Source organism: Rhizobium sp. CB3171, assembly GCF_029714265.1.
GTDB lineage: Bacteria > Pseudomonadota > Alphaproteobacteria > Rhizobiales > Rhizobiaceae > Rhizobium.
This window is the reverse complement of sequence record NZ_CP121652.1, coordinates 3271014-3501699: the sequence shown is the minus strand read 5'-3', so window position 1 is coordinate 3501699 and position 230686 is coordinate 3271014. Positions and strand designations below refer to the sequence as shown.

The 230686-nt window shown below is 60.4% G+C and carries 204 protein-coding genes, 2 tRNA genes and 2 riboswitches (2 of these 208 only partly in view); of the genes, 101 read left to right on the top strand and 105 right to left on the bottom strand.

Annotated features, from left to right (window positions below; genetic code table 11):
* The 3 genes in view from QA648_RS16980 to QA648_RS16970 are tightly spaced (at most 36 nt apart) and all read right to left on the bottom strand, a layout consistent with a single transcriptional unit that may run on beyond the window.
* A protein-coding gene (locus QA648_RS16980; protein WP_283048225.1) for a shikimate dehydrogenase crosses the window boundary here: on the bottom strand, window positions 1-351 show its start. Its footprint begins 507 nt before the window's first position; the window shows 351 of its 858 coding nt (coding positions 1-351); its start codon is at window positions 349-351; its stop codon lies off the left edge, out of view.
* A complete protein-coding gene (locus QA648_RS16975; protein ID WP_283048224.1) occupies window positions 344-943 on the bottom strand; it encodes a Maf-like protein in 600 nt (199 codons plus the stop codon). Before QA648_RS16975 ends, QA648_RS16980 begins: the two co-directional genes overlap by 8 nt.
* A gap of 36 nt (window positions 944-979) precedes the next feature.
* Complete coding sequence (locus QA648_RS16970) at window positions 980-1801, bottom strand: pyruvate, water dikinase regulatory protein (protein WP_104821430.1); 822 nt, start codon at window positions 1799-1801, stop codon at window positions 980-982.
* A 401-nt stretch (window positions 1802-2202) separates the two neighbouring features.
* Here QA648_RS16970 and hemE point away from each other — a divergent pair, with 401 nt between their 5' ends.
* From hemE to QA648_RS16930, 8 genes are all read left to right on the top strand, one after another.
* The gene (gene hemE / locus QA648_RS16965; RefSeq protein ID WP_283048219.1) at window positions 2203-3237 is read left to right on the top strand and encodes a uroporphyrinogen decarboxylase; all 1035 of its coding nucleotides are present in this window, start codon (window positions 2203-2205) and stop codon (window positions 3235-3237) included.
* Window positions 3238-3241: 4 nt separating this feature from the next.
* On the top strand, window positions 3242-3796 hold the full coding sequence (hemJ, locus tag QA648_RS16960) for a protoporphyrinogen oxidase HemJ (protein WP_104824926.1): 555 nt from the start codon (window positions 3242-3244) through the stop codon (window positions 3794-3796).
* A gap of 200 nt (window positions 3797-3996) precedes the next feature.
* The gene (gene rho / locus QA648_RS16955; protein ID WP_004127423.1) at window positions 3997-5262 is read left to right on the top strand and encodes a transcription termination factor Rho; all 1266 of its coding nucleotides are present in this window, start codon (window positions 3997-3999) and stop codon (window positions 5260-5262) included.
* A gap of 149 nt (window positions 5263-5411) precedes the next feature.
* A complete protein-coding gene (gene mnmE / locus QA648_RS16950) occupies window positions 5412-6731 on the top strand; it encodes a tRNA uridine-5-carboxymethylaminomethyl(34) synthesis GTPase MnmE (protein ID WP_283048211.1) in 1320 nt (439 codons plus the stop codon).
* A gap of 108 nt (window positions 6732-6839) precedes the next feature.
* The gene (gene mnmG / locus QA648_RS16945; RefSeq protein WP_283048209.1) at window positions 6840-8720 is read left to right on the top strand and encodes a tRNA uridine-5-carboxymethylaminomethyl(34) synthesis enzyme MnmG; all 1881 of its coding nucleotides are present in this window, start codon (window positions 6840-6842) and stop codon (window positions 8718-8720) included.
* A gap of 25 nt (window positions 8721-8745) precedes the next feature.
* On the top strand, window positions 8746-9363 hold the full coding sequence (gene rsmG / locus QA648_RS16940; RefSeq protein ID WP_283048208.1) for a 16S rRNA (guanine(527)-N(7))-methyltransferase RsmG: 618 nt from the start codon (window positions 8746-8748) through the stop codon (window positions 9361-9363).
* Window positions 9364-9383: 20 nt separating this feature from the next.
* On the top strand, window positions 9384-10178 hold the full coding sequence (locus QA648_RS16935; protein ID WP_104824923.1) for a ParA family protein: 795 nt from the start codon (window positions 9384-9386) through the stop codon (window positions 10176-10178).
* Between the two features lie 31 nt (window positions 10179-10209).
* A complete protein-coding gene (locus tag QA648_RS16930) occupies window positions 10210-11094 on the top strand; it encodes a ParB/RepB/Spo0J family partition protein (RefSeq protein WP_283048206.1) in 885 nt (294 codons plus the stop codon).
* Between the two features lie 15 nt (window positions 11095-11109).
* Here the strand turns inward: QA648_RS16930 and holA are convergent, their stop codons facing one another.
* Genes holA through leuS form a run of 3 tightly spaced genes read right to left on the bottom strand, consistent with a single transcriptional unit; the run spans window position 11110 to window position 15303 of the window.
* On the bottom strand, window positions 11110-12147 hold the full coding sequence (gene holA / locus QA648_RS16925; RefSeq protein WP_283048204.1) for a DNA polymerase III subunit delta: 1038 nt from the start codon (window positions 12145-12147) through the stop codon (window positions 11110-11112).
* Window positions 12148-12161: 14 nt separating this feature from the next.
* Window positions 12162-12683, bottom strand: coding sequence for an LPS assembly lipoprotein LptE (lptE, locus tag QA648_RS16920; RefSeq protein ID WP_104824920.1), 522 nt, complete (start codon window positions 12681-12683; stop codon window positions 12162-12164).
* Window positions 12673-15303, bottom strand: coding sequence for a leucine--tRNA ligase (leuS, locus tag QA648_RS16915; RefSeq protein WP_283048202.1), 2631 nt, complete (start codon window positions 15301-15303; stop codon window positions 12673-12675). The genes lptE and leuS overlap by 11 nt, the downstream gene beginning before the upstream one ends.
* Before the next feature lie 201 nt (window positions 15304-15504).
* Here leuS and QA648_RS16910 point away from each other — a divergent pair, with 201 nt between their 5' ends.
* Complete coding sequence (locus QA648_RS16910; protein ID WP_283048200.1) at window positions 15505-16164, top strand: YggS family pyridoxal phosphate-dependent enzyme; 660 nt, start codon at window positions 15505-15507, stop codon at window positions 16162-16164.
* A 45-nt stretch (window positions 16165-16209) separates the two neighbouring features.
* On the opposite strand, the gene QA648_RS16905 is transcribed toward QA648_RS16910, so the two are convergent.
* Together QA648_RS16905 and QA648_RS16900 are read right to left on the bottom strand one after the other, a co-directional pair.
* Window positions 16210-16623, bottom strand: a complete 414-nt coding sequence (locus tag QA648_RS16905; protein WP_283048198.1) for a hypothetical protein — start codon at window positions 16621-16623, stop codon at window positions 16210-16212.
* A 168-nt stretch (window positions 16624-16791) separates the two neighbouring features.
* Window positions 16792-17499: a DUF1013 domain-containing protein gene (locus QA648_RS16900; protein WP_104824917.1), complete on the bottom strand. Its 708-nt coding sequence runs from the start codon at window positions 17497-17499 to the stop codon at window positions 16792-16794.
* A 222-nt stretch (window positions 17500-17721) separates the two neighbouring features.
* Here QA648_RS16900 and acs point away from each other — a divergent pair, with 222 nt between their 5' ends.
* On the top strand, window positions 17722-19680 hold the full coding sequence (gene acs / locus QA648_RS16895; RefSeq protein WP_283048197.1) for an acetate--CoA ligase: 1959 nt from the start codon (window positions 17722-17724) through the stop codon (window positions 19678-19680).
* Window positions 19681-20211: 531 nt separating this feature from the next.
* On the opposite strand, the gene QA648_RS16890 is transcribed toward acs, so the two are convergent.
* Window positions 20212-20430: a DUF1674 domain-containing protein gene (locus QA648_RS16890; protein WP_104824915.1), complete on the bottom strand. Its 219-nt coding sequence runs from the start codon at window positions 20428-20430 to the stop codon at window positions 20212-20214.
* A 108-nt stretch (window positions 20431-20538) separates the two neighbouring features.
* On the opposite strand from QA648_RS16890, the gene htpX reads away from it, so the two are divergent.
* The 4 genes from htpX to purH all read left to right on the top strand — a co-directional run bounded on the left by htpX (window position 20539) and on the right by purH (window position 26417).
* Entirely contained in the window at window positions 20539-21525 is a 987-nt protein-coding gene (gene htpX, locus QA648_RS16885) for a zinc metalloprotease HtpX (RefSeq protein ID WP_104824914.1), read from the top strand.
* Window positions 21516-22916 carry an RsmB/NOP family class I SAM-dependent RNA methyltransferase gene (locus QA648_RS16880; RefSeq protein WP_199773590.1) on the top strand — a complete coding sequence of 467 codons (1401 nt, stop codon included), beginning with the start codon at window positions 21516-21518 and terminating at the stop codon, window positions 22914-22916. Before htpX ends, QA648_RS16880 begins: the two co-directional genes overlap by 10 nt.
* Window positions 22917-23065: 149 nt before the next feature.
* A complete protein-coding gene (locus QA648_RS16875) occupies window positions 23066-24712 on the top strand; it encodes a heparinase II/III family protein (protein ID WP_283048193.1) in 1647 nt (548 codons plus the stop codon).
* A gap of 88 nt (window positions 24713-24800) precedes the next feature.
* Window positions 24801-26417: a bifunctional phosphoribosylaminoimidazolecarboxamide formyltransferase/IMP cyclohydrolase gene (gene purH / locus QA648_RS16870; protein WP_283048191.1), complete on the top strand. Its 1617-nt coding sequence runs from the start codon at window positions 24801-24803 to the stop codon at window positions 26415-26417.
* A gap of 183 nt (window positions 26418-26600) precedes the next feature.
* Here the strand turns inward: purH and QA648_RS16865 are convergent, their stop codons facing one another.
* The 3 genes from QA648_RS16865 to QA648_RS16855 all read right to left on the bottom strand — a co-directional run bounded on the left by QA648_RS16865 (window position 26601) and on the right by QA648_RS16855 (window position 33126).
* A complete protein-coding gene (locus QA648_RS16865) occupies window positions 26601-27989 on the bottom strand; it encodes an MFS transporter (RefSeq protein WP_104824910.1) in 1389 nt (462 codons plus the stop codon).
* A 49-nt stretch (window positions 27990-28038) separates the two neighbouring features.
* On the bottom strand, window positions 28039-32829 hold the full coding sequence (locus QA648_RS16860) for an NAD-glutamate dehydrogenase (RefSeq protein ID WP_283048190.1): 4791 nt from the start codon (window positions 32827-32829) through the stop codon (window positions 28039-28041).
* 102 nt (window positions 32830-32931) lie between these two features.
* Window positions 32932-33126 carry a hypothetical protein gene (locus QA648_RS16855; protein ID WP_158704502.1) on the bottom strand — a complete coding sequence of 65 codons (195 nt, stop codon included), beginning with the start codon at window positions 33124-33126 and terminating at the stop codon, window positions 32932-32934.
* Here QA648_RS16855 and pdxY point away from each other — a divergent pair.
* On the top strand, window positions 33125-34000 hold the full coding sequence (gene pdxY, locus QA648_RS16850; protein ID WP_104824908.1) for a pyridoxal kinase PdxY: 876 nt from the start codon (window positions 33125-33127) through the stop codon (window positions 33998-34000). The genes QA648_RS16855 and pdxY overlap by 2 nt on opposite strands.
* A 71-nt stretch (window positions 34001-34071) precedes the next feature.
* Window positions 34072-34710 (top strand): carbonic anhydrase, encoded by a 639-nt coding sequence (locus QA648_RS16845; protein ID WP_104824907.1) that lies wholly within the window; start codon window positions 34072-34074, stop codon window positions 34708-34710.
* A 75-nt stretch (window positions 34711-34785) separates the two neighbouring features.
* On the opposite strand, the gene QA648_RS16840 is transcribed toward QA648_RS16845, so the two are convergent.
* From QA648_RS16840 to QA648_RS16800, 9 genes are all read right to left on the bottom strand, one after another.
* Entirely contained in the window at window positions 34786-35607 is an 822-nt protein-coding gene (locus tag QA648_RS16840) for a lytic murein transglycosylase (protein WP_104824906.1), read from the bottom strand.
* Window positions 35608-35895: 288 nt separating this feature from the next.
* The gene (locus QA648_RS16835) at window positions 35896-36930 is read right to left on the bottom strand and encodes an aspartate-semialdehyde dehydrogenase (RefSeq protein ID WP_104824905.1); all 1035 of its coding nucleotides are present in this window, start codon (window positions 36928-36930) and stop codon (window positions 35896-35898) included.
* 329 nt (window positions 36931-37259) lie between these two features.
* Window positions 37260-37769: a DNA starvation/stationary phase protection protein gene (locus QA648_RS16830; RefSeq protein WP_104824904.1), complete on the bottom strand. Its 510-nt coding sequence runs from the start codon at window positions 37767-37769 to the stop codon at window positions 37260-37262.
* A 307-nt stretch (window positions 37770-38076) separates the two neighbouring features.
* Window positions 38077-38826, bottom strand: a complete 750-nt coding sequence (locus tag QA648_RS16825) for a glucose 1-dehydrogenase (RefSeq protein ID WP_283048188.1) — start codon at window positions 38824-38826, stop codon at window positions 38077-38079.
* Between the two features lie 162 nt (window positions 38827-38988).
* Window positions 38989-39282, bottom strand: coding sequence for a helix-turn-helix domain-containing protein (locus QA648_RS16820; protein WP_283048186.1), 294 nt, complete (start codon window positions 39280-39282; stop codon window positions 38989-38991).
* Window positions 39283-39603: 321 nt separating this feature from the next.
* Window positions 39604-40347 (bottom strand): lipid A 1-phosphatase LpxE, encoded by a 744-nt coding sequence (gene lpxE / locus QA648_RS16815; RefSeq protein ID WP_104824900.1) that lies wholly within the window; start codon window positions 40345-40347, stop codon window positions 39604-39606.
* A gap of 95 nt (window positions 40348-40442) precedes the next feature.
* Window positions 40443-41225: a phosphatase PAP2 family protein gene (locus QA648_RS16810; RefSeq protein ID WP_283048184.1), complete on the bottom strand. Its 783-nt coding sequence runs from the start codon at window positions 41223-41225 to the stop codon at window positions 40443-40445.
* Between the two features lie 145 nt (window positions 41226-41370).
* Window positions 41371-42483 carry a 3-isopropylmalate dehydrogenase gene (gene leuB / locus QA648_RS16805; protein WP_283048182.1) on the bottom strand — a complete coding sequence of 371 codons (1113 nt, stop codon included), beginning with the start codon at window positions 42481-42483 and terminating at the stop codon, window positions 41371-41373.
* 261 nt (window positions 42484-42744) lie between these two features.
* Window positions 42745-43563 carry a sugar phosphate isomerase/epimerase family protein gene (locus QA648_RS16800; protein WP_283048180.1) on the bottom strand — a complete coding sequence of 273 codons (819 nt, stop codon included), beginning with the start codon at window positions 43561-43563 and terminating at the stop codon, window positions 42745-42747.
* Here QA648_RS16800 and QA648_RS16795 point away from each other — a divergent pair.
* Window positions 43562-43729: a hypothetical protein gene (locus QA648_RS16795; protein WP_283048178.1), complete on the top strand. Its 168-nt coding sequence runs from the start codon at window positions 43562-43564 to the stop codon at window positions 43727-43729. The two genes, QA648_RS16800 and QA648_RS16795, sit on opposite strands and share 2 nt — an antisense overlap.
* Before the next feature lie 25 nt (window positions 43730-43754).
* Here the strand turns inward: QA648_RS16795 and leuD are convergent, their stop codons facing one another.
* Together leuD and QA648_RS16785 are read right to left on the bottom strand one after the other, a co-directional pair.
* Window positions 43755-44363, bottom strand: coding sequence for a 3-isopropylmalate dehydratase small subunit (gene leuD / locus QA648_RS16790; RefSeq protein WP_283048177.1), 609 nt, complete (start codon window positions 44361-44363; stop codon window positions 43755-43757).
* A 190-nt stretch (window positions 44364-44553) separates the two neighbouring features.
* Window positions 44554-44784 carry a hypothetical protein gene (locus tag QA648_RS16785; RefSeq protein ID WP_104824895.1) on the bottom strand — a complete coding sequence of 77 codons (231 nt, stop codon included), beginning with the start codon at window positions 44782-44784 and terminating at the stop codon, window positions 44554-44556.
* Window positions 44785-44910: 126 nt separating this feature from the next.
* Here QA648_RS16785 and QA648_RS16780 point away from each other — a divergent pair, with 126 nt between their 5' ends.
* Window positions 44911-45846, top strand: coding sequence for a CoA ester lyase (locus tag QA648_RS16780; protein ID WP_283048175.1), 936 nt, complete (start codon window positions 44911-44913; stop codon window positions 45844-45846).
* A gap of 27 nt (window positions 45847-45873) precedes the next feature.
* Window positions 45874-46080: a DUF1737 domain-containing protein gene (locus QA648_RS16775; protein WP_104825280.1), complete on the top strand. Its 207-nt coding sequence runs from the start codon at window positions 45874-45876 to the stop codon at window positions 46078-46080.
* A 19-nt stretch (window positions 46081-46099) separates the two neighbouring features.
* On the opposite strand, the gene QA648_RS16770 is transcribed toward QA648_RS16775, so the two are convergent.
* Window positions 46100-46537, bottom strand: coding sequence for a metallopeptidase family protein (locus tag QA648_RS16770; protein ID WP_104824893.1), 438 nt, complete (start codon window positions 46535-46537; stop codon window positions 46100-46102).
* 163 nt (window positions 46538-46700) lie between these two features.
* Here QA648_RS16770 and QA648_RS16765 point away from each other — a divergent pair, with 163 nt between their 5' ends.
* The 5 genes from QA648_RS16765 to bfr all read left to right on the top strand — a co-directional run bounded on the left by QA648_RS16765 (window position 46701) and on the right by bfr (window position 53434).
* Complete coding sequence (locus tag QA648_RS16765; RefSeq protein WP_283048173.1) at window positions 46701-47669, top strand: hypothetical protein; 969 nt, start codon at window positions 46701-46703, stop codon at window positions 47667-47669.
* 40 nt (window positions 47670-47709) lie between these two features.
* Window positions 47710-49137, top strand: coding sequence for a DNA polymerase Y family protein (locus QA648_RS16760; protein WP_283051386.1), 1428 nt, complete (start codon window positions 47710-47712; stop codon window positions 49135-49137).
* A complete protein-coding gene (locus QA648_RS16755; protein ID WP_283048170.1) occupies window positions 49134-52529 on the top strand; it encodes an error-prone DNA polymerase in 3396 nt (1131 codons plus the stop codon). Before QA648_RS16760 ends, QA648_RS16755 begins: the two co-directional genes overlap by 4 nt.
* A 142-nt stretch (window positions 52530-52671) precedes the next feature.
* On the top strand, window positions 52672-52983 hold the full coding sequence (locus QA648_RS16750; protein ID WP_283048169.1) for a (2Fe-2S)-binding protein: 312 nt from the start codon (window positions 52672-52674) through the stop codon (window positions 52981-52983).
* Window positions 52949-53434, top strand: coding sequence for a bacterioferritin (gene bfr / locus QA648_RS16745; protein WP_028753752.1), 486 nt, complete (start codon window positions 52949-52951; stop codon window positions 53432-53434). Before QA648_RS16750 ends, bfr begins: the two co-directional genes overlap by 35 nt.
* Before the next feature lie 45 nt (window positions 53435-53479).
* Here the strand turns inward: bfr and QA648_RS16740 are convergent, their stop codons facing one another.
* The 6 genes from QA648_RS16740 to rsfS form a co-directional block, all read right to left on the bottom strand.
* On the bottom strand, window positions 53480-54019 hold the full coding sequence (locus QA648_RS16740) for an RNA pyrophosphohydrolase (RefSeq protein ID WP_104824888.1): 540 nt from the start codon (window positions 54017-54019) through the stop codon (window positions 53480-53482).
* 17 nt (window positions 54020-54036) lie between these two features.
* Window positions 54037-55224, bottom strand: coding sequence for a divergent polysaccharide deacetylase family protein (locus QA648_RS16735; protein ID WP_104824887.1), 1188 nt, complete (start codon window positions 55222-55224; stop codon window positions 54037-54039).
* Between the two features lie 221 nt (window positions 55225-55445).
* Entirely contained in the window at window positions 55446-56774 is a 1329-nt protein-coding gene (locus QA648_RS16730) for a S41 family peptidase (protein ID WP_104824886.1), read from the bottom strand.
* A complete protein-coding gene (locus tag QA648_RS16725) occupies window positions 56764-58245 on the bottom strand; it encodes a murein hydrolase activator EnvC (protein WP_283048166.1) in 1482 nt (493 codons plus the stop codon). Before QA648_RS16725 ends, QA648_RS16730 begins: the two co-directional genes overlap by 11 nt.
* 181 nt (window positions 58246-58426) lie before the next feature.
* Window positions 58427-58909 carry a 23S rRNA (pseudouridine(1915)-N(3))-methyltransferase RlmH gene (gene rlmH / locus QA648_RS16720; RefSeq protein WP_283048164.1) on the bottom strand — a complete coding sequence of 161 codons (483 nt, stop codon included), beginning with the start codon at window positions 58907-58909 and terminating at the stop codon, window positions 58427-58429.
* A gap of 116 nt (window positions 58910-59025) precedes the next feature.
* Complete coding sequence (gene rsfS, locus QA648_RS16715) at window positions 59026-59472, bottom strand: ribosome silencing factor (RefSeq protein ID WP_104825279.1); 447 nt, start codon at window positions 59470-59472, stop codon at window positions 59026-59028.
* Window positions 59473-59723: 251 nt separating this feature from the next.
* Here rsfS and QA648_RS16710 point away from each other — a divergent pair, with 251 nt between their 5' ends.
* The gene (locus QA648_RS16710) at window positions 59724-60116 is read left to right on the top strand and encodes a winged helix-turn-helix domain-containing protein (RefSeq protein ID WP_104824883.1); all 393 of its coding nucleotides are present in this window, start codon (window positions 59724-59726) and stop codon (window positions 60114-60116) included.
* 6 nt (window positions 60117-60122) lie between these two features.
* Here the strand turns inward: QA648_RS16710 and modC are convergent, their stop codons facing one another.
* The 7 genes from modC to obgE form a co-directional block, all read right to left on the bottom strand.
* Window positions 60123-61196: a molybdenum ABC transporter ATP-binding protein gene (gene modC / locus QA648_RS16705; RefSeq protein WP_283048161.1), complete on the bottom strand. Its 1074-nt coding sequence runs from the start codon at window positions 61194-61196 to the stop codon at window positions 60123-60125.
* Complete coding sequence (gene modB, locus QA648_RS16700; protein WP_283048160.1) at window positions 61193-61894, bottom strand: molybdate ABC transporter permease subunit; 702 nt, start codon at window positions 61892-61894, stop codon at window positions 61193-61195. Before modB ends, modC begins: the two co-directional genes overlap by 4 nt.
* Before the next feature lie 88 nt (window positions 61895-61982).
* Entirely contained in the window at window positions 61983-62780 is a 798-nt protein-coding gene (modA, locus tag QA648_RS16695) for a molybdate ABC transporter substrate-binding protein (RefSeq protein ID WP_283048158.1), read from the bottom strand.
* A gap of 576 nt (window positions 62781-63356) precedes the next feature.
* Entirely contained in the window at window positions 63357-63938 is a 582-nt protein-coding gene (locus tag QA648_RS16690; RefSeq protein ID WP_245464001.1) for a nicotinate-nucleotide adenylyltransferase, read from the bottom strand.
* A 37-nt stretch (window positions 63939-63975) separates the two neighbouring features.
* Window positions 63976-65259: a glutamate-5-semialdehyde dehydrogenase gene (locus QA648_RS16685; RefSeq protein WP_283048157.1), complete on the bottom strand. Its 1284-nt coding sequence runs from the start codon at window positions 65257-65259 to the stop codon at window positions 63976-63978.
* On the bottom strand, window positions 65252-66421 hold the full coding sequence (gene proB / locus QA648_RS16680; protein WP_283048155.1) for a glutamate 5-kinase: 1170 nt from the start codon (window positions 66419-66421) through the stop codon (window positions 65252-65254). The genes QA648_RS16685 and proB overlap by 8 nt, the downstream gene beginning before the upstream one ends.
* Complete coding sequence (gene obgE, locus QA648_RS16675) at window positions 66418-67509, bottom strand: GTPase ObgE (protein WP_283048153.1); 1092 nt, start codon at window positions 67507-67509, stop codon at window positions 66418-66420. The genes proB and obgE overlap by 4 nt, the downstream gene beginning before the upstream one ends.
* Before the next feature lie 180 nt (window positions 67510-67689).
* Between obgE and QA648_RS16670 the strand changes: the two genes are divergently transcribed.
* Window positions 67690-68541 (top strand): endonuclease/exonuclease/phosphatase family protein, encoded by an 852-nt coding sequence (locus QA648_RS16670; RefSeq protein ID WP_283048152.1) that lies wholly within the window; start codon window positions 67690-67692, stop codon window positions 68539-68541.
* Window positions 68542-68686: 145 nt separating this feature from the next.
* On the opposite strand, the gene QA648_RS16665 is transcribed toward QA648_RS16670, so the two are convergent.
* The 4 genes from QA648_RS16665 to rplU all read right to left on the bottom strand — a co-directional run bounded on the left by QA648_RS16665 (window position 68687) and on the right by rplU (window position 70654).
* Complete coding sequence (locus tag QA648_RS16665) at window positions 68687-69274, bottom strand: GNAT family N-acetyltransferase (RefSeq protein ID WP_283048149.1); 588 nt, start codon at window positions 69272-69274, stop codon at window positions 68687-68689.
* A complete protein-coding gene (locus QA648_RS16660) occupies window positions 69271-69906 on the bottom strand; it encodes a GNAT family protein (protein ID WP_283048147.1) in 636 nt (211 codons plus the stop codon). Before QA648_RS16660 ends, QA648_RS16665 begins: the two co-directional genes overlap by 4 nt.
* Window positions 69907-70034: 128 nt before the next feature.
* Window positions 70035-70304, bottom strand: a complete 270-nt coding sequence (gene rpmA / locus QA648_RS16655) for a 50S ribosomal protein L27 (RefSeq protein ID WP_104824874.1) — start codon at window positions 70302-70304, stop codon at window positions 70035-70037.
* 32 nt (window positions 70305-70336) lie between these two features.
* A complete protein-coding gene (gene rplU / locus QA648_RS16650) occupies window positions 70337-70654 on the bottom strand; it encodes a 50S ribosomal protein L21 (protein ID WP_028753733.1) in 318 nt (105 codons plus the stop codon).
* Between the two features lie 308 nt (window positions 70655-70962).
* On the opposite strand from rplU, the gene QA648_RS16645 reads away from it, so the two are divergent.
* A tRNA-Ser gene (locus QA648_RS16645) sits at window positions 70963-71052 on the top strand.
* A 93-nt stretch (window positions 71053-71145) separates the two neighbouring features.
* Here the strand turns inward: QA648_RS16645 and QA648_RS16640 are convergent.
* From QA648_RS16640 to QA648_RS16630, 3 genes are all read right to left on the bottom strand, one after another.
* On the bottom strand, window positions 71146-71268 hold the full coding sequence (locus QA648_RS16640) for a hypothetical protein (RefSeq protein WP_260303210.1): 123 nt from the start codon (window positions 71266-71268) through the stop codon (window positions 71146-71148).
* Between the two features lie 209 nt (window positions 71269-71477).
* On the bottom strand, window positions 71478-71696 hold the full coding sequence (locus tag QA648_RS16635; RefSeq protein ID WP_104824873.1) for a hypothetical protein: 219 nt from the start codon (window positions 71694-71696) through the stop codon (window positions 71478-71480).
* Window positions 71697-72355: 659 nt separating this feature from the next.
* Window positions 72356-73264 carry a DUF1003 domain-containing protein gene (locus tag QA648_RS16630; RefSeq protein ID WP_104824872.1) on the bottom strand — a complete coding sequence of 303 codons (909 nt, stop codon included), beginning with the start codon at window positions 73262-73264 and terminating at the stop codon, window positions 72356-72358.
* Between the two features lie 486 nt (window positions 73265-73750).
* Here QA648_RS16630 and QA648_RS16625 point away from each other — a divergent pair, with 486 nt between their 5' ends.
* Window positions 73751-74707, top strand: coding sequence for a hypothetical protein (locus QA648_RS16625; RefSeq protein WP_283048137.1), 957 nt, complete (start codon window positions 73751-73753; stop codon window positions 74705-74707).
* A gap of 49 nt (window positions 74708-74756) precedes the next feature.
* Here QA648_RS16625 and QA648_RS16620 read toward each other — a convergent pair whose 3' ends face one another.
* Window positions 74757-75047, bottom strand: coding sequence for a DUF2282 domain-containing protein (locus QA648_RS16620; protein ID WP_104825277.1), 291 nt, complete (start codon window positions 75045-75047; stop codon window positions 74757-74759).
* A gap of 368 nt (window positions 75048-75415) precedes the next feature.
* Here QA648_RS16620 and QA648_RS16615 point away from each other — a divergent pair, with 368 nt between their 5' ends.
* The 8 genes from QA648_RS16615 (at window position 75416) to QA648_RS16580 (ending at window position 82008) form a co-directional block, all read left to right on the top strand.
* On the top strand, window positions 75416-75982 hold the full coding sequence (locus QA648_RS16615) for a sigma-70 family RNA polymerase sigma factor (protein WP_104824870.1): 567 nt from the start codon (window positions 75416-75418) through the stop codon (window positions 75980-75982).
* Complete coding sequence (locus tag QA648_RS16610; protein ID WP_283048136.1) at window positions 75969-76604, top strand: NrsF family protein; 636 nt, start codon at window positions 75969-75971, stop codon at window positions 76602-76604. The genes QA648_RS16615 and QA648_RS16610 overlap by 14 nt, the downstream gene beginning before the upstream one ends.
* A gap of 184 nt (window positions 76605-76788) precedes the next feature.
* Window positions 76789-76862: transfer RNA gene (locus QA648_RS16605), tRNA-Gln, on the top strand.
* Between the two features lie 315 nt (window positions 76863-77177).
* A complete protein-coding gene (gene rfbB / locus QA648_RS16600) occupies window positions 77178-78245 on the top strand; it encodes a dTDP-glucose 4,6-dehydratase (RefSeq protein ID WP_283048134.1) in 1068 nt (355 codons plus the stop codon).
* Window positions 78242-79141 carry a dTDP-4-dehydrorhamnose reductase gene (gene rfbD / locus QA648_RS16595; RefSeq protein WP_283048132.1) on the top strand — a complete coding sequence of 300 codons (900 nt, stop codon included), beginning with the start codon at window positions 78242-78244 and terminating at the stop codon, window positions 79139-79141. The genes rfbB and rfbD overlap by 4 nt, the downstream gene beginning before the upstream one ends.
* Before the next feature lie 81 nt (window positions 79142-79222).
* Window positions 79223-80110, top strand: coding sequence for a glucose-1-phosphate thymidylyltransferase RfbA (rfbA, locus tag QA648_RS16590; RefSeq protein WP_104824866.1), 888 nt, complete (start codon window positions 79223-79225; stop codon window positions 80108-80110).
* 68 nt (window positions 80111-80178) lie between these two features.
* Window positions 80179-80730, top strand: coding sequence for a dTDP-4-dehydrorhamnose 3,5-epimerase (gene rfbC / locus QA648_RS16585; RefSeq protein ID WP_283048131.1), 552 nt, complete (start codon window positions 80179-80181; stop codon window positions 80728-80730).
* 135 nt (window positions 80731-80865) lie between these two features.
* Window positions 80866-82008 (top strand): glycosyltransferase family 4 protein, encoded by a 1143-nt coding sequence (locus QA648_RS16580; RefSeq protein WP_283048129.1) that lies wholly within the window; start codon window positions 80866-80868, stop codon window positions 82006-82008.
* A 43-nt stretch (window positions 82009-82051) separates the two neighbouring features.
* Here the strand turns inward: QA648_RS16580 and QA648_RS16575 are convergent, their stop codons facing one another.
* Together QA648_RS16575 and QA648_RS16570 are read right to left on the bottom strand one after the other, a co-directional pair.
* On the bottom strand, window positions 82052-83452 hold the full coding sequence (locus QA648_RS16575; protein ID WP_104824863.1) for an O-antigen ligase family protein: 1401 nt from the start codon (window positions 83450-83452) through the stop codon (window positions 82052-82054).
* Between the two features lie 146 nt (window positions 83453-83598).
* Window positions 83599-84174, bottom strand: a complete 576-nt coding sequence (locus tag QA648_RS16570) for a sugar transferase (protein ID WP_104824862.1) — start codon at window positions 84172-84174, stop codon at window positions 83599-83601.
* A gap of 190 nt (window positions 84175-84364) precedes the next feature.
* Between QA648_RS16570 and QA648_RS16565 the strand changes: the two genes are divergently transcribed.
* Window positions 84365-85297 (top strand): SDR family oxidoreductase, encoded by a 933-nt coding sequence (locus QA648_RS16565; protein ID WP_283048126.1) that lies wholly within the window; start codon window positions 84365-84367, stop codon window positions 85295-85297.
* A gap of 7 nt (window positions 85298-85304) precedes the next feature.
* Here QA648_RS16565 and QA648_RS16560 read toward each other — a convergent pair whose 3' ends face one another.
* Window positions 85305-86591 carry a nucleotide sugar dehydrogenase gene (locus QA648_RS16560; RefSeq protein WP_283048124.1) on the bottom strand — a complete coding sequence of 429 codons (1287 nt, stop codon included), beginning with the start codon at window positions 86589-86591 and terminating at the stop codon, window positions 85305-85307.
* Between the two features lie 236 nt (window positions 86592-86827).
* Here QA648_RS16560 and QA648_RS16555 point away from each other — a divergent pair, with 236 nt between their 5' ends.
* The 5 genes from QA648_RS16555 to QA648_RS16535 all read left to right on the top strand — a co-directional run bounded on the left by QA648_RS16555 (window position 86828) and on the right by QA648_RS16535 (window position 92300).
* The gene (locus QA648_RS16555; protein WP_283048122.1) at window positions 86828-87394 is read left to right on the top strand and encodes a cytochrome b; all 567 of its coding nucleotides are present in this window, start codon (window positions 86828-86830) and stop codon (window positions 87392-87394) included.
* A 125-nt stretch (window positions 87395-87519) separates the two neighbouring features.
* A complete protein-coding gene (locus QA648_RS16550; protein WP_104824858.1) occupies window positions 87520-87708 on the top strand; it encodes a hypothetical protein in 189 nt (62 codons plus the stop codon).
* Between the two features lie 1247 nt (window positions 87709-88955).
* Entirely contained in the window at window positions 88956-89639 is a 684-nt protein-coding gene (locus QA648_RS16545) for a DUF1275 family protein (protein ID WP_283051383.1), read from the top strand.
* Window positions 89640-89782: 143 nt separating this feature from the next.
* Complete coding sequence (gene galE, locus QA648_RS16540) at window positions 89783-90766, top strand: UDP-glucose 4-epimerase GalE (protein ID WP_028751579.1); 984 nt, start codon at window positions 89783-89785, stop codon at window positions 90764-90766.
* A complete protein-coding gene (locus QA648_RS16535) occupies window positions 90744-92300 on the top strand; it encodes an alkaline phosphatase family protein (protein ID WP_104824856.1) in 1557 nt (518 codons plus the stop codon). The genes galE and QA648_RS16535 overlap by 23 nt, the downstream gene beginning before the upstream one ends.
* 18 nt (window positions 92301-92318) lie before the next feature.
* Here QA648_RS16535 and QA648_RS16530 read toward each other — a convergent pair whose 3' ends face one another.
* The gene (locus QA648_RS16530) at window positions 92319-92828 is read right to left on the bottom strand and encodes a DUF1993 domain-containing protein (RefSeq protein WP_104824855.1); all 510 of its coding nucleotides are present in this window, start codon (window positions 92826-92828) and stop codon (window positions 92319-92321) included.
* A 385-nt stretch (window positions 92829-93213) separates the two neighbouring features.
* Between QA648_RS16530 and QA648_RS16525 the strand changes: the two genes are divergently transcribed.
* The 15 genes from QA648_RS16525 (at window position 93214) to QA648_RS16455 (ending at window position 116698) form a co-directional block, all read left to right on the top strand.
* Window positions 93214-94143: a sugar ABC transporter substrate-binding protein gene (locus tag QA648_RS16525; RefSeq protein ID WP_104824854.1), complete on the top strand. Its 930-nt coding sequence runs from the start codon at window positions 93214-93216 to the stop codon at window positions 94141-94143.
* A gap of 75 nt (window positions 94144-94218) precedes the next feature.
* A complete protein-coding gene (locus tag QA648_RS16520) occupies window positions 94219-95760 on the top strand; it encodes a sugar ABC transporter ATP-binding protein (protein WP_104824853.1) in 1542 nt (513 codons plus the stop codon).
* Window positions 95761-95792: 32 nt separating this feature from the next.
* A complete protein-coding gene (locus tag QA648_RS16515) occupies window positions 95793-96818 on the top strand; it encodes an ABC transporter permease (protein WP_104824852.1) in 1026 nt (341 codons plus the stop codon).
* A 176-nt stretch (window positions 96819-96994) separates the two neighbouring features.
* Complete coding sequence (locus QA648_RS16510) at window positions 96995-98062, top strand: dipeptidase (protein WP_283048118.1); 1068 nt, start codon at window positions 96995-96997, stop codon at window positions 98060-98062.
* Between the two features lie 37 nt (window positions 98063-98099).
* Window positions 98100-99740: an ABC transporter substrate-binding protein gene (locus tag QA648_RS16505; RefSeq protein ID WP_104824850.1), complete on the top strand. Its 1641-nt coding sequence runs from the start codon at window positions 98100-98102 to the stop codon at window positions 99738-99740.
* A gap of 21 nt (window positions 99741-99761) precedes the next feature.
* Window positions 99762-100829: an ABC transporter permease gene (locus QA648_RS16500; protein ID WP_283048115.1), complete on the top strand. Its 1068-nt coding sequence runs from the start codon at window positions 99762-99764 to the stop codon at window positions 100827-100829.
* Window positions 100826-101758, top strand: coding sequence for an ABC transporter permease (locus QA648_RS16495; RefSeq protein ID WP_283048113.1), 933 nt, complete (start codon window positions 100826-100828; stop codon window positions 101756-101758). The genes QA648_RS16500 and QA648_RS16495 overlap by 4 nt, the downstream gene beginning before the upstream one ends.
* Window positions 101755-102588, top strand: coding sequence for an ABC transporter ATP-binding protein (locus tag QA648_RS16490; RefSeq protein ID WP_283048111.1), 834 nt, complete (start codon window positions 101755-101757; stop codon window positions 102586-102588). Before QA648_RS16495 ends, QA648_RS16490 begins: the two co-directional genes overlap by 4 nt.
* Entirely contained in the window at window positions 102585-103334 is a 750-nt protein-coding gene (locus QA648_RS16485) for an ABC transporter ATP-binding protein (protein ID WP_283048109.1), read from the top strand. Before QA648_RS16490 ends, QA648_RS16485 begins: the two co-directional genes overlap by 4 nt.
* Window positions 103335-103499: 165 nt before the next feature.
* On the top strand, window positions 103500-103688 hold the full coding sequence (locus tag QA648_RS16480; protein WP_104824845.1) for a hypothetical protein: 189 nt from the start codon (window positions 103500-103502) through the stop codon (window positions 103686-103688).
* Between the two features lie 165 nt (window positions 103689-103853).
* Complete coding sequence (locus QA648_RS16475) at window positions 103854-104012, top strand: hypothetical protein (protein ID WP_199773502.1); 159 nt, start codon at window positions 103854-103856, stop codon at window positions 104010-104012.
* Window positions 104013-104337: 325 nt separating this feature from the next.
* Window positions 104338-105021, top strand: a complete 684-nt coding sequence (locus tag QA648_RS16470) for an XRE family transcriptional regulator (protein WP_283048106.1) — start codon at window positions 104338-104340, stop codon at window positions 105019-105021.
* A 422-nt stretch (window positions 105022-105443) separates the two neighbouring features.
* On the top strand, window positions 105444-113954 hold the full coding sequence (locus QA648_RS16465) for a glucoamylase family protein (RefSeq protein ID WP_283048104.1): 8511 nt from the start codon (window positions 105444-105446) through the stop codon (window positions 113952-113954).
* Window positions 113955-114046: 92 nt separating this feature from the next.
* Window positions 114047-115261 (top strand): OpgC domain-containing protein, encoded by a 1215-nt coding sequence (opgC, locus tag QA648_RS16460; RefSeq protein ID WP_283048103.1) that lies wholly within the window; start codon window positions 114047-114049, stop codon window positions 115259-115261.
* Window positions 115262-115606: 345 nt separating this feature from the next.
* Window positions 115607-116698, top strand: coding sequence for a porin (locus QA648_RS16455; RefSeq protein WP_283048101.1), 1092 nt, complete (start codon window positions 115607-115609; stop codon window positions 116696-116698).
* Between the two features lie 291 nt (window positions 116699-116989).
* On the opposite strand, the gene QA648_RS16450 is transcribed toward QA648_RS16455, so the two are convergent.
* On the bottom strand, window positions 116990-118759 hold the full coding sequence (locus QA648_RS16450) for a glucan ABC transporter ATP-binding protein/ permease (RefSeq protein WP_104825274.1): 1770 nt from the start codon (window positions 118757-118759) through the stop codon (window positions 116990-116992).
* A 370-nt stretch (window positions 118760-119129) separates the two neighbouring features.
* On the opposite strand from QA648_RS16450, the gene QA648_RS16445 reads away from it, so the two are divergent.
* From QA648_RS16445 to QA648_RS16435, 3 genes are all read left to right on the top strand, one after another.
* Window positions 119130-119870 carry a LuxR family transcriptional regulator gene (locus QA648_RS16445; RefSeq protein ID WP_283048100.1) on the top strand — a complete coding sequence of 247 codons (741 nt, stop codon included), beginning with the start codon at window positions 119130-119132 and terminating at the stop codon, window positions 119868-119870.
* A gap of 116 nt (window positions 119871-119986) precedes the next feature.
* Window positions 119987-123448, top strand: coding sequence for a pyruvate carboxylase (gene pyc, locus QA648_RS16440; RefSeq protein ID WP_283048098.1), 3462 nt, complete (start codon window positions 119987-119989; stop codon window positions 123446-123448).
* A gap of 74 nt (window positions 123449-123522) precedes the next feature.
* The gene (locus QA648_RS16435) at window positions 123523-124344 is read left to right on the top strand and encodes an MBL fold metallo-hydrolase (RefSeq protein ID WP_283048096.1); all 822 of its coding nucleotides are present in this window, start codon (window positions 123523-123525) and stop codon (window positions 124342-124344) included.
* A 23-nt stretch (window positions 124345-124367) separates the two neighbouring features.
* Here the strand turns inward: QA648_RS16435 and QA648_RS16430 are convergent, their stop codons facing one another.
* From QA648_RS16430 to QA648_RS16410, 5 genes are all read right to left on the bottom strand, one after another.
* Window positions 124368-125615: an MFS transporter gene (locus QA648_RS16430; protein WP_283048094.1), complete on the bottom strand. Its 1248-nt coding sequence runs from the start codon at window positions 125613-125615 to the stop codon at window positions 124368-124370.
* Window positions 125616-125875: 260 nt separating this feature from the next.
* Window positions 125876-126637, bottom strand: a complete 762-nt coding sequence (locus QA648_RS16425; protein ID WP_283048093.1) for an amino acid ABC transporter ATP-binding protein — start codon at window positions 126635-126637, stop codon at window positions 125876-125878.
* Window positions 126634-127314, bottom strand: coding sequence for an amino acid ABC transporter permease (locus tag QA648_RS16420; RefSeq protein ID WP_104825273.1), 681 nt, complete (start codon window positions 127312-127314; stop codon window positions 126634-126636). Before QA648_RS16420 ends, QA648_RS16425 begins: the two co-directional genes overlap by 4 nt.
* Window positions 127315-127395: 81 nt before the next feature.
* Window positions 127396-128169: an amino acid ABC transporter substrate-binding protein gene (locus QA648_RS16415; protein WP_283048091.1), complete on the bottom strand. Its 774-nt coding sequence runs from the start codon at window positions 128167-128169 to the stop codon at window positions 127396-127398.
* 112 nt (window positions 128170-128281) lie between these two features.
* On the bottom strand, window positions 128282-128746 hold the full coding sequence (locus QA648_RS16410; protein WP_283048090.1) for a GNAT family N-acetyltransferase: 465 nt from the start codon (window positions 128744-128746) through the stop codon (window positions 128282-128284).
* Window positions 128747-128921: 175 nt separating this feature from the next.
* Here QA648_RS16410 and QA648_RS16405 point away from each other — a divergent pair, with 175 nt between their 5' ends.
* Window positions 128922-129422 (top strand): BA14K family protein, encoded by a 501-nt coding sequence (locus QA648_RS16405; RefSeq protein WP_283048088.1) that lies wholly within the window; start codon window positions 128922-128924, stop codon window positions 129420-129422.
* A 136-nt stretch (window positions 129423-129558) separates the two neighbouring features.
* Here the strand turns inward: QA648_RS16405 and QA648_RS16400 are convergent, their stop codons facing one another.
* Window positions 129559-130431 (bottom strand): DMT family transporter, encoded by an 873-nt coding sequence (locus tag QA648_RS16400; RefSeq protein ID WP_104824833.1) that lies wholly within the window; start codon window positions 130429-130431, stop codon window positions 129559-129561.
* Window positions 130432-130685: 254 nt separating this feature from the next.
* On the opposite strand from QA648_RS16400, the gene QA648_RS16395 reads away from it, so the two are divergent.
* Both QA648_RS16395 and ispG read left to right on the top strand, forming a co-directional pair.
* Window positions 130686-131885: an MFS transporter gene (locus QA648_RS16395; RefSeq protein ID WP_283048085.1), complete on the top strand. Its 1200-nt coding sequence runs from the start codon at window positions 130686-130688 to the stop codon at window positions 131883-131885.
* Window positions 131886-132002: 117 nt separating this feature from the next.
* The gene (gene ispG / locus QA648_RS16390; protein ID WP_283048084.1) at window positions 132003-133256 is read left to right on the top strand and encodes a flavodoxin-dependent (E)-4-hydroxy-3-methylbut-2-enyl-diphosphate synthase; all 1254 of its coding nucleotides are present in this window, start codon (window positions 132003-132005) and stop codon (window positions 133254-133256) included.
* A 19-nt stretch (window positions 133257-133275) separates the two neighbouring features.
* Here ispG and QA648_RS16385 read toward each other — a convergent pair whose 3' ends face one another.
* Together QA648_RS16385 and QA648_RS16380 are read right to left on the bottom strand one after the other, a co-directional pair.
* Window positions 133276-133917, bottom strand: a complete 642-nt coding sequence (locus QA648_RS16385) for a LysE family translocator (protein ID WP_260303205.1) — start codon at window positions 133915-133917, stop codon at window positions 133276-133278.
* A 143-nt stretch (window positions 133918-134060) separates the two neighbouring features.
* A complete protein-coding gene (locus tag QA648_RS16380) occupies window positions 134061-134975 on the bottom strand; it encodes a polyprenyl synthetase family protein (protein WP_283048082.1) in 915 nt (304 codons plus the stop codon).
* A gap of 214 nt (window positions 134976-135189) precedes the next feature.
* Here QA648_RS16380 and mtgA point away from each other — a divergent pair, with 214 nt between their 5' ends.
* From mtgA to QA648_RS16355, 5 genes are all read left to right on the top strand, one after another.
* Complete coding sequence (gene mtgA / locus QA648_RS16375; RefSeq protein WP_283051381.1) at window positions 135190-135900, top strand: monofunctional biosynthetic peptidoglycan transglycosylase; 711 nt, start codon at window positions 135190-135192, stop codon at window positions 135898-135900.
* 96 nt (window positions 135901-135996) lie between these two features.
* Window positions 135997-136719: a DUF1868 domain-containing protein gene (locus tag QA648_RS16370; RefSeq protein WP_283048080.1), complete on the top strand. Its 723-nt coding sequence runs from the start codon at window positions 135997-135999 to the stop codon at window positions 136717-136719.
* 12 nt (window positions 136720-136731) lie between these two features.
* On the top strand, window positions 136732-137379 hold the full coding sequence (locus QA648_RS16365) for a glutathione S-transferase family protein (protein WP_283048078.1): 648 nt from the start codon (window positions 136732-136734) through the stop codon (window positions 137377-137379).
* Between the two features lie 179 nt (window positions 137380-137558).
* Window positions 137559-137744 carry a 50S ribosomal protein L32 gene (gene rpmF / locus QA648_RS16360; protein WP_003543812.1) on the top strand — a complete coding sequence of 62 codons (186 nt, stop codon included), beginning with the start codon at window positions 137559-137561 and terminating at the stop codon, window positions 137742-137744.
* A 165-nt stretch (window positions 137745-137909) separates the two neighbouring features.
* The gene (locus QA648_RS16355; protein WP_104824827.1) at window positions 137910-138317 is read left to right on the top strand and encodes a hypothetical protein; all 408 of its coding nucleotides are present in this window, start codon (window positions 137910-137912) and stop codon (window positions 138315-138317) included.
* Between the two features lie 89 nt (window positions 138318-138406).
* Here QA648_RS16355 and phaR read toward each other — a convergent pair whose 3' ends face one another.
* Window positions 138407-138979, bottom strand: a complete 573-nt coding sequence (gene phaR, locus QA648_RS16350; RefSeq protein WP_104824826.1) for a polyhydroxyalkanoate synthesis repressor PhaR — start codon at window positions 138977-138979, stop codon at window positions 138407-138409.
* Window positions 138980-139216: 237 nt separating this feature from the next.
* Between phaR and QA648_RS16345 the strand changes: the two genes are divergently transcribed.
* Together QA648_RS16345 and QA648_RS16340 are read left to right on the top strand one after the other, a co-directional pair.
* Window positions 139217-140398, top strand: coding sequence for an acetyl-CoA C-acetyltransferase (locus QA648_RS16345; protein ID WP_283048076.1), 1182 nt, complete (start codon window positions 139217-139219; stop codon window positions 140396-140398).
* A gap of 124 nt (window positions 140399-140522) precedes the next feature.
* Window positions 140523-141248 (top strand): beta-ketoacyl-ACP reductase, encoded by a 726-nt coding sequence (locus QA648_RS16340; protein ID WP_104824824.1) that lies wholly within the window; start codon window positions 140523-140525, stop codon window positions 141246-141248.
* 398 nt (window positions 141249-141646) lie between these two features.
* On the opposite strand, the gene QA648_RS16335 is transcribed toward QA648_RS16340, so the two are convergent.
* Together QA648_RS16335 and QA648_RS16330 are read right to left on the bottom strand one after the other, a co-directional pair.
* Entirely contained in the window at window positions 141647-141901 is a 255-nt protein-coding gene (locus QA648_RS16335; protein WP_104824823.1) for a YMGG-like glycine zipper-containing protein, read from the bottom strand.
* Between the two features lie 43 nt (window positions 141902-141944).
* Window positions 141945-142100, bottom strand: coding sequence for a DUF3309 family protein (locus QA648_RS16330; RefSeq protein WP_104824822.1), 156 nt, complete (start codon window positions 142098-142100; stop codon window positions 141945-141947).
* Between the two features lie 1290 nt (window positions 142101-143390).
* Between QA648_RS16330 and QA648_RS16325 the strand changes: the two genes are divergently transcribed.
* The 5 genes from QA648_RS16325 to QA648_RS16305 all read left to right on the top strand — a co-directional run bounded on the left by QA648_RS16325 (window position 143391) and on the right by QA648_RS16305 (window position 149775).
* Window positions 143391-146576 carry a helicase-related protein gene (locus QA648_RS16325; RefSeq protein WP_283048074.1) on the top strand — a complete coding sequence of 1062 codons (3186 nt, stop codon included), beginning with the start codon at window positions 143391-143393 and terminating at the stop codon, window positions 146574-146576.
* A 3-nt stretch (window positions 146577-146579) separates the two neighbouring features.
* Complete coding sequence (locus QA648_RS16320; protein WP_283048072.1) at window positions 146580-146984, top strand: RNA-binding S4 domain-containing protein; 405 nt, start codon at window positions 146580-146582, stop codon at window positions 146982-146984.
* Between the two features lie 208 nt (window positions 146985-147192).
* A complete protein-coding gene (gene fdxA, locus QA648_RS16315) occupies window positions 147193-147531 on the top strand; it encodes a ferredoxin FdxA (protein ID WP_283048070.1) in 339 nt (112 codons plus the stop codon).
* A gap of 399 nt (window positions 147532-147930) precedes the next feature.
* The gene (locus QA648_RS16310; protein WP_028751538.1) at window positions 147931-148503 is read left to right on the top strand and encodes a CarD family transcriptional regulator; all 573 of its coding nucleotides are present in this window, start codon (window positions 147931-147933) and stop codon (window positions 148501-148503) included.
* A gap of 408 nt (window positions 148504-148911) precedes the next feature.
* The gene (locus QA648_RS16305) at window positions 148912-149775 is read left to right on the top strand and encodes an RNA polymerase factor sigma-32 (protein WP_028751537.1); all 864 of its coding nucleotides are present in this window, start codon (window positions 148912-148914) and stop codon (window positions 149773-149775) included.
* 122 nt (window positions 149776-149897) lie between these two features.
* On the opposite strand, the gene QA648_RS16300 is transcribed toward QA648_RS16305, so the two are convergent.
* The 5 genes from QA648_RS16300 to QA648_RS16280 all read right to left on the bottom strand — a co-directional run bounded on the left by QA648_RS16300 (window position 149898) and on the right by QA648_RS16280 (window position 156873).
* On the bottom strand, window positions 149898-151430 hold the full coding sequence (locus QA648_RS16300; protein WP_283048067.1) for a M48 family metalloprotease: 1533 nt from the start codon (window positions 151428-151430) through the stop codon (window positions 149898-149900).
* Between the two features lie 271 nt (window positions 151431-151701).
* A complete protein-coding gene (locus QA648_RS16295; RefSeq protein WP_283048065.1) occupies window positions 151702-152430 on the bottom strand; it encodes an ATP-binding cassette domain-containing protein in 729 nt (242 codons plus the stop codon).
* Window positions 152420-154063 carry a thiamine/thiamine pyrophosphate ABC transporter permease ThiP gene (gene thiP, locus QA648_RS16290; RefSeq protein WP_283048063.1) on the bottom strand — a complete coding sequence of 548 codons (1644 nt, stop codon included), beginning with the start codon at window positions 154061-154063 and terminating at the stop codon, window positions 152420-152422. The genes QA648_RS16295 and thiP overlap by 11 nt, the downstream gene beginning before the upstream one ends.
* A 7-nt stretch (window positions 154064-154070) precedes the next feature.
* Window positions 154071-155099 (bottom strand): thiamine ABC transporter substrate binding subunit, encoded by a 1029-nt coding sequence (gene thiB / locus QA648_RS16285; RefSeq protein WP_283048060.1) that lies wholly within the window; start codon window positions 155097-155099, stop codon window positions 154071-154073.
* 50 nt (window positions 155100-155149) lie between these two features.
* Window positions 155150-155267, bottom strand: a riboswitch (TPP riboswitch).
* A gap of 70 nt (window positions 155268-155337) precedes the next feature.
* Window positions 155338-156873 carry an MDR family MFS transporter gene (locus QA648_RS16280; protein WP_283048058.1) on the bottom strand — a complete coding sequence of 512 codons (1536 nt, stop codon included), beginning with the start codon at window positions 156871-156873 and terminating at the stop codon, window positions 155338-155340.
* 214 nt (window positions 156874-157087) lie between these two features.
* Between QA648_RS16280 and QA648_RS16275 the strand changes: the two genes are divergently transcribed.
* The 5 genes from QA648_RS16275 to QA648_RS16255 all read left to right on the top strand — a co-directional run bounded on the left by QA648_RS16275 (window position 157088) and on the right by QA648_RS16255 (window position 164954).
* Window positions 157088-157615, top strand: coding sequence for a MarR family winged helix-turn-helix transcriptional regulator (locus QA648_RS16275; protein WP_283051379.1), 528 nt, complete (start codon window positions 157088-157090; stop codon window positions 157613-157615).
* A gap of 72 nt (window positions 157616-157687) precedes the next feature.
* A complete protein-coding gene (locus QA648_RS16270; protein WP_283048056.1) occupies window positions 157688-158341 on the top strand; it encodes a thiamine diphosphokinase in 654 nt (217 codons plus the stop codon).
* Between the two features lie 2 nt (window positions 158342-158343).
* Window positions 158344-160173 (top strand): ABC-F family ATP-binding cassette domain-containing protein, encoded by a 1830-nt coding sequence (locus QA648_RS16265; RefSeq protein ID WP_283048054.1) that lies wholly within the window; start codon window positions 158344-158346, stop codon window positions 160171-160173.
* A gap of 423 nt (window positions 160174-160596) precedes the next feature.
* On the top strand, window positions 160597-161775 hold the full coding sequence (locus QA648_RS16260) for an efflux RND transporter periplasmic adaptor subunit (RefSeq protein WP_260303985.1): 1179 nt from the start codon (window positions 160597-160599) through the stop codon (window positions 161773-161775).
* Complete coding sequence (locus tag QA648_RS16255; RefSeq protein ID WP_283048052.1) at window positions 161772-164954, top strand: multidrug efflux RND transporter permease subunit; 3183 nt, start codon at window positions 161772-161774, stop codon at window positions 164952-164954. The genes QA648_RS16260 and QA648_RS16255 overlap by 4 nt, the downstream gene beginning before the upstream one ends.
* Window positions 164955-164960: 6 nt before the next feature.
* Here the strand turns inward: QA648_RS16255 and QA648_RS16250 are convergent, their stop codons facing one another.
* The 9 genes from QA648_RS16250 to QA648_RS16210 form a co-directional block, all read right to left on the bottom strand.
* A complete protein-coding gene (locus QA648_RS16250; protein WP_104824809.1) occupies window positions 164961-165689 on the bottom strand; it encodes an SIS domain-containing protein in 729 nt (242 codons plus the stop codon).
* Between the two features lie 24 nt (window positions 165690-165713).
* Entirely contained in the window at window positions 165714-166871 is a 1158-nt protein-coding gene (nagA, locus tag QA648_RS16245) for an N-acetylglucosamine-6-phosphate deacetylase (RefSeq protein ID WP_283048049.1), read from the bottom strand.
* Window positions 166871-167902: an SIS domain-containing protein gene (locus QA648_RS16240; RefSeq protein ID WP_283048047.1), complete on the bottom strand. Its 1032-nt coding sequence runs from the start codon at window positions 167900-167902 to the stop codon at window positions 166871-166873. The genes nagA and QA648_RS16240 overlap by 1 nt, the downstream gene beginning before the upstream one ends.
* Window positions 167899-168672, bottom strand: coding sequence for a GntR family transcriptional regulator (locus QA648_RS16235; RefSeq protein ID WP_283048045.1), 774 nt, complete (start codon window positions 168670-168672; stop codon window positions 167899-167901). The genes QA648_RS16240 and QA648_RS16235 overlap by 4 nt, the downstream gene beginning before the upstream one ends.
* 120 nt (window positions 168673-168792) lie before the next feature.
* Window positions 168793-169818: an aldose epimerase family protein gene (locus QA648_RS16230; protein ID WP_283048044.1), complete on the bottom strand. Its 1026-nt coding sequence runs from the start codon at window positions 169816-169818 to the stop codon at window positions 168793-168795.
* A gap of 280 nt (window positions 169819-170098) precedes the next feature.
* Window positions 170099-171286 (bottom strand): VWA domain-containing protein, encoded by a 1188-nt coding sequence (locus QA648_RS16225; RefSeq protein ID WP_283048042.1) that lies wholly within the window; start codon window positions 171284-171286, stop codon window positions 170099-170101.
* Window positions 171287-171288: 2 nt separating this feature from the next.
* On the bottom strand, window positions 171289-172215 hold the full coding sequence (metA, locus tag QA648_RS16220) for a homoserine O-succinyltransferase (protein ID WP_283048040.1): 927 nt from the start codon (window positions 172213-172215) through the stop codon (window positions 171289-171291).
* Between the two features lie 48 nt (window positions 172216-172263).
* Window positions 172264-172341: riboswitch (SAM riboswitch) on the bottom strand.
* Window positions 172342-172419: 78 nt separating this feature from the next.
* Window positions 172420-172842: an NUDIX domain-containing protein gene (locus QA648_RS16215; RefSeq protein ID WP_283051376.1), complete on the bottom strand. Its 423-nt coding sequence runs from the start codon at window positions 172840-172842 to the stop codon at window positions 172420-172422.
* Complete coding sequence (locus tag QA648_RS16210) at window positions 172842-173684, bottom strand: MoxR family ATPase (protein ID WP_283048039.1); 843 nt, start codon at window positions 173682-173684, stop codon at window positions 172842-172844. The genes QA648_RS16215 and QA648_RS16210 overlap by 1 nt, the downstream gene beginning before the upstream one ends.
* Before the next feature lie 168 nt (window positions 173685-173852).
* Between QA648_RS16210 and QA648_RS16205 the strand changes: the two genes are divergently transcribed.
* Window positions 173853-175706 carry an ABC transporter ATP-binding protein/permease gene (locus QA648_RS16205; protein ID WP_283048037.1) on the top strand — a complete coding sequence of 618 codons (1854 nt, stop codon included), beginning with the start codon at window positions 173853-173855 and terminating at the stop codon, window positions 175704-175706.
* Window positions 175707-175837: 131 nt separating this feature from the next.
* Here the strand turns inward: QA648_RS16205 and efp are convergent, their stop codons facing one another.
* Window positions 175838-176407 (bottom strand): elongation factor P, encoded by a 570-nt coding sequence (gene efp / locus QA648_RS16200; protein ID WP_104824799.1) that lies wholly within the window; start codon window positions 176405-176407, stop codon window positions 175838-175840.
* Between the two features lie 151 nt (window positions 176408-176558).
* Between efp and epmA the strand changes: the two genes are divergently transcribed.
* From epmA to QA648_RS16165, 7 genes are all read left to right on the top strand, one after another.
* The gene (epmA, locus tag QA648_RS16195; protein WP_283048036.1) at window positions 176559-177623 is read left to right on the top strand and encodes an EF-P lysine aminoacylase EpmA; all 1065 of its coding nucleotides are present in this window, start codon (window positions 176559-176561) and stop codon (window positions 177621-177623) included.
* Entirely contained in the window at window positions 177620-178672 is a 1053-nt protein-coding gene (locus tag QA648_RS16190; RefSeq protein WP_283048035.1) for a lysine-2,3-aminomutase-like protein, read from the top strand. Before epmA ends, QA648_RS16190 begins: the two co-directional genes overlap by 4 nt.
* Before the next feature lie 352 nt (window positions 178673-179024).
* Complete coding sequence (locus QA648_RS16185; protein ID WP_104824796.1) at window positions 179025-179276, top strand: acyl carrier protein; 252 nt, start codon at window positions 179025-179027, stop codon at window positions 179274-179276.
* A complete protein-coding gene (locus QA648_RS16180) occupies window positions 179276-180469 on the top strand; it encodes an acyl-CoA dehydrogenase family protein (protein ID WP_283048033.1) in 1194 nt (397 codons plus the stop codon). Before QA648_RS16185 ends, QA648_RS16180 begins: the two co-directional genes overlap by 1 nt.
* Window positions 180470-180474: 5 nt before the next feature.
* Window positions 180475-181383 (top strand): amino acid--[acyl-carrier-protein] ligase, encoded by a 909-nt coding sequence (locus QA648_RS16175; protein WP_104824794.1) that lies wholly within the window; start codon window positions 180475-180477, stop codon window positions 181381-181383.
* 8 nt (window positions 181384-181391) lie between these two features.
* The gene (locus QA648_RS16170) at window positions 181392-182351 is read left to right on the top strand and encodes a DUF1839 family protein (protein ID WP_283051375.1); all 960 of its coding nucleotides are present in this window, start codon (window positions 181392-181394) and stop codon (window positions 182349-182351) included.
* Window positions 182352-182417: 66 nt separating this feature from the next.
* Window positions 182418-184889 carry a glycoside hydrolase family 2 protein gene (locus QA648_RS16165; protein ID WP_283048031.1) on the top strand — a complete coding sequence of 824 codons (2472 nt, stop codon included), beginning with the start codon at window positions 182418-182420 and terminating at the stop codon, window positions 184887-184889.
* Between the two features lie 91 nt (window positions 184890-184980).
* Here QA648_RS16165 and ugpC (QA648_RS16160) read toward each other — a convergent pair whose 3' ends face one another.
* The 6 genes from ugpC (QA648_RS16160) to QA648_RS16135 all read right to left on the bottom strand — a co-directional run bounded on the left by ugpC (QA648_RS16160) (window position 184981) and on the right by QA648_RS16135 (window position 191412).
* Window positions 184981-186060 (bottom strand): sn-glycerol-3-phosphate ABC transporter ATP-binding protein UgpC, encoded by a 1080-nt coding sequence (gene ugpC, locus QA648_RS16160; RefSeq protein ID WP_283051373.1) that lies wholly within the window; start codon window positions 186058-186060, stop codon window positions 184981-184983.
* A gap of 44 nt (window positions 186061-186104) precedes the next feature.
* Window positions 186105-187175 carry a Gfo/Idh/MocA family oxidoreductase gene (locus QA648_RS16155; protein WP_283048029.1) on the bottom strand — a complete coding sequence of 357 codons (1071 nt, stop codon included), beginning with the start codon at window positions 187173-187175 and terminating at the stop codon, window positions 186105-186107.
* A gap of 7 nt (window positions 187176-187182) precedes the next feature.
* Window positions 187183-188208, bottom strand: a complete 1026-nt coding sequence (locus QA648_RS16150) for a Gfo/Idh/MocA family oxidoreductase (protein ID WP_283048026.1) — start codon at window positions 188206-188208, stop codon at window positions 187183-187185.
* 70 nt (window positions 188209-188278) lie between these two features.
* The gene (locus tag QA648_RS16145; protein ID WP_245463999.1) at window positions 188279-189052 is read right to left on the bottom strand and encodes a carbohydrate ABC transporter permease; all 774 of its coding nucleotides are present in this window, start codon (window positions 189050-189052) and stop codon (window positions 188279-188281) included.
* 103 nt (window positions 189053-189155) lie between these two features.
* The gene (locus QA648_RS16140; protein WP_283051370.1) at window positions 189156-190067 is read right to left on the bottom strand and encodes a sugar ABC transporter permease; all 912 of its coding nucleotides are present in this window, start codon (window positions 190065-190067) and stop codon (window positions 189156-189158) included.
* A gap of 61 nt (window positions 190068-190128) precedes the next feature.
* Complete coding sequence (locus tag QA648_RS16135; RefSeq protein WP_283048024.1) at window positions 190129-191412, bottom strand: ABC transporter substrate-binding protein; 1284 nt, start codon at window positions 191410-191412, stop codon at window positions 190129-190131.
* A 182-nt stretch (window positions 191413-191594) separates the two neighbouring features.
* On the opposite strand from QA648_RS16135, the gene QA648_RS16130 reads away from it, so the two are divergent.
* The 4 genes from QA648_RS16130 to QA648_RS16115 all read left to right on the top strand — a co-directional run bounded on the left by QA648_RS16130 (window position 191595) and on the right by QA648_RS16115 (window position 196817).
* Window positions 191595-192290: a TetR/AcrR family transcriptional regulator gene (locus QA648_RS16130; RefSeq protein WP_104824786.1), complete on the top strand. Its 696-nt coding sequence runs from the start codon at window positions 191595-191597 to the stop codon at window positions 192288-192290.
* Window positions 192291-192455: 165 nt separating this feature from the next.
* Complete coding sequence (locus QA648_RS16125; protein ID WP_283048021.1) at window positions 192456-193601, top strand: Gfo/Idh/MocA family oxidoreductase; 1146 nt, start codon at window positions 192456-192458, stop codon at window positions 193599-193601.
* Window positions 193602-193869: 268 nt separating this feature from the next.
* Window positions 193870-195291, top strand: a complete 1422-nt coding sequence (locus QA648_RS16120; protein WP_283048019.1) for a mandelate racemase — start codon at window positions 193870-193872, stop codon at window positions 195289-195291.
* A 263-nt stretch (window positions 195292-195554) separates the two neighbouring features.
* Entirely contained in the window at window positions 195555-196817 is a 1263-nt protein-coding gene (locus QA648_RS16115; RefSeq protein WP_283048017.1) for a Gfo/Idh/MocA family oxidoreductase, read from the top strand.
* A gap of 40 nt (window positions 196818-196857) precedes the next feature.
* Here QA648_RS16115 and QA648_RS16110 read toward each other — a convergent pair whose 3' ends face one another.
* From QA648_RS16110 to QA648_RS16095, 4 genes are all read right to left on the bottom strand, one after another.
* Window positions 196858-197445, bottom strand: a complete 588-nt coding sequence (locus QA648_RS16110) for a hypothetical protein (RefSeq protein WP_104824782.1) — start codon at window positions 197443-197445, stop codon at window positions 196858-196860.
* Between the two features lie 101 nt (window positions 197446-197546).
* The gene (locus QA648_RS16105; RefSeq protein WP_283048015.1) at window positions 197547-198572 is read right to left on the bottom strand and encodes a hydroxyacid dehydrogenase; all 1026 of its coding nucleotides are present in this window, start codon (window positions 198570-198572) and stop codon (window positions 197547-197549) included.
* The gene (locus QA648_RS16100) at window positions 198569-200425 is read right to left on the bottom strand and encodes a DUF2264 domain-containing protein (protein WP_283048013.1); all 1857 of its coding nucleotides are present in this window, start codon (window positions 200423-200425) and stop codon (window positions 198569-198571) included. Before QA648_RS16100 ends, QA648_RS16105 begins: the two co-directional genes overlap by 4 nt.
* 42 nt (window positions 200426-200467) lie before the next feature.
* Entirely contained in the window at window positions 200468-201490 is a 1023-nt protein-coding gene (locus QA648_RS16095) for a LacI family DNA-binding transcriptional regulator (RefSeq protein WP_283048011.1), read from the bottom strand.
* A 161-nt stretch (window positions 201491-201651) separates the two neighbouring features.
* On the opposite strand from QA648_RS16095, the gene QA648_RS16090 reads away from it, so the two are divergent.
* Complete coding sequence (locus tag QA648_RS16090) at window positions 201652-202947, top strand: ABC transporter substrate-binding protein (protein ID WP_283048010.1); 1296 nt, start codon at window positions 201652-201654, stop codon at window positions 202945-202947.
* Between the two features lie 181 nt (window positions 202948-203128).
* On the opposite strand, the gene QA648_RS16085 is transcribed toward QA648_RS16090, so the two are convergent.
* The 14 genes from QA648_RS16085 to QA648_RS16020 form a co-directional block, all read right to left on the bottom strand.
* Window positions 203129-203572, bottom strand: coding sequence for an SRPBCC family protein (locus QA648_RS16085; protein WP_283048008.1), 444 nt, complete (start codon window positions 203570-203572; stop codon window positions 203129-203131).
* Between the two features lie 160 nt (window positions 203573-203732).
* A complete protein-coding gene (locus QA648_RS16080) occupies window positions 203733-205463 on the bottom strand; it encodes an ABC transporter substrate-binding protein (RefSeq protein ID WP_283048006.1) in 1731 nt (576 codons plus the stop codon).
* A gap of 126 nt (window positions 205464-205589) precedes the next feature.
* A complete protein-coding gene (locus QA648_RS16075) occupies window positions 205590-205877 on the bottom strand; it encodes a DUF2160 domain-containing protein (protein ID WP_104824775.1) in 288 nt (95 codons plus the stop codon).
* 12 nt (window positions 205878-205889) lie between these two features.
* Window positions 205890-206813 carry a carbohydrate ABC transporter permease gene (locus QA648_RS16070; RefSeq protein WP_199773500.1) on the bottom strand — a complete coding sequence of 308 codons (924 nt, stop codon included), beginning with the start codon at window positions 206811-206813 and terminating at the stop codon, window positions 205890-205892.
* Window positions 206810-207682 carry a sugar ABC transporter permease gene (locus tag QA648_RS16065; protein ID WP_104824774.1) on the bottom strand — a complete coding sequence of 291 codons (873 nt, stop codon included), beginning with the start codon at window positions 207680-207682 and terminating at the stop codon, window positions 206810-206812. Before QA648_RS16065 ends, QA648_RS16070 begins: the two co-directional genes overlap by 4 nt.
* 2 nt (window positions 207683-207684) lie before the next feature.
* On the bottom strand, window positions 207685-208755 hold the full coding sequence (locus QA648_RS16060) for an ABC transporter ATP-binding protein (protein WP_283048001.1): 1071 nt from the start codon (window positions 208753-208755) through the stop codon (window positions 207685-207687).
* A gap of 15 nt (window positions 208756-208770) precedes the next feature.
* Window positions 208771-209853, bottom strand: a complete 1083-nt coding sequence (locus QA648_RS16055) for an ABC transporter ATP-binding protein (RefSeq protein WP_104825265.1) — start codon at window positions 209851-209853, stop codon at window positions 208771-208773.
* Between the two features lie 471 nt (window positions 209854-210324).
* Window positions 210325-210666 carry a hypothetical protein gene (locus tag QA648_RS16050; RefSeq protein WP_283048000.1) on the bottom strand — a complete coding sequence of 114 codons (342 nt, stop codon included), beginning with the start codon at window positions 210664-210666 and terminating at the stop codon, window positions 210325-210327.
* 122 nt (window positions 210667-210788) lie between these two features.
* Entirely contained in the window at window positions 210789-211235 is a 447-nt protein-coding gene (locus tag QA648_RS16045; protein ID WP_283051367.1) for an OsmC family protein, read from the bottom strand.
* 2 nt (window positions 211236-211237) lie between these two features.
* Window positions 211238-211906 carry a GntR family transcriptional regulator gene (locus QA648_RS16040; RefSeq protein WP_283047999.1) on the bottom strand — a complete coding sequence of 223 codons (669 nt, stop codon included), beginning with the start codon at window positions 211904-211906 and terminating at the stop codon, window positions 211238-211240.
* A gap of 177 nt (window positions 211907-212083) precedes the next feature.
* On the bottom strand, window positions 212084-213127 hold the full coding sequence (locus QA648_RS16035; protein WP_104824771.1) for a CorA family divalent cation transporter: 1044 nt from the start codon (window positions 213125-213127) through the stop codon (window positions 212084-212086).
* 220 nt (window positions 213128-213347) lie between these two features.
* Window positions 213348-213989, bottom strand: coding sequence for a ThuA domain-containing protein (locus QA648_RS16030; RefSeq protein ID WP_104824770.1), 642 nt, complete (start codon window positions 213987-213989; stop codon window positions 213348-213350).
* A 24-nt stretch (window positions 213990-214013) separates the two neighbouring features.
* Entirely contained in the window at window positions 214014-215114 is a 1101-nt protein-coding gene (locus QA648_RS16025; RefSeq protein WP_283047998.1) for a Gfo/Idh/MocA family oxidoreductase, read from the bottom strand.
* 42 nt (window positions 215115-215156) lie between these two features.
* Window positions 215157-216362: an ROK family transcriptional regulator gene (locus tag QA648_RS16020; protein WP_283047996.1), complete on the bottom strand. Its 1206-nt coding sequence runs from the start codon at window positions 216360-216362 to the stop codon at window positions 215157-215159.
* Window positions 216363-216581: 219 nt separating this feature from the next.
* On the opposite strand from QA648_RS16020, the gene QA648_RS16015 reads away from it, so the two are divergent.
* The 4 genes from QA648_RS16015 to ugpC (QA648_RS16000) all read left to right on the top strand — a co-directional run bounded on the left by QA648_RS16015 (window position 216582) and on the right by ugpC (QA648_RS16000) (window position 220937).
* Complete coding sequence (locus QA648_RS16015) at window positions 216582-217892, top strand: extracellular solute-binding protein (RefSeq protein ID WP_283047994.1); 1311 nt, start codon at window positions 216582-216584, stop codon at window positions 217890-217892.
* Window positions 217893-217964: 72 nt separating this feature from the next.
* Window positions 217965-218903, top strand: a complete 939-nt coding sequence (locus QA648_RS16010; RefSeq protein WP_283047992.1) for a sugar ABC transporter permease — start codon at window positions 217965-217967, stop codon at window positions 218901-218903.
* Window positions 218896-219744, top strand: coding sequence for a carbohydrate ABC transporter permease (locus tag QA648_RS16005; protein WP_283047990.1), 849 nt, complete (start codon window positions 218896-218898; stop codon window positions 219742-219744). Before QA648_RS16010 ends, QA648_RS16005 begins: the two co-directional genes overlap by 8 nt.
* A 122-nt stretch (window positions 219745-219866) precedes the next feature.
* Complete coding sequence (gene ugpC, locus QA648_RS16000) at window positions 219867-220937, top strand: sn-glycerol-3-phosphate ABC transporter ATP-binding protein UgpC (protein ID WP_260303200.1); 1071 nt, start codon at window positions 219867-219869, stop codon at window positions 220935-220937.
* Here the strand turns inward: ugpC (QA648_RS16000) and QA648_RS15995 are convergent.
* Both QA648_RS15995 and QA648_RS15990 read right to left on the bottom strand, forming a co-directional pair.
* On the bottom strand, window positions 220934-221311 hold the full coding sequence (locus QA648_RS15995) for a DUF427 domain-containing protein (RefSeq protein WP_260303199.1): 378 nt from the start codon (window positions 221309-221311) through the stop codon (window positions 220934-220936). The genes ugpC (QA648_RS16000) and QA648_RS15995 overlap by 4 nt on opposite strands.
* 116 nt (window positions 221312-221427) lie before the next feature.
* On the bottom strand, window positions 221428-222051 hold the full coding sequence (locus QA648_RS15990) for a TetR family transcriptional regulator (protein ID WP_283047989.1): 624 nt from the start codon (window positions 222049-222051) through the stop codon (window positions 221428-221430).
* A gap of 315 nt (window positions 222052-222366) precedes the next feature.
* On the opposite strand from QA648_RS15990, the gene QA648_RS15985 reads away from it, so the two are divergent.
* The 4 genes from QA648_RS15985 (at window position 222367) to QA648_RS15970 (ending at window position 227293) form a co-directional block, all read left to right on the top strand.
* Window positions 222367-222834 (top strand): (2Fe-2S)-binding protein, encoded by a 468-nt coding sequence (locus QA648_RS15985; RefSeq protein ID WP_283047988.1) that lies wholly within the window; start codon window positions 222367-222369, stop codon window positions 222832-222834.
* Window positions 222831-223814, top strand: coding sequence for a xanthine dehydrogenase family protein subunit M (locus QA648_RS15980; RefSeq protein ID WP_283047986.1), 984 nt, complete (start codon window positions 222831-222833; stop codon window positions 223812-223814). Before QA648_RS15985 ends, QA648_RS15980 begins: the two co-directional genes overlap by 4 nt.
* Window positions 223811-226099: a xanthine dehydrogenase family protein molybdopterin-binding subunit gene (locus QA648_RS15975; protein WP_283047985.1), complete on the top strand. Its 2289-nt coding sequence runs from the start codon at window positions 223811-223813 to the stop codon at window positions 226097-226099. The genes QA648_RS15980 and QA648_RS15975 overlap by 4 nt, the downstream gene beginning before the upstream one ends.
* Before the next feature lie 270 nt (window positions 226100-226369).
* Window positions 226370-227293 (top strand): SMP-30/gluconolactonase/LRE family protein, encoded by a 924-nt coding sequence (locus QA648_RS15970; protein ID WP_283047983.1) that lies wholly within the window; start codon window positions 226370-226372, stop codon window positions 227291-227293.
* Here QA648_RS15970 and QA648_RS15965 read toward each other — a convergent pair.
* The 3 genes from QA648_RS15965 to QA648_RS15955 all read right to left on the bottom strand — a co-directional run.
* Window positions 227290-227718 (bottom strand): GFA family protein, encoded by a 429-nt coding sequence (locus tag QA648_RS15965; protein ID WP_283047981.1) that lies wholly within the window; start codon window positions 227716-227718, stop codon window positions 227290-227292. The two genes, QA648_RS15970 and QA648_RS15965, sit on opposite strands and share 4 nt — an antisense overlap.
* A gap of 172 nt (window positions 227719-227890) precedes the next feature.
* Window positions 227891-229720 (bottom strand): M23 family metallopeptidase, encoded by a 1830-nt coding sequence (locus QA648_RS15960; RefSeq protein ID WP_283047979.1) that lies wholly within the window; start codon window positions 229718-229720, stop codon window positions 227891-227893.
* 132 nt (window positions 229721-229852) lie between these two features.
* A protein-coding gene (locus QA648_RS15955; RefSeq protein WP_283047977.1) for an Nramp family divalent metal transporter crosses the window boundary here: on the bottom strand, window positions 229853-230686 show its 3' portion. Its footprint extends 522 nt past the window's final position; the window shows 834 of its 1356 coding nt (coding positions 523-1356); its start codon lies beyond the right edge, outside the window; it ends in the stop codon at window positions 229853-229855.

Sequence of the window (230686 nt, the reverse complement as noted above, 5' to 3'; positions counted from 1 at the left end):
GGCCGTGAAACCGCGGCCGTCCGTGTTGGTCGCATGTAGCAAGCCATCCTGAAGCCAGAGCGTGTTCGAAGCACCGAGCTCCTCGGACAATTCATCCGGGCGATCCGCCAGCTTGAATGCCGTCTCCTTGTGCGGGATCGTCACATTGCCGCCGACAAAGCCGCTCGAACCGTCCTTCAAGGAAGCGATGAAGGCCGGGAAATCATCCGGCGAGACCTCGTGCGCACGATAATTGCCGGCGAGACCGAGTGTGCGGAGCCAATGGCCATGGATCAAAGGCGAGCGAGAATGCTTGATGGGGTAGCCCGTAACGAAGGCGCTGGGGCCAAATGTTTCACGTGAATCACCCATCGATTACTCCCAGTTCGCGAAGCTGCTGAAGGAGCGGCAGCATCGGCAATCCGACGATGGTAAAGTAATCGCCGTCGATTTTCGAGAAAAGCTGTATCCCCTCAGCCTCAAGCTGATAGGCGCCGACGCTCGACAGCGCCTTCTCGCCGACACGGCTCAGATGACGGTGGACAAAATCGGCCGAGAAATCGCGCATGGTCAATTCCGCATGGGACACATGTTCCCAGATGATATCGCCGTTGCGCGCCAGTGCGATGGCACTGTTCAGACGATGGGTCTTGCCGGATAGGGTTCGCAGATGGTTCTCGGCGTCCGCCATCGTTTTCGGTTTATGAAAAACTTCATCGCCGAGCGACATCGTCTGGTCCGAACCAATGACGAGCGAGTCGGGGAAACGATCGCTCACCTCTTTCGCCTTGGCTTTGGCCAGCACCAGCGCCACAGCATCCGGCCCGGCGCCATCCTTCTCCAGCGGCGCTTCGATTGCGCGTTCATCGATCTGAGCCGCCACCGCCTGGAAATGTAGACCGGCATTTTGCATCAGCATCCGCCGGAACGGGCTGGAAGAGGCAAGAATGAGCGGTGCTGTCATATCGGATAAACCTCGGGGAATCTTGGTATCCAGCGCTTAGCGCAGCTTCGGGCGCAGGGCAACAATGGCGGCCGCGGTCTCTTCGATCGAGCGGCGGGTGACATCGATGACAGGCCAATTGTGCCGGGCGCAGAGCGAGCGGGCATATTTCAGCTCCTCGGAGATCGCCGCGCGATCGACATAGTCACCACGATCGAAACCGGCGGTCGCCCCGAGGATACGGTTTTCGCGAACCTGCGAAATACGATCAGTGGTCGCCACCAGCCCGACGATCAGCGGTTTGGTCGCCCGGATCAAACTCTCGGGCAGGGGTACGCCATGGACGATCGGAATATTGGCCGTCTTGATGCCTCTGTTGGCAAGATAGATGCTGGTCGGCGTCTTCGATGTCCGGCTGATGCCGATGATGACGACATCGGCGTCATTATAATCATCCTGCATCTGTCCATCATCGTGATCCATGGTGAAGTTCAGCGCTTCGATGCGAGCGAAATAATCGGCATTCATCACATGCTGGGCGCCGACCCTGCGCCGGGACGCCGCTCCGAGATAGGTCTGGAAGACATTCATTACCGGCTCGAGGACATTGACGCAGGGCACACCCATCTCACGGCAGCGCTCGGCGATGAAATCGGCAAGCTCACGGTCGACGATCGTATAAAGGACTATCCCGGGACTATGGTCGATCGCTTCCAGAACCGGCAGGAGCTGCTTGCGGTTCCTGATCAGGGGATAGACATGTTCGATCGGCTGGCTGGCATGGAATTGCACCGAGGCGGCGCGGCCCGCGGAGATCAGAGTCTCACCGGTTGAGTCAGAAATCAGATGCAGATGAAAGAAGCTTGTCCGGTTTTCCACGCTACTTTCCATTGCCTGTTGATATGTCGGGAGAGAAGAGAGGTACGGGAAGCGGCCGGTCGGGGGCAAGTGGAAAACCGCCGACTTTTCCACATTTCGAATTTGGCCGGGGACGCTTCGCCGGAGATTGTGGGCAATGTGGATAATTTGCGGCTTTCAGCCAGCCTCCCCATTTTATCCCCAGACAGGCCTGAAATAAAAGGCAAGCCAAACCCTTCAAAAGATTGATCTAAGTTTTACCTTTTCCACATATCCGGCGCTCCAGCCGATCTCTTTGCCGGATCTTGATGGATGCGCGACATTTTGGATCGGCCGTGGATGGATTTTAATCCTTGATAGTCACCGACTCTAAGAAATAGAAACCTTAGATATATGTTTGGTTTTTAAATGGGATGACGTCTTTGAGCGATGAACGCCGGAAGATCATGAGAGTGCTCAGTGGTGAAACGCTGACCCCTCCCCCTCTCTGGCTGATGCGCCAAGCCGGCCGCTATCTTCCGGAGTATCGGGAGACAAGAGCAAAGGCCGGGAGCTTTCTCGAGCTCTGTTATACCCCGGAACATGCGGTCGAAGTGACGCTGCAGCCGATCCGGCGGTATGGCTTTGACGCTGCAATCCTGTTCTCCGATATCTTGGTGATCCCTGATGCGCTGAAACGCAATGTGCGTTTTACCGAGGGGCATGGTCCGGAGATGGATCCGATCGACGAAGCCGGTATTGCGGCGTTGAAGGCCGACGGCGTCATTGATCATCTGGCTCCGGTGATGGAGACGGTACGGCGGCTGCGGAGCGAACTGCCCGAAGAGACGACGCTGCTCGGGTTCTGCGGCGCGCCCTGGACGGTCGCGACCTACATGATCGCCGGCCATGGCACACCGGATCAGGCCCCTGCCCGTCTTTTCGCCTACCGGCATCCAAAGGCATTCGAGCATCTGTTGATGCTGCTTGCCGATATTTCCGCCGACTACCTGGTGGCGCAAATCGATGCTGGCGCGGATGCGGTGCAGATCTTCGATTCCTGGGCGGGCGTGCTCGGTGAAACGGAGTTCGAGGCTTTTGCCATCAAGCCGGTTGCCAGAATGATCGCTTCGGTCAAGGCACGGCGGCCGCAGGCGCGGATCATCGCCTTTGCCAAGGGCGCTGGCTATCTGCTGAAAACCTACCGGCAGAAGACAGGAGCCGATGCGATCGGTCTCGACTGGTCGGTGCCGCTAAGCTTTGCGAGGGAGCTGCAACAGGAAGGGCCGGTGCAGGGCAATCTCGATCCGATGCGTGTCGTTGCCGGCGGTAAGGCTCTTAGCGATGGGATTGACGATATTCTGCAGCATCTCGGCCATGGTCCGCTGATCTTCAATCTTGGCCACGGCATCACGCCGCAGGCCGATCCATCCGATGTCGCCGCCTTGGTCGAGCGCGTGCGCGGATGGAAGGGCTGACGAGATGAACGAGCAATCGGGAGAAAAGCAGATAGATCCTCGCGCCGGCGCATACGCCAGCCGGCGCGCCTATTTCATGATCCTGCTGTTCGCGGCATTGGCGATCGGCCTGTTTGCCTGGCATCCGGACAATCTCTATCTCTGGATCAAGGCCTTCCATATCATCGCGGTGATCTCGTGGATGGCCGGGCTTTTCTATATGCCGCGGCTTTTCATCTATCACACCGATGCCGAGCCCGGTTCGCAGCAGTCGGAAACCTTCAAGGTGATGGAGCGCCGGCTCTTGCGAGTGATCATGACGCCGGCAATGATGCTGACCTGGATTTTCGGGCTCTATCTCGCCTGGTCCGTTTACGATTTCCACGGCGGTTGGCTACATGCCAAAATCGGCCTTGTCGTGCTGCTGACCATCGTCCATATGTTCTTCAGCCGCGCCGTTCGCGCCTTTGCGCGCGATGAAAACCGGCATTCGGCTCGCTATTGGCGGTTCATGAACGAGGCGCCGACGGTGCTGATGATCCTGATCGTCATTCTGGTCGTGGTGAAGCCGTTTGCGTGAAATAAGACGCAGAACTTAACGCGAAACTTAAATTTCCTTCATTTTGCCAGCCCCCCTTGCGGGGCCGAAAGTGAATCGCTATTTTCCCGCCATCTCTTCTTCGTGGCATGTATCAGTTCTGTCGCCCGCGAACACCCTCATCGCGGTTCTGAATACGACCAACATTGCCTTTCCCCTTCTAAAACAGAGTAAATCCCTTCATGGCTGAAATGAAGCTTCAAGAACTTAAGAATAAATCCCCGACCGATCTCCTGGCCTTTGCCGAATCGCTCGAGGTCGAAAATGCAAGCACGATGCGCAAACAGGAACTGATGTTTGCCATTCTGAAGGTGCTTGCCAGCCAGGACGTGGAAATTATCGGCGAAGGCGTTGTCGAGGTCCTGCAGGACGGGTTCGGCTTCCTGCGTTCCGCCAATGCCAATTATCTGCCGGGTCCGGACGATATCTATATCTCTCCATCGCAGATCCGCCGCTTCTCGCTGAAGACGGGCGATACGGTTGAGGGGCCGATCCGCGGACCGAAGGAAGGCGAGCGCTATTTCGCGCTGCTCAAGGTCAACACCATCAATTTCGACGATCCGGAAAAGATCCGTCACAAGGTCCATTTCGATAACCTGACGCCACTTTATCCGAACGAACGCTTCCGCATGGAGCTCGACGTTCCGACCTCGAAGGATCTGTCGCCGCGCGTCATCGATCTCGTGGCGCCGCTCGGCAAGGGCCAGCGCGGTCTGATCGTAGCACCGCCGCGCACCGGTAAGACGGTGCTGCTGCAGAACATCGCGCATTCGATCACCGCCAATCATCCGGATTGCTATCTGATCGTTCTTCTGATCGACGAACGTCCGGAAGAAGTGACGGATATGCAGCGTTCCGTGCGCGGCGAAGTTATTTCGTCGACCTTCGATGAACCCGCCGTTCGCCACGTGCAGGTCGCCGAAATGGTCATCGAAAAGGCTAAGCGCCTCGTCGAACATGGTCGCGACGTCGTCATCCTGCTCGATTCGATCACCCGTCTTGGCCGCGCTTACAACACGGTCGTCCCCTCATCCGGTAAGGTTCTGACCGGTGGTGTTGACGCCAACGCCCTGCAGCGTCCGAAGCGCTTCTTCGGTGCCGCCCGTAACATCGAAGAGGGTGGTTCGCTAACGATCATTGCGACGGCGCTGATCGACACCGGCAGCCGCATGGACGAAGTGATCTTCGAAGAATTCAAGGGCACCGGCAACTCGGAAATCGTCCTCGACCGCAAGGTTGCCGATAAGCGTATCTTCCCGGCGATGGATATTCTGAAATCCGGCACCCGTAAGGAAGACTTGCTGGTTCCGCGCCAGGATTTGCAGAAGATCTTCGTTCTCCGCCGTATTCTTGCGCCGATGGGAACTACGGATGCGATCGAATTCCTGATCGACAAGCTGAAGCAGACGAAGAACAATCCGGACTTCTTCGATTCAATGAACACGTAATCCTTAGCCGGATTCATCGTTCATTTGAGCGTCGGGTATCCTATGAATTTGATCGGGCCGCTTTATGCGGCCCGATTTTGTTTGTAAGCATGTGCCCTAGGCTTTGAAAGTCGATCTCGGCCAATTCGATTCGGATGCGGATCAATTCTATGCAGCACTCCAGCGATACGATCTTTGCGCTTTCCAGCGGCGGTCTCCCGGCGGGCGTCGGAGTCGTCCGAATCAGCGGTTTGGAGGCTCTGACGGCAACCAAGGCGCTCGTCGGAGCGTTGCCGAAGCCGCGGAAAGCGGCGCTGAAAACGATTCGGACTCGAAATGGTCTCGTGATTGACCGAGGCTTAGTCCTTATTTTCCCCGCTCCAGCTTCCTTTACCGGGGAGGATTGTGCCGAGATTCACGTTCATGGCGGCAAAGCGGTTGTGGCTGCGCTTCTCAAGGAGCTCGCCGGCATTAAAGGCTGCCGCTTGGCGGAACATGGCGAATTTTCGCGCCGCGCCCTTGAAAATGGCAAGATGGATCTGGTGGAAATCGAAGGCTTGGCCGATCTCATCGCAGCCGAGACGGAAATGCAGCGCCGGTTGGCTGTGGAACACGCGGCGGGCGGTCTTTCAAAGCTTTATGAGGGATGGGCGGATCGTTTGACACGCGCTCGGGCTCTTATCGAGGCGGAGCTCGATTTTGCGGATGAGGATGATGTCCCAGGTTCGGTATCCGATCTGGTCTGGACGAATATGGCAAAGCTGCAGTCCGAATTGTCAGCGCATCTTGCTGGGGCTGATTTGGGCGAAATTGTCCGGGATGGGTTAAAAGTCGTTATTGCCGGCGCGCCGAACGCCGGCAAGTCGAGCTTGATGAACGCACTGGCGCGCCGCGAGGTGGCGATCGTGACGGATATTGCTGGAACCACGCGTGACGTTCTCCATGTCGATCTCAATATCGAGGGATATGCGGTCAGGCTCTATGACACTGCCGGCTTGAGGGACACGGAGGAAGTCATTGAGCGCGAGGGGATCCGGCGGGCGCTGAAAACAGCGTCGGAGGCGGATATTATTCTGTCGTTGGCTGAGATAGGGTCTGCCCCGCAAACCGAATTCGACGGATTTGACGGAAAAGTCTTTCGAATAGGCACTAAATCGGACATACATCCGATTGGTGGTGAAGATTACGATCTTCGCATTTCTTCCACGACTGGCGCAGGCTTGGCCGAACTGCATCAATTGTTGGTTAACGATTTGCTAACGCGGTCTTCAGCACTTTCATCGGCTTTGCCGAGCCGCTTGCGGCATCGGACGCTGTTAGCGGAAAGTCTGGAGGCACTGAACCAGGCCGTGACCTTCAATGCTGCAGGCTTGGATATACGCGCGGAGTTCCTGCGGCAGGCTGCGCACAGTTTAGGCCGCATCACCGGAAGGGTAGATGTCGAGGATTTACTTGATGTTATCTTTTCCGAATTCTGCATCGGCAAATGATTCACGTGAAACACGGCGTTAGGTACGCTGTGGGAAACGTTTCACGTGAAACCTTCTTGACTCCTGAATTTGGTATGCCAAACAGACGGCAATACCGAGGGCTTTACGATGCTCGATAAAATATATGATGTGATTGTTGTGGGTGGTGGACATGCGGGCAGTGAAGCTGCGGCCGCAGCCGCCCGTCTGGGCGCACAGACCGGGCTCGTCACCCATAAACGCGATACGATTGGTGTGATGTCGTGCAATCCCGCGATCGGCGGCCTGGGCAAGGGTCACCTGGTTCGCGAGATCGACGCCCTCGATGGTCTAATGGGCCGCGTCGCGGATGCGGCAGGTATTCAGTTCCGCATGCTGAACCGGAAGAAGGGTCCGGCCGTTCGCGGTCCGCGCACCCAGGCAGACCGGAAGCTCTATCGTCTCGCCATGCAGCGTGAGATCGACGCGATCGAAAACCTGGACGTGATCGAAGGGGATGCCTTTGATCTTGCCATAGAAGGTGACCGTGTTTCCGCGGTGATTCTAAAGGATGGCCGCATCCTTCGATGTGGTGCTGTCGTTCTGACGACCGGGACCTTTCTCCGTGGCTTGATCCATATTGGTGATAGAAAGATCCCGGCCGGCCGAGTTGGCGAGGAACCCTCGATGGGCCTATCCGCCACGCTGCATCGTTATGGTCTGGCGCTCGGCCGTTTGAAGACCGGGACGCCGGCGCGCTTGGATAGCACGACCATTGACTGGGATTCCGTGGGCCGCCAAGGCGCTGATGACGAGCCCGTGCCCTTCTCTTTCATGACGGATGCCATCACGACTCCGCAAATCGAATGCGGGGTGACGCGGACAACGCCGGCAACGCACAAGATCATTGCGGACAACCTCCTGCGGTCGGCGATGTATTCCGGCCAGATCGAGGGTGTGGGTCCGCGTTATTGTCCATCGATCGAAGACAAGATCGTTAAGTTCGGCGAGCGCGACGGTCACCAGATTTTTCTGGAGCCGGAGGGGCTCGACGATACGACCGTCTATCCCAACGGCATATCGACCTCGCTTCCCGAGGACGTACAGGATGCCTTTATCAGAACCATTCCGGGTCTGGAACGAGTCCGAATTCTGCAGTGCGGCTACGCGATCGAATATGATCATGTCGATCCCCGTGAATTGAAGCCATCGCTCGAAGTCATGAAGATTCCCGGTCTGTTTTTGGCTGGGCAAATCAATGGAACGACGGGTTACGAGGAAGCTGGAGCACAGGGCTTGATTGCTGGCCTGAACGCTGCTCGCTTAGCTTCCGGTGGAGAGGCTGTGAAGCTCAGCCGCACGGAATCCTATATTGGAGTAATGATCGACGACCTCACCTCTCGTGGAGTGGCCGAACCCTATCGCATGTTCACCTCTCGCGCAGAATATCGTTTATCCTTGCGCGCCGATAACGCTGATGTTCGTCTGACACCGCTGGGAATATCTATTGGTTGCGTCGATGTGAATCGCGGCGAGCGGTTCAAAACCTATATGGAGAAGCTCGAGCAGGCTCGGGCTCAATTGAAGAGTTTGAGTGTCACGCCGACGGAAGCAGCAAAAGCCGGGCTGCATTTGAATAAGGATGGTCAGCGCCGATCGGGATATGATCTTCTATCCCATCCGGGTCAATCCGTTGACGCGCTGTCTGGCCTGTGGCCGGAGTTGCGGTCGATCGAGGGCCGCGTCGTTGAAGCTATCGAGATCGAAGCTGCCTATGCAGTCTATATGGATCGCCAGACTTCGGACATCGTGCAGGCGCGACGCGAAGAAGAGCGCGTAATTCCGATGGGCTTCGATTTTTCCGTCTTGTCCGGTCTATCGAACGAGCTGAAGCAGAAGTTGACGGCTGCGCGCCCGAAGAATATTGCACAAGCGTCGCGTGTCGACGGGATGACGCCGGCGGCCATATCGCTTTTGTTGGCCCATCTGCGGAAGCACGTCGCGGCGGAAGAGCAGAAGCTCGTTTCCTAATATTGCAAGGTGTGAGAGTCCTGCCATGGAATTAAACGGTGTGCGTGTTTCACGTGAAACACAGGGACGCTTGCAGCACTTTGCTGAGCTGTTTCAGAAATGGGCGAAGACCATCAATCTGGTGGCGCCCTCGACGATCAACGATCTCTGGCAAAGACATATTGCCGATAGCGCCCAGATCTTTCAACTTCATCCGAAGCCAGCCCGATGGGTTGACCTCGGTAGCGGCGGCGGTTTTCCCGGCATCATTACCGCCATTCTACTGGCGGAACAGGCCGATGGACATGTCGATCTGGTGGAGAGCAATCAGAAAAAGGCTGCGTTTCTGCGGGTTTGCCTCAGGGAATGCGAGGCTCGCGGCGCCGTCCACGCCATCCGTATCGAGGAAGCGCCGAAGGTCATTCGTCACTGCGAGGTGATCTCGGCAAGAGCGCTGGCCGAGCTGGATGTGTTGCTGGACTACGCAGCGCCTTGGGCGGAACGCAACGAAAATATCCGTTTGCTGCTGCATAAAGGCCGGGATTACGAGCGTGAAGTCGAGAAAGCCCGTGGTCGGTGGGAATTCGATCTGGTAAAACACAACAGTGTGGTCGAGCGAGATTCTGTTATTTTGGAGTTAAATCGCCCTCGACGTCGAATTTAACCATAATTGGATATGCGGCAATGATCGGCGAGCGAAACCGGATTATTACTATCGCAAATCAAAAGGGTGGCGTCGGCAAGACAACCACTGCGATCAACCTGGCCACGGCCCTAGCCGCTATCGGCGAGCGGGTCTTGATCGTCGACCTCGATCCGCAAGGCAACGCTAGCACTGGCCTGGGCATCGAACGGCGGGATCGAAAACTGTCGTCCTATGATCTCCTGGTCGGGACCCATACGATTCTTGATACGGTTCAGGAAACGGCTGTCCCCAATCTCTACATCATTCCCTCGACGATGGATTTGCTTGGGATTGAGATGGAAATCGCTCAACAGTCCGATCGTGTCTTCCGGCTGCGCCGCGCGCTGAATGGCGCGGCTACCGCTTTTTCCTACATCCTGGTCGATTGCCCGCCCTCGTTCAACCTGCTGACCATGAACGCCATGGCGGCCGCCCATTCGGTTCTGGTGCCGCTGCAGTGCGAATTCTTTGCGCTGGAAGGTCTCAGCCAGTTGCTGGAAACCGTCGATCAGGTGCGCCGCACCGTCAATCCCCTGCTCGATATTCAGGGTATTGTCTTAACCATGTTTGATTCCCGCAACAATCTTGCGCAGCAGGTCGTCAATGATGTGCGCACGCATTTGGGCGAGAAGGTCTACCATACGTTGATACCGCGCAATGTTCGCGTATCTGAAGCGCCCTCTTATGGCAAGCCGGCGATCCTTTACGATCTAAAATGCGCCGGCAGTCAAGCCTATCTGCAACTGGCGTCGGAAGTGATCCAGCGGGAGCGGCAGCGTAAGGCAGCCGCCTGATCTATTGTTTGTTCTGAAGTGAGTAATTGCGATGAATGATGATGTTTCGAAACGGCGTCTCGGCCGCGGCTTGGCCGCTCTCATCGGAGAGATGGATCAGCCGACGCCGGTGGACACCGGCAAGCCGGGCGTCAATCCGGATCGCATGGTGCCAATCGAATTCATCAGCCGCAACCCAAAGAATCCGCGTCGCTATTTCGACGAAACCGAGCTGCACGATCTTGCCAGCTCAATCCGACAGCACGGCATCGTTCAGCCCGTGGTCGTGCGTACGGTCTCGGTCGATCGCTATGAAATCATAGCCGGAGAAAGACGCTGGCGCGCGGCGCAACTGGCCGGCCTGATCGAAATTCCCGTTATCGTGCGCGATGTTGATGACAAAACCGCTCTGGAAATCGCCATCGTTGAAAATGTTCAGCGCGCCGATCTCAATCCTTTGGAAGAAGCGCTGGGCTACGAGCAGTTGATAGCCGAACATGGCTATACGCAGAATGACCTTGGCGAGATCATTGGCAAAAGCCGCAGTCATGTCGCCAATTCGCTGCGCCTGCTGAAGCTGCCGGAACCGGTTCGCGACATGCTCGCCGGCGGTAGTCTATCGGCCGGCCATGCACGCGCGCTGGTTTCGACTTCCGATCCGGCAGCACTTGCTCGGACGATTGTTTCCAAGGGAATGTCGGTGCGTGATGCCGAGCGGCTGGCGCAGAACGATATCAAGGCTCAGAACGATCTCCGCCCCGTAAGCGCTCGCAAGGACGAGAAGGATTCCGATACGCTGGCGTTGGAAAGAACATTATCCGACACGCTGGGGCTAGACGTCGCGATCAACCATCGTGGCAGCGGCGGCCAGGTGAAGATCTCCTACAAGACCCTGGAGCAGCTCGAAGAAATTTGCCGGCTGCTGGAGCGGCGTTGAGCTGTTTCGCGTCAGTCAGCCCTTGCGGGCCGATTGCAGCGTGGTTGCCAGCAGTGTCTGGGTGGCGATTGTGTCTTCCAGACTGGCACGTTGCCGCGTTTGAAGAATGGCGGCCTGCAATCGGTTCATTTCCCGCGCGATTGCCGGCGCCGTCCAGCTCTTGAGTGCCTGTTCGATGATCGGCTTACGGCGGAAGTGCAGGTGCCGGCCGAGTGTCTGCATGACCTGTGCCGGCGGCACGCGCTTTTCGTCCATTTCCGTCCGCATCATGTCCAGCAATTGAAATTGTCTTAGACAACCCTGAAGCACGAGAAACATCGGTGTTTTGGAAGACGCGATTTTTTGCATGGCATGCAGAAAAGCTTCGGAATCGCCTTTGAGAATGGCATCCACCGCGTCATCTGCCGAAATGGCGCTGGCATCGCCGATGATATCGGTGACGTGATCCTCTTCAATTGTCCCCTGCCCGCGGCAATAAAGCGCCAGTTTACGGACTTCGTTGCGCGAAGCGATGCGATCGCCGCCGAGAAACTCTAACAGGATTTGGCGCGCCGCCGGTGTGATGCGTAGATTTTCGTTGGCCAGCTCCACATCGATGAGGCTGTTCAGCGCGCGAATGTCGTCGGTATAGCACGGAATAGTTGCGACAGCTTTGGAAGTCTCTGCCACCTTGCGAAGGCCGGAGCCCTTTTTCAGATCACCGCCCTCGACGATGACAAAGCTAGCATCCGGCGGATTATCGGCAATGATCTGCAGCGAATCGACCAGAGCCTTTTCGTTGGCGGCGCCGCGGATCCACACCAGCTTTTCACCGCCGAAAAGGCCGATAGCATTGACCTCATCGAGCAGGCGGCCGGCATCGTTTTGGAGATCGCTCACATCGAGCTTGATCAGGGAAAAAGGGTCGTTCAGATCAACGCCGGTCTTGCCGGCGATCTGCCCTGCCCGCTCGGAGACAAGGCCGCGGTCAGGGCCGTAGATGACAAAGAGGCGGTAGCTGCGCGCGGCGTTTTGGAGAAATCCGTCAAACTCGTGGGATTTGATTTCCGCCATGCCGCGCGCTCATATTAACGGCTAAGCGCCGCAGCGATGTCGGCGCCTACCAGCTCGGCAACTTCGCGGGCTGCGCGGTCTTCAGAATCGCGGATGGCGCGTGCCTTGGCGAATTCCTGAGTTGGGAAGTCCACCAGCGACGTGACTGAGCGGCTGCCGGATTTCAGAACCTTGCCATCGCTGGCATCCTTGAGGGTGAACGATGCCGTCACCGTCGTGCGGCCTGCGGCCGACGTATCGGAGGACGGCAGGTAGAGAACGCCGCCCGTGCCGGAGCTAACGCTCAGATCGACCGTATATTTCGGGGTCTTCGTTTCGCCGGCGCCGCGGCCGGCGATGAAGATCAATTGATTGCGAACCTGCTGACCGACGCGCGAACCGGCGTCGGAAAAGGCAACGTCCGCGAGCTTCTGCGTCACGCCGGTGCTCTCCGCGTAAAGCGGCTTGACCTGGCATGAGGACAAAAGACTGGCAACGGCAACCAGAGACGCAACGCCTGCAGCGCGAGCGAGCTTGAAAAGACTATCAGACGACAATGTTCACGATCCTCTGTGGAACGACGATGATCTTCTTTGGCGCCTGACCATTCAATGCGCTTGCGACGGCATCCAGGGCGAGTACAGCCTCTTGCACGGCATTCTGATCCGCATCGCGCGCAATTGTCAATTCGGCGCGCTTTTTGCCGTTAATCTGCACCGGATACACGATCTCATTCTCGACGACGAGCACTTCGTCGTAGCGCGGCCAAGCGCTCACGGCGACCAGATGCGCATTGCCGAGCGCTGTCGAGCATTCTTCGGCCAGATGCGGCGTGATCGGTGCGACCAATGCGATGAGAATCTCGACCGCTTCACGAACGGCGGAACGATAGCTGGCATCCGTGTCGCCAGCGGCGACCTTGGCCAGCGGAGCAGCCAATGTGTTGACGAATTCATAGATGCGCGCGACGGCCTTGTTGAAGGCGAGCTTGTCATAATCGCCCTGAACCGCCTTCAGCGTGCGGTGTGCGACCTGTGAAATCGCCAGCGCCTCGCCTTCCTTAGCCGGAGTCGAATCAACGGTTCTCAACGCGTCCGCCGCTTCCGACACTAGCCGCCACATGCGCTGTGTGAAACGATGCGCGCCTTCGACGCCCGCTTCCGACCAGATCACGTCACGATCGGGCGGCGAATCGGACAGCACGAAAAAGCGAGCCGTATCAGCGCCGTAGGAGGCGATGATATCGTCGGGGTCGACGACGTTCTTCTTCGATTTCGACATTTTCTCGATTGCGCCGATGGTTATCTCTTCGCCGCTCGATAGCAATGTCGCCCGCCTCTGGCCGTCGGTTTCCTCGATGCGGATATCGGCCGGCGACACCCATTCGCGCGTCAAGCCATTGCCGCGGCTATAGGTCTCGTGAACGACCATACCCTGCGTGAACAGGCCCTTGAAGGGTTCCTTGGCCGCGACATGGCCGGTTTCGCGCATGGCGCGGGTGAAGAAGCGGGAATAGAGCAGATGCAGGATCGCATGCTCGATGCCGCCAATATATTGATCGACGGGCAGCCAGCGATCAGCGGCCGCTTTGTCGGTGGGTTCATTTTCCCAAGGTGCCGTGAAGCGGGTGTAGTACCAGCTAGAATCGACGAAGGTATCCATGGTGTCGGTTTCCCGGCGGGCATCCTTGCCGCACTGCGGGCAGGCGACATGCCGCCATGTCGGATGGCGGTCGAGCGGATTGCCCGGCTGGTCGAAGGTGACGTCGTCCGGCAGCTTGACCGGCAGATCCTGCTTCGGCACTGGCAAGACGCCGCAATCCTCGCAGTGGATGACCGGGATCGGGCAGCCCCAATAGCGCTGGCGCGAGATGCCCCAGTCGCGTAGGCGGAAATTCACCTTGCGCTCGGCCTGCGGCGCATTGCCGAGGCTTGTCGCCGACAATTTCGTCGCCACCGTCTCAAAAGCTTCTTCAATGCTCATGCCGTCGAGGAAACGCGAATTGATCATGACGCCGTCGCCATCGTAGGCGCCATCGTCGATGCTGAAGCTTGCGGCGTCACCATCCCTCGGCATGACGACGGGCACGACCGGCAGGCCGTATTTACGGGCGAAATCCAGGTCGCGCTGGTCACCGGAGGGGCAGCCGAAGATGGCGCCGGTGCCATAATCCATCAGCACGAAATTGGCGATATAGACCGGCAGCTCCCAGGACGGGTCGAGCGGATGGCGGACACGGATGCCTGTGTCCATGCCCTTCTTCTCGGCGGTTTCCAATGCGGCAAGCGAGGTGCCGGCGCGGCGGCATTCTTCGCAGAAGGCATCGATAGCCGGATTCGCAGCCGCTGCTTCCTTAGCCAACGGATGATCAGCCGAAATCGCCAGGAAGGAAGCGCCAAACAAGGTGTCCGGACGCGTGGTATAGACGGTAATTTCACGGTCGGCGTTCGGCGAGGTCTCCGGCACGATCTCCCAGCGGATCGTCAGGCCTTCGGACCGGCCGATCCAGTTCTTCTGCATCAGCCGCACTTTTTCCGGCCAATGGTCGAGCGTATCCAGCGCGTCCAGCAGGTCCTGGCTGAATTCGGTGATCTTGAAGAACCATTGCGTCAGCTCGCGCTGTTCGACCAGCGCGCCGGAGCGCCAGCCGCGGCCGTCGATGACCTGCTCGTTGGCGAGCACTGTGTTGTCGACCGGGTCCCAGTTGACCTTGGACTTCTTGCGGTAAACCAGGCCCTTCTCCATCATGTCGATGAAGAGCATCTGCTGGCGATGGTAATAGTCGACGTCGCAGGTGGCGAATTCGCGGCTCCAGTCCAGCGACAGGCCCATGGCCTTCAACTGCGCCTTCATCGAGGCGATGTTCTGGTAGGTCCATTCCTTCGGATGCACTTTGTTGTCGCGGGCGGCGTTTTCCGCCGGCATGCCGAAGGCGTCCCAGCCCATCGGATGCAAGACGTTGTAGCCACGGGCGCGCTTGTAGCGGGCGACGACGTCACCCATGGCATAGTTGCGCACATGGCCCATATGGATGCGGCCCGACGGATAGGGGAACATCTCGAGGACGTAATATTTCTCGCGCGGATCGGCGTTGTCAGTGAGGAAGACCTTTTCCTCGTTCCATTTCTGCTGCCAGCGAGGCTCGGCATCGCGCGGATTATAACGTTCGGTAGCCATCTGATCTTGTATTCCAGAAAATCATGGGGAGTTGGCCGTGACCTTCATCACGAAACCAACCAAGCGTCAAGTTTAGCGGGTGCGGCAAGTGCTTTATCTTGCAAAGCAAAGCCGGATTCCGTGGCATCGGCCCTTGGCAAAGGCCGCCTGCCTCATTACTGCAAAGTCTCAAGGAACAGGCGTCAATATCGAGGCGAAAAGATGGAACTTCAAGAGCGGTTGAACGCGGTTCGTGCCCATATCGCTGCAGCGGAGCATCAAGCCGGTCGACCGGCGGGTGCCGTGCAGCTCGTCGCCGTTTCCAAGACCTTCGATGCCGAAGCGATTCGCCCTGCCATTTCGGCCGGCCAGCGGGTGTTCGGGGAAAACCGTGTGCAGGAAAGCCAAGGCAAGTGGCCGCTGCTCAAGGCGGAAACGCCCGAGATCGAGCTGCATCTGATCGGGCCGCTGCAATCGAACAAGGCGGCAGATGCCGTGGCCTTGTTCGACGTCATCGAAACGGTGGATCGCGAAAAGATCGCCCGCGCCCTCGCCGATGAAATGAAACGGCAGGGCAAGGCGCTGAGGCTTTATGTGCAGGTCAATACCGGACTGGAGCCGCAAAAGGCCGGGATTGCGCCGGACGATACGACCGCCTTCGTCGATTTCTGCCGGAAGGAGCTTGGACTTTCGATCGAGGGACTGATGTGCATTCCGCCAGCGGATGAGAATCCTGGGCCGCATTTCGCGTTGCTCGCCAAACTCGCAAAAAAGAGCGGGGTCGAAAAACTCTCCATGGGCATGTCGAGTGACTATGAGATTGCCGTGGCTTTCGGTGCTACGAGCGTTCGCGTTGGGTCGGCGATTTTTGGAGCGCGATAAATTTACTGTCAAAGCCCAACAGGGCGAGTAAGGACGCGGCCGCCGCTATTGCGTCGCCGCTCGGCTTCGGGACCCCAATCCGAAGCCGATAAAGTTTCCTATTGTCACACCGACGAATAAAACTACCGCAATGTGGGCCACCTTTTCCCAGGAGGTGACGAAGGCGTAGGCGAAAAACGCGCAAGGTATAAACAGGAATGGCGCGAAGGCCACCAGTATCACCAACATAAAAATCGCCAACATGACGATGGTACCCGTGACGATAGTTTCGTCGATTTCGACCAGCGAGCAGATGGTGGCACCGACCACAATAAAGATTGCCGGCAGTATGAGGTGCTCAAATACTGCGAATTTTCCAAAACGCCCTTGCAGGACTTTCTGCTTAGTCAGCAGTGCGGCCACCATGGCAGCCACTAAACCCACCACATAGTCGTAGTATCCGATACCCAAGATCGACATTGCAGCTTCATCTCGCGCATAACCATGTAGCGTGAGTATATACCATGTCCCACAGGTTGTTCTCGCTGCATAGGGACGCAGCAAAGATGGATCATAAGCATTGCCATAATCCGATATAAAAAGCCCCGGCTTTCACCGGGGCCTCGAACTACGGGACTGAGTCGCGTCTCAATACCGGTCGTCGTCGTCATCGTCCGGCGTGGTGGACTTCAGCGACTTCAGCTTGGCGAAGACGGCGTCGGCGTCGATTTCCTTTTCCTTCTCTTCATCGCGATCATAGCTGAAGCCGAGCTTCTCGGTTTCCTGCGCCGGCTGCAGCGTCGCGCCGAGTTCGGCGGCTGTCGGCAGCGGACGGCCCTTGGCGGCCTTTTCGACTTCCATGTCGAGGTCGATCTGGCTGCAGAGGCCGAGCGTTACCGGATCCATCGGCGTCAGGTTCGTCGAGTTCCAGTGCGTGCGGTCACGAATCTGCTCGATGGTGGACTTGGTGGTGCCGACGAGGCGGGAAATCTGCGCGTCCTTCAGTTCCGGATGGTTGCGCACCAGCCAGAGAATGGCGTTCGGGCGATCCTGGCGCTTGGAAACCGGCGTGTAGCGCGGCCCACGACGCTTGGATTCCGGCACGCGAACCTTCGGTTCGGAAATCTTCAGCTTGTGGTTCGGATTGGCTTCGGCGCGGGCGATTTCGTCGCGGGAGAGCTGGCCGGTGGCGATTGGGTCGAGGCCCTTGATGCCCTGTGCCGCTTCGCCATCGGCGATAGCCTTGACTTCGAGCGGATGCAGCTTGCAGAACTGTGCAATCTGGTCGAACGACAAGGCCGTATTGTCGACAAGCCAGATGGCTGTTGCCTTCGGCATGAGCAATTGTTGAGCCATGGATATAGTCCTTCTGTCAGTCCGCGCCGGTGTCGCGGTCCGGGGTGTAACACCACATTGTCCGGGAAATATGGCCCTATATAACCGCAGCGTTGCAGAATTGCAATTCTTTGCCGATGAAATGCGCTTTGTCTAATTGCTGTCGTAACTTGAGCTGCTATTGATGGCACGGAATGAGCACCCATAGTCTCGATAGGGGGTGCCAAGGTTGAGGAGGAAATGATGTCGGAAAAGATTCATCCGGTGACGAAGCCGGTTCAAGCACGCGCTTTGATCGACGCGGCGAAATATCAGAGATGGTACAAGCAAAGCGTCGAGGATCCCGACAGGTTCTGGGGCAAGCACGGCGAACGCATCGACTGGTTCAAGCCCTACACCAAGGTCAAGAACACGTCTTTCACGGGCAAGGTCTCGATCAAATGGTTCGAAGACGGACTGACCAACGTCTCCTACAATTGCATCGACCGCCACCTGAAGAAGCATGGCGATGACGTGGCCTTCATCTGGGAGGGCGACAATCCCTATATCGACAAGAAGATCACCTATAACGAGCTCTACGAGCATGTCTGCCGGCTGGCGAATGTCCTGAAGAAGCAGGGCGTCAAGAAGGGCGATCGCGTCACCATCTACATGCCGATGATCCCCGAGGCCGCCTATGCGATGCTTGCCTGCGCCCGCATCGGCGCCGTGCACTCCGTCGTCTTCGGTGGTTTCTCCCCGGAGGCGCTGGCCGGCCGCATCATCGATTGCCAGTCGACCTTCGTCATTACCTGCGACGAGGGCCTGCGCGGCGGCAAGCCGGTGCCGCTCAAGGACAATACCGACACCGCGATCCACATTGCCGGCCGGCATTATGTCACCGTGGAAAAGGTGCTGGTCGTGCGCCGCACCGGCGGCAAGACCGGCTGGGCGCCGGGTCGCGACCTCTGGTATCACGAAGAGGTCGCCAAGGTGAAACCGGACTGCCCGCCGGCGAAGATGAAGGCGGAAGATCCGCTGTTCATCCTCTATACGTCGGGCTCGACCGGCAAGCCGAAGGGCGTGCTGCACACGACGGGCGGCTATCTCGTCTATGCGGCGATGACGCATGAATATGTCTTCGATTATCATCCCGGCGACATCTACTGGTGCACGGCCGATGTCGGCTGGGTGACCGGCCATTCCTATATCGTCTACGGACCGCTGGCGAATGGCGCGACCTCGCTGATGTTCGAAGGCGTGCCGAACTTCCCGGATCAGGGCCGCTTCTGGGAGGTCATCGACAAGCACAAGGTCAATATCTTCTATACCGCTCCGACGGCGATCCGCTCGCTGATGGGTGCCGGCGATCACTTCGTCAAGCGCTCGTCGCGCTCCAGCCTGCGCCTGCTCGGCACGGTCGGCGAGCCGATCAATCCGGAAGTCTGGGAATGGTACTATAACGTCGTCGGCGATGGCCGCTGCCCGATCGTCGATACCTGGTGGCAGACGGAGACCGGCGGCCACATGATCACGCCATTGCCGGGTGCGACCGACCTGAAGCCGGGTTCGGCGACGACCCCGTTCTTCGGCGTCCAGCCGCAATTGGTGGACAATGAGGGCAATCTGCTGGAAGGGGCGGCCGACGGCAATCTCGTCATCGCCGATAGCTGGCCCGGCCAGATGCGCACGGTCTACGGCGACCACGAACGCTTCATCCAGACCTATTTCTCCACCTACAAGGGCAAATATTTTACCGGCGACGGCTGCCGGCGTGACGAGGACGGCTATTATTGGATCACAGGCCGCGTCGACGACGTGCTGAACGTCTCCGGCCACCGGCTCGGCACGGCCGAAGTCGAATCGGCCCTCGTCTCGCACCAGCATGTCTCGGAAGCCGCCGTTGTCGGCTATCCACATGCGATCAAGGGGCAGGGCATCTATTGCTACGTGACGCTGATGGCGGGTCAGGAGGGTTCGGATGCGTTGCGCCAGGAGCTCGTCAAACATGTTCGCGCCCAAATCGGCCCGATCGCCTCGCCCGACAAGATCCAGTTCGCCCCGGGCCTGCCGAAAACCCGCTCCGGCAAGATCATGCGCCGCATCCTGCGCAAGATCGCCGAAGACGATTTCGGCGCACTCGGCGATACGTCGACGCTGGCCGATCCCGCTGTTGTCGACGATCTGATCGCCAACCGGCAGAACAGGGCGGATGCGGCTTGATCAAAAAGCCGCCACACATGACCGAGTGATAATTCACTTCAATCGACGGAACGAAGCAGAATTTTTTTGGCGCCGGAATCTAAATTTCGGCGTCAATCCTGCGAAATTGCTTTGAGCCCCTTTTGTAGCCGGCGCGCGGTGAATTCGCCTTAATGGTGGTAAGAGCTACGTCAAAACATTCGTCAAAACAAAAGAGTCGCCAATCAGGTATAGGAGGCGTGCTACTTTGACCGTCTACTTGGTAGACGCACATAGCGGGGCGGCCAGCAGTAGTTACTCCTACAGTATGAACCTCAACTGTGCGGGGAAACCCATCGTAAGTCAGACTAAGTGAAACGCCCGCTCCTAAAGCTGATAGGGCTAACAGTTTATTCGATTCCGCTTGTGATGAATTCTTCGGCTTAAACGGTTTAGCGGCCTTCGGCCAAACAGAGTTATTCCAGCTCGAAGGTTTCGGCATTGGCATCTCCCTTCAAATCAGAGATTCCAATTTAAGTGATTCTCATTGAGTTTGCCGAAATATGTATCGGCTCAAAAATCGATCGCACGCCCGTTGATCTCCCAATCGCCGAAGCGCGAGGGCTCGGCGCCGCCGCGGCCGCCGGTTTCGGGGGGGAGATCGGGTTGCGCCTGGGCCTTGCGGCGCTCCTCCGCTTCCGCGAGCGCCCGTTTGGCGGCTGGCGAGAGCGGTTTGTGAGGCGCCGTGCCGGCGTCGATGTCATTTTTATTATCGTTATCTGCAATCTGCATGGCGTGATGCGGCCTGGAACCGTTGAAATAGGCGGGTGAATAGCCAAATCATAGAGCGTCCGGCCGCAAAGAGAAAGGTTCGGACTGACGATGTGATGGAGACATCAGATGAACCTCATGCGCACTGCCATGTTGCTTGCCTTCATGACCGCCCTTTTCATGGGCGTCGGCTATTTGATCGGTGGTCAAGCCGGCATGATGATCGCGCTTGTCGTCGCGGCGGGGATGAATTTCTTTTCCTATTGGAATTCCGATCGCATGGTGCTTTCCACCTATCACGCACAGGAGGTAGACGAGCGCAGCGCGCCGGAATTCTATCGCATCATCCGCGACCTTGCCCGGAATGCAGGCCTGCCGATGCCGAAGGTCTATCTCTATGACAGCCCGCAACCGAACGCGTTTGCCACCGGCCGCAATCCCGAAAATGCTGCTGTCGCGGCATCGACGGGCCTGCTCAATGCGCTGACACCGGAGGAAGTGGCTGGTGTCATGGCGCATGAGCTGGCGCATGTGCAAAACCGCGACACGCTCACGATGACGATCACGGCGACGCTCGCCGGCGCCATCTCCATGCTCGGCAATTTCGCCTTCTTCTTTGGCGGGCGCCGCGACAATAACAATCCCCTCGGTGTCGTCGGCGTGCTGGTGGCGATGATCGTCGCCCCTCTCGCCGCCATGCTGGTGCAGATGGCGATCAGCCGTACGCGTGAATATTCGGCGGACCGTCGCGGCGCTGAAATCTGCGGCAATCCTCTCTGGCTCGCCTCGGCGCTCGGCAAGATCGCCCGCGGGGCGGAGCATATCCCCAATGAAGAGGCCGAAGGGCATCCGGCGACGGCGCATATGTTCATCATCAATCCGCTTTCGGGCGCGCGCATGGACAATCTGTTCTCCACGCACCCGGATACGGAAAACCGGATCGCCGCACTTCACGAGATGGCGCGCTACGGCGGTGACGGCGGCCCTGCTGCCGACATGCAGGCCGGCTTTGGCTCGACGGGACCGATCTTGACTGATAATCCGGTGCGCAAATCGCGCTCCGTACCGAATACGGGTCGCGGTGGTTCGCAACCGCCGAAGGGACCCTGGTCTTGAATTCCAACAATAAGAAGCCTTTCAACAAAGACGGAAGGCAATCGGGCAATCGCCCGCCGCGTGATTCGGCTCCCGCCAAGCCAGGATTTGCGGCGCGCGCCGCTGCGACGAAGATTCTGGCGGCGGTCATCGATCGCAAGACGCCGCTCGACGGCATGCTGGATGCCGAAGGCGGCAATCCTGCCTATAGAGCGCTTGGCGAGAGCGACCGGGCGCTGGTGCGCGCCATTCTGAATTCGGCGCTTAGGCATTTGCCGCGCATCGAGGCGGCGATCGCTTCCCTGCTGGACTCACCACTGCCGGAGGGCGCCCGCGCCCTGCATCATGTCCTGGTGGTGGGTGCGGCACAGATGCTCTATCTCGACGTGCCGGATCATTCCGCGGTCGATATTGCCGTCGAGCAGGCCAACCAAGACCCGCGCAACCGCCGCTTCGCCAAGCTGGTCAACGCGATTCTCAGGCGGATAGGGCGGGAGAAGCAAGAGATTCTGAGCCGGGTTGCCAATGTGCCAGCCATGCCGGCCTGGTTCCTGGCGCGTCTCGAGGCTGCCTATGGCACGGAGGCTGCGGCAAGGATTTCCGATACGCAACTGGAGCCGGCGGCGATTGACGTTACGGTGAAATCCGATGCCGAGGGCTGGGCAAAACGCTTGAATGGCGTCGTCTTGCCGACCGGCGGCGTGCGGCTTGCCGCTTTCGAAGGCTCCATTCCTTCGCTCGATGGGTTTTCGGACGGCGAATGGTGGGTCCAGGATGCCGCCGCCAGCATTCCGGCAAAATTGTTCGGTTCGCTTTCTGGCCGTAAGGTGGTGGATCTCTGCGCCGCGCCGGGCGGCAAAACCGCGCAGCTCATTCTCGCCGGCGGCAAGGTGACCGCGCTCGACCAATCCGCCAATCGCCTCAAGCGGCTCTCCGCCAATCTGGCAAGACTTGGGATGGAGGCGGAAACCATCGCCGCCGACATGGCAAAGTTCCAACCCGACGATCTTTTCGACGCGGCCCTTCTCGATGCTCCCTGCTCGTCAACGGGCACGACGCGTCGCCATCCCGATGTGCTGTGGACCAAGGGTCCGGAGGACATCGCCAAGCTTGCCGGCCTGCAGGAGCGTTTGCTTCGCCATGCTTTGACCCTGGTCAAGCCTGGCGGGCTCGTGGTCTTCTCCAACTGTTCGCTCGATCCGGAAGAGGGCGAGGATCTTGTCGCGCGCGTTCTGGCCGAGACGGAGACGGTCGAGCGCGTGCCGATCAAGCCTGAGGATTGGCCGGGTCTCGAGGCCGCAATCTCGCCTCTCGGTGCTTTCCGCACCACGCCCGACATGCTGCCGCTTTCCGGCGGTTTCGCATCCGGACTGGATGGGTTCTTCGCAGTGGTGCTGCGCCGCACGCGATAGTAGCGGCTCCGAGGGGTTACGCTCGACTTGTTCAAAAATCGGGCACAATGTCCTTATTTGGCATATTCCTAACCTCTTCTTAACCACCGATATAGAGAGTAAGCATAAGCAAATATGCAGTTTTCCGGCAGGGTTCGGTGAGTTTACACATGCGGGAAGCATGGCGGCGAATGTCGCGCCGCGCGGCACTGACGCGATTGCGTCTCACCCGCCACACGATGCGTGTGCCGGAACGATTGATCGTGGCTCCGACGGACCTGCGCAGCATCGATCCGTTTTTTGTCGAAGAGCTTTTGAATGGCCGCATCCTGTTGGCAGGCCGGGTGCTGGAAACGGAGGGGAAATCTCCCTTCGCGCTGGAGCTGCCGTCGCAGGCCTTTGCGGCCCGCCTGCATAGCTTCCGCTGGCTGCGGCATTTGCGGGCGGAAAAAAGCGATCAGGCTTCGGCGCTGGCGCGCGCCATCCTCAATGACTGGATGGCCGTGCATGGCCGTCGGCTGCATGGGATAGCCTGGTCGCCCGATATTGCGGCACAGCGGCTGATCGCCTGGTTGTCGCATTCGCCCGTGGTCCTGCAGGGCACGGATGGCGGCTTTTATCGCCGTTTCATGCGCATGCTGGTTTTCCACGTCCGCTATCTCCGCCGGGTGGCGGCAACGACGCGTGACGGCGAGACGCGGTTCCGGGTGCGGATCGCGCTCGCCATGTCCTCGGTTGCCATGCCGAACGGCGCCTCGACGCTGAAGCGCGCCGGCCAGGCGCTCGACCGCGAAATCGACCGGCAGATTCTCCCCGACGGTGGGCATATCTCGCGTAATCCGCGCGTGGCGCTGGAACTGCTGCTCGACTTGCTGCCGCTGCGCCAGACCTACGTCAATCTTGGCCACGACGCGCCGGCGCGTCTGATTCCTGGCATCGACCGCATGTATCCGGCCCTGCGCTTCTTCCGGCATCAGGATGGCGATCTCGCGCTGTTCAATGGCGCGACGTCGACGCTGGCCAACGAGCTGATGTCCGTCCTGCGTTATGACGAAACCGCCGGCCAGGTGTTCAAGGCGCTGCCGCATACCAAATACCATCGGCTGGCGGCCGGACAGGCCGTGGTCATCATCGATACCGGGGCGCCCGCTTCCGCCGACCTCAGCCGCACGGCGCATGCCGGCTGCCTGTCCTTCGAAATGTCTTCGGGCAAATCTCGCTTTATCGTCAATTCCGGCTCGCCGAATTTTGCCGGCGACCGTTACGTCCAGGCGGCGCGGGCCACCGCGGCGCATTCGACCGTGACGCTCGATGACACTTCATCGAGCCTGTTTTCGAGGTCCAAAGCGCTCGGGCCTGTGATGGTCGGCGGCGTCAAGAAGGTCATTGTTGAGCGTGCGGAGACCGAGGATGGCCGCGACTATGTCCGGGCGGTGCATGACGGCTATCTCTCGACCTTCGGTTATGCCCATGAGCGCGAGGTGAGCCTCAATGCCGCCGGCACCATTCTTGCCGGCCGCGACCGTTTTTTTGTGCCGGAGGGCAAGAAATCGCTACTGAAGAGCGACGGTCTTGCCTCCGCCCGCTTTCATGTTCATCCCTCCATCAGCCTATTGCAGACCGAGACCGACGCCGCGCTGTTGATCGCGCCGGATGGCGAGACCTGGGTGTTCTCCTCGCCGGGCAATGAGGTGCTGGTGACTGAGGATATCTTTTTTGCCGACGCTTCCGGCATGCGCTCCTCCGACCAGCTCGAGATCGTTTTCCCGATCACCGAAAAGCCGGAAATCCGCTGGTTTTTATCCCATCGGCCATAGGCTAAGTGCTTAAGCTGTGTTAACGGGGCGGGCATATTGTCCCGCGCCGTTTTGCCGGACATCTCCTCACGCTCGATTGGAGAAAGCCATGGCCGTCGTTTCCAAAAAAATCCCCGCCCCCGACAAAGTGAAGGTGAAGACCGCGCTTCTGTCCGTCTCCGACAAGACCGGCATCGTTGAGCTGGCGCGTGCGCTCAGCGAAAAGGGCGTGCGGCTGCTGTCGACTGGCGGCACGCACAAGACCATTGCGGCGGCGGGTCTTGCCGTGACCGATGTGTCTGAAGTGACGGAGTTTCCCGAAATCATGGATGGCCGCGTCAAGACGCTGCATCCGAAGGTGCATGGCGGCCTGCTCGCTATTCGCGATGACGCCGAACATCAGGCGGCGATGAAGGAGCATGGCATCGAGGGTATCGACCTGGTCGTCATCAATCTCTACCCCTTCGAAGATGTCCGCAAGGCCGGGGGCGATTATCCGACGACGGTCGAGAATATCGACATTGGCGGCCCTGCGATGATCCGCGCTTCGGCCAAGAACCATGCCTATGTCACGATTCTGACCGATCCAACCGACTATCCGGAGCTGCTGGAGCAGCTTTCGGCCGATGCCGGCCAGACCGCCTATGCCTTCCGCCAGCGCATGGCCGCCAAGGCTTTCGCCCGCACCGCGGCCTATGATGCGATGATCTCCAACTGGTTCGCCGAGGCTCTTGATATCGCAACACCGCGCCACCGCGTTATCGGCGGCGTTCTGCGCGAGGAGATGCGTTATGGCGAAAACCCGCATCAGAAGGCGGCTTTCTACGTCACCGGCGAAAACCGTCCTGGTGTCTCGACCGCGACGCTGATCCAGGGCAAGCAGCTTTCCTACAACAACATCAACGATACCGATGCGGCCTACGAACTTGTTGCCGAGTTCCTGCCGGAAAAGGGTCCGGCATGCGCGATCATCAAGCATGCCAACCCGTGCGGTGTTGCCACCGGCCCTACCCTGGTTGAGGCCTATAAGCGGGCGCTGGCTTGCGATTCCGTTTCGGCCTTCGGCGGCATCATTGCGCTGAACAGCCTGCTCGATGCGGAAACCGCCGAGGAGATCGTCAAGCTCTTCACCGAGGTCATCATCGCGCCAGAGGTCAGTGAGGAAGCCAAGGCGATCATCGCCCGCAAGCCGAACCTTCGCCTGCTGTCGGTCGGCGCCCTGCCCGATCCGCGTGCGACCGGCCTGACCGCCAAAACCGTCTCTGGCGGCCTGCTCGTCCAGAACCGTGACAATGCCCTGGTCGAAGATATGGAGCTGAAGGTGGTCACCAAGCGTGCGCCGACGGCACAGGAGCTGGAAGACATGAAGTTTGCCTTCCGCGTCGCCAAGCATGTGAAATCGAATGCTGTTGTTTACGCCAAGGACGGCCAGACGGCCGGTATCGGCGCCGGCCAGATGAGCCGCGTCGATTCGGCCCGCATCGCCGCGATCAAGGCTGAAGAGGCTGCCAGGGCCATGGGTCTTGCCGAGCCGTTGACGCGCGGCTCTGCCGTGGCCTCCGAAGCCTTCCTGCCGTTCGCCGACGGCCTGCTGTCGGCGATTGCCGCCGGCGCGACGGCGGTCATCCAGCCGGGTGGTTCGATGCGGGACCAGGAAGTCATCGACGCCGCCGACGAGCATGGTGTTGCGATGGTTTTCACGGGCGTACGCCATTTCCGGCATTGAGCATAGCTGGCTCCGTCGTCGTTTTGTCCACCCTCATCCTGAGCTTGTCGAAGGACGAGGGTGGCCCATAGGCAACCACCCGCCCTCGTGGTTCGAGGCTTCGGCCTTTCAGGCCTCCGCGCCTCACCATGAGGGCTGATCCTCTCGCTTGCTGGTATATCCCTAATTAAATGGAGGGATATCTCACTTCGCCTTATCGGCCGGATAGGGCGTCGGCAGCAGGAGCAGCAATCCGCCTGCAAGGAAGATGATCAAGGTCGCCATGCCGAGGCGGGCGGAGCCGCTCCAATAGGTCATCAGCGAGAAAAACAGCGTCGCCATGAAGCTGGTGGCGCGTCCGGAAAGTGCGTAGATGCCGAAATAGCGGCCTGCTTCGGCGAGGCTGACACTGCGGGCGAGATAGGAGCGCGAGGAGGCCTGGACCGGGCCGAAGGCGAGGCCGACGAGCAGGCCATAGGCAATATAGGCCTTCTCGGCCGCCGTGCCGAACAGGCCGCCGGAATCGGCGGTCGAGAGCGGCACGAGGCCGAAAAGCGTAAAACCCGGTCCGGTGGAGATGATGCCGAGGGCCGCGAGGAGCAGCATGGTCAGGCTGATGACGACGGTTATCTTCGAACCCAGCCAGCGATCGACATAGCCGGCGATAAAGCAGCCGAAAATCGCGACGACGTTGAGGATGATGCCGTAGATGCCGATCTCGATGGTCGCCCAGCCAAACATTCCCGCGGCGAAGGTGCCGCCGAGGATCAGCAGGCCGTTAACGCCGTCCTGGTAGACCATGCGGGCAATCAGGAAAAGACTGATGCCCCGGCGGCGTTTCAGTTCGCCGAGTGTCATTCTCAGCTCATGCAGGCCGGAGCGAACCGCCGTACCGAGCGGCAGACCGCGGGCGGCATCCGGCGTGAAGAAAAACATCGGCAGAATGAAGAGAAAATACCAGACGGCGGAAATCGGTCCGGTGATGCGCGCATCTTCGCCGAGACTGGCGTCCAGGCCGAAGAGCGGTGTCAGGCCGAGGATGGTCTTGCCAGTTTGCGGGTTGCCGGCCAAAAGCGCCACCACGGCGATAAGCACGATCATGCCGCCGAGATAGCCGAGTCCCCAGGCGGCATTCGACAACCGGCCAATATCGTCCTTGCTGACGAGGCGCGGCATCATCGAATCGTTGAAGACGATTGAAAACTCCGCCGAGATCGAGGCAAGGATCATGAAGATGACGGGGTAGATCACCGGCGAACCGGGTGCTGCACCCCAAAGGCAGAACAGGCTGGCGATCTTGATGACTGCAAAGAAGGCAATCCAGGGTTTACGGGCGCCGGACTGATCGGCGATCGAACCGAGCACCGGCGACAAGACGGCGATGATCACCGAGGAGATCGTCGCCATATTGCTCCACATTGCCTGCGCGGCCACTGGATCCGCCGTCAGGCGCGCGACGAAATAAGGACCGAAAATGAAGGTGGTGACGACGGTGAAGAACGGCTGCGCCGCCCAGTCGAAGAACATCCACCCCCAGATGCCCCGCGCCGGCACTTTCGCCGGCGCGTCGTCCCTTATCTCTGTGGCCACCAAATTCCTGCCCCTGATTCGATAGTGCGTCTATCACGCGGGGCGGACTGTCTCATCTCGCCCGATCGTGCGCAAGGTCGGTCAGGAGGCCAGCGGCGACGGTGATCCGGGCAAGGTTCGGATCGCCGCTTTCGCTGAGGCCCGCAAGCTCTTCGGCAATGCGGTTGATGCGGATGCGGTCTTCGGCGTGCCATGCAAGGATCGGCTGCTTGTCCTTCGGATGATTGCTGAGCGCCGAGATGACGATATCACGGCGGGCCCCAGCGATCTGGTCGAGGCTGCGGGCCAGCGCCAGGCTTTCATAGTGATCGCCGGTGATGATCCGGCTGCCGGCGAGCAGCAGACGGCCAACCCGGAAGGTCTGCGACACGGTGAAGTAGCTTTCGGCGGCGCGGTTGAGCGTATCGCCTGTCCGTTCGGCGATCTGCATGATTTCCGGCACGAGGACGAGTGCGTAGATCGTCGCGATCTCGGAAGCGAGCTTTTCCGGCAGGCCGGCGGCCTGATAATCCGCCTGGCGGGTCGCGATCTCGGCTGCGAAATCCGCCGGGATCTGGCTGAGGAAGACCGGCCGCAGCTTTTTCAATGCTGCCTGAAGCCGGCTAACGGTTTCCTCGATATCGCCTTTGGCGGCTCCGGTTTTCAGCAACAGGCGGGTCAGCACTGTATAGACTTCGGTGATTTCGCCATAGACGCGGTTCTGCGTCTGGCCGCCGACCTTACCATCCAGCGCATCGGTCTCGTTCCAGAGGCGATCGAGATCGAAGCCGTCGCGGGCGAGCACGGCAGCCTTGACCACCTCGGCGGCAGACGCGGCGGTCGCATCCATCATGCTGACGGCAAAGCCCGGTCCGCCGCGGTTGATCGCTTCGTTTGCCAGTACCGTCGCGATGATTTCGCGGCGCAGACGATGGCCGGCGATATCGGCGGCATGCGAGCGCTGCATTTTTACCGGGAAATATTGGCTGAGCGTCGCGGCAAAATAGGGATCGTCCGGTAGGTCGCTCGCCGCCAGGGCATCGAACAGGACGATCTTGGCGTAGGAGAGCAGGACGCCGATCTCGGCGCGGCTGAGCGGCCGGCCATTGGCGTAGCGTTCGGCAAAGGTCTGGTCGTCCGGCAGCGTCTCAACCTTGCGGTTGAGCTGCTTCGCCCCCTCCAGCACGCTCATGAAGCGGCTGAGTTCCAGCCCGTTGCCAGTGCCCTTGCGTTCCGTCAGCGAGATCGCCAGGGACTGCAGATAGTTGTTGCGCAGCACCAGCGCCGCCACCTCGTCGGTCATCGAGGCCAGCAACGTATCGCGTTTGGCGCGTGTCAGGCGGCCGTCGAACATGGCTGATGCCAGCGCGATCTTGATATTGACCTCGACGTCCGAGGTATTGACGCCTGCCGAATTGTCGATGGCGTCGGAATTGCAGCGCCCGCCCTTGAGGCCATAGGCGATGCGGCCCTTCTGGGTAACGCCGAGATTGGCGCCTTCGCCGATCACTCTGGCGCGAACCTCTTCCGCGGTGATACGGATCGGATCGTTGGCACGGTCGCCGACTTCCGAATCCGTTTCGGCCGGCGCCTTCACATAGGTGCCGATGCCGCCGAACCAGAGCAGGTCCACCGGGCTCTTCAGGATCGCCGTCATGATCTCGAAGGGCGTCGCCACGGTTTTGTCGATGCCGATAGCGGCAGCGGCCTCATGGGTCAGCGTCACCGATTTTGCCGAACGTGAGATGATCATTGCGCCCTTCGACAGGACGCTCTTGTCGAAATCCTGCCAGCTCGAGCGGGCGAGATTGAAAAGCCGCTGCCGCTCGGCGAGCGTCTTTTTCATGTCCGGATCGGGATCGATAAAGATGTCGCGGTGATCGAAGGCGGCGAGAAGGCGGATTTTCGGCGACAGCAGCATGCCGTTGCCGAAGACGTCGCCCGACATGTCGCCGACGCCGGCGACAGTGAAGGGCGTCGTCTGGATATCGATGTCCATTTCGCGGAAATGCCGCTTGACGGTCTCCCAGGCGCCGCGGGCCGTGATACCCATCTTCTTGTGGTCATAGCCGGCCGAGCCGCCCGAGGCGAAGGCGTCGTCGAGCCAGAAGCCGGCTTCCTGCGCCAGGGCATTGGCAGTGTCGGAGAACGTCGCGGTGCCCTTGTCGGCGGCGACGACGAAATAGGGGTCGTCTCCATCCTGCCGCACCGTGTCCGGTGGCGCAATGATATCGGCGCCGGAGATATTGTCGGTGATCGACAGCAGGGTGCGGATATAGGTCTTGTAGGCCTCGCGGCCGGCATTGAAGATCTCGTCGCGGCTGCCGCCGACCGGGAGTTTCTTCGGATAGAAGCCGCCCTTGGCGCCGACGGGCACGATGACGGCATTTTTAACCTGCTGCGCCTTCACGAGGCCCAGAACCTCGGTGCGGTAGTCTTCAGCGCGATCCGACCAGCGCAAGCCGCCGCGAGCGACCTTGCCGAAGCGCAGGTGCACGCCCTCTACCTCGACGCCATAGACGAAGATCTCGCGGAAAGGCCGCGGTTCCGGCAGGCCGTCTAGGAGTTTCGGATCGAGCTTGAAGGCCAGCATGGCTTTCGGTGTGCCGTCCGGGTTTTTCTGGAAATAGTTGGTGCGCAGTGTGGCATCGACGGCGTTGACATAGCGGCGGAGAATCCGGTCGTCGTCGAGGCTTGGAACATCGGCGAGTTCGGTCTCGATCGTCGCATGCAATTCGCTGAGTTTCTTTGTGCGGTTCTTGTCGTTGAGCTTGGGGGCGAGCGTGTCGTGGAACAGGCGGAAGATCGAGGCTGCGATGCGCGGATATTTGTCCAGCGTCGCGGCGATATAATCCTGCGAATAGGCGATACCGGCCTGGCGAAGATAACGGGCATAGGCGCGCAGGACGTTGGTTTCGCGAGCCGAAAGACCGGCGGAGATGATCAGCCGGTTGAAAGCATCGTTATCGATCGTGCCGCCGAAGGCTGCGAGGAAGCCTTCCTCCAGCGCCGCGCCGTGGCGCGCGAGATCGATCGTCACGCCGCCGCGGGCTTCGAGTTCCATATCGTGGAGAACGACACGGCCGTTCGCGCCGTTCTTGCCGGTGACGTAAATGTCGAAGGTCCGCTCGCTGAGGACATTGAAGCCGAGATTTTCGAGCAGCGGCACGCGGCGCGACAGCGCCAGATTGTCTTCGGCGTGGAAGATCTTCAACGACAGGATATCGCCCGCTTCCTCCTTGCGGATGTAGAAGGCGATTCGGATCTGATCGGGGCCAGCGGTGGCGGTGATATCGGGCAGGTCGGCAACGGCGTCCTCCGGCGAAAAGGCCTCCTGGAAGGCCTGGCTGACGGAAATATGCGGCGCCTTGGGTCCGGCCAGCATTTCGAAGCGGTCGTCCCAGCGGGCGGTGATGGCGCGGATCGCCGCTTCAAGCTTCGCCTGCGGAACATGCGGGGTCTTGCCGCCGCTGCGGCCGATGATGAAATGCACGCGCGCGACGCCGCCTTCCGGGAAGGCCGGATAGTAGGCGGAAACGCGACCGTCATAGACGGTCTTCAGGTAATTGCCGATCCTCTCGCGGACGACGGAATCATATTCCTCGCGCGGAACATAGACGATCACCGAGACGAAGCGGTCGAAATGGTCGATGCGCGGCAGCGCGCGTACGCGTGGGCGGTCGGCAAGGTCGTTGATCTGTTCGGCAAAGCTTGCGAGCAGCGTCGTATCGATCTGGAAGAGATCATCGCGCGGATAGGATTCCAGCGTGTTGTCCAGCATGCGCCCGGAATGGCTGGCCGGGTCGAAGCCGAAATGGTCCTTGACCTTCTGCACCTTGGACCGCAGCAGCGGCACCTCGGCGGCGGCGCTGGTGTAGGCGGTCGACGTATAAAGGCCGACGATGCGCAGTTCGCCGGTGACATTGCCGTCGGCATCGAAACGCTTGACGCCAACGTAATCCATATAGGCACGACGGTGAACGACCGACTTCACATTGGCTTTGGTGACGATCAGGAAATCCGGCCCGTCGAGGAAGGCCAGGATTTCCGGCGTGGTGGTGACGGCGTCTTTTCCCTGGCGCAGGACGAGGACGTCGGGATTGGAGAGGATGCCGAGGCCGGCGCCACGGTCGCGCTCCACCTTGGCGCTGGCGCCCTTGCCGGAATAGACATATTCGCGCATGCCGAGGAAGGTGAAATTGCCGTCGCGCAGCCAAGCGAGAAAGGCCAGCGCCTCATCACGATCCGCCTTGCGGCGGGCGGCGGTCTCATAAGTGGAAAGCTCCGTTATCACTGTATCGAGCCGCGTCAGCATTGGCTTCCAGTCGGAAACGGTCAAATGCGTCTGATCGAGCACGATTTGCACGCGCTTGATCAGGTCCGCCGCCTGCGCCGCGGTCAGCGGTGACAGATGTAGTTGAATATGGCTGACACGATCGGCGGGATCGCTCGGATGATCGGCAGAGTAAAGCGTCGGCTGCTTGCCGTCTTTGATGACGAGGATCGGATGCACCGCCATGAAAAGATCGCGGTAGCTGCTGGTCACCTCGCCCATGGCCGATTCGTAGAGGAACGGCATGTTATGATCGGTGATCGAGAGGATCGAAACCGGCACGCCTTCGGGGTCGATATTGGCGACCTGTTCGATGGTGACGCGGGGAGAATCGCCGTTCCAGGCTGCCAGTTCCCCAGCCGCATGCACAGCGGCAAGGGCAAGCATTTCCGGGCTGTAGCGCTCCAAATCGTCATTGCTCGCCCGGCCGAACAGGATTTCCGGATCGAGATGCGCCTCGCCGGTTGCAGCGGCGATCTTGCGGGCCGCTTCGATCTGTTTTTCCCGTTTCGGATTGGTCCTGGGTGCCATGAAATTCCTCCCTTATTCCAAGTTTGGTCACTTTATCAGAAGGTTTATCGAAAAAACTGGCAAATTGAATGCGAATTTCATCGCTTTTCGACCAATTCGGTCTCAAATTTTGAAGAATCTTGCTGATTTGCGATGATCTTGATGCAATCCGTGTAAAAATTGGCGCAGAATTGGCGATATTGCGTAGTCAACAGAGGTTTTCATGACTCTGTGAAGCGCGATTGACAGAGTGACGATAAAAAGATCATCAAACGGCGCAATCAAGGCCGGAAGATCGGAACTGGAAGCAAGCATCATGTCGGATATCGCGGCGGGCGCCGTTATCGTCATCTCCAGCCATGTCGTCAGAGGTTCCGTCGGCAATCGTGCCGCCGTCTTCGCGCTGGAAACCCTGGGCCACCCCGTTTGGGCGCTGCCAACAGTCGTTTTGCCCTGGCATCCCGGCCATGGCCGCTCGACCCGGCTGACCTTTGCCGAGGCGGATTTCGACCACGCGATCGACGATCTTATCGCCGCGCCCTGGCTCGCGGAGGTGAAGGCGGTGCTGTCGGGTTATTTCGGCAATGCCGCGCAGGCACGCTCCGTCGCGCGGCTGGTAACGGCACTCAGGGAAAAGAACCCCGATCTCTTCTATGCCTGCGATCCCGTTATCGGCGATGCCGGTGGGCTCTATGTGCCCGACGCAACCGCCGAAGCGATCCGCGATCAGCTCATCCCGCTCGCATCGCTGGCGACGCCGAACCGCTACGAGCTTGCCTGGCTTGCCGGCGCGCCGCTGGAGGACAACAACGCCGTCATGGAGGCTGCCCTGGCGCTGGGGCCGCCGCGCATGCTGGTGACGTCGGCCGTGCCGATGATGACCGGTGGCACCGGCAATCTCTATCTCAGCGGCCGAAATGCGCTGTTTGCCGAACATCGCAGCATCGACAACGCGCCGAACGGGCTTGGCGACCTGCTCTCGGCCGTGTTCCTGTCGCGGCTTCTGTCGGGCATGGACGAAGAGAGGGCTTTGCAATTGACCACGGCCAGCGTCTATGAAGTCCTGGCGCGGGCGGTCAAGCGCGGCAGCGACGAATTGACGCTCGCCGCCGATGCTTCCAGCCTCTCGACCCCCATGGCAATGGTGCAGATGCGGCGCCTGCTGCATCCGGCGCAGCGGCGGAAAAAATAGCGGTCGCCGATGCGATAGCTTTTTGCGTTGCAATAGTTGCCATTGGCGGCGGTGCGCTGTAATTCAATGTCATGAGCTTTCCTACCTCCCTTCTGAACGGCTATCGCAACTTCATGAGCGGGCGTTACGTCGATGAACGCGATCGCTATCGCAATTTGGCGGAGGAAGGGCAGAAGCCCGGAACCCTGGTGATTGCCTGTTCCGACAGCCGTTCGGCGCCGGAGACCATTTTCGACGCTGGTCCCGGAGAGCTTTTCGTTATCCGCAACGTCGCCAATATGGTGCCGCCCTATGAGCCGGACGGCCATTTTCACTCGACGTCCGCAGCTCTGGAATTCGCGGTGCAGTCCCTGAAGGTCGCGGATATCGTTGTCATGGGACATGGTCGCTGCGGCGGCATCCGCGCAGCGTTGGATCCGAATGCCGAGCCGCTGTCGCCGGGCGATTTCATCGGCCGGTGGATGGGCCTCGTAAAGCCGGCCGCCGAGCAGATCCAGAGCAATGACGTTATGACGCCGGCCGAGCGGCAGACGGCGCTGGAGCGCATCTCCATCCGCAATTCGCTCGACAATCTACGCAGCTTTCCCGATATCAAGGCGCTGGAAGAGGAAGGGAAATTGAACCTGCACGGCGCATGGTTCGATATCTCGACTGGAGAGCTGTGGGTGATGGACCCGACGACGCGCGATTTTATCCGGCCGGAAATCTGAGACTACGATAAGGACAAACGAAAAAGGCGCTCCGGACCATTTGGCCGAGCGCCCTTTGTCGATTTGTTGCCGTGATTATTGGCCGTCGATCTGCTTGCCGATATAGGCGATCGCCTGCTGGTAGACCGCTGCATCGTTCCAGCCGCCGATCGCCGCAAAATTGGGCTCGCCGGGCTGATAGCCAAGACCTGGCTGCCAGCCATGGCCCTTCAGGAAGTTTGCAGTCGAGGCCAACGCGTCGGCGCGGGATCCGACCAGATCGACCCTGCCGTCGCCATCGCCGTCGACGCCGAAATTGACGACGTTCTTCGGCATGAATTGTGTCTGGCCGATTTCGCCATGGGCCGCGCCGCGGGCGGTCGGGCTCAGATAGCCTTCGCCGACGAGCTTGAGGGCGGCATAGAGCTGATCGGTGAAATAGTCGGAGCGGCGGCAGTCATAAGCGAGCGTCGACACGGCCGAGAGCGTATGCTGGTCGCCCATGAAGCCGCCGAAACCGGTTTCCATGCCCCAAATGGCGATGATCGGGCCGGCGGGCACGCCATAACGCTTCTCGATTCTCGCGAACAGAGCGGCATTGGCCTGCTTCATGTTCTTGCCGCGAGTGATAATCGCCTGGCCGCCACGCTTTCTCATGAAGTCTTCGAAGGAGAGCTTGAAGCTCTTCTGGCCGCGATCGGCGCGGATGGTCGGTTGATTGTAATGCACGTTGGCGAAGGCTCGGTCGAGAACAGAGGCACTGACGCCCTGAGCCTGTGCTTCCTGCTTGAATTCCTGCATCCAGTTCTCAAAACCGGCCGACGAGTTGCCGCAAGCTGCCGCATTCGCCGCAAACGGCGTTACCAACAGCAACCCGCCTGCCACGAGAGCTGCCATTCCAGACTTTGTCATGCGCATTCAGAGTCCCCGAATTCTTACCGCGCGAGGCGCGGTAATGGTTTTTGATGGCGCACAAGCCTTCCATTTTTGAGGCCTACGCGCGGTCTTACTGTGACCGGACCATGCCAGTATCCGGCAATTCTGTCATTATCACGGTTAAGCGATCAATATTTTCGCTTCACGTGAAACACTATACCTGACGCAGCTTTGTAAAAGCCTCGCCATTCGATCGGAAATAGCGAGGCTTTTATTTGGTTCCTACTTAGCCAGCAAAGGTTGAAAAACCGTAAATGGTTTATAAACCCTTTATGCCGCCTGCTTGCGCGGCTTGACCAGGCCACGGTTGATCAGGAGTTCGGCAATCTGGATGGCGTTCAGCGCCGCGCCCTTGCGCAGATTGTCGGAGACGACCCAGATGTTGAGGCCGTTTTCAACCGTCGCGTCCTCGCGAATGCGCGAAATGTAGGTCGCGTCCTCGCCGGCGGACTCATAAGGCGTGATGTAGCCACCGTTTTCGCGCTTGTCGATGACGAGGCAGCCCGGGGCTTCGCGCAGGATATCGCGGGCCTGATCGGCAGTGATCTCGTTTTCGAACTCGATATTGACCGATTCCGAATGACCGATGAAGACCGGCACGCGCACGGCGGTGCAGGTAACCTTGATCTTCGGATCGAGCATCTTCTTGGTTTCGGCCAGCACCTTCCATTCTTCCTTGGTGTAGCCGTCTTCCATGAAGACATCGATGTGCGGAATGACGTTGAAGGCGATGCGCTTGGTGAACTTCTTCGACTCGATCGGATCGGCGACGAAGACGGCGCGGGTCTGGTTGAAAAGCTCGTCCATGCCGTCCTTGCCGGCGCCGGAGACGGACTGGTAGGTCGAGATGACGACGCGCTTGATCTTGGCGAAGTCGTGCAGCGGCTTCAGCGCCACAACAAGCTGCGCGGTCGAGCAATTCGGGTTGGCGATAATGTTACGCTTGGTGAACTGCGTGACGGCATCCGGGTTTACTTCCGGCACGATCAACGGCACGTCGGCGTCGTAGCGCCAGGCGGAGGAGTTGTCGATGACGACGCAGCCCTGGGCGCCGATCTTCGGCGAGAACTTTTTGGAGACGTCGCCGCCGGCCGACATCAGGCAGATGTCGGTGTCGGAGAAATCGTAGTTCTCCAGGTTCGAAACCTTCAATGTCCGGTCGCCGAAGGAAACTTCGGTGCCCTGCGAGCGGGCCGATGCGAGGGCCACGACCTCGTCAGCCGGAAAACCGCGTTCGGACAGGATATTGAGCATTTCGCGGCCGACATTCCCGGTCGCGCCCGCAACTGCAACTTTGAAACCCATTTCTCAAGCTCTCTTTCTCTTCTCTCCTCTTGGGCGAGGGGGGAACCGCGGCCATAACGGCCGGTTCCTGTCCCCAGCCGAGCCGGGGAGAGAGCGGCAGGCCAGAGACGTCAGACGGTTTTCGTCGTCGTTTTGGCCTTGGTTTTGGAAGAAACCGGAAAACGGAACTCCTGCCCGGCATAGTCTGCCAGGTGACCGAAGCTATCGATCTGTTCGAAGCGAACCATGGAGGTCTTCCTTTTCCGTCGCCGGTTCTACGGGGTTTTCCACAGGAGTCAAGGATTTCCGCGTTCCGACCGACGCGGGAACGCGGAAATCAACATCAGCCCTCAGCGGTTGGTGTTGCGTGTGGATTCGAACAGGAACCAAGTGCGGCGTTCCGTCTCGTCCAGCCAGCTTTCAAGCAGGCTGGCGGTGGCGATATCGCCATATTCATCGCAGACATCGTGGGCGGCGCGGATTTCGGCGGAAAGCCGGAGATTGTCGTCGGCCAGTTCGGCGAGCATGTCCTGGGCGTCGACATATTCGGCGTCATTGTCGGGGATGCGCTGCAGCTTGGCGATGTGGCCGATCGAACGCAGCGTGGTGCCGCCGATCTTTCTGGCGCGTTCGGCCATCGGGTCTGTCATGGCGAAGATCTGCTCGCCCTGCTCGTCCAGCAACAGGTGGTAATCGCGGAAATGCGGTCCGCTCATATGCCAATGGAAATTCTTGGTCTTGAGATAAAGGGAAAAGACGTCGGCCAGCAGCGCATTCAGTGCTGCGGAAATATCGCGTGTCGCTTCTTCGCTGAGATTGGTGCGCGTGCCCAGTTTCGATTTGGTGTTGGCGGTATTCATGATGACGTGCTCCGTTTCGTTGGTCGCAACAGCGATCCTCAGAGATTTTCGCAGTAATTCATGGCGTTCGCTCGCGAGGGGTCGCATTGCAGACAGGGATCTGTCTTGAAAGTTTCCGCGGTCAAGATGTCGTTTTGCAGCAAAAGCGGCTGCGGAGATCTTCGGAAAAACCCGAACGGCAATGATACTATGAAGACGGAGACGGTTTGGCAATTCTCGCCGGAGGTGGCCGCGCGGATCGGGGCCATGACATGCGGGCAATGCCGCTTCCCTTGCCAAGGAGGGAAGCGGTTCTGCGGATAGGCGGTTACTTCAGGCCGCCGCCGGCATAGAGGGTTTCGCCCGTCAGCCAGCCTGAGTCCTTCGAGGCGAGGAAAACGGCGATCGGGGCAATATCGGTCGGCTGTCCGAGGCGGCCAAGCGGCGTTTGGGAAACCATCTGCTTTTCGAGATCGCTGCCGATGATGCCCGCTGCAATGACGCCTTCGGTTTCGACCCCGCCAGGCGAAATGGTGTTGACGCGGATATTGCGCGGACCGAGCTCCTTGGCGAGGATCTGGGTGATCGAGGTGACGGCGGCCTTGGTCGCCGTGTAGACCGTGGCGGTTGGCAGGTTCATGGTGACGGCGGTCGAGGCGATGTTGATGACATTGCCGCCTTCAGGACCGAAATGCTTCACCGCTTCCTGCGTCGTCAGCAATGTGCCGAGAACGTTGATGTTGAACTGCCGGTGGAATTCCTCTTCGGTGATCTCTTCCAGCGACTGGAATTGATAGACGCCGGCATTGTTGACGAGGATGTCGACGCCGCCGAAGGCTCCCTTCGTTTCAGCAAAAAGCCGCTTCACGTCGGCGGATTTCGAAACATCGCCGTGAGCTGCGATCGCCTTGCCGCCCTTGGCGGTGATCTCGGCCACGACCTTGTCGGCGCCTTCGCGGCTCGACGCATAGTTGACGACGATAGCCGCACCCGCCTCGCCCAATGCCTTGGCGATGCCTGCGCCGATCCCCTTCGATGCTCCGGTCACGATTGCGACCTTACCTGCCAGTTTGCTCATGTCTAGCTCCTGTCGAGATGATTGTTAGATGATTTTATAAATATCGAACTGATGGCGCAGACGAGGCCTTACACCGGCGGTCTTCGCTGCGTCACTTTGATATTTAGATACTCATCTAACTGATACAAGAGCAGCCGGCGCGGCGTGTGGGGAAAATGATTGTCAGATGTTGGCGAGTTCCGCCATGTAGGCATTCAGGACATCGCGCCGAAGCACCAGGTTTGCGAACTTGCCTTCCCGCACGATCTCGATGAGACCGGCGTTTTCGAGTTCCTTGATGTGATGCGATATCGTCGCGGCACTGACGGTGTGGCACTGCGTCAGGACGCTGCAAGGCATAGGCTCGCCGCGACCGCCGATTTCTTTCAGCATCTGCACACGGCGCGGCTCGGCGAGCGCCCGGGCAATCAATCCCATCTGCCTTTCGCTTAGCCTCGTCTGTCCTGCATCGGTCATTGTCTTCGCCACATTCAAACGGGGATTGGTTTCCCGCAAATTCGCCGCTTCAGATATATGAATGCAGGAGATGCTTGGCAACCATTCAGGGTGCAGCGATGGACGGGACCAAGGTAGTTCGCGAATGATTTTTCGAGAGCTGTGGGGGCCGACCCTCGTGGTTCGAGGCTCTGCTGCCTTCGCTGACGCTCTGACATCAAAGCACCTCACCATGAGGGCGGAGCGATGACGCGGGCCAGCTCAAGGAGAGCTCTCACCCTTAAGGAGCGGAACCCGAAGGGTGGAGCCTCGAAGGGCGAGGGCGGATGAGGGAAACGATCCCTACTTTCCCTTCAGCAGCGGCAATTTTGGCACCGGCCAGCCAGTCTCGCCGATGCGAAAGAGCAGGCCGTAGCGGGAATAGACGATCGCCGTCATGAAGGAGAACCAGCCGCCAAGCGCGAGGCCGGCGATGACGTCGCTCGGATAGTGCGCGCCGATCATCACTCGCGTCGTCGCGAGCCAAAGAGCGCAGGCGACGAAGATGTAGCGATAGCGGGGGAAGAGGAAGGCAAGTGCCACGAAGAAGGCGCCAATGGTGGTCGCATGGCCGGATGGGAAGCTTTCGAAGCTGGCATGGCCGTTGAAGGGGGAGAAACCGAAAGGACCCCAATCCTCAAAATGAGTGGGGCGGGCACGACCGATGGCGCGCTTGAGGAGATTGGCGATGATGCCCGAAAGCGCGATGGTCGTCAGCAGATAGCCGCCGATCTGACAGATGCGCAGGGCCTGGCAGCGACAGCGCGGCGACTGCAGCAGCCGGCTGCCGGCCCAGCCTTCGAAGAACAGGAAGGCGCTGACCAAGATGATCCAGCCGGATTCGCCGAAATTGGTGAGCAGCTTGCCGAAGAAATGAATGGGCGGTGCAATGTTCTTGATGGTCGCGCCGACCGGCCAATCGAACAGCAAGGCCGCCAGCAATACGATATTGGCGGTCAGGAACAGGCAGATCTTCCAATGCGAAGGAGCGAAGCCGCTCCTATTGCGCCGCCACCGCCTGTCCAGAGACGTCAAGATCGCCTGCATACCCACCGCCTGTCGTCGATACTCCACCCCAGTCGACGATCACGCGTAGCAGGCTCCTGCTACAGTTTTTTTACAGATTTAAGACGATCGGCAGTTCAGCGAAGCCCATGGTTCAGCCGCGGCCGCGGCCAACCGTCTTGTCCTGTGGAGAAGACCAGGCCGAAACGGGAAAAGAGGATCGCGACGGCGAAGGCGATCCAGGCGCCGAGCGCCAGCCCCGCGGCGACGTCGCTTGGATAATGAACGCCGATGATGATGCGAGAAGCGCCGAGCCAGAGGCCGATGCCGATGAACAGCAGCCGGAATCGCGGGAAAAGCAGAGCCAGCGCGGTAAAGAGAGCACCCACATTGGCCGAATGCGCCGAGGGAAAGCTCTGAAACAGGAAGTCACCATGAAACGGTTCGAAGCCGAGAATGCCATATTGGTCATAAAGCAGGGGCCGCGCCCGTCCGATCGCGTATTTCAGAAGATTGACGATGATGCTGGTGGAAAGAACCGACAGGCCGACATAGGTGACCATCCGGATGAGAAGGACGCTTCGGTAACCGCCATGCGTCGGCGAGCGTCGTACGATAAAAAGACCGACGGCAAACACGACGGCGATGGCGGCGAGGATCCAGGCCAGCCTGCCGATATCGGTGACGGCGCCTGCGACCGCAATCAGTCGCGGCGAGAGGTTTTTCGCAGCCTGCCCAAGCGGTGTGTCGAAGACGAAGAAGGCGAGAACGACGATGTTGATGGCGGTCAGCGTGCAGCCGAGCCAAGGAAGGCGGCCATGACGGCTGCGGCGGACGTCATAGCGCCGCGCCAGCCTCTGCCAAGGTCGTAATTGCCTCTGGATTGTGCTTACTGGTGGCGATGTCGTTTCCGTGCTCATGCGATGGGAAATAGGAGTCCGTCGCGTTGAGTTCAACAAAAAGCCCCCGCTCTGCAAGCAAAGAGCGAGGGCTTTGAATGTTTCACGTGAAATACTAGAGCGAGCTTTGGCCGTTCAGATGAACGCGTGGCGCTCTAGGCGGCGATTATGCCGACAGAGCCTTGAATTCGGCAAGGATGGCATCGCCCATCTCGGCGGTGCCGACCTGGCGGCTGCCGGCGGACATGATGTCGCCGGTGCGGATACCGCTGTCGAGCACGTTGGCGATTGCCTTTTCCAGCGCATCGGCTTCGGAAACCAGGCCGAAGGAGTAGCGCAGGCACATGGCGAAGGAGGCGATCATGGCGATCGGGTTGGCAATGCCCTTGCCGGCGATATCGGGTGCGGAACCGTGTACCGGCTCGTAGAGCGCCTTGCGCTTGCCGGTCTTGGCATCCGGAGCGCCGAGCGAAGCGGATGGCAGCATGCCGAGCGAGCCGGTCAGCATGGCGGCAACGTCGGATAGCATGTCGCCGAAGAGATTGTCGGTGACGATGACGTCGAACTGCTTCGGCTGGCGAACGAGTTGCATGCCGCCGGCATCGGCGAGCATATGCTCGAGCTGCACGTCAGCATATTTTTCCTTGTGTGTCGCGGTGACGACCTGATTCCAGAGCACGCCCGACTTCATGACGTTGCGCTTTTCCATCGAGCAGACGCGGTTGTTGCGAGTGCGCGCCAGTTCGAAGGCGACGCCGGCGATGCGCTCGATTTCATAGGTGTCGTAGACCTGGGTGTCGATGCCGCGCTTCTGGCCGTTGCCGAGGTCGATGATTTCCTTCGGCTCGCCGAAATAAACGCCGCCGGTGAGCTCGCGGATGATGAGGATATCAAGGCCGTCAACCAGCTCCGGCTTCAGCGAGGAGGCCGATGCCAGCGCCGGATAGCAGATGGCCGGGCGCAGATTGGCGAAAAGCTGGAGATCCTTGCGCAGGCGCAGCAGGCCGGCTTCAGGGCGCACTTCATAAGGAACGCTATCCCACTTCGGGCCACCGACGGCGCCGAAGAGCACGGCATCGGCGGCCAGCGCCTTCTGCATGTCTTCTTCGGAGATGGCGGCGCCATGCGCATCATAGGCGCAGCCGCCGACGAGACCTTCGTCGGTGACGAAACCGGCATTCTTCGCCTCGTTCATATAGGCGATGATCTTGCGGACTTCGCCCATGGCTTCGGGGCCAATGCCGTCGCCCGGCAGGAGGAAAAGATTGCGCACTGTCATGGGAAAGCCTCCGCAAAAGAAACAAGTTGCGGGTTCTTAGACCCGCAGATGCGGCTTTTCAAGCGAGGAAGGAGCGGAAACGGTACGGTTTGGGGCTTTTGCGGCCGACCCTCGTGGTTCGAGGCTGCGCCCTTTGGGCTTCGCACCTCACCATGAGGGCGGAGCGAACTATAAGCCAGGCGAGAGCATGAGCCCTCATGGTGAGGAGGCCCAAAGGGCCGTCTCGAACCACGAGGGCGGATGGCTTGCGTTGCTTTATCCTTACTCCGCCAATCCAAGCGAGGCGAGATAGGCGGCCGATGCCGGGATTTTCGACTTGTCCTTGATCTCGATGATCAGGCGCGGATTGCTGTCGAGTTTGGCAAGGGCGGCGAAGACGGCGCGCCAGTGGATATTGCCTTCGCCAAGGCTCCAATGACGATCGGCATAGCCGTCGGCGTCCTGCAGGTGAACATGCTGCAGGCGGTTGCCGGCGGCGTGGACGTAATAGTCGACCGGCGGTGCTCCGGTGTAGCCATGGGCGTAATGGGCATGGCCGGTGTCGATCGAAACGGCGACAGCGGGTGAATTGAAGCTGTCGGCAAGACCGACGCGGATATGGGGATCCTTATCCTCGATATTCTCGATGACCATGGTCAAGCCGATATCCTCGGCGCGCCTGACAGCGTCCTTCAGCGTCAGATGTGTGTATTCGATGATCTTCTCGCGTTCGCCCTTGTTGTTATCGAGGTTGTTGTAGGACCAGGACGTATAGGGGCTATGGATGACCATCTGCGTGGCGCCGATATTGGCGCAGACGTCGAGCGCCTGCGTGAGGCGCTTGGTGACGACGGCGCGGATCTCCGGATCCTGCGAGGCGATGATGAAGCCCCAGAACGGGCCATGGATGCCGAGCCGGCCCTGATGGCCGTCGAGCAATTTCCTGGCGCGCGCGGCGAGCGGCGCCCAGTCGCCATTCAGGATTTCGGCTTCGACGAAGCTCTGCAGTTCCAGATCGCGCGGTTTTTCGAGCAGCCAGTCACGATGGGCTTCGACATCGGCAAGCGTCATGGCTGCGCCAAGAATAGGAAGGGAGGTCATGAAATGCTCCGATTGTGAGGGAGAAAAAATGGAGGAGCGGGAGCAGCCTGAAGGGCTCCGCAAAGGCTATATGATCTCCCTTTTTGTCGGGCATATTACAGCCGGCAACCTCATGAACTTTCCATGGCATGAAAAGAAAAAGCCGGGCTTTTCAGCCCGGCTCTGATACGCAAATGTGATAATGAAATCGATCAGGCCGCCCAGGGGCGGGATGCGGCGTTCGTCTTTTCGAAACTGTCGATCGCCTTGGCCTTTTCCAGCGTCAGGCCGATATCGTCGAGGCCGTTCAGCAGGCAATGGCGCTTGAATTCGTCGAGGTCGAACTTGATCGAGCCGCCGTCCGGGCCGGTGATCTCGAGGTTTTCCAGATCGATCGTCAGGATGGCGTTGGAGCCGCGCGAGGCGTCGTCCATCAGCTTGTCGAGCTCTTCCTGGCTGACCTTGATCGGCAGGATACCGTTCTTGAAGCAGTTATTGTAGAAGATGTCGGCGAAGCTCGTCGAAATGACGCAGCGGATGCCGAAGTCGAGCAGCGCCCACGGGGCATGTTCGCGAGACGAACCGCAGCCGAAATTGTCGCCGGCAACGAGGATCTTGGCATTCTGATAGGCCGGTTTGTTCAGCACGAAATCCGGGTTCGGCGAGCCATCCTCATTGTAGCGGGCTTCGGCGAACAACCCTGTGCCAAGACCGGTGCGCTTGATGGTCTTCAGATAGTCCTTCGGGATGATCATGTCGGTATCGACATTGACGACCGGGAGGGGTGCCGCGACACCGGTCAACTTCACGAACTTGTCCATGGGGGTCCTGCCTTCAATTTTCGTCTATGCACGAATTATCCTGCCAATAGAGCAAATCCCTGCAAAAATGAAGGGGAATCTTGGAAATGCTCTGAAACCGGGCGCTTCGGCCGCAGTTCCGCAATTCAGGAATTACGCGTGGATGAGCGTACTGGAGAGCGGCGAGGCGCCGCCCTGCCCTGACCTTGGCCTAGAGATCGATGATCGTGCCGCGACCGTCGTTCCAAATGCGCATTTCGCGCTGACCGTTCGCCTTGGCGCGCACCGGAGCAGGCTTCATCCGCAACGAAATCGCGCGACCCACCATAAGCACGGTGAGGATGCCGCCGACAGCGAGCGTGAGTGAAACGGTAAACAGCGCCAGGGCTGCAAACACGGTGATGCCGGCAAGCGCGATAAACAAGGAACGGATATTCTGCATGGTCGAGACCTCTCTACTCATGGCAATGTGGTCCTCTCTGTTTCTCTCTGCAAGAGGAGCATGGCTTTTTGTTGTCTTGCTTGTTGTTGTCTTGCCTGATGGCCGAAAGCGCGGCAAAACTGTATCATGAGCCGTCCCGCCCCTCCCCGTTCCGTCCGTCTGCGCCGCTCGGTGCTGAGTGTCCCTGCGATCAACCGCCGGGCTCTGGAGAAGATAGCCGATCTCGATTGCGATGCGGTCATCTTCGATCTCGAGGATTCCGTGGCGCCGGAGAAAAAGGCGGAAGCACGGGAGAATTTGCGGGCTTTTTTCGCCGGATCGCCGCCTGATAGCGAAGAAAAGGCCGGCAAGGAGCGCATCATCCGCATCAATACGCTATCGTCGGGCTTCGGTGCCGATGACCTGGAGTTGGTGCTGGCGCTCGAGCCGGATGCGGTGTTACTGCCCAAGATCGACGAGCCGCAGGATGTGACCGTTGTCAGCGATAGGTTTGCCGAGGCGGATGCGCCGGAGAGCCTGCGCATCTGGGCGATGATCGAGACGCCGCGCGGCGTCTTGAACGTCGCGGCAATCGCCGAGGCCGGGCGCACGGCGGGAAGCCGGCTCGATTGTTTGGTCGTCGGCCTCAATGATCTGCGCAAGGAGACCGATGTGTTGCCGCAGCCGGGCCGCGCCTATCTCGTGCCCTGGCTCATGCAGGTGATCCTGGCCGTCAGCGCCTACGGGCTCGACGCCATCGACAGTGTTTTCAACGATTTCAAGGATATGCAGGCAGTGGACGCCGAATGTGCCGAGGGCCGCGCCATGGGCTTTGCCGGTAAGATGTTGATCCATCCGAACCAGATCGAAGCCGCCAACCGGCATTTCGGCCCCGATGAAGCTGCCATTGCGGAGGCGGAAGCCATCATAGCCGCTTTCGCAGATCCGGCGGCGGCCGGCCTCAATGTCGTAAACCTCGGCGGACGCATGGTCGAGCGGCTGCATCTTGTCCAGGCGGAAAGACTGGTCCATAAAGCTCGCCTGATTGCAGAACGCCATCGTCCTTCGACAAGCTCAGGATGAGGGCTGATACGTATGAAAGACGACTTGATGAAACTCTACCGCTTCCTCACCGGCCCTGACGACGCTTCCTTCTGCCATAAGGTGACCGCGGCGCTGAACAAAGGCTGGGAACTCTCGGGCTCGCCGACCTATGCCTTCAATGCAGCGACCGGCCTGATGCAATGCGGCCAGGCGGTCGTCAAGGACGTCGAAGGCAAGGATTACGATCCGGAAATGAAGCTTTCCGAGCAGTAAGCATAGCAGGATCGGTTCCTCACCGGTCCGTCGCTTCTTCAGCGCTCGCCTCGATGCGCTCCATGTCCTCGTCGCTCAGGCCGAAATGGTGGCCTATTTCGTGGATCAGGACGTGGGTGATGATGTCGCCGAGGGTTTCCTCGTTTTCCGCCCAGTAATCGATGATCGGCCGGCGATAGAGGCGGATCTTGTTCGGCATTTCCCCGGTTTGGGCGGTGAAACGCTCCGATATGCCGCGGCCTTCGAACAGGCCGAGCAGGTCGAAGGGCGTTTCCAGCGCCATGTCCTCGAACACGTCGTCGTCGGGGAAATCTTCGATGAGGATGATGAGATTGCCGGTGAGCGAACGGAATTCGTCCGGCAGGTGGCTGTAAGCCTCCGTGGCCAGGGATTCGAATGTGCTGATCGAGGGGGCATGGCGGTCCCGCCAATCCTCGCTCTGGTCAATGCGGGCCATGAATGCTTCCTTCCTTAGCTGGTCATATAGAGCCTTTGTTTCGGTTTTTCGAGAGTGGATTCAGGCAGAGGAATATTTTCTCATAAAATGGTGTTGACTCTTCTTCCGACCTCTGGAATCCATAAGAACATAACAGGAACATAATTGATCTGGAGCTAACGTCATGGCCGAGGCCGCCGTGGCGCGGGAGACGCTTTTTGCCCTGCGTGAAACCATTGCCCGACTGGAAGGCAGGCCGATACCGGCGCTGGCTGCCGTGGCGCATGAGGCACGGGCAGCAGAGCCGGAGGTTGGTTCAGCCGATGCCGTCCAGCCGCTTGCGATAGGGGTTGCCGATCTCGACGAGGCGATGCAGGGCGGCGTGCCGCTCGATGCGCTGACGGAGATCCGCTCACTGGCCTTGCGGGATGCCGGAGCGGCCAGCGGTTTCACGCTTGCTCTCGCTGCACGGCTTAGAGCTCTCGCTGCGCGGCCTGGGGGGCAAGCCGCCGGCAAAACTGCGGCCGTATCGCCGGTTCTGTGGATCGGCGATACGGTCGCGGCGATGGAGGCCGGCCTGCCCTATGCGATCGGGCTTCGGGATTTCGGATTGGAGCCGGCCGGTTTTCTGCAGGCATCGCCGCGCAAGCTGGAAGAGGCGCTATGGCTGGCGGAGGCGGCTCTCGTCAGTGCGGCCTTTGCGGTCGTCATTCTGGAGGTACGCGGCAATCCGGCCCGTTTCGGGCTGACGGAGAGCCGGCGGCTTGCGCTTCGGGCCAAGGCAGCGGGGCGGCCCTTGTTTCTGTTGCGTCAAGCGGGCGAGGAGGAGGCGAGCAGTGCTCTCTTCCGTCTCGCCGTCGAACCCGCGCCGGCCCTGGCGCGGCCCCTGCCGGACGGATCGCTGCTTGGCGGCAGCATCGGTCATCCGGCCTTTCGTCTCACCCTGGAAAAGAGCCGCAACCCGGCACCCTTTTCCATAACCCTGGAGTGGAATGCCCATGACCGCCAGTTTGCCCCTGTCCTCGACACTCAGCGCCCTGCCTTTCCCGGCGAATACGCAGCGCATTCTGGCGCTGACCTTTCCGCATCTGCCGACCGACCGGATCGCCCGCAAGCGATGGGGTCTGTCCTGGCGTTCGACCGGTCGGCTTGAGGCGCCACCACTCGCCTGTGCCGGCAAGCTGAACAATGCCATGCGGCTCACCGCGCTCAATGAAAGGGCCGAGACGATCGGCCTCAAGCTTGCACAGGGCGTCGCCGAGGCGAAGGCGATCTGTCCCGCCCTTGACGTCGTCGAAGAGAATCCGGCCGCGGACCGCAAATTGCTGGAGGCGATCGCCGATTGGTGCGATCGCTATACGCCGCTGGTGGCGATCGACGGCAAGGACGGGCTTTTCCTCGATATTACCGGCTGTGCCCATCTCTTCGGCGGCGAAGAAGCGCTGCTCGAGGATATTCTGATCCGGATTTCCCGGCTTGGTCTCGATGTCCGTGGCGCCATCTCCTCTGCGCCGGGTCTGTCCTGGGCGGTGGCCCGCTTCGACGAGAGCCGTGTCGTTCCTCCGGAAGCCATGGAAGAGGCGCTGGCGCCACTGCCGGTCGCCTCGCTCAGGCTTGGCGAGGAAACAGTCGCCGCATTGCAGAAGCTGGGATTGAAGCAGGTGGGCGATCTCCTGGCCGCACCGCGGGCGCCGCTGACCCGCCGTTTCGGCGCGCAACTCCTGTTGCGGCTCGATCAGGCCGTCGGCCTGAACGAGGAGCCGATCTCGCCGCGCCGGCCGGTCGCGCAGTTGTCAGCCGAGCGGCGGCTTGCCGAACCGGTGCAGGCGGAGGCCGATATCTTGCAACTGGCCCGCCAGCTTGCCGAAACCTTGAAGCCGGGGCTGGAGGCCCGCGGTGTCGGCGGCCGTTCGTTCGAGCTTTTACTGTTCCGGGTCGACGGCATGGTGTTCCGCATCGCCGCCGGGGCGTCGCAACCGCTGCGGGAGCCGAGCCGGATCGCCAACCTGTTCACGGAGCGCTTCACTGCCATTCATGACGATCTCGATGTGGGATATGGCTTCGAAATCGTCCGCCTCAATGTCCTGGAACATGCGTCTTTCGACGCGGCGCAAGACGATTTCATCGAAGAGGGCCGGCAGGATGGCTCGCTCGCCGCCTTCGCCGACCGGGTCGCGGCACGGCTGGGGCCGGACTGCCTGCAGGGCTTCGAGCTGCAGGAAAGCCATATTCCCGAACGGGCCGTTCGATCGATACCTGCCGTAGAAATCCTTGCGGCCCACAGACGGACAGGAAGCGAGCATGCCGGTCATGGCTTCTTCCGCGGGGAACGCCCGCTCCGGCTATTTCGCATGCCCGAGCCGATCGAAACCTTTGCCACCGAAGTGCCTGACGGTCCGCCCCGGCAATTCCGTTGGCGGCGGATCACGCATAAAGTCCTGCGGGCCGAAGGACCGGAGCGGCTTGCGGCGGAGTGGTGGGTCGACGAGGAGGAAACCCCGGCCCGCGATTATTTCCGCATCGAGGATGAGGCCGGTCATCGTTTCTGGCTGTTTCGCAAGGGTCTCTATGGTCAGGGTGCAACAAGGCCGAGCTGGTACATGCATGGAATCTTCCCATGAGTGCCCCTGCCCCAACTCTCGAAACCGTGCCCTTTTTCGAGATCGGGGCACGATCGAATTTCTCCTTTCTCGAAGGAGCTTCGCATCCGGAAGAAATGGTTCTGGCCGCAAAGATCGCCGGCCTCAGCGGCCTCGGCATCGCTGACCGGAACAGCGTCGCCGGCGTGGTCAGGGCGCATGTCATCGCCAAGCAGCATCGCTATCGCTTCCAGCCCGGCGCCCGCCTGATCTTTTCGGACGAGACGCCCGACATCCTCGCCTTCCCGCAGAATCGCAAGGGTTGGGCGCATCTCTGTCGGCTGTTGAGCGCCGGCAATCTCAGGGCCGAGAAAGGGGAATGCGAGCTTCACGAGGCCGACCTCCTGGAATGGGGCGACGAGATGATGCTGGCGCTCGTGCCGGATGCTGCGAGCGTGGAGACGCAGGAGGGACAGGCGAAACTGGAAGGGTGCCTGGCGCGGCTGTGGATGCGCTTCGGCAGGAAGCTCCATATGGCGCTGTCGCCCGCCTATGACGGGCGCGATCACCTGTTCTTCGCGACACTCTCCATCCTCGCGCTCAGAAACGGGGTGCGCTTGATCGCCACCAATCAGCCGCTTTATCACGCGAGCGAGCGCAAACCGCTTGCCGATATCGTCGTTTCGATCCGTGAGCATGTGTCGATCGCCGAGGCCGGCTTCAGGCTCGCGGCCAATGCCGAACGCTGTTTGAAGGGCGGGGCGGAAATGGCACGGCTTTTTAAAAACTACCCGAAAGCCATCGCCAATACGCAAAAGTTTTTTAGCCGGCTGTCTTTCTCGCTGGATGAGCTGAAGCACAATTATCCCGACGAAAGTGTTCCGGGCGAGACTGTCTCGGAAACGCTGGAGCGACTGACGCGGGCGGGCGCCAAATGGCGCTATCCTAATGGTATTCCACCCAAGGTCGCCAAGCAGATCGACTACGAGCTCGATCTGATCAAGCAGAGGCAGTACGAGCCCTATTTCCTGACGGTGCATCGCATCATGGAACATGCTCGCAGCGAAAATATCCTGTGCCAGGGCCGCGGCTCCGCTGCCAATTCCACGGTCTGCTATTGCCTTCGAATTACCGAGGTCAATCCGGAGATCACGACGCTTTTGTTCGAGCGCTTCATTTCGACGGAACGGGAAGAGCCGCCGGATATCGATGTCGATTTCGAGCACGAGAAGCGCGAAGACGTTATTCAGTATATCTACAAACATTACAAAAAGGAGCATGCCGGGCTGACGGCGGCAGTCACCAGCTATCGGGCGCGCTCGGCTGGCCGCGAGGTGGCGAAGGCCTTCGGCCTGTCGGAGGATGTGCAATCGGCTCTGGCGAGCGGTGTCTGGGGCTGGTCGACAGAAGAATTATCCGAACGCGAGGCAAGGATTGCCGGCCTCGACCTCAGGGATCGGACGACGCAGCGCGTTCTGTCCTATGCTTCGACGCTGATGGGATTTCCCCGGCATCTGACCCAACATGTCGGCGGCTTCGTCATCACCAGGGACCGGTTGGATGAAGTCGTGCCGATCATGCATACGGCGATGGACGACCGCTATATGATCGAGTGGAACAAGGACGATCTCGATTCCCTCGATATTCTCAAGATAGACGTCCTGGCGCTGGGGATGTTGACCTGCCTTGCCAAGGCCTTCGATCTGCTGCGCCTCCACTATGATGTGAAGAAGACGCTCGCCGATCTCGGCAATGCCAATCATCCGGACGGCGAGCCGGTCTATGACATGATCTGCCGCGCCGATACGATTGGGGTTTTCCAGATTGAGAGCCGGGCGCAGATGAGCATGCTGCCACGGCTGAGGCCTCGTAGATTCTACGATCTGGTCATCGAAGTGGCGATCGTCCGGCCTGGACCGATCCAGGGCAACATGGTGCATCCCTACCTCAAGCGGCGAGAGGCAGACCGGGCAGGAAAGGAACTCGACTATCCGAGCCCGGAGCTGAAGGAGGTTCTGAAACGAACGCTGGGAGTCCCCCTCTTTCAGGAACAGGCAATGCAAATCGCCATTACGGCAGCGGGGTTTACATCTGCGGAGGCTGACAAGTTGCGCCGGGCGATGGCGACCTTCAAACGAACGGGGACCATCCACACTTTCGAGAAGAAGATGATCGAAGGCATGGCTGAAAGGGGGTACGAGCGGGAATTCGCCAAAAACTGTTTCGAGCAGATCAAGGGCTTCGGCGAATACGGTTTTCCCGAAAGCCACGCGGCGTCCTTCGCCCTCCTCGTCTATGCCTCTTCCTGGCTCAAGGCCTATTATCCCGATGTCTTTTGTGCGGCGATCCTGAATGCCCAGCCCATGGGTTTCTATGCGCCGGCGCAGCTCGTGCGCGATGCGCGTGAGCATGGCGTCGAGATGCGACCGGTGGATGTCAATCATTCCAGTTGGGATTGCCTGCTGGAGAGGGCGCGCTTCGATCAGGACGCCGTCGAGCCGCGTCATGCGTCGATGCGCGCACTGATCAAGACGCAATGCGCCGTCCGCCTCGGTTTCCGGCAGGTCAAGGGCCTGTCGGATAAGGAGATGGAACAGCTCGTCGAGCGTCGTGGCGCTGGTTACAGTTCCGTGCGCGATCTCTGGCTGCGCTCCGGTCTTGCCAAAGCGCAGATCGAACGCCTCGCGGATGCGGATGCCTTCCGCTCCATCGGTTTGAGCCGTCGCGAGGCGCTTTGGGCCGTGCGGGCGCTCGATGTCGGCAGCGCTGCGGAAAAGCTACCTCTCTTCGATCTTGCCGACCGCACCGACCTGCAAATCGAGCCGGCGGTGTCCCTGCCGGAAATGCTGCCTGGCGAGCAGGTGATCGAGGATTATCGCTATCTTTCGCTGTCGCTGAAGGCGCATCCGGTGTCTTTCCTGCGGGCGGATTTCGCCCAACTGGGCATCGTGCAGAACAGGGATTTGCCCAATGTTCCTAATGGCAGGATGGTGACGATTGCCGGGTTGGTGCTGGTGCGACAGCGGCCGGGCTCGGCGAAGGGCGTGATCTTCATGACGTTGGAGGACGAGACCGGCGTTTCCAATGCGATCGTCTGGCCGAAGATGTTCGAGAAATACCGCGCCATCGTCATGGGCGCCCGGCTGGTCAAGATCCGCGGCCGTCTGCAGAGCGAAAGCGGCGTCATCCATGTGGTGGTCGACTATATCGAGGATATGACTTCGGCGCTGGGGATCCTGCAACGCGAAGCTAGTCGGTTCGGCGTCAGCGATCGGGCGGATGAGGCCCTGCGTCCGACCATGGATCACCGGCAGAAGAAGCGGCTTACCGAAACAAGTGCGTCCGTGCGAGAGGCTGCCGAGATAGCGGCAGATGGCCGCAGCAATGCGGCCGAGACGGCAAGCGTCATGCCGCGAGGCCGTAACTTCCATTGATGCGCAGGGCATCATGCGTCACGCCAAAGTGACCCTGTCCGGCTCGCCCGATGAAAAATGAATCGAATTTTTCTTGACAAAGATCGTCTTCTTTCGCAGATAACAAGACAGCAGATGTCATGTTTGACGGGCTGAGCGAAGAATGCTGGTTTGCAGTTGTAATTACATCACCGACAAGGAAATCCGGGAGGTCATCATCGAGCTCCTCGATCAGGATTGTTGGCAGCTCATCGTCCCCGCCAAGGTCTATCACGCCATGTCGAAGCGCGGCCGTTGCTGCGGCTGCTTCCCGAATGTCGTCGACATCATTATACAGACGACCGAGGACTATCATGCCCGCCGCCACTCGACGGAGGCGGAAATATTTGATTTCATGTCCCGCTTGAAAAAGTTCCATGAAGACAACAGGAGAGCGGACATTGAAAGGCGACAAAAAAGTCATCGAGCGGCTTAACGAGGCCCTATTTCTCGAACTCGGTGCAGTCAATCAATATTGGGTTCATTACCGGCTTCTGGAAGATTGGGGCTATACCAAGCTTGCCAAGAAGGAGCGTGCGGAATCCATCGAAGAGATGCACCACGCCGATCGTCTCGTTGCTCGCATCATCTTCCTCGAAGGGCATCCGAACCTGCAGACGCTGGCGCCGCTGCGCATCGGCCAGAATGTCAAGGAAGTGCTGGAGGCCGATCTCGCCGGCGAATATGACGCCCGCACCGCCTACAAGAAGTCGCGCGATATCTGTCACGACGCCGGCGACTATGTTTCGATGAAGCTGTTCGAAGAGCTGCTGGCGGATGAGGAAGGTCATATCGACTTCCTCGAAACCCAGATCGACCTGCTCGAAAAGATCGGCGAAGCCAAATACGGCCAGCTTAACGCCGATTCCGCTGATTCTGCTGAATAGTTAGTATCGATTTCCCGGCCGCCCTTTCAGGCGGCCGGAATGCGCTCAGTCTTCCGCCTTCAACCCAGCCAAATTTTGGAATTCGGCGACGACCTGCTCGTAGACGGACCGTTTGAAGGCGACGATCAGACTGGGTAGCTCCGCCATCGGCTTCCAATCCCAGGCCTCGAATTCCGGTTCATGGCCGCCCGGCGGCGGATTGATGGCGATTTCGCTTTCGTCGCCGTCGAAGCGGAAGGCGAACCAGCGCTGGGTCTGGCCGCGGAATTTTCCCTTGAGGCCGATGCCGATCAATTGCGGCGGCAGATCGTAGTTGATCCAGTCCTTCGCTTCGGCGAGCAGCGTCACGGTCTTTATGCCGGTCTCTTCGTAAAGCTCGCGATAGGCGGCCACTAGCGGGTCCTCGCCTTCGTCGATGCCGCCCTGCGGCATCTGCCAGAGATGCGGCGAGCCGTCATATTCGGAATTGCCGTCCGGAATGCGCTTGCCGGCCCAGACCAGCCCTTCGCGATTGAGCACCATGATGCCGACGCAGGGGCGATAAGGCAGGTCTTCAGCTCTGATGGGGACGCGGCTCTTGCTCATGGTAATCCTCTAAGCCTTCAGGGATGTTTGGGGTCGTCGGCAAGCGCCGAGACGGCGACGATCTCGATGCCGCGCATGGCGGCCTCCTCGCTCCATTTGCTGATGGCGTCGACGCTCTCGTCGAAAGCGGACGCAACGCCGATAGCCGAGCCATTACGGCGGGCGATGCGCTCCAGCTCGTCGAGCTTCTTCAGGATGGCATCCTGCTTCAATTCTCCGTCGAGCTGCACATCCGCAAATGCATGCGGCACCTCAAGCGCCTTGGCAACCGTACCGGATTTGGACTGTGCCGAGGAGCCGTCGTCGAGGAACAACAGACCGCGCTTGCCGATATCACGCATGACCGGTTCCATGGCATCGGCATTCGACAGGAATCGTCCGCCGAGATAGTTCATCACGCCAGTATAGTTGGTGATTTCGGCCAAAGCCTTGTGCAGGTCTTCGATGTTTTTGGCCGCGGGCTGCGAGGTCAAAAGGGTATCGGGTCCGGGGTTGTTGCCTGGGTAATCGAATGGCTCGAAAGGCACCTGGATCAGGATTTCATGGCCGCCACGCCGCGCCTCCTGCATCCAGCGCTGCAGGCTGTTGCCGCTGGCGGCAAAGGCGAGCGTGATTTCCTCCGGCAGTTTCTCGATGGCGCGCTGCGTACCGGTCTGGCTGAGGCCGAGGCCGCTGACGACGATGGCGACGCGCGTGCCGCGGGCACCGGACCAGGGCCGCGCATATTGGTCCATCGGTCTCAATCCGCTCGGCGCGATAATCGGCAGCTTGCCGAAAGGCGAATCCTCCAGCAGGCTGTCGTTCGGCGTCGCCGCCATGCGCGGATCCTGGCCGACCTGATTGGCATTGATCAGCACAGGGCCGTCGCCGTCGCGCGTATTCGGGCTGAACATGGTCACGACCGAACCGTCGCTGGTGACGATGCGATGCGTATCGGCGCCGGATTGCGGATCGACCTGCTTCAGGCCTGTCGTTTGATCGCCCGTGGCCGGCTTGTTACTGGCCTGCGGTGATGGCGACGCCTTTTCGGCAGTCTCGACCGGGGGAGTCTTCTGCAGATGGTCGCGCAACAGTGCTGAATAGAGGGAAAAACTGGCGATCGCGATCAGACAGAAGCCGGCGAGGATGCGCCCGAAGGGCGGACGCCGCCGCTTGCGGCCAGAGCCGCGGTTCTGGCCCAGCGGTGCATGCAAATCCGTTCCCAAAGTCCGTATCCACCCCAAAATGGGAAAATGTCCGCCCCCGTGCATTCCAGTTTCATGCAGCCATCAAAGCAGGGAGACGCTGCAGATTCAAAACACTCAAGCAGATCCAAAATGGATTTCGAATAAGACATGCTTATTCAAATAGTTAGAGCGAGATGAGATCAATCACCTCGCCCTGGATATGAAAGCGCCGGGTCTGTTTCCAGCCCGGCGCTATTTCCTTATTTGGAGGAAACCGCCTTTTCCGGGTTCGGCGGGAAGGACGGGTCGGTCTTTGCGCCGCGCAACAGGTCAAGCGCGTAGTTGAGCTGAACGTCGTCCTTCGGATCCGGCGGCACGTAAGCGGCCGAGCCGGAGCCCTGGTCGGTTTCGCTCTGGCCCTTGATGTGGCCCGGCAGGCTGGATTCGCCTTCCGTCACCAGCTTGCCCTTCAGATCGTCCGGCAGCGGCTCGTCGACCTTGACGTCGGGCGTAATACCGGTGCCCTGGATCGAACGGCCCGACGGCGTGTAATAAAGCGCCGTCGTCAGACGCAGCGCGCCGTTGCCATCGCCAAGCGGGATGATCGTCTGCACGGAGCCCTTGCCGAAGGACTGGGTGCCGAGGACGGTGGCGCGGCGTAGATCCTGCAGAGCGCCGGCAACGATTTCCGATGCCGAAGCAGAACCGCCATTGATGAGCACGATGATCGGCTTGCCGTCGGTCAGGTCGCCCGGGCCCGCGTTGAAGCGGCGGGTTTCGTCCGGATTGCGGCCGCGGGTCGAGACGACTTCGCCACGCTCCAGCACATCGTCGGCAACGTTGATCGCCTGGTCGAGCAGACCGCCCGGATTGAGGCGCAGGTCGAGGACATAGCCCTTCAGCTTGTCGGCCGGGATATCCTTCTTGATCTTGGCGATCGCGGCTTCCAGGTCCGGCGTGGTCTTTTCGGTGAAGGAGATGATGCGGAGATAACCGACATCGCCGCCTTCTTCGCGCGACTTGACGGCGGCAACGGCGATCACGTCACGGATGATGGTGAGTTCGATCGGCTTGTCGGCGCCCTTGCGCATCAGCGTCAGCTTGATCGGCGTCTTGACGGCGCCGCGCATCTTCTCAACAGCGTCTTCCAGCTTGAGGCCGCGGACCGACTGGCCGTCGATGGCGGTGATATAGTCGCCGGCGAGAACACCGGCCTTGGCGGCGGGCGTGTCGTCGATCGGGGTGATGACCTTGACGAGGTCGTTGTCCATGGTCACTTCGATGCCGAGACCGCCGAATTCACCCTTGGTCTGGGTGCGCATGTCGTCGGCGTCCTTGGCATTCATGTAGCTCGAATGCGGGTCCAGCGAGGACAGCATGCCGTTGATGGCGGCTTCGATCAGCTTGTCTTCCTGGGGCGGCGTTACGTATTGCGCGCGCACACGTTCAAAGACGTCGCCGAAAATCGACAGTTCCTTGTACGTGGAAGCGCCCGCGGCTTCCGCCGGCGCTACCGCCGTGTAGATGACGCTCATCGCGGTCGCACCCATCAATGCGCCAACGAGAACAAGAGAAGCCCTACGTATCATTGCGTGCCTTTCCAGTGTCTTTGGAGGTCCACCAAGGCCGAGAATCGACCGGCTTCCCATCTTTTCGAAATTCAATGTAAAGCGTTGGTCGATCCGTTTCCAGCGCCAATGCAGTCGCGCTCGCGACTCTTTTTTGGCCCATTACAGCGAGCGGCTCGCCAGCGAAGACAAATTTGCCGAGACGCGTCTTGATCGCGTCCATTCCCGACAGCACCATATGATAACCGTCGCCGGTATCCAGAATAACCATCTGGCCATAGCTGCGAAATGCGCCGGCGTAAACGACAGTCCCATCGGCAGGAGCGGTGACGAGCGCGTCGGCGCCGGTTGCGAGGGTCAGGCCCATCGCGGTATGTCCCGTACCGTCATCGTCGCCGAACTGGCGGAGAATATCACCCGCCACAGGCAGCTCCAATTTCCGTTTAAGGTCGGAAAACGGATATGCGGGCGCAATGCGGTTTTTATCGGGCACGCCGCTTTCGACCAGTGCCCTCGCCTGTTCGCGCTGCTGATCGGTCATCTGCTCCCGGCGGGCCTCTTCCGCCCGGGCCGCGGCGGCGGCATCGCGCACCGAGCCGATCTGGCTTTCCAGCGATGCGACGAGGCCCTCGAGACTGGTCGCCTGACCCGCCAATTCTTCGGAACGCTTGCGTTCGGCGTCCAGTTCGGCGGCATTCTCATGGCTGTGCTTGTCGTTTTCGGCGACCAGCATGTCCATGCGTCGTTCCTCCTCCAGACTGTTGGTCATGGTGGCGGTGAGATCGGCCTTTTCTGCCGCGGTGGCAGCATGCAGTTTGGTGAGATCGGTAAGGTCGGCGATGAGCTTGTCCGTCTCCTTGCGCATGCCGGGAACGACGGCGCCGAGCAGGATGGCGCTGCGCACGGAAGCCAGCGCATCGTCGGGCGTTACCAGCAGCGCCGGCGGCGGGTTGCGGCCCATGCGTTCCAGCGCGCCCAGAACTTCGGCCAACAGCGCACGGCGCTCATGCAATGATTTGCGGATCTTGTCTTCCTTGACCGCGAGATCGGTCAGCTTCTTTTCGCTCTGCTCTATCTTGCGGTCCATATCCCTTCGGCGGGCCGCGCTGTCGATCAGCGCCTGGCGCAGGCTGGCCGTGCTCTTGTCGAGCGAGGCGATGCTGTCTTCCAGGGCTTTCGTCTTGTCGGAGGAAAGGCTGATCGTCTTTGACAATTCCTCCAGCTCGGCGCGGGTTTGATCGCGCTTCTTGGCAAGATCGGCGGCAGGGTCCGGCGCCTGTTCGGCCGGCTGCGTCGAGGGTGCGGTCGAGGTGACGCCGGGCTGGTCGTCCTTGGTTTGCGTGGGGGTCTGCGCGGGCGAGGCGCCGTCATCTTCCTGCGCCAGGGCCATATCCCGGAACTGAAACGGGCTTTCCACATAGACACCGACGCCAAGACACACCGCCAGTGAGGGCAGCAGCAAGCGGGAAAGCGTGGGTGGGGTTTTTCTCATCCAGTCGTTTGGGCTCGGCCCCTTCAGATCGCGCGAAATTAAACCGGTTTGCCGCGATTATCCAGGAAGCATCATCAATTTTGCGGCGGGAATCAAAACACGCCTGTGTGAGCGTTCCGTTAACGCAAAATAGCCGAAAGCCAAACTGTTTTCGAGCAATTCGATCCGGGGCAGCGGAATCTCAAACCCGATGGTAGGGGTGACCGGAGAGGATCGTGACCGCACGATAGAGCTGTTCGGCGATGAGAATGCGTACAAGCTGATGCGGCCAGGTCATCTTGCCCAGGCAGATGGTCGCGTCGGCTCTCTCGTAAAGGGAGGGGTCGAGACCGTCGGCGCCGCCGATGGCGATCGTGAGATCGCGCTTGCCCTGGTCGCGGAACGTACCAAGCAAAGCAGCGAAGGCTTCGCTGTCCAGCGCCTTGCCGCGCTCGTCGAGCAGAATAAGAATGCCGCCGTCCGGATGCGCTTTCTGCAACAGGACCGCTTCTTCACGCTTGCGCGTCTCGCCGTTGGATGCGCGGCTTTCGGCGACTTCCGTCATGCGCGCCAATTCGAGGCCGATTGCTGGACCAGCCTTGGCGAAACGGTCGAGATAACGGGCCGCAAGATCCTTTTCAGGGCCGGTTTTCAACCGTCCCACGGCAAAAAGGCCTATCCGCATTCCCGCTCCCAAGCATATCCGCCATCATGACGGCACAAAATATAGACCGCTGCCGGACAATCATGTCCGGCTATTCAAACCTACCAACCCGGACCGGGAATAATGCCCGGAATAGGTCAGTGCAGCGTGCCCTCGTCGAGATCGGGTGCGGCCCACATCTTTTCGATGTTATAGAACTCGCGAATCTCGGGACGGAACACGTGAATGATGATGTCACCCGTGTCGATCAGCACCCAGTCGCCGCCTTCCAGGCCTTCGACGCGGGCATTGCCCAGGCCTTCTTCCTTGAGGTCGGTGATCAGATGGTCGGCGATCGCCAGGACATGCCGGTTCGAGCGTCCGGAGACGACGACCATGTAGTCTCCAAGCGCGGACTTGCCAGCAATGTTGATGGTGACGATATTTTCGGCCTTGGAGTCCTCGAGGCTTACGAGGACGGCTTGCAGGGCGCGGGCAGCGGCATCGACGCCACGTTCCGGGCTCTTCGGGACAACGACAGGCGTTCTTCCCTTGGCGTGTACTGTTGTCAGTGCTCTTCCTTCCTTGAGTAACAGAACAGGCACATGATCTGAGTCGATCACACCTTAAAGATAGGCACCAAAGCATTAAGGTTTCAAGACGCTGGTTGTCATCTATTGGACGTAAAGACAAGCTTTTGTGGTATTTCCCGCCTCTTTCGCACCATATGTGGGCAATTCGGCCGGGGTAACGCAAGGTGAGGTGAGCCCCGTCCTCGATCTCAGCCGCCCGCTTCCCATGTACAGGTGCGCGAAGGACGCGTATACACAAGATCAGATCGAAACGCTTAGACGCCATGACCAAAGCTCCGCAACAATCCCTGAAACCCATTCTCCGCATCAGTTTTTCGGGGCAGGGCCGGCTTGGGCGCGGCAAGATGGAACTCCTTGAACATATTCGCGAAACCGGTTCGATCTCGGCCGCCGGTCGGGCCATGGACATGTCCTATCGCCGTGCCTGGCTGCTGATCAGCGAATTGAACCATATGTTCCAGGAGCCGGCCGTCGAATCCCAGCGCGGCGGCCCGAACGGCGGCGGCGCGGCATTGACGCCCTTCGGCGAGGAATTGCTGCGGCGGTTCCGCGGCATGGAGAGTTCGGTGCGGGCCGCCATTGCCGGTGATCTCGAATGGCTGGAGGCCAATCGCAACCCTGACGACGCCGTCGCAGAGCCGCAGGTGGAGTCCTGATCGCCCTTAGGATTCGAGCGCCACGGTCTTGATGACTGCGTGGATGGGCAGTCCGATGCGCAGACCCAGCCGTTCGGAGGAAAACTGCGTAATGCGGGCAAGGACCGTGTCGCCACCGCAATCCACTTTTACTTCCACGGTGCCATCGGCCGCCGTGCCGAGGGCAAGCACCCGCCCTTCGAGGATATTGAGGGCGCTGAGACCTTCGGGTCGTGCCGTTGCCAGTATGACGTCGCGGGCGGGAATGTGGACGCGGACGATCTTGCCAATTCCAGCCGCCTCCCCGGGCACGAAGAGCCTCGCTGCCTTTAGCGCCACGATGGTCAAGCGATGCTCGCGGTCGATATGCTCCACACGACCCTCGAGCAGAACGCCGGCTTCGCGGCGGTCGATCGCCTGCGGGCCGGAAAGCTGGCTAAAGATCTCGACCGCCGGTCCCGTCGCTTCCACCTTGCCGTCGCGCATGACGACGACACGGTTGGCCAGTCGCGCTACCTCGGCGATCGAGTGGCTGACATAGATGATCGGCACCTTCGTCTCGTCGCGAAGCCGTTCGAGATAAGGCAGGATCTCGGCTTTGCGGGCCTCGTCGAGTGCGGCCAACGGTTCGTCCATCAAGAGCAGCCGTGGTGACGACAGCAGGGCGCGGCCGATGGCGACGCGCTGTTTCTCGCCGCCGGAGAGTTTGGCCGGTCGTCGATCGAGAAGGGCTGCGATGCCGAGGAGATCAACGACGCCATCGAAGCTTTCGCTATGGCCGCTTTTCGGCGCGAACCAGCGGCCGTAATTCAGGTTCTGCCGCACGGAAAGATGCGGAAACAGCCGCGCCTCCTGGAAGACGTAGCCGAAACGGCGGCGGTGGCGCGGAACGAAGAACTGGGCGTCGGTGTCTGCAAGCACAGTCCCATCGAGGCTGACGCGGCCATGATCGGGTTGGATCAGCCCGGCGATGATGCGGATGATCGAGGTCTTGCCCGAGCCCGAGCGGCCGAACAGGGCCGTGACGCCGCCGTCGGAGGTGAAGGCGGCTTCAAGCGAGAATGCGCCCAATCGATGGCGGATATCGACGGTCAGCGTCATTCCCAATCCACCCTCTTGCCGGCGAGATAGGCGAGGAATTCAGAGGCGAGCAGTGCCACCATGGAAATGACGATCGCGACGATCGTCAACCGCAGCGCGCCGGCATCACCACCTGGCACCTGCGTAAAGGTGTAGATCGCCGACGACAGCGTCTGCGTTTCGCCGGGAATGTTGGAGACGAAGGTGATGGTGGCGCCGAACTCGCCCATGGCCTTGGCGAAGGAAAGGATCATGCCGGCGATGATGCCGGGCAGGATCAGCGGCAAGGTCACCGTGAGGAATATCCAGAGCGGGCTGGCGCCAAGTGTTCCGGCGGCCTCTTCCAATTTGCGATCGACCGCTTCGATCGACAGGCGGATGCTTCTGACCATCAGCGGAAAGCCCATCACGCCGCAGGCAAGCGCCGCACCGGTCCAGCGGAAGGAGAAGACGATACCGAGATATTGATCGAGCAAAGCGCCGATGGGGCCTTTGCGGCCGAAGAGGATGAGGAGGATGAAGCCGGTAACGACGGGCGGCAGGATCAGCGGCAGGTGGATGATGCCGTTGAGGATCGATTTGCCCCAGAATTTACCACGCGCCAACAACATCGCGGCGGCAATGCCGAAGGGCAGGCTCACCAGCATGGCGACGGTCGAGACGCGCAGGCTCAGCTCGATCGCCGTCCATTCGTCGCTGCTCAAACCCAATGCGTCCAAGTTCGGCCTCGCAAAGACATGTCAGGCCCGCCATCAGCCGGCGAGCCTGTAAAGACGAGCTTTTTTGCCTACGGTCGAGCGATGACGCTCACTTCTTGAGAACCGTGAAGCCTTCGTGCTCGAAGAACGGAACAGCCTTAGCCGATTTCAGATAATCGACATAGGCCTGTGTATCGGGGTTGGTGCTGCTGGCCGTGATCGCGATCGGATAGATGATCGGCGGATGGCTGTCTTCCGGAAAGGTGCCGACCACGGCAACGCCCGGATCGGCGGAAACGTCGGTCTTGTAGACGATGCCATAGGGCGCTTCGCCGCGTGAAACGAGCGCAAGCGCGGCGCGCACGCTTTCAGCGCCGGCGACCTTCTTCTCGACGGAAGACCAGATGCCGAGCTTTTCCAGCGCTGCTTTGCCGTATTTGCCCGCTGGCACCGATTCCGGCTGGCCGATCGCTAGGCGTCCGTCGCCGAGAAGGCCGGCAAGGTCCATGCCCTGCTTGGCGTCGACGGGTTTGGCCTTGTCCTTGGCGGAGACGAGAACGATCTGATTGCCCAGCAGGTTGACGCGGCTGTCGTCCTTGATCAACTTTTTCTTGGCGGCATAGTCCATCCAGTCGGTATCGGCGGAAATGAAGACATCGGCCGGCGCCCCGTTTTCGAGCTGCTTGGCCAGCGGTCCGCTTGCCGCATAGGAGACGGTGACTTGCTTGCCGGTTTCCTTGGTAAAGGCAGCGTCGATATTATCCAGGGCGTTTTTCATGCTGGCGGCGGCAAAGACGGTGATCTTGTCGGCGGCGAATGCCGGCGCCGGAATGACCGACAGGCCAAGCCAGGCGGCGGAAAGGGCGGCGGTTGCAAGCTTGATCCATTGGCGGCGGCGCGTGGCCATTCTATTTCTCCTGGAAAGTATCGACATATCTGGACAGATATAACGGCCGACGATGCTTGGCTAGGGGATATGTTCCGGAAAATATAGCGTTACGGTGGAGCGTAACTCTACGAATTTTATAGGGATTTGCCTCCGGGACGCATACAAGAACGCCTTGCCATTGCATAAATGCATGGCTGAATTCGCCCAAAAGGATGGCGAACGCTCACGGGATGAGACGTAACGTTACGAATCGTGCGATTTTGGGGAGATTTTGGAGAAGGTCGCGCCGGAAGCCGCGACGCAATCTGCTCAGATCATGTAAAAGAAGCGTTTTTTGGGCAGATTATTTTCGGAGCCACGATGAAAATGCATTGCTGCATTGCGCTATCAGCGTTTTATCATTTGGTCAAATCTGCTAAAACATAATCATCGAAACGGCGATCTCCTCCTCCCAAAGCCTTTCGATATCGATCAGCAACACTCCTCCTCCCAGTTGCTGATCAGGTTTGAAAGCCCGACGGATCTCCTCCCCCGTCGGGCTTTTTCATTTTGGAGGTTTTCCTGAAAATCAGACTCGTTATCGCGCCGAGACCGTCATTGTGCTGCGCGCAAGGCGGTTGAGCTCAATGTCGAGCGCCGACCGTGAATGAAGGTCCAGGCCGGAGCCGGTTTTTTCCACAATACCCGGGCGTCATCCTCGTCGACACGGGCATAGTGAAACGTCTTGGCCATCTTCGCGGAGAGGTAGGATAGGGTCGATCCCGGCCGGTCGATGACGGCGATCGGAAAGGTGCGGGCTATCTCCTGCCATTTCTGCCAGCGGTGAAACGTGTTGAGGCTATCCGCACCCATGACCCAGATGAAATGAACATGGGTATTGCGCGCCTTGACGTAGGCGAGCGTATTGGCCGTGTAGCTCATGCCGAGCGTCTGCTCGAAAGCTGTCACCTTGACGCGCGGGTCATGCGTGACCGCCTCGCTGAGCGCGATGCGCTCGGCAAGCGGCGCCAGATGATTGCGGTTCTTCAACGGATTGCCAGGCGTCACCATCCACCAGAGTTGGTCGAGGCCAAGCCGCCGGATGGCGATTTCAGCCACCAGCGCATGGCCCTGATGCGGCGGATTGAAGGAACCGCCGAAAAGACCGACTACCATGCCGCGTTCGGCATGCGGCATGCGCAGATAGCGGTAATCGATCTCTTCTTTCAGCACGTCAGGGCCGTATCTGTCCGGTGCCGCGCACACGATATTTGAAAGAGGTAAGCTGCTCGACGCCAACGGGCCCACGCGCATGCATCTTGCCCGTGGCGATGCCGATCTCCGCGCCCATGCCGAACTCGCCGCCATCGGCAAACTGCGTCGAAGCATTGTGCAGCAGGATCGCCGAATCGATTTCGGTGAAGAAGCGCTCGACCACGGCGGGATCCTCGGCGATGACGGCTTCGGTATGGTTGGACGAATATTTGCCGATATGGCCAATCGCGCCGGAAATACCGTCGACAATGGCGACGGAAATAATGGCGGCCAGATATTCGGTCGACCAATCCTCTTCCGTCGCGGCTTTCAATCCCGGCACAAGCTTGAGCACCTCGGCAGAACCGCGGATTTCGCAGCCTGCCGCGGCAAGCCCGTCGAGCAGCGGCTTCAGATGGGTGGACGCCACCTTCGAATCGACCAGCAGCGTTTCAGCCGCGCCGCAGATGCCCGTGCGGCGCATCTTGGCGTTGACGACGATGGATTTCGCCATCTCCAGATCGGCCGAGGCATCGATATAGATGTGGCAGAGGCCTTCGAGATGGGCGAAGACCGGCACGCGCGCTTCGGTCTGCACCCGGGCGACGAGGCTCTTGCCGCCGCGCGGCACGATGACGTCGATATTGCCTTCGAGGCCACGCAACATGGCGCCGACGGCGGCACGGTCGCTCACGGGCACGAGCTGAATGGCGTGCTCGGGCAGGCCGGCTGCCTTCAGCCCCTCGACCAGGCATTCATTGATCGCCTGAGAGGACCGGCGCGAATCGCTGCCGCAGCGCAAGATTACGGCATTGCCGGCCTTCAGGCACAGCGCGCCGGCATCGGCGGTGACGTTCGGCCGGCTTTCGAAGATGACGCCGATGACGCCGAGCGGCGTGCGCACGCGTTCGATCTTCAGCCCGTTCGGACGATCCCAGGCGGCAATGACTTCGCCTACCGGATCGGCCAAGGCGGCGATGGCGCGAATGCCTTCGGCCATCTCGGCGACGCGCTTGTCGTTCAGCGTCAGGCGATCGACGAAGGAGGCCAGCATATCCGTGCCTTCGACGTCTTTCAGGTCCTTGGCGTTCTCGGCAAGGATATGATCCTTGCGGGCAAGAATGGCATCGGCCATGGCGCTCAATGCCTTGTTCTTGCTCTCGGTCGAAGCGAATGCCAGAGGTCGCGACGCAGCCCGGGCCTTGCGGCCGATATCGTTCATCAGCGCATCGATGTCGGGACTTTGTGCGACAGTATCAAGCATGAGCTTCATCCTTCTTCAATTTCTCGGCCTTCGTCTTGACGGACGCGGTCATGACGAGGTCGTCACGATGCACCATGGCGGCGCGGCCGGGATAGCCGAGGATCGCCTCGATCTCCGCCGACTTGCGGCCGGTGATCTGGCGGGCTTCCTCGGCATCGTAACCGACAAGGCCACGGGCGATTTCCCGGCCCGAGGGGCCGATAACGGCCACGGTGTCGCCGCGGCCGAAATTACCGACAATGCTGCGCACGCCGGCAGGCAGAAGGCTCTTGCCGGCGCCGAGCGCGGTGACGGCGCCCTCGTCGACATGCAGCTCACCGGCGGGCTGCAATTGCCCGGCAATCCAGGTCTTGCGGGCGGTGACGGGCGTGCCCGAAGGCGCGAACCAGGAGGAGCGCGCACCGTTTTCGATGGCGTTCAGCGGCCGGTCGGTCTTGCCCGAGGCGATGATCATGGCGCAGCCGGCGCCCGTGGCGATTTTGCCGGCATCGATCTTGGTGCGCATGCCGCCGCGCGACAGTTCGGAGGCCGCGCCGCCGGCCATGGCTTCGATTTCCGGCGTGATCTCGGCGATCGTTTCCAGGAATTTCGCTTGCGGATCGAGATGCGGTGGGGCGGTGTAGAGCCCATCGATGTCAGACAGCAGGATCAGCAGGTCGGCGCCGGTCATGGTGGCGACGCGGGCGGCCAGCCGGTCATTGTCGCCATAGCGGATTTCGCTGGTGGCGACCGTGTCGTTTTCGTTGATGATCGGTACGGCGCCGATCTTCAGGAGCTGATTGATGGTGGCGCGGGCGTTGAGATAGCGGCGGCGCTCTTCGGTATCGCCGAGTGTCAGCAGGATCTGGCCGGCGACGATATCGTCATGCGACAGGCTTTCTGACCAGGCGCGCGCCAGCGAAATCTGGCCGACGGCCGCGGCCGCCTGGCTTTCCTCCAGCTTCAATGCACCGGAGGGCAGGTCGAGCACCGAACGGCCGAGCGCGATAGCGCCGGAGGAGACGACGAGGACATCGGCCCCCTTGGCCTTCAGCCCGGCAATATCGGCGCACATGCCGTCAAGCCAGGTTTTCTTCAGGCCGGCCTTGCGATCGACCAGAAGGGCGGAGCCGATCTTGATGACGATGCGGCGGTAGCGGTCGAGCGGCTTGCGGGCAGTCATCCCTGCTGCTCCTCGTCGTCGCTTTCCTTATCGACAACGGCCATGTCACGATGGCGCAGTTTCGGCGCTTTCGCCGGCTTCTCTTCCTGGGTGCCAGCGTTCGCCTCGACAATCACGTCGCGCAAAGCGCGCAACACCTCGGTCATGCCGCTGCCGGTGATGGCGGAAATGCGGAACGGCGTCTTGCCGCAGGCCCGTGCCAGTTCCCGCGTCTTTTTCTTCAGCGTCTCCTCGTCCAGCACGTCGATTTGCGACAGTGCGACGATCTCCGGCTTGTCCGTGATATCGTTGCCATAGGCTTCGAGCTCGTGCTTCACCGTCTTGTAGGCCTTGCCGACCTTTTCTTCCTGGGCGGAGACCAGATGCAGCAGCACGCGGGTGCGCTCGACATGGCCAAGGAAACGGTCACCGATGCCCACACCTTCATGCGCGCCCTCGATCAGGCCGGGAATGTCGGCCAGAATGAATTCCTGGCTATCGATGGTGGCGACGCCGAGATTGGGGTGCAGCGTCGTGAATGGATAGTTGGCGATCTTCGGCCGGGCGCGGCTGACGGCGGCAAGGAAGGTCGACTTGCCCGCATTCGGCAGGCCGACGAGGCCGGCATCGGCGATCAGCTTCAGCCGCAACCAGATGGTCTTTTCTTCACCGGGCAGGCCGGGATTGGCCCAATCGGGCGCCTGATTGACCGAGGATTTGAAATAGGCGTTGCCGAAGCCGCCATTGCCGCCGGCGGCGAGACGAAAGCGCTGGCCCTCCTGTGTCAGGTCGCAGATCAGGGTTTCCTCGTCTTCTTCGAAAATCTGCGTGCCGACCGGGACCTTCAGCGTCACGTCGTCGCCCTTGGCGCCGGCGCGGTTCTTGCCCATGCCATGCATGCCGATCTTCGCCTTGAAATGCTGCTGATAGCGGAAATCGATCAGCGTATTCAGCCCGTTGACGGCCTCGACCCACACATCGCCGCCGCGGCCGCCATCGCCACCGTCCGGACCGCCGAACTCGATGAATTTCTCACGCCGGAAGGACACGCTGCCCGCGCCGCCATCACCAGACCGAATATAGACCTTTGCTTCGTCGAGAAATTTCATTTTACTTCCGTCACTCGGTATTGGCGCATAACCCCTTACAACGAATGGAGTCAGGAAAGCCTATGCGCTCTTTTCAATTGTTACCGCGTCCTCTGCATGTCCGCCAGGACAGGCGGCGCGGTCATTTGCCCGTCATGTCGCCTTCGATATAGGCGGTTCAGCCGGAGGTCAAAGATTATCGTGAAGTTGGCAAGCTATAACATCCAGTGCGGCTTCGGCCTCGACGAAAGATATGATCTTGAACGCATCGTCGCAAACCTTGCGGGCGCCGATATCATCGCTTTGCAGGAAGTAACCCGCGGCTTTGTCCGCAATGGCCGTATCGACATGGTCGCCGCGATCGAAGCGTTGCTGCCGGACTATTACTCCATCTATGGGGCGGGGCTGGATCTGCTGCCGCCGGGAGCCGGCCCACGCGATCTGCGCTTCCAGTTCGGCAATATGGTGCTGTCGCGTTGGCCGATCCTTGCGACGCGGACGCTGCTTCTGCCGCGCAGCCGCACGCTTTCCAAACTCAATCTGCAGCGCGTCGCCGTCGAAGCGGTGATCGATGCGCCGGGCGGCGCGGTCCGGGTCTATTCCGTGCATCTCGATCACGTCTCGCCCGACGAGCGCATCCGCCAGATCCACTATCTCAAAGATCATGCGATCAATTTTGTGCGCGATGGCGGTTCGCTGACGGGAGCCATGGAGATCGACTACGCCGATCCGCCGCTGCCGGAGGATTTTATCCTGATGGGCGATTTCAACATGGTGCCGGAATCGCCGGAATATTGCGCGCTTGCCGGCCTGAAGGACGCCTTCTACGGCCGCATGCCGCGTTTCGATGTGCCGACCGACGCGCTCGATACTGCCGGCGCGTTGACGCCCGAAGCCTATAGCTGGATGGATCCGAAGGATCGTAACAAGCGCATGCATCTCGACTACTGCTTCATCAGTTGCGGGTTGAGTGATCGTCTGCGCTCGGCCTATGTGGATATCGATGCGGAAGGTTCCGATCATTTTCCGGTCTGGGTCGAAATCGACGGATAGGGCGCCATCGCCGGTGGAGCCGGCGATGACTGGTTTTTAAAGCGCATTGCAATCTTTCAGATTCGCTCCTTGCGCTTTAGATCTTTGATTTTGCGGATGTCATTATCGCAAAACCGCTGCGCACTTTTGCGCGGCATGCTTGGCCTCACGCCGCCTGCGAGAGCCGCAGCGCGCCCGGCTTCAGCACGGTTTCGATATGCGGAACCATGGTGTTGCGGGCGAAGCTGTAGACCTCGGCGCAGCCGATGATGTCGAAGCCGAGCTTCTGTTGCAGCTTCAACGACGCCGGATTGTCGGCGAAGACGCCGGAGAAAATGGCGACTTCGGGCATGCGGCGGGCGAAGCGCTCGAGGACGGCCGGGACAGCCTCGCTCATGATGCCGCGCCGCCAGTAGTAGCGGTTCAGCCAGTAGCCGAGATGCCAGCGGCCATGCCGGAGGTCGATGCCGACGCAGCCGATATGGACGTCGTCCCCCTCGGTGACAGCCAGCATCCAGTCGCTATCGAGGCCGGCGGTGCGCGGGACAAGCCAGTCCAGCGCATCCTGCCGGTCGTACGGCACCGGCACGCGGGCGAGCATGCGGGTGACGGCGAAATCCGACAGGGATTCCGTCATCGCGTCGGCATCGCCGAGCCGGTGCGGGCGCAGCGTCAGCCGCTCCGTCCGGATAACCGGCGTCGGACCGGGCGTCAGGCTCCTGACGTCGCGGCGGGGCAGGATAGCGGCGTTCATCGCATGCCTCCCCAGCTTCTGAGTGACATCCAGGTCTTGCGGTCGAGCCGGTACCATTCGACCGATACCGTGCTGCCGAGCGCCAGCGACGCGGCAAGGCCGGATCCCTGGAACTGGAAGCCGCACTTCTGCACCACCCGCCTGGAGGCGACGTTCATCACCCGGCAACGGGCGTCGATCTGGGCGACATTTTCGCGCGTGCGGAAGACCATGTCGATCAGGGCATGGGCGGCTTCTGTCGTATAACCCTGGTTCCAATAAGGCTCGCCCAGCCAATAGCCGATCTCGACGGTGTGCGGATCGGCCGTGGGTTCGACCCCGCAGCAACCGAGAAAGGCGCCGTTGTCGGCTTTGGTAATCGCATAGACGCACTTGCCAATCTCGCCAAGCTTCGTGCGTCGCACGAAATCGGCGGCATCATTGGTCGTATACGGGTGCGGCATACGCGATACCATTGTGGCGACGTTGGCGTTGTTGGCGAGATGGGCAAGGGCGTCGATGTCTTCTTCGTGGGGCGCGCGCAGAACGAGCCTTTCCGACAATAAGACAGGGCAATCGGTCCTTAACCGCTCCGGCCTCAGCCGTTCTTCGGGAGACCTCGATTGGCCTTCCCTTAACAATTCGCCTTGCATGGTTCAGTCCTCCTTGGTTGAGGGTAAAGAAAAAGGGGAGATGGCGCCCCATCTCCCCTTTTTTCTTGACTGAACCTGATGCTTCAGCCGGGTCGATGAGACGCCGGCTGTTTTAGAGCGCTACCGGCTTATTCCGCTGCTTCCGCTTTCGGCATTACAGAGACGTATACGCGGCCATTGGCCTTCGTACGGTAGTCCACGTTGCCCGCCGTAAGCGCAAAAATCGTGTGATCCTTGCCGAGGCCGACATTGGCGCCCGGATGCCACTGCGTACCGCGCTGACGCACGATAATGTTGCCTGCGAGGACGGCTTCGCCGCCGAACTTCTTCACGCCAAGGCGCTTGGATTCGGAATCGCGACCGTTGCGCGAGGAACCGCCAGCTTTTTTGTGTGCCATTGGAGTTCTCCTTTAAACCTTGATCCCGTTACTTACTTGGCAGCCACGATGTCCGTGATGCGGACGACCGTGTGATGCTGGCGATGGCCGCGCGAACGCTTCGAGTTCTGACGACGGCGCTTCTTGAAGGCGATGACCTTCTTGCCGCGGTTGTGCTCGACCACTTCGGCCTTGACGGAAGCGCCCTTGACGAAGGGAGCACCAATCGCAGCGTCGGCGCCTTCGCCGATAACGAGGACTTCGGTGAATTCTACGGTGTCGCCGGCGGTGACTTCAAGCTTCTCGATGGTCAGCACGTCGTTTGCTGCCACACGGTACTGCTTACCGCCGGTCTTGATGACTGCGAACATTTTTTATCCTTTCATGTTCGTTCCGGCTCTCTCGCCCGAAAGGACAAGCGGCCGTCTTTTTATCAGTCTAAATTTAGCAGGAATTCCAAAGGCTTGCGGCCTCGAAAAAGATCTGCCGGTGAAACCTCGCACAGAGCGAGGCGGCCAAGGCACGGACTTATCCACACCTATTGCGTCGCACGGGATATATAAGGGCCTGTGATCTGTCAAGGCAAAAGGATGAAAAGCTTGAATATTCACCCTTGCCATCCCATCCTTCTCTCGCTATGAGAACGCCCGCGCCGAGAAACGCGCCGACCAGCATAACCGGAGAGGTGGCAGAGTGGTCGAATGCACCGCACTCGAAATGCGGCATACCTGCAAGGGTATCGTGGGTTCAAATCCCACCCTCTCCGCCATTGTCTTGTGCAGAATGCTGATTTTCCGGTTTCCCAAGCTGGAAGCCTTCCGCCAAAAGCCGAGCCCAGCCTGCCGATTGAATACGCCCAGCCTCATCGAAAATGCAAAAGAAACATCGTCGGCCCGACCAAAGTCATGGCGAAGATGAATAGTGATATGCCGAGCTTCAGTATCTTCATGCGGCGTGTTTTCACGCCATCCCAGTCGTAGTCCATGGCTATATCCCCCTTCCTTATTTGCACCGAGTTTGACGGCGCATTAGGAGTATCTTGTATGAGGGATGTGCGAGGCTTGCCGCGCTGCGGGTGAGTCTTTCTTTGACCGCCAGAGCGGCGTGCGTTCATTTGAACGCACGAGGTCGCTCCGGTCTTTTGAATGGGTGTACTTTTCGTTTTCGGTCGATTTCACCTGAAAGCGGGATGCTCTAGGTGCGATGGAAGACTTCGTCCGTCAGCAGCAAAAGGAAATTCTCGTCGTCCAGTTTGTTGGCGATCTGGCCGTCTTCCGTCATGTAGTCGAAAACGGGGCCTCCCGGTCGGTCCGAGAAGGCGAATTTGGGCCATTTCAATTGTTCGATAATGACGATGCGGCGCCCGGCGTCATTTTCGCATGCTATTCTTTTGGTCTCCTCGAAGTAGGTCATGGCGACACCTCAGTAGTAGTTCCAAACTGAAGCTTAGGTCGCGCTAACAGCGAGTCAACCTTAACATCGTGGCTAACACGTAAGTATTATCGCGCCCCGCGCCCTTCATTCGATCTATCGCCTTGGGCGGCATCACGAAAATCGCCGTTCGATGAACTCTCCAAGTGCGCGGCCTCATCCGTTTTAGCTACTTTAAGAGTGCTAAATTGACTAATAACAACTTAAGGTTTATTGTTGTCTTTCTAACATAATGGAGAGGGGCATGAGAACGTTCGTGTGTTTTCTCGTCGTATTTTGGGGTGCTACGGCCGCAGGCGCAGCGCAAAACATTATACGTGTGTCGTCGATAATACCCGCAGCCGAGATCGCTGAAAGTGCCTTGTTGCTACCGGGCCGCACGGACACGACCGGTTGCGTCTATACTAAAAAATACGGTCCTGACGGGGTTCGACTATGCTGCCGGCGGGCTGCCGGCTTACCGTCGAGCGAATCTGCGCCGGCAAAAGCGCGGGTGGTCGTTCACCCGTAGCCTTGCTCGCATTGCCCGGATTTCGAAAACCGGGTGCATTTGCTGTTTGAATGAGGAGGCCGGGGCGACGACGGCGGCCTCTCAACGTGTATGCCTGTGTAGAGCCGATGCGCTAGCGGACGGCCGGACCCTACTCCTGTGAATCATCAGACTCTTCGGGCTTGGGCTTGGCGCCGAAGAGGCTCTTCAAGGCATTGGTCTTCACTTTCGATGCCTTGCTGACTTTCAGGGCGCGCGTGGCCGCCTTGGCTTGTTCCAGCATCATCTCGATCTGGATCTGCTGGATTTCGGTCAGCCGCTCCCATTGGCGATTGAGCAGATGGTCGACTTTTTCGTGCAGGTGGCGGATTTCCAGTTCGGCTTTCAGGTTGACCTTATAGTCGTTGAGGGCACGCAACCGGTCCTTTGCTTCCTGCCGGCGCTGGCTCATCATGATGATCGGCGCCTGCAGGGCGGCGATGGTCGAAAGGATCAGGTTCAGCAGGATGAAGGGATAGGCGTCGAAGGCTTTGCTTTCGCCCATGGCGAGGTTGATGCCCATCCACACCGTCAGGAACAAGCAGAATGAGATGATGAAGGTCCAACTGCCGCCGAAGGCTGCGACCATATCGGCCATTCGGTCGCCGATGGAGCGATGATCCTCGTAATCCTCTTCGATGTTCTCGGCCAGGGTGTCGTGCGTCTTCAGGCTTTCGACGACTTCGTCCTCCAGGTTCGAAAGCTCGCCGCGCTCGTCCGTCAGCAGCTCGGCGATATATTGGGCGCGATAGTCGTCCATCGCCTTGCGGCTGATATAGTCGTCGGAGCGGATGCCCGGATGTTTCTGGCGCACGAATTCCGCAAGCGATGGGCGCAGGTCATCGAAATGGACCGCATCCTTCTTCTTGAGGGTTGCGCCGGTAATGGCGTCGACGAGCTTGACCGACTTGGCCTTCGCCTGCGCGAGGCTTTTCGTATAGTCGTCCATCTCCACGGTCGCTGCTTCGCCTTCGCCCGCGTCAAAATCGACTATACCTTCCGCCGGATCTGTCTCTGTCATGTCGCCCTCTTTCGCAGTTGCTGGTCGTCTAGCCGATGATCGGAACAGGATTGTGACTGTAGATTGGCGGCGCGATTGGCTTTGACAAAACTGTCCCGGTTCTGCCTCAGTCTCGGCCGGCCACTCCTTCACTGTAAATGCTCCTAGCGGTCTTATCCTAAGCAATGGCAAATGAATTATGCTGCAAGTGCGTTGGCCCAGCGAATGATGCTCCATTCGCCCATCGCCAGAAATATATTAGCAACATTTAACAACTGATCCGTGAGTCATTGAAATCGCTTGTAAAATCGCAAGGCGATTGCCTCGCAAATTTTCGTCAAACAAGCAGAAATGTGCGTTTTGAGCCCCTTGACCATGGTGAGCGGGTTTCTATTTGCCGCAGTGCAGCAGGCGTCTTGCAACGCCTTACAGTGGCCAACTTCCAACGAATTTCTCAATAGGCCTCGGCCTGTTGCATGGATTTATGCGCGTGCGGAAAGGATACTTATGCACAATCCCCCGGCAGATGACTTGGAGTCCATCGCCCGGCAGGGCGGTCGTCTCAAGCGAATGGCTGTTCGCATACCCACCTATTTGACGGATGTGCGGGAAAATCCGGCTTGGTTGCCGATGTTTCTGCTGGCGCGAACGATGCCGTTCCGGCGCATGCATTGGTTCGCGACCAGGCGGCCGGTGGCGCGTCCAGGGGCCGGCACATCGATGTTCACGGGGGTCGAGTGCGATGCTGTCGTCAATGCGCTGCGAACCGACGGGCTTTTTCCCGGCCTGATACTGCCCGACAATATTCATCGGGAAATTGCCGAGTTTGCCGGGAGCACCGGCTGCTTCGGCAATTTCGACAGGAAGCTGGAATTCGTGGCGCCCGAACACACGGATGCGGAGGCGCGATTCGGGCGCTCGCTCCTCAGCGGGCATTTTTTCGAACGTTCGCTCGATTGCGACGCGGTGCTGGCGGTTCAGCGCGATCCGCTGCTCGGGGACGTCGCCCGACATTATCTCGGCGGGCAGGCCCAGGTGATAACCACCCGCATCTGGTGGAGTTTTCCGACAAAATCGGCCTCCGAGGCCGAGTTAAGCCGTGCCTCGTTCAAATATCATTTCGACCTCGATGACTGGCGAATGCTGAAGTTCTTCTTCAATCTGGTCGATGTGGATGAAGGCACCGGGCCGCATGTCTTCGTCAAGGGCAGCCACAGACGGCGGCGGATGAAGCATCAATTGACGCTCCTCGTCGGCCATCCGGCGGAGGAGGTGCTTCGATTTTACGGAGAGGAAAGCGCCGTCACGTTGACAGGTAAGGCCGGTTTCGGCTTCGTCGAAGATCCCTTCGGTTTCCACATGGGCACCATACCGACGCAAAAGCCGCGGCTGATGATGGAAGTCGGCTTCGGCGTTTCGAAACCGTCTCGCCGCCGATTCCATGGGGAGCCGGTTCTGCGATAGATGATGGTCCATGGGCTCTGCCCGGACGCTGTTCATTCGGGCGGTTTTTTCAGATAGGCGCCGGTCCCTCTGCCAAGGTGCCATGGCCGTTCGGCGTCTGGATCGTTTCGCAGGTTCCGGCAGGAACCAGTTTCCAGGCATTCTGCTGGTAGTCGATTGTCGAGGTGCCGGCACAGGTGGTGCCCGCGCCGGTGGCGCAATCGTTCTGACCCTTGAGCGCAACGCCGTAGCACTTTTCCTTGGCCTTGCTGTCGGCTGCTGTAGCGGGAGCAGCGACAAGGGATGCGACCGCGGAGGCCAGCATGCCGGCAATAGCCACCGTGACGACGCTGTCTTTCATCATCCTGGCTCCCTCAAGCGTACAAAGCGTCGTTGCATTGCACTGACGTCGATAGAAACGCTCGGCGTATATTACAGCATTAGTGGTGATTTTTGATTGCTGTCCAAATTCCTGCGAGAGCAGTCTATTACTCGATTCCTTGTATGTATACCGGGAGCAGGGATGAGCTTTGGTTCTGTAAGCGGGGAAGATACCATGGCCGAGGGGGCATTATTAGACTGATCGTCAGATAGCGGCCTTTCCAAGCTGCACTCTTTCATGTCTCATAACGGTCGAATCACTGGCTGAAATCCGCTTCAGGCAAGGTTTTACAAAAGAATGACCATTGCCAGTAACAAAATCGTGGAGTCGCGCGTAGGAGATGTCGAATGAATTATTCGGCGCGCGAAGAGGAATGGGCAGTCTGGATGCGGGCAGCCATAGACGGCGATGCGCAGGCCTATCATCGCTTCCTGTCCACTGTCACTCCGCATTTGCGCGCCATGGCGCGCCGACGTTGCGATCAGTTCGGCGCGCCGGCAAGCGAGGCCGAGGACGTGGTCCAGGAAGTGCTACTGACGATCCATCTCAAACGCGGAACGTGGGACATCTCCCGTCCCATCGGACCGTGGCTATCGACCATCGTGCGCAACAAGCTGATCGACAGCTTGAGGCGGCGCGGGCGGCATATGAGTGTGCCGATCGATGATGTCATCGATATTTTGGAGGCGGAAGAGCAGACGGATGCCTTGGATCGCCTTGATGTCGATCACATGCTGGAGCAATTGAAGGATCCGCAGCGAACCATCGTACGCTCGATTTCCGTCGAGGGAACAAGCGTGCGCGAGACGGCCGATCGGCTGAAGATGACGGAGGGTGCGGTGCGCGTCGCCCTGCATCGCGCATTGAAGGCGCTTGCCGCCTTATATCGGAGCGAGACCAGTGAAAACCGATGACCTCATCAATCTTCTTGCGCAGGATGCACCGGTCCGCGCGCGGATCGGGCAGGCGCTGACGCTGGCGGTCGTCGGTGGCATCCTCATCAGCGGCGCGATCTTTTTCATGGCGATCGGGTTTCGTCCCGATATCGGCAATGCCATGGAAACGATCCGCTTCCTGTTCAAATTCGTCGTCACCATTGCGCTGGCCGTCACCGCCGGTGCTGTCGTCTTCCGCATCGGCCGGCCCGGCGTATCGTTGCGCCCCTGGGGCTGGATGCTTTTTGCCGCCCCGCTATTGTTGGCTGCTGCCGCGCTGGCCGAAATGATGGTCATGCCGGCCGATAGCTGGGGCGCGCGGATGATCGGGCACAATGCCCGCTTTTGCCTGACCTTCATTCCGCTACTGTCGATCGGCCCGCTTGCCTGCTTCCTTTTCGCACTGCGCCAAGGCGCGCCGGAAAAGCCGGGTCTCGCCGGCGCGGTCGCCGGGCTCGCAGCAAGCGGCATCGCCGCCACCTTCTATGCCTCCAATTGCACGGACGACAGCCCGCTCTTTGTTTTGCTCTGGTATCCGATCGCCATCGCCGCAGTTACAGCGGTAGGATATGTAATCGGCAAGCGCATGCTGCGCTGGTGATGTAGCTGCTGTTGTCGGTGGCCAGCCGATTTTAGATATAGGCTGGAAACGCCGCTATTCAGGGACTATCTTGTCTCTTGCCCAAAAAATCGCATTCGCTGGCGTTAAAGTGTTTGCATCCGCGGCGAATTCCATTATAGAGGCGCTGCTTTCCCCGCGGGGGCGTCCATCGTCCGGCGGCTGTTGGGAAATAGTTCAATGGTAGAACAGCGGACTCTGACTCCGTTAATCTTGGTTCGAATCCAGGTTTCCCAGCCAATCTAAGCTTCCAATCAACAGGCCCTCGTTCGCAGACATAAACTGTCCGCGTTCATACGCATGTCGCAAGCGGGCTGCCCGCAAGGCGTCGATACGACTTTTTGATCGCCGGCCTCGATCGCCTCTTTCCGCGAGCGAAATCGCAACACACCGAGACAATCTGTGAGCGAATTCGCAGTGGGAGCTTCCAAAAACGTTTGTGGACGTTGTACAAGTCGGGCATCCATCGCCAATATTTCTTGGCAATATAGGTCTGGTGACCGCGGCGTACATTAGAAGTTGTATTTAAAAGTTTTAGGTGAGACTAAAAGCGAAATGACGATACTGGTTTCTGGTGGCGCCGGGTTTATCGGCGGGAATTTCGTTCTCGATTGGCTCGATCAGTTCGATGAAACGGTGATCAATCTCGACAAGCTGACCTATGCCGGCAATTTGGGCACGCTCAAAGAATTGAGCGGCGACGATCGCCATGTGTTCGTTCACGGCGACATTGGTGATCGCGAGTTGGTGAGCGATCTGCTCGCCACGCATAGGCCGCGCGCCATGATCAACTTTGCCGCCGAAAGTCATGTCGATCGCTCCATTCATGGACGTGGCGAGTTCATTCAGACGAATGTCGTCGGGACGTTCAATTTGCTCGAGGCGGTTCGTGGTTATTGGGACGGCTTGCCGAATGACGAGAAGCAGGCATTTCGCTTCCTGCATGTCTCGACCGACGAGGTCTATGGCACGCTTTCGAAGGACGATGCGCCGTTCAACGAGCTCAATCGATACGAGCCGAACAGCCCATATTCCGCGAGCAAGGCAGCGTCCGACCATCTGGTGCGGGCCTGGCATCATACTTACGGCCTGCCGGTTCTGACGACGAATTGCAGCAATAATTACGGTCCCTATCATTTTCCGGAGAAGCTGATTCCCCTGGTGATCTTGAATGCCTTGGCGGGAAAGAGCCTTCCGATCTATGGCGATGGCCAGCAGATTCGCGATTGGCTCTATGTCAGGGATCACTGCAGCGCTATTCGTCGGGTGCTTCAATACGGCAAGGTCGGGGAGACCTATAATGTCGGCGGCTGGAACGAGAAGCCCAATCTCGACGTCGTGCATACGATCTGCAGTATTCTCGACGAGTTGCGGCCCAAGTCTGGCGGCGGTCGCTATAAGGACCAGATTGCTTTCGTGAAGGACCGGCCCGGTCACGATCGCCGCTATGCGATCGATGCCCGCAAGCTCGAACGCGAATTGGGCTGGAAGCCCGAAGAGACCTTCGAGACCGGCATTCGCAAGACGATCGAATGGTATCTCGCTAATCAGGATTGGGTGGGGAACGTCACCAGCGGCGCTTACCGCGAATGGGTCGGCAAGCAGTATGAGGTTCAGGCGTGAGCGCGCTTCTGATCACCGGCGCCAATGGTCAGGTCGGCTTCGAATTGCAGCGTTCTCTGGCGTCGTTGGGCCAAATAATTGCCGCGACGCGTGCCGAGATGGATTTGGCCGATGAAGCGAGCATCCTCTCCGTGCTCAAGAAATATAAGCCGGCTATCATCGTCAATCCCGCCGCCTATACGGCCGTCGATCGCGCCGAGAGCGAAAGGGAGCAGGCGATGGCGGTCAATGCCGCAGCGCCCGGCGTGCTGGCGCGCTGGGCTGCCGATAACGGCGCCTATCTCCTGCACTATTCGACGGACTACGTCTTCGACGGGATGAAAGCCGATCCCTATGCGGAGAGCGACCCGGTCAATCCGCAGTCGGTCTATGGTGAAAGCAAGTGGCTGGGCGAAGAGGCGGTGCGCTCCGCCGGCGCAAATCATGTCATCCTGCGGACAAGCTGGGTTTACGGGCATCACGGCAACAACTTCCTCAAGACCATCCTGCGGCTGGCGCAGGAGCGCAGCGCTCTGAATGTCGTTGCCGACCAAGTCGGTGCACCGACTTCGGCGGCGCTGATTGCGGATGTCACGCGCAGGATCATCGAAGTCGTCAGTGGCCCGAATGCACCTGATGTGTCAGGCACCTATCACCTGAGCGCCGGGGGCAATACGTCATGGCATGGCTATGCCACGCATATCGTCCGCGAAGCTTCGGCGAAAAACGTCAATCTTGCTCTGACGCTCGATGCTCTCAAGCCGATTTCGACCGCCGAATATCCGACGCCGGCGAAGCGGCCACAAAATTCCAGACTGGACTGCGCGAAATTGACGGATTGTTTCGACTTGCGTCTTCCCGCGTGGCAGGAAGGTGTGAATGACGTGATTGAAAGGCTTGCGCGGGCCATCAATTGAAGGCGAAAATTTCCATAATTATAATTTGTAATCAATGAGTTGATTGGCTGTAAGACGAATTCGATACGAGACGTTTTTCCAATGAATAAAGCACGTAAAGGCATCATACTCGCCGGCGGATCCGGAACTCGCCTGTACCCCGCCACCCTTGCCGTCAGCAAGCAGCTCCTGCCGATCTACGACAAGCCGATGATCTACTATCCGCTGACGACTTTAATGTTGGCCGGCATTCGCGAAATCCTGATCATTTCGACCCCACAGGATACGCCTCGTTTCGAACAGTTGCTGAGAGACGGAAGCCAGTGGGGCATCAAGCTCGACTATGCGGTTCAGCCGAGCCCGGATGGTCTTGCCCAGGCGTTTCTCATCGGGGAGGCGTTTCTCGATGGTGCTCCGTCCGCCCTGGTGCTGGGAGACAACATCTTCTACGGGCACGATTTCACCAAGCTTCTTCATCAAGCAAACGACAAGCAGGGCGGCGCCACCGTTTTTGCCTACCACGTGCAGGATCCGCAGCGTTACGGCGTGGTCGAGTTCGATTCGCAGGGGCGTGCGATCAGCCTCGAAGAAAAGCCAAAAGTCCCCAAGAGCCACTATGCCGTCACCGGGCTCTATTTCTACGACGCCGATGTCGTCAATGTGGCGAAGTCCATACGTCCCTCGCCGCGCGGCGAATTGGAAATAACCGATGTCAACGCGCATTACCTCAGGGCAGGGCAGCTCGACGTCCAGACGATGGGCCGTGGCTATGCCTGGCTCGACACCGGCACGCATGAATCGATGCTGGAGGCGAGCCATTACATCGCCACCATCGAAAGCCGGCAGGGCCTGAAGGTAGCCTGCCCCGAGGAAATCGCCTATCGGAGCCGCTGGATCGACGCTTCCCAGGTCGAGGCCCTGGCCGATCCGCTGAAGAAAAATGCTTATGGGCAGTATCTTCTCGGGATGCTGCGGGAACGGGTATTTTAACAACGCGCTTGGTGATGCCGCGCGCTGCCGGCCGCGCCAATGCGGGCTGAGTGAAGCAGGAAAGACAGATGAAAGCCATCGATACCGCCATACCGGACGTCAAGATCATCGAACCCACGGTGTTTGCCGACGATCGCGGTTTTTTCTTTGAGAGCTTCAGCCAGGTAAAATTCGAAGCAGCGACCGGACTAAGCCCGACATTCGTGCAGGACAATCACAGCCGGTCCGGGAAAGGTGTCCTGCGCGGCCTGCATTATCAGTTGCCGCCACGCGCTCAGGCCAAGCTCGTCCGGGTGGTCATCGGAGAGGTGTACGATGTCGCCGTCGACATCAGACGGTCTTCCCCGACCTTCGGCCAGTGGGTCGGTGTGCTTCTGTCGGAGGAGAACAAGCGCCAGCTTTGGATTCCGGAAGGGTTTGCGCACGGGTTCCTGACCTTGAGCGACCGCGTCGAATTCCTTTACAAGACCACTGATTATTATGCTCCGGAGAGCGATCGCGGGATTCGTTGGGACGATCCAACGCTTGCGATCGATTGGAAAACCGCCATCGACGATCTGACGCTTTCCGGTAAGGATCAGCGGCAGCCTCTGTTGGCGGATGCCGAGATATTCGATTGATCTCGCCGTCCCGCGCGGTTCGCGAGGCTGCCGAAGATGATGGATTGGCTGCGGTATGAAGGAATGATCTGACATCCGGATCTTCGCGCGATACCGGTTATGGACCTGCGCAGCTTCTCTCGCTACAGGAGGGACATGCGCGTTCTACATTTTTTCAAAACATATTGGCCGGATACGTTCGGCGGGGTCGAGCGGACAATCCATGCGATCGTCAAGGGCGTCGCAGGACACGATATACAGTCCGAAGTCCTCTCGCTCAGCAAAACGCCGGAGAAAAACGCCGTCGAATTCGATGGCCATATGGCTCACAAGGCGAAGCTTGATCTTGAATTCGCCTCCACCGGCTTTTCGCGCGAGGCATTTGGGCGTTTTCGAGAGCTGAGCCGGAAGGCCGACATTGTCCACTATCATTTTCCGTGGCCGATGATGGACATCGTCCATCTTGCCATCCCGCCCGGCAAGCCGACGGTCGTAACCTACCATTCCGACATCGTGAAGCAGAAGTTCCTGCTGAAACTCTATGGGCCTGTCATGCATCGCTTTCTCGCGAGCGTTGACAGTATCGTTGCGACATCCCCGAACTATCTGGCGACGAGCGAAGTCCTGCAGCGCTACAAGGATAAGACCGCCGTCATCCCGCTCGGTCTGGATGAGGCGGATTATCCCAAGGCGAGTGAAGAGGATAAAGCGCGTTGGCGCACGCGGTTTCCCAAGCCGTTTTTCCTCTTCGTCGGCGTGCTACGCTACTACAAGGGCGTTCACATCCTTCTTGAGGCGGCGCGACAGACAGCCAGCGATATCGTCATCGTCGGCGAAGGTCCGATGGAGGCGTCCTTGAAGGCCTATGCGCAGCAGAACAATCTCAAAAACGTCTTCTTTTTGGGTGCGCTGCCGGATGCCGATAAGACCGCTCTTCTCGAACTATGCACCGGGGTCGCATTCCCTTCCAACCTCCGCTCGGAAGCATTCGGCCTTTCGCTCGTCGAAGCCGCGATGTTCGGCAAGCCGATGATTTCCTGTGAAATCGGCACGGGCACCAGTTTCGTCAACCAAAACGGCAAAACGGGCTATGTCGTGCGCCCCGACGATCCGCCGGCGCTTGCGGAGGCGATGAAGCGTCTTGTGAACGATGCTGAAGCGGCGGCGTCCCTGGGCGCAGGGGCTCGCCTGCGATATGAAGAATGCTTTACCGCAGAGCGGATGGGGAATGCCTATGCAGCGCTCTACAAAAGACTGCACGGTCAAACGTCTTCCGGCTCAATGGAAAGAAAGCGCTGAAGGGGCTCGGCGACCGAGGGTTGCCGCGCCGACCCGCTCATGATCAAGCGCTGACAGCCTCTGCCTGTTGTTTTTTCGCCGGTATCAGCAGGCGTCCCCCGCTCAAGCGGATGCTGCACCAACAGGCGAAGGCGGAGCTGGTCAACGCAAAGCTTTCGCCGATCGCGAGGCGGTTGTTGGAGTTGCTGAGCAGCGTCAATGAAAAGAAGAATAGGCTGACGGCATAGGCATGCCAGGCGGTGCGCGGTATGAGGCCCGCCTTACGGGCACGCCAGACATTGACGATGAGCCCAGTGAGAATGACCGTCATGACAAGGCCGCCGAACAAGCCGTGCCGCACCAGCATCTCGAGATAGCCGTTGTGCAGCAGCGTGTATTGGACGTTGGCATAGCGCGTGTGCTTCCAGCGTTCCACCCATTGGCCGCCCCAGCCGAAGATTGGCGCGGAGGAGAACAGCTCCCAGCCGTTCGACCAGAGCTGCAGCCGTGCGTCCATGGCAAAGGGCGTGGTATCGGAGGTGATCGTGCTCGACACGGCGTCACCGAGATTTTGGCTCTTGGTGATGTTGTCGATCATCTCGATGGTGGAAGACACCGTCGGGCCGGCGGTCTTTTCGATATTGTGCCGCACCGCATAGGCGCCGGCCAGCAGAAGCACCGCGGTGCAGGCGACGACGATAAGGCCGGTTTTCAAGCGTAGATAGGTCAAGGTCACCAATCCCAGCACCGGCAGTGTGGCGGCAAGCGCCAGCCAGACGCCCTTCGACTTGGCGCCGTAGATGGCGATCAGACAGAGAATGGCAATCAACGGCGAGACGATGTAGGCGAAGCGGGCGATCAAACGACTGCTGGATTTGTCCGTCAGATAATGCAGCAGCCAGAAAGCGGTGAGGATCAGGATCAGGCCGCAGGCGACCGCGCCGTGAATCTGATTGTTCATGATCAGCGGGCGCACCGTTTCGCCGGCAAAGACGTCGCGGAAGTGCTGCGTCGCGATCAACATGATCAGCACGACGGCAAAAACTGCGGCGATGATTTTTTCCAGCACCGGTTCGTAGAGCAAGAAGGCGACGCCAAGGATCGGAAAAAAGAACGGATAGGCATAGAGCCAGTCGGACGCGCCGATCGAATGCTCAGGGGTCATGAGGAAGATGGCGACAAAGCGGATGAGCACGTAGGCGCCCCAACCCATGCACAGCCAACCAAGCCAGTTGGTGCTTGGGCGCACCAGCGCCTTCCGGTAGTAGTGGAGGGCGATGAGCGCGAGGAACGGAGCGACATACCGATAGGCGGCGCTTTCGATGAATAGCGGCGAAATGATCACCAGCCACAGCAAGCTGCCCAGGATGATCAGGCGCTGCGGCAGGACGACGGGCACCAGTTCGCCGGCATTGTTTCCGGACGCGAGATCGACGGGTGGTTTATTCGTCTGCAACTGTGCCAATAGTGCGTCCGCCTTTGTTCCTATTTCAGCTAGCAGCCGGTGTCCGTTGCCAGTAAGGTCGCAAGCGGGCAGGAATACGGCATTTTGGTGACCGGCATTTTGCGTGCTCTGTTTATGATATCAAAACCTTTGATATCGCCGTCCCGTTAATGCGTCACTCCATCACTGCGCAGAACTTTCAGCACCGTCAGGACGATGATCTTCAGATCGAAAAGAAACGAGCGCCGGCGCAGATAGTCTTCGTCCAAAGCCACTTTCTGCGGGATCGGCAGTTCGTCGCGGCCGTTGACCTGCGCCCAGCCGGTTAGGCCCGGCGGTAGGGCGTCGACGCCGCGCTCGGTACGCAGCGCAATCAGGTCATGCTGGTTGAAGAGGGCCGGGCGAGGGCCGACGATGCTCATCTCGCCCTTCAGGATGCACCAGAGCTGCGGCAGTTCATCCAGGCTGGATTTGCGCAGGAAGGAACCGATCGGCGTCAGATAGGCGTTGGCGTCCTTCAGCAGATGGGTGGCAACCGCCGGGGTGTCGGTCCGCATGCTGCGAAATTTCGGCATGCGAAAAATCCTGTTTTCACGGCCGACACGGTCCGACCAGTAGAGTACGGGGCCGCGGGAGGTCAGCCGGACGGCGATGGCGACGATCAGGATCGGGATGGAAAAGACCACGGCTGCGCCGAGGGCGGCCAGGAAATCGAAAAGGCGCTTGGCAATGGTATAGGGCATCGTTTCCGTTGGTTCTGCCGGTGCTCGTGTCTCAATTGCGCCGATAAGGGCTTTCTGCGGAGTGCATCTCATATCACGGACTTGTTCACAATCGCCCTCATCACGAATTTTGCCGGGCTTGTTCCCTGCAAAGGGAATGTGCAAAGCATGGCGGGAGTGAAAACCGGGCAGAACGAGGGGTAGCAGAGGCATGATCCTGGTGACGGGCGCGACGGGTTTTGTCGGGCAGGCGCTTTGCGCCGAGCTTTCGCGGCGACAGATGGCCTATCGACCGGTCAGCCGTACCCCGAGGCCGGGATTTCTGGCGCTGGGAACGATCGATGGCGGGACGGATTGGACCAATGCGCTCGTCGACGTCGAAACGGTCGTGCATCTGGCGGCGCGGGTCCATGTCATGAACGACACCGCCGCCGACCCGCTTGCCGCCTTTCGCACAGCCAATGTCGACGCTACGGTCAATTTGGCGCGGCAGGCGGCGCAGGCCGGCGTAAAGCGCTTCATCTTCCTGAGTTCGATCAAGGTCAATGGTGAGGCGACCGCGCCCGGCAAGCCGTTTACCGCGTCCGATACGCCGCATCCGGAAGACCCCTACGGGCAGTCGAAGTGGGAGGCGGAGGAGGCGCTCCTTGCCATCGGCAAGGAGACGAACATGGATGTCGTCATCATCCGCCCGCCGCTCGTCTATGGGCCTGGGGTGAAGGCGAATTTCGCGAGCTTGATGAAATGGGCCAAGCGGCCGTTGCCTTGGCCTTTCGGCCTGGTCGCAAACCGGAGATCCCTAGTGTTCGTCGGCAATCTCGTTGAGTTCATCCTGCTTTGCATCAGCCATGCCGATGTGGGAAATCGCGTGTTCCTGATTAGCGATGGCGCGGATCTTTCCATCGGCGAGCTGATAGGCAAACTCGCCTTGGCAATGGGGCGCAGAGCTTTCCTGCTGCCCGTACCGCCGCGCCTGTTGGAAGGGCTTGCGGCGCTGCTCGGGCGGCGTGCGTCGGCGCAACGCCTTCTCGGTTCGTTGCAGGTCGATATCGGCGAGACGATCGCGATTACTGGATGGTCGCCCCCCTATTCGGTCGATGACGGCCTGCGGCAGACAGTCGCCGCAGCCGAGAGGGATCACTGACTGTCGTTCACAGGCTCCAGACGGCGTGGCCGTTGAGCAGAGGGTTGTTCTGCTCAAGGGCAGCCTTCACGTCGACGACCACGCCGTTCTCGCCCAACAGATTCAGGATCTGCGCCGCACCGTCGCTCAGGTAGGATTTGTGCGGCACGGCAAGCACGAGGGCGTCGAGCTTGCCGAAATCATCGAGCGCCGCCAGCCGCACACCATATTCCTCTTCCGCCTCGTGATGGCTGGCCATGGGGTCGTGCACCAGCGGCTCAAGGCCGAATTGGTGCAGTTCGCGGATGATGTCGGGCACGCGGCTGTTGCGCAGATCAGGCACGTTTTCCTTGAAGGTCAGGCCGAAGATGCCGATCCGGGCACCGTTGATCGGCTTTTGCGCCGCTACCAGCATCTTGATGAGTTTCTGAGCGATGAAGGCGCCCATGCCATCATTGATACGGCGGCCGGAGAGGATGACTTCTGGATGATAGCCGAGTTCCTCGGCCTTGGCGGTGAGGTAATAGGGATCGACACCGATGCAGTGGCCGCCGACCAGGCCGGGCGTGAAGGGCAGGAAATTCCATTTGGTCCTGGCCGCCTTCAGCACGTCGGCGGTGCGGATATCCATCTTCTCGAAGATGATCGACAGCTCGTTCATCAAGGCGATGTTGAGGTCGCGCTGGGTGTTTTCGATCACCTTGGCGGCCTCCGCCACCCTGATGCTAGGCGCGCGGTGAATGCCGGCCTCGACCACGGCGCCATAGACGGCGGCGATCCTTTCCAGCGTTTCCTCATTGTCGCCGGCGACCACCTTCACGATGCGTTCGAACGTGTGTTCCTTGTCGCCGGGGTTGATCCGCTCCGGTGAATAGCCGACGTGAAAATCCTCGCCCTGGCGCAAGCCCGAGACCTCGGCAAGCACGGGGCCGCAGACCTCTTCCGTCACGCCGGGATAGACCGTCGATTCATAGACGACGATGCCGCCCTTCTTCAAAGCCAGGCCGACGGTGCGCGAGGCGGCAATCATTGGCCGCAGGTCCGGCTGCCGATTGCGGTCGATCGGCGTCGGAACGGCTACGATGAAGATGTCGCGGTCCTGCAGGTCATGAATGTCGCTGCTGATGCGAAGGCCACTTTCCTTCAGGCGGGCCGGCGAAACCTCGCGCGTGTCGTCTTCCCCGGCTTTCAGGGCGGCAATTCGGGATGGCTTGATATCGAAGCCGACCACGTCGGAAAATTTTCCGGCGAGCGCGATCGCAACAGGCAATCCGACGTAACCCAGGCCAATGACGGCAATTTTTTCGCTCAACACAATCCACCTCGAATAATCGACCTGAATTAGCCCAAACCCAAGCGGCGTGTCAGCGCAAATCTTTGTTGGGAGACGTCAATTCAGGCGCAAGTCAGATCAATGTGACGATCGGGCGGAGGCTTTGCAAGAGAGGCATCGGCGGGCGCCGTTGCAAGCCGCCTGTCTTCTTAAGGCAGCCGAATAAAAAGGAAACCTCACGTGTTTGCTGCTTGTTCCTCCCAAGGAGATCGCAAATCATGAGTAATTTCAATATGGCTGCCGCGGATGCGCGGGCAGCTCGCTACGACCATGTCACCATCACGTTCCACTGGCTGACGGCTCTTCTGGTGCTGACCATGTTCACATTGGCCGAGGCGCGAAGCTTCGTTGCCCGTGGGACGCCGCTTCGCGGGGATCTGATCTTCGTGCATATCTCGCTCGGCATTCTGCTTGCGGCCGTCCTAATCCTGCGCATCGTCTGGCGCATTGCGACCCACCGGCGCACGGCCCCGGCGGTCTCCGGGCTTCAGCATGCGGTGGCGACGCTTGCCCACCTTGCTCTCTATGCACTGATGATTTCGCAGGTGTCCTATGGCTTCCTGATGATCTGGGCCTCGGGCAACGAACCGAGCTTCTTCGGCCTGTTCTCGGTGCCGCCCTTGATCGTCCTCGATCAGCCGACACGGCATGTGATGGGTGAACTGCATGACTACACCGCCTGGGCAATCATCGCCGTTGCGGGAATTCACGCCGCCGCCGCCCTTGGGCACCATTACGTGCTTCGGGATCGCGTGCTTGTCCGGATGATCCCCGTGCGCAAATAAGCGCCGGCGGTTCATTCTCAAATCGCCGCGGCAGGCCAAAAGGTCGCGGCGCTCCCTATCGAAACCCTTCGCAGCGTACCTATTTTAGTATTCAGAGACATATTTCTCGGAATGCGTGGTTCGCAATGCGTAACACATATCTTGCCCATTTATACGCCAGGCGCTCGGAGCTGGAGTCCAAGCTCGAGCTACATATAGCACGCTATTGTTTCGGCGAGGGAGAGGTTGACGACGGCACCGAGGCGGAGCTCCGGCAACGCATCACGGAAATCTCCGACGAAATCGCCGATCTTGAGGCCGAACGTGGCGTATAGTCCTTTGGCTCCCGGACGCAGCCGCTACTTTGTTGTGTCTGGCTGTTCGGTGTTGCAAAGGATGGAAGGAAATCCTGCACGGGGCTAAGTTGCCAATCCGCAAAGGGCGGATTGGCAAGAAGAGCCGTTGAATCCGTGGATATGGGCGCGACGCAGGCCGAAAATGGCTGACCGACTGCGCAAGCGCCAGCCTTGACTAAGTCGTCGGCGGAAACCTTATCGGTCAGTAGGCCGATTTTCATTGCTTCATCCGGCGTAATGAGCCGTATCGAACTTGGCGCGGCACTCATCGCCATATCGAGGATCGACCGATCGACGCCCATTTCCTTGAAATAGGTGAGAATCTTCGATCGCAGCGATTTCGACAGCTTCGTGCTATCGTACAGTCCGACAAATTTGCGACTGACCTCCTGGCGACTGATGATGTGCTTCTTGCCGTTAACGACCTGATATTTCTCCCGATAGATTATCCGCTCCTGATCAAAGGTTGTCCTGACCTGATGGACACCCACGATGCTGAAGGGACTGGTGACGCGTCTAACCCCGGCTGCCAGCACGAAAGGGCAGGCCGAAAGACATTCGGCGCCGGCGGAATAAACCACGCCCTTCGCGCCGGCCCGCCAGCCATCGCCACAGAGCGGCTGGCCGCTTGGACATGACTGGAGCCTTGTACCGCCCACGGCCACAGACAGGCCGCGCTTCCGGATGATCTCACCCATTTCCATGGCAGCCGCTACATTTCCGCCGGGCGAATTGACGACGATGGGCAGTTTCCGGTCACCGATGCTAGTGAGGAGCTTGCGCAGATCGCCAGGAGATCTCGCATCGATCATGCCTTCCGCCGCGATCCAGTCCACGCAGCCCTCGGGCCGACAGTTGCCGGAGCTGGGATCGGCATGAACGAGCATGAATTGCATGGGTGCGCCGGGCACCTGGGCCGCAGCAACAGTCGCCAGCCCCAAGAGTGCCGATCCCGCTATGGCTCCAAGCCGACAAGCGTTAGCGGCGCCACGTACAAGATGCCATAAAACTGCAAAAATCATGAACCGATGCCCCACCCTCTGAACCGAAAGCTAGCAAAGCACAACCCAACTAGGCAAGGGCACACAACCTCGGTCTGCAACGTGTTACGGGCCTGCCGATTGGCAAGAAATACGGTGCTTTGATCGGCAGACGCGCAAACGTCTCGACATCGGCGGCTATATGGCGCGATAAGGTCGGAGCCGATCGAAATGAGCGAGGAGCCGATGAAGCCGAGCCTGCCGACCCTTCTCAGCATCAACGGCGGCTATGTCGACACTGCCGGGTTCCTTGCCCTGCACGGTCTGTTCACCGCCCACGTCACCGGCAATTTCGTTACCTTCGGCGCTTCCATGGTACTGGGAACTTCGGGTGCGATTGCCAAGCTGCTGGCGCTGCCGGTCTTCTGCATCGTCGTCATTCTCGCCCATCTGTTGGGCGGTGATCTATCGCGGCGCAAATTGCCGGTGTTGCGGATAATCCTGACGTTGAAATTCCTGCTGCTCGTGCTTGCGGCCATCTTTGCCATCAGCTTCGGCCCCTTCGCCAGCGGCGATGGGTGGCAGGCGATCCTCACCGGAATGACGCTAGTTTCAGCCATGGCTATCCAGAATGCCTTGCACCGCATTCATCTTGCCTCCGCGCCGCCGACGACTTTGATGAGGGGCACGACGACGCAGATCATGATCGATATCGCCGATCTTCTGCTAGGAACCGCCCCAGAGGCGAAAGCCACCATCAAGGCAAGACTCGGCCGAATGGGTGCTGCGGTCGGCGGTTTTGCCTGCGGCTGCGCCGCGGCGGCCCTGCTTTTCATGTTCGCCGGCGTGGAATGCTTCCTCGTGCCGCCGGTTATGGCGCTGGTCGGAATCCTATTTCATGCAAGCAAGCCGCAGGCAAAGCCGGCATAGGCCATTCTGATGCTCTTCGTTAGAGCTGGCAGAGCTCCCGTCTTTTTCTGGTCTTGCAACTGATCTACAGGTCTCTAACTCTACGCGGGGATTCGAGCACGACGCTGCGTGCTTGAGCAGTCAGTCTTTGAGAAGGGATGGTCATGGCAGGAGAAACGGTTCTGGTGGTCGGGGGAGCCGGCTATATCGGCTCGCATACGTGTCTGGATCTGGCGAATAAGGGGTTTCAGCCCGTCGTCTACGACAATTTTTCCAACGGTCATCGCGAATTCGTCAAATGGGGTCCGGCGGAAGAGGGCGATATCCGGGACCGGGCGCGGCTCGATGAAGTTCTGGCGAAATACAAGCCGGCCGCCATCCTGCATTTCGCGGCGCTGATCGAGGTCGGCGAGTCGGTCAAGGATCCTGTCTCGTTCTATGAGAACAATGTCATTGGCACGCTGACGCTGCTGTCGGCGGCGCAGGCGGCCGGCATCGGGGCTTTCGTATTTTCATCCACCTGCGCGACCTATGGCCTGCCGCAGAGCGTCCCGCTGGATGAGAGCCACCGGCAGGTGCCGATTAATCCCTATGGCCGTACCAAATATATCGTCGAGCAGGCGCTTGCCGATTATGACCAATACAAGGGTCTGCGCTCCGTGGTGCTGCGCTATTTCAATGCGGCCGGCGCCGATTTCGAAGGGCGCATCGGCGAGTGGCATACGCCGGAGACCCATGCCATCCCGTTGGCGATCGATGCGGCGCTTGGGCGCCGTCAGGGCTTCAAGGTGTTCGGCAGCGACTATGATACGCGCGACGGCACCTGCGTGCGCGACTATATCCACGTCCTAGACCTGGCGGATGCGCATGTCCGGGCGGTGGAATATCTGCTGCGGGGCGGCGAATCGGTCGCGCTCAATCTCGGCACCGGTACGGGCACGACGGTCAAGGAGTTGCTGTCGACGATCGAGACAGTATCGAACCGGCCTTTCCCCGTCGAATATGTCGGCCGCCGCGAGGGCGATTCGACCACGCTGGTAGCCAATAACGACAAGGCCCGCGACGTTCTCGGCTGGTCGCCGAAATATGATCTGTCGCGGATCATCGAATCCGCCTGGAATTGGCATGCCAAATCCAATCAGCATTAAGCGTCGGGCTTCGAGCGAGCGCCCGAATGTATTGCTGATATCGGCTGATCAATGGCGGGGCGATTGTCTCTCCGCCGTCGGTCACCCCTGCGTGAAGACGCCCAATATCGACGCTCTGGCGCGCGACGGTGTGTTGTTCCGCCGGCATTTCGCCGGAGCAGCACCCTGCTCGCCGGCGCGGGCGACGCTTTATACCGGCCTTTATCAGATGAACCATCGCGTCTGCCGCAATGGTTCGCCGCTGGATGTGCGTTTCGACAACCTGGCGCTTGCCGCCCGCCGCGCCGGCTATGATCCGACCTTGTTCGGCTATACCGATACGGCGCCGGATCCGCGTGGCATGGACCCCAACGATCCGCATCTGACGACCTATGAGGGCGTACTTCCCGGTTTCAGCGTGCGCCAGCTTCTGCCGGAGCATGAAAAGCAATGGCTTTCATGGCTGCGCTCGAAGGGGCATGAGGGGGCGACGAGCCGTGATATCCACATCCCCGTCGGCGTGAAGCCAGGTGACATCTCCAATGCCGCGCCGGCTTACTCCAAGGATGAGACGCAGACGGCTTTTCTCGCCGGCGAATTCATTCGCTGGCTCGGCGAACAGGACGAGCCCTGGTTCGCGCATGTCTCGTTCCTCAGGCCGCATCCGCCGTTTTCGGTGCCTGAACCCTATAACCGCATGTTTGCCGCAAGCGACGGACCGGCTTTTGCGCGCGCTGCCGACCGCCAGGCAGAGTTGGCGGCACATCCCTTTCTCGCCTTCGCCATCCCGCTGATCGGCAAGGGCGGCTTCATCCATGGCGGCGAGGGGCCTGCGAGCGACTGGACGGCTGAGGATCTCTCAGCGATCCGCGCCACCTACTACGGCATGATCGCCGAAGTGGATGCGCAGCTCGGGCGGATCTGGCAGGCGCTGAGGGATGCGGATGCCTGGGACGATACGCTGATCGTCTTCACGTCAGACCACGCGGAAATGATGGGTGATCACTGGATGCTGGGTAAGGGCGGCTTTTTCGATGGCAGCTATCATATCCCGCTGGTCATCCGCGATCCCGGGCAGCCTGGCGGTACCGGCCGGCAGGTGGAGCGTTTCACCAGCGCCGCCGATATTTTCCCGACGCTTTGCGATCGCCTGGGTCTCGTGCCCGACAATCATCTCGACGGTGAGACGCTTCTGCCCTTTATGGAGGGCGCGGAGCCGGAGCGGTGGCGCGATGCGGCCTTCTGGGAGTTCGATTTCCGCGATATCGCTAACGGCGAGGCGGAACGGCATCTCGGCCTCAGGTCGAATGCCTGCAATCTCGCCGTCATCAGGGACGAGCGTTTCAAATACGTCCACTTCACCGGCCTGCCGCCCTTGCTGTTCGACCTAGCGAATGATCCGATGGAGCTCTCCAATCTCGCCGATGACCCGGATTATGCGGCAACTCGGCTTGCCTGTGCCGAAAAGCTGCTGTCGCTGAGGGCCGAGCATCTCGATCAGACACTCGCCTATACCGAACTGACGGAAAAAGGGCCGGTATCGCGCCGGCCCTGATCCAGCTTAAATAGCAGGCTATCGGGCAAACGGGCCGAGATAGGTCATCTTGCCGACCGGCAGCCCGCGGCTGCGCAGAATGTCGTGCACCGTGGTGACGTGGAAGAAGAAGTTCGGCAGAGCGAAGCTTGCGAGATAATCCTCGCCGCTGAACACGATCTTGTTTCCGCCGGGCGCGATCGTCACTTCGCGGCTCTCGGTGCCTTGCATCGTCTCCGGCGTGATCGTCGCCAGGAAATCCTCCGTCTTCTTCACGCGTTCGCGCAGCTCTGCAACGGTGGTTTCGTTGTCTTCGAAGCGCGGCGCGTCAATGCCCGTCAGCCGGGCGATAGCGAGTTTGGCGCTGTCGGTGGCGCGTTGAAATTGGCCGGAGAGCGGCAGCATGTCGTCAATGAGGCGTGCGCCGACAAGTTCGTTCGGATCGGTGCCGTTTTCCGCCGCATAGGCCTCGATCGCGTCGAGATAGGTCGCAAGATTCGCGAGGCCGCGTTGAAAGACGGGGACTGAGAAGCGGTACATCGAGGGCATGCTGGTTCTCCATTGTCAGTCGGTGGCTTCGGCCTGAGGTCGACGGTATTTTACGTCATTCGAGTGTCGATGGAATGTCCGTTCCATCAGGGTGAGCGGCCCACATGTAAGCTCGATCGTCAGCTTTTACAGCCTTTTTGGGCCAAAAATTCCCTATCGCGCGTCGATCGCCGGTTCCGTCGGCGCGGCTACAAAATAGTGTTGACGTTTTTACGGAAAAATGGAATAAATATTCCGAAGATGGGATTTTACGGTTTGTTTGTTCCGTTTTTTGAGGTGCCGTTATGGGAGATGGCAGCTCGGGATTGTTGGCCCTGCGGTCGAAACCGAGGGCTCCGGCGTTCAGGAGGGGTGTGGCCGGACACCGCAATTGGGAGGAAAAATCATGAGAAAACTCATTCTGGGCTCCGCGATGGCGCTTCTGCTGTCGACTGCGGCCCATGCCGAAAACATCGGCGTGTCGATGGCGCTGTTCGACGACAACTTCCTGACCGTTCTGCGCAACGGCATGCAGGACTATGCCAAGACGATGAAGGGTGTGACGCTGCAGGTCGAAGACGCCCAGAACGACGTCGCCAAGCAGCAGAGCCAGATCCAGAATTTCATCGCCAGTAAGGTCGATGCCATCATCGTAAACCCGGTCGACACGGATGCCACGGCTGCCATGTCGAAGCTCGCTGCTGATGCGAAAATTCCGCTGATCTACGTCAACCGCGAACCGGCAAACGTCGACAGCCTGCCGGATAAACAGGCTTTCGTCGCTTCCAACGAGCAGGAATCCGGCACGCTGGAAGCCAAGGAAGTTTGCCGCCTGCTGAAGGGCAAGGGCAAGGCCGTCGTCATGATGGGCGAACTGTCGAACCAGGCAGCCCGCATGCGTACCAAGGACGTGCATGACGTTCTCGCCACCGACGAATGCAAGGGCATCCAGATCGTTCAGGAACAGACTGCCAACTGGCAGCGTACCCAGGGCTCCGACCTGATGACCAACTGGCTCTCCAGCGGTTTGGAATTCGATGCCGTCATTTCCAACAATGACGAAATGGCGATCGGTGCCATTCAGGCGCTGAAGGCAGCCGGAAAGTCGATGGATAAGGTTGTCATCGGCGGTGTCGACGCCACGCAGGACGCCTTGGCGGCCATGCAGGCCGGCGACCTCGACGTCACCGTTTTCCAGGACGCAGCCGGTCAGGGCAAGGGTGCGGTCGATGCCGCGCTGAAGCTTGCCAAGGGTGATAAGGTCGACAAGAAGGTCTATATTCCCTTCCAGCTCGTGACGCCCCAGAACGTCAAGGACTTCGTCAAGAAGAACTAACAGAGCGCTGTTAGCGACGGATGCGGGCGCAACAGCCCGCATCCCCAAATTCCGACAGCTCCCGGGAGGGAAAAGATGGTTGTGAGCCCATCCACCATGGCTGCGGTGCGCGCCAGCGGCGCGGTCCCCAATGCCGCCTATCTGCTGAGTGCCGAAGGTATCCGCAAGGAATTTCCGGGCGTGCTGGCCCTCGATGATGTTTCCTTCCGTCTGAAGCGCGGCACCGTGCATGCGCTGATGGGCGAAAACGGCGCCGGCAAGTCGACGCTGATGAAAATTCTAGCCGGCATCTATATTCCGGATCAGGGCGAAGTGCGCCTGAAGGGCGTCGAGATTCGTCTGAAGTCTCCGCTGGATGCGCTGGAAAACGGCATTGCGATGATCCATCAGGAGCTCAACCTGATGCCGTTCATGACCGTTGCCGAGAATATCTGGATCCGTCGCGAGCCGAAGAACCGCTTGGGCTTCGTCGACCATGCCGAGATGAACAGGAAGACCGACGAGCTCTTTCGCCGCCTGAACATCACCATCGATCCGGAAATTCAGGTGCGCGAGCTTTCGGTCGCCAACCGCCAGATGGTCGAGATCGCCAAGGCGGTATCCTATAATTCCGACGTGCTGATCATGGATGAGCCGACGTCGGCGCTGACCGAACGCGAAGTGGCGCATCTCTTCGAGATCATACGCGATCTGCGCGCGCAGGGCATCGGCATCGTCTACATCACCCACAAAATGAACGAGCTGTTCGAGATCGCCGATGAATTCTCGGTGTTCCGTGACGGAAAATATATCGGCACGCATACGTCCACCGACGTCACCCGCGACGACATCATCCGCATGATGGTCGGCCGCGAGATCACCCAGATGTTCCCGAAAGAAGAGGTGCCGATCGGCGATACCGTCCTTTCCGTCAAGGGGCTCACTCTGAACGGCGTCTTTTCCGATGTCTCCTTCGATGTGAAGGCCGGCGAAATCTTGGGGGTCGCGGGTCTCGTCGGCTCCGGCCGTTCGAATGTCGCCGAAGCGCTGTTCGGCGTGACGCCGGCTTCGTCCGGCACGATCGAGCTTTTCGGCAAGAAGGTCGATATCTCCTCGCCGGCGACGGCAATCCGGCACGGCATGGCGTTCCTGACGGAAGACCGGAAGGATACCGGCTGTCTGCTGATCCTCAGTGTGCTCGAGAACATGCAGGTCGCCGTGCTGCACGACAAGTTCGTGCGGGCCGGCTTCGTGCAGGAGGGCGCGATGGAGGCGACTTGCGAGGAGATGGCGCGCAAGCTGCGCATCAAGACGCCGAACCTTGACGAGCGCATCGAAAATCTTTCCGGCGGCAATCAGCAGAAAGCGCTGATCGGCCGTTGGCTGCTCACCAATCCGCGCATCCTGATCCTGGACGAGCCGACCCGCGGCATCGATGTCGGCGCGAAGGCGGAAATCCACCGCCTGGTCACCGAAATGGCGCGTAACGGCGTCGCTGTCATCATGATTTCGTCTGAGATGCCGGAGGTTCTCGGCATGAGCGATCGCATCATGGTGATGCATGAGGGACGGGTGACCGGTTTTCTCGATCGTGCGGAAGCAACTCAAGTGAAGGTGATGGAACTGGCCGCGCAGTGACGCCGCCAATCATCGCAAGGGAGGACTGAACCATGGTTAGCAAAGTTGCAGAGGCGACCGCACCGTCAGTGACGCGTCCCAGGCGGCGCCGCGTCCCGCCGGAACTCGGCATCTTCCTGGTGCTGATCGGCATTGCGCTCCTGTGCGAAATCCTCGGCTGGATCTTCGTCGGTCAGAGCTTTCTGCTCAATGTGCAGCGCCTGAAGATCATGATCCTGCAGGTTTCCGTGATCGGCATCATCTCGGTCGGGGTCACGCAGGTCATCATCACCGGCGGCATCGATCTTTCCTCGGGCTCCGTCGTCGGGTTGACGGCCATGGTGGCGGCGAGCTTCGCACAGTCCTCGACCTGGGCGCGGGCGCTTTATCCAGCGCTGACCGATATGCCGTTTTTTGTTCCGATCGGCATCGGCCTGCTGATCGGCCTTGCCGCCGGTTACGTCAACGGCCAACTCATCACGAAAACCAAGATTCCGCCGTTCATCGCGACGCTTGGCATGATGGTGTCCGCCCGCGGCCTGTCGAAATTGTACACGAAGGGGCAACCGGTCTCCGGCCTCACCGATCAGTTCAATTTTATCGGTACCGGCATCTGGCCCGTCGTCGTCTTCCTGCTTGTCGCGCTGATCTTCCATATCGTGCTGCGCTACACGCGCTACGGCAAGTTCACCTATGCGATCGGCGCCAATGTGCAGGCTGCAAGGGTCTCGGGTATCAATGTCGAGGCGCATCTGGTCAAAGTCTATGCGATTGCCGGACTTCTGGCCGGGCTTGCCGGCATCATCACCGCCGCCCGCGTCCAGACGGCTCAGGCTGGCATGGGCGTAACATATGAATTGGATGCGATCGCCGCGGCCGTCATCGGCGGCACTTCGCTCACCGGCGGTGTCGGCCGCATCACCGGCACGATCATCGGCACGGTTATCCTTGGCGTGATGATCTCGGGTTTCACCTTCCTGAACGTCGACGCTTATTACCAGGAAATCGCCAAGGGCATCATCATTGTCGCCGCCGTCGCAATCGACGTCTACCGCCAGAAGAAGCGTGTCAAACACTGAAGCGGCCGAGGTTGCGTCTGATATCTCGAGGCGGGGGTTTTGCCCCCGCCTTTTTCGTTTGCTGCGACATTCTATGCTAATGCAGATTTTTTTCATTTAGGTATGGCGAATCCTGCCATCTTTTCTATTCTGGCCGCTTCCCGCCGCTCGTCCGAGCGCATTATCCAGGATAGACAATGCAATCCGTATTTGATGGCCATAACGACGTTCTACTGAGACTCTGGAATCATGCCCGCGAAGGAACTGATCCGGTCGCCGAGTTCAGGGATGGAATATCGACTGGCCATATCGATGCGCCCCGCGCCAAGGCCGGTGGGCTGGGCGGCGGCCTCTGCGCCATCTATATCCCCTCCGGCAATCTCGTCTTCGCCGATCCCGATCGCAACGGCCATTATGCAACACCGCTCTCGCCGCCATTGGAGCGGGCGCCGTCGCTCGATATCGCGCTCGAAATGGCAGCGATCGCCCTCAAGCTCGATCGCGCCGGCGTCTGGAAGCTTTGCCGCTCGACCGCCGAAATCCGCGACTGCATGGAAAAGGGCATCTTCGCCGCGGTGATGCACATGGAGGGCTGCGAGGCCATCGATGCCGATCTCGTCGCGCTCGAAACCTTCTATGCGGCCGGCCTGCGCTCGCTCGGCCCCGTCTGGAGCCGCAATAACGTCTTTGCCCATGGCGTACCCTTCGCCTATCCGAGCTCGCCCGATACCGGGCCGGGCCTCACCGATGCTGGTTTTGCGCTGGTGCGCGAGTGCAATCGGCTCGGCATCGTCATCGACCTTGCCCATATCACCGAGAAAGGCTTCTGGGATGTGGCGAAGACATCGGATCAGCCGCTGGTCGCCAGCCATTCCAACGCGCATGCGCTCACCCCCGTCGCCCGCAATCTCACCGACAAGCAGCTCGACGCCATCAGGGAGAGCCGCGGCATCGTCGGTTTGAACTATGCGACGGCCATGCTGCGCGAGGACGGCCGCTCGGATGCCAACACCCGGATCGAGGTGTTGGTTCGCCATGTCGACCACCTTGTCAGCCGTGTCGGCATCGATTGCGTCGGCCTCGGATCGGACTTCGACGGAGCGACGATTCCGGAAGAAATCGGCGACGCTGCAGGCAACCAAAAGCTGATTGCTGCGCTCAGGAACGTTGGCTATGCTGAAGTCGATCTTGTGAAGCTATGCAGGGAGAACTGGCTTCGTATCCTGGCTTCTGCTTGGGGAGAGAGCAGCAAGTCGCGTGCGTGATTGATAGTAATAAAAGCTAAAATAAGGGAACGAAAACATGATGATGATCAAGATGAACCGCAACTTTCGCGCCCTTTCGGCCGGTGCGGCTCTCACGCTTTTGACGATGGCTGTGCCGAGCGCTTTCGCGACAACGCCGAAGGATACGCTGGTTGAAGGTTTCGCCTTCGACGACATTCTCAGCATGGACCCGGCCGAAGCCTACGAACTCTCCGCCGCCGAGGTTACCGGCAACAGCTACAGCCTGCTCGTTCGCCTCGATATCAACGATACCTCCAAGATCCAGGGCGATCTTGCCGAGAGCTGGTCGGTCTCCGACGATCACCTGACCTATACGTTCAAGCTGAAGCCCGGCCTCAAATTCGCATCGGGCAATCCGATCACCGCCGATGACGTCGCCTGGTCCTTCGAGCGCGTCGTCAAGCTCAACAAGAGCCCCGCTTTCATCCTCACCCAGTTCGGCCTGACCGGCGACAACGTCACGGAAAAGGCTAAGGCTACGGATCCGAGCACCTTCACCTTCACCGTCGACAAGCCCTATGCGCCGAGCTTCGTGCTGAACTGCCTGACAGCGACGGTTGCGGAAGTGGTCGACAAGAAGCTGGTTATGGAGCACGTCAAACCGGTGACGCCGTCGGCCGACAACAAATACGACAACGATTTCGGCAATGGCTGGCTGAAGACCGGCTATGCCGGCTCCGGTCCGTTCAAGCTGCGCGAATGGCGCGCCAACCAGGCCGTCGTTCTGGAGCGCAACGACAATTATTACGGTGAAAAGCCGAAGCTTGCGCGCGTCATCTACCGCTTCATGAAGGAAAGCTCGGCGCAGCGACTGGCGCTGGAGAATGGCGACATCGACGTTGCCCGCAACCTGTCGCCGACCGACCTCGCGGCCATCGAGAAGAACGCTGAACTTACCTCCACCAATGCGCCGAAGGGCACGATCTATTACGTCAGCCTCAACCAGAAGAACCCGAACCTCGCCAAGCCGGAAGTGCAGCAGGCGTTCAAATACCTGGTGGACTATGACGCCATCAGCAAGACGCTTATCAAGGGCATAGGCGAAATCCATCAGACCTTCGAGCCGAAGGGCATGCTTGGCTCCTTGGATGAAAATCCGTTCAAGCTTGATGTTGCCAAGGCCAAGGACCTGCTTGCCAAGGCCGGCCTGCCGAACGGTTTCTCCGTGACGATGGACGTGCGCAGCATCGAGCCGGATACGGGCGTTGCCACCTCGATCCAGCAGACGCTCGGCCAGGCCGGGATCAAGGTCGAGATCATCCCCGGCGATGGCAAGCAGAAGCTGACCAAGTATCGCGCCCGTAACCACGACATCTATTTCGGCAACTGGGGCAATGACTATTGGGATCCCCATTCCAATGCCGATACGTTCACGAACAATCCCGACAACTCCGACGCCGGCACCAACAAGACGCTCGCCTGGCGCAACGACTGGACGACACCTGAACTCGACAAGGAGACAAAGGCTGCCCTGTTCGAGGTCGACGCTGCCAAGCGCGGCGCCATGTATCAGGAGATCCAGAAGAAGTATCTGGATGCCAGCCCCTTCGTCTTCCTCTTCCAGCAGACGGAAGTCGCCGGCTATCGCAAGGATGTGAAGGACTTCAAGCTCGGCCCGAGCTTCGACACCAATTTTGTCTGGCCCGTGTCGAAGTGATGGTCCGATAGGACTGGTTCTTTGAGCACTGTCGAACGGAAAATGGAGGTGCGGCCCAAAAAGGGCCGTGCCGCGCCCATTCTGATGGGCGTTCTGCGCTTCCTGGTCGTGGCGGTCACGACCTATCTCGGCCTTCTCGCCGTCACTTTCTTCATCGGGCGCGTCATCCCGATCGATCCGGCATTGGCGATTGCCGGTGACCATGCACCTACGCAGGTGCTGGAGCGCCTGCGCCGTGAAATGCATCTCGATCAGCCGCTCTATCTGCAGTTCTATTATTATCTACTGAGTGCCCTGACCGGCGATTTCGGCACATCCGTGCTGACGACCAATCCGGTGATGGACGATATCCGGCGCGTTTTTCCGGCGACGATGGAGCTTGCGACCGTTGGTACGATCATCGGCGCGATCTTCGGAATTCCCTTCGGCGTGCTTGCCGCCGTGCGCCGCAACAGCTTCATCGACCAGATCGTCCGCGTCATCGGCCTCGTCGGCTATTCGGTGCCGGTATTCTGGCTGGCCATGGTGTCGCTCGTCATCTTTTATGCCAAGCTGGGCTGGGTGGCCTATCCCGGGCGCATCGACATCGCCTTCGAATATACCTTCACGCCGATCACCGGCTTTTATCTGATCGACAGCGCCATGCAGGGGCAATGGGATGTGTTCTGGGATGCATTCCGCCACATCATTCTGCCGGCCTCGCTGCTCGGCTACTTCTCGCTTGCCTATATCAGCCGGATGACGCGCAGTTTCATGCTGAACGAACTCGGCCAGGAATATATCGTCGCGGCCCGCGCCAAGGGGCTTTCGGAAACGCGGGTGATCTGGGGACATGCGCTGCGCAGCGCCGCCGTGCCGCTGATCACGGTGATCGCACTCTCCTATGCCGGGTTGCTGGAAGGTTCGGTGCTGACGGAGATCGTGTTCTCCTGGCCGGGCATCGGTTTCTACATCACCAGCTCGCTGCAGAACGCCGATATGAACGCCATGCTCGGCGGAACTGTCGTCGTCGGTACGGCCTTCATCGGGATCAACCTGCTCTCCGACCTGCTCTACCGCACTCTCGATCCAAGGACGCGACGCAAATGACGGCGACCGCCGAGACCACGCAACCTGGCTGGCGTGACTGGCTGCTGTCGGATCGGCCGCAGTCGCGCCGGCAAGCGAGCCTCGGGCGCGCCTATGTCACATGGCGGCAATTTTCCGCCAATCGGCTGGCGGTTCTCGGCTTGCTGATCATCGTCGCCCTCATTCTCGTGGCGGCATTTGCCGATGTTATCGCCCCCTATCCGCCGAGTATCGGGGATCTTACCAATGCCTATCTGAAACCGCCCGGGACCGGCGGCTATCTTCTCGGTACCGACAATCTCGGGCGCGATATCCTGTCCCGTTTGATCTATGGGTCGCGGTGGACCCTCTATATCGTTGTTCTCGTCGCGATCATCTCGGCGCCGCTCGGGCTGTTTATCGGTATGATAGCTGGCTATGCAGGCGGCTGGATCGACACCGTGCTGATGCGGATCACCGATATCTTCCTCGCCTTTCCGAAGTTGGTGCTGGCGCTCGCTTTTGCCGGCGCGCTCGGCCCCGGCATCGAGAATGCCATCATTGCGATCGCCATCACCTCCTGGCCGCCCTATGCGCGCCTGGCGCGGGCTGAGACGATGACGGTGCGGCGCTCCGATTATATCGCTGCCGTGCAACTCATGGGCGCCTCGCCGATCCGTATCGTCTTCCGCCATATCATGCCGCTCTGCATCTCCTCGGTGATCGTGCGTGTCACGCTCGATATGGCTGGTGTCATTCTGACGGCGGCGGGTCTCGGTTTCCTGGGCCTGGGCGCACAGCCCCCTCTGCCGGAATGGGGCGCGATGATTGCCACCGGGTTCAAATACTATCTCGATCAATGGTGGGTGGCGGCAATGCCGGGTATCGCCATCCTGATCGTCAGCCTGGGCTTCAACCTGCTCGGCGACGGTTTGCGGGATGCGCTCGATCCGAAGGAGAGCGGCCAATGACGGCGCTGTTGACCGTCGAGAACCTCAGGGTTCGCTATCCCACCCGCACCGGCATCATCGAAGCCGTGCGCGGCGTCTCCTTCACGCTCGGCCGCGAGCGACTCGGCATTGTCGGCGAGAGCGGTTCCGGCAAGTCGCAAACCGGCCGCGCGATCATGGGCCTCACTTCGTCGCATGGCATCGTCACGGCCGACAAGCTGAACTTCAGCGGCATCGACCTGCTGTCGGTCTCGGCCAGGGAGCGCCGGTCGCTGCGCGGCAAGCGCATCGCCATGGTGCTGCAGGACCCAAAATATTCACTCGATCCGGTGATGACCATCGGCAAGCAAATTACCGAGACGTTGCGCACGCATGAGAAGGTGAGCAGGGCGGAAGCGCGCGAGCGTGCGCTCGCCATGCTGGAAGCGGTGCAGATCCGCGATCCCAAGCGCGTCTACGACCTGCATCCGCATGAAGTCTCCGGCGGCATGGGCCAGCGCGCGATGATCGCGATGATGCTGATCGCAGGCCCGGAGCTGCTGATCGCCGACGAGCCGACCTCGGCGTTGGACGTCACTGTGCAGCTCGATGTGCTGAGGATCATGGACAGGCTGGTATCGGAACGCGGCATGGGGCTGATTTTCGTGTCCCACGATCTGAGGCTGGTGTCCTCCTTCTGCGACCGGGTGATCGTCATGTATGCCGGCAAGATCGTCGAGGAATTAAAAGCTTCCGAGCTCAACAATGCGCAGCATCCCTATACGCGCGGTCTGTTGAACTGCATGCCCGTCATCGGCGAGGACCGTCACCCGCTGCCGGTCCTTGATCGCAAGCCGGAGTGGGCGGCATGACGGCGGCGCTTGCAGTCGACGGCCTCAGTGTCGTCTATGACGGTTATTACGCCCTCGATGCGGTCAACATCGATGTGAACAAGGGCGAATCCTTCGGTCTCGTCGGCGAATCCGGTTCCGGCAAATCGACCTTACTGCGCGCTGTCGCCGGTCTTGCGCCTGTCAGCGACGGCGTGATCCGCGTTAATGGCGAGGCGCTGAAGGGTGCAAAACGCACCAAAGCGTTCTACCGCCAGGTCCAGATGGTGTTTCAAGACCCTTATGGATCGCTGCATCCGCGTCAAACCATCGACCGGCTGCTTCTGGAACCGCTGGCAATCCACGGCATCGGCGACAGCGAGACGCGCATTACCCGGGCGCTTGACGAAGTCGGCCTCGGTTCAGGCTTCCGTTTCCGCTATCCGCACCAATTATCGGGCGGCCAGCGCCAGCGCGTGGCGATTGCCCGCGCTTTGATCGTCGAGCCGTCTATCCTGTTGCTCGACGAACCGACCTCGGCGCTGGATGCTTCCGTGCAGGCGGAAGTGCTCAATTTGCTGGAGCAGGTGCGCAGGGATCGTCATCTGACGTTCGTTATGGTCAGTCACGATCTCGGTGTCGTCACCCATATGTGCGAACGCCTCGTGGTGATGCAGAATGGCGCTGTCGTCGAGCGGCTGAGCGCAAAAGAATTGGCGGCCGGCGATGTCAAGCAGGACTACACGCGCAACCTGATGATTGCGAGCAAAGGCTTTGTCCGCGCCTAATTGATTGTAATCATTAGTCCTTCATCGCCCTTTTAGTTAAGCTTCGCTTAAAAGACGACTAATCGTATAGACTATTGACTCGTGCCGCAATTCTGTCATGATCCCATTAATGGCGGTTAACTTTCGTGATCTCCTACATGGGGTCATGCGCGAGTGGAGGCAGGCATGTTTTTCATGGGTGGCATGACCATGGGGTATCTTCATCCGCCAGCACCGGCAAAAGAAGAGGACGCGTTGACCGTCACTCTGCCGGAAGAACAGAGCCGCCGTCAGATCGGTCCGACCGAAACTCCGGCTGCTGAAGCAAGCGCTGTAGAGCGCACTTTGATCTGGGCTCGCCGCATTCTCTGCTGATGTCAGCCTTGCTGATCTTTCGAGCCAGACCGCCGTCCAATGGTTTATTTTTTCTTGCGTTGGCCTCTGGACAAAAATTCATCTCTACCTAATTGATAGGGATTGTATAAATGTCGGACGTGGGCTCGCCCACATGACAACGACAAAAACGAACGGAGGCAACACATGGCGAATTTGGGTATGTCGAATACGCATGTGAATCAGTTCGACGGCTCGAAGCGCGTTGCGACGACGCGCAGCAAGATCCAGACTGCAATCCACGTTGCGCTGTTTTCTGCCGCATTCCTCTTCGTCGTCGCCATCGTCTTCGGCATCGTGATCTGAACGCGCTGCAAGGATGATATGACCGGCATTGATCGGTCATATCATGGGCGCGCGCCGCTGCGGTGCCGCGTTTATAGAGCGATGGTTGGCGTCATCTCTTTTTTGTTTTCTAACGGCCACGGCCGATCGGGCTAATCTTCAGGTCAGCCAGACGTTACCGTCGCATTCCTGTTTCTTCCCAAGTTGAAACGCTTCCCTAACGGCAATTCTTCTTTCCCGGCCTTGTCAAAACTTCGCCGGGCAAAGAAAATTTCCCATGACCGATAGAATGCGCTTCATGAAAACAGTAAGCTTCGCCAAAACACAAAATAGAGTGGGGCGGAGCATGACCAAAGCGGAGGCTGGGCGCAGCGGCAGACGGAATGGTGGTCAAGACGGGCGAGCGGTCCTGGACCAGGATTCGCATGCCATACGCGACGTAAAAGAGAATAATCTCGAATTGGCGATCGGCCACGAGGTCCGCGCCTTTCGCAAGAAGCTCGGCATCACCGGCGCCGACCTTGCTTCGGCCACCGGCATATCGCTCGGCATGCTCTCAAAGATCGAAAACGGCAACACGTCGCCGTCTCTCACCACATTGCAGGCGTTGGCGCGGGCGCTTGGAGTGCCCGTCACCTCGTTTTTCCGGCGGTTCGAAGAAAAGCGCAACGCCGTCTTCGTCAAGGCCGGCGAGGGTGTGGAGATGGAGCGGCGGGGTACGCGCTCCGGTCATCAGTACAATCTGCTCGGTCACATAGCCAATGGATCTAGCGGGCTGCAGGTCGAGCCCTATCTCATCACGCTGACGGCCGATTCCGATGTTTTTCCGGCATTTCAGCATGAAGGGCTGGAATTGATCTATATGTTGGAAGGGGAAGTCGAATACCGTCATGCCGACAAGCTCTATGCGATGCGGCCGGGTGACAGCCTGTTCTTCGACGCCGATGCGCCGCATGGTCCGGAAGTGCTCGTTAGTCTGCCGATCCGCTTTCTGTCGATCATTTCCTACCCTGAGAAACATAGCTCTTGAGAGGAATTTGCGAATCTTTTGAGGGAGTTCAGTTTAAGTTCATCTTCCGCGGGATATGGAGGGCAACCTACCAAACCCTACTGAATTTCCGATTGCAAGAAATCAGCCTAAGGAGAATACCTCATGACCTTGATCGATTGTCTTTGACACGTGCAGACTGCTGCCGGAACCATCCGGTCGCGTCTCAAGTTTCACGGAAGCCTGTTTCGAATGATGGCGCAAAATTGCCATGATCCTGACGAAGAGGCCGTGAAAATCTTCGCCTGAATACGTTTGTTCTAAGCCGCCACTTCGAATTCATCCCCTTCGCGCGCCGGGAAGCGAAGCAAAGGGTCCAAATGCATGAATAGTCGTGTGGGGCAGGACAAAAACGGTAAAGGCGACAATGCCTGTCACTCTGTTTGGACCCAGAACCCGAATCCATGACGTCTCAAAACCTCTCCACTGTTCCGCCGCGCGATTCTGAAGCCAAGCAGATCGATCATAACGATTCGATCCGTGCCACCTATTTCTCCAACGATCAGATCCGGGAATGCGGTTCGATCTTCGCCCGCAACGGCGCTGCGACGAAGCTGCCGGGCTTTGCGCCCTTCGATTTCTTCGACCGGCACAAGGAGAACGAAAAAGAGATCCTGCGCGTCTATCGTTCGGCCAATGCCGACGTCGATGCCGGCGAATCGATCACGCCTGCGGCCGAATGGCTGCTCGACAACCACTACATCATCGAAGAGGCGATCCAGGAAGTCCGCCGCGATTTCCCGAAGAAGTACTACGATCAACTGCAGAAGATCACCATAGACGGCATGGTGATGCCGCGCACGCTGGCGCTTGCCTGGCTCTATGTCGCTCACACGCACAGCACCGTATCCAACCAGGGTCTGCTGGCGCTTGTCGAAGGCTTCCAGTCGCACGACATGCTGAAGATCGGTGAGCTCTGGGCGGTTCCGTCGCTGGTGCGCTATGTGCTCGTTGACAATCTGCGTCGCATCTCCAGCCGCGTCGAGCAGAGCCGCCTGACGCGCAAGAAGGCCAATGCCGCGGTCGATGAGCTGATTCGCCTCAATGACGACGCCAAGGTCACCGAGTTCCTGAGGACGCTCGAACCCTATACGTCCGACAATACCTTCGCCACGCAGTTCCTCTATCGTCTGCGTGATGGCTCGCACACTTCGGGCCTCGCTGTCACGTGGCTGGAACGGCGTCTGACGGAGGCCGGCACCGATGCCGAAACCGTCATGATGGCCGAGCACAACCGCCTGTCGTCCGGCAATGTGACGATGGGCAACATCATCAAAAGCCTGCGGCTGATCGACGATACCGACTGGTCGGGCTGGGTCGAGGAGGTCAGCGCAGTCGACAAGCTGCTCTGGGACGAGACCGATTACGCAAAGCTCGATCCTGGCTCGCGCAACAGCTATCGCCGCGCCATTGAGAAGCTAGCACGCCGCTCCGACAAGACGGAAATGGAGATAGCCCAGGTCGCCATGGCCATGACCGAAGCGGCCAAGGCCTCGGGCGAGCCGCAGCCGCATGAGCCCAATATCGGCGATTTCATCGTCGGCCAGCAGATCGAGAAGCTGGAAAAGGCGATCGGCTTCCGCCCGAAGCTGTCGCAGCGTTTCGTCCGCCAGTGGCGCAAGTTCAACTGGCTGGCGATCGCCGCCCCCGTTCTCCTGATCACCGTCATCGCTCTCTGGATCGTCGGTTATTTCATGATCCAGGCTGGCATGGGCTGGGCTGAAACCATCATCCTGCTGTTGATGTTCTCGCTGCCGGCATCCGAAGGCGCCACCGGCCTGTTCAACTTCGTGGTCACCATGTACCTCACGCCGGCGCGTCTCGTCGGCTATGAGTTCAAGGAGGGCATTCCGGAAGAGGCTCGTACACTGGTCGTCGTGCCGACTTTGATCGGTAATCGCGACAGCGTCGACGAACTGGTGCGCAACATCGAGGTCCATTATCTCGCCAATCCGCTTGGCGAAGTCTATTACGCGCTTCTGAGCGACTGGCCGGACAGCAAGGAAGAAGAGAGCGAACGCGATCTGGAGATTCTGGATTACGCCCGCCGCGAAGTCGCCAATCTCTCGGCCCGCTATGCCGAGGACGGCAAGCAGCGCTTCTATCTGCTGCATCGCCGCCGTCTTTACAATCCGGCCGAAGGCGCCTGGATGGGCTGGGAGCGCAAGCGCGGCAAGCTGCACGAGCTGAACCTGCTGCTGCGCGGCGACCGCGACACGACCTTCCTGCCCGGCGCCAATACCGTGCCGAAGAACGTGCAATACGTCATGACGCTCGATTCCGACACGCGCCTGGTGCGCGACACGGTCACGAAGCTTGTCGGAAAGCTGCATCATCCGACCAATCGCCCGGTCTTCGATCCCGAGACCAAGCGGGTCGTGCGCGGCTATGGCGTGCTGCAGCCGCGCGTCACCCCGTCGCTGACGACGGGCAAGGACGCCTCGGTGTTCCAGCGCGTCTTCTCCGTCAATCGCGGTCTCGACCCCTATGTCTTCGCCGTCTCCGACGTCTATCAGGACTTGGTCGAGGAAGGCACGTTCACTGGCAAGGGCCTCTATCATGTCGACGCCTTCGAGGCTTCGTTGAAGGGCAAGATCGAGGAGAACGCGGTTCTCAGCCACGATCTGCTCGAAGGCTCGATGGCGCGCTGCGCCCTCGTCACCGACTGCGAACTCGTCGAAGATTTCCCGATCCGCTACGAAGTCGAAGTCTCGCGCCAGCATCGCTGGGCTCGCGGCGACTGGCAGTTGCTTCCCTATCTCTTCAATCCGAAGCGCGGCGTCACCGGCCTCGGCCGCTGGAAGATGATGGACAATCTGCGCCGCTCGCTGACGCCGATCGCCTGGTTCTTCGCCTCCGTTCTCGGCTGGTATTTCATGGGGCCGTTCGCCGCCCTGATCTGGCAGATCCTCTTGATCTTCTGCCTGTTCGTGGCGCCGACACTGTCGCTGATCAACGGCATCATTCCGCGCACCAGCGATATCGTTGCCCGGGCCCATCTCTATACGGTCTGGTCGGATATCCGCGCCGCCAATGCGCAGGTCGCGCTGCGTATCGTCTTCATCGCTGACGGCGCCTGCATCATGGCCGACGCCATCGGCCGCTCGCTCTACCGTGCCTTCGTCAGCCGTAAGCTGATGCTGCAGTGGCGCACGGCGGCCAGCGCCCAGGCCGCGGCGCAGACGACGATCCTCGGCCACTACCGCGTCATGTGGCATGCACCGGTGCTGGCGCTGCTGGCATTGGCTTTCGCATCTCTTTCCGGCGACAATGCCTTCTTCGTCGGCATCCCCTTCGCGCTGCTGTGGATTCTGTCGCCGGCGATCGCCTGGTATGTCAGCCAGACGGCGGAAACCGAAGACAAGCTCGAAGTGCCGGAAGGCGTCTCCGCCGAGCTGCGCAAGATCGCGCGGCGCACCTGGCGTTATTTCGACACCTTCGTGGTCGAGCAGCAAAACCACCTGCCGCCGGACAATGTGCAGCAGACGCCGCATGCGGTGGTCGCTTCGCGGACTTCGCCGACCAATATCGGCGTCTACCTGCTCTCCGTGATCTCGGCCCGCAATTTCGGTTGGATTTCCTTCGAAGAAACCATCGATCGCATGGAAAAGACCATGGCGACCGTCGAGAAGCTCGAGAAATTCCGCGGGCATCTCTGCAACTGGTATCATACGGACACGCTGAAGCCGATGGGCGCGCGCTATGTCTCGGCGGTCGACAGCGGTAACTTCGCCGGTCACCTGATCGCCGTGTCTTCGGCCTGCCGCATCTGGGCGGAAGCACCTTCCGCACATATGCAGGGCAATCTCGACGGTATCGGCGATGTCGCCGGCATTCTCGGCGAAATGCTCGCCGAACTGCCGGATGACCGCAAGACCGTTCGTCCGCTGCGTCATCGTCTGGAAGAGCGCATCATCGGCTTCCGGAACGCGCTGGCCGCCGTCAAGCGCGAGCACGAGTTCGCCTCGATCCGCATCATCAACCTGTCGGTCCTGGCGCATGATATTCAGAAGCTCGCCGCCAACCTCGACCATGAGGTCAAGTCGCAGCAGAGCGGCGAGGTGCTCACCTGGTCGGAATCGCTGGTGAAGGTCTGCGAAGGCCATATTGCCGACAGCGTCTTCGATCTCGCCAATGTCGATGCGCTGCGCCAGCGTCTGGCAAAGCTGCGCGACCGCATGCGCGATACTGCTTTCGGTATGGAATTCGCCTTCCTCTACCGTCCGGAACGGCGCCTGCTTTCTATCGGCTTCCGTGTTGAAACCAACGAACTCGATGCCGCCTGCTACGACCTGCTGGCGTCCGAAGCGCGTCTTACCAGCCTCTTCGCCATCGCCAAGGGCGATCTGCCGACGGAGCATTGGTATCGCCTCGGCCGCCAGGTTGTGCCGATCGGCTCGCGGGGTGCGCTGGTTTCCTGGTCCGGCTCGATGTTCGAATATCTGATGCCGCCGCTCGTCATGCAGGAGCGTCAGGGTGGTATCCTCAACCAGACCAATAATCTGATCGTTCAGGAGCAGATGAATTATGCCAAGCGCCTCGGCGCCGGCATCCCCTGGGGCATTTCGGAAGCGGCCTTCAACGCCCGCGACCACTACATGCACTACCAGTACACCAACTTCGGCGTGCCTTCGCTCGGCCTGAAGCGCGGTCTCGGCCAGAATGCGGTCATCGCGCCCTATGCCTCGATTCTGGCCAGCCAGTATCGTCCGGAAGCGGCGCTCGAAAACCTGCAGAAGCTGCGCAAGGTCGGCGCGCTCGGCACCTATGGCTTCCACGACGCCGTCGATTTCACGCCGACCCGCGTTCCCGAGGGCAAGAAGTGCGCGGTGGTCTACAACTACTATGCCCACCATCACGGCATGTCGATTGCGGCTATTGCCAACGTCGCCTTCAACGGACGCCTGCGTGAGCTGTTCCATGCCGATCCGGTGATCGAAGCGGCCGAACTGCTGCTGCAGGAAAAGGCGCCGCGCGATATCCCTGTCATGGCCGCAAAGCACGAGAGCGACCAGCCGGCCAATATCCAGGAAGACATGCTGCGTCCGGAAATCCGCAAAATTGCCGATCCGGCGACGCACGATCGCGAACTCGCCTTCCTGTCCAACGGCCATTACGCCGTCATGCTGACGGCGACCGGCGCCGGCTACTCACGCTGGAACGGCTTGTCGGTCTCGCGCTGGCGGCCCGATCCGACGGAAGATCGCTGGGGCACCTTCATCTTCCTGCGCGATACCGCATCCGGCCAATGGTGGTCGGCCACATCGGAGCCGCGCAGCGTCGAAGGCGAAAAGGTCAAAGTCACCTTCAGCGATGAAAAGGCGGAATACAGCAAGACCATTGGTGATCTCACCAGCGACGTCGAATGCATCGTCGCAACCGAAAACGATGCCGAGGGCCGCCGTGTGACGCTGCTCAACATGGGCGCGGAGGATCGCTTCATTGAAGTGACCTCCTATCTCGAGCCGGCAATCGCCAGCGACGATGTCGATTCGGGCCATCCGGTCTTTGCGCGCATGTTCGTGCGCACCGAGATCGGCAGCACGGGCGACGTGATCCGCGCCGAGCGCAACAAGCGCGATTACAACGAGCCTGACATGTCGATCGCCCATCTGGTCGTCGACAATGCCGGCACCGAGCGCCCGACGGAATTCGAGACAGACCGCCGCAAGTTCCTCGGCCGTGGCCGGACGCTCGCGGAAGCCGCCGCTTTCGATCCGGGCACAACTCTGTCCGGCACGGACGGCTTCACCATGGACGCCTGCTTGTCGCTGCGTCGCGTCGTGCGCGTGCCGGCCGGCAAGAAGGTCAGCGTGATCTTCTGGACGATCGCCGCACCGAGCCGCGAGGATGTCGACAAGGCGGTCGATCGCTACCGCAATCCCGATACCTTCGGCATCGAGCTCACGCAGGCCTGGACGCGCACGCAGATGCAGATGCGCCATGTCGGCGTCACCTCGCAGCAGGCCGCAGCCTTCCAGAAGCTTGCCCGCTATCTCGTCTATCCGGACATGCATCTGCGCGCCGACAGCGCCACCGTTCAGGCCGGCCTGCATTCGCAGTCCGCACTTTGGCCGGTGACGATCTCGGGTGATTTCCCGATCTTCACCCTGCGCATCAACGACGATATCGACCTCGAAATCGCGCGGGAAGCGCTGAGTGCCGCGGAATATCTGCGTTCACGCGGCATCAATGCCGATCTGGTGATCGTCAATGAGCGGGCCGTGGACCAAGCCCAGGACATGCAACGGGAGCTCGACAAGCTCGTCGAGCATATTCGCCACAATCAGGGCGAGGGCCTGCGCCAGAATATCTTCTCGGTTCGCAAGGATCTGATCGAGCAGGAGACCTATCAGCAGATTCTTGCTGCCTCGCGCGTGATCTTCCATGCACGTAACGGCAAGCTTGTTGATCAAATCGCCCGTGCGGCGACGCTGTTCGGTTCGGCGCAGTCCGATGGGCCGGCGCCGGTCAATCGCCTTGCCGTACCGATGGTGCCGCAGAAATCCGTCTTTGCAGCCGGTGAACTGGAAGCACAGGACGACCTCGACTTCTGGAACGGCTATGGCGGCTTTGCCGACAATGGCCGCGAATATGTCGTCCGGCTCGCCGGCGGCCAGTCGACGCCGCATCCGTGGATCAACGTCATCTCCAACGAGCGTTTCGGCTTCCATGTGCCTGCTGAAGGCGGCGGTTTCACCTGGAGCCACAATTCGCGCGACTATCAGTTGACCCCATGGACCAACGACATGGTCATCAACCGTCCGGGCGAGGCGCTTTATGTGACCGATCTCGACAGCAATACGGTGATGACCCCCTATGCGGCCCTGTCGCGCAATCCGAAGGTCCAGTATGAGGCCCGCCACGGTCTCGGCTATTCGGTGTTCTCGAGCGAACAGAACGGCATAGCGCTGGAGCTGACGCAAACGATCGATCGCGAACGCCCGGTCAAGCTTTTCCGCCTGCGCATCCGCAATACGGGCGAGGGTAGCCGCCGGCTGCGGCTCTACAATTATGCGGAATGGGTGCTCGGCATCAATCCGCACAAGACACGGCCGTTCATCCTGTCGTCGGTGGATGAGGAAACCGGCGCGCTGTTTGCCAACAATCCCTACAGCATCGATTATTCCAAGCGTATCGCCTTCATGGCGGCGAGCGAGGCGCATTCGAGCTTCTCGGCCAGCCGCCGCGAATTCATCGGCCGTTACGGCACGGTGCAGATGCCGGAAGCCGTCGTTTCCGGCGCTGCTCTTTCCAATTCCACCGATCTCGACGGCGATCCCTGCGCGGCGCTCGCCTTCGATCTGACGGTCGGAGCCGGCGAACAGAAGGATATCTGCTTCTATATGGGCGATACCGCTTCGATCGAAGAGGCGCGCGCATTGGTGGCCGACATCCGCAATGCCGATTTCGAGGCTGTGCTTTCGGCCAGCCGCGGCTTCTGGGATAACTTCACCGGCCGTCTGCAGATCTCGACGCCGGACAAGGCGATGAACAACCTGATCAATGCCTGGCTGCCCTATCAGAGCCTCGGCTGCCGGATCATGGCCCGCACTGCCTTCTATCAGGCTTCCGGCGCCTTCGGTTTCCGCGACCAGTTGCAGGATACGCTGGCCTTCCTGATGCATGCGCCGGAGCTTGCCCGCAAGCAGATCCTGAATGCGGCGCAACGCCAGTTCCGCGAAGGCGATGTGCAGCATTGGTGGCTGCCGGGCAGCGGGGCCGGCGTGCGCACGAGTATCTCGGACGATGTCGTCTGGCTCGCCTATGCCATCAACCAGTATTGCACGGTGACCGGCGACAAGTCGCTTCTCGATGAAGAACTCGCCTTCGTCGAAGGTGCGGCTCTCATGCCTGGTACGCACGATGCCTTCTACCAGCCGACCGTGTCGCAGGATAAGGTCAGCGTCTATCAGCATGCGGCCTTGGCGCTCGATCTGGCGATCAAGCGCAAGGGCGGCAACGGCCTGCCGCTGATCCTCGGCGGCGACTGGAACGACGGCATGAACCGGGTCGGCATTCAGGGCCGTGGCGAAAGCGTCTGGCTTGGCTGGTTCCTGGCCGGCACGCTCACCTCTTTCCTGCCCTATGCGGAAGCGCGGGGCGACCGGGAGCGTGTCGAACGCTGGACCAAGCATCTGCCGGAACTGCGCAAGGCGCTGGAAACGGCGGGCTGGGATGGCGGCCACTATCGCCGCGGCTATTTCGACGATGGCAGCCCGCTCGGCTCGGACGAGAATTTCGAATGCCAGATCGATTCGATCGCGCAGTCCTGGAACATCTTGTCCGGCGAAGGCGACCGCGAGCGCGGCGAGAAGGCGATGAATGCCGTTCTCGAAAAGCTGGTCGACGATGATAACCGCATCATCCGGCTGTTCACGCCGCCCTTCTCCAAGTCGGCGCGCGATCCGGGCTACATCAAGTCCTATCCGCCGGGCGTGCGCGAAAACGGCGGCCAGTATACCCATGCCGCGACCTGGGTGGTCATGGCACTGGCAGAGATGAATCGCGGCGACGATGCCTGGCATTGCTTCGAACTGCTCAATCCCGTGAACCATGCACGAAATCGTGATGAGGCCGATACCTACCGCGTGGAGCCCTATGTCATTGCCGCCGACGTCTATGGCGAGGGGCAATTGACCGGCCGAGGCGGTTGGACCTGGTATACGGGCTCGGCCGGATGGCTTTATCGCGTGGCAATTGAGGGAATTCTCGGCATTCGCGTCAAAAATGGCCATCTCTACGTCAAGCCGGCGCTGCCGTCGAAGTGGGATGGCTTTGCGGCGGACCTCGATCTGCCGAGCGGAAAATACCGCATTTCCGTCTCAAAAGCGCCCGATGCTAAGGGATACTTGGTGTCTGTGAATGACAGGGCGATCGCCCATCCCGAAGAGGGCTATCCGATCGGACAGTAGCGCTTTCCTGCACTGTTTCGCTTCAACGATCGGGGCCAAAGGGGGAACTCTTTGGCCCCGATCGCATTTGGTTGTCGGAACAGGAGAGGTCCATGAATTCCAGGGCAAATATCGACGTGGCTTCGGCAACGCGAATCACCTTGCCGAAGGCGACGACGCAGCGGGATACGAGACTGGATGTTCTGAGGGCTTTGGCCCTGATCACGATCTTCATCAATCATGTGCCCGGTCAGTTCCTCGAGCGGCTGACCACCAAGAATTTCGGTTTCTCCGACGGGGCGGAAGCCTTTGTGCTGATCTCCGGCATCTCCGTCGGTCTTGCCTATGGCACGCGGTTCAAGCCGGGCAACCGGCTTTCAATTGCCTTGAAGGCAGTCAAGCGCGCTTTCACGCTTTACACCGCGCATATGATCACCACTTTCATCACGCTGGTGCTGTTCATTTCCGGCGCATGGGTCTTCCGCCAGGCTGGCCTTCTCTGCGAGGTGAACATCCTTGCCGTGCTTATGGATCCGGCTCGCGGCGTTCCGGCCCTGCTGCTGCTCGGGCACCAGATCGGCTACAACAACATCCTGCCAATGTATGGCGCCCTGTTCCTGATGCTGCCGCTGATGTTGGTGCTGGAGGCGCGAAGCCCGCTGCTTTTGCTTTTGGTTTCCGGCAGCGTCTGGCTGGTCGCTGGCATCTATCAGATGGCGCCGCACACGACGCTGCTGGAGGGTTTCTGGTTCCTCAATCCGCTGTCCTGGCAGTTCCTGTTCGTCATCGGCTTCGTTGCCGTCATGCATGTGAAGCGCGGCGGCCGGATATCCTATAATCCGGTCCTGTTTGCGCTGTCGCTTGCCTATGTCGTGCTGTCCTTCATCTGGGTCACCGACAAGCTCTGGGTGCTGGGCGATCACCTTGCAGCCTTCGGCCTGCCGACGGTCGTCACTGGTTTCGACAAGACATTTCTGTCGCTGCCGCGATTGCTACATGTGCTGGCGCTTGCCTATCTTATCATCACTGTGCCGTCGGTTTCGCGGTTACTGCGTCGGTCCGCCGATCATCCGTTGACGATCCTTGGACGGCATTCCCTCAGCATTTTCGTTGCGGGCACGATCCTCGCCATGGCCGGCCAGGTCATCCTCTACGTTACCGACAAGGATCCGGCCGTTGGCGGCGCCTATGTGCTCGTCGGGATCGCCGCACAGTTCGCCTATGCCTATTATCTCGAGCATAAGCGGCAGGATGCAGTCAGCCGCCCGTCCCTTGCGACGTCCATAGCGACGATTCCGCTGCCGGTGCGAACCGAAAAGCGCCGATAGTCGGCTCTGCGGCCATCGGCTACCACAACACGTAATCCATTGAATTATATTCCCAATTCGTTTTGCGACGCTTGTGTGAACGAAGTGTGACGTGATTTTTCTGCAACGCAATGACAATCCAGTGCGTTGCAGCAAAGATTCCATTGCTCGAAATCTTGTTGTGCAAAATTGAATTGCCTACATCGGGACCGTGACGGCGCTCGGGGAGTGCCGCCACCCCGGCGCTATACGCGTCCGAACGGGCGCGACGCATTCGTGGGGATTGTCAAAACGGGAATGGGGTAGGAAACGTCGAATTTTCGGCGCGATAGCTCATGCCCAATCGATACTGGATTGGAGTAATCTATGAATATCAGAAGTCTTCTTCTCGGTTCGGCCGCTGCTCTGGCTGCCGTTTCGGGAGCACAGGCGGCTGACGCCATCGTGGCCGCCGAGCCGGAGCCGCTTGAATATGTTCGCATCTGCGACGCCTTTGGCGCCGGTTACTTCTTCATTCCCGGCACGGAAACCTGCCTGAAGATCGGCGGCCGCGTCCGCACCGAGGGCGAATGGTACGATGCCTACAACGCCAACAGCAAGAACGGTACGCTTTGGCATACCCGCGCCGAGCTCAGCATCGACACGGCGAGCGATACCGAATACGGCCCGCTGAAGACCAACACCGTCTACCGTTGGGATTGGCAGGAAGGCAACTCCACGAGCACGAAGCTGCTTTGGGCCAATATCAGCCTCGCCGGCTTCACCGTCGGTAAGCTCGACTCGCAGTACAACCTCTTCATGGGCTATGCCGGCAACGTCATCAACGACGACGTCGTCTATGACGGCCCGAAGGAACTCAACCAGTTCACCTACAAATATGATGCCGGCAACGGCTTCACGGCGGTGATCTCGCTGGAAGATTCCAACTCGTCGGCCGACACTTCGTCCTACGGCGGCGCATGGCGCACCGGCAAGGCCGATCATTATGCTCCTGACGTTGTTGCCGGCGCCGGCTACAAGGCCGGTGCATGGACCCTCCGGGTCATCGGCGGCTATGACTCGATCGTCGAAGAAGGCGCCATCAAGGCCCGCATCGACGCCGATTTCGGCGACTTCAAGGCCTTCCTGATGGGCGGCTGGAACACGGATGGCGACAAGCTGAACAAGTATGCCGGTTCCTACCTCAACAGCAACCGCTCAGCCTGCCCGACCAATGGCGCGGATTGCGGCTGGGGCGACTGGGCCTTCTGGACGGGCGCCAGCTACCAGTTGACGCCGAAGCTGCAAGCCAATGCTCAAGTCGCTTACACCGACTCGAAGATCTTCGCCGCCACCGCCAATGTTGCCTGGCGTCCGGTCAAGGACCTGCTGATCGAGCCGGAAGTGTCCTACACGGATTGGGACGCTGCCGACAAGGATCAGTGGGCCGGCGTGCTCCGCTTCGAACGCAAGTTCTGATCTGATCCCGGTTTGACGCCAGTCGCAACCGGTTTGACGTTGGCCGTGACTCCAGCTTGACGCCAAAACCGATTTGACCTCCGATCAGAGAAGGAGAAAGGTCCGGGTTCCCTGCCGGGCCTTTCTTGTTTTTGGCTTACTTGCCGTATTCGAAGGGGAGGTTTCTTGCGAGGGGCCAGGCACAGGGCTGCGGCGTCATCGTGCTTGCCTGATAAACTCCGCGCTGTCGGCAACAAAAAAGCCGGAAGAGCATCGCTCTCCCGGCCTCGATCTTTAAGCCCTTTGCAAATATCAGGCGGCTTCGTTTTCCGTGGTATGTGCCTTGCGGACTTCGTCGTCCGTCAGGATGCCGCTGGCGCGGAGCAGGGCGGCGAAGCGGCCGTTGCTCTGGCTGAGTTCGTTGAAGCTGCCGTTTTCGATCACGCGGCCATTGTCGAGGAAGAGGACGATATCGGCCTCGCGTACCGTCGACAGGCGGTGGGCGATGATGAAGGTCGTGCGGTTCTGGCGCAGATTGTCGATCGCCGCCTTGACCCGGTTCTCGGTCTCCACGTCGAGCGCGCTGGTCGCCTCGTCGAGCACGAGGATCGGCGCGTCCTTCAGGATGGCGCGGGCGATAGCGATACGCTGGCGCTCGCCGCCGGAGAGCTTGTTGCCGCGTTCGCCAACCCGGGTCTCGTAACCGCTCTCGCGATTCTCGATGAAGTCGTTGGCGGCAGCCGCTTGGGCGGCGCGGACCATCTCCTCTTCGGTCGCGCCTTCGCGGCCGAGACGGATGTTGTCGCTGATCGAGCGGTTCAGCAGGCCGGCATCCTGGAAGACGGTGGCGATGTAGCGGCGCAGCGACTTGCGTGTCACCTTGGTGATGTCGTTGCCGTCGACGAGGATCTGGCCGTCCTGCGGGTCGAAAACGCGCTGCAGCAGGTTGACCAGCGTCGTCTTGCCGGCGCCGGTCGGGCCGACGATGGCGACCGTCTGGCCGGCCTTCACCGTGAAGTTGATGTTGTGAAGGCCCTGCGACGTATTGCCGAAGCCGAAGGATACGTTGCGGAACTCGACTTCGCCCTTGACGTCCTTAATTTCGGCAAGCCCGGCCGGCTCTTCACGGTCGCGGACGGAATCTTCCAGCGTGTAGAAGTCTTCCAGCTTGGCACGTGCTTCGAAGATCTGGTTGGCAAAGTTGCGAAGCTGCTCCAGGCGGCCGATCAGCACGTTGGCGAAGGCGATAAAGGTGATGAGCGCGCCGAGGCTCAGGCTGCCGTCTTGGACGAGCACCGTACCGATCATCAGGATCGCCATCATCGCGACGGTCGAGGCCGTGCGGTTCAGCGCGCCGGCAAGCGCCCACCAGTCGAGAACCGGATACTGCGCGGCGAGCAGTCGTTCGGTGAAGGACTTCAGCGCCCTGGTTTCGGCTTCGATGCGGTTGTAGCTGTGCAGCACGGAAACGTTGCTGATGCTGTCGCTCACATGCGAGAACACCGTGTTGTAATGGCTTTCCACCGAGGTCTGGCCATCCTTCGTGCGGTTCATGACCAGACGGCCGATGATCCAGTAGAAGACGCCGAGCAGGATGAGAACGGCCGACAGGCGCAGGTCCATGGCAATGGCCGTGGGAACCATCACGACCAGTGCGACCGCCGTCGTCAGATGGTTGCGCATGAATTCGAGCCAGAGGCCGAACAGGGCTTCGCAGGCGCGCAGCAGCGTGTTCAACGCACTCGCCGTGCCGCGCTGGCTATGCCAGGAGAGCGGCATGGAGATGATGCGGCTAAACGCTTCGGTCAGCAGCGAGGCGCGGCGTCCATGGGCGAGACGATCCGCCTCGCGGGAAACGACGATGAAGGCGACTGCGCTGAAGACGGCGAAACCGGCCCACAGCATCATCGTCGGCGCCGCGGCCTCTTTCTTGGCAATGGCGTCGAAGATACGGCCGAACAGAACCGGCTCGTAAATAGTGGTCATCGCCAGTGCAATGTTTGCGATGACAACCATCCAGACGCGGTATCGATACGCGCCAAGATACTTCAGGGCTCTTGCATAGACTTTGAACAACGACACGTCGGGCACCCTCTGTGCATCTGCGAAAATTCGGAATGATCGGATGCTACAGATTGGTTCCTGAACCGGCGATTAACGGAATCCGACGCTGTTTTTTCAAGGTAATTTTTACCCCTTATGCCGGGTGCCGCGAGGGTACGAAATCGGCTGCCAGAGAAATGTGACAATTAAAGAATACTTCATATCATGGCATTGTCGCGCAGCGATGCGATTGCTATTCAGGGTTGATCACTAAATTTTTCGCCAATGACGTTCAATTTATTTTCGATCCGATTATGTTTGCCCGCCATCAGCCGACTCGGGAGGCAAGGCGGAACATGAAGGCGGCATCTGCTGACGAACAACCAGGCTTTCAAGCCAGGGGGTAGCTGTGAATATTCATTCCTTAATACAATTGCTTGTGGTCATTGAAGAATGCAAGCTTGCCAAGAATGTCGTGGCGGAGCTGGAACTGGTGCTGCGGTCCTACAAGTTCGATTTCTACGGTCTGCTGAAGCAACCGCGGCCGAATGTAGACCCCACGACCCTGATGCTGGCCGGACGCTGGCCCGACAAATGGCCGCTCACTTACGTCGCCAAGAAATACCTGCTTATCGACCCCACCATCCGTTATCTCGGCCGGGCGCAGCGGCCCTTCCGCTGGCGCGATGCCATGGCGGCGCTGAAGGGCGATCCGCTGCGCCGGCGCATGGAGCAGATGATGGCCGATGCCCGCGCCCACGGGCTGATCGATGGCTATATCTTCCCCATTCACGGGCGCAGCGGCCTGCTCGGCAGCATGACGGTCGGCGGCAATGTGGTCGATCTGTCGCCCGCCGAGCTCTCGCTGTTCGATGCGGTGGCGAAAAAAGCCTTCTGGCGGCTTCTGGAATTGCGCGGCGAAGCGCAATCGCTGGAACAGCCATCCACAATCGACGTCAAGCTGACCAGGCGCGAGACCGAGGTGTTGAACCATCTGGCTGAAGGTATGACCTCCATGGAAATCAGCCGGACGCTCAAAATCTCAAATCACACCGTCGATTGGTATATGAATAGTATCCAGGACAAGCTGAACGCCAAGAACCGCCAGCATATCGTTGCCATCGCCTTCAGAAACGGGCTTATTCCGTAGTGGCAACTATTTTGATGTCGGATGTCGCAGGAGAAATTGAACTTCTTGTGACAAGAAGTTAAGAATTCTCTTCGCGGGTGCAGCATTGCCCGTTTCGATGCCGTGAGGAGACAGCATTGCCCATTTCCAAGATCCTGGTTGCCAACCGTTCCGAAATCGCCATCCGCGTATTCCGCGCCGCCAACGAGCTTGGCATAAAAACGGTGGCCATTTGGGCCGAGGAAGACAAACTCGCGCTGCACCGCTTCAAGGCGGATGAGAGTTATCAGGTCGGCCGCGGCCCGCATCTTTCGCGCGATCTCGGGCCGATCGAAAGCTATCTGTCGATCGACGAGATCATCCGCGTCGCCAAGCTGTCCGGCGCCGACGCCATCCATCCCGGCTACGGCCTTTTGTCGGAAAGCCCGGAATTCGTTGATGCGTGCGATGCCGCCGGCATCATCTTCATCGGCCCGCGCGCCGACACGATGCGCCAGCTCGGCAACAAGGTGGCAGCGCGCAATCTCGCGATTTCGGTCGGCGTGCCCGTCGTGCCGGCTACGGAGCCGTTGCCAGACGATATGAAGGAGGTCGCCAAGATGGCCGAGGAGATCGGCTATCCGGTCATGCTCAAGGCCTCCTGGGGCGGCGGCGGTCGCGGCATGCGCGTCATCCGCGCTGAGGCCGATCTTGCCAAGGAAGTGACGGAAGCCAAGCGCGAGGCGATGGCCGCCTTCGGCAAGGACGAGGTCTATCTCGAAAAGCTCGTCGAGCGTGCCCGCCACGTCGAAAGCCAGATCCTCGGCGACACGCACGGCAATGTCGTGCACCTCTTCGAGCGCGACTGTTCAGTTCAGCGCCGTAACCAGAAGGTCGTCGAGCGCGCGCCGGCGCCTTATCTGACCGATGCGCAGCGTCAGGAACTGGCCGCCTATTCGCTGAAGATCGCCGAAGCGACGAACTATGTCGGCGCCGGCACCGTCGAATATCTGATGGACGCCGACACCGGCAAATTCTACTTCATCGAAGTCAATCCGCGTATCCAGGTCGAGCATACCGTGACCGAAGTCGTCACCGGCATCGATATCGTCAAGGCGCAGATCCACATTCTCGACGGCTTCGCCATCGGCACGCCGGAATCGGGCGTTCCGAAACAGGAGGACATCCGTCTCAACGGTCATGCGCTGCAATGCCGCGTGACGACCGAGGATCCGGAACATAATTTCATCCCGGATTACGGCCGGATTACCGCCTATCGCTCGGCCTCCGGCTTCGGCATCCGTCTCGACGGCGGCACGTCCTATTCCGGCGCCATCATCACCCGCTACTACGATCCGCTGCTGGTCAAGGTGACGGCCTGGGCGCCGAACCCGCTGGAGGCGATCGCCCGCATGGACCGCGCGTTGCGCGAATTCCGTATCCGTGGCGTCGCGACCAACCTCACCTTCCTCGAAGCGATCATCACCCATCCGAAATTCCGCGACAACAGCTATACGACGCGCTTCATCGACACGACGCCGGAGCTGTTCCAGCAGGTCAAGCGTCAGGACCGCGCCACCAAGCTCTTGACCTATCTCGCCGACGTCACCGTCAACGGCCATCCGGAAGCCCGCGGCCGACCGGCGCCGTCGCCGAAGGCGGCCGAACCGGTCTTGCCCTATAGCGACGGCAAGGTTCCGGACGGCAGCAAGCAGCGCCTGGATCAGCTTGGCCCGCAGAAGTTCGCCGAATGGATGCGCAACGAAAAGCGCGTGTTGATGACCGACACGACGATGCGCGATGGCCATCAGTCGCTGCTCGCCACTCGTATGCGCACCTTCGACATCGCCCGGGTTGCCGGCACCTATGCGCGCGCTCTGCCGCAATTGCTGTCGCTGGAATGCTGGGGCGGCGCCACCTTCGACGTTTCCATGCGCTTCCTCACCGAAGACCCGTGGGAACGCCTGTCGCTGATCCGCGAGGGCGCGCCGAACCTGCTCTTGCAGATGCTGCTGCGCGGTGCCAACGGCGTCGGCTACACCAACTATCCCGACAATGTCGTCAAATATTTTGTTCGCCAGGCGGCCAAGGGCGGCATCGATCTCTTCCGCGTCTTCGACTGCCTGAACTGGGTCGAGAACATGCGGGTGTCGATGGATGCGATTGCCGAGGAGAACAAGCTCTGCGAGGCGGCGATCTGCTATACGGGCGACATCCTCAATTCCGCCCGTCCGAAATACGATCTGAAATATTATACCGATCTCGCCGTCGAGCTGGAAAAGGCCGGCGCGCATATCATCGCGCTGAAGGACATGGCCGGGCTCTTGAAGCCGGGTGCGGCCAAGGTCCTGTTCAAGGCGCTGCGCGAGGCGACTGGCCTGCCGATCCATTTCCATACGCATGATACCTCGGGCATTGCAGCCGCAACCGTGCTGGCTGCCGTGGACGCCGGCGTCGATGCCGTCGATGCCGCGATGGATGCGCTCTCCGGCAATACCTCGCAGCCTTGCCTCGGCTCGATCGTCGAAGCGCTGAAGGGAACGGAGCGCGATCCGGGCCTCGATCCCGAATGGATCCGCCGCATCTCCTTCTATTGGGAAGCGGTGCGCCATCAGTACGCCGCTTTCGAAAGCGATCTCAAGGGACCGGCCTCGGAAGTCTACCTCCACGAGATGCCGGGCGGCCAGTTCACCAATCTCAAGGAACAGGCCCGCTCGCTTGGCCTCGAGACCCGTTGGCATCAGGTGGCGCAGGCTTATGCCGACGCCAACCAGATGTTCGGCGACATCGTCAAGGTGACGCCGTCCTCGAAGGTGGTCGGCGACATGGCGCTGATGATGGTGTCCCAGGACCTGACGGTCGCCGATGTCGAAAACCCGGCCAAGGATATCGCCTTCCCGGATTCGGTCGTTTCCATGCTGAAGGGCGATCTCGGCCAACCGCCGTCCGGATGGCCGCAAGCACTGCAGAAGAAGGCACTGAAGGGCGACAAGCCCTATACCGTCCGTCCAGGTTCGCTGCTCACTGAGGCCGATCTCGATGCCGATCGTAAGGCGATCGAAACCAAGCTGGAACGCAAGGTCGACGACTTCGAATTCGCCTCCTACCTGATGTATCCGAAGGTCTTCACCGACTATGCGTTGGCGGCCGACACCTATGGCCCGGTCTCGGTGCTGCCGACGCCGGCTTACTTCTACGGTCTGAAGGAAGGCGACGAGCTGTTTGCCGAAATCGAGAAAGGCAAGACGCTCGTCATCGTCAACCAGGCGATGACGGCGACCGACGAGAAGGGCATGGTGACGGTGTTCTTCGAGCTCAATGGCCAGCCGCGGCGCATCAAGGTGCCGGATCGTGCCCATGGTGCGTCGGGCAGCGCCATCCGCCGCAAGGCCGAGACCGGCAATGCCGCCCATGTCGGCGCGCCGATGCCGGGTGTCATCTCCACGGTCTTCGTCTCGCCCGGCCAGGCGATCAAGGCCGGGGATGTACTCGTCTCCATCGAAGCGATGAAGATGGAAACCGCGCTGCACGCGGAGAAGGATGGCACGATTTCCGAGGTGCTGGTGAAAGCCGGCGATCAGATCGATGCCAAGGATTTGCTCGTCGTATATGGCGCCTGAGCGTCCATAAAACACGGAAAGGGGGCGGCTCGTCATCCGGCCCCTTTCTGCAGCCCGCGAGCGGAGTCGCATCCATGACCGATCATTCCCTGCATGTCGGGCAATACGACGTTACTCTTCTGCACGACGGGTTATTCGAAGCGCCGGTGGATGTGTTGATCCACACGGATGGCGATGCTGCCCGGCAACATGCGATCGAAAGCTGGGGTAAGCCGACGCTTCAGGTGGATGTGAACTGCTTTCTCCTGCGCGGGCCTGCCGGTGTTCTTCTCGTCGATGCCGGGACGGGCACTGCCTGGGGGCCGAAATACGGCCATGCGCGATCGGCGTTGCATGAAGCGGGGATCGCGCCGGATGAAATCCAGAGCGTTTTACTCACCCATATTCATGGCGACCATGCGCTTGGCTTGTTCGATGGAGACAAGCCGTATTTCCCTCATGCAGACGTGTTCGTGTCGGACAGTGATATCGCCTTCTTCACCGATCCCGTCGCGCGCGAGGCTATGCCGGAGGCGCGGCGCGGCGGCTTCAAAGTGGCCGAGCAACTGCAGCGCGTCTATGGCTCCCGCATAAAACGGATCGGGGCTGGCGAAGTGCTGCCCGATATAGAGGCGCATCCGCTGCCGGGCCACACGCCGGGCCACACCGGCTATCTGCTGCGCGGTGGCGACAATTCTCTTCTGATCTGGGGCGATGCCCTGCATTTGGGGGATCTGCAGCCCGGCGATCCGAAGATCGGCCTGGCCTATGATCTCGATCCCGAGCTGGCCGTCAGAACCCGCCGGGCTGTTCTGGAAGATGCCGCCCGCGAAGGCTGGATCGTCGCCGGCGGCCACATCACCGGCTTCGGGCGCGTGGAGCTGGCCTCCAACGGCTACAGGATTTCGCCGGTGTGAAGCATCCGCCGGCCTCTCCTCGCTCACAATCTCTGCTTCTCGATCAAGGCAGCCCAGACTGCCGCCAGCAGCGCGAGCACCGCGGATATCAGCATCAGAGCAAACAGGGTATGGATCGTCGCCGATTGCGCGATGAACAACCCGCCAATCGAGCCGATGAGGGCTCCGCCCGCGATCCTCATGGCGGCGGCGAGCCCCGCAGCCGTGCCGACCATATCCGCCCGGACCGACATTGCACCACTGTTGGCAGCCGGCATGGTGAGACCGTTGCCGATGCCGATGAACATGCAGGGGCCGAAGAGCGCCCAGATGTGCGTCATTCCCGACAGCGACAGGGCCAAGCCGATCGACAGGCCGATGCAGGTCAGAAGCCGCGCGATGACAAGGATCCTGCCGAGCGGGATTTTCGCGGCGTAGCGGCCGGCGAGATAGCTGCCGAGAATGAAGCCGGCGGGAACCAGGCCCATGTAGAAGCCGAGCTTGGCGCTCGATCCGCCGAGGGAATCGCCTATCGTGAGCGGGGCTCCTCCGAGGAAGATATAGAGCACGCCCATGGAGCAGGCCATGCAGAGCGTATAGGCCCAGAATCGCGCCGAACGCAAAAGCACTCCATAGGAGTCAAGGTAGTTCCTCCGTGCATCCGATAAGGGCGCTCTCGATCCCGTCAATTCACGCAGGGAGAGGAGGAAGGCGGCGATGCCGAGGATCGCGAGGACGACGAAGCTTGCGCGCCAGCCGAAAAACTCGTCCAGCGAGCCGCCGAACAGCGGCCCGAGCATGGGCGCCAGCGCCCATCCCATGGCGAGATAGCCGAATTTGCTGGCGGCCTCGCCCTCGTCGGATGTTTCCTTGATGACGACGAGAGCGACGGAATAGCACGGCCCGATGCATGCCTGCATCGAGCGAAAAACGAGAAAGGTGCCGATATCGGGCGCGAGAATGCAGCCGATCGAGGCGATGATGAAGATCGCGAGCGCCGTCAGGACCACAGGCCGGCGGCCGAACCGATCCGATATCGCTCCCCCGATGGCCTCAAGGGACGCGGTGACTATGGAAAAGCCGGCGACCGAAAGGTTCACGAGGGCGAAATCGGCGTGGAATGCTGCTGATATCTTCGGCAGCGACGGCAGGATCATGTTGACCGGCAGCACGGCAAGGGCCGAGAGCAGGATGAGGGTCGTTAGCCGCGGCTGTGCGGCGGCTTGCCCGATGGTCGTGTCTTCGATTGCTTGCGTGGCTGAATGGTCTATGCGGCTTTTGGTGCGCGTCATGGCCTTGTCCGTCGCGTGAGTGGGGAAGTCGAGGGAGATCTGACGGGGTGCTGCCCGGATTGAGGGCAATAAAAAAGGCCCCGTCAGGAGCCTGCTTACCGCGCATGGGTGCTTTCGCCGGATGGTTACACCATCCTGCCCATGCGCCTTCCTACCACTGCGAGAACGAGTGCCGTGTTCATGATACCAGAGCTAGACGGAAAGCTGTGCGCGGTCAATGCGCCTTTTCCGGCGCAATGGATGCCCGGCAGCGCTGTCGCTCAAATATCGTAGCTGTGCCCGGCATTCAGCGTCGAGATGAACCGCTTCGTGCGCTCCTGCGTCGGGGCGGTGAAGATGGCGCGGGAGGGGCCGGTTTCGACGATGTTGCCGGCCTCGAGGAAGACCACGCTGGTGGCAATTTTCGAGGCAAGGCGCAGGTCGTGCGTTGCCATCACCATGGTGGTGCCTTCATTGGCGAGCTGGCCGAGAACGTCGACAACTTCGGCGGCGAGTTCGGGGTCGAGCGCCGAGGTCGGTTCGTCGCAGAGCAGAACGCGGGGCGAGGGGGCAAGCGCGCGGGCGATCGCCACGCGCTGCTGCTGTCCGCCCGATAGCGTCGAGGGCCAGGCATCCATCTTGTGCGACATGCCGACCTTGGTCAAAAGCTCGACGGCGCGGGCGCGCGCCCTTTCGGCCGGCCAGCGCAGCACGGTGACCAAGCCTTCCATGACGTTTTCGATTGCCGTCTGATGCGGGAAGAGCTGGAAATTCTGGAAGACCATGCCGGTCTGGCGGCGGATTTTCTGAATATCCTGCCAGCCGGTTTTCTTGCCGGGCTGAAAGGTGGCCGTCTCCTCGCCGATACGGATCATGCCGGCGGTCGGGATTTCCAGAAGGTTGATGCAGCGCAGCAGCGTACTTTTGCCGCCGCCGGAAGGGCCGACCAGCGCTGTCACCGTGCCTTCCGGAATGAGCAGGCTGATGTCGCTCAAAATGACATGCTCGCCGAAGCGTTTTTCGATGTGCGACAGCTCGATCATGTCCGTGCCTCCAGCGTGCCGCCATAGCGGGCGAAACGGCGTTCGAGAGAGACCTGTAGCGTCGACAGGAAAGAACTCATCACAAGATAGATCAGGGCTGCTTCGATATAGAGGATCAGCGGCTCATAGGTCGTTGCCACAATGCGCTGCGCGGCCTGGAACAGCTCCGGCACGGTGATCGCCGCGGCAAGCGAGGTATCCTTGACGAGCGAGATGAAGGTGTTCGACAGCGGCGGCACGGCGACGCGCGCGGCCTGCGGCAGGATGGTGCGGTTCATCGCCTGCCGCCAGCTCATGCCGATCGAATAGGCTGCTTCCCACTGGCCCTTGGGCACCGAGGAGATGACGGCGCGGATGATCTCGGACGTATAGGCGCCGACGCTCAGCGTGAAGCCGATGACGGCGGCGGGGAAGGCATCGAGCAGGATGCCGAGGCTCGGCAGGCCGTAAAAGATGACGAAAAGCTGCACAAGCAGCGGCGTGCCACGGATCACCCAGACGTAGAAGCGTGCGACAGCGACGAGCGGGCGTGGGCCGAAAAGCCGCGTAACCGCAGTGAGCAGCCCGAGCAGCAGGCCGAGAACGAAGGTAATCAGGGTGAGCGGGATGGTGAAGACCAGCCCCGCCCAAAGCAGCGAGCCCAGTGATTCCCACATCAATTGCAACCAGTGCTGCACGAAGAAGCGGCCTCTCAATAGAAGAATGCGTCCGGAAAGGGTTCCGGACGCATCTTTTTCACAATTTGGCGTCGATGCCTATTACTTCGAAACGTCCTGGCCGAAGTATTTCTGCGAAATCTTGGCATAGGTGCCGTCAGCCTTGATATCGGCCAACGCCTTGTTGATGGCAGCCTGCAGCTCCGGTTCGCCCTTGCGGATGATGGCGGCGGAATAATCGGCATTGGCCTGCTGGGCGACGATCTTCACCGGCGCATCCGGCTTGTGCTTCTTGAAATCGAAGAAGGAGAGGCTGTCGTTGATGGTGGCGTCGGCGCGGCCGGTCAGCACGAGCTGGATCGACTGGTCGAAGCCATCCGTGCCGACGAGTTCGGCGCCGGACGTTTGGGCGAGCTTGCCGAAATTGCTGGTCAGCGACTGCGCGGCCTTCTTTCCCTTGAGATCGGGGAAGTCTTTGATGTCGCTGTTGCTTTCCTTGACGATTAGCACCGCCTTGGAGGCGATATAGGGATCGGAGAAATCATATTTCTGCTTGCGGGCATCGGTGATGCCGACTTCGTTGATGACGGTGTCGTAGCGGTTGGCATCGAGACCGGCGATCAGGCCGTCCCACTTGCCTTCCAGAAACTGCGCTTTCACGCCGAGCTTGCCGGCGATCGCCTCGGCGATCTCGACATCGAAGCCGACGAGCTTGCCGCTTTCGTCATGATAGGTGAAAGGAGCATAGGTGCCCTCCGTGCCGACCTTCAGAACGCCGGCGGACTGAATCGCCTTGAGGTTATCGCCTGCATGGGCAGGAAGGAGAAATGCGGCCTGCACGAGGGCGGCAGCGGCGACGGTCTTCAACCAGTTCATTGTTTTCTTCCGTTTCTTGAGCGGTTCAATCGATGAGGAATACATTGCAGAAAATCTAGGGCAGTGAAGCGTAGAAAACTGCAAAAGAATTCGGCAATTGCGAATATTTTTCTCAAAGGAGCTGAAGGCGCAAATCGAGTTCGTCTCTGATGGGGATTCTGTTGTCGGCGATCCTTGGAATGCTTGGTTTCAGCCGCCGCGCTTCATCGACCGCCCCAGGTCGAACCCGCCGAAGTTCGAAACCTCGACGTTGGTAGAAACGGAGGGCATCGAGATTGTCGTTCGTCGTCATGACCCAGAGTTCCGACAGGCCTTGCCGACGCAATTGATCGGCCAGAGCTTCTATCAAAGCCGTTCCCACGCCCTGGCCGGAGTGAACCGCATCCAGCGACATCAGTTCCGCCTCATTGCCTTGTATTCGGTAGGTTGCCAATCCCCGCTCGGGATCAACGACGAGAGCCGGCAGATCCAGCAGATCAAAAATCTCGCCATGGGCGACGACTTTCGTGCCGCCCCATCGCTCTGTGAGGAGCCTGACGATCCAATCCTTGTCTTGCGGTCCAGGTTCGCGAGTCATCATAAGCCCGATTAACAGCATTGGTTTCGCGCCGGATGGAATGAGGCATCCGCCGGTGCGAAATGGCGGCAAAAGTCAGCCCCGCCGACGCCATGGCCAGCTCGGAAATTAAGTGCCACGCCGTCCTTTCCGCGTTATAATAATCGGCTGCAATGTAGACGGAAAGGTGAAGCTAATGAAGAGGCTAGCAATCGTTGCCTTGTCGCTAGCGACGGCGCTGACAAGCGTCCCGCCGGCTGAGGCGTTTCCCACCATTGTTGTCCCGAAAGTCGAGGCACCGAAGGCGCAGCCGATAGACTGGCATGGCGGTTATCATGGCGGATACTACCATCATGGCGGATACTATCACCACCACGGCGACAACTGGGGTTGGGCGCTCGGCGGCCTTGCTGCAGGCGCGTTAATCGGCGGGCTACTGGCGCAGCCGAATTATTACGGCGGCTATTACGGGTCGGGCTATTACGGCGGCGGCTATTATGGGCCTGGCTACTACGGCGGCTATTATGGTCCGCGGTATTACGGCGGCTATTATGGTCCGCGCTATTACCGACGAGCCTACTATGGCGGCAGTGCGCATGTGCGCTGGTGCTATGCGCGTTATCGGTCCTACAGGGCTTACGATGATACGTTCCAGCCCTCCTATGGTCCGAGACGGCCGTGCGTCGCGCCATACTAGTGATGGCGCAAAAAGCATCTTTTAGGATTGGTTACTGGTGGCGGATAGCTGCCGGTCAGTTAGGCCATGGTTGCTGTCGAACCGCGCGTATGGCCGACTGCGCATAACGAGTCCAGCCGCCGCTATCTGCTCCTCGTCAAACCGTTGCCACTTTCCCCTTCATTCGCTCGCTGACGATGATGATCAAGCCGGCGCTGAGGATGAAGGCTGCGCCGAGGAAGGTGTTGGCCTTGGGGATGTCGCCCCAGATCAGGAAGCCAAGCAGGAAAGCCCAGATGAGGGACGTATATTCGAACGGCGCCAGAACGGAGACCGGCGCCTGCCGCATACCTTCGAACAAGGCAAGCTGTCCTGCGCCGGCAATGACGCCTGTGCCGAAAAGCAGCAACATCTGATAGGCGGTTGGCGTCTGCCAATGCAGGATGGCCATGGTGGCAGTCAGGAGGATGAAGATGATGTTCGAGACGGCCATCTGAATATGGCTTTTCTCGTGCAGCGCGGTCTTGCGCAGGAGCACCATGCCGGTCGCCCAGAGCACGGCGGCCTGCAGCGCCAGATAGACGGGCCAGGAAATGGACAGGCCGACCGGATTGGAGGCGATCACGACGCCGCAGAAGCCGAGGCCGACCGCCGTCCAGCGGACCAGGGTGACCTTCTCGCGCAGGACGATGGTCGCCAGGATCGTGCCGACGACCGGGGCGGCGTAATAAAGTGTCGTCACTTCGGCAAGCTGCAGGTAGCGGGCGGCGGAATAGTAGGAGGTCCAGGCGATAACCAGCAACATGCTGCGCACGATCATCGGCTTGATGATCGGCGAGCGGCGGACCTTGCGCGCCAGCGACGGCCCTTCGAAGAGGAAGCAGCCGGCGAGGATGGTGCAACTGCGCCAGAAGAGGATCTGCCAGACGGGGATGTCGGCGACGAGCAATTTCACCACCGAATCGTGGGCAGTGAACAGCATATAGGCAAACACCGTAAGCAGGATGCCGTAGCTGATGGGGTTTTTCACGGAAGCACCAGGGGAATGGCTTGAGGCAGGCCGGCGGAAAATTTCTTTTAAGGCTCAACGGATAGGCGGCTACTTTTTCGCCGTCAATAGGCCATATGGGCTGGATAAACCGCATGAGAAACATTGTTTGCGGTTGTGACTTCCTTGCCTCCGTTTTAACAGACGGAGACGAAACGTGACCGATCGGCGTCTTTTCGGATGTTGAGATTTCAATCGATTTAAATATCCTGCGGCCACCGATTTGGGGATTTCTTATGGATGATATGACTCGATCCGGGAGCTTTCAGGCTCGTAGAAGCGGATTTTTCACAAAATCGCGCGCAGCCGTTTCCCTGCTGTTTTTGATGAACGGCTTCACCGTCGGCTGCTGGGCGCCAAAGATTCCGGAGTTCGCCGAACGGCTGCAACTGACCAAATTCGAGCTCGGCCTGATGATCCTTGTCTTCGGTCTGGGGTCGCTGGTGATGATGCCGATGGCTGGCGCGCAGATTGCCGGGCGCGGCTCGAAGATCGTCGTCAAGGCCTTTGCCGTGTTGCTGGTGCCGATGTTGCTCGCCTTGACCGTCACCCAGAATGTCTGGACTGCCGCGATCGCCATCTTCCTGTTTGGCGGCTTCATCGGCGCCATGGATGTGGCGATGAATGCCAATGCCGTGTCGGTGGAGAAATCCATGCGTCGGGCGATCATGTCGTCCTGTCACGCGTTCTGGAGTCTTGGCGGCCTCATCGGCTCGGCGATCGGCGGTTTTCTGATCTCGCGCTGGGGCGTGCTCGGCCATGCCGAGGCGGCCACGGCCCTTGCTGTTCTCTTCCTCGCTGTCGCCTGGCCGATGATCCTCGGCGACCAGCCGCATCCGGACGAGGCAAAGCCGAAGGCGCGCTTGCCGATGATCCCCCTGCCCTGGCTGCTCGGCATGATGGCGCTGTTCTGCATGATTCCGGAAGGTGCGGTGCTTGATTGGAGCGCCCTCTATCTCGGCCAGGAAAAGGCCGCTTCGGTGACATTGTCCGGATTTGGCTTCGCCGCCTTCTCCCTCACCATGGCAACGATGCGCTTTGCCGGCGATTTCGTTCGCGACCGGCTGGGCGCCGTCAAGACGCTGCGGGTCTGCACCGTCTTTGCGATTGTCGGCATGCTGCTTGCGGCGCTGGCGCCGAATGCGGAACTTGCCATTGTCGGCTTCGCGCTCTGCGGCATCGGTATTTCCAACATGGTGCCGATCGCCTTTTCGGCCGCCGGCAATATTCCGGGGCTGCAGCCGGGCATCGGCATCTCCGTCGTCACCACCATGGGCTATTCCGGCATGCTGGTCGCTCCTTCCGCCATCGGTTTCGCCGCCGAGCACGTCGGCTTTTCGCCGGTTCTGATGGCGCTGCCGGTGCTGCTGCTCATCGTGCTGGCGCTGTCGTCTCTGGCCCATTACGCCGACGGCATTGGCAGCGGCTCGCATTAATTTGGTCGCTTTCGCCTGCTATCGCCTGAGCAAAAGTGAAGCCCGGAGCGGTTGACAACGACCGCTCCGTGATCCACCTGAAAGGCACCCATTTCCCGAGGCTAACGAGAGCTTTCCATGTCGTCCGCCAGTGATTTCGATCCGAAACCGCGCCGTTCCTCCGTTGCCGTCGATGTCGGCGGCGTGATTGTCGGCGGCGGCGCGCCCGTGGTCGTGCAGTCCATGACCAACACCGATACCGCCGATATCGATTCGACGGTGGCGCAGGTCGCAGCGCTCTATAGGTCCGGTTCTGAGCTGGTGCGCATCACCGTCGATCGCGATGAAAGTGCCGCCGCCGTTCCGAAGATCCGCGAGCGGCTGCTGCGCCTTGGAATGGACGTGCCGCTGATCGGCGATTTCCATTATATCGGCCATAAGCTGCTTGCCGACCATCCGGCCTGCGCCGAGGCGCTGGCGAAATACCGCATCAATCCTGGGAATGTCGGCTTCAAGGACAAGAAGGATAAGCAGTTCGCTGAAATCATCGAGATGGCGATCCGCTACGACAAGCCGGTGCGCATCGGCGTCAACTGGGGTTCGCTCGACCAGGACCTGTTGACGGCGCTGATGGACAAGAACGCCGCCGAGGGCTCGCCGCTCTCGGCCCGCGAGGTGACGCGCGAGACGATCGTGCAGTCGGCGCTGATTTCGGCCGACCTTGCCGAGGAAATCGGCCTGCCGCGTAATCGCATCATTCTCTCGGCCAAGGTCAGCCAGGTGCAGGACCTGATCGCCGTCTATTCCATGCTCGCCGCCCGTTCCGATCATGCGCTGCATCTTGGCCTCACCGAGGCCGGCATGGGCTCGAAGGGCATCGTCGCCTCATCCGCCGCCATGGGCTATGTGCTGCAGCACGGCATCGGCGACACTATCCGCGTCTCATTGACGCCGGAGCCGAATGGCGACCGCACCCGCGAAGTGCAGGTGGCGCAGGAATTGCTGCAGGTGATGGGTTTCCGCCAGTTCGTGCCGGTTGTCGCGGCTTGTCCCGGCTGCGGCCGCACGACCTCGACCGTGTTCCAGGAGCTGGCGCAGAACATTCAGAACGACCTCCGCAAGAATATGCCGGTCTGGCGCGAGAAATATCCGGGTGTCGAGGCGCTCAACGTCGCCGTCATGGGCTGTATCGTCAATGGTCCCGGCGAGAGCAAGCATGCCGATATCGGCATCTCGCTGCCCGGCACTGGCGAAACGCCCGCCGCCCCAGTCTTCATCGACGGCAAGAAGGCGATGACACTGCGCGGTCCGAATATCGCTTCGGACTTCGAGGCGCTGGTTACGGATTATATCGAGAAGCGCTTCGGCCAGAAGAGCGCCGCGGCGGAGTGATCCGCCGCCGGACTTGGCGTCAGACGTTGCTGGTCAGCAGCTTGATGCCGGCAAAGCAATAGAAGCCGGCCATGGCGCCTTCGATCCACCGGCGCGCGTTCCTGTAAATCTTCAGAGCATGCGGCGTCGAGAAGAGCGTCGCATAGCCCATGAACGCGACGAAACCGGTCGCCCCGCACACGGTTATGATCAGCACGGCAACGGAAGCCGGCGCACCCGGCGGCATGCCGAGCGCGATGATGGCGAGCCAGGCGAAGATCGCTTTCGGATTGGTAACGTGGATGCCGTAGCCGCGCAGGATCAGCGACTTGAAGCTTGGCGTCTTCTGCTCCGCCGTGGCGGCCGGCAGGTCGCCACTGGCGCGCACAGCGCGAAACGCCTTGTAGGCGAGATAGAGCAGATAGAACCCGCCAAAAATCTTCAGGATCTCCAGCGCCATCGCGTAGGTTTGCAACAGGGTGGCAAGCCCGGCGGCGGCAGCGATCGCCCAGGTCAGCGAGCCGCCGAAGATGCCGAGCGAAATCGTCATGCCCGCCTTGCGGCCGTGGGTCATTGATGTTCCGATGATGGCCATGATCGCCGGTCCAGGACTGACGACGGCGATGATATAGGCAATATAGGCCGGCAGGATCTGCGGCAGATAGGCAAGCGCCTCATGCATGGGATAGCTCCGCAGGATGTCAGACAGCGCGGCCAATTCCGCATGCTTGACACTGCAGGCGCCAGAATTGCCACGGAATCGCCAGGACGTCACTCTTGTCCCGGAGATTTTTTGTCACGGTGACATTTTGCGCCGAGAGCTTCTCAGCTCCGGCGGCTTGCCACGAAGCGCGCCGTCTCGATCAGCAAAGCCGCCTTCTCTCCATAGGGAGAGAGCAGCTCCGCGGCTTCCACCACGAGGCGGGCGAGGGTGGTTTCGGCCCAGGCCTGGCCGTGCAGCGCGACCAGCGTGCCTTTGCCGCGGGCCGCATCCTTGCCGGTGGCCTTGCCCATGGTTGCAGCATCGGCGGTCAAATCGAGGAGATCGTCGGCGAGCTGGAAGGCGAGGCCGATCTTTTCGCCGAAGACACGCAGCCGCTGACGGTCCTCAGCCGGGGCGCCGGCAATGATGGCGCCGGCTTCGCAGGCAAAGCGGATCAGCGCACCGGTCTTCATGGCCTGCAGCGTGGTGATGCCGCGTTCGTCCGGCGCTTCCTTTTCGGCAGCAAGATCAAGGGCCTGGCCGCCGGCCATCCCGCCGATCCCCGCCGCGCGCGATAGCGCCAGCACGAGCTCGATCTTCCGGTCGGCCGGCAGGCCGGTTTCCGGCGCGGCGATGATATCGAAGGCATAGGTCAGCAGGCTGTCGCCGGCGAGGATCGCCGTTGGATAGTCGAAGGCGACATGCACGGTCGGCTGCCCGCGGCGCAGATCGTCGTCGTCCATCGCCGGCAGGTCGTCGTGGACCAGCGAATAACAGTGCACGCATTCGAGCGCCGCGCCGATGCGGAGAGCCGCGTCGCCGTTGCCGCCGAGAAGTGCGGCCGTCTCCATCACGAGAAACGGTCGCAGTCGCTTGCCGCCGTTCAGCACGCCATGACGCATCGCTTCGAGCAGGCGGGTGGGACGGATGATCTCGCCGTTCAGGCAGGCGTCCGCGAGAAGCTCGTTCAGGACAGCCTCGACCTTGCCGGCATTGTCCCTGAGGCGATGTTCGAAGGAGGAATTGGTGCTGTCCATGGCCGCTGTTTGGCATGAGCGCGAGTTGCTGGCAACGAGAATTGTCAACAGCCAGGGTGGGAATCTCGTCGCACTCTGGTCATCGCTCTGTGTAGACGGTATGACAATTGCAGCATTCCTGCGCGTTCCTCGGACGCAGGGGTGCTCCGGGGTGGAGCAACGGGTGGACCTTCAGCAATTGGACATACCGACGGACAGCGATGAGGAAGCCGAGATGCCGCAACGCTCGGGCCGGCTTGCACGGTTCAAGGCCCGTCCGCTCTGGCAGCGTATCGTTCTCCTCCTCGTCGGTTCGATGCTGCTGCCCTATCTGTTCATCCTGCTTTACGTTCTGCCATTCACCCACCCGATTTCGACTTTGATGCTGCGCGATGCCCTCACGTTTCAGGGATATGATCGCCGGTGGGTTTCCTTCGATGAGATAGCGCCGGTGCTGGTGCAGTCGGTCATGGCTTCCGAGGACGGACAATTCTGCTTTCATGGTGGGGTCGACTGGGGCGAGATGCGCATGCTGGTACAGGATACGCTGCGGGGCCAGTCCACGCGGGGCGGCAGCACCATCCCCATGCAGACCTCAAAGAATCTTTTCCTCTGGAACAGCCGCTCCTTCGTGCGCAAGGCGCTGGAGTTGCCGCTGGCCGTCTCCTCCTCGTTCGTCTGGTCGAAGCGGCGGATGATGGAAATCTATCTGAATATCGCCGAATGGGGGCCGGGCATCTACGGCATAGAGGCGGCGGCACGCTATCATTTCAAGGTGCCCGCCTCGAAGCTGAACGCCCGTCAGGCCGCTCTTCTCGCCGTCTCTCTGCCCAATCCGATCGACCGGGTGGCAAGCAAGCCGGGGCGCGGACTGCGCCAACTCGCCTCGCTGATCCAGCGCCGCGCGAGGAGTTCCGGCGAGTACATCAAATGCCTTTATAACTGATATCAGAACTTGTCGTTCGATTGGCTGACCGTCATCTGACATTCTTGCTTGTGACGTAAGGGCGGGTATCTGCCAACCAAACCGGACATTTGCCCAATGAACATTGATGCCTTCTCGCCCGAACTGCTGAACTATTCCAAGAGCCGCCATCCCGAACCGTCCATTCATCTCGGCACGCGCTTTGATCTCTCGGGCAATTTCCAATACGAGCCTGGCAATACGATCGTCTGCCATGTGGTGGAAGGCTCCGAAACGCAGCAGGCCCTCGTTGCGGCGCGCGAGAAATTTCTGGCGATGCCGGAAGCCGCGCAATTCACCTTTACGCCGATTTCCAGCCTGCATATGACGCTGTTTCAGGGTATTATCGAATATCGCCGCAAGCAGCTTTATTGGCCGGCGGATATCGCGCTCGATACGCCGATCGATGAGATGACCGAGATCATGGGCGAGCGCTTAAAAGCTTTTTCCATGCGCGATCCTTTCAACGTGGCGGTGACGGGCGCGCGGCCGAGCGGCCTTTTGATGGATGGCGCGACCGAGACGGATCGGCAGGTGATACGGGAGTGGCGCAACGCTTTTGCGGATCTACTCGGCTATCGCCATCCCGATCATGACGTCTATCCGTTCCACATCACCTTCTCCTATGTCATCGAGCGGCTGGATGACGAGGCGCTGCCACGCTGGCAGGCGATGCTGGACAAGGTTGCCGCCGATGTTCGCGCCGAGGTGCCGGTTCTCGAGCTGCGACCACCGGCTTTCTGCGCATTCGACGACATGAAGCATTTCGAGGAACTTCTGGTATTCGAGTTCCAAAAATAAGAAGGACAAATCATGGACAAGCTGACCCTCTATATCGGAAACAAGAACTATTCCTCCTGGTCGTTTCGGCCGTGGATCGCCTTGGAGGGTTGCGGCATCGCATTCGAAGAGGTGCTGATCCCCTTCGACTTTCCGGCCGGCAATCCGCGCATCCGCGAGGTTTCGCCGACCGGCAGGGTGCCGATGCTCGTTCATGATGGCTTCAAGGTCTGGGAATCGCTCGCCATCATCGAATATGTGGCCGAGCTTTTCCCGGATGCAGGCCTCTGGCCTAGTGATCGCCAGGCACGGGCCACGGCGCGCTCGATTTCCATGGAAATGCTGGCGGGCTTCCGGGCGTTGCGCAACGCCTGCCCGATGAACATCCGTCGCCCCGTCAGCCGGCTCGATCTGCCGGAGGGCGTCATGGAGGACGTGGCGCGCATCGAGACGATCTGGCGCGACATGCGCGCCCGATCCCGCGGCCCGTTCCTGTTCGGCGCTTTCTCCGGCGCCGATGCCATGTTCGCGCCGATCGTCAACCGCTTTGAAGTTTATGATCTCGTCAGTGCCGCCGACACGCTGGACTATATGGCCGCGATGAAAGCGCTGCCCGCCTGGCAGAAATGGGAAAAAGCGGCGCGTGAGGAGCCGTGGATCGTGCCGGAGGACGAAGCCTGATCATCGATTCGGCTTCCATCCGGCCGAATCAGATGGTGCGGGCAAAAAATGCGGGAAGGGACTGGTCAAAGTCCCTTTAGCCATGTATAAGCCCGCCCAATTTCCGAAATTGATCCATGTCTGTTTCGGCCGCCTGGCTGGCCGCTGATATGTTTCGTCCGCAAAGTGGAGTAACGAGAATGGCTGTACCGAAGAGAAAAACGAGCCCGTCCAAGCGCGGTATGCGCCGCTCGGCCGATGCGCTGAAGGCTCCGACCTATGTCGAAGACAAGAACTCCGGCGAACTGCGTCGCCCGCATCATATCGACCTGAAGACCGGCATGTATCGCGGCCGTCAGGTTCTGACGCCGAAGGAAAGCGCATAATTCAAGCGCTGCCTTAAGGGCTGAGATTCAAAGGCTGGCGTCTCGCCGGCCTTTTTCTGTTTGCGCATTTGGTTCAGCAGGATCACGCCGGAAAACGCTTCGCACTTTTCCTGGATTTGCTTTAAGACTCGCGGCGACTTCAATTCCGAAGGGATTTTCCTGGCTATGATTGTTGCCTTCCCGCTGATGATCGTTCCGCTCGTGCTCTACAATCTGGCGATGCTGGGTCTGATGGGCGCCGGCGGCATCGCTTCGCTCAACAATGTCATCCTTGCTCTTCCCATGCTCTCGGGCGCGACATGGACGCTGCAGCTCGGCGATCTTTTCATCGTCATCGCGTTGATTACGCTGTTCTTCGAGATCTTGAAGGCGACGCGCAACGGTTCCGGCTCGCTGCTTAATCACATTCTGTCTATGCTGGTGTTCATCGCCTATCTCGTCGAATTCTTGCTGGTCAAGGATGCGGCGACGCAGACTTTCTTCATCCTGATGGTCATCACCTTCATCGACGTCATCGGCGGATTCACGATCTCGATCCGCTCGGCGGGACGGGATGTTTCGATCGGCTTGTGAGGGTTTTTGACTTCTCCCCGACGGGGAGAAGCTCGTACAGAGCACGGATTAAAGCGGCGCTGCACTGTGGGCGGGCATCGGCAAGATGCTCACAAACTATCCAGCTTGTTCTGCATCGCGCGGAGCTGCTCTTTCAACTCGTCGATGTCCTTTGCCTCCGCCTTGCGGCTTTCCTTTGCCGGCGGCTTCATGAAGGGGGAGAACATCTGCATGGCCTGCTGGAACATTTCGGTATTGCGGCGGACCTGTTCTTCGACCATCTGAATCGGCAATTGCAGGTTCTTGCCGAGCGGCGTTTCGCCGAAGGCGCGGTTGATCTGATCGCGCATCTGCGTCTGCTGTTCGGTGAAGGCGCGCATGGAATGTTCGAGAAAGCTCGGGACGACCATCTGCATCTGATCGCCGTAATAGGTGATCAACTGCCGGAGGAATGAAATCGGCAACAGCGTATTTCCGGTCTTCGATTCCTGTTCGAAAATAATCTGCGTCAGCACCGAATGCGTGATTTCTTCGCCGCTTTTTGCATCTTGGACGATAAATTCCTCTCCCTTCTTCACCATCTCCGCCAGGTCATCCAGCGTCACGTATGTGCTGGTGCCGGTATTGTATAGGCGGCGATTGGCGTATTTCTTGATTACGATCTGGCCCTCATTCTTTGCCATTATCAGTCTCCTGGACCCGTCTGATTGTATGGAAACTCCTCCACCCCCAAGTGTAGACGCAAAAGAAGCTTGGTGACAATCGGTTTGTGCGATGCGGCAAGCCCTTTCCATTAATCAGATTTTTGCCGGCGATGACGGCTTCATGAAATCTGGAAGATCAAAATTCTTGGCGTTTGACTCCGGCGCAAAGCTTTGACAGTTTCGCCTTATATATGTTCAACCTGTGAGGAGGCTTCCATGAGCAATCCATCCATCGTCGTCGCCAGTGCAGCTCGCACTGCTGTCGGTTCCTTCAACGGCGCCTTTGCGACCATTCCGGCTCATGAGCTCGGCGCTGCTGCCATCAAGGGCGCATTGGAACGCGCCGGTGTCGAGGGCAGGGAAGTCGATGAGGTGATTCTCGGTCAGGTGCTGCAGGCCGGCGAAGGGCAGAACCCTGCCCGTCAGGCCGCCATGAAGGCCGGCATCCCGCAGGAGGCAACCGCCTGGGGTGTCAATCAGCTCTGCGGTTCCGGCTTGCGCGCTGTTGCGCTCGGCATGCAGCAGATCGCTTCTGGCGACGCCAAGATCATCGTTGCCGGCGGCCAGGAATCCATGTCGATGGCCCCCCATGCCGCCCATCTTCGCGGCGGCACCAAGATGGGCGACATGAAGATGATCGACACGATGATCAAGGACGGCCTGACGGACGCCTTCTACGGCTATCACATGGGCATCACGGCGGAAAACATCGCCCGCCAGTGGCAGCTCTCGCGCGATGACCAGGATCAGTTCGCCGTTTCCTCGCAGAACAAGGCTGAGGCTGCCCAGCTCGCAGGCCGTTTCAAGGATGAGATCGTGCCCTTCATCGTCAAGGGCCGCAAGGGCGACGTCAGCGTCGACGCCGACGAATTTATCCGTCACGGTGCGACGCTGGACGGCATGACCAAGCTGCGCCCGGCCTTCGACAAGGAAGGCACGGTGACGGCCGGCAATGCCTCGGGCCTCAATGACGGCGCGGCCGCCGCCGTGCTGATGACCGAGGCGGAGGCCTCGCGCCGCGGCATCCAGCCGCTTGCACGCATCGTCTCCTGGGCAACTGCCGGCGTCGATCCGCAGATCATGGGCAGCGGCCCGATCCCGGCCTCGCGCAAGGCCTTGGAAAAGGCGGGCTGGTCGGTCGGCGATCTCGACCTCGTCGAGGCAAACGAGGCCTTCGCTGCACAGGCCTGCGCCGTCAACAAGGATCTCGGCTGGGATACGTCGATCGTCAACGTCAATGGCGGTGCCATCGCCATCGGTCATCCGATCGGCGCCTCCGGCGCGCGCATCCTCAACACGCTGCTGTTCGAAATGAAGCGCCGCGGCGCCAAGAAGGGTCTCGCAACGCTCTGCATCGGCGGCGGCATGGGTGTCGCCATGTGCTTCGAGGCGCTTTGAGCCGCGTCGCGCCAAACGATGCGGGAATGGTTGTAAACAAGGTCATGCTAAAATAAATAGCGAGAGACGGATGAGCGATTCGGGTTCGCTCATCCTGCTCTAGCGGTAACAGAGGGGAGTGGACATGAGCAGAGTGGCGTTGGTGACAGGCGGGACACGCGGCATCGGGGCGGCCATTTCGATAGCGCTGCGCAATGCAGGCTACCGGGTTGCGGCAACCTATGCCGGCAACGACGAGAAGGCACAGGCTTTCCGCGAGGAGACGGGCATTTCCGTCCATAAATGGGATGTGTCCGACTATGAAGCTTGCGGCGTCGGCATTGCCAAGGTGCAGGAGGAGCTTGGCCCCATCGAGATCCTCGTCAACAATGCCGGGATCACCCGTGACGCCATGTTCCACAAGATGACGCCGCAGCAGTGGCACGAGGTCGTCAATACCAACCTTACCGGCCTGTTCAACATGACGCATCATGTCTGGCAGGGCATGCGTGACCGCAGCTTCGGCCGCGTCATCAACATCTCTTCGATCAATGGTCAGAAGGGCCAGATGGGCCAGGCGAACTATTCCGCCGCCAAGGCCGGCGATCTCGGCTTCACCAAGGCGCTGGCCCAGGAGGGTGCTGCCAAGAACATCACCGTCAATGCCATCTGCCCCGGTTATATCGGCACCGAGATGGTGCTGGCGGTGCCGGAAAAGGTGCTGAACGAGCGCATCATTCCGCAGATCCCTGTGGGACGCCTCGGCGAGCCCGAGGAAGTCGCCCGCGTCGCGGTCTTCCTTGCTAGCGACGATTCCGGCTTCATCACGGGATCGACGATCAGCGCCAATGGCGGCCAGTTCTTCGTTTGAGCTGATGGGCTGAAGTGGCGGATGATTGCCGGGAAATTGCCCGGCAGTCATCGCTGGCGTGAATTCACAGACGGCCGTGGCCGGGGTTTGAATTCCAAAACGACAGGCTTAAGGGCCACACGGCGCATTTCCTTGTCCCGCATCCGTACGGCATGGCCGAGTACATAAAATGTGGTGCCGACAAGAGCGAATGCTGCGATACTTGCAATGAATTCGGCCATGGTGCCGTTCCTTTCCAAAAACGTTGACGCGATCCCCCCGAAACCTGCGTGGGTGTGAGTGTTCGTCTCAAGAAATGTCGGCCCAAATTTTCGGCGCGAAAGATTTGGCTTTCATGACCGATCGTCAACGAAGCGCTGACGATCGGTCGGAAGAAATCGATCTTTGTCTATACCGGCTTACCGGCAGCGAGCCTCATAGCGGCGGCCATAGCGGTCGCGGTAGATGCAATAGCCCTGGTGCTCGTGGGACCGGCCGATGAGGTAGCCAACGGCGCCACCGGCGACGGCACCGATTGCGGCGCCACCCCAGCTATTGCTGGCGACACCGCCTATGATCGCGCCGGTGCCGGCGCCTATGGCTGTGCCCTTCTCGGTTGCTGTGCATGAGGCGAGTGCGCCGACAAGAGCGATCGCGACAATGATTTTCTTCATGGTATTGCTCCCTAGTGTGAGATCTTCAACAAACTCAGCCGGATCAGATCCGGCCCATCAATAGCAGAATAAGAACGATGACGAGAACTAGTCCGAGACCACCTGATGGACCATATCCCCAACCTCGGCTGTAACCCCAGTTCGGGAGCGCTCCGATCAGCAGCAGAATCAAAATCACGAGCAATATTGTACCAAGCATAGCGTATTCCTCCGCGTCCAGCGCCTAGAGCATCCCGCCAGAGCGACCTCACGCAAGCGGATAAGATGCGCCTAGATACAAGTGCCGATGCGTCCTTATCCACTCCTCGAGAATGAGGGCGCACCAATGCCGCTGTCGATAGAAACTTATTTCACGAGAAATTGTTCCGGCTCAGAAATAACAAGACATGAAGATGAGCCGGCATGCCCCGGCAAAGGTTAATGTCCGGCTGCGGGCTGCGCAAGAAAATACCCACCGACGACCGCGGCATATGGTTAAAAACTGCTTAAAATACAATATGTTGCGGTGAACGAAACGGGAAAGCGAGCTTGTCCGTGATTCGTCAGCGATTCGTTCTGTATTTGGGCTTTGGTTAACGGCGGCAGGGATTGTGGCCTCGGAGAACCTACCCCTTTCGGCGAGGAAGGTTTAGGCCTTATCGCCGGAAAGTGGTAATTCCTCGGTCGAAATGGTTAATGCCGGCGAATTTTTTCGCTACCCGTATCGTCACATCATCCTCCATTTGGATGAGCTTCCCCTCCGAACGCTATATCTAGCCGTGAACAAATACAGTACACGAGATAATCAGCGATTCGTCGCCGATTCGTTCCGGCTTTGGTCGGAAAGTTAACGATTGCAATCAATGCGAGAGATTATGGACTTTTCATATTACGTTTCGCTCAAAAGTTAATTGCAATCCACCATTCGACGTGATTTGGCGCTTCAACCCTGCAGAGTCCTGCGCATTTCGCCGGAGAAGGCACTAGATGTTGTGGAGAACAAATGCGGAATTGAGGAAAGTCAGCGATTCGTCGCCGATTCGTTCCGGCTTTGGCCCGAATCTTAACCCAGAGCCGTTCTCGATACTTATCCTCGGAAAATTGCGGAATTTACAGATGGTTAACCATGTTTCCAAACGGGAAGGCTGGTTCGCTGGATTCGCGTGATGGCTCCTGATTCACGCGAAAAAGGAGTCCTAATGCGATTCACTATCTGGTGGCGGTTTGTAAATCGAAATCCATATGTAGTGGTGAACACAAAGGGAACAGGGCAGAGTCAGCGATTCGTCGCCGATTCGTTCTCAAGCTGTTCTCGACTCACCAGGACTCGTTTTGGATGCAGAGAGAATGTAGCTTTCGGTTGAAGCCGCCAAAGATAAAATCGCATAATCCGGCCGTTGTTTTTGCATTTCAGGTCTTGCCTTTGTCACATATGGTCGTCATCTCTTCTTCTCTTCCCTGGGGACCTTGCTGATCGGAAGACAGTGGTTTCTCGCCCATGCATGGACCTATGACTCAGACTTCGCAGCCAATGATCCTGAGCGGACGCGGCGTGACCGCGGTGCTCGGACCCACCAATACCGGCAAGACCCATTATGCCATCGAGCGCATGGTGGCGCACGGCAATGGCGTCATCGGCCTGCCGCTGCGGCTCTTGGCGCGCGAGGTCTATACGCGTGTCGTCGAGAAGGTCGGGGCTCAGTATGTCGCGCTGGTCACCGGCGAAGAAAAGATCTCGCCGCCCAATGCGCGCTATTCCGTCTGCACCGTCGAAGCGATGCCGCGTGAGACGCGGGCCTCTTTCGTCGCGATCGATGAAGTGCAGCTCGCCGGCGATCTGGAGCGCGGCCATATCTTCACCGACCGTATCCTGCATTTGCGCGGGCGGGACGAGACCCTGCTGCTCGGCGCCGGCACGATGCGGCCGATCCTTGAGCAGCTCCTGCCGGGGATCACCGTCGTTGAGCGGCCGCGGCTGTCGCATCTCTTCTATGCCGGACAGAAGAAGATCACCCGCCTGCCGCAGCGCACAGCGATCGTCGCCTTCTCCGCCGACGAAGTCTATGCCATCGCCGAGCTCATCCGTCGCCAGCGCGGCGGTGCCGCCGTTGTCCTCGGCGCGCTCAGCCCGCGTACCCGCAATGCACAGGTCGCGCTCTATCAGGCCGGCGATGTCGAATATCTCGTGGCGACCGATGCGATCGGCATGGGGCTCAATCTGGATGTCGATCACGTTGCCTTTGCCCAGGATCGCAAGTTTGACGGCTATCAGTTCCGCAATCTCAATCCGGGCGAACTCGGCCAGGTCGCCGGCCGCGCCGGTCGTCATCTGAAGGACGGCACTTTTGGCGTAACGGGCCAGGTGGATCCCTTCGACGACGACTTGGTACGGCGCATTGAGGGTCACGAGTTCGATACGGTTAAAGTGCTACAATGGCGCACCAAGGAATTCGATTTCTCCTCGATCGCTTCGCTGCGCGCGAGCCTCGAGAGCGCGCCGCGCGTGCAGGGCTTGACGCGCGCACTGCCGGCGGTCGATCAGCAGGCGCTGGAATATCTGTCGCGCGATCTGGAGATTTCCGATCTCGCCAATAATCCGGCGCGGGTCGAAAAATTATGGGAAGCCTGCGCGCTTCCGGATTATCGGCGGATTACGCCCGCCCAGCATGCCGATCTTATCGCCACCCTCTTTTCCGACCTTGTGCGCTATGGCACGGTAAAAGAGGACTTCCTTGCCGAGCAGGTGCATCGCGCCGATCGGACGGATGGTGAGATCGACACGCTTTCGGCGCGAATCGCGCAGATAAGGACTTGGACCTATGTGTCGAACCGGCCCGGTTGGCTTGCCGATCCGACACACTGGCAAGAAAAGACGCGGGAAATCGAAGATCGATTGTCTGACGCGTTACATGAGAGGTTGACGAAACGCTTTGTTGATCGCAGGACATCTGTGCTCATGAAGCGCCTGAGAGAGAATGCGATGCTGGAAGCTGAAATCAGTGTGAATGGGGATGTCTTCGTTGAGGGGCATCATGTGGGACAGTTGACCGGATTCCGGTTCACGCCTATCGCGGGAACCGAGGGGCCGGACGCCAAGGCTGTCCAGACGGCCTCGCAGAAGGCGCTGGCGCTGGAATTCGAGGCGCGCGCCGCCCGTATCCATGCGGCAGGCAACAGCGATTTGGCGATCAGTGCGGATGGCCTCGTCCGTTGGCTCGGCGATCCCGTGGCGCGGCTGTCGGGCAGCGATCACGTCATGCGTCCGCGCGTCATCCTGCTCGCAGACGAGCAGTTGACGGGCAATGCGCGTGATCATGTCGCCGCGCGCATCGAGCGCTTCGTGAATCATCATATCAGCACGGTGCTGAAGCCGCTCGACGATCTGTCGCGCGCCGAAGATTTGCAGGGTCTTGCCAAGGGGCTGGCGTTCCAGCTCGTCGAAAATCTCGGCGTGCTCTTCCGCCGCGACGTCACGGAAGAGGTGAAATCGCTGGACCAGGACGCGCGCGCCTCGATGCGCCGTTATGGTGTCCGCTTCGGCGCCTACCACATTTTCGTGCCCGCTCTGCTGAAGCCGGCTCCGGCCGAGCTCATCACCCTGCTTTGGGCATTGAAGAACGACGGCCTCGACAAGCCGGGCTATGGCGACCTGATCCCGGTTCTGGCGGCGGGCCGTACGTCCGTGGTCACCGATCCGACTTTCGAGCGCATGTTCTATAAGCTCGCCGGCTTCCGCTTCCTCGGCAAGCGGGCGGTGCGCATCGATATTCTTGAGCGGCTGGCGGATATTATCCGTCCGCTGCTGCAGTGGAAGCCCGGCCAGGCGTCGCGTCCGGAAGGCGCCTATGACGGCCGCCGCTTCACGACGACGACGGCGATGCTCTCCATCCTCGGCGCAACGCTGGAAGATATGGAAGAGATCCTGAAGGGTCTCGGCTATCGTGCCGACGCCGTGAAGGCCGAAGACGCGGCAGCCTTCCTTTCGCAGCAGGATACCTCCTCGGCACCTGCTCCGGCGCAGGCTGCGGAAACCGTCGCAGAGAAGGCCGATCACGACGATGCCGATGGCGCAGGCGATGAGCCGGCTACCGAAGGCGAAACCGCCGCACAGGATGCGGTTCCCGCAGCGCAAGCTCCTGCTGAGCCTGCCGCCGCCGAGCCGGTGGACGCCACAGAGGCAGCAACCGAGTTGCAGGTTGCCGATGCCGTCGCCGAGGTGGTCGAACCGAAGCCGGTTCTGCTTTGGCGTCTTGGCGGACGCAGCGATAACCAGCAGCGCCAGGGTGGACGCGGCCATGGCGATCGTCGCGGCCATCAGGGCGAGGGGCGCGGTCACCAGGGTAATCGCCGCAACGGCGGTGGCGAGCAGCAGGCGAACGGCGAAGGCAACCGCGAGGGCCGGGATAATCGCGAAGGGCGCGAGGCCCGTGGCGACAACCGAGGACCGCGCGGCAATCGCGACGGCGGCCGTCCGCAGCATCAGGGCAATCGTTCCGAACGCAACGACCGCCAGGATCGCGGCGACCGGGGTGACCGGAAAGAGCGTAACGATCGCAATGATCGGAACGACCGCAACAATCGCGGCGCATCGCAGCCGCTGCGCTTCGAGGCCAAGCCGCCGCGTAAGGAAAAGCCGATCGATCCGGATTCTCCTTTCGCCAAGCTCGCTGCCCTCAAGGAGCAGATGAAGAAATAGGCCATGACGGACGAAAAGCAGCCATCTTCCGGTTCGCGCCAGCGCATCGACAAGTGGCTGTTCTTTGCCCGCATGGTAAAATCCCGCTCGCTGGCGCAGGTCTATGTCCAGAACGGCAGCGTGCGGGTGAATGGCGAGCGGGTCGTTCAGCCGAGCTACGGCGTCAAGGCAGGCGACCGGATCGAGCTCTCGCTCGAGCGGCGCGACGTCGTCCTGATCGTGCGTCAGCCGGGAGCGCGCAGAGGTCCCTTTGAAGAAGCGAAGCTGCTTTATGAGGATCTGACGCCGCCACCAGATGAGACAAAACGTCTCACTCCCTTCGAGCAGGCGCTCCGCGCGCCGGGCAGCGGACGGCCGACGAAACGCGACCGGCGAGCTATAGACCGGCTGACCTCCGAGGATGATTAGAAAACTCTGCTCGAACTCCATGATTTTGGGACTGTTTATCCCTTGAAATTGGCCGGCAAAGTCGATACCTCACGGTCAACCCGCTGGTAACCGGCCGGTCGGCATGCCTGCGCATAGCGCATACGCCTGTCCGCCGGCTTCCGAGGGAAAAGCGTGACGTTCCAGGTTGCGCATCCGCGGAAAACGAGAGACATCCCTGGAGTGCTTCATGACATACGTCGTGACCGACAATTGCGTTCGCTGCAAATACACCGATTGCGTGGAAGTCTGCCCCGTCGACTGCTTCTACGAGGGTGAGAATTTTCTCGTCATTCATCCCGACGAATGCATCGATTGCGGCGTTTGCGAGCCGGAATGTCCCGCCGAGGCGATCAAGCCCGATACCGAGCCGGGCCTCGACAAGTGGCTGAAAATCAACGCGGATTATGCCTTGATCTGGCCGAATATTACGGTCAAGCGCGATCCTCTCCCGGAAGCCAAGGAAATGGACGGCGAACAGGGCAAGTTCGAGAAATATTTCTCGACCAACCCTGGTTCGGGTGACTGATTGAGGGCCGTGACAGGCCGTCGATAAAGGTGTAGTCGATAACGCTTAAAGACGAATCATTGCCGTTGGCCGCCGGAGCGGTCGACGTGGCCGTTTTGGTGTGCGTAAAGCAAATTATTGATTTAGTCAGATTTTTGTGATAGCTTCCTCACACTGATCCACTGCGGCATTTCGCGTGCCCCAAACCATCACGAAAGCAAGTAACAAATCCGTACGCGGTTTCCTTGACATATCAACGTTTTGAGTTGTCGGGTCTGGGATCGCGATGAACGGATTTCTTTTTGCACGCGTCTGGCTGGACCAGGATGAAGTCACCCCGACGGTGCTTCCGTCTCAACCGGGCCTGACTGACCCGGCCCCGGCTCATGCTGGGTGCGTAACAGGGAGTTTTTGAAAAGAATGACGATCCAGCAGAAAAAACCTTCAGCAGCACGCCATGGCTTCAAGACCGGCGAATCGATCGTATACCCCGCTCACGGTGTTGGTACGATTACCGCGATTGAAGAGCAAGAAGTCGCAGGCATGAAGCTTGAGCTTTTTGTAATCGACTTCGAAAAAGACAAGATGCGTCTGAAGGTGCCCGTGGCCAAGGCCATGAGCATCGGAATGCGTAAGCTTTCCGAGACTGATTTCGTCGATCGGGCGCTTAAGGTTGTTCAGGGCAAGGCTCGCGTCAAGCGTACCATGTGGTCGCGCCGCGCCCAGGAATATGATGCCAAGATCAATTCCGGCGATCTGATCTCAATTGCCGAAGTGGTTCGCGATCTCTATCGCGCCGAGAACCAGCCGGAGCAGTCCTACTCCGAACGTCAGCTCTATGAAGCTGCGCTCGATCGCATGGCGCGCGAAATCGCCGCCGTCAACAAGATGTCCGAGACCGAGGCCGTTCGCCTCGTCGAAGTCAATCTGAACAAGGGCCCGAAGCGCGGCAAGGTCGTCGAAGAAGACGATTCCCAGGACGAAGCCGCATAAGGCCGGAAGCTCACATACCACGTCAAAAACCCGGCCTTCGAGCCGGGTTTTTTCTTTGGAACCTTTTTTGGTCTGATGCGTTTAGGTTTCGTATTTGCGGCTGGTGCGCGCTTTCTCGTTATCAGAGTTTCTCGCCCAGCCGTTTCCCTTAACGTTCACGAGGACCGGACCCCATGCGTTTTGATTGGAAATTTCCCGGCGATCGGAAGTCATTTCCTTCGCCAGGTCATTTCGGAGAAGCCGAATTAGACCCGTAACACCGATCGTCGGATATCCGGAGATCGGCCTCCAATTGCATTCCATTCATAGATTTTCACCCGCGCAGCGATGTCGGGAAGCGATGTTTGCTGTCTTTTCCGTTGACCGTAGCACAGAGACGATTTTGGGGCAGGATTAGGGGATATGCATATGAAGAATATGTCTGCAGATCGGCGTATGATTAAGATCGCGATGGCCGCTCCCTATCTCGGCCGGGACGAAGAGCACGACCTCGCCATCCGCTGGAAGGATCACGACGACCGCGGCGCTCGCAACAAGATCGCCACAGCCCACATGCGCCTCGTTATTTCGATGGCGGGCAAATTCCGCAATTTCGGCTTGCCGATGAGCGACCTTGTACAGGAAGGCTATGTAGGTCTCCTAGAGGCGGCGGCAAGGTTCGAACCGGAACGGGAAGTACGATTCTCGACCTACGCAAGCTGGTGGATCCGCGCTTCGATTCAGGATTATATCCTGCGCAACTGGTCGATCGTGCGCGGAGGCACGAGCTCGGCGCAGAAGGCGCTGTTCTTCAATCTTCGCCGCTTGCGGGCCAAGCTCGCCCGGGGCAATACCGGCGTTACGGTGCAGTCGATCCATGAAGAAATCGCCGTCGCCCTCGGCGTCAGCCTTGCCGATGTGCAGACCATGGATGCGCGCCTCTCCAGCAATGATGCATCCTTGCAGGCGCCGTCGATTTCCGGTGACGCCGAAAGCGCCGAGCGCATGGATTTCCTGATCAGCGACGAGCCTCTGCCCGACGAACAGGTCTCCAACATGATCGATGGTGAGCGCCGCCGAGTCTGGCTGGCTTCCGCCTTGAAGCACCTCAACGAGCGTGAAATGAAGATCATCCGCGCCCGTCGCCTGGTGGAGGATGGTGCGACGCTGGAGGAGCTGGGCGCTGATCTCGGCATTTCCAAGGAACGCGTACGTCAGATCGAAAGCCGCGCCATGGAAAAACTCCGCAGCGCTCTGGTCGACGCCGATCCGCGTATGGCGAGTTACGCTTGATAAAAACCTTCTCCCCATGGGGGAAGGATCAGGTGCCAGCAAAAAGGCAGCTTTTCTCGATAACGCCCTCAAGCCGCGCTGTGCGCGGCCTTTTCGTGCTGGGGCGAAGATGCGCGATCCAATTATTCGGAAATAATCTTGACCCTGTCGCCGGGCGCGACGTTTGCGCCCGTTGGCAGGGCGTTGATCAGTTTGAAGAGATCGAGTTTGCGGTCGGTGCCCATCATGCGGGCGGCGAGCGTGGTGATATTATCGCCTGCCTTGACCGTCACGACGCGCACGCGCAGCGGCTTCAGTGATGAGGCTTCCTCCGGCGTCATGTGCCGGAAGCTTGAGCGAAGCACGTCGGCCGTCTGCTGCAAGGCGGTCGTGTTGCCTTTTGGCACGGCCGTCAGGAAGCGGAAGATTTGCGAGCGGTCGCGGATGACGGTGACGTCGAAATCCCAGCGATCGGCCGAGGCGCGCGCGGTGGCCGCCTCCATGCCGTTGACGGTGATGGCCCGGATGGTCGAGGGATCGAGACCGGTGACCCAGCCGCTGGAAATATAATTCGTCAGGTTCTGATTCTGATTGTCCGCTACGCCGTCGAAGCGGACGGCGATATCGCCGGGGCCGGTCGCCATGACCGCCTCGACCTTGTTGTCGATGTGGAAATCGGGCGGGACATCGAAGCGAATGCCGAGACCGCCGTGCAGGAAGGTCTGGCCACGCACATAGCCTTCTTCCGGGCTGTCGCCATAAAGCAGGCCGTCGATGCCGTTGAGGTAATAATCGCGGCCGGCATCGCCGACCTTACCTTCCTCGCCGAATTCACGGGCATGCATCTTGGCAAGATCGATGCGCTGCGGCGTGCTCGGATGGCTCGATAAGAAGTCGAGGCTCTGGTCTGCGTCGGAATTAGCCGTCATGAAATGGCTGTAGTCTTCCATCGCATTGAGGAAGCGGGCTGCCGCATAGGGATCGTAGCCGGCCTGGCCAAGCGTGCGGATGCCGATCTCGTCGGCCTGAAGCTCCTGCTGGCGAGAGAAGGCGGCAAGGCGCAGCTTGCCGCGGGCGAGGGCTTGCTTGCCGGCAAGATCGCTCGACAGAACTTCGGAGACAACGCGGCTGGCGATGACTTCAGCCTCTTCTCGCTTCTGGCGCTCGATACCGTGATTGGCGGTGACGTGCGCCATTTCATGCGACAGCACGGCGGCGACTTCCGAGGCATCGTTGGCAAGCGCCAACAGGCCGCGCGTGACGTAGAGATAGCCGCCGGGCAGCGCGAAGGCATTGATCGACGGCGAATTCAGAATGGTGATGCGATAGGATTGCTGCGGATTTTCCGACACGCTGGTCAGTGCGCCGGCGATGCGGGCGACCAGGCGCTCGGTCCTGGCATCCTTATACTCGCCGCCATAGCTCGCCAGAATGCGCGGATGCTCGCGGGCGCCCATCTGCGCGCGCGGATCGTTCTTCTGTACTTCGGAAACGATCTGCGGGCTGGACGATGGCGAAACATTCGGCTGGTAGGATTGATCCAGCACCGACTGACAGCCGTTGAGCACCGCCGCGGCAATGAGGACGGGGGCCAAGCGGCGCGCGTGGGCCGCGACAGTCCTGCTGATCCTTCGTCCTGCGTAGTCGCTCTGCTTCAGTGCCTGTGTCCCACTCATCTTACTGCCATGCCGGCCGGACGCCGAACCCGGTTGATCATGACTAGGCAGATCATCGCCGCGTTTCGTCAAAGGTTGCATCCACTCCGATCGGACCTGAGTTCGTCCGGGTGGTCTCTGCCCTTTGCTGTAGCCGATTTCGGCAGCAGTTGCATAGCGAGACTCCGTTTAAATGTGGCAGCGTTGTATTTTGGCAAGCATATGCCAGGACTTTCAGCCGTCCGCCGCGACGAAATTAAGGCAAAACCGGCAGCAAAATGCTGCGTCGCATTCAATGTTGCAAAAATGTGGTCAGTGCCGGAATGCCGTCTTGCGTCAAAAAACGCTCGATGGGAGCTGAAAGCGGAACGGTTCCGCCATCGATGAAGACGGCATGATCGGCAAGACGGCGAACTTCAGCCGGGTCGTGCGAGACGATCAGCACCGTATTGCCAGTTTCGCGGTGAAGCTCGGACAAAAGCTCCGCCATGCCGGAGCGCAGGCCGGGATCGAGCGCGGCGAAGGGCTCGTCGAGCAGCAGGATCGGCTTGTCGCGCACCAGCGCCCGTGCGAAGGCCGCACGTTGGCGCTCGCCGCCGGAAAGGGTGCCGGGCTTGCGTCTGTCGAAGCCGGCAAGCCCAACGCGTGTCAGGGCTCCCGAAATCCTTTGCCGGTCGTCCACCGAGAGTTTCAGCGACGGGCTGATGCCAAGCCCGACATTGGTGAAGAGATCGAGATGGGCGAAGAGGTTGTTATCCTGGAAAACTAGCGATACCGGCCGCTCGAAGGGATGCAGCCTAGTGACATCCTGCCCGGCAAGCATGATGCGGCCACGGTCGGGCGTCTCGAAGCCGGCGAGCAGATTGAGGAAGGTGGATTTGCCCGATCCGGACGGGCCGGTAATAGCGATGATCCGGCCTTGCGGCAGTTCGCAATCGAAGCGGAAATCATGGGTGCCGAGCCGCAATTCGACCCCGGTCATTGTGATGCCCCGTTGTCCCGTGCGCTGATTATCGGTCATTCCGCCTGCCTTCGTCCTCATGCCTGCCTTGACCGGCCGTGCCGGCGACAGTCAGGAGTAGACATATCAGCCCCAGAATGAAAGCAAGTCCGTCCGCATCGTTGGTGCGATAGCTGCCGAGCTTGCTGTAGACCAGCCAAGGCAGTGTCACCAGGCTATCGGAGCCGAAGAGAGCGACGGCGCCGAGATCGCCGAGCGACAGCGCCATGGCGAAGGAGAGCGCCGTAAAAAGCGGCTTGCGCAGGCCGGGCCAGTCCACTAGCCGCAACCGCGCGAGGCCCTGAAGACCGAGGCTTGCGGCCAAACGTTCCGTGCGGCGACGATGGACAGCATGGGCCGGTTCGATGACGCGGATGACAAAGGGAAGCGCCATCAGGGCGTTGATGGCGACGATCAGAAGCGCCGCAAATCGGGCGGGATCGCCAAACAGCCTCAGCGCCAGGAACCATCCGGTCGCCAGCACGATCGGCGGCACCAGCAAGACGAGGGAGGACGTGCCGCTCAAGGCGAAGGCGAGGGCGCCCAGGCCCGGCGCTTTCCGGCGTTCGGCCGCTATCGCCGCGCGGGCGCGGATGATGGCGAAGGAGATGAGGACCGCCAAAATGCCGGCGGCAAGCGCGATTGTGAGGCTGGTCAAGGCCGCCTGCAGGAAGATCGCCTGGCTGACGAGCCTCAGAAGATCTGCCTTGAGGCCGGTGACGACCACCGAGGCGAGCGGCAGGCCGATGAATAGGGTGGCGAGCAGGAGCAGCGTGCTGTCGGCCAGTTTGGCGGCGGGCACTGTTCCATCGATGCGCCGCACGGCGCGGCCTGCCGTCAGCCCGTGATCGTCCGGCGCTGGAAGCAAGGCCATGGCGCCGAGAATGGCGGCGGTCACCACGATTTGCAGAAGGGACAGGGCTACGGCGCGGCCGGGATCGAAATCAAAGCGCAATGCTTGATAGATCGCCACCTCGAGCGTGGTCGCGGCCGGGCCGCCACCGAGGATCAGCACCAGCGTGAAGCTGGTGGCACAGAGCATGAAGATCAGGCCGGCGATGCCGGGAATGAGGCCGCGCAGCACCGGCCATTCGATGAAACGAAAGACGGAGGCGGGGCGCATGCCGAGGCCACCGGCCATTAGCCAATATTCCGCCGGCACGCGTTCCAGCCCGGCGAGCATCAGGCGGGCGGCGAGCGGCAGGTTGAAGAAGACGTGCGCCAGCAGGATGCCCGTCAGCCCGTAGATGCTGACCGGCTGCGCCAGGCCGAGCCCCGTCAATAGCTGGTTGAGAACGCCCTGACGCCCCCATATGCCGAGCAGGCCCAGCGCGCCGATCAGCACCGGCAGGCCCATGGGAACGGCCATCAGGCGGATGAGCCAGAGCCGGCCGGGAAAGCGAGGCTGCCGCGCCAGCGCGCGGGCGACCGGAATGGCGAGGGCGACAGAAAGTAGGGTGGACAGCGTTGCCTGCAGCAGGGTGAAGCGCAGCACGCGCAGAAGATAGGGATCGGTGAGCGGATTGCCGTCGGCGGATTCGATGCCGGCGGCAAGCAGGGTGACGATGGCAAGGCCGATGAAAAACACGATACCGGCGAGGCTGAAGGCCCCGCCGGCGATGGCATGTCTTTTCTCCGGCGCCGTCAGCAGCATCTCGGCATCAATTGGTGCTGGTGGCGGCCAGCCATTCGTCGATCCAGGCCTTGCGGTTCTTTTCGACCACATCGGGGCTCATCAGGAAGGTCTTTGACGGGACGACCAGCTTGCTGAAGGCATCTGGCAGCGGCTCGGACGTCGCCGAGACCGGCATCATCCAGTTATTGGTCGGGATGGTGTCCTGAAAGCCGGGCGAAACCATGAACTTCAGGAAGTCGCGGGCAAGCTCCTTGTTCGCCGACGACTTGATCGGGCCGGCAACTTCGATCTGGATGTAGTGGCCCTCGGAGAAGGCGGCCGCCTGATAGCGGTCGGTCTTGTCTACGACCATATGATAGGCCGGCGACGTCGTATAGGAGAGCACCATCGGTGCCTCGCCCTTGGTGAAGAGGTCATAGGCTTCCGACCAGCCGGGGGTGACGGTCAGGATGCGGCCCTTGAGCTTCGTCCAGGCATCGGCCGCCTTGTCGCCATAGACCGACTTGACCCAGAGCAGCAGGCCGAGGCCCGGCGTCGAGGTGCGGGGGTCCTCGATGACGATCTTCTGCGACGGATCGCCCTCGACCAGATCCTTCAGGCTCTTTGGCGGATTCTTGACCACCTGCGTATCGTAGACGACGGCGAAATGGCCGTAGTCATAGGGGACGAAGACGTCGTCTTTGAAATCGCCCGGAACCTTCAGGCCTGATGTGTCGATGCCACTGGCGTCGAACAGGCCAGTGTCCTTGGCCTCGTCGACGAGGTTGGTGTCGAGGCCGAGAACGACGTCCGCTTTCGTGCCCGTGCCTTCCAGCTTCAGCCTAGAAAGCAGCGCCACGCCGTCGGTGACGCTGACGTAATTGACCGTGCAGCCGCAGGTCTTCTCGAAGGCGGCCTTGACCTTGGCGCCCGGACCCCAGTCGGCGGTGAAGCTTTCATAGGTGTAGATGGTGAGCGTCTTGTCGGCGGCTTCGGCGCCCGGGGCGGCGAAAAGCGTTGCGCCGGCGGCGAGAGCCAAGCCGGTAAACAGTGACAATAGCGATCGGTTGGGCATGACAGCGCCTCCTCGTTGGTTTCGTTTTGAACGGGAAAAGGGCGCCATGATTTTGTCACGCGTCTAATCCCTCCGCCGGTGTTAGCCGGATCAGGTTCCGCGGGTTGGCCGGTGAAAGCCTCTCAGCCAGATGTCTTCGAAAGACATAAGGCACCCCGTTAGAGCGTTGGCAGGTTTATTCCTGTGACGAAGCGATGACAAGGGGAATGATTCCCCTGTCGATTGCAGTACGTTCGTTTTACTCGGCCGCGTGCGCAGCCGCCTGGCTGTCGAGCTTCTTGGCGGCGCCGGGCAATTGCACGTTCTTCAATGAGATCGCCGTCAGCAGGCCGAGGAAACAGATGGCGGCGGCCGTCATGAACAGTGGGCTGAAGGCGCTCGCATAGGTATTGGCAACGCTTTCGCGCGTGGCGTCCGGCAGGGCCGCCATCATCTTCGGCGTCAGTTCCTCGATATTGGCGACACCGGGGATGGAAACGCCGATATTGCCGAGCTTGGCGGCGATGATGGCGCCGTAGATGGAAATGGCGATCGAGGCGCCGCCCATGCGCGAGAGCGTCACGGCGCCGGTGGCGGCACCGACGTCGCGGCTGGCTGCGGCATTCTGCACGCCAATGACCGGGACTTGTTGTGCCAGGCCGATGCCGATGCCATGCAGCAGCATCAGGGCGCCGATGAAGACGATCGGCGTGCCGGCGTGAACATGCGCCAGCGTGGCGAAGGCGATGGTGCTGCAGGCGGCGCTGGCGATGGCGAAGGGCTTGTAGCGGCCCTTCATCGAGATCAGCCGGCCGGCCGAAAGCGAACCGCAGACGATGCCGCCGGTCAACAGGATGAACAGCAGGCCCGCCATGGATGGCGACAGGCCGGTCGTCGTCTGCAGGAAGAGCGCGAAATAATTGACCATGCCGATTGCCACCGCGCCGCTGGTGACCGAGCTGATCAGCAGCAGGCCGAAGGTCGGGTTGCGGAACAGTGTCATCGGCACGATCGGCTCCGGCGCGCGACGTTCGACGAAAACCCAGGCCAGCGCACAGAGCGCGCCGAAGGCGGTGATCCCGAGGCATTGCGGCGAAAGCAATGAGCCGAAGAGCTCCGTGCCGTCAGCGGCAAGCACGATGCTGGTGGTCGTCAGCGCAAGGAGGAGCGCGCCGGCATAGTCGATCTTCGGCTTGCGGGCGGGTTTGCGGTACGGCAGCATGAAGGCGAGGCCGGCCAGAACGATAAAGCCGATCGGCAGGTTGACGAGGAAGATCGAGCGCCAGCCGAAGAGGTCGCTCATCGTGCCGCCGAGAACGGGGCCGATGGCGCCGGAAGCCATCAGCACCAGGCTGGAATAGCTCTGATAACGGGCGCGTTCCCGCGGTTCGAAGAGATCGGCGTTGACGGAGAAGATCGAGACCAGAATGCCGCCGCCGCCAAGGCCCTGCAGCACGCGGGCGGCGATCAGCGTATTCATCGATATTGCAAGGCCGCAGACCGCCGAACCGACGGTGAAGATCGCGATCGCGGTCATCATCACATATTTGCGGCCGAAAAGGTCACCGAGCTTGCCGTAAACGGGCATCGAGGCGGAAAGGGCCAGCAGATAGGCCGAGCCGATCCAGCCGAAGCGTTCCAAGTGCCCGAATTCTCCGACGATGGTCGGCAACGCCGTCGATACGATCTGGTTGTCGAGGGTTGCCATGAACATGGCGGTCATCAGGAAAAAGAAGAGAATCAGCCGGCGGCGATGATCCGCCACGAGTGGCGCGGGCGTGGTCTGCATATCCATGGAACGAGAAATCCGAGCTTGCCCGAAACGCTATGCGCTCGACCGAACGCATGGGAACGCCCCGGTTCCTGAATGCGGAACATGGCGTTTTCGGACAGGTCTTCGAAAGCGAATGTTCCGGAACAATATATGTGCTATCAGCATATAACTGTCAATGGCAAGTGAATGCTGTTTGCATATTTTAATTCCTATCCGTCTCTGATATGTTGGAATGATGACATCAGCGACGAACACACGAGAAGTTGAAGCCTCACCGCTGCCCGAAGATGAAAACCGGTTGCGCATCGGGCAGGTGATGACCCGCATGCGCCTGATGACCGGCCGCCGCATGATCGGTCGGCTTGCCATCCAGAACGTTGCGCCGGGCCTGGAGCTTTCGCATCTCGACGTTATCGATGCCGTAAGGCGCGCGGAAGAGGCCGGCGAAGTCACGGTCGGGACCATCGCCGACATCCTGCGCATCGATCCATCGCGGGCAAGCCGCATCGTCGCTGATATGGTCGCCCGCGGCGTTCTGCGCCGCAAAGCCTCGCAGGCGGATGCGCGCCGCATCGTGGTCGTGCTGACCGCGCTGGGCCAAAGGCTGCTCGCCGAAATCCAGGCGCAGAAATTTTCGGTCATCGAGAGCATCATTGCCGACTGGTCGACCGAGGACATCGAGACTTTCTCGCTGCTGTTCGATCGGTTCGTCAGCGGTTACGAGCAGGTTTTCCAGGCGCGCATCAAGGAAACAGACGGCTGAACGGCTGACACCGCCGTTCTTGCCAACAGCGCTCTTCCCTTAGGACGCGTCTTTGCGCTATGGGCTTGGCACATGAGCCAATCCACCACCTTCACTATCCTTCTTGGCGGCGAGCTTCGCCTGACGGACCGGCTGCGCGCGGCGGTCGCGGGCAGCCGTTTCATTGCGGCAGATGGCGGCATGCGCCATGCCGTGGCGCTCAATGCGACGCCCGAGCTCTGGGTCGGCGATTTCGACTCGACGCCGGCGGATCTGCACGGTGCATTTCCGGATGTGCCCAAGCAGCCCTATCCGGAGGCAAAGGCAGCGACGGATGGCGAGATTGCCGTATCGGAAGCGATCAATCGCGGTGCGAAGCGGTTGATCCTCGCCGGCGCCATGGGTGGGGAACGTTCGGATCATGCGATCCAGCATCTGCTCAATGGCGTTCAGCTCGCCGAAAAAGGTTTCGACGTGCTGCTGACCTCGGGCGATGAAGAGGCCGTGCCGCTGCTGCCGGGCGACTTGGAACTGGCGCTGCCGGCCGGCTCGCTGTTTTCCATTCTGGGCTTCAGCGACTTGAAGGGTCTCTTCATTCACAACGCCCGCTATCCCCTGCGCGATTTCCATCTGCCCTTCGGCGCGTCGCGCACCATTTCCAATGTGGCTGAAGGTACTGTGCGCCTTTCGCTCGGCAGCGGCAGGGCGATCGTCCTTGCCCGCCCCTATGATCTCAGCGGAGTCTGATCTTGGCCCCTCCCATTCTGAAACTCGACGACATCTTTCTGAGCTTCGGCGGCGCGCCACTCTTGGCCGGCGCCGGGCTGCAGGTCGAGCCGGGCGATAAGATCTGCCTTGTCGGCCGTAATGGCTCCGGCAAGTCGACCCTACTCAAGATCGCCGCCGGCCTCGTCGAGGCGCAGTCCGGCGAAGTGTTCCGTCATCCGTCGTCGACAGTGCGCTATCTCGAACAGGCGCCGGACTTTGCCGATTACAAGACGGTGGCCGCCTATGCCGAAGCCGGGCTCGGACCGGGCGACGACCCTTATCGCGTCACCTACCTGCTCTCCCATCTTGGCCTGACCGGCGAGGAGGATCCGAAAAACCTCTCGGGCGGCGAGGCGCGCCGTGCCGCTCTGGCCCGCGTTCTTGCGCCGGAACCGGATATCCTGCTGCTCGACGAGCCGACCAACCATTTGGATCTGCCGACCATCGAATGGCTGGAAGGCGAGCTACAGAAGAGCCGCAGCGCCCTGGTGCTGATCTCGCACGACCGGCGTTTCCTGGAAAAGGTTTCGACTGCGACCGTCTGGCTTGATCGCGGCACGTCGCGGCGGCTCGATCGCGGCTTTGCGTTTTTCGAAGCCTGGCGCGACCAGGTGCTGGAAGCCGAGGAGCTGGAACAGCACAAGCTCGGCAAGGCGATCGAGCGCGAGGAGCATTGGCTGCGCTACGGCGTGACCGCGCGGCGCAAGCGCAATATGCGCCGCCTCGGCGAGCTGCAGGACATGCGCGCCCGCCATCGCGGCCACAAGGGGCCGCAGGGCACGGTGCAGGCAGCGGCTGCCGACGCGCAGGAAAGCGGCAAGCTGGTGATCGAGGCGGACAAGATCACCAAGACCTATGACGAGCGCGTTATCGTCGCGCCGTTTTCGATTCGGGTGCATCGAGGCGACTGTATCGGTCTCGTCGGTCCGAACGGTGCCGGCAAGACGACGCTCCTGAAGATGCTGACCGGCCAATTGGCGCCGGACAGCGGGACCGTCAAGCTCGGCACCAATCTGGAGATCGCCACCCTCGACCAGAAGCGCGAAGACCTCAATCCGGAGGATACGCTCGCCAACTACCTGACGGACGGCCGCGGTGAAAACCTGCTGGTCAATGGCGAGCAGCGGCATGTCACCGGCTATATGAAGGAGTTCCTGTTCCAGCCGGAACAGGCGCGTACGCCAATCAAGAATCTTTCCGGCGGCGAGCGTGCCCGGCTGATACTGGCGCGTATCCTGTCGCAGCCGACCAATCTCCTGATCCTCGACGAACCGACCAACGATCTCGACATCGAGACGCTGGACCTCTTGCAGGAGATCGTCGCCGGCTTCAACGGCACCGTTATCCTCGTCAGCCACGACCGTGATTTCCTCGATCGGACCGTGACCTCAACCATCGCACCTGCCAATCCCGAAGAGCCGGACGGCCGCTGGATCGAATATGCCGGCGGCTATTCCGATATGCTCGCCCAGCGCAAGGGCGCAATCGAGGAGCGCAAGCGAGCCGAAAAGGCAGCCGAGAAGCCGAAAGCAGCAGAGACGCAGGCAGCCACCGCTGAAGCTTCGAAGGGTAAGGGCAAGCTCTCCTACAAGCAGAAATTCGCCCTGGAAAATCTGCCGAAGGAAATGGCGAAGGCCGAGGCTGACATCGCTGCCCGCGAAAAGAAAATGGCCGATCCCAACCTCTTCGCCAAGGATCCGGCAAGCTTCAACCGCCTTGCGGCCGAGATGGAAAAGCTGCGCGACAGCCTGACGAAAATGGAAGAGGAATGGCTGGAGCTCGAGATGCTGCGGGAAGAGCTGGAGGGCTGAGGCGCGGTTCAAACCGTGTCATCAACCTTTCATAGCCATCGGTATATTAAAGAAAACAGATGGTTGCAGCCGGTGCTATTCCCTGTTGTCGAATTCGATAAACTGTTTATACATTGTGTTGAAAGTACCAGACTAGAGCATCCTGCTTTCAGGTAAATATCCCCTCCAAGCGAACAGATGCTCCAGATTCAAACGTCCAGAGCGCCCCTTCTGCGTTTAAACCAACGCACGGCGTTCCAGAGCTGGAGGACGCCGCGGATCGTCAGTCATCCGCGACGCATTGAGAAGTCCGAAGAGATCTGACGAGATTCCGCCGCTGGCGGTGTAGGTCCTTCGCGGAAGGCTGCAGGCAGACATCATGAACGCTTGACGCGGCAGTTTTTGCCGTGGGTGATTTATTGGTCAGGGGGTTCCTTCATGCCGATGACGCTGGCGCGTGTCGCTTTCTTAAGCTGTGCAATTGCTGTTCTCACGGGATCTCAGGCGCTAGCGCAAAATGCGCCGCCCGCGGCACCGGTGACGGTCGCCAAGCCCGTGGTCCGCGATGTCATCGACAGCGATGAATTCATCGGCCGCTTCCAGCCGGTCGATGAGGTCTCCGTGCGCTCGCGCATCGGCGGCTATCTGCAGGAGGTGCATTTTCAGGACGGTACCATAGTCAAGCAGGGAGACCTGCTTTTCGTCATCGACCAACGGCCCTACGTCAACGCGCTGAATGAAGCCACGGCTTCCCTCGAAGTCGCGAAGTCGACACTGACGAATGCCGATGCGCAATTTCAGCGCACGCAGGCATTGGCGGGTACCGGCAGTTTGTCCGCATCCAATCTCGACGATCGCCGCCGTGATCTGATCTCGGCGCAGGCAAATGTCCGCGGCGCGCAGGCGGCTGTCGATCGTGCCTCGCTCGACATGGAATATACCAGGATCACTGCGCCGCTCAGCGGCCGCATCGACCGGCGCCTGATTTCGGTCGGCAATCTCGTCCAGGCGGACCAGACCGTTTTGACGACCATCGTTTCGCTCGATCCGATCGACTTCTATTTCGACGTCGATGAACGGCGGCTGCTTTCCTATGCTGATGAGGCGCGCAAGAACGGCAGTGTTCTGCAGCAGGGCGGCGGCGGCCTCGATGTCACCGTGATGATCGCCGACAATCGCCAGCAGCCGTTCAAGGGCAAGCTCGATTTCGCGGAAAACCGCGTCGACAACCAAACCGGCACGATCCGTGTGCGCGCCCGCTTCCCCAATCCGAATCTCGTCTTGCAGCCCGGCCTTTTCGGGCGCATCCAGGTCGCGGGTTCCAATAGTTACAAGGCGGTCCTTGTTCCCGACGAGGCCATCGGCGCCGATCAGGATCAGCGCGTCGTCTACGTCGTCGGTGCCGATGGCAGCGTTACGCCGAAATCCGTGCGGCTTGGGCCGAAGCTTTACGGCTACCGCGTCATCCGCAGCGGCATGACTGGCGACGAAACCATCGTCGTCAACGGGCTGATGCGCATCAGGCCCGGCGTCAAGGTTGCACCGCAATTGGTCCAACTGCCGCCGGATGCGACCAACGAGGAGGCGCCGACACAGGCATCGGTCCAGGGGTCGGACCAATGAGATTTTCCCATTTCTTCGTCGACCGGCCGATTTTCGCGTCGGTCCTTTCCATCGTGCTGCTGATCGTCGGCGGCATCGCCTATTTCCAGCTTCCGGTCGCGCAATATCCGGAAGTGGCACCCCCGACGATCGTGGTGCGAACCTCCTATCCGGGTGCGGATTCGCAGACCATTGCCGATACGGTGGCGACGCCGATCGAGCAGGAGGTCAACGGCGTCGAGGACATGCTCTATATGTCCTCCTATTCCAGCGCCGACGGTTCGATGTCGCTGACCATTACCTTCAAGCTCGGCACCGATCTCGATAAGGCGCAGGTTCTGGTCCAGAACCGCGTCTCCATCGCCGAGCCCCGCCTGCCGGATGAGGTTCGCCGCATCGGCATCACCACGGTCAAAAGCTCGCCTGACCTGATGATGGTCGTGCATCTGCTTTCTCCGAGCAATCGCTATGATCAACTCTATATCTCCAACTACGCCCGCACGCGCATCCGCGACCTTCTCGTCCGGCTCGACGGCGTCGGCGACGTGCAGCTCTTCGGCGAGCGGCAATATTCGCTGCGCATCTGGCTCGACCCCGAAAAGCTTGCCGCCTACGGCATGACGGCCGGCGATATAGTCCAGGCCTTGAGGGATCAGAACGTGCAGGTATCGGGCGGCTCGATCGGCGGGCCGCCGGTTTCGGGCACCAATGCCTTTCAATATACGGTGACGACCCAGGGGCGCTTTTCCGATGCGCGGCAATTCCGCTATGTCATCGTCAAGGCGACGGATAGCGGTCGGCTCGTGCAGTTGCAGGATGTGGCGCGCATCGAACTCGGCGCGCAGGATTACGTCACCAACAGCTACCTGAACGGCGCTCCCGCCGTTGCGCTCGGCATCTTTTCGCGGCCCGGCACCAATGCGCTCGACGCGGCTGCAGATATTCAGAAGACGATGAAGGATCTGGCACAGGATTTCCCCCAGGGCCTCGAATATCGCATCGTCTATAATCCGACGGAGTTCATCTCCGAATCGATCAACGAGGTCTATAAGACGATCTTCGAGGCAGCGATCCTCGTCGCCATCGTCGTGCTGGTCTTCCTGCAATCCTGGCGAACGGCGATTATTCCGATCGTCGCCATCCCGGTATCGTTGATCGGCACCTTCGCCTTTTTGCTGGCCTTCGGCTTCTCGCTCAATATGCTGACGCTGTTCGGCCTAGTGCTCGCCATCGGCATCGTCGTTGACGATGCGATCGTCGTCGTCGAAAACGTCGAACGCAATCTTGCGCTCGGAATGACGCCGAAAGAGGCGTCGCACGTGACCATGAACGAGGTCGGCACCGCCGTGCTGGCGATTTCACTGGTCCTCATCGCCGTCTTCCTGCCGACGGCTTTCATTCCCGGCATATCGGGGCAGTTCTACCGGCAGTTCGCGGTGACGATTTCCGTTGCGACAGCGATTTCCTGCCTGAATTCACTGACGCTGTCGCCGGCGATCGCGTCGATCGTGCTGCGCCCGCATGACCATAAGAAATCGAATAACATCTTCTCGCGCTTCGGCCGCGCTCTTGGCAACGGTTTCAACCGCGGCTTCGACCGGATGAGCAGCGGCTATTCCTGGGTCATCAGCCATCTCGTCACGACCTGGGTCGCGCTCGGCTGCGCTCTTGTCGTTTTCGTCGGGCTGCTGGGTGCGACGTGGTACATGGGCAAGATCGTGCCGCAAGGCTTCATCCCGACCATGGACCAGGGCTATGCCATCGTTGTCGTGCAGCTTCCGGATGGAGCGTCGCTCGCGCGCACCAACGCCGTCATTCAGAAGGCGACCGAGATCATCAGGAAAACGCCGGGCGTCGAAAACGCTGTTGCCTTCGCCGGTTTCAACGGCGCGACCTTCACGAATGCCTCGAATTCCGGTGTCATCTTCACGCCCTTCAAACCGTTCGAGGAGAGATTGAAGAACGGGGAGAGCGCCAGCAAAATCATTGGTCAGCTCTACGGCAGCCTGCAGGGCATCCAGGAAGCCTTCATCATCGCGATTCCGCCGCCTTCCATCCGCGGCGTCGGCAATTCTGGCGGCTTCAAGATGCAGCTTATGGACCGGGAAAATGCCGATATGCGCCGGATTCTCCCGCTGGCCTATCAGCTCATGGGCGTGGCCGCGCAGAACAAGGGGGTCAGCGGCGTCTTCACCACCTTCTCGGCCAATAGCCCGCAATATTTCCTCGCGGTCGATCGTGACAAGGCGCGGGCGCTGAACGTGCCGATCCCGAATATCTTCGAGACCTTGTCGATCAATCTCGGCACGTCCTATGTCAACGACTTCAACGCCTTCGGCCGCGTCTATCAGGTACGGGCGCAGGCGGACCAGCAATATCGCATGGACCGGGAGGATATTCTCGCTCTGAAAGTTCGCTCGGCAACCGGTGCGCTCGTGCCGCTCGGGACGCTGGTCGACATTCGGGATACGACCGGGCCGACGCTTGTCCAACGCTACAACATGTATGTCTCGGTCCCCCTCCAGGGCAATCCGGGGCCGGGGATTTCGACCGGCACCGCGCTCGATACGATGGAAGGATTGGCGAAGAACCTCCTGCCGGCGGGTACGACCTTCGAATGGACGGAGCTCGCTTATCAGGAAAGGAACACCGGCAATACAGCCGTTTATATCTTCGCGCTGTCGGTCATCTTCGTCTTTCTGGCGCTCTCGGCGCAGTATGAAAGCTGGATCCTGCCGCTGGCCATCATCCTGATCGTGCCGCTGGCGGTGCTGGCTGCCCTCATCGGCGTGCATCTGAGGGGTATGGACAACAATATCCTGACGCAGATCGGCCTCATCGTGCTGATCGGCCTTGCGGCGAAGAACGCGATCCTGATCGTGGAATTCGCCCGCCAGGCGCAGGAGGAGGGCAAGAGTGCCGTCGAAGCGGCAATCGAGGCCAGCCATCTGCGCCTGCGGCCGATCCTGATGACCGCCTTCGCCTTCATCTTCGGCGTCGTGCCGCTGATGATTGCCACCGGCCCCGGCGCGGAAATGCGCCAGTCGCTGGGTACGGCGGTCTTCTCGGGCATGCTCGGTGTGACGTTGTTCGGCCTGTTCCTGACGCCCGTCTTCTACGTCGTGCTGCGCAGGCGGCGCCGGCCGGCGGCGGAGGCTGCGGCGGAAGCGCCTTCAGCTCATGATGCCGCGGCGCAGTGACGCCGATCAGAGATGTGGATTGCGCGGCCGGTATTTTTTCACCAGCCGCTGATTGATTTCCTTGGCGCGCGGCATGTTGGCGCTGAGATAGACCGGCGGGTCGCCGTCCTTGCAAAGCTCGGCGGCGACTTCGGCAAAAACGGCATTCAGCACCGTGGCGCCGATCGCAGTTGATGCCGGCCCGACTTTCAAATCGCTGCCCGGCAGATCGATGACGGCGTCGCCAGGCGGCAGGCCGTTGTCGAAGACGATATCGGCGATATCGGCCAACCGCCGGCGGCCATTGGCGATAGCGGTGGAGTAGGCGAGGGAAGTAATGGCGATGACGGTCGCGCCGATCTCGCGGCCGTAATCGGCAGCCTCGATCGGGGCGGCGTTGACGCCGGAATTGGAGGCGATGATCAGGACATCGCCGGACTGCATGCCGTAGCGCTCGAAAATCGGCCGTATCAGGCCCTCGGTGCGCTCATAGACCGAGCTGATGACGGCGCCTTCATGCAGCATGGCCGAGCCGACCAGCACGGGGATGGTGAAGGCCAGGCCTCCGGCGCGGTAATGCACCTCCTCCGCCAGCATGTGCGAATGGCCGGTGCCGAAGACATAGACGCGTCGATCGGCGCGCGCCGCCGCGCTGATGACAGCGGCTGCCTTTGCCATCGGCTCGGCAAGCGTCTCGCGCAGGGTTTCCAGCCGGCCGATGAGGGCGGAGAAATAGCTGTCCGTGACTGCAGTCATTCCGTGCCTCTCTCGTTTGCGGTTTCAGGCCGATGGCTGGCCGGAGATCCATGTTCCGGTGACTTCGATGCCGTCATTGATGTGGACGAGATCGGCGCGTGCGCCGGGCGTCAGATATCCACGGTCGGTAAGCCGCAGGAAGCGCGCGGGATAGGACGTCGCCATGCGCAAGGCTTCTGCCAGCGGCAATTCAAGGATATTGACGCCGTAACGGATCGTCGAGGCCATATCGACATCGGAGCCGGCCAGCGTGCCGTCATCCAGCGTCAGCTTCGAGCAATAACCGCCCTTGGTGCGATAGACGGTGCGGCCGTTCAGGGTGAAGCTCGGAAGGTCGGTGCCAACCAACGACATGGCATCGGTGACGAAGAACAGTCGGCCCTCGCCGCGCTTGGCGCGAAGCGCGATGCGCAGGGCTCGTGGATCGACATGGTGACCATCGGCGATGATGCCGCACCAGGGCGCGGGATGGTCGATCGCTGCGCCCACGAGGCCCGGCGCGCGATGACCCATCTGGCTCATGGCGTTGAAAAGATGGGTGACGCCACGGGCGCCGGCGTCGAAGCGGGCATCGGCCGCTTCCGCGGTGCAGTCGCTATGGCCGATGCTGACGATGACGCCGCCTTCGTTCAGCGCCTGTACCTGGCGTGCGGTGACCTGCTCGGCCGCCATGGTGACCAGCAGGATGCCGATCGCCTCGCGGGCGCGGATGAGGGTCTTGACGTCGCTGTCTTCGACCGGGCGCATCAGTTCGGCAAGATGCGCGCCCTTGCGGGCCGGCGCCAGATGCGGGCCTTCGAGATGCAGGCCGACGACGCCGCGATTGGCCTTGACGGCCTCGGTCGCCGCCTCGATCGCCGCCGTCGTCGTCGCAGCGATATCGGTGATCAGCGTCGGCAGCAGCGCCGTCGTACCATAGGGGCGATGCCCCTCGGCGATCGTATACATGGCTTCCGGCGAAGGGCCGTCGTTCAGCATGCGGCCGCCACCGCCGTTCACCTGTGCGTCGATGAAGCCGGGGGACAGGACGCCGCCGTCAAGGCGGATCACTTCGGCATTATCCGGCACATTGTTGGCGGCGGTGATCGCCTGCACCCGGCCATTGCCGGTCACCAAGGCGCTGTCCTCGTGAAACCGTTCCCCGTCGAAGACGCGGGCGCCGGTAAAGACCTTGTAATCCATCACATGGTCTCCGTTACCTTAAGAAGATTAGCCGGCTTATCCGGATCGAATCCCTTGCGACGCGTCACGGATTCGATGAGGCGATAATAGCAGAGCAGCGACACCAGCGGGTCGAGCAAACCGTTGCCGGTGGTCGGCATGCGAAGGTTGATGCCGGGTAGCGGAGCGGTAGAGAAGGAGACGGCGGTGGCGCCGAGCTTCTGCAGGCGCTCCAGCGCCTGGGCATTGTTGGCAAAGGCGGCATCGTCGGGCGAAAAGGCAACAATCGGGAAGCCCGGCTGCACTAGCCGCATCGGTCCGTGCATCAGCTCGGCAAGCGAAAAAGCTTCGGCATGCAGGCCAGAGGTTTCCTTGGCCTTCAGGGCTGCCTCCAGCGCAATGGCGAAGGCTGGACCGCGACCGCCGGTATAAAGCGATGTGGCGTTGAAAAGCACGTCCTCGGCGGCTTTGCCGTCGATCCCCGATGTTGCTGCAAGCGCTTCCGGCAATTTGGCGAGGCCGGCGGCAAGCGCCTGGTTTCCCGAGATCGCGGCGGTGACGCCGGCGAGCGCAGCGACGGAGGCAATGAAGGATTTCGTGGCGGCGACGCTCTTTTCCGGGCCGGCGTTGAGACCGAGCACGATATCGGCTTCCTTGGCGAGCGGGCTGTCGGTGACGTTGACGACGGCGATCGTGGTGGCACCACCTTGCTTGGCGGCGGCCTGTAGCGCGATGATGTCGGGGCTGCCGCCAGATTGCGATACGGTGAAGTGGATGCCGCCCTTCAGGTGCAAGGGGGCGCCGTAGACCGAGGCGATCGACGGACCCACCGAGGCGACGGGTACGCCATGGGAGATTTCGAAGAGATATTTGAAGAAGGTGGCGGCATGGTCGGAAGACCCGCGTGCGGCCGTGGTGATCACGGAGGGGCGGGTAGAGGCGAAGAGCTTTGCGATCTCAGCAAAGACGGGCTTTTCTTTCTCAAGCAGCGCCGCGACAACATCCGGCGACTGGCCGGCTTCCGTCAGCATCAGGGATTGGGTCTCGCTCATAGGTCATCTCCAATTCTCAATTCGGCAACGAAATCATAGGCATCGCCGCGATAATGCGAGCGGGTGTATTCAACGACGCGCTGGTCTTCCAGGCGTGAAATACGTTCGATCAAAAGCGCGGGCGCGCCGGCTTTGACGTTGAGGATCGACGCGGAGGTCGGATCGAGCGTCACGGCTGTCAGCCGCTGCAAAGCGCGAACCGGCCTGAAGCCGTTTCCAGCCAGCGCATCATAGAGCGAACCCTCGGAAACCGCATCCTCGCCGACGAATTTGATCGGCACGACGGCGCGCTCGATGGCGAGCGGCTGGCCATCGGCCAGGCGCAGGCGATCGAGCCGCAGCACGGGCTCGTCCTGGCCGAGACCGAGCAGAAAGGATTCTTCGGGGGCCGGCGTGCTGACGCTGCGCGACAGGATCCTTGCCGCCGGCTCGCGGCCGCGCGAGCGCATATCGGCGGAGAAGGAGGAGAGGCGCCAGAGTGATTGTTCGATACGCTCGACGCGCTGCGACACGAAAGTACCGCTGCCATGGCGTGACTCGATCGCGCCGGAGGCCAGCAGATCGCGATAGGCGGTGCGGACCGTGACGCGGCCGACCTGCAATGCCTCGGCCAGATCGCGCTCGCCCGGCAGCGCTGCTCCCGATTTCAGCAGGCCTTCCTGGATGAGCCCGGTCAGCGCCTGCGCCAAGCGCTTGTACAACGGGCCGCTCATGGCCGCGTCGCGCAGGCCACGACTGTTCAATTCAGCGACTAAACTGGTTCTATCCATGGGTCCCTTATAGAACCTATTTAGAACCAATCTGCAAGGTGAATCTGATCTGCGGGCTAAAATTCAATCGGCTGGGCGCAGTGCGCCCGGCCGACAATTCCGTGATTGGGTACCTTCAGCTCAGTTCTTGGTGAAGATGTAATCCGTTTCCTGCCGCAGCACTTCGCCGGGACGAAGAACGGCGTTCGGGAAGCCCTCGTGGTTGATGGCATCCGGCCAGACCTGGGTTTCCAGGCAGAACCCTGCGAAGGGGCCGATCTTGCGGCCATCGTGGCCGGGAACGGGAACATCCAGCTTGAAGCCCGCATAGAACTGCACCCCGGGCTCGGTCGTGCGCACTTCCAGCGAGACGCCGGAATTGACGCTGCGCGCCAGCACCACCGAGCGCTTTGCGGTGCGTTCGGACGACAGGCAGAAATTATGGTCGTAGAGCGCCTGTTCGGCCCCATCGAAGCGCATCATCGGCGCCATTTCGCGGAAATCGAAGACAGTGTCGGCGACGGGACGCACTTCGCCCGTCGGCACCTGCTTTTCATCCGTCGGGGTATAGTGGTCGGCGGCGATCATGATGTCGTGGCCGAGCGCGTCGTCGTGGCCATCGAGGTTGAAATAGGCGTGCTGGCAGACATTGGCGAGCGTCGGCTGATCGGCCGTCGATTCATAGGTGACCGAGAATTCACCGTTGCCATGCACCCAATAGGTCGCCTGGATCGTGCAATTGCCAGGATAGCCGGCGCGGCCATCGGGATCGACGATCTTCAGCACGACGCGGTCGATGGCGTGTTCGACGATCGTCCAGTTGCGCTTGGCGGTGTTATCCTTGCCGCCATGCAGATGGGTGACGCCTTTTTCGTTGAGGTCGAGCTGATATTCCTTGCCGTCCAGCGTGAAATGGCCGGCGCCGATGCGGTTGGCGCAGCGGCCGGGCGTGGCGCCGAAATAGGAGGAATGGGCCGGATAATCGGCGAAGTCATCGAAGCCGAGCAGCAGGGACGGGCTATGGCCGTCCAGCCGCAGGTCCTGAATGACGGCGCCCCAGGTCATGATGTGAGCCGTCAGGCCGCCGCCGACGATCTTGACGCGATAGACCGTTTCTCCATCGGCCGTCGTCCCGAAAACTTCCCGCTCCAAATTGTCTTTCGTCATATCAGCTCATCCATTCCCATTGAAAATTCGAGGCCTGACCCTGCCCCCATTTGCGCCGGTCCGCAATCGGTCGATTGCGAAATTTAGGGGCGGCGGGTGGCCGATCAAGTGCCGCTCGGGTTTCTCCCAACGGCTTCGGAACAGGGAGACTGCGCCGGAAATGTGCAATGCGTACGACAGGCCGGCGAGGTGTTTTGTTCGGGTTTGCCGCGGTCTTGTGCCTAGCCATCGCCATCAAGCATGCATGATGAAGACAAGCAGGCAATCAATGTAGATTGTCTCAGCGGGACAGTTCCTTCGTCGCCCTCTCCAAACCACCAAGCGTCAGCGGGTACATCCGCTCCGCAAGCAGACGGCGGATGATTGAGATCGAGGTGGTATGGCTCCAATAGTTTTCGGGCACGGGATTGAGCCAGACGCATTTGCGGAAATGGCCGGTGATACGGCTGAGCCAGGCTTCGCCGGCCTCCCTGTTCCAATGTTCCACGGAGCCGCCCGGATGGGTGACCTCATAGGGGCTCATCGAGGCATCGCCGACGAAGACGACGCGATAGTCGGGACCGAAGGTGCGGATCAGGTCGGCCGTTGCGGTAATATCGGCGCGCCGGCGGCGATTGTCCTTCCATACGCCTTCGTAGAGGCAGTTGTGAAAATAGAAATATTCCATGTGCCGGAATTCGGCGCGGGCGGCGGAGAATAGTTCCTCGACCACACGGATATGATCATCCATCGAACCGCCGACATCGAAGAACATCAACAGTTTGACGGCATTGCGCCGCTCCGGCCGGGTCTGGACGTCGAGATAGCCGTGCTCTGCGGTGGAGCGGATCGTTCCGGAAAGATCGAGCTCTTCGGCAGCTCCTTCGCGCACCCAGCGGCGGAGCCGTTTCAGCGCCACTTTGATGTTGCGGGTGCCGAGTTCGACGCTGTCGTCGAGATTTTGAAACTCGCGCCGGTCCCAGACTTTCGCCGCCTTGCGGTGACGGGACGCGTCCTGGCCGATGCGCACGCCTTCGGGGTTATAGCCATAGGCGCCGAACGGCGACGTGCCCGCCGTACCGATCCATTTCGAGCCGCCCTGGTGCCGGCCCTTCTGTTCGGCAAGACGCTGACGCAGCGTCTCCATCAGCTTTTCGAAGCCGCCTAGCGCCTCGACCAGTTTCTTCTCCTCGTCTGTCAGATGTTTTTCGGCGAGTTTGCGCAGCCATTCCTCGGGGATCGCGACCTGCTCGGCCGGCGGCGCATCGCTGCCGACCGCCTCGACACCGCGGAAGTAATCGGCAAAGACCTGGTCGAAACGGTCGATGAAGCGCTCGTCCTTGATCAGCGCCGCACGGGCCAGATAGTAGAAGGCTTCGACGTCGTAATCGGCGATCCCTTCTTCCATCCCCTCCAGAAGCGACAGGAATTCCCGGAGCGTCACCGGAACCTTCGCTTCCTTCAGTTTCAGGAAGAAGGGAATGAACAAGTTCAGAACCTCTCTTGGCCGATCTCCTCGAGATCATAGGGCGTGGTCTGGTAGATCTCGTTGATCCAGTTGCCGAAGAACAGATGCGCATGGCTGCGCCAGCGGTTCTGCGGCGCGATTTCCGGGTCGTTATGCGGGAAATAATTGTGCGGCATCTTGATCGGCACGCCCGCGTTCACATCCCGAAAATATTCGTCCGCCAGCGAGGTGGAATCATACTCCACGTGATTGAACATGTAGAGCCGGTTGCAGGCCTGCTCGTGGACCAGACAGACGCCCATCTCGCTGGAGTCCATCAGGATCTGTAGCCCCGGCACCTTTTCGATGTCGGCACGGCGCACTTCCGTCCAGCGCGAGACCGGTATGGCGAAATCATCGGAGAAGCCGTTGAGATAGACCGAGGACGGCTTCAGGTTCTGGTGGCGATAGACGCCGAAGGCTTTTTCCTTCAGCGTATATTTCGGCACCCTATGGAAATGATAGGCAGCTGCCATCGCGCCCCAGCAGACGTTCAGCGTCGAGTGGACATTGGTCGCCGTCCAGTCGAAGATCTGCTGCATCTCGTCCCAGTAGGTGACCTCCTCATAATCCAGAAGCTCGATAGGCGCGCCGGTGATGATGAAGCCGTCGTATTTGCGGTGCTTCACCTCCTCCCAAGTCTGGTAGAAGGCGAGCAGATGCTCTTCCGATGTGTTCTTGGCCTTGTGGCCGCCGACGCGGATCAGCGAAAATTCCACCTGCAAGGGCGAGGCGCCGACAAGGCGCGCCATCTGCACTTCGGTCTTGATCTTGTTCGGCATGAGATTGAGAAGCCCGATCTGAAGGGGGCGGATATCCTGCCGGATCGCCACCGTTTCGGTCATCACCCGCACACCCTCGCTCTGGAGGGCTTCGAACGCGGGCAGCGTATCGGGAATCTTGATGGGCATCGTTATCACTCGACAAAAACAAAAAAACCGGCCGCGATAAGAATCGCTACCGGTCCGCACGCGGCCCTTTAGCGACTTTTTTAACGTGGCTGCAAGCCGGCCGGCCAAATCACCACGGGAGAAATTCAATAGACCTGCTGCCCCTGCGGGTCAATGGGCAAGCTTTTCCGGGAAAAGCGGGCGGTTGCGTATGTCGGTTGTCGCCTACAGATGACCAAGGAGCGCCTGCATGCCATAGCCGAGGCGTAGCCTGGCGTCCTCGATCGGCAGCCAGAAGAAACGGAAGCCAATCGGATCGCCGCCGCCGAACGGCGTCATTTCATAGTGAAGCCAGGTGGCGGGCGTCGTCTCGGAGATGCGGCAGCGGAAATAGTGCCGCTGATGATGGTGCTCGCGCCCATCCTTTTCGAACCGATAGTCATGAATGCCGAGCGGATGGAGTTCGTCCGGCGCAAAACCGGTTTCCTCCTCGAATTCGCGCGCCGCCGCCGTTGCGATGCCTTCGCCGGGTTCGACAGTGCCGCCGGGAACCTGGAGTTCGACGGCGGGAAAATCCGGCTCGTCGAATACCAGCAAATGCCGACCGCTCAGCGCGTAGATCAGGACCTTCACGGCATCCGGCTGCATCATTTCCCCTGCCCGCGCGCCATGAAGGCGAGGCGTTCGAAGAGATGGACATCCTGCTCGTTCTTCAGCAAAGCCCCATGCAGCTTTGGCAAGACGCTCTTCGCGTCGCCGCGCAGGGTAGCCGGATCGACGTCGTCGGCGACGAGGAGGCGAATCCAGTCGAGCGCTTCGGAGGTGGAGGGCTTCTTCTTCAGCCCCGGCACATCGCGGATCTCGAAAAATTGGGTGAGGGCCGCCCGCACCAGTGTCTGCTTGATGCCGGGATAGTGCACTTCGACGATGCGCGTCAGCGTTTCGGCGTCGGGGAAGCGGATATAATGGAAGAAGCAGCGGCGCAGGAAAGCATCCGGCAGCTCCTTTTCATTGTTCGAGGTGATGATGACGATCGGCCGGACGGCGGCGCGGATCGTTTCGCCGGTCTCATAGACATGGAACTCCATGCGGTCGAGTTCCTGCAGCAGATCGTTCGGGAATTCGATGTCGGCCTTGTCGATCTCATCGATCAGCAGCACGCATTTCTGCGAGGCCGTAAATGCCTGCCAGAGCTTGCCTTGGCGGATGTAGTTCCTGACGTCATTGACGCGCGCGTCGCCCAACTGGCTGTCGCGCAGGCGCGAGACGGCATCATACTCGTAAAGGCCCTGCTGCGCCTTCGTGGTCGATTTGACATTCCACTCGATGAGGTCGAGACCGAGGGCTGCGGCGACCTGACGAGCCAGTTCCGTCTTGCCCGTCCCAGGCTCGCCCTTCACCAAAAGCGGTCGTTCCAGCCGAATGGCGGCATTGACGGCGACCATCAGATCCTTGTCGGCGATATAGTCCGCGGTGCCCTGAAATTGCATTGGAAGGCTTTCATCAATCTTTCGGGCGCAAGCTATCCCTTGGCCTAATTCGGTTCAAGGCGTGAAACGGTGTATATACCGAACGTGATCGCGCTGATGTATCGCATGGATGGACATGTGAGCAGGTCATGATTAACTGAGGATTAAGTGCGTCGCAGGGAAGTGTTGATGGCAGTTGAAACGCAAGCCAAGCCGAATAACGAGGGAGCGGACCGGGTCGGATACGACTTCAGCGTTCTCTATCGGCTGCGCATGATGTTTTCCGCCTTTTGGAATTCGGCGGTACGCATCAAGATTATTTCTCTTACGATTGCTTTGTTCGCGATTATTCTTGTCACGGCCTATGTCCAGGTTCTGCTCAACAACTGGAATGCGCCGTTTTATGATTCGCTGGCGCGGCGCGATACGGGAGCGTTCTTCCATCAGCTCGGCGTCTTCGGCATTATTGCGGGCCTGCTTTTGGTGCTCAACGTCGTGCAGGCATGGCTCAATCAAATGACCGCGCTTTATATGCGCGAGGGCCTGGCGCGCGATCTCGTCGACCAGTGGCTGCAGGCCAAGCGCGCGCTTCGTCTGGCCTCCTCCGGCCTGATCGGCGTCAATCCGGACCAGCGGCTGCACGAGGATGCGCGTAATCTTGCCGAAAGCACGACGGGTCTTGCGATCGGTCTGGTGCAGGCGACCATCCTGCTCCTGAGCTTCATCGGCGTGCTCTGGGAGCTGTCCAGCGGCATGGTCTTCAATTTCAAGGGCATGAGCTTCTCCATTCCCGGCTATATGGTCTGGGCGGCAATCATCTATGCCGGCTCTGCCTCGTTCCTGAGCCAGCTCGTTGGCCGCCGGCTGGTGCGGCTGAATGCCGACCGCTATTCCAAGGAAGCCGAGCTGCGCTTTGCGCTGATGCATGCCAACGAGCATATGCCGGCGATCACCATTGCGGGCGGCGAGGAGAATGAGCGCCGGCGGATCAATCTCGATATCTCCGCCGTGCTTGCCGTCATCCGTCAGCTTGCCATTGCCAACACCAATCTCACCTGGGTTTCGGCCGGTTATGGCTGGCTGGTGCTGATCATTCCGATCCTGGTGGCTGCGCCCGCCTATTTCTCCGGCGGGCTGACCATCGGTCAATTGATGGTGGCGGTCGGTGCCTTCAACCAGGTCAATACCGCCTTGCGCTGGTATGTCGCCAATTTCGGCCCGATCGCGGAATGGCGCGCCACGCTGATGCGCGTCACCGATTTCCGCCAGGCGCTGACCGAGATGGATGACGGCAAGGTCATGCCGCATACCATTGCTTTCGAGCATGCCGCGCCCGGTGAAATGGTCTGGACGGATATGGAGATTTCCACCAAGACCAGCGAGGATATCATCGAGAACGGTTTCCGTATCCGCGAGGGCACGGTGACGATTGCCGCCGGCGAGCACATCATGGTCAACGGCGATCATGGCGTGAACCGCAGGCTGCTGTTCCAATCGCTGGCGCATCAATGGAATTGCGGCTCCGGAAAGATCAGCCTGCCGCCGATGGAAGACATGCTGTTCATGCCGCACACGCCTTATGTGCCTGGCGGTACGCTACGCGAAGCGATCAGTTTTCCCGAGGATCGGGACACCTATGACGATGCCGCCGTCGAGGCTGCGATGGACAAGGTCGGTCTCGGCCGCCTGAAGAGCCGGCTCGATACGCAGGCGCGCTGGGACCGGCTCCTGGACGATGACGAGCAAAAGGCGCTCGCCTTCGCGCATCTGCTGCTGGCGCAACCGAAATGGATCATCCTCGATGAAGTCATGGAAGGGCTGGAGCCGGATATCCAGGCCAAGTTCTCGGCGCTGCTGACGGAGTTCACTGACGCCACCGTGATTTATATCGGCCGCTCCGAAGCCTATCTTCAGGCAATGTCGCCGCGCGTCCTGCATCTTCAGGCGCTGGTGCAGCATGAGGAGGTCGTTGCCGCAGTCGTGCCGCGGGCGGCGGTGGTACCGGACGTAAGCCCCAAGAGGGCGAATGGGCCGTCGCGGTAGCTTTGTGGCGGAGCCCTATCTCGCCCGGGCGAGATAGTCCCGAATTCGCTCAGCATGCGAGATCATGCACAAAACAAAAACGCCCCGTCCGTGAAGACAGGGCGTTTCCCGTGAAACGATAGGCTGATCCCTCAGTCCTTGGCGCGCTCGACGTAGGAGTTGTCTTCCGTGGCGATGACGACGCGGGTGCCGGCGTTGATGTGCGGCGGAACCATGGTGCGTACGCCGTTCGACAGCATGGCGGGCTTGTAGGACGAGGATGCCGTCTGGCCCTTCACGACCGGTTCGGTCTCGGTGATTTCCAGCGTGACATGGCGCGGCAGTTCGAGTGCCAGTGGAACGCCTTCGTGGATCGACAGGATGCAGGTCATGCCTTCCTGGAGATAGGCCTTCTGGTCGCCCATGGTCTCGACGTCGACGACGACCTGGTCGTAGGTGGCCGGGTTCATGAAGTGGAAGCCTTCACCGTCTTCATAGAGGTACTGGAAGTTTACGTCTTCGACGAAGGCGCGCTCGACCTGCTCGGTGGTGCGCCAGCGTTCGGACACCTTCACGCCGTCAACGATGCGGCGCATGTCGACCTGGGTGACCGGCGTGCCCTTGCCCGGATGAAAGTTCTGAGCGGTGAGAACGACGTAGAGTTTGCCGTCGACATCGAGAACGTTGCCCTTGCGGACTGAAGAGGCGATGACCTTGACCATAAGACTTCCTTGTAACGCTGCCCTTTGCGTCGTAGAGGGACTGTCGAAATGCACCTCGAGACGCAGCTATTGTTTGCTTGGGGGCGCAAGTACCCTAAATCAGCAGAAATAGCCACCCCCATCCCCGGCGATCCCGAGAAGAAAGCGCGCAATGGAGCCAACGAGCAGCAAAGCGTCCCCCTGGTGGACCCGCAGCGTGCACGCGGACCGGCGGCCGTTCCTGATTGGCCGCAATGCCATCCAGGCGGCGCTGCGTGAATTCTTCATCCGCAACGGTTTCATCGAAGTCGACACACCGACGCTGCAGGTGTCGCCGGGCAACGAGGCGCATCTTCATGCCTTCGCCACCGAGGCGCTGACGACGGACGGCCAGAAGGCGTCCTTCTATCTCCACACCTCGCCGGAGTTTGCCTGCAAGAAGCTGCTGGCGGCCGGCGAGGAGCGCATTGCCTGCTTCGCCCACGTCTATCGCAACCGCGAGCGCGGGCCGCTGCACCATCCGGAATTCACCATGCTGGAATGGTATCGGGCGGGCGAGACCTACGAGACGCTGATGACCGATTGTGCCGCGCTGCTGGCGCTGGCGGCGAAGACGGTGGGGGCAAAGAAACTCAGCTATCGCGGCGCCGAAACCGATCCGTTCCTCACACCGGAGCGTATCAGCGTCGCTGCGGCCTTCGAACGTTATGCCGGGATCGATCTGTTGGGCTCGATCGGTCTTGACGGTTCGACGGATCGTGAGCATCTGGCCGCCGAGATGCGGCGTGTCGGCATGCGCGTTGCAAACGACGATCACTGGCCCGATCTTTTCAGCCGCGTGCTGGTCGAGAAGGTCGAGCCCTATCTCGGCTTCGGCCGGGCGACGATCCTCGACGAATATCCGGTCTCGGAGGCGGCTCTTGCTCGGCCTTCGGCTAGGGATCATCGGGTGGCCGAACGCTTTGAGCTCTATGCTTGCGGTGTCGAGCTCGCCAATGCTTTCGGCGAACTCACCAATGCCGTCGAGCAGCGGCGGCGGTTCGAGATCGAGATGGCCGAGAAAGCCCGCATCTACGGCGAGACCTATCCGCTGGACGAGGAATTTCTTGAAGCTCTCGCAGCCATGCCGGAGGCGAGCGGCATAGCGCTCGGCTTCGACCGGCTGGTGATGCTAGCGACCGGGGCCTCGCGGATCGAACAGGTGCTCTGGGCACCTGTTTCGGAGTTCGGTTCATGAATGTGATGCGCCCGATCAGAAATGTCGACGACCTCGAACAGGCCGGTCTGATCGATGCCGGCGAGGCTCTTTCCCTACAGGCGGTGGCGGAGCGTTACGCCATCGCGCTGACGCCCACCATGGCAAAGCTGATCGACCGCAGCGATCCCGCCGACCCCATCGCCCGGCAATTCGTACCCGACACGGCCGAACTCATCGTCACGCCGGAAGAGCGGGCCGATCCGATCGGCGATCATGCCTATAGTCCGGTCGACGGCATCGTCCATCGCTATCCTGACCGTGTGCTGCTGAAGGCCGTTCATGTCTGCCCGGTCTATTGCCGCTTCTGTTTCCGCCGTGAGATGGTCGGGCCGCAGGGACTTGGAACACTTGATGTGGCGGCACTTGATGCTGCCTTCGCCTATATCCGCAATCACCGGGAGATCTGGGAGGTCATCCTGACCGGCGGCGATCCGCTGGTGCTATCGCCGCGCCGGCTGGAGGAGATGCTCAGTGCGCTCGCCGATATCGAGCATGTCAAGATCGTCCGATTCCATACCCGCGTGCCGGTCGTCGATCCGCTGAAGATCGATGGAGCGCTGATTGCGGCCCTGAAGGCGAGCGGCAAGACGGTTTATGTTGCGCTGCATGCCAACCATCCGCGCGAGCTGACCGGCGAGGCGCGTGCGGCTTGTGCGCGGCTTGTCGATGCCGGTATCGTCCTGGTCAGCCAGTCCGTATTACTGAAGGGCGTCAATGACGATCCGGATGTGCTGGCGGCGCTGATGAAGGCTTTCGTCGAGACGCGGATCAAGCCCTATTACCTGCATCACCCCGATCTTGCCCCTGGCACCAGCCATTTCCGCCTGTCGATAGCGGAGGGGCAGAAGATCGTTGCGGCGCTGCGCGGCCGCATTTCCGGCCTATGCCAGCCCACCTACATCCTCGATATTCCAGGCGGCCACGGCAAGGCGGACATCGGCAGAAAAGCCGTCCGCGAACTCGGCGAAGGCTGCTATTCCATCTCGGACTATCGCGACGGCGAGCATATCTATCCGCCGGAGGGATAGTCTGTTCCCGAGCGGTTTCTGCTACTTCAGGATGTCTGAGGCGCCGCGTTTGTAAATGAATTTTGCTGGAAAATTGGCGCATTAACCTTGCGGCCAAGTACCATTTTTCCGCACATCCTTCGCTGCATATTTTAGAATTGTAAGATATCACCCTGCAAACGACAGCTTACATGGCTTAAATACCGTAAATTTCTTTTAGATAAAGCTAAAATATAAGATTTTCTTGCTAAGTATAGCGTGGTTATATTTACCACGTCGCTTAGCGGAATGTTCTATTTTACCTGTTACTTCTCGGCTCAGGATAAGACGGCGTTGCTGCCGTCGTGTTTGCGATTGCCTGGAGGGACTACAGATGAATGAGACGATTCGCGATTTGCTGGCCAAGTTTGGTGCGCTCCCCGTTACGATGGATCAGATTGCCGACGATGCCGATCTCTACGCGGCCGGGCTGTCTTCCTTTGCGTCGGTGCAGCTCATGCTTGGCATCGAAGAAGCTTTCGACATCGAGTTTCCCGACAACCTGCTGAACCGCAAATCCTTTGCCAGCATCGTCGCCATCGAAAAGACGGTCGCCATGATCCTGGATAGCCGAAAGGTTGCCTGATGAACGTGGCGGTCGCTTTGGTCGAAGCCGGAGCCGGAGATACGACGGCGGTGCGAGCCGCGCGCGTTGCGGCAATTGCCGGCAAATATGCTGATGCAGTCGACGCCGAAGGTCGATTCCCGCGCGAGGCCGTGGATGCGATGCGCGCCGAAAGGCTGCTGTCGATCCAGATCCCCACCGATCTTGGCGGCGAGGGTGCTTCGACCACCGAAATAGCCGAGCTCTGCTCCATCCTTGGTCAAGCCTGTGCGGCCAGCGCCATGGTTTTCGCCATGCATCAGATCAAGCTGTCGAGCTTGGTCGAGCACGGTGCCGGCAGCGACTGGCACTGCGATTTCATGCGCCGTATTGCCAAGGAGCAGCTTCTGCTGGCATCGGCGACGACGGAAGGCGGCATCGGCGGCAATCTCCGCAACAGCATCTGCGCCATCAAGGTCGAAGGCGACCGCTGCTTCCTGGAGAAAGACGCAACCGTCATCTCCTACGGCGCCCATGCCGATGCGATCCTGATTACCTCGCGCAGCCATGCCGAGGCGGCCTCTTCCGACCAGGTACTGACGGTTTTCCTCAGGGATCAATACACGCTGGAGCGCACCGTCGAGTGGAACACGCTCGGCATGCGCGGCACCTGCTCCGACGGCTTCCTCTTCAAAGGCGAGGCGCCGGCCATGCAGATCCTGCCGAAACCGTTTGCCGAAATTGCCGCGCAATCGATGCTGGCAAGCTCGCATCTGCTCTGGAGCGGCGTTTGGTACGGTATCGCGGCCGATGCGGTGGCCCGCGCCCAGGCTTTCGTGCGCGCCGCGGCCCGCAAGTCGCCCGGCACGCAGCCGCCCGGCGCGTTGCGGCTGGCGGAGGTCTCCAGCCTGCTGCAGATGGTGAAATCGAATGTCGTGGCCGGTCTGAAAGTCTATGAAGAGGCCAAGGCCGATGCCGACCGGCTCTCCTCGATGGCCTTTGCCGTCGCCATGAACAACGTAAAGATCGCGTCGTCGGAAATGATCCTGCCGATCATCAACCACGCCATGCTGATCTGCGGCATCATGGGCTACAAGAACGGCACGCCCTACAGCCTCGGCCGCCATCTGCGCGACGCCCATTCCGCTCAACTGATGATCTCGAACGACCGCATTCTCGGCAATACGTCGACCATGCTGCTCGTCCATAAGCAAGATACTAGCCTGTTAGGGTAACCGTCATGGATATGCAGACCTCGTTTCTCGACCGCCTTTTTGAATCCGGCCTTCTGATCGACACCGGCATTGATGGCCTTTATGGCCGCAGTGGCCAGTTCGAAGACGTCATTTCCGCTTTCGAACGGCTGATCGACAAGTTCGGCGGCGCCGATGGTGCTGAAGCCATCCGGTTTCCGCCCGGCATGAACCGCGCCTTCTTCGAAAAGAGTGGTTACATGAAGAGCTTCCCGCAGCTTGCCGGCACCGTGCACAGCTTCTGCGGCAACGAACTCGACCATATGAGCCTGCTGAAGTGCATGGAAGTCGGCGACGACTGGACGAAGGACCAGCAGGCGACCGATATCGTGCTGACGCCGGCCGCCTGCTATCCGCTCTATCCGACGGTTGCCAAGCGCGGCGCATTGTCCGACGACGGCGCACTCTTCGACCTGCAGTCCTATTGCTTCCGTCATGAGCCCTCCAAGGATCCGGCTCGCCAGCAACTGTTCCGCATGCGCGAATATGTCTGCATGGGCAGCGAAAAGCATGTGACTGATTTCCGCCAGAGCTGGATGGATCGCGGCGTCGAGATGATGAAGGCTGTCGGCCTTGAGGTAACCATCGACGTCGCCAACGACCCGTTCTTCGGCCGCGCCGGCAAGATGCTCGCCAACAATCAACGCGATCAGAACTTGAAATTCGAGCTGCTGATCCCGATCACCTCCGTCGCCAAACCGACCGCCTGCATGAGCTTCAATTATCACCAGGACGCTTTCGGCGCGAAATGGGGCCTGAACTTTGCCGACGGCAGTGTCGCCCATACGGCCTGTGTCGGCTTCGGTCTGGAGCGCATTGCGCTAGCGCTGTTCCACACCCATGGTCTCGATACCAAGGAATGGCCCGAAAGCGTGCGCAAGGCGCTGTGGGGCTGATCGCTTCCATGGCTGCCGTCTTTCAGGGACTGGATCCCGCCGCCTATAAGCCACATGCGCTGCACGACAGCGAGCGCATGTGGCCGGAAACCAATTGCTATATCGATCTCTGGATCGAGGTGCTTTCGAGCCTGAAGCTGCCGCCGGAAGCCATGCTTGGCTTCACGGTGCGCCAAGATTTCGAGGGGGATCAGTTCACCTTCTTCAAGGTGCCGCTCGAAGATCTGGAAGCGCTCTACGGCATCCGCTGCACCGAACTGGCAATCTACGACAAGGTCCAGCACCATGTCGCCGAGCAGATCGGCCGTGGCCGGCTCTGCCTCGTGGAGATGGACTCCTTCTATATGCCGGACACCCAGGGTGTCGGTTACCGCCGCGAGCACGGCAAGACAACCGTCGCCATCAACAGGCTGGATATGGCGGGCCGCGAGCTCGACTATTTCCACAATGGCGGTTTCTTCCGGCTGTCGGGCGAGGATTTCGACGGGTTGTTCCAACTGCATCTGGGTGACGAGGACCTGCCCTTCCTGCCCTATACGGAATTCGCGAAGTTTCCCGAGAATGCGCCGGGCGAGGCTGCCGTCCGGCAGACGTCCCGGCAACTTCTGGCCTTCCATTTCCGTCGCCGTCCCATGGACAATCCCATCCGTGCCTTCGCGGCAGTTTTCCCGGCGCAGGTGGAAGCCGTGGCCGAGCGGCCCTTCGGCTTTTTCCATAAATATGCCTTCAATACGCTGCGTCAGTTCGGCGCCAATTTCGAGCTGGCGGGCAGCCATCTCGACTGGTTGTCGGGAGAATTTTCAGCGGCTGCCGGCGAGGCGCGGCGAATTTCGGAAGCGGCGAAATCGGTGCAGTTCCAGCTTGCCCGCGCCATAACCCGCAAGAAATTCGAGCCGCTGCGGACGGCCCTTGATCCGGCCGCGGATGCGTGGGATTCCATGATGGGGCTGATTGAACAAAAGCTTTAGTTACACATGATCCTATCCAAAAGCTGCTTTGCATTTTTGGGATCATGTCTTGAGCCGGGAGATCCAATGCACGGGCGTTTGGCAAGCTTTGGCGGCGAGACGCTGCTGAGCGAGGGATGGAATCTGGTTCTGACGGATGCGGGCGCCTGCGCCTCGCCTTCGGATGTGCCGCTTTCGGCCGGTTTCATCCCGGCATCGGTGCCGGGCACCGTGGCCGGGGCGCTGGAAAAGGCCGGGCTTTTCAATCGCGAGCATCCCCACCCGCTGAACGACAAGGACGCCTGGTATTTTTGCCGATTGGTCGACGCCGACCCTGGCAATGCGGTTCTGCGGCTCGATGGGTTGGCAACGCTTTGCGAAGTCTTTCTCAACGGCAGAAAAATTCTCGTCTCCGAAAGCATGTTCGAGGCGCGTGAACTCGCCGTCCATCTGCTGGGCGGCGATGAGCTGGCGCTCTGCTTCCGCGCGCTGGAGCCGCGGCTTGCCGAACCTGGCCCAAGAGCCCGCTGGCGGCCGCAGATGATCACCCCGCAGGGGCTGCGCCTGGTGCGCGCGACGCTGTTCGGCCATATGCCCGGCTGGTGCCCGGAAATTCATGCGGTCGGTCCCTGGCGGCCGATTTCGCTTTTGCGTCCGCATAGCCCCGTCATTCGCGATCTCTCCCTGCGTCCGGACCTGCTGGAGGACGGCGAGGGCCGGCTTTATGCCTCGCTTGTCATCGAAGGACCGGTCGGCGAGATCGTGCTTCGTTGTGGCGACGCCGAACAGGCATTCGTGCAAGACAATAGCGGCCACTGCACTGCATTCCTGAAAATCCCGGGCGTGACGCCATGGTGGCCGCACACCCACGGCACGCCCTGTCTTCATGACGTCGCGCTGATCATCGATGGCGTTGAATATCCGCTCGGGCGCACCGGCTTCCGCCGGCTCGCGGTCGATCGCGGTGCGGACGACCAGGATTTTGCGCTTGTCGTCAATGGCGAGCGTATCTTCTGCCGCGGCGCAGTCTGGACGACGGCGGATATTGCCCATCTGCCCGGCGGCCGCGAAGATTACGAACCCTGGCTGCGGCTGGCGGCGGAGGCGGGGATGAACATGGTCCGCATTGGCGGCACCATGGCCTATGAGACCCCGGAGTTTTTCCGGCTCTGTGACGAACTCGGCCTGCTGGTTTGGCAGGATTTCATGTTCGCCAATTTCGACTATCCGAAGAACGACAAGGCATTCAACGCCCATGTCGAAGCGGAGGCGGCGCAGCTTCTTTCCGGCACGCGCCTGTCACCCTCGCTCGCCGTCCTTTGCGGTGGGAGCGAGATGTATCAGCAGGCGGCGATGCTGGGATTGCCGGAACGGTTTTGGGCAAGCCCGATCGTGGAGGAGATCATTCCGGCCGTCGTCAAGGCCATCCGGCCCGACGTTCCCTATGTCGTCAATTCTCCTGCGGGCGGCGCTATGCCGTTTTCCCCGAATGCGGGCGTGACGCATTATTACGGCGTCGGGGCCTATATGCGGCCGCTTGGCGATGCGCGCCGTGCCGATGTTCGCTTTGCTGCGGAAAGCCTGGCTTTCGCGCATGTGCCGCAGGCCCGGACTTTGGCACGGCATCTGCCGGTTCCGGCGGTCCATAGCCCGCTATGGAAAGAGCGCGTGCCGCGCGATCGTGGTGCTTCCTGGGATTTCGAGGATGTGCGCGACCATTATTTGCGCGAACTTTACGGCTTCGAGCCGGACCGGCTGCGGCGGGAGGATCCGGATCTCTATCTCGATCTGTCGCGGGCCGTTACAGGCGAAGTCGCGGAAGAGACCTATGCCGAATGGCGCCGGCAAGGCTCCGGCTGCAATGGCGCGCTCGTCTGGACGCTGCAGGATCTGCTGCCCGGTCCAGGCTGGGGCGTGATCGATTCCACCGGCGAGCCGAAGCCCATATGGTATGCGCTCCGCCGCGCCTTCCGGCCGGTACAGGTATTGCTCACCGATGAAGGCACGAATGGCCTCGATGTGCATGTCATCAACGAGGGCGATGTCGCCCTTGACCTCGATCTCGATGTGGTCTGCCTGCGGGACGGCCGGCAGACCGTGGTCAGCGGCAAGCGGGAATTATCCATCGAGGCTCGCGGCAAGCAAAAGATAGCCTGCACTGATCTTTTCGGCGCCTTCTTCGACACGACCTATGCCTTCCGCTTCGGCCCGCCGTCGCATGACGTCACGGTGGCGCGTCTTACGGCGCGCGAGACCGGGGCGCTGATCGCAGAAGCCTTCTATTTCCCGCTGGGCAGGACGAAAGCCTTCCATGCGGCTGAAATCACGGCCTCCATCACGCAGCAGGACGGTCATTGGTTCCTCGATCTGCGCAGCGACCGGTTGGTACAATCGGTGCAGATCGATTTCGAAGCCTATCGGGCGGAGCACGATTGGTTCCACCTGTCGCCGGGGGCGACCCGGCGGTTGAGGCTTCATCCGAGGGCCGGGACGTCGGTGGAGACGGTTCCCGTCGGTCAGATCAGGACCTTGGGTAGTCGGCGGATCGTTGAGGTCTGATCAAGGCGCGGCAAATGCGGAGCCTTATCTCGCCCGCCCTTTCGGCAAGCTCAGGACGGCGAGATAGGCGCCACCTGCGTCAGTAGCCCTTCTACAATGTGACGCCATCCGGCCCGAACAGATGGCAGCGTTCGGGATCGATGTGGATGCTAACCGTTTCGCCCGCGCGAATGGCCTGTTGGTCTTCCAGCGCGACCGTCAGCGCCTGACCACCCTGCAACGTGACATAGAGGATCGTCTGGCCACCGAGATGCTCGACGAGATCGACACGGGCGTTGCCAAGCGCCAGGCCGCGATCGCCGACGTTCAGGTGCTCCGGGCGGGCGCCGAGCGTGACCGGCTGTCCGGGCTGGAGGCCGCCCAGCCGCCGCGGCAGGCGTACCGTCTGGCCGTTAAGGTCGATGACGGCGGAGCCGTCGTCGGAGGCGACGATCTTGGCCTCCAGGAAGTTCATCTTCGGCGAGCCGATGAAGCCGGCGACGAACTTGTTCCGCGGCTTGTTGTAGAGATCGAGCGGGGCGCCGACCTGTTCGATGTTGCCGCCATTTAGCACGACGATCTTGTCGGCCATGGTCATGGCTTCCGTCTGGTCGTGGGTGACGTAGATCATGGTATTGCCGAGCCGCTGGTGCAGGCGGGCGATCTCGACGCGCATCTGCACGCGCAGCTCGGCATCGAGATTGGAGAGCGGTTCGTCGAAAAGGAAGATCTTCGGTTCGCGCACGATGGCGCGGCCGATGGCGACGCGCTGGCGCTGGCCGCCGGAGAGCTGCTTCGGCTTGCGCTGCAGGAGCTGCTTGATCTGCAGGATTTCTGCCGCTTTCTCGACGCGCGGCTGGATCTCCTGTTTCTTCATACCCGCCGTTTCCAGGCCGAAGGCGAGGTTCTTATAGACCGACATGTGCGGATAAAGCGCATAGGATTGGAACACCATGGCGATCCCGCGCTTGGAGGCTGGGACATCGTTCATGCGGCTGCCATCGAGGTAGAGCGCACCGCCGGAAATCGGCTCCAGGCCGGCAATCATGCGCAGCAGCGTGGACTTGCCGCAGCCGGAGGGGCCGACGAAAACGGCGAATTCACCGGGCTCGATTTCCAGGTCGATGCCGTGGACGACCTGAAGCTCGCCATAACGCTTGATGACCTTCTGCAGCGAGACGCTTGTCGCCATGGGCGCTTCCTCCTTGTTGGTCCTGATGGCTCGCAGGGCCGTCGTCATGCCGGCCTCCAGCTCTTGTATTTCGTGCTTTCCGGGCCGACTGGAAAGCGGACTTCGGTGCGCGTTTCCGACGATTCGTAGAACGCGGTCACCAGCTCCAGTGCCTGGCGGGCGTCGACCGTGGTCACAGGCAGCGGTTCGCCGGAAACCAGCGCCTCATGGAAGAGCTTCATCTGCGTGTTGAAGCGGACCGGCACCGGTGTCCAATCGGCAAGCAACGCATCGATCTTTGCAGCGACCTCGTCATTGGCCGGCACGATTTTCCAAGGGTCCTGGCCGGGACTGTAGGGCTCGTGATTGCTTTCGATCAGGACGTTTTCGAAAGCGAGGCGTAGGCGGCTGATCTGGTCTTGCGAGCCAAGCGTCGCGCTGATCGTCGCAAGCGCGCCGTTCTCCATCAGCAGGCTGGCGCTGGCGCAATCTTCCACCTCGATATCGTTGACGCGGGTGGCGACGCGGCCGAAGAGGCCGGCGATCGGTCCCATCAGATAGGTCAGCATGTCGTGCAGATGGATCGAATGCGTCATCAGCACGCCGCCGAGTTCCGTTGTCCATTTGCCGCGCCAGGGAACGGCGTAATATTCCGCCGTGCGGACCCAATGGGTTTCAGAGGTGGCGACATAGGGCCTGCCGGCGATGCCGGCCTCGATGATGCGCTTGGCCTTCTGGATGCCGTCGCCATAACGATATTGGAAGATCGGCATCAGCTTGCCCTTTGCCGTCTTTTCCGCCGCGATGATTGCGTCCACGTCGGCGAGGGAGCCGACCAGCGGCTTTTCGCAGACCACATGCTTGCCGGCGGCAAGCGCCTGCAGGATCATTTCGAAATGCGAGCCCGGCGGCGTGCAGATGTCGATAATATCGATGTCCGGCATGTTCAGGACCTCGACGAAATCCTTGATGCGCCTCGTAATGCCGAATTCGTCGCCGGTGGCGTTCAGGCGCTCTTCGTTGAGATCACAGAGCACGGCGACTTCGAAGCGGTCCGGATGCGGCAGATAGCCCTCGACAATATGGGAGCGGCCGATACCGAGACCGATGACCGCAACTTTCTTTACGTCGGACATGTGCAAATTACCTTTGTACGCTGTTGAGCGATGTCGCTTCGGCCAGAGCCTGCGCCTTCAGCGCCAGCTCCATGGCCTTGAAGCAATGGTCCTGTCCCATCGCGGTTTCGGTGCGGTCCCTGATATCGCTAGCCAGTTGCCGGCCATAAGGCAGCTCGACACCGCTGCAATCGATATGCTGCATGCCCTTGCGGTCGGTCAGGAACAGGTGATCGGTGCCGGGGCGGCCGGCGACGTCGATGTATTTGCGCAGCTCGATGGTGCCTTCCGTGCCGACGATGAAGAGGCGGCCGTCGCCCCAGGTGGAAAGGCCGTCGGGCGTGAACCAGTCGACGCGGACATAGCCGGTGACGTCTGGCGTACGCACATGGAAATCGCCGTAATCCTGCAGGCTGGGTGTCTCGGGATTGGCGCGGTTCGAGACCGTCGCCGACAGAACCTCGGCTTCGAGCGAACCGGCGAAGAACAGGAATTGCTCGCATTGATGCGAAGCAATGTCGGTGATGATGCCGCCATAGCGCGCGCGGTCGAAGAACCAATCTGGCCGGGTCGGCTTGCGCAGCCGGTGCGGCCCGAGGCCGGTCGTGTGGATCACCTTGCCGATGGCGCCGGCCTTGACCAATTCGCCCGCCTTGACGGTCGAGGCGGTTTCGAAATGTTCGGAATAGAGGATGGAGACGATGCGCTTGGTTTCGGCCTGTACCCTGCGCACTTCGGCGAGCTGATCCAGCGTCACCATGCCGGGCTTGTCGAGCATCACATCCTTACCATGCCGCATGGCATCGATCGCGACGCCCGAGCGTTCGCTGGAGATCGCTGCGCTGACGATCAGGTCGATCGAGCGGTCCTCCAGGATTTCACGCTTGTCCGCGACGCGTCTTGCCTGCGGGAAGCGCCCGGAGAATGCGGCCGCAAGCTCGTCCTCCGCGGCGTGGAAGGCGACCAGTTCCGCGCCGGCCCGCAGCATGACGTTGACTTGGCCGTAGATGTGATCGTGGTTGAGACCGATGGCAGCAAAGCGCAGGGCGCTCATACGACATTTCCTTTCAAGTATATTCTTTGCAGCATGCCCCCCGGACATCGCTGGGGATCATGTTTTCGCGTCAGCGTTTGAGGCCGGCCGTGGCGATGCCGTCGATCAGCAGCCTCTGGAAGAACAGGAAGATCAGGAAGACGGGGATCAGCGAAATGCTCGACATGGCAAAGAGGCTGCTCCAGTCGGAGCTTCCGGTCGAATCCACGAAGGAGCGTAGGCCGAGCTGCACCGTGTAGGTGTTGATGTCGGAGAGATAGATCAGCGGACCGAAGAAATCGTCCCAGGTCCAGATGAACGAGAAGATGGCGGCGGTGGCGAGAACCGGCAGTGACAGCGGCATCATGATGCGCCAATAGATGCGCCAGGGGCTGCACCCGTCCATCATCGCCGCTTCGTCGAGCTCGCGGGGGATACCGCGGAAGAACTGCACCATCAGGAAGATGAAGAAGGCGTCGACCGCCAGGAATTTCGGCACGACCAGCGGCAGCATGGTTTTCACCCAGCCGAGCTTCAGGAACAGGATATATTGCGGGATCAGCGTCACATGATAGGGCAGCATCAGCGTGCCGAGCATCAGCGCGAACCAGAAATTCTTGCCCCAGAAATTCAGCCGCGCGAAGGCATAGGCCGCAAGGGAGCAGGAGACGACATTGCCGATGACGGAAAGGACGGCGATGACGACGGAATTCCACACGAACGAGCCGAAATTGACCTGTCCGCCGAACCAGCCGCGGGCATAGGCGCTGAAGTCGAACTGCGACGGGATCAGCGAGGCCGAGCCAAAGATTTCGTTCTGATCCTTGACCGAACCGGACAGCATCCACAGCAGCGGATAGAGCATCACGATCGATGCGCCGACCAGCGCGACATGGATGAGAACGGACAGGAACCAGGGGCGCTCGCGCGGCGGGTTCAGATCGTCGGGAAAATGGGTGAGCTTCGCGTCAGTCATCGTAGTGAACCCAATAACGAGCGGAGAGGAAGGAGAAGGCGGTGAAGACCGCGATGATGATCACCAGGACCCAGGCGAGGGCTGCGGCATATCCCATGCGGAAATAGCCGAAGGCTTCCTGGTAAAGGTAGAGCGTGTAGAACAGCGTCGAGTCGATCGGCCCGCCGGTGCCGGACGAGATGACATAGGCCGGCGTGAAGGCCTTGAAGGCGTCGATGGTCTGCACGACCGCGTTGAAGAAGATGACCGGCGTCAAGAGCGGCAGGGTGATCTTGAAGAAGATCCGTGTCTTTGATGCGCCGTCGAGGCTGGCCGCCTCATAGAGATCGGTCGGGATCTGCCGGAGGCCGGCAAGGAAGATGATCATCGGCGAGCCGAACTGCCAGATGGCCAAGATGATGAGGGTGTAAAGCGAATAGTTGGGATTGGAGATCCAGCTCGGGCCGTTGATGCCGAGCACATACCAGAGCAGGGTATTGACGACGCCGTCGCCATCGAAAATCTGCCGCCAGAGCACGGCGATGGCGACGCTGGAGCCGAGCAGCGACGGCAGATAGAAGATGGCGCGATAGATCGGCAGGCCACGAATGCCGCGGTTGAGCAACAGTGCCACCATCAGCGCGAAGGCAAGCTTCAGCGGAACCGAGCAGACGACATAGAACAGCGTCACCTTCATCGACGAGATGAACTTGTCGTCGCCGGTGGCGATGCGCGCATAATTGTCCAGCCCAACCAGATGCGGCGCCTGCAGCAGGTTATAATCGGTGAAAGACAGATACAGCGACACGATCGCCGGTCCAAGCGTCAGGCCGAAGAAGCCGATGAACCAGGGCAGGAGAAACAAATAGCCCGGCGCGTTTCGCGCAAATGCACTCGGCGCCTTCTGATAAGTTTCGACGCGCAACGGCGCGCGCTCGCCGACGGCCAAGCCGCCGGCAACGCTCTTGCTGTTTGTACCCACGGTATCAGCCTCGCGTAATGTTTGCCGCCGCCTGTTCGGTGAACTTCGCTCCAGCGTCCTGCGCGCTGGCTTTGCCGAAAGCCACTTCCTCGGCGATTTTCTTCAGCAGGAATGCATTTTCCCCGGCGCCGTTCGGCGGAGAGGGCGGCAGTGCTCCGACCTTCGGCGTCAATCGGCCGATGTAGTCGACAACCTGTTTGCTTGTCGCATCGAGATCCGGCGTCAGCAGATCGCGGATCTTCGGGGAGGCGGGAACGCCGCGCTCTACGCCGAGTATCTTTGCGCCTTCTGGATCTTCCACGAGATAATTGACGAAGGCGACGGCGGCGTCCTTGTTTGCGGAGGTTGCCGAAACCGACATTAGCATCGAGGGTTTCAGATACTGGCCGGGCTTGCTGCCGGGGTCGCTGGGATAGGCGATCAGGTCGATCTTTTCCTTGACGAGGCCCTGAATGGCGACGAACTGGTTGGAAAAGGCGTAGCTGACGGCCGCCTTCTTGGTCACCAGCATGTCAGTCTCGAGGGTCTGCTTGTAGAGCGCCTGCACGTCGGCCGGCACGCAGGCGCCGATTTCGCGCAGATGGCCCCAGAAGGAAAACCATTCGGCGGCATCCTTGGCCTCGAAGCCGAGCTTGCCGTCGCTCGTATAGAGCGCCTTGCCGCGCTGGCGCAGCCAGCATTCGAAGTCGGGCTCTCCGCCGCTCTGATCTGCGGTGCCGTAGAAGCCGCGGCGTTTCTTGGCGGCGGTGACCTTGGCGCAGGCCTCGCCGAGCTGCTCCCAGGTCATGCCGTCATGCGGCGGCTCGACGCCGGCTTCCTGCCAGGCTGCCACATTGACGACGACCATGGAGGAATTGACCCCGAGATTGACGCCGTAAATCTTGCCATCGACCTTGCCGGAATTGATATTGGGAGCCCCGAAATCCTCGATCGCCAGGCTCTTGCCGAGATAGGGCGTCATGTCGAGCAACGCGCCGCGGCGGGCGTATTCAAAGATGTAGCGATAATCCATCTGAATGAGATCGGGCGCATTGCCGCCGCCGGTCTGCGTGGCAAGACGCGTCCAGTAGCTGTCCCAGCCGAAGGATTCGCCGGCGATGGTGACGTCCGGGTTCTTGGCCTGATAGGCCTTCACTGCCGCAAACGTGCGATCGCTTCGCTCCTTCGATCCCCACCAAAGAAGGCGCATTGAGGTTGCCGCATTGGCGCGGTTAAGTCCGATACCGCTAAAAGCTAGCGTCGCTGCCATGCCGGCAAGCAACTGCCGGCGATCGATCGTCAAAGTCATCCTGGTCTCCTCCCCAGTTAACCGGTGATTTACGAACTGCTTTTGCATGATATAACTATTTGGTTACAAGTTGGATAGAAACGCGACCGCTGTCAAGCGCCAATCGTGTCACAATCAAACGACCTGCGCTGAGGCTGGAGAGGTCCGTTGCGGAAGAGATAGATCGGGGAGGAGGAATGTCCATGGTGACCAGAGCGACGCAAGGAACTGAAAAACCAGCGAAAGCCGGCGCTTACGGGAATGCGGAAACGAGGCCGGCGAAGGTGCCGCGCAATCCGCAGCGCACCCATGCCATGATCCTGGAAGCGGCGACGGAGGAATTCGCCGCTCACGGTTTCGGTGGCGCGAGGGTGGATGCGATTGCGGCTCGGGCGCAGACCAACAAACGCATGCTCTATCACTATTTCGGCGACAAGGAGGGGCTCTATGTCGCCGTGCTGGAAGCCACCTATGCGGCAATCCGCAATGCCGAGAAAAATCTCGACCTTGCGCGCCGTGATCCCGAGGAAGGGATGCGCGAACTTGCGCTTTTCACCTGGCATCATTTCCTTGAGCATCCGGAATTTTTGAGCCTGCTCGTTACCGAAAACCTGCATGAAGCGCGCTATCTGAAACGTTCCGACAAGATCTTGGCGATGCATTCGCACTTCATCGGCGAACTCGCCGACGTACTGCGACGAGGTGAAGCAGCCGGCATTTTCCGGCCGGCCATCGACCCGGTGTCGGTTTACCTTACCATCGCCGCGCTCGGGTTCTTCTACCTGTCCAATCGCCATACGCTGTCGACGATTTTCGCCCGCAAGCTGACGGCCCCGGCGGCGCTGAAAGCCTGGGGCGAGCATATCGTTTCGGTGACCTTGGCTTCGATCAGGGCTTAGCATGAACTCGCGGCGCTCCGGCGATCACGAGAAATTTTCGAAAGGCGATTGACAAATCCGGACGTATCGCGCGATCGTGTAACTATATAGTTACATTGGCTGATCGACCAAGCCTTTGCTTTTCCTGACTCTGGAGGGAGTCGGCTCAGAAATTCAGGAGGGATCATGAAGCGCGTTGGTATCATCATGCACGGCGTCACGGGACGCATGGGGCTGAACCAGCATCTCATCCGCTCGATCGTGGCGATCCGCGCCGGAGGCGGCGTGTTGCTGTCGAACGGCGAGCGCGTCATGCCCGATCCCGTCCTCGTCGGCCGCAATGCGGCGCGGCTGGAAGAGCTTGCCCGCAAATATGGCATCGAGCGCTGGACCACCGATCTCGACGGTGCGCTTGCCGACCTCAACGACACGATCTTCTTCGATGCGGCGACGACGCAGATGCGCGCCGAGCTGATTTCGAAGGCGCTGGATGCCGGCAAGCATATCTATTGCGAAAAGCCGATCTCCGACGACCTCGACGCTGCGATTGCGCTCGCCCGCAAGGCCAAGGCATCGGGCCTGAAGAATGGCGTCGTGCAGGACAAGCTGTTCCTACCCGGCCTGCGCAAGATCGCCATGCTGCGCGACAGCGGTTTCTTCGGCAAGATCCTCTCCGTGCGCGGCGAATTCGGCTATTGGGTATTCGAAGGCGACTGGCAGACGGCGCAGCGGCCGTCGTGGAACTATCGCAAGAAAGACGGCGGCGGCATCATCCTCGATATGCTCTGCCACTGGCGCTATGTGCTCGACAATCTCTTCGGGCCGGTGAAGGCGATTAGCTGCCTCGGCGCCACCCATATTCCCGAACGCGTGGACGAAGCCGGCCGGCGTTATGTCGCCGATGCCGACGATGCGGCCTATGCCACCTTCGAGTTGGAGGGCGGCATCATCGCCCATATCAATTCCTCCTGGGCGGTGCGTGTGCGCCGCGACGATCTCGTCACGTTCCAGGTAGACGGCACGCATGGCTCGGCCGTGGCGGGACTGACGCGCTGCTGGACGCAGCACCGTGTCAACACGCCGAAGCCGGTCTGGAACCCGGATCAGCCGCAGACCATCGACTTCCACGACACCTGGGACGAAGTGCCGGATAACCAAGTCTACGATAACGGCTTCAAGATCCAGTGGGAAATGTTCCTGCGCCATGTGCTCGAAGACGCTCCCTGGCGCTACACGCTGACGGAAGGCGCCAAGGGCGTGCAGCTCGCCTCTCTCGGCCTGAAGAGCTGGGCGGAGCGCCGCTGGCTGGATGTCGAGCCGCTGGAGATTTGAGGGATGGTGGCTTCCCAAATATCGGGATGGTCAGGATATCTCGTGGGTGCTGCATCTATGTGCATGGCCCCTCACCCTAGCCCTCTCCCCGCCGAAGCGGGGAGAGGGGACGACCGAGCAAAGCGGTGTTTGCCTTAGCGGAACAGCGAAGGGTTGGCACGACAGAACTCCCTCGCCCCGCTTGCGGGGAGAGGGCTGGGGTGAGGGGCCAGGCGCAAATGTGCGGCATAGGCAGACTTGCCTGACGATCACAGGAGCCATCTGAAATATGACCGAACCGTTGAAAATCAGACTTGTCGAGGCCGAGACCTTCGAGCGGCCGGTGACATTGCGGCTTCCTTTCCGCTTCGGCGCGGCGACGCTGCGGGAGGCGCGGCAGATTTTTCTGCGCGTCCGCATCGAAGATGCCCGTGGGGGTTCGGCAAGTGGCATGGCTGCCGAGCTGATGGTGCCGAAATGGTTCGATAAATCGCCGGAACTCTCCAATGCCGACAATGAAAACCAGCTTCGCCGCTCGCTGGCACTGGCTCTCGACGCCCTGAAAAATGCGGGATTGGGTACGGCTTTCGCGCTCCATGCGGCCGTCGAAGCGGTGCACCATACGCGGGCAGCCGCCGAGGGGCTGAACGGACTGGTCGCGTCCTTCGGCCTGGCGCTTGCCAATCGGGCGGTTCTCGATGCGCTCTGCCGGCTGGAAGGGTTGACGGTTGCGCAGGCGATCAGGGCCAACCGCCCCGGCATCGATGCATCGACGGTACCCGATCTGACGGGCTTCGACCTGCCGGCTTTCCTCAAGGGATTGGCGCCGGCCGAAAGCCTCGCCGCGCGGCACACGGTCGGTCTGGTTGATGCCATCCGGGCGGGCGACATCCCGGCTGCCGATCGTTTGAATGACGGCCTGCCGGAAAGTTTTGAAGAGGCGATCGATGCTTACGGCCTGACCTTCTTCAAGGTGAAGGTATCGGGCGTTCCCGATGCTGATATCGACCGTCTCTGCCGCATTGCCGCTGTCATCGATGCCAAGATGCCGGCCTATTCGGTGACGCTCGACGGCAACGAGCAATTCGCGTCCGCCGAGGCGGTCGCCGATCTGCTGACGCGCATCCGGGCCGAACCGCGGCTTGCCCATTTTGCGGCTTCGATCCTGTTTGTCGAGCAGCCGATCGCCCGCGCTTATGCCTTTGAGAAGCCTGTCACGGCGCTTGCGGCCTTCAAGCCTGTCGAGATCGATGAATCCGATGCCGATATCAACGCTTTCGTTACCGCCAGACGGCTTGGCTATACGGGCATCTCCTCTAAATCCTGCAAGGGCTTTTATCGCTCGCTGCTGAACCGGGCGCGCGTCGCCAGGTGGAGCGCCGATGATGGTGTGGCCTATTTCATGTCGGCGGAGGACCTGACGACGCAGGGGGGTCTCGCGGTGCAACAGGATCTGGCGCTCGCCTCGCTGATCGGCATGACGCATATCGAGCGCAACGGCCACCACTATGTCGACGGCATGGCCGGCGCACCCGAGGCTGAGCAGGCGGCTTTCGCACGGGATCATGCCGATCTCTACGCCGTTCGAAACGGGCGGACGCGATTGAGGATCGAGGGTGGAAGGATCGCCATCGGTTCGGTGATCGGCGCGATCGGCCTCGGTTCATCCGTCGAGCCGGATTGGAGCGCGATGGAGATGCCGCCGGCATAAGATTTCAGTTTTGGCCAGGCACGCTCTGTTTTTGACGCGTTGTCGTGCATGGCCCCTCACCCTAGCCCTCTCCCCGCTCGGCGGGGAGAGGGGACTACGGAGCAAGCCAACCGATCCAACCACTCGGATCGAGACAACATCATGCATGATAAACCCCCTCGCCCCGCTTGAGCGGGGAGAGGGCTAGGGTGAGGGCCAGGCAAAAAGGTGCGGCCGAGCCGGACCAACCTGACCATCGTTATTGCAGACTCAGGAGGAGAAACATGTCGTCATCGAAGAAGCGCTATGCGCTGGTCGGCACGGGCAATCGCGGCGCGACCATGTGGGGCAGAGATCTGGTCGAGCGCTGGAGCAATGAGGTCGAACTTGTCGCCGTCTGCGATCTCAACGCGATGCGGGCCAGGCGTGCGCTGGACTATATCGGCTCCTCCGTGGCGGTCTATACCGATTTCGACGAGCTGTTGCGGGTCGAAAAGCCCGATCTCGTCATCGTTTGCACCCGCGATTCCACCCATGACGATCAAATTGTCAAAGCGCTGGAAGCAGGCGCCAATGTCATCAGTGAAAAGCCGATGACGACCACGGTCGGCAAGATCAAGCGTATTCTTAATGCCGAGGCTCGGACGGGCAAGCGGGTCGACGTGTCCTTCAACTATCGTTTCGCGCCGACGGCGGCGAAGATCAAGGAACTCATCAATTCCGGCGTTATCGGCGATGTGACCTCGGTCGATTTTCATTGGTATCTCGACACCAGTCATGGCGCCGACTACTTCCGGCGCTGGCACGCCTTTGTCGAAAATTCCGGCAGCCTCTTCGTTCACAAGGCGACGCACCATTTCGACCTTCTGAACTGGTATCTCGATTCCGATCCGGAAACGGTATCCGCCTTTGCCGATCTCAAGCACTATGGTCGCAAAGGCCCCTTCCGTGGCGAGCGCTGTCGCACCTGTCGGTACAAGGACGAATGCGATTATTATCTCGATATCAGCGCCACGCCGCTGCTCGAAAGCCTCTATGAAGACCCGTCGACGGTCGATGGTTATGTTCGCGATGCCTGCGTCTTCCGCGAGGATATCGACATTCCCGACACCATGGTCGCCTCCATCCGCTATCGCAACGGCGTCAACGTCTCCTATTCGCTGAACACCTATATGCCGATCGAAGGCCACCATATTGCCTTCAACGGCCACAAGGGGCGTATCGAGCTGCGGCAATATGAGAAGCAGCATTGGACGACGCCGCCGGCCGACGAAATCGTCGTCATGAAGAATTTCGGTGATGTCGAGCGCATCTGGGTGCCCTATTCGCCGGGCGGCCACTACGGCGGCGACGACCGGCTGCGCAATATGCTGCTGCGGCCCGGGCCGAACGACGAACTGAGACAGCGCGCCGGTTCACGCGCGGGCGCGCTTTCGGTTCTCTGCGGCATTGCGGCACTAGAAAGCAGCCGGACCGGCCAGCAGGTGTCGATCGCCGACATCTGGGGTCAGGATGACGGGCTCAACCTGCTCGAGGCGCGGCCCTAGAGCGGCTTAACTTTTCATGGAAAAGCAAAACCGCTGAGGCTCAATTGCAATTGCGCAACTGCGAGGCATAGAGCGCGGACATGTTGGCGACCTTCTGCGCCGTGCGCTGCAGGTCGCCATTGCCGCGCCAGCTTCCCTGCTGATAGCCCTTCCAACCGACATAATAAGCCAGATAAAGATTATAGGGATCGTTAAGTGGGATGCCGTTCCGCAGATGGCTCTGGGCGTGATACCAGCCGATGAATTCGATCGCGTCGGAGAAGTCGGAGCGGCGTGCGCCCCAGCGGCCCGTGTCGCGCTGATAGTGATCCCAGGCGCCGTCGAGAGCCTGAGAATAGCCATAGGCGCTGGAAGGTCGCGTCCAGGGAATGAAGCCGAGCAGTTTCCGGCGCGGCGGCCGGGCATGCGGCTGGAAGCCGGATTCGGCGTAAATCGTCGCCATCAGGATCGGCACCGGCACGCCGTATTCCCGTTCCGTACGTTCGGCGGCGCGCTGCCAATTGTTGAACCAGCCGTCGCGCTGATCGAAGATCGCGCAGACATTGCGGGTATGGGACGGTGCGGTGGCGCAGCCTGCTAGCATTCCGAGCAGCAGCACAGCGGCTATGGAGATGATACGGGTACGCATAACTAGAACCTCTTCGCTGAAGAGATTGCTAGCCCAGAATGATTAAAAACGGGTTTTCCGCATGTGCCGAAATGAGGCGGTTTGGTGATGATTCCGAGGCTTTACGCCATGCGCGCTAGGTCCTCGCGGCGGATTTCGTAGAGCAACGGCTCTCCCTCGATGAACCGGCTGACTTCATCGACGGCCATCTCGCCGAGGCGGGTGCGTTCCAGGCCGACGGCGCCGGCAATGTGCGGCGTCAGGAAGACGTTCGGCAGATCGTAGAAGGCTGAGCTTGCCTCCGGAATTTCGGGATCGGTGACGTCGACGATCGCGTCGATGCGGCCAGTCTTCAGTGCTGCGAGCAGGGCGGCCTCGTCGACCAGCGCGCCGCGTGCCGTGTTGATGAAAGTGGCTCCGTCTTTCATCAGCGACAGGCGGTGAGCATCGATCATATGCCGTGTCGCCGGCAGCGATGGGGCGTGCAGCGAGACGATGTCGGCCCGCGCCATCAGGAGGTCGAGTTCGGTCTTCTCGACGCCGATTTGCCGTGCTTCCGCCTCTCCGACCATCGGATCGTAAATCAGGATCTGATAGTCGAACGGCGCCAGCAATTCGATCACCCGCCGGCCGATGCGCGAGGCGCCGATGATGCCGACCGTTCGGCCGTAATTGCCGATCGCTTGGCTCTGCATCGGCTGCGTGCGGTTGCGATGACGGTCAGCGACATAGACGTCCCGGAAGCGGAAGACCTGCTTGCCGGCGAAGATGATGGCGGCGAGGGTGAATTCGGCGACCGGCAGGGCATTGGCCTGTGCCGCATGGCTCACCGATATGCCCCTGGCGAACAGGCTGTCCTCGATCAGCCCCTTCACGGTGCCGGCCGCATGCGCCACCAGTTTCAGATGCGGCGCCTGCGCCAACACAGGGGCATCGATATGCGGCGAGCCCCAAGCGGTGATCAGGATCTCCGTCTCGCTTAGCAGCTTTCGTGCTCTTTCGTCGTCAAAGCGCTCCATTGGCGCGGCGTCCAATACGCGGCCGATCACGTCGAGCCGCTGGATCAGCCCGGGCGTCAGGACATGCTGCGTCCGTGCGGGCTGCATGGCGAATGCGATGGCGGGGCGGTCTGGGGCCGATTGGGTCATGCAGGTCGTCCCGGCACGTCGATGGCGCTGACGGTGATGCCCTTTTCGGCGATCAGTGCGCGCAAGCCATCGAGATCGGGTTTAGTGGGCGGCTTCGTCCAGGCGCCTGAGAGGGCAGCGGGGTCATGCTCTACCAGGATGGCGGAAACGAGAATGGTTTCGCCTGCCGGAATCGCCCCGCGCAATTGCGGCACCAGCGTCTTGGCAACGATCAGATTGGTGTTGGGCGGCGCTTTCTGCGCCAGGCCGTCGCGCGGGATGGTCGAGCCGAGATCGAGAATGCCGCTGAAATCCGCCTCGCCGACAACATAGGCAGCGCCTTTTTGCGAAGACAGTGTATCGGCCTCGAAATCCCGCCGGGCAATGGCGAAACCGCCTTCGGCTGTCTGCAACGGGCGGGGCGTGGTGATCCTGTGCAGGCGGATATGCCAGGGTGCCGCGGGGATCAGCCAGGTTTCGACGGTGACGTCAGGCCATGGCGACCACTTGGCATAAAGCGTATCGCCGGCGAGCTTCGCCTCTTCATTGGTTTCGCGAACACGATAATGGAGGCCATCGTCACTGAAGGCGAGCATGCTGTCGAAGGCGCCGCCGGCAAAGGCACGCTCGTCGCTTTCAACGCTGAAGCCGTAGCGGGCGGAATAGGCGAATTTGGCGTATTTTTCCGACCCGAAGCGCATCTGCAGGTTTTCCTGGCCTGAGGACAGCGCCACGACATCCGCTTTGCCATGCATCATCACCATGCCAGGGTGCTTGAGCGGCACGATCGCCGGCTCGGCGACATGCGGCTTTTCCTCGGCGGTCCAGAAGGGATGCGCCTCGGGGAGCGCCAACGGCAGGAAAGCCTTGAAGGCCCAATAGGGGGAGCCGGCTGAATTGTAGTTTTCCGACATCAGAAGATTGGGATAGCCGTAGCCGATCGGCAGCGTACCGTCGCGATTGGCGATCGGCTTATCAGCCCACCAGCGCAGGTGCCGCAGGCAGAGCCCCTTGATCTCGCCCCAGGGCAGGGCCTCGACATCGGCGAAGGCCAGCGCCGACCAGAAGCCGGCGCAGGCGAAGCGGTAGGTGAGGCTGCGGCCGAAGGGCACGGTGGCGCCATCGGGCGCGAACCAGTGGCGAAAATCCTTGGCAAAGAGGACGGCGCGTTCGCGGTAGCGCCTGGCGCGGTCGTCATCGACGAGCCTGGAATAAATCAGTCCGTAAAAATGCATGGCGAAGGGAATGTAGTGATCGACGCGCCTGACATTGCCGTCGCGATACCAGCCATCGGCGATGTAGAACCCGTCCAATTCTCTGAGATAATCTTCCGTCAGGCTGCGATCGAACGTGGCGCCGAGCCGGTCGAGGGCGATATCGACGAGGACGCGGAAGAATTTCCAGTTGTTCTCGGCATAGTCGAAGGTGCGGGCATGCTTGAGATAGGCAATGAGATTGTCGCGGGCTCTGCCATCGAGCGGTTCCCAGATCTTTTCCGGCACCAGGGCAAGCGAAAAGCCAAGGGCGGCGAGTTCGACCATACGCTGGTCGCGGCCGTTGACGGTGCCCCAATATTCCGGATGGCCGGGATCGACGCCATTGGCAATCCCTTCGGCATAGCGGCCCCAATGCGCAAAATCGCCGCCGCCGGCGCCGAATGGTGCGAGACCCCAGAGCGGGCGGGCGAAGCCTTCGAGATCGGCGGCGGCGCGATCGAAATGCGCGCAGGCGGCATCGATACGGACACGGGCATTGCCCTTGGAGAAGTAAGGAAGCAGCGGATAGAACAGGTCGATCAGCGCTCGGCGCATGTCGGTGCGATTTTCCAGCGGATTGCCGGCGAGCGGGTTGGTGCTGGCGGGGTCGTAGGTCATCGGTCTGGCTCTTTTTCGGTCGTTGCCGCTAAAGAAACGGGCTCAGGTTTCGGGCGGGAGCGTGCCGCCAGGGACTGGGACGACGGCATGACAAACTTGGCGCGCGGGCGCTTCACGGTCGCGGAAACGGGCGGTCATCAGGCCGATCGCTTCGCGTCCGATGGCCGCGCGGTCGACGCGCATGGTGGCGAGGCGCGGATTGGTCATCAGTGCGCAGGGCAGATCGTCAAAGCCGACGATGGCGAAATCATCCGGCACGCGCAGACCCGCTTCCATCACCGCTTCGAGCACGCCGACCGCGACGAAATCGTTCATGCAGAAGGCGGCGGTGAAGCTGCTATCCTCGGCAAGGACGGCGGTGGTGACGGCATGGGCCTCCGTGCTGGCACTGCCCCTAAACGTCAAGGGCACGACGCGGCCTTCACCGCCTTCGACGGAAGCCATCGCCGCCTCGAAGCCACGGATGCGCTCGCGAATGGTCTGGCGATGCGAACCAGTCAGATGCAGGATGCGACGATGGCCGGCATCGATCAGGCGTCGCGTCGCGGCATAGGCGCCAAAAAAATTCGAGGGGGAGACGCCATCGAAGCGCAGTTTTGCATCGGTGCCGTTGACGAGCACGACCGGCGTGCCGCTGTCCTCCAGCCAGATGCGCAGCTCATCGGAGGGATCGATGCCGACGAGGAACAGACCCTCGGCGCCGGCTGCCTGGAGATATTCACCGATATGGTCTGGCGTGGTCCTGGCTTCGCGGACGAGGCGAATGTCGAAAGGCATGCCGCGTTCGGCTGCGCCGGCGCGCAAGCCTTCCAAAATACCCTCATAAAAGACGCTCAGGCCGCCGGTAGCGCTGTCGCTGGCGATCAGCGCGAGCGCGGCCGGCACGGTTTCCGCGGCCGGCTTCAGCGGGTAGCCGAGATCGCTCGCCACCTTGAAGATCTGCTGACGGATAGCTTCGCTGATTCCAGGCTCATTGGTTAGCACCCGCGATACCGTCGAGACGGAGACGCCGGCCCTGCTGGCAATATCGGCTTGCCTGACACGTTTGGATCGAACTTCACTCATGCGGCAATATTTCCGCAAATTATGCAAATTTGCAAGAAAAAGATTGTTTATTGCAATACGCAATCGAATTGCATATCCTGCCCTCGAATTTGTCCGCACAAGGCGTCGGGAGGTCGTCGCGGATAACGCGCCATGGGCATCGCAAGAGAAGGAGGAATCTCATGCGGATGAATCGCCGTTCATTCATGATTGGAACTGCCGGGGCCGCAGCAGGTCTCGCTTTCGGTGCGGGAGGATCCCTGCCTGCTTTTGCCGATACGACACAATTGCGGGCGATGTGGTGGGGCTCGCCCGATCGCGGCAAGCGCACGGTCGCCGTCGCCGAGCTGTTCCACAGCAAAAACCCGGATATTTCCATCGTCGGCGAGAGCATCAGCGGCGACGGTTATTGGGCCAAACTCGCAACGGGAATGGCGAGCCAGACCATCGCGGATGTCTTCCAGCTTGAGCCGAGCACGATTTCGGATTATTCGAAGCGTGGCGCCTGCATGCCGCTCGATCAGTTCGTGCCTTCAACGTTGAATGTCGACAGTTTCGGCAAGGATGTGCTGAAGCTGACGACGGTCGACGGCAAGCTCTATGGCGTCGGCCTCGGGCTTAATTCCTTCGCGATGTTCTATGATGAGGACGTTTTCAAGAAGGCCGGCCTGACGCCGCCCGGCCCCACGACGACCTGGGCGGAATATGCCGACCTTACCGTGGAACTGACCAAGGCTGCCGGCAAGCGCGCCTATTGGGGCGGCCCCTATGGCGCGCGTTACAACTATGTGCTCGACGCCTGGCTGCGCCAGCGCGGCAAGAGCCTCTATTCCGAAGACGGCGGGCTCGGCTTCGGCGTCGATGACGCCAAGGAATGGTATTCCTATTGGGAAGATCTCCGCCAGCGTGGGGGCACCGTATCGCCCGACGTCCAGACGCTCGATCAGAACACCATCGAGAGCAATTGCCTGGCACAGGGCAAATCGGCGATCGGCATGGCCTATTCCAACCAGCTCGTCGGTTATCAGCTCGTGGTCAAGAGCAAGCTCGCCATCACGATGCTGCCGCGCGAAAAGAAGGATGGACCTTCCGGCCATTACTATCGCCCGGCGTTGATCTGGAGCGTGGGCTCCTCCAGCAAGAACGGCGAAGCGGCCGCGAAATTCATCAATTTCTTCGTCAACGATCTCGATGCCGGCAAGGTCCTCGGTGTCGAGCGCGGTGTGCCGATGTCGCCGGCCGTGCGCGCGGCCATCCTGCCAACGCTCAACCCGGTCGAGCAGCAGACGGTGAAATATGTCGAGCTGCTGAAGGATCAGGTCGGCGCCTACCCGGCACCGGCGCCGCTGGGTGCGAACGAATTCGACCAGAATGTCATGCGCCCCGTCGCCGATCAGCTTGCTTTCGGCAAGATCACGGTTGCTGAAGCCGCGCAAAAACTGGTGGAAGAAGGGAAGACGAAATTGAAGAGAGGGTGATGGGGTGAGGTTCGTTCAGAGGCGGTGGCATATGCCGCGCCTCTGACGCCGCTCCGTCCCTTTGGAACATCTCCCCCACTCGGAGGGAGACGTTCGGATTGGCAGGTCTGGATGCATCACCGAATCGCGAAGATCGTCAACGCGATCCGATTCCGATCGATCTTGCCTCGATCCCGATGCGTTATTCGTTGATATCGGGTTCGACGAGCTTTGCCAGATTGCGCAGTGATTCCTGCCAGCCGAGATAGCAGGCTTCAGGCGGAATGACGTCGGGCACGCCTGCCTGGGTTATGTTTACTTCCGTTCCGACCAGGACCTTCTTCAACGTCACGGTCACTGCCATTTCGCCCGGCAGGTTGGGGTCGTCGAACTTGTCGGTGTAGCGCACCAGCTCGCCGGGGATCAGCTCGACATATTCGCCACCAAAGGCGTGGCTTTTGCCGGTCGTAAAGTTGCGGAAGGACATTCTGAACGTGCCGCCGACTGTCGCTTCCAGATGATGCACGGTGCATACAAAGCCGTTGGGCGGAAGCCACTTGGCGAGCGCGTCCGCCTCGATGAATGCGCGATAGACCTTTTCCGGGCTGGTTGCCAGGACGCGATGCAAACGTATGGTGTTCGGCATGGTTATGATCCTTCTGAATTGACGAATTGGACGACCTTAGGACGAACGATACTTCAGCAATCCGACATTGGATCGATATTCTCTTCAAATAAATTATTCATAACAAAAAATGCCGGAGCTCTTTCGAGCCCCGGCATTCCTGCCGCATGAAAGGTCGGGCTTACTTTGCTGCGTCAGCCCAGCTCTTGACCAGTTCGTCGTAGTTGACGGTGACCGGCTTTTCCTTCTCGTTCGCGATCTTCAACTGCGGAGCGAGATGGCCATTCTTGACGGCATCGGCGTTCCAATAGTTCAGATCATGCTCTTCGGCGAGCTTCGGGCCGATGTCGCCCTGCACGCCTGCACGCTCGAGGCGCTGAAGCACCTTTTCCTGATCGGCGCACAGTGCATCCATGGCGCCCTGTGCGTCCTTCGCGCCGGATGCGGCATCGCCGATGGCCTGCCACCAAAGCTGTGCCAGCTTCGGATAGTCCGGAACGTTGGTGCCGGTGGGCGACCACTGAACACGGGCCGGCGAGCGGTAGAACTCGATCAGACCGCCGAGTTCAGGCGCGCGCTTGGTGAAGCTCTTGTCGCGGATGGTGGATTCGCGAATGAAGGTGAGACCGATCTGGCTCTTCTTCACGTCTATGGTCTTCGACGTCACGAACTGCGCGTAGAGCCAGGCAGCCTTGGCGCGATCGACCGGCGTGGACTTCATCAGCGTCCAGGAACCCACGTCCTGATAGCCGAGCTTCATGCCGTCCTTCCAGTATACGCCGTGCGGTGAAGGAGCCATGCGCCATTTCGGCGTGCCGTCCGCGTTCATGACCGGCAAGCCCGGCTTGACCATGTCGGCGGTAAAGGCCGTGTACCAGAAGATCTGCTGGGCGATATTGCCCTGTGCCGGAACCGGGCCGGATTCGGAGAAGGTCATGCCCTGTGCTTCCGGCGGAGCGTAAGCCTTCAGCCAATCGAGATACTTCTGGATCGAATAGACGGCTGCCGGGCCGTTGGTGTCGCCGCCGCGCGCGACGCAGGAGCCGACCGGACGTGAGCCGGCGTCGACCTTGATACCCCATTCGTCGACGGGCAGACCGTTCGGCAGGCCCTTGTCGCCATTGCCGGCCATGGAAAGCCAGGCGTCGGTGAAGCGCCAGCCGAGCGACGGGTCCTTCTTGCCGTAGTCCATATGGCCGAAGACTTTCTTGCCGCCGACGTCACGGCCGGTGAAGAACTGGGCGATATCCTCATAGGCCGACCAGTTGACCGGCACGCCGAGATCATAGCCGTATTTAGCCTTGAAATCGGCCTTGTTCTTCGGGTCGTTGAACCAGTCGTAGCGGAACCAATAGAGGTTGGCGAACTGCTGGTCGGGGAGCTGATAAAGCTTCTTGTCCGGAGCGGTGGTGAAGCTGGTGCCGATGAAGTCGGCGATGTCGAGATTGGGGTTGGTGACGTCCTTGCCTTCGCCCGCCATCCAGTCGGTCAGGTTGCGCACCTGCTTATAGCGCCAATGGGTACCGATCAGGTCCGAATCGTTGACCCAGCCGTCATAGAGGTTCTGGCCGGTCTGCATCTGCGTCTGGATCTTTTCGACGACGTCGCCTTCCTGGATGACGTCGTGCGTAACCTTGATGCCGGTGATGGCGGTGAAGGCCGGTGCCAGGACCTGCGATTCATACTGGTGGGTCGTCAGGGTTTCCGAAACGACCTTGATTTCCATGCCCTGGAAAGGCTTGGCCGCATCGACGAACCATTGCATTTCCTTTTCCTGGTCGGCGCGCGAGAGCGTCGAGAGATCGCCGATCTCCTTGTCCAGAAATGCCTTGGCTTCGTTCATGCCGGCATTAGCCGATCCGGCCAAAGCCAGCATCACGACTGCCGTCGTTGTTAAGAGATGCCGTCGCATATATTCCTCCCTACAGGTTGCGAGTGTATTGTCAGACGGCCAGACCCCCAGCCATCCGTATCGACTTATCTTACTGCGCCATGTGTCCGAGACGGGCAAAGGGCGCGGTAACTCCTTGAAACCGCGCTAGACCAGACGGAAAACGCCGATCGCGTAGACGACAGAAATGGCGACCGCCCACCACAGGTTCGGCCCTCCCAGGCCCAACCACGCAATATGAATGAAGGCAGCGCCGAGCAGCGAGACGAACAGCCGGTCGCCGCGCGTTGTTTCAAAATGCAGGATGCCGACGCGCGGATTGCCGCCGGGCGAAAAATATTCCCAAATGGCCATGCCGAGCAGAAGCAGCAGGATGGTCACGAAAAACAGGACCGTCGGCAGCGTCCAGGCCATCCAGGAGAAATCGGTATTCATGGCGGTTTCCTCTTAGACGCGACCGAGCGCGAAGCCCTTGGCGATGTAATTGCGGACGAAATAGATGACGAGCGCGCCGGGGATCAGCGTCAGCACGCCGGCGGCGGCAAGCAGGCCCCAGTCCATGCCGGCGGCCGAGACCGTGCGCGTCATGATGGCGGCAATCGGCTTGGCGTCGGTCGTGGTCAGCGTGCGGGCGATCAGCAGTTCCACCCAGGAGAACATGAAGCAGAAGAAGGCGGCGACACCGATGCCGCTTGCGATCAAGGGAATGAAGATCTTGATGAAGAAGCGCGGGAACGAATAGCCGTCGATATAGGCCGTCTCGTCGATCTCCTTCGGCACGCCGGACATGAAACCTTCAAGGATCCAGACCGCCAGCGGCACGTTGAACAGGCAGTGCGCCAGGGCTACCGCGATATGAGTGTCGATCAGGCCGAAGGCCGAATAGAGCTGGAAGAAGGGCAGCGCGAAGACCGCCGGCGGCGCCATGCGGTTGGTCAGCAGCCAGAAGAAGACGTGCTTGTCGCCGAGGAAGCGGTAGCGCGAGAAGGCGTAAGCTGCGGGCAGCGCGCAGGCAACCGAGATCACCATGTTCATGACGACATAGGTGATGGAGTTGATATAGCCCTTATACCAGGACGGATCGGTGAAGATGATCGTGTAATTGCGCAGCGTCGGCTGATGCGGATAGAGCGTCAACCCGCTGACGATCTCCTCATTGGTCTTGAAGCTCATGTTGACGAGCCAGTAGATCGGCAGCAGCAGGAAGATGATGTAGAGCGTCGGCACCACCCAGGACCAGCGACCCTCCTCCTTATGTCGGCTCACCGGCTGCGTGCCGGTCGTCGCGGTAACACCGGCGACGGGGCTGGAAGCCGCTATCTTGTTCATCGTGTTATCGCCTGCGGAGGTCGTAAGAGGTTTGCCGCTCATCGCGTCTCTCCCGCATCATAATTGGTCATGACGGTGTAGAAGACCCAGGACAGCAGAAGCACGATCAGGAAGTAGATCAGCGACATTGCCGCTGCCGGGCCGAGATCGAACTGGCCAAGGGCCATCTTGACGAGATCGATCGACAGGAAGGTCGTCGAATTGCCGGGGCCGCCGCCGGTGACGACGAAAGGTTCGGTATAGATCATGAAACTGTCCATGAAGCGCAGGAGCACGGCGATCAAAAGCACGCGGTTCATCTTCGGGAGCTGGATGTAGCGGAAGACGGACCAGCGCGAGGCGCCGTCGATCTTGGCGGCCTGGTAGAAGGCATCGGGAATGGAGGCGAGGCCGGCATAGCAGAGCAGCACGACGAGGCTGGTCCAGTGCCAGACATCCATGATGATAATCGTTGCCCAGGCATCGGCCGGATCGGAGACGTAGTTGTAGTCGATGCCGAGGCCGACGAGGACGTAGCCCATCAGGCCGATATCGCTGCGGCCGAACACCTGCCAAATCGTCCCGACGACATTCCACGGGATCAGCAGCGGCAGTGCCATCAAGACCAGGCAAACCGGAACGCCGATACCCTTCTTCGGCATGTTGAGAGCGATGAAGATGCCGAGCGGCACCTCGATCGCCAGGATGACGAAGGAGAAGATCAGGTTGCGGAGCATCGAATCCCAGAAGCGGCTGGAATGAAGGATCTCCTCAAACCACTGTGTTCCCGCCCAGAAGAAGACGTTGTTGCCGAAGGTGTCCTGCACCGAATAGTTCACCACCGTCATCAGCGGGATGACGGCCGAGAAGCCGACCAGCAGCAGTACGGGAATGAGCATGAACCAGGCTTTGTTGTTCCAGGTCTTGTCCATGATCAGGCTCCTATCTCGACGCGCCAGGAGTTGGCGTAGATATTGATGCCGGCGGGATCGAAGGCGATGTGCGGTTCGGCCGGCACGGTCTGGTCCTCACCGATGATTGCGGTGATCTCCTGGCCTTCCAGTCTGGCGCGCACCACCTTGCGGCGGCCGAGGTCCTCGACCTTGGTCACGGTCGCCGGCATGCCCTCGCGGCCGAGGCGGACGAATTCCGGGCGGATGCCGAGTTCGGTCTTGCCGCCCTGTCCATTGATGGGGGCGCCCGGCAGCGCGACGGTGCTGCCGGCGAGACGGGCGTTGCGGCCCTCGATCTGCACGGGCATGACGTTCATGCCCGGTGAGCCGATGAAATAGCCGACGAAGGTGTGGCGCGGCCGCTCGAAGAGATCGTTCGGCGTGCCGATCTGCACCACCTCGCCGTTATACATCACCACGACCTTGTCGGCGAAAGTCAGCGCCTCCGTCTGATCGTGGGTGACATAGACCATGGTGAAGCCGAAGCGGCGGTGGAGCTGCTTCAACTGCGAGCGTAGCACCCATTTCATATGTGGGTCGATGACCGTCAGCGGTTCGTCAAACAGGATGGCGCTGACATCGGAGCGCACCAGGCCGCGGCCGAGAGAGATTTTCTGCTTGGCATCGGCCGTCAATCCCCGCGCCTTGCGATGGGCGCTATCGGAGAGACCGATCATCTCGATGATCTCATCGACCTTGCGCTTCACTTCGGCTTCCGGAACGTGTCGGTTGCGCAAGGGGAAAGCGAGGTTTTCATAAACCGTCATCGTGTCGTAGACGACCGGAAACTGGAAGACCTGGGCAATGTTGCGCTCCTGCGTCGACAGTTTGGTCACGTCCTTGCCGTCGAAGAGGATGCGGCCTTCCGAGGCGCGCACAAGGCCGGAAACGATGTTGAGAAGGGTGGTCTTGCCGCAGCCGGACGGTCCGAGCAAAGCATAGGCGCTGCCGTCCTCCCAGCTATGATGAACTTCCTTCAGCGCATAATCCGCATCGGATTTGGGGTGGTCGTTATAGGCGTGTCTTATATGGTCCAGGTCGATGCGTGCCATTGGCCCTGTCTCTCCTCAGGCAGCCCGTTGCAGGGCGGGTGTGACGGCGGCGCCGTTGGTGTCGAACACCATGATGTGGCGCGGGTCGATGTAGACATCGATTGAGTCGTCGACATCGATGTCCTCGACGCCCTGGATCAGCATAACCCAGCGCCGATCGGCGAAATCGATGTGGATGAAGCTTTCCGAACCGGTGATCTCGGTCACCATCACCCTTGCCGGCGCTGCGACCGCTTCGGAGGTCTGCGGCTTCAGCGCCAGATGGTGCGGCTGGAAGGCGATGGTGTAGGGGCCGTCCGGCTGGCTTTCTAGGCCCGGCGGTACGGGCAGGCTCATATCGCCGTTCAGCACGAAGAGATTGCCGCGCTTGTCGAGCGAGATGGTGTTCAGCGGCGGATCGGCGAAGGTGACGGCGGTGATCAAGTCCTTCGGCCTGCGGAAGACATCGATGGTCGGTCCGAACTGGGTGATCTTGCCTTCCGACAGGGTCGCCGTATTGCCGCCCAAAAGCAGCGCTTCCGAGGGTTCGGTCGTGGCGTAAACAAAGATGGCGCCGGATTCGGCGAAGATTTTCGGCAGTTCTGCACGCAGCTCTTCGCGCAGTTTATAGTCGAGATTGGCGAGCGGCTCGTCGAGCAGCACAAGGCCTGCATTCTTGACGATGGCGCGGGCAAGCGCGGTGCGCTGCTGCTGGCCGCCGGAGAGGCTGAGCGGCAGGCGATCGAGGAAGGGGCCGAGCCGCAGAAGATCAGCGGCTTTCTTCACTTCGCGGTCGATCGTCGCCGCATCGATGCCGCCGAGGCGCATCGGCGATGCGATATTGTCGTAAACGGTCATGGCGGGATAGTTGATGAATTGCTGGTAGACCATGGCGACGTTGCGGCGCTGCACGGGCACGCCCGTGACATCGGCGCCGTCGACGTGGATCGTGCCCGAAGTCGGCTTGTCCAGCCCGGCCATCAGCCGCATCAGCGACGTCTTGCCTGAAAGCGTCGGTCCGAGGAGGACATTCAGCGTGCCGCGCTGCAGCGTCAGGTTCGTTTCGGCAATGTGCGTTTCGCCGCCGACCGCCTTCGACACGTTTCTGAGTTCAAGCACCATATGCTCCTTCCATGCATCGTATGGGGACGCTGCGACGGATTGCTGGCCGTAAGGCCTGTTTTGTTGCCCATTGGGTAGCGATCTGGAGGATATAAACCCGCCGCGATCGTTTATGCCTTTACTGTCCGAATGCCCCGTTCCTTCGACAGATTCGGGAGCGGCGGCGGGATGGTTGTGGAGAAGTAAATTGCGTCGATCCGGATGCGAGGGATTCGCGATGACGCAAACCGAGGCGAGCACGGTTCGGAACGCGGCAGACGCGCTCGACCGGACTGCGGCTCACGCAGCGACCAATGACATCCGTGACGTCGATTTGAGCTCTGGACAATTACCTCTCCCCTCGTTTCGATTTCTACCCCTCATGCGAAAACCGAAACTAGAATGACGATAAATGAAGATAAAGGAATGTCAAACGAAAATTGGGCGGGTCGCAATTTCCGGCCGAAACCGACATCAGGGGATGCGCCTTCATCCGCAGCATAACTGTTTAGGCGACACTGAAAATGGCTGAAAGTCACCCCGAATACAGAAAGCCGAGGCGGCGATTTTGTACCGCAGACCTGGCTTTACCGCACGAATAGGGCCGAAGAATCTGGCGAAAAAGTCGCGATCGTCCTCGGCAAGATAGCGCCTGGCCTTTTCCGGATTAAGATCGACGACCATGCCGGGGCGATCGATGACATCGATGAAACCGTTCTTGACGATCACCTCCGACAGGCCTTCGGCAATGTCATGCCACCAGTCGGGATCGCCTGTCGCGTATTCGAAAGCAATAAAGTTTGCCGGAAGCGTGGCCGAAACCTGGATCACGCGGCCTACTCGAGCAGGCCGTTGGCTGTGCCGTGCGGGGCGAATAAAATGCAGATCGGCCTCGAAACCCGCAAGCCTGTCCGAAACATCCTCCGATCAATCGCCTTGGCGGAATGGATACCTCAAGCGGCGGCGACCTGGATTTCCGTCTTGACGGAATTGGCAATGAAGCACTGTTCATGCGCCAGGTGGTGCAGTTCTGCTTGCATTGCGGCGGTTGGCGGTTCCCCGGCATAGACGATGGTCGGATTGAGCTCAACGCGGCTGACGATCAATTTTCCGTCGACCTTTTCCATCACGCCGATCGCCTTGTCGGTATAGCTCTCGACGACGATCCGCTTGAGCGCCGCGAGCGAGAGAAAGGTCAGCATGTGGCAACTGGAAATCGCCGCGATATAGGCCTCCTCTGGATCGACATTGGCTTCCACGGAATAAGGAAGCGGAACGATATGCGGCGAAGCCGACGCTGGCACGACTTGGCCGCCGTCAAAGCGCCAGATGTGCGCGCGGCTGTAACGCTTGTCGGTGAAGACTGCTCCTTCGCGCTCCCAGTGTACCTCGACGGTCATCTTCATATCAGATCATCCTTTGTCGGCATGGAAAGAAGTCTTGCAGTCGTTTGAGTGAGATGGTGGCGAAGATGCTGCGCGGCAGCGTCGACATCTCCCCTGGCACAAGCGGCAACGATCGCGGCGTGTTCCTCGAAAAAATCAATGCGCTCCTGGGCGCCACGCTTTTGATGAAGGCATGCCCGCAGAGATTCTCGTCGAAGCGTTGCTATGGTTCTCAGCAATCGCGTATTTTCGCACTCGCTATACAGGGTCAGGTGAAACTGCTGGTCGAGCTCTTCAATCCGCACCGGATCGTACTCTGCGAATAGCTCATCGTTGAGCCTTTCGGCCTTCCGCAAGGCGGAAGGCAAAAGCAACGGCACCGACTGCTTCAAGGCGGCGACCTCCAGAATAGCCCGAAGCTCGGTAAGTTCACTTGCCTCACGTTCCGAGAGGATCGCTACCGCCAGACTTCGATCCGGACGCCGCACGACCAAGCCACTCCCGAGTAAGCGGTCCAAGGCCTGCCTGACGGGCTGGCGGCTGACCCCGAAACGCTCGGCGATCGATTCCTGCTTGAGAACGGAGCCTGGTGCCAATTCACCTGACTCAATCTCGTCCCGCAGCTCGCTGAAAATAGACTTTGGATCCATGGATCCAAAGTAATGCTCTTTCCCGAAATTGGTCAAGCCTTAATCAGGAGGCGATCCCAGCCGCGTTCGTCGCAGGGCGGGGGCGAGGCGCGGCGTGTCGATGACCGGCGGTGATCCCGGGGATCGTGCATATGCTGTGCTGGTGCGGGTGCTGGAAGGATTGTCCTGTCGTCGACGGCGGCTCGGCGCGCTGACCGGCAGGACCAGAGTGGCCTAAAGCCAGTTGATACGCTTCAGCACCCAGAGGGTCGCGATCGAGGTGATCGTTACGAAGACGACGATGATAACGAAGGCCCAGGTGTCGTTGACGCCGGGGATGCCACCGACATTCATGCCGAAGAGGCCGGCCACAACGCTCGGCGGCAAAAGCAGGGCTGCGAGGGCGGCAAGGCGGTTGGAATTGCGGGCGATGCGCTCGCTGATGACGGTCGACAAGTCGTCGTGCAGGATGCTGGTGCGGTCGCGGATGGCGTCGAGATATTCGATGTAGCGCATCAGCTTGTCGATCACTTCGCGCATGCGCAGCTTGTCGCGCTCGGCAAGCCAGGGCGCATCGTCATGCTCGATGCGGTTTAGGGCATCACGTTGCGGCGCCAGATAACGGCGAAGCTGCACGGCTCGCCGGCGCAGCAGTTTCAGGCGCTCGCGCACTTGGCCGGCTTCGCCGTGAAAGATCAGTTCGTCGAGTTCGTCCACCTCTTCATCCATGGCGTCGAGCACGGGTTCGAGGTCGCGCACCAGCTTGTCGCCGATCAAGGCGAGCAGGTCGCCGGTGCGCTGCGGCCCTTTTTTCTTTTCCAACGACAGACGGATATCGCGCAGCGCCGTAATGTAGTGGCCGCTGTCGCGGAGCGAAACGATGCGCTCGCCATCGACCCAGAGATGCAGGGGCACAAGGTCGATATCGGCGGGTTTCTGCGTCGCGCCGTCCGGCGATGTCGCGCAGACGCCGCGCAGGATGATCAACAGCCCGTCGCCCACCGGTTCGACGCGAGGGCGCGAATCCTCCTCCAGCAGGGCTTCGATGACGAAGGGGTCGAAGCCGCTTTTATGCATGACCCAGTCGGCTGCGGCAGGATGGTCGCGCTCGAGATGTAGCCAAGTCACACCCTGCCCATGCTTCCACTCGCTGAGCTCTTCCATGCAGAGCTGCTTGCAGCCGCCACGTCCGTCGAGCTGGGAAGCGAAACGCAAACCCGGTTCGGTGCCGTAGCTGACCGTCGACGTGTTGGGTGCATCCGTGGCGCCTTGGTCCATCCGTCCTCCCCCGACAGCAAAAAAAGCGCAAGCAGCACAAGCGTTTGTGGCGTGCCGGCGATATTTTATCAGTTCGGGTCAAGGTGGCAAGGTGGAGGTACGGAGAAGCCCCTCATCCGGCTCGTGAGCTTGTCGAAGGGCGGCCGCCCTGTCCCGCGTGCCGGGAGAGGGTTGTGTGAGGGGCAATTCTTGCTTGGAAATCAGATAGAGGCAGGTGCTCTCAACGCGCGGCCCAGTTGGCGCCGCGGCGGAAGATGGTTTTCATCTGCGGCACGTTGAATTCCTTGGCCTGGTGGCCGAGTGAGGAATAGAAGACGCGGCCCTTGCCGTATTTGCGCTTCCAGGCGACCGGCATGACGACGCCGTCGATCCAATAGGCATGATCGCCGGTAAATGTCGTGGTTGCCAGCACCTCGTTCGACGGGTCGACATGCATGTAATATTGCTCGGATGTGTAGGGGAAATCGGTGATCCCCTCCATGATCGGGTCATCCGATTTTGTGATGTTGACCGTGTAGTCGATGATGTTGCCGGGATGGGCGACCCACTGGCCGCCGATAATGAACTGATACTCGACGCATTCCCGGAAGCTGTCGCCTGCGCCGCCGTGATAGCCGGCGATGCCGACGCCGCTTTCGATCGCGGCGGCGAGGTTCTTCACCTCTTCCTTCTCGATCTTCGACATGGTGACGATCGGCACGACCAGGCTGAGGTCATGGATCGACGGGTCGGCAAAGGCTTCGGTGCTGTTTTCGAGGTAGACCTTAAAGCCATCCTCTTCCAGCACGTCGCGGATGATATGGGCGCATTCCTGCGGTTCGTGACCGCTCCAGCCGCCCCAGACGATAAGTGCTTCGCGCATGATATTCCTCCTGAAACTGTGTCGTTAGCGGCCGATCTGTCCATCGACCAGAGATTCGGACAGAGGGGCCGGGCGCTCTGTTTGCGTCGTGATGGCGATCGTGCGGCCGGTGTCAGAGGCCGTCTGGAAGGCTTCCATGACTTCGAGCACATGCAGCGCGAGGCTGCCATCGGCGCGGTGCGGCCGGTTGGAACGGATGGCATGCGCCAGATCGGCGACGCCGAGCGAACGGTAGTTGCCGTCGGCATAGGGGGCCGCGACTTCGCGTTCCTCGAACTGGCCGCCTTTCTTGAGATATTCGACCGGGCCGCCGAAACGGTTCGGATCAGGCACGATCAGCGTGCCTTCGGTCCCATAGACTTCGAGTGGCACATGCTTGTGGCCGGCAACGTCAAAGCTCATGCCGATCTGCACGACCGCGCCGTTGGCGAAGGCCATGACGCCGGCAACATGGGTGGCGACATGCACGGGGATGCGCTCGCCGTTGCGCGGCTCGCTGGTGATGATGCGCTCCTTGCGTGGCGCCACGGCAAAGCCGGCGACCTGGGAGACGGGGCCGAGCAGGTTGACGAGGTCGGTGATGTAGTAAGGTCCCATGTCGAGCATCGGGCCGCCACCGACTTCATAATAGAAAGCCGGATTCGGATGCCAGCGCTCGTGGCCGGGGCACATGAAGGTGGCGGTGCCGCCGACCGGGATGCCGATCGCGCCTTCGTCGATGATCGCGCGCGCCGTCTGGTGGCCGCCGCCGAGGAAGGTGTCCGGGGCAGCGCCGATGCGCAGGCCCTTGGCGGCCGCGGCATCCGCAAGCTTCTTGCCCTCCGCGAAGTTAATGCCGAGCGGCTTTTCCGAATAGGTGTGCTTACCGGCGTCAAGCGCTTGCAGACCGACGGCGACATGTGCTTTCGGAATGGTCAGGTTGACGATGATCTCGATCGTGGGATCGGCAAACAGGGCCGCGACATCGACGGCCTTCAGACCAAATTCGGCGGCTTTGGCTTCGGCGAGTTCGCGGTTGAGGTCGGCCACTCCTTTGATGTCGAGAATGGGGAACGATTTCATCGCGGTGAGATAGGCGCCGGAAATGTTTCCGCAGCCGATGATGCCAATGCCGACCTTTTCCATAAAGCTTCCTCCGAATGAAGTGTTCGTGCATGCCTTGCGGGGTCAGAGCGCCGGTGCCGGCCCTGTCGTTCCCCAAGGAGATTCGTAGAGTTCGCGCAGCGCCACAACGGCTGCGCCCTGAGCCCAGGTTTCGTCCGTCGATTGGTCGAAGACGAGTTCGGTCACGCCCTTGATCGATGGCGGGATTGCCAGCGAATAGGCCTCTCTCAGGCTGTCGAGGAAGGGCTGGCCGAGCGCGAGGCTCGAGCCGACGAGAATAACGCGCGGCGGCGCAAACAGCGTGACGATATTGGCTAGCGCCATGCCGCAGGCTTCGCCGGCGCGGATCGCCGCGCTGATCAGCGCGTTGTCTTCGGCGGCAATCAACGTTTTGGCATGCGCCATGCCGCGGCCGAGGCGGATGGCTTCGGCAAAGCGGCCGCCGCTCGGCTGGTCGCCGAGGATCGCGCTTTCGCCCGCCAGGCTCGCAAGCCTGACCGTGCCCTGCGGCCCGATGCCGAGCGTGAGGTCGCCGAGATTATGACTCAAGCCGCCGGCGCCGCGAAACAATTGGCCGCCATGCAGCACGCCGAGGCCAAGCGTCTGTTCCAGCGACACCAGCACCATGTCGTCAAGATCTCTCGCCTCGCCGAACCAATGATGCGCCAGCGTGATCGCATGGGCATCGCTTTCGACGATGGTGGTAACACCCAGCCGCTCCGACATTTCCCTGGCGAAATCGACGCCGCTCTCGCGGAAAATCGGGCTAGAGCGCACATGGCCGGTGCGGTGTTCGATGACGCCGGGCAGGCCGAGGCAGACCGAATCGATTTCATCGAGCGCGAGATTGGCATCGACGACGCAGCGGCGCACCCCGTCCTCGATCAGGTCGGCGATGACGCTGATCGGCTGCCGGTCGACGCGAAGGGCGAGCGTCAGCGTCGACTGCACTTCGCCGCGGAAATCGGCGACGACGAAGACCATGCGGTTCGCGGCGATTTTTGCGCCGACGACGCGGGCGGCGTCCGGATTGAGCTCCAGCATGACGCGCGGCCGCCCACGGGCGGCGGCTTCACGCAGATCGCCTTCGGTGCGCGCCAGGATCAGGCCGTCATCGAGCAGCGAAGCGGTGATCGCCGATACGGTCGTGGTCGAAAGCTGGGTGCGCTCGCTGATTTCGATACGCGCGATCGAACCCGCCCGCCGGATCGTATCCAGCACGTTGAAGCGGTTGATTGCCCGCATAAGCTCGGGGTCTGCTGTTTTCATGTGAATGGTGCCGAATGACGAATCCGCTCGGCTGCGGCCTGATATTTTTGACGGGATACGAATTAAATAACCTATGCTTATGGCCTGATGTCAAGCCGTTTCCCAGTCACTTCGCCGAAAATTTAGCAATGGTGGTTGACATTTCAGCTAAGCTCCGCTGAATTAATCCGCATAAGGGAAAAATTATTGAGGCTCTTGTTCCCTTGGGAGGAGAAAATCATGCTGTATGAACGCGGGGCGAAGGCCCTTCGCGGTGCGCGTGTTGCTGCGATCGCCGCTGCCACGGGGCTTGTCATGCTTGCAGGCGCCACGAGCGCTGCGGCGGATACGGTCGTCAAGTGGCTGCACCTGGAGCTCGATCCGAACTACATCGCCGTCTGGCGCAAGATCGCCGATCAATATGAAGCCCAGCATCCGGGCGTGAAGATCGAAATGCAGTTCCTGGCGAACGAAGCCTTCAAGGCCAAGCTGCCGACGCTGCTGCAATCGAAGGACGCTCCCGATTTCTTCTTTAGTTGGGGCGGTGGTGTGTTGAAGCAGCAGCAGGCAACCGGCACGCTGATGGACCTGACCGCGGCGATGAACGCCAAGGATGGCGCCTGGGTGAAGAGCTATAATCCTGCGGCAGTGAAAGGCCTGACCTTCGACAATAAGATCAGTGCCGTGCCTTACAAGCTAGGCACCGTTTCCTTCTTCTATAACAAGGCGCTCTTCGCCAAGGCCGGCGTCGATGCCAATGCTATCAAGAGCTGGGACGACTATCTGGCCGCCGTCAAGAAGATCAAAGCGGCCGGTATCGTGCCGATTGCCGGCGGCGGCGGCGAGAAGTGGCCGATCCATTTCTATTGGAGCTATCTGGTGATGCGTGACGGCGGCCAGAAGGTCTTTTCCGCGGCCAAGAGCGGCGAGGGCAATGGCTTCAATGATCCGGCGATCATCAAGGCCGGCGAGCAGCTTGCCGAACTCGGCAAGCTCGAGCCGTTCCAGCCCGGCTATCTCGGCACCACCTGGCCGCAGGCGCTCGGCGTCTTCGGCGACGGCAAGGCCGCGATGATCCTTGGCTTCGAAAACACCGCCGCCAACCAGCGCACCAATGCCGGCGACGGCAAGGGTCTCGCCGACGACAATATCGGCCGCTTCGCCTTCCCGGCGGTTACCGGTGGCGCCGGTCTTCCGACCGATACGCTCGGCGGTCTGAACGGCTGGGCCGTGACCAAGAAGGCCCCGCCTGAAACCCTCGATTTCCTGGCCTATCTGACCAATGCCGAGAGCGAACGCACCATGGCGCAGGCCGGCATGATCATCCCGGTCGCCGTCGGCGTGGAAGACGGCGTCAAGAGCCCGTTGATGCACGCCTCGGCCGACCAACTGGCGCATTCGACCTGGCACCAGAACTTCTTCGACCAGGATCTCGGCCCCTCCGTCGGCCGCGTCGTCAACGACATCTCGGTCGGCATCGTCTCGGGCCAGATCGCACCGAAGGATGGCGCGCAGCAGGTCCAGGACGCCTTCGAGCAGGACCAGCTCTAGCACCATCCGGCGCCGGCCTCTCCCTTGTGCCGGCGCCGGTTTTTCTTTGAACTGCAATTGTCGAGACCGCCCATGACCGATGTCAGCGCAACGACCGCCATACCGACCATCGCCAGAGCGAAACCCGCAGCGCGCCGAAAATCGCCGGCCGCACGCGGCCGCATGCCCGTCATCCTGCTGTTTCTGCCACCGGCGCTGCTGCTTTTCACCATCTTCGTCATCCTGCCGATGGGAGAGGCCGCCTGGTACAGCCTTTACAAATGGAACGGCTACGGCCCGCCGACGGAATTCATAGGGCTGCGCAACTTCCAGGTTCTGTTCAAGAACGGCGCCTTCCTGACCTCGCTGAAGAACAATGCGCTGATCATCCTGGTCTCGATCGCCCTCCAGGTGCCGCTTGCCATATGGCTTGCGACGATGCTGGCAAACCGCATTCGCGGCGTCGTGCTCTACCGGCTGATCTTCTTCCTGCCCTATGTGCTGGCGGAAGTGGCAGCGGGCTTGATCTGGCGCTTCGTCTATGACGGAGACTACGGCCTGTTTGCCGCGATCTCGCATTTTCTCGGCACCGCCACCCCTTACGTGCTCGCCGATAAGGATCTGGCGATGTATGCGGTGCTGGCGGTGATCGTGTGGAAATATTTCGGCTTCCACATGATGCTGTTCATCGCCGGCCTGCAATCCCTCGACAAAAGCGTGCTGGAAGCCGCCGAGATTGACGGCGCCACCGGCTGGCAGAAATTCCGCTACGTCACCCTGCCGCTGCTCGGCTCGACACTGCGCCTGTCCGTCTTCTTCGCCGTCGTCGGCTCGCTGCAGCTTTTCGATCTGATCATGCCGCTCACCGGCGGCGGACCGTTCAACTCGACCCAGACGATGGTGACCTTCCTCTACAATTTCGGCGTCACCCGCATGCAAGTCGGCCTCGGCAGCGCCGTCGGCGTGGTGCTGTTCGTGATCTGCGTCACCCTCGCCTTCGGCTACAAACGGATATTTATGCGCAATGACTGATATGGCCTCATCCGTTCGCATGACCACCGGCACGAAGATCTATCTCTACGTGTCGCTGACCATCATCGCCGCCATCGTGCTGATTCCGCTGTTGACCACGGCGCTCGGCGGTTTCAAGTCGCTCGGCGATCTCCGAACCAATCCCTTCGGCCTGCCGGTCGAGTGGCATTTCGAGAACTATACCGGCATCCTCTTCGGCGATCGCTATTGGCGGCAGATGATGAATTCGCTGATCATCGCCACCCTGACCGTGTTCCTGACGGTCACAGTCTCGGCCATGGCAGCCTTCGCCTTTGCGCATGTGAAGTTCTTCGGCTCGAACTTCCTGCTGAATTATTTCCTGATCGGCCTGATGTTCCCGGCGGCGACCGCCATCCTGCCGCTGTTCATCCGCATCCGCGATCTCGGCCTGCTCAATACTTATTGGGGCGTGGTGCTGCCGCAGGTGGCTTTCGGCCTCGGTATGAGTATTCTTCTCTTTAGAAACTATTTTCGCAACCTTCCGGAAGAATTGTTCCAGGCGGCTTTCGTCGATGGTTGCGGCTATATCCGCTTCTTCTGGCATATCTCGCTGCCGCTCTCCCGGCCGATCGTCGCCACCGTCAGCATCATCTCCTTCGTCGGCAGTTGGAACAGCTATATCCTGCCGCTGATCATGCTGAATTCGGATTCAATCTATCCCTGGCCGCTCGGCATGATGGTCTATAGCGGCGAATTCGGCACGGAATGGGAACTGGTGCTCGCCTTCATCACGCTCACCATCATGCCCACCATCATCGTCTTCTTCCTGGCGCAGAAACACATCATCGCGGGTCTCACCGCCGGTGCCGTGAAATCCTGAGCCTAGAGCGGTTCAGCTTTTCACGGAAACTCTGAACCGCTCTATTTCTTTGTTTTCCAGCAATTCCGGACGGAAAACCGCTATGCACTTTTCCTGGAATTGCTCTCATCGGAGCAAACAACATGGCATCCGTCGAACTGCATAACATCCACAAGGCCTACGGGGCGCTTCCAGTCATCCACGATATCTCGCTGGCGATCGATGATGGCGAGTTCATCGCACTCGTCGGCCCTTCCGGCTGCGGTAAGTCCACGCTGCTGCGGATGATCGCCGGGCTCGAGGAAATCACCGATGGCGACGTTTCGATTGGCGGGCAGGTGGTCAACAGCATGACGCCGCGCGAGCGCAACATCGCCATGGTCTTCCAGTCCTACGCGCTCTATCCGCACATGACGGTGGCCGAGAATATGGGCTTCAACCTGAAGCTCTCGGGCCAGCCCAAGCCGGTGATCGAGCAGCGGGTCAACGAGGCGGCGCGCATGCTCGACCTCACCAAGCTGCTCGACCGCAAGCCGGCGCAGCTCTCCGGCGGCCAGCGCCAGCGTGTCGCCATGGGCCGCGCCGTGGTGCGCAATCCCGCCGTCTTCCTGTTCGACGAGCCCTTGTCGAACCTCGACGCAAAACTGCGCGTGCAGATGCGCTCGGAGATCAAGGCACTGCATCAGAAGGTGCAGACCACGTCGATCTATGTCACCCACGACCAGATCGAAGCGATGACGCTCGCGGACCGCATCGTCGTGCTGAACCAAGGGCGGATCGAGCAGCAGGGGACGCCGATCGAGCTTTATCGCCAGCCGGCCAATCTCTTCGTCGCCGGCTTCATCGGCTCGCCTGCGATGAATTTTCTCGATGGCATGGTGAATGGTGTTGACGGCTCACCGTCGGTGCGGCTCACAGACGGCACGCAGGTTCGCATCGCAGGCGAGCGCAGAGTGAAGTCCGGTCAGAGCGTGAAGATCGGCCTACGGCCGGAACATCTCAGCCTGACGGGCAGCGGCTCGCCGCTCACCGGCCAGACCTTGCTGGTCGAACCGACGGGCGCGCAGACCCATGTGCTGTTCGATCTGGCCGGCGAGCAAGTGACGGCCGTCGTCGACGGTGAGGCTCCGGTTCGCTATGGCGAGCAATTGAAGGTCAACGTCAATGCCGATCAGGTCTATGTTTTCGACAGCGGAAGCGGGATGGCGCTTTAGACATCGACCGTTATGGCATCCACCCGATCCGGGTAGAAGGCCATGTAATCCTTGATCTGGCTGACGGCGGCGCGCGGATTTTCGTAGGTCCAGACCGCATTCACCGAGCGCTCGCCGCCGACGGGGATGCTGTAATAGGAGCAATCGCCCTTATAGGGACAGTAAGTGGCATGGTCGGTCCTCTTGAGCGCGGACATGTCGATATCTTTGCGCGGCACATAAATGACCGCGGGATAGGAGGCTTCCTTCAGGGACAGCGCCTCACGCGTATCGGCAATAACCTTGCCGGCGACGGAGACGGTGACATGGGCACGCTTGTTCTCGATCGTGATCGGATGATCGGGACCGGGAATCTTGACCAGCTTTTCGGACATTTTGCTTTCCTCAGCTTTGGTGAATGTTAAGGGAGTTTGGCTCTGCCGCAGCAAGAAACTCGCCTGACGATCTCAGCTCAAAAGCATATAGGAAGTGCCCCACCGATTATCAGGCCCTACGGCGCCCGCATTTTCGGTGCACCCCAGCGCAGGCCGTCCATCAGCAGGCGGACGAGGCGGCGGGAGCGGTCGTGCCATTCCGGTGAAGTGGGCATGGAATAGGTGCCGGACAGCGCATGCAGCACGTCGGTGCTGTCGACATCCGCGCGGATCGAGCCGTCGGCGACGGCCCGTTCGATCAGGCCGCGGAGCGCGATCGGCACCATGCCGTAGCTGTCGGCGAAGAGTTCGGAATTGCTGTTGAGCAGGATGCGCAGGCTGTCGGCCATGCCGCGCTTGGTGGCGATATAGCCGACGAAACGGTGCATCCATTCCTCCAGCGCCTGATCCGGCGCACGCTCGCGCGAAAGCTCTTCGGCCGCGTTGCAGAGCACCTCAACTTCATGGCGATAGACGACTTCGACCAGATGTTCGCGGGTTGGAAAATGACGGTAGAGCGTTCCGACGCCGACACCGGCGCGCCGCGCAATGTCTTCGAGCGAGGCAGCGGTGCCGTGGCTGGCGAAGGCTTGCGCCGCGGCTTCGATGAGCTTGTCGCGATTGCGACGCGCATCCGCACGCAGGGTTTTTGCGTCTGGCGGCGTTTCGTCTTTGAGCCCTGGCGATGGCTTCGAAGCCAATTTTTGCTCCATGCGGATTGCGACTTGACGATACCAGACAAGTCTCTAAGTTAATAAACGGAGGCGCCTCCGTTTATTCTGGAGTACCGAAGGATTGTTACCGCATTAAGGGCCGGGACGCCATTGCCGTCTGATCGGAGGATCAAGGACGGTGAAAGCGCAGCCTCCCCTCGGGCGTCCCACCACAACCGCACGCGCCGGCGAAAGCGCTGTCGCCTGATTACCTGGCGCCGGTCGGGCCGACATCAAGAGCGGATGTCATGACCGGCAGATCCTGATGATTGCAAGATGATGACCCGAACAGGGAGTGACCTGATGACTATTGTCCATCTCGATATCAACGGACGCGAGCACGAGCTTTCGCTCGATCCGCGTGTCACGCTTCTCGATGCCCTTCGCGAGCATCTCTGTCTGACCGGCACCAAGAAAGGCTGCGACCAGGGCCAATGCGGCGCCTGCACCGTTCATGTCGACGGCGAACGTGTGCTCTCCTGTCTGACGCTGGCCGCCCAGGCTGAGGGCCGCAAGATCACGACGATCGAAGGGTTGGCGGCGGAAAACGGCGATCTGCACCCGGTCCAGGCCGCTTTTCTGGAGCATGACGCTTTCCAGTGCGGTTATTGCACGCCGGGACAGATCATGTCCGCCGTTGCCTGCATCCGTGAGGGCCATGCCGGCTCGGATGACGAAATCCGCGAATACATGGCCGGCAATCTCTGTCGTTGCGGCGCCTATCCGCACATCGTCGCCGCCGTGCGCGAAGCAGCGGAGGCCAGCCGATGAAAGCGTTTTCCTATCTCCGCGCCGGTTCCGTCGATGAAGCCCGGCAGGCCGCGGCCTCTTCCGCCACCATGCTGCTTGCCGGCGGCACGACGCTGCTCGATCTCGCCAAATGCGGCGTTGCCGAGCCCGAGACGGTGGTGGATATCAGCCACCTTGCCGGCCTCGATACCATTTCTCTCACCGATCGGACCATAACGATCGGGGTGCTCGCCAGGATGAGCCGGGTCGCCGACGATGCCAATATCAAGGCGCAATTCCCGGCCGTTTCGCAGGCGCTGTCGCTTGCCGCCTCGGCGCAGATCCGCAACATGGCGACGATCGGCGGCAATTTGATGCAGCGTACACGCTGTCCCTATTTCCGCGATCCGGCGACCTTTTCCGCCTGCAACAAGCGCGCACCCGGTTCCGGCTGTTCGGCAATCGGCGGCGTCACGCGTAATCATGCCGTTCTCGGCACCAGCGAGGCCTGTATCGCTACCAATCCCGGCGATCTGGCGGTCGCTCTGGTGGCTTTCGATGCCGTCGTGCATCTCGGCAGCCGCCAAGTCGCGATTGACGATTTCTTCCTTTTGCCGGGAACGACGCCCGATCGGGAACATGCGATCGAGCCGGGCGAGATGATCACGGCGATCACCATTCCGACATCCGCGGCCGCACGCCGTTCGACCTACCTCAAGGTGCGCGACCGGCAGTCCTATGAGTTCGCCGCCGCCAGCGCCGCGGTCGGGCTCGAACTGGAGGCGGACGGCCGGACGATCCGTGATATCAGGGTGGCACTCGGCGGTGTCGCCACCAAACCGTGGCGCGCTCGCGCTGTCGAAGAAGCATTGAAGGGGCAGGTGCTCGATGCCGCGGCTGTGAAGCGTGCCAGCCTGCTCGCCGTCAAAGGTGCCGTCTATCACGGTGCCAATCATTACAAGATTACGCTTGCGCCGCGTGTCGTCGAGCGTGCCATCCTGACGATGGGAGAATTGGCATGACCATCATGGAAACCAGAAAACACAGCGCCGCCGACGGCGCGCTCGGCGGACGACTGTCGCGCCTTGACGGAACGGCGAAGATCAAGGGCGAGGCCGACTATGCCGTCGAGCACGATCTTGAAGGGCTGACCCATGCGGTGATGGTGCAAAGCACGATCGCCGCCGGCCGCATCGTCGGCATGGATATATCGGCGGCGGAGAAAGCACCGGGCGTGCTGCTGGTGCTGACGCCGGATACGATGCCGGACCTGAACTCGCCGACCACCTGGCTCGACACCCCTGGTCCGGAAGGCCCGTATCGGGCGCTTGTCACGGACATTACCTATAGCGGCCAGCATGTCGCCGTCGTCGTCGCTGAAACTTTTGAGCAGGCGACAGCGGCGGCGGCACTGGTCAAGGTGACCTACGAGGAGACCCCGGCTATCTTCAGCCTCGATGATCCAAAGGGCGGCGAGGGTTTTCCGATCGATCCGATGACCAGGGAATGGGGCGATGCCGCAGCCGCCCTGGCCGCAGCTCCGGTCAAGATCGAAGCCGAATACAGGACACCCCGGGAATACAACGTGCCGATCGAGCCGCATGGGCTGATCGCCAAGTGGGACGGTGACATGCTGACCCTCTGGGAGCCGAGCCAGTGGATCGACGGCATGGCGCGCACCTATGCCGAATGGTTCGGTATCCCATTCGAGAATGTGCGGATGATCTCGCCCTATATCGGCGGCGGCTTCGGCTCCAAGGCGCTGGCCTTGCCGCATGGGGCTGTTGGTGTCATGGCGGCAAAGCTGCTCGGCCGTCCGGTGAAGCTGGTCATCACCCGGCCGCAGACCTTCACATCTTTCGGCGGCCGGCCCGGCACGCGCCAGACGATCGCACTTGGCGCGACCAAGGACGGCAAGCTTCTCTCCATCGTTCACGGGAGCGCCAACGAGACTTCGGTGGGTGACGTGGCGGTCGAGCCGTTGGGTGTCGTCACCTCGCTCATGTATGCGACGCCCAATCTCTCGTCGCGGCAGAACATCGTGCGGGTGAATACGGTAAAGCCCGGCGCATTGCGCGCGCCCGGCGAAAATCCCAGCGCCTGGGGCATCGAAAGCGCCATCGACGAGCTCGCCTACCAACTCGGCATGGACCCGCTGGAAATTCGGCTGAAGAACTATGCCGAGCGCGATCAGGAGACGGATAAGCCCTGGTCGACAAGGCAATTGCGCGAGGCTTTCGAGGCCGGTGCCAAGGCGTTCGGCTGGGCGAAGCGCTCGCATGCGCCGCGCTCCATGCGGGACGGCAAGCATCTGATCGGCTGGGGGGTGGGCGCCGGCACCTATCCGGTGCGCCGCACGCCGGGCGAAGCGCTGGTGCGCATCCTCGCCGACGGCTCGGCGGAGGTGGCGAGCAGCGGCATCGACATGGGGCAGGGTACCTATACGATCCTGGCGCAGACGGCGGCCGAAACGCTCGGCATTCCGATCGAACAGATCCGCGTCAAGCTCGGCGATTCCGCCCTGCCACGCGCGCCCGTCGCGGGCGGTTCGCAGCTTGCAAACCTGATGACCGGCGCCGTCTACAAGGCGGCGGTCGCCGCCCGTGAAGAGCTGGTGGGTGTGGCGATCAACGATCCCAACTCGCCGTTCCGAGATCTGCAGGCCAATACGCTGATCGTTTCGGAAGGCCGCATTCTGCCGCCACGCGACGGCGGTAATGGCATCGCTATTGCCGATCTGTTGCGGCAGATCGGCCGCGACAAGATCGAGGTGCTGCGCAATACCCTGCCGGAAGACAAGCAGAGCAAGGCGGATCATTATCGCAACTTCTCGACCATCGCGACCATGCTGTCGCCCACGGAGGGCGACTATTCGATGCATAGCTGGTGCGCGCACTTCATCGAAGTGCGTGTCGACGAGGATTTCGGCACAGTGCGCGTCTCGCGCGTCGTTTCGGCGCTCGATTCCGGCCGGCTCTACAATCCGAAGCTCGCCGAAAGCCAGTGGAAGGGCGGCATTATCATGGGCATCGGCCAGGCGCTGCTTGAAGAGGGCATTGTCGATGAGCGCTACGCGCGCGTCATCAACAACAACCTCGGCGACTATCTCGTGCCGACCAATGCCGATATTCCCGACATCGAAGTGATTTCCGTCGGCATCCCCGATCCGCATGCCTCCGTGCTCGGCGGCAAAGCGGTCGGCGAACTGGGGATCGTCGGCGTTGCGCCGGCGATTGCCAATGCGGTTTTCCACGCGACGGGCAAACGGATACGCGATCTGCCGATTACGTTGGAGAAGCTGCTGTAATTTTTGAGGGATTTGGGGATGGTCGGGCAAGCGTGGTTTCGCCGCGCTCGCCTGCCCGGCCACTCACCCTAGCCCTTTCCCGCATTGCGGAGAGCGGGGACGATGGAGCTGGCAGGATAGATCTTCCAGCAACGAAAAAGACGCCGGTAAAAAGCGTGTCATGTCCGCAGCTTGTTTTTGACAGCCGATGATTGCTGTCTCTAGATTGGTTTCCGACTACGGGAGGCCGGTCCGGAGGTTGGCTGGCTGTGAGGAACAGGGCGGAGCATCATGAGCCAGTATGATATTCTCGATCAGCGCTTCAAGGCGCTGATCAATGGTTCTGCAAAATTGGAGCAGCTTTGGACGGGCGGGCGTTGGACCGAGGGACCCGTCTATGTACCGGCCGCACGCCATGTCGTGTGGTCCGATATACCGAACGACCGAATCCTGCGTTATGACGAGGCGACGGGCGCAGCCGGCGTCTTCGAGAGCCCCGTTGGTTATCACAATGGCCATACGCTCGATTTCGAGGGCCGGATCGTCGCCTGCGAGCACGGCCGCCGCCGTGTCAGCCGGCTTGATCATGACGGCGTGTGGCGGTCGCTCGCCGAACATTTCGACGGCAAACGGCTGAATTCGCCGAACGACGTCGTCGTGAAGTCGGATGGCTCGGTCTGGTTCACCGATCCGACCTATGGGATCGACAGTGATTATGAGGGCTTTGCCGCACCATCGGAAATCAACGCATCGAATGTCTACCGCATCGATCCGGCGGACGGAACGGTGACGCTGGTCGCCAGCGACCGCGTCAAGCCGAACGGCCTTGCCTTTTCGCCGGATGAAAGCGTGCTCTACGTCTCCGATACCGGTGGTTCGCATGTGCCCGGCCTGCCGCGGACAATCACGGCCTACTCCGTCAATCCGGACAGGCGCAGTCTCAGCGAGGGGCGGGTCTTCGCCACCTGCGAAGTCGGCATGTTCGACGGTTTCCGGGTCGATCGCCATGGCAACATCTTTGCCTCCAGCGGCGATTCCGTCCGGGTTTACGCGCCGGATGGCACATTGATCGGCCGCATTCTCGTTCCCGAAGTCATATCGAACCTCTGCTTCGGCGGCCCGAAGCGCAACCGGCTCTACATCACCGCCACGACCTCGCTCTATGCGATTTATGTGAATAGCGGACCTGCTGAGCCGGCTAATCGTTTGCGTTAAGTGGAGTCTCGGTTCGAATTTTTTGCCGCACTGCTTTGTTGGAAATGTTCGACCGCGCTATCCATTTGAACCCAATCGTGTTTCGACTGCTCGAAAACCGATATAACGGGAGCCGGGAATTTGGGATCCGCCAACGCGCCGACGGCAACGCCGATCAGCGACGGTAGTCTGTCGGCCTTCCAATAGACGGTTGAGCCGCAGTTCGGACAGAAGTAGGTGTGGACCTTCCCGCCGCTTGCCGCATCGCGGCTGAACTCTTTTGGAGTTCCGGAAATGGCGACGGCATCGGCGGCATAAAAGGCGCCGACGCTAAACGGCGCGCCGGTCCTGCGTTGGCAGTCAAGACAATGACAGGCGACAACCAATTTCGATGGTTCTGAAAGCGTCAGCGTGAGAGCGCCGCAACTGCATCGGGCATCAGCCATTGGAACATCCTCCGTTTTCTGAAGCGGGATCGTGTGGAGATTTCAAACCAGCGCTGCGACGCCCTCCCGCTGCGCATCGTTCAGCATGCATCCGAGGCTGGTTCCAATTTCCAGCCGCGAATCAAAACTTCGCTGTTCGGGGAATCTCGGTCGTGCCGCTATAGTTGCGGCATCAGGGCCTACCGGAATGACCGGGGCCTGCGCCTGGGCCTCGCTCCGGTCCCTGGTCGAAGGCGTTGAAGGGGCGGGCTTCGCTTTGCGGCGACGGCACGTCGAGATAGGTCATGATATTATCGACATGGCTGACCTGCGAGCGCAGGCTGTCCAGCGACTTGCCGGTAAGATTGGTGCCGGCCGGCAACTGGGCGGTCAGTGGGTTTTCGTAGCGGCCGTTGACGCGCAGTTCGTAGTAGAGATGCGGACCGGTGGAATAGCCGGTCGAGCCGACATAGGCGATGACTTGGCCCTGGGTAACGCGCTCGCCGACATGCAGGTCCGACGGCGTCGAGGAAATATGGGCATAGGTCGTCTCGTAGCCGCCGTCGTGGCGGATGCGGACATATTTGCCGTAGCCCGTTTCCCAGGAAATCTTTTCGACGGTGCCGTCGCCGGCTGCCATGATCGGGCTGCCCATCGGCGCGCGGAAATCGACGCCGTTGTGGAATTTCCGGACGCCGAGGATCGGATGAATGCGCCAGGCAAATCCGTCACCGAGCGTGCCGTTGGGCACGGGACGATGGGTCAGCACCTTGGCGACGGAGTGGCCACCCTCGTCGTAGAATTCTGAGGCACCGTCGCCGCCGTCCTTGTGCAGATAGAAGCGATGCGTGTCGCCATCGGTGTGGAACTCGATGAACATCAGTTCGCTTTTGGCACTGTCCGCCTTGCGGAACAGCAGGTCGACGCTATCGGGCGCATCGTCGCCACCGGTTAGGGAAACGCCGTTCGCCTTGGCGAGCTTCATGAGCTGATCGACGCTTTCATCGGAAAGCCCCGCTTTCTTCAGCTTGGCGCTGATCATCGACCGATCGTTGCTGTCGATGCCCTTGAGGTCGACGGCAGCCACGTCCGAAGAGGACGGCGTGTCGGCCTGGCTCTCGCTATAGAGCGTGGAAAACAGCCGGTCATCGGTAAGAGGTACGAAGCCGTCGGCATCGTCGCGCGCCACAATGCGCTCGGGTGTCTTCTCGCCGCTGAGGCGAGCCATGATCAGCTTCGGCTGCGCATCGGCGGTCTTTTTCTCCAGCAGCAGTTCCAGGCTGTCGCCGGGCGAAACCGTATCGGTTTCCAAGGCACGCTGCAGCTCGTCGCCAGCATCTACACCAAGACCGGCGGAGGCGAGGATATCCTGCAGGTCCTGCCGGTCCTTGGGCATGGAAACCAGTCTCTTGAACTCGCGGCCTGCCTCGCCCGTGGTCGCCTTCGACACGCTGACATTCAACGGCACGCCGCGAACCGGGAAGCGTGAGCGCCGGACCGCGTCGTAGCGATTGGCATGCGGATAGATGCCCTGGCGGATATCTGCAAGCGACGGCGGCGAAAATAGCGCGTTCTCGGTCCGTGTATCGCCGTCATAGGCCGCATTGATGGCCGTGGCATCACTGTCTGCGGGTTCGGTAACCTCGGCTTTGAAGACCAGTGTCGTGCGGTGATAGGTGAAGATACGGGTTTCGCCGCTCGAAGTCTTTTCCGCCACCTGCGCAAAACGGGCGCCGTCGAAACGCTGTTTCGTGGCAAGCCGGTCGCTCTTGTGCAACGCCGGCTGCGATTGGACGAGCTGGGCCGTGTGAATCGGAACGGCCTGCTCGATCGTATGGCGGGCAAGCAGCGGGTAGAGAACGGTCGCGAGAAGGCCGCAGGAGGCGGTGCCGGCAAGACCGATGGCGATCAGGTGGCGAAGATGGGCGGATCGGGGCAGAAAGGCAATATGAAATTCATGATGCGGCCGCGCCTGAATCGCAGCCTCTGCAGGAAATTGGACGCGCAATGGACTTTCGACCATGAATTGAGGAACCCTGCAGACTGCGGTGGGCCCAAACTAGGGCAAATCATGTCAAAATCTGGGCAAATATTACGTATCTGTTAATTACCGTGATCTTCCAGGTTCGCAGATTCTCGCATCACGGGTGATTCGTCAACCGAAGATGGTGTCGTACAGCAGCTTGAAATTCAGCGCCAGGATGACGCCCGCAACCAGCCAGGAGAGAACGGCAACGCTCCTTGGGATGGTGAATCTGCCCATTTTTCTGCGATCTGTGACGAATTGGACAAGCGGAATGACCGCGAAGGGCAGTTGCATGGACAAAATGACCTGGCTCAGAACGAGCAAATCGGCAGTGCCTTTTTCACCATAAAATGCAGTAACAAAAACAACCGGAATAATTGCGAGGCCGCGCGTCAAAAGCCGTCTGGCCCAGTGTGGAATACGCAGGCGGAGGAAGCCTTCCATGACGATCTGGCCGGCGAGCGTCGCCGTCACGGTGGAATTAAGGCCGGAGGCGAGAAGTGCGACGGCAAACAGTGTCGAGGCGATCCCAAGGCCGAGCAGCGGCGATAGCAACTGGAAGGCCTGGCCGATTTCGGCGACATCCGAATGCCCGCTATTGTGGAAGGCGACGGCGGCGACGATCAGGATCGAAGCGTTGACGAAAAGCGCCAGCATTAAGGCGATCGTGCTGTCGGTGGTCGCCCATTTGATCGCATCGCGGCGGCCTTCATCCGTGCGCTTATAGGCGCGCGTCTGCACGATCGAGGAATGCAGGTAGAGGTTATGCGGCATGACGGTCGCGCCGATGATGCCCATGGCGATGTAGAGCATCTCGTGATTGGTGACGATCTCGGGCGATGGGATGAAACCATTGAGGATAGCGGCGATCGGAGGGGCGGCGGCGGCGATCTGGATGGCGAAGCAGACGGCGATGACAATGAGGAGCGCGATGACGAAGGCCTCCAGGAAGCGGAAGCCCTT

Bases quoted from the DNA above. Each gene is read 5' to 3' on its own strand.
- QA648_RS16975 (WP_283048224.1), bottom strand. From the start codon at position 943: ATGACAGCACCGCTCATTCTTGCCTCTTCCAGCCCGTTCCGGCGGATG.
- hemJ (WP_104824926.1), top strand. From the start codon at position 3,242: ATGAACGAGCAATCGGGAGAAAAGCAGATAGATCCTCGCGCCGGCGCA.
- rho (WP_004127423.1), top strand. From the start codon at position 3,997: ATGGCTGAAATGAAGCTTCAAGAACTTAAGAATAAATCCCCGACCGAT.
- mnmE (WP_283048211.1), top strand. From the start codon at position 5,412: ATGCAGCACTCCAGCGATACGATCTTTGCGCTTTCCAGCGGCGGTCTC.
- mnmG (WP_283048209.1), top strand. From the start codon at position 6,840: ATGCTCGATAAAATATATGATGTGATTGTTGTGGGTGGTGGACATGCG.
- rsmG (WP_283048208.1), top strand. From the start codon at position 8,746: ATGGAATTAAACGGTGTGCGTGTTTCACGTGAAACACAGGGACGCTTG.
- QA648_RS16935 (WP_104824923.1), top strand. From the start codon at position 9,384: ATGATCGGCGAGCGAAACCGGATTATTACTATCGCAAATCAAAAGGGT.
- QA648_RS16930 (WP_283048206.1), top strand. From the start codon at position 10,210: ATGAATGATGATGTTTCGAAACGGCGTCTCGGCCGCGGCTTGGCCGCT.
- holA (WP_283048204.1), bottom strand. From the start codon at position 12,147: ATGGCGGAAATCAAATCCCACGAGTTTGACGGATTTCTCCAAAACGCC.
- leuS (WP_283048202.1), bottom strand. From the start codon at position 15,303: ATGGCTACCGAACGTTATAATCCGCGCGATGCCGAGCCTCGCTGGCAG.
- QA648_RS16910 (WP_283048200.1), top strand. From the start codon at position 15,505: ATGGAACTTCAAGAGCGGTTGAACGCGGTTCGTGCCCATATCGCTGCA.
- QA648_RS16905 (WP_283048198.1), bottom strand. From the start codon at position 16,623: ATGTCGATCTTGGGTATCGGATACTACGACTATGTGGTGGGTTTAGTG.
- QA648_RS16900 (WP_104824917.1), bottom strand. From the start codon at position 17,499: ATGGCTCAACAATTGCTCATGCCGAAGGCAACAGCCATCTGGCTTGTC.
- acs (WP_283048197.1), top strand. From the start codon at position 17,722: ATGTCGGAAAAGATTCATCCGGTGACGAAGCCGGTTCAAGCACGCGCT.
- QA648_RS16890 (WP_104824915.1), bottom strand. From the start codon at position 20,430: ATGCAGATTGCAGATAACGATAATAAAAATGACATCGACGCCGGCACG.
- htpX (WP_104824914.1), top strand. From the start codon at position 20,539: ATGAACCTCATGCGCACTGCCATGTTGCTTGCCTTCATGACCGCCCTT.
- QA648_RS16875 (WP_283048193.1), top strand. From the start codon at position 23,066: ATGCGGGAAGCATGGCGGCGAATGTCGCGCCGCGCGGCACTGACGCGA.
- purH (WP_283048191.1), top strand. From the start codon at position 24,801: ATGGCCGTCGTTTCCAAAAAAATCCCCGCCCCCGACAAAGTGAAGGTG.
- QA648_RS16860 (WP_283048190.1), bottom strand. From the start codon at position 32,829: ATGGCACCCAGGACCAATCCGAAACGGGAAAAACAGATCGAAGCGGCC.
- pdxY (WP_104824908.1), top strand. From the start codon at position 33,125: ATGTCGGATATCGCGGCGGGCGCCGTTATCGTCATCTCCAGCCATGTC.
- QA648_RS16855 (WP_158704502.1), bottom strand. From the start codon at position 33,126: ATGATGCTTGCTTCCAGTTCCGATCTTCCGGCCTTGATTGCGCCGTTT.
- QA648_RS16845 (WP_104824907.1), top strand. From the start codon at position 34,072: ATGAGCTTTCCTACCTCCCTTCTGAACGGCTATCGCAACTTCATGAGC.
- QA648_RS16840 (WP_104824906.1), bottom strand. From the start codon at position 35,607: ATGCGCATGACAAAGTCTGGAATGGCAGCTCTCGTGGCAGGCGGGTTG.
- QA648_RS16835 (WP_104824905.1), bottom strand. From the start codon at position 36,930: ATGGGTTTCAAAGTTGCAGTTGCGGGCGCGACCGGGAATGTCGGCCGC.
- QA648_RS16830 (WP_104824904.1), bottom strand. From the start codon at position 37,769: ATGAATACCGCCAACACCAAATCGAAACTGGGCACGCGCACCAATCTC.
- QA648_RS16825 (WP_283048188.1), bottom strand. From the start codon at position 38,826: ATGAGCAAACTGGCAGGTAAGGTCGCAATCGTGACCGGAGCATCGAAG.
- QA648_RS16820 (WP_283048186.1), bottom strand. From the start codon at position 39,282: ATGACCGATGCAGGACAGACGAGGCTAAGCGAAAGGCAGATGGGATTG.
- lpxE (WP_104824900.1), bottom strand. From the start codon at position 40,347: ATGCAGGCGATCTTGACGTCTCTGGACAGGCGGTGGCGGCGCAATAGG.
- QA648_RS16810 (WP_283048184.1), bottom strand. From the start codon at position 41,225: ATGAGCACGGAAACGACATCGCCACCAGTAAGCACAATCCAGAGGCAA.
- leuB (WP_283048182.1), bottom strand. From the start codon at position 42,483: ATGACAGTGCGCAATCTTTTCCTCCTGCCGGGCGACGGCATTGGCCCC.
- QA648_RS16795 (WP_283048178.1), top strand. From the start codon at position 43,562: ATGAAATGCTCCGATTGTGAGGGAGAAAAAATGGAGGAGCGGGAGCAG.
- QA648_RS16800 (WP_283048180.1), bottom strand. From the start codon at position 43,563: ATGACCTCCCTTCCTATTCTTGGCGCAGCCATGACGCTTGCCGATGTC.
- leuD (WP_283048177.1), bottom strand. From the start codon at position 44,363: ATGGACAAGTTCGTGAAGTTGACCGGTGTCGCGGCACCCCTCCCGGTC.
- QA648_RS16785 (WP_104824895.1), bottom strand. From the start codon at position 44,784: ATGCAGAATATCCGTTCCTTGTTTATCGCGCTTGCCGGCATCACCGTG.
- QA648_RS16780 (WP_283048175.1), top strand. From the start codon at position 44,911: ATGAGCCGTCCCGCCCCTCCCCGTTCCGTCCGTCTGCGCCGCTCGGTG.
- QA648_RS16775 (WP_104825280.1), top strand. From the start codon at position 45,874: ATGAAACTCTACCGCTTCCTCACCGGCCCTGACGACGCTTCCTTCTGC.
- QA648_RS16770 (WP_104824893.1), bottom strand. From the start codon at position 46,537: ATGGCCCGCATTGACCAGAGCGAGGATTGGCGGGACCGCCATGCCCCC.
- QA648_RS16765 (WP_283048173.1), top strand. From the start codon at position 46,701: ATGGCCGAGGCCGCCGTGGCGCGGGAGACGCTTTTTGCCCTGCGTGAA.
- QA648_RS16760 (WP_283051386.1), top strand. From the start codon at position 47,710: ATGCGGCTCACCGCGCTCAATGAAAGGGCCGAGACGATCGGCCTCAAG.
- QA648_RS16755 (WP_283048170.1), top strand. From the start codon at position 49,134: ATGAGTGCCCCTGCCCCAACTCTCGAAACCGTGCCCTTTTTCGAGATC.
- QA648_RS16750 (WP_283048169.1), top strand. From the start codon at position 52,672: ATGCTGGTTTGCAGTTGTAATTACATCACCGACAAGGAAATCCGGGAG.
- QA648_RS16740 (WP_104824888.1), bottom strand. From the start codon at position 54,019: ATGAGCAAGAGCCGCGTCCCCATCAGAGCTGAAGACCTGCCTTATCGC.
- QA648_RS16730 (WP_104824886.1), bottom strand. From the start codon at position 56,774: ATGATACGTAGGGCTTCTCTTGTTCTCGTTGGCGCATTGATGGGTGCG.
- QA648_RS16725 (WP_283048166.1), bottom strand. From the start codon at position 58,245: ATGAGAAAAACCCCACCCACGCTTTCCCGCTTGCTGCTGCCCTCACTG.
- rlmH (WP_283048164.1), bottom strand. From the start codon at position 58,909: ATGCGGATAGGCCTTTTTGCCGTGGGACGGTTGAAAACCGGCCCTGAA.
- QA648_RS16710 (WP_104824883.1), top strand. From the start codon at position 59,724: ATGACCAAAGCTCCGCAACAATCCCTGAAACCCATTCTCCGCATCAGT.
- modC (WP_283048161.1), bottom strand. From the start codon at position 61,196: ATGACGCTGACCGTCGATATCCGCCATCGATTGGGCGCATTCTCGCTT.
- modA (WP_283048158.1), bottom strand. From the start codon at position 62,780: ATGGCCACGCGCCGCCGCCAATGGATCAAGCTTGCAACCGCCGCCCTT.
- QA648_RS16690 (WP_245464001.1), bottom strand. From the start codon at position 63,938: ATGCCGCATGCCGAACGCGGCATGGTAGTCGGTCTTTTCGGCGGTTCC.
- QA648_RS16685 (WP_283048157.1), bottom strand. From the start codon at position 65,259: ATGCTTGATACTGTCGCACAAAGTCCCGACATCGATGCGCTGATGAAC.
- proB (WP_283048155.1), bottom strand. From the start codon at position 66,421: ATGACTGCCCGCAAGCCGCTCGACCGCTACCGCCGCATCGTCATCAAG.
- obgE (WP_283048153.1), bottom strand. From the start codon at position 67,509: ATGAAATTTCTCGACGAAGCAAAGGTCTATATTCGGTCTGGTGATGGC.
- QA648_RS16665 (WP_283048149.1), bottom strand. From the start codon at position 69,274: ATGAACGCCGCTATCCTGCCCCGCCGCGACGTCAGGAGCCTGACGCCC.
- QA648_RS16660 (WP_283048147.1), bottom strand. From the start codon at position 69,906: ATGCAAGGCGAATTGTTAAGGGAAGGCCAATCGAGGTCTCCCGAAGAA.
- rpmA (WP_104824874.1), bottom strand. From the start codon at position 70,304: ATGGCACACAAAAAAGCTGGCGGTTCCTCGCGCAACGGTCGCGATTCC.
- rplU (WP_028753733.1), bottom strand. From the start codon at position 70,654: ATGTTCGCAGTCATCAAGACCGGCGGTAAGCAGTACCGTGTGGCAGCA.
- QA648_RS16640 (WP_260303210.1), bottom strand. From the start codon at position 71,268: ATGGACTACGACTGGGATGGCGTGAAAACACGCCGCATGAAGATACTG.
- QA648_RS16635 (WP_104824873.1), bottom strand. From the start codon at position 71,696: ATGACCTACTTCGAGGAGACCAAAAGAATAGCATGCGAAAATGACGCC.
- QA648_RS16630 (WP_104824872.1), bottom strand. From the start codon at position 73,264: ATGACAGAGACAGATCCGGCGGAAGGTATAGTCGATTTTGACGCGGGC.
- QA648_RS16625 (WP_283048137.1), top strand. From the start codon at position 73,751: ATGCACAATCCCCCGGCAGATGACTTGGAGTCCATCGCCCGGCAGGGC.
- QA648_RS16620 (WP_104825277.1), bottom strand. From the start codon at position 75,047: ATGAAAGACAGCGTCGTCACGGTGGCTATTGCCGGCATGCTGGCCTCC.
- QA648_RS16615 (WP_104824870.1), top strand. From the start codon at position 75,416: ATGAATTATTCGGCGCGCGAAGAGGAATGGGCAGTCTGGATGCGGGCA.
- rfbB (WP_283048134.1), top strand. From the start codon at position 77,178: ATGACGATACTGGTTTCTGGTGGCGCCGGGTTTATCGGCGGGAATTTC.
- rfbA (WP_104824866.1), top strand. From the start codon at position 79,223: ATGAATAAAGCACGTAAAGGCATCATACTCGCCGGCGGATCCGGAACT.
- rfbC (WP_283048131.1), top strand. From the start codon at position 80,179: ATGAAAGCCATCGATACCGCCATACCGGACGTCAAGATCATCGAACCC.
- QA648_RS16580 (WP_283048129.1), top strand. From the start codon at position 80,866: ATGCGCGTTCTACATTTTTTCAAAACATATTGGCCGGATACGTTCGGC.
- QA648_RS16570 (WP_104824862.1), bottom strand. From the start codon at position 84,174: ATGCCCTATACCATTGCCAAGCGCCTTTTCGATTTCCTGGCCGCCCTC.
- QA648_RS16565 (WP_283048126.1), top strand. From the start codon at position 84,365: ATGATCCTGGTGACGGGCGCGACGGGTTTTGTCGGGCAGGCGCTTTGC.
- QA648_RS16555 (WP_283048122.1), top strand. From the start codon at position 86,828: ATGAGTAATTTCAATATGGCTGCCGCGGATGCGCGGGCAGCTCGCTAC.
- QA648_RS16550 (WP_104824858.1), top strand. From the start codon at position 87,520: ATGCGTAACACATATCTTGCCCATTTATACGCCAGGCGCTCGGAGCTG.
- QA648_RS16545 (WP_283051383.1), top strand. From the start codon at position 88,956: ATGAAGCCGAGCCTGCCGACCCTTCTCAGCATCAACGGCGGCTATGTC.
- galE (WP_028751579.1), top strand. From the start codon at position 89,783: ATGGCAGGAGAAACGGTTCTGGTGGTCGGGGGAGCCGGCTATATCGGC.
- QA648_RS16535 (WP_104824856.1), top strand. From the start codon at position 90,744: ATGCCAAATCCAATCAGCATTAAGCGTCGGGCTTCGAGCGAGCGCCCG.
- QA648_RS16530 (WP_104824855.1), bottom strand. From the start codon at position 92,828: ATGCCCTCGATGTACCGCTTCTCAGTCCCCGTCTTTCAACGCGGCCTC.
- QA648_RS16525 (WP_104824854.1), top strand. From the start codon at position 93,214: ATGAGAAAACTCATTCTGGGCTCCGCGATGGCGCTTCTGCTGTCGACT.
- QA648_RS16520 (WP_104824853.1), top strand. From the start codon at position 94,219: ATGGTTGTGAGCCCATCCACCATGGCTGCGGTGCGCGCCAGCGGCGCG.
- QA648_RS16515 (WP_104824852.1), top strand. From the start codon at position 95,793: ATGGTTAGCAAAGTTGCAGAGGCGACCGCACCGTCAGTGACGCGTCCC.
- QA648_RS16510 (WP_283048118.1), top strand. From the start codon at position 96,995: ATGCAATCCGTATTTGATGGCCATAACGACGTTCTACTGAGACTCTGG.
- QA648_RS16505 (WP_104824850.1), top strand. From the start codon at position 98,100: ATGATGATGATCAAGATGAACCGCAACTTTCGCGCCCTTTCGGCCGGT.
- QA648_RS16495 (WP_283048113.1), top strand. From the start codon at position 100,826: ATGACGGCGACCGCCGAGACCACGCAACCTGGCTGGCGTGACTGGCTG.
- QA648_RS16490 (WP_283048111.1), top strand. From the start codon at position 101,755: ATGACGGCGCTGTTGACCGTCGAGAACCTCAGGGTTCGCTATCCCACC.
- QA648_RS16485 (WP_283048109.1), top strand. From the start codon at position 102,585: ATGACGGCGGCGCTTGCAGTCGACGGCCTCAGTGTCGTCTATGACGGT.
- QA648_RS16480 (WP_104824845.1), top strand. From the start codon at position 103,500: ATGTTTTTCATGGGTGGCATGACCATGGGGTATCTTCATCCGCCAGCA.
- QA648_RS16475 (WP_199773502.1), top strand. From the start codon at position 103,854: ATGGCGAATTTGGGTATGTCGAATACGCATGTGAATCAGTTCGACGGC.
- QA648_RS16470 (WP_283048106.1), top strand. From the start codon at position 104,338: ATGACCAAAGCGGAGGCTGGGCGCAGCGGCAGACGGAATGGTGGTCAA.
- QA648_RS16465 (WP_283048104.1), top strand. From the start codon at position 105,444: ATGACGTCTCAAAACCTCTCCACTGTTCCGCCGCGCGATTCTGAAGCC.
- opgC (WP_283048103.1), top strand. From the start codon at position 114,047: ATGAATTCCAGGGCAAATATCGACGTGGCTTCGGCAACGCGAATCACC.
- QA648_RS16455 (WP_283048101.1), top strand. From the start codon at position 115,607: ATGAATATCAGAAGTCTTCTTCTCGGTTCGGCCGCTGCTCTGGCTGCC.
- QA648_RS16435 (WP_283048096.1), top strand. From the start codon at position 123,523: ATGACCGATCATTCCCTGCATGTCGGGCAATACGACGTTACTCTTCTG.
- QA648_RS16430 (WP_283048094.1), bottom strand. From the start codon at position 125,615: ATGACGCGCACCAAAAGCCGCATAGACCATTCAGCCACGCAAGCAATC.
- QA648_RS16425 (WP_283048093.1), bottom strand. From the start codon at position 126,637: ATGATCGAGCTGTCGCACATCGAAAAACGCTTCGGCGAGCATGTCATT.
- QA648_RS16415 (WP_283048091.1), bottom strand. From the start codon at position 128,169: ATGAACTGGTTGAAGACCGTCGCCGCTGCCGCCCTCGTGCAGGCCGCA.
- QA648_RS16410 (WP_283048090.1), bottom strand. From the start codon at position 128,746: ATGACTCGCGAACCTGGACCGCAAGACAAGGATTGGATCGTCAGGCTC.
- QA648_RS16405 (WP_283048088.1), top strand. From the start codon at position 128,922: ATGAAGAGGCTAGCAATCGTTGCCTTGTCGCTAGCGACGGCGCTGACA.
- QA648_RS16395 (WP_283048085.1), top strand. From the start codon at position 130,686: ATGGATGATATGACTCGATCCGGGAGCTTTCAGGCTCGTAGAAGCGGA.
- ispG (WP_283048084.1), top strand. From the start codon at position 132,003: ATGTCGTCCGCCAGTGATTTCGATCCGAAACCGCGCCGTTCCTCCGTT.
- QA648_RS16385 (WP_260303205.1), bottom strand. From the start codon at position 133,917: ATGCATGAGGCGCTTGCCTATCTGCCGCAGATCCTGCCGGCCTATATT.
- QA648_RS16380 (WP_283048082.1), bottom strand. From the start codon at position 134,975: ATGGACAGCACCAATTCCTCCTTCGAACATCGCCTCAGGGACAATGCC.
- mtgA (WP_283051381.1), top strand. From the start codon at position 135,190: ATGCCGCAACGCTCGGGCCGGCTTGCACGGTTCAAGGCCCGTCCGCTC.
- QA648_RS16370 (WP_283048080.1), top strand. From the start codon at position 135,997: ATGAACATTGATGCCTTCTCGCCCGAACTGCTGAACTATTCCAAGAGC.
- QA648_RS16365 (WP_283048078.1), top strand. From the start codon at position 136,732: ATGGACAAGCTGACCCTCTATATCGGAAACAAGAACTATTCCTCCTGG.
- rpmF (WP_003543812.1), top strand. From the start codon at position 137,559: ATGGCTGTACCGAAGAGAAAAACGAGCCCGTCCAAGCGCGGTATGCGC.
- QA648_RS16355 (WP_104824827.1), top strand. From the start codon at position 137,910: ATGATTGTTGCCTTCCCGCTGATGATCGTTCCGCTCGTGCTCTACAAT.
- phaR (WP_104824826.1), bottom strand. From the start codon at position 138,979: ATGGCAAAGAATGAGGGCCAGATCGTAATCAAGAAATACGCCAATCGC.
- QA648_RS16345 (WP_283048076.1), top strand. From the start codon at position 139,217: ATGAGCAATCCATCCATCGTCGTCGCCAGTGCAGCTCGCACTGCTGTC.
- QA648_RS16340 (WP_104824824.1), top strand. From the start codon at position 140,523: ATGAGCAGAGTGGCGTTGGTGACAGGCGGGACACGCGGCATCGGGGCG.
- QA648_RS16335 (WP_104824823.1), bottom strand. From the start codon at position 141,901: ATGAAGAAAATCATTGTCGCGATCGCTCTTGTCGGCGCACTCGCCTCA.
- QA648_RS16330 (WP_104824822.1), bottom strand. From the start codon at position 142,100: ATGCTTGGTACAATATTGCTCGTGATTTTGATTCTGCTGCTGATCGGA.
- QA648_RS16325 (WP_283048074.1), top strand. From the start codon at position 143,391: ATGACTCAGACTTCGCAGCCAATGATCCTGAGCGGACGCGGCGTGACC.
- QA648_RS16320 (WP_283048072.1), top strand. From the start codon at position 146,580: ATGACGGACGAAAAGCAGCCATCTTCCGGTTCGCGCCAGCGCATCGAC.
- fdxA (WP_283048070.1), top strand. From the start codon at position 147,193: ATGACATACGTCGTGACCGACAATTGCGTTCGCTGCAAATACACCGAT.
- QA648_RS16310 (WP_028751538.1), top strand. From the start codon at position 147,931: ATGACGATCCAGCAGAAAAAACCTTCAGCAGCACGCCATGGCTTCAAG.
- QA648_RS16305 (WP_028751537.1), top strand. From the start codon at position 148,912: ATGAAGAATATGTCTGCAGATCGGCGTATGATTAAGATCGCGATGGCC.
- QA648_RS16300 (WP_283048067.1), bottom strand. From the start codon at position 151,430: ATGAGTGGGACACAGGCACTGAAGCAGAGCGACTACGCAGGACGAAGG.
- QA648_RS16295 (WP_283048065.1), bottom strand. From the start codon at position 152,430: ATGACCGATAATCAGCGCACGGGACAACGGGGCATCACAATGACCGGG.
- thiP (WP_283048063.1), bottom strand. From the start codon at position 154,063: ATGCTGCTGACGGCGCCGGAGAAAAGACATGCCATCGCCGGCGGGGCC.
- thiB (WP_283048060.1), bottom strand. From the start codon at position 155,099: ATGCCCAACCGATCGCTATTGTCACTGTTTACCGGCTTGGCTCTCGCC.
- QA648_RS16280 (WP_283048058.1), bottom strand. From the start codon at position 156,873: ATGGATATGCAGACCACGCCCGCGCCACTCGTGGCGGATCATCGCCGC.
- QA648_RS16275 (WP_283051379.1), top strand. From the start codon at position 157,088: ATGACATCAGCGACGAACACACGAGAAGTTGAAGCCTCACCGCTGCCC.
- QA648_RS16270 (WP_283048056.1), top strand. From the start codon at position 157,688: ATGAGCCAATCCACCACCTTCACTATCCTTCTTGGCGGCGAGCTTCGC.
- QA648_RS16260 (WP_260303985.1), top strand. From the start codon at position 160,597: ATGACGCTGGCGCGTGTCGCTTTCTTAAGCTGTGCAATTGCTGTTCTC.
- QA648_RS16255 (WP_283048052.1), top strand. From the start codon at position 161,772: ATGAGATTTTCCCATTTCTTCGTCGACCGGCCGATTTTCGCGTCGGTC.
- QA648_RS16250 (WP_104824809.1), bottom strand. From the start codon at position 165,689: ATGACTGCAGTCACGGACAGCTATTTCTCCGCCCTCATCGGCCGGCTG.
- nagA (WP_283048049.1), bottom strand. From the start codon at position 166,871: ATGGATTACAAGGTCTTTACCGGCGCCCGCGTCTTCGACGGGGAACGG.
- QA648_RS16240 (WP_283048047.1), bottom strand. From the start codon at position 167,902: ATGAGCGAGACCCAATCCCTGATGCTGACGGAAGCCGGCCAGTCGCCG.
- QA648_RS16235 (WP_283048045.1), bottom strand. From the start codon at position 168,672: ATGGATAGAACCAGTTTAGTCGCTGAATTGAACAGTCGTGGCCTGCGC.
- QA648_RS16230 (WP_283048044.1), bottom strand. From the start codon at position 169,818: ATGACGAAAGACAATTTGGAGCGGGAAGTTTTCGGGACGACGGCCGAT.
- metA (WP_283048040.1), bottom strand. From the start codon at position 172,215: ATGCCCATCAAGATTCCCGATACGCTGCCCGCGTTCGAAGCCCTCCAG.
- QA648_RS16215 (WP_283051376.1), bottom strand. From the start codon at position 172,842: ATGCAGCCGGATGCCGTGAAGGTCCTGATCTACGCGCTGAGCGGTCGG.
- QA648_RS16210 (WP_283048039.1), bottom strand. From the start codon at position 173,684: ATGCAATTTCAGGGCACCGCGGACTATATCGCCGACAAGGATCTGATG.
- QA648_RS16205 (WP_283048037.1), top strand. From the start codon at position 173,853: ATGGCAGTTGAAACGCAAGCCAAGCCGAATAACGAGGGAGCGGACCGG.
- efp (WP_104824799.1), bottom strand. From the start codon at position 176,407: ATGGTCAAGGTCATCGCCTCTTCAGTCCGCAAGGGCAACGTTCTCGAT.
- epmA (WP_283048036.1), top strand. From the start codon at position 176,559: ATGGAGCCAACGAGCAGCAAAGCGTCCCCCTGGTGGACCCGCAGCGTG.
- QA648_RS16190 (WP_283048035.1), top strand. From the start codon at position 177,620: ATGAATGTGATGCGCCCGATCAGAAATGTCGACGACCTCGAACAGGCC.
- QA648_RS16185 (WP_104824796.1), top strand. From the start codon at position 179,025: ATGAATGAGACGATTCGCGATTTGCTGGCCAAGTTTGGTGCGCTCCCC.
- QA648_RS16180 (WP_283048033.1), top strand. From the start codon at position 179,276: ATGAACGTGGCGGTCGCTTTGGTCGAAGCCGGAGCCGGAGATACGACG.
- QA648_RS16175 (WP_104824794.1), top strand. From the start codon at position 180,475: ATGGATATGCAGACCTCGTTTCTCGACCGCCTTTTTGAATCCGGCCTT.
- QA648_RS16170 (WP_283051375.1), top strand. From the start codon at position 181,392: ATGGCTGCCGTCTTTCAGGGACTGGATCCCGCCGCCTATAAGCCACAT.
- QA648_RS16165 (WP_283048031.1), top strand. From the start codon at position 182,418: ATGCACGGGCGTTTGGCAAGCTTTGGCGGCGAGACGCTGCTGAGCGAG.
- ugpC (WP_283051373.1), bottom strand. From the start codon at position 186,060: ATGGCGACAAGCGTCTCGCTGCAGAAGGTCATCAAGCGTTATGGCGAG.
- QA648_RS16155 (WP_283048029.1), bottom strand. From the start codon at position 187,175: ATGTCCGACGTAAAGAAAGTTGCGGTCATCGGTCTCGGTATCGGCCGC.
- QA648_RS16150 (WP_283048026.1), bottom strand. From the start codon at position 188,208: ATGAGCGCCCTGCGCTTTGCTGCCATCGGTCTCAACCACGATCACATC.
- QA648_RS16145 (WP_245463999.1), bottom strand. From the start codon at position 189,052: ATGCTCTATCCGCTGCTGTGGATGCTGTCCGGTTCGGTCAAGGATCAG.
- QA648_RS16135 (WP_283048024.1), bottom strand. From the start codon at position 191,412: ATGACTTTGACGATCGATCGCCGGCAGTTGCTTGCCGGCATGGCAGCG.
- QA648_RS16130 (WP_104824786.1), top strand. From the start codon at position 191,595: ATGGTGACCAGAGCGACGCAAGGAACTGAAAAACCAGCGAAAGCCGGC.
- QA648_RS16125 (WP_283048021.1), top strand. From the start codon at position 192,456: ATGAAGCGCGTTGGTATCATCATGCACGGCGTCACGGGACGCATGGGG.
- QA648_RS16120 (WP_283048019.1), top strand. From the start codon at position 193,870: ATGACCGAACCGTTGAAAATCAGACTTGTCGAGGCCGAGACCTTCGAG.
- QA648_RS16115 (WP_283048017.1), top strand. From the start codon at position 195,555: ATGTCGTCATCGAAGAAGCGCTATGCGCTGGTCGGCACGGGCAATCGC.
- QA648_RS16110 (WP_104824782.1), bottom strand. From the start codon at position 197,445: ATGCGTACCCGTATCATCTCCATAGCCGCTGTGCTGCTGCTCGGAATG.
- QA648_RS16105 (WP_283048015.1), bottom strand. From the start codon at position 198,572: ATGACCCAATCGGCCCCAGACCGCCCCGCCATCGCATTCGCCATGCAG.
- QA648_RS16100 (WP_283048013.1), bottom strand. From the start codon at position 200,425: ATGACCTACGACCCCGCCAGCACCAACCCGCTCGCCGGCAATCCGCTG.
- QA648_RS16095 (WP_283048011.1), bottom strand. From the start codon at position 201,490: ATGAGTGAAGTTCGATCCAAACGTGTCAGGCAAGCCGATATTGCCAGC.
- QA648_RS16090 (WP_283048010.1), top strand. From the start codon at position 201,652: ATGCGGATGAATCGCCGTTCATTCATGATTGGAACTGCCGGGGCCGCA.
- QA648_RS16085 (WP_283048008.1), bottom strand. From the start codon at position 203,572: ATGCCGAACACCATACGTTTGCATCGCGTCCTGGCAACCAGCCCGGAA.
- QA648_RS16080 (WP_283048006.1), bottom strand. From the start codon at position 205,463: ATGCGACGGCATCTCTTAACAACGACGGCAGTCGTGATGCTGGCTTTG.
- QA648_RS16075 (WP_104824775.1), bottom strand. From the start codon at position 205,877: ATGAATACCGATTTCTCCTGGATGGCCTGGACGCTGCCGACGGTCCTG.
- QA648_RS16070 (WP_199773500.1), bottom strand. From the start codon at position 206,813: ATGAGCGGCAAACCTCTTACGACCTCCGCAGGCGATAACACGATGAAC.
- QA648_RS16065 (WP_104824774.1), bottom strand. From the start codon at position 207,682: ATGGACAAGACCTGGAACAACAAAGCCTGGTTCATGCTCATTCCCGTA.
- QA648_RS16060 (WP_283048001.1), bottom strand. From the start codon at position 208,755: ATGGCACGCATCGACCTGGACCATATAAGACACGCCTATAACGACCAC.
- QA648_RS16045 (WP_283051367.1), bottom strand. From the start codon at position 211,235: ATGACCGTCGAGGTACACTGGGAGCGCGAAGGAGCAGTCTTCACCGAC.
- QA648_RS16035 (WP_104824771.1), bottom strand. From the start codon at position 213,127: ATGGACCAAGGCGCCACGGATGCACCCAACACGTCGACGGTCAGCTAC.
- QA648_RS16030 (WP_104824770.1), bottom strand. From the start codon at position 213,989: ATGCGCGAAGCACTTATCGTCTGGGGCGGCTGGAGCGGTCACGAACCG.
- QA648_RS16025 (WP_283047998.1), bottom strand. From the start codon at position 215,114: ATGGAAAAGGTCGGCATTGGCATCATCGGCTGCGGAAACATTTCCGGC.
- QA648_RS16020 (WP_283047996.1), bottom strand. From the start codon at position 216,362: ATGAAAACAGCAGACCCCGAGCTTATGCGGGCAATCAACCGCTTCAAC.
- QA648_RS16015 (WP_283047994.1), top strand. From the start codon at position 216,582: ATGCTGTATGAACGCGGGGCGAAGGCCCTTCGCGGTGCGCGTGTTGCT.
- QA648_RS16010 (WP_283047992.1), top strand. From the start codon at position 217,965: ATGACCGATGTCAGCGCAACGACCGCCATACCGACCATCGCCAGAGCG.
- QA648_RS16005 (WP_283047990.1), top strand. From the start codon at position 218,896: ATGACTGATATGGCCTCATCCGTTCGCATGACCACCGGCACGAAGATC.
- ugpC (WP_260303200.1), top strand. From the start codon at position 219,867: ATGGCATCCGTCGAACTGCATAACATCCACAAGGCCTACGGGGCGCTT.
- QA648_RS15995 (WP_260303199.1), bottom strand. From the start codon at position 221,311: ATGTCCGAAAAGCTGGTCAAGATTCCCGGTCCCGATCATCCGATCACG.
- QA648_RS15985 (WP_283047988.1), top strand. From the start codon at position 222,367: ATGACTATTGTCCATCTCGATATCAACGGACGCGAGCACGAGCTTTCG.
- QA648_RS15980 (WP_283047986.1), top strand. From the start codon at position 222,831: ATGAAAGCGTTTTCCTATCTCCGCGCCGGTTCCGTCGATGAAGCCCGG.
- QA648_RS15975 (WP_283047985.1), top strand. From the start codon at position 223,811: ATGACCATCATGGAAACCAGAAAACACAGCGCCGCCGACGGCGCGCTC.
- QA648_RS15970 (WP_283047983.1), top strand. From the start codon at position 226,370: ATGAGCCAGTATGATATTCTCGATCAGCGCTTCAAGGCGCTGATCAAT.
- QA648_RS15965 (WP_283047981.1), bottom strand. From the start codon at position 227,718: ATGGCTGATGCCCGATGCAGTTGCGGCGCTCTCACGCTGACGCTTTCA.
- QA648_RS15960 (WP_283047979.1), bottom strand. From the start codon at position 229,720: ATGGTCGAAAGTCCATTGCGCGTCCAATTTCCTGCAGAGGCTGCGATT.